This window comes from Streptomyces sp. NPDC021019 (assembly GCF_044333295.1).
In the GTDB taxonomy this organism is placed as follows: Bacteria; Actinomycetota; Actinomycetes; order Streptomycetales; family Streptomycetaceae; genus Streptomyces.
On sequence record NZ_JBIRQR010000002.1, the window covers coordinates 1 to 225764 of the forward strand.

Consider the following 225764-nt stretch of genomic DNA (forward strand, 5'->3'; position numbering starts at 1 on the left):
CGTTGACTTTTGGCACGCTGTTGAGTTCTCAAGGAACGGACGCTTCCTTCGGTCCCGTTTCACCGGGGCCCTCCGGGCGCTTCCCTTCGTTTACTTCTTTTTCCTGCTGTCCTGCTGTCTTGCGTTTCCGACTCTATCAGACTCTTTCGTGTCCGATTCCCGGTCGAAGCGGGTCCCGCATCTCGCTTTCCAGGTTCTTCACTTTCGCGTTTTCCCTTTCCGGCGAGTCCGACTTTACCAGACTCTTTTTCGTTCCGTTTCCGGTCCGAATTCGATTTCGGGTGGCCTACGGAGCGGCCTTGCCTTTCGGCGTGTGCACTACGTTAGCCGATCATCTTGGCAACTCATAATCGAGTCGATAGGGCAAATTACGGGCATGCCGAATTCGCACCCGCCAAGGGTGAGTCGTAGGTAGTGGTTTGGCCGCTTCGAGTGGCTCGGCCCGGTCCGATGGACTGCGCAGAGAGCTGTACCCGTGTCAAGCGGCTCGGACTACATTAGACGTCTGCCGAGGGTGCGTCAAGTCGTCTTGGTGCTCGGCCGACGGCGCGGTACGTGGGCGCGGTACGGGCTCACCGTGGGGTCTCCCTCGATCCAGAAGCGCCACGGCTGGTGGGCGCCGTCGCCGCCCACCCCTGTGCGGGGGCCGCTGCGTACGAGGGCGCGCGGCGGCGGGGTGCCGTGCAGTACGGACAGGGCCGGGGCAGGGCCGCCGAAGAGGTCGCTGCCGTCCAGGGTGCGGTCGACATCGAGGGCGGTGGCGAGCCGGGCCGGGCCTTTGGCCAGTTCCTTGTCGTTACGGGCCGAGACGCGTCGGTCGCGGGCCAGAGCGGCGCCGACGTTGATCTCGCCCGCCCGGAGCAGAACCCCGCTCGCCCGGCCTTCCGGGCCGCAGACCAGGTTGAGGCAGTGCCACATCCCGTAGGTGAAGTAGACGTATGCGTGACCGGGCGGACCGAACATCACGCTGTTGCGCGCGGTACGGCCCCGGAAGGCGTGCGATCCGGGGTCGACCTCGCCCGCGTACGCCTCCACCTCGGTCAGGCGCAGCTCGATCGTGCCCGCCGCGCTGCGGCGGACGAGCGTGCGGCCCAGGAGGTCGGGAGCCACTTCCAGTACGGAGCGGTCGAAGAACTGTCGTGTGAGGGGAGCGCGGTCCGGGGTCTTGGTCATGGCGACCGAGGGTACTGGGATCGCGCTGGCGGGAACCGGCTACCGTCGTGGCGCGTATGTAGGGGTCAGAACCTAGAAGGAGTGACTATGGGCTTCAAGCGGCTGCTCGCGAGCATGGGTGCCGGCGGTGCCTCGGTGGAGACCGAGCTCACCGAGGCGAACGTCGTCCCCGGTGGGGTCGTCCAGGGCGAGGTGCGGATCCAGGGCGGTTCGGTCGCCCAGCAGATCGAGGGGCTCTCCGTCGGCCTCCAGGCGCGGGTCGAGGTCGAGGGCGGGGACCAGGAGACCAAGCAGGACATCGAGTTCACCAAGGTGAGCCTCGGGGGTGCCTTCGAGGTGCAGGCGGGCGCGGTGCACGTGGTGCCGTTCGGCCTGGAGATCCCGTGGGAGACGCCGATCACCATGTTCGGCGGCCAGCAGTTGCGCGGGATGAACATCGGGGTGACCACCGAGCTGGAGATCGCCCGCGCGCTGGACTCCGGTGACCTGGACCCGATCAACGTGCACCCGCTGCCGGCGCAGGAGGCCATCCTGGACGCCTTCCGGCAGCTGGGCTTCGGCTTCCGCAGCGCGGACATGGAGCGCGGTCACATCCGCGGTACGCGTCAGCGGCTGCCGTTCTACCAGGAGATCGAGTTCGTGCCGCCGGCGCAGTACCGCGGTCTGAACCAGGTGGAGCTGACGTTCATCGCCGACGACCGCGAGATGGACGTCGTCCTGGAGATGGACAAGAAGCCGGGGCTGTTCAGCGAGGGCAGCGACTCCTACCGCGCGTTCAAGGTGGGGCTGCAGGACTACCAGCAGACCGACTGGGCCGCTTACCTCAACCAGTGGCTCGCCCAGGTCGGCGGACAGCGCAACTGGAGCTAGAGGAGGGCACCGCCCCCTAGAGTCGGGTGGGAAGGCAGACGAACCGATCAGGAGAGGTGCGAGACGTGACCGAGCCGAAGAGGGCCCCGCTGCCGCACGACTTCCATCCGGAGGTTCCGGCGTTCACCGTGGTGAGCGACGACCTGGCGCCGCGGGCCGTGCTGGGCGATGCCCAGGTGCTTGCGGGCGGGAACACTTCGCCGCAGTTGCGGTGGGAGGGTTTCCCCGATGGGACCAAGAGCTTCGCCGTGACGTGCTTCGACCCGGATGCCCCGACGGGCAGCGGGTTCTGGCACTGGGTGCTCTTCGACGTCCCGGCCTCGGTGACGGAGCTTCCGGCCGGTGCGGGCAGCGGAAAGTTCGAGGGGCTGCCCGAAGGGGCCGTCCAGGCCCGTAACGACTACGGCTCCAAGGACTTCGGGGGTGCCGCGCCGCCGCCCGGGGAGAACCACCGCTATGTGTTCACCGTGTACGCGGTGGACACCGAGAAGCTCGGCATCGACAGCGACGCGTCTCCCGCGGTGACCGGATTCAATCTTCGGTTCCACACCCTGGGGCGTGCTCAGCTGATCGGTGAGTACGAGGCTCCCTCCGGCGATTAGTTCGTCTGCTGTTTGCCCTGCTCTGGTCTTGGAGAGATCAGAGCAGGGCATTTTTTATTGCGTTGTCCATCGCGGCCTGCCCAGCCAGAGTTGATCCGGGCCTGCCAGGGGGCGGGCGGCACACGGGAGGTGGGCAGGATGCGTGACACGCTGGTTCTCAACGCGAGCTTCGAGCCGCTGTCGACAGTGACGCTCAACCGTGCGGTGGTCCTGATCCTGACGGACAAGGCCGTCGTCGAGCAGTCGCATCCCGAGCTCCGTATGCGTGGTGCCGCCGTGGACATTCCGGCGCCCCGGGTGATCCGGCTCTGCCGGTACGTACGGGTGCCGTTCCGAAGACAGGCACCGTGGTCCAGAAGGGGTGTGCTGATACGGGACCAGCACCGGTGCGCGTACTGCGGGCGGCGGGCGTCCACCGTCGACCATGTGGTGCCGCGTGCCCAGGGCGGGCAGGACACCTGGCTGAACACGGTGGCCTCCTGTGCCGAGGACAACCACCGCAAGGCCGCCCGGACGCCGGACCAGGCGGGGATGCCGCTGCTGAAGCAGCCGTTCGTCCCCTCCCCCGCCGAGGCGATGCTGCTGGCGATGGGAGCCGGCGGCCGTTCGGCGCTGCCGGAGTGGCTGGACCGGGCAGCTGCGGCGTAGGGCGCCGGAGTGATCGTCCGACGCGGCCGCGGGGAGCCGTGACGTAGTCGGTGTACGTCGGGTGGTGTATCCGTGGGCCCGTCCCTGTGAGGGGCGGGCCCACGTACGTCAGCGGAGCAGCAGTTGGACGATGGCCATCGTGCCGACGACGACGATGAGGGCGCGCAGGACGGTGGGGCTCAGGCGGCGGCCGACCTTGGCGCCTATCTGGCCGCCGATGGCCGAGCCGACCGCGATGAGGAGTACGGCCGTCCAGTCGAAGTGGGCGACGAAGAGGAAGAACAGCGCGGCGATGGTGTTGACCACGGCCGCCAGGACGTTCTTGACGGCGTTGAGGCGCTGCATGGTGTCGTCGAGCAGCATGCCCATCAACGACAGGTAGATGATCCCCTGGGCGGCGGTGAAGTATCCGCCGTAGACGCTGGCGAGCATCAGGCCGGTGAACAGGAGAGGACCGCCGTCGGTGCGGGGCGCGGCGCCGGTGTGTTCGCGACGGCGCTGGACGGCTTTGCTGATGCGTGGTTGCAGGATCACCAGGACGAGCGCCAGGGCGACCAGGACGGGGACGATCGTCTCGAAGGCGGTGGAGGGCAGGGCGAGGAGCAGGGTCGCCCCGCAGAGGCCGCCGACCGCCGCGCCGACGCTCAGCTTGAGGATGCGTCGGCGCTGCCCGGCGAGTTCCTTGCGGTAGCCGATGGCCCCGCTGATGGAGCCGGGGATGAGACCCAGCGCGTTGGACACGGTCGCGGTGACCGGCGGGAGGCCGGTGGCGAGCAGGACGGGGAAGGTGATCAGCGTGCCCGAGCCGACGATCGTGTTGATCGTGCCCGCTCCGACGCCGGCCGTGAAGACGGCGAGTATTTCCCAGATGGACAAGGCCATCTCCTTCGGTGGTCAGTGACGCCTCCCCGCCATGAAGGTCGAGGGGCCTCACTGATCATGCACGAAAGGGCTATCGGATCAGGAGACCGGGGGTTCCTCGCGTCGTTCCACCGCCGGGGCGGGGATGGAGCCGTGGCCGTTCCCGCCGTTCCCGCCGTTCCCGCCGTTCCCGCCGTTGCTGTTGCCGCCGGTGTTGAAGCCGGGCATGCCGCCGCCGAGGTTCCCGAAGGCTCCGCTGAGTCCCTTGAGGGCGTCGCCGATCTCGCTGGGCACGATCCAGAGCTTGTTGGCGTCGCCCTCGGCGATCTTCGGGAGCATCTGGAGGTACTGGTACGAGAGGAGCTTCTGGTCCGGGTCTCCGGCGTGGATGGCCTCGAAGACCGTGCGGACGGCCTGGGCTTCACCTTCGGCACGCAGGGCTGCCGCCTTGGCCTCGCCTTCGGCCCGCAGGATCGCGGACTGCTTCTCGCCCTCGGCGGTGAGGATCTGGGACTGCCTGATGCCCTCGGCGGTGAGGATCGCGGCACGCTTGTCGCGGTCGGCGCGCATCTGCTTCTCCATCGAGTCCTGGATGGAGGTCGGCGGTTCGATGGCCTTGAGCTCGACGCGGTTGACGCGGATGCCCCACTTGCCGGTCGCTTCGTCGAGGACTCCGCGCAGGGCGGCGTTGATCTCCTCACGGGAGGTGAGGGTCCGCTCCAGATCCATGCCGCCGATGATGTTGCGGAGGGTGGTGACGGTGAGCTGCTCGATCGCCTGGATGTAGCTGGCGACTTCGTAGGTCGCGGCGCGGGCGTCGGTGACCTGGTAGTAGATGACGGTGTCGATGTTGACGACCAGGTTGTCCTGGGTGATCACCGGCTGCGGTGGGAAGGGCACCACCTGTTCACGGAGGTCGATCCGGTTGCGGATCGAGTCGATGAACGGGACGACGATGTTCAAGCCCGCGTTCAGGGTGCGGGTGTAGCGGCCGAACCGCTCCACGATGGCGGCGCTGGCCTGTGGGATGACCTGAATCGTCTTGATCAGGGCGATGAAGACGAGCACCACCAGAATGATCAGAACGATGATGATCGAGTTCATGGTGTCTCTCGTGCCCTTCGGTTGGCCGGTGGATCGCGGTGATCGGGGTCGGTGCTCATGTGGGGCCGGTGATCCGTGCGTTGCGGGCCGGTCCGGGTTCGCATGGTGATCGACATGATCGACTTCGAGTCTGGCAGACCTGGGCCCGCCACGTGCACGCTTCGGTCACATGACGACGGCCGTCGCTCCGTCGATGTCCACGACATCGACCTGGCTGCCGGGGTCGAAGACCTGGTCGGCGTCGAGCGTGCGGGCCGACCAGACCTCACCGGCGAGCTTGATGCGTCCCCCGGAGGCCGATACCCGTTCCAGCACGACCGCCTGACGCCCCCTCAGGGCGTCGATGCCACTGGCGTGCCCGGCCTGACCGGCCCGGTGTCTGGCGGCGATCGGGCGCACGACGGCGATCAGCGCGACCGAGACCAGGACGAAAACCAGAACCTGGGCGACGATTCCGCCGCCGAGGGCGGCGACGGCCGATGCGGCCACCGCCCCGACGGCGAACATCCCGAATTCGGGCATCGCGGTCAGGACGAGGGGGATGCCCAACCCCACCGCGCCGATCAGCCACCACACCCATGCGTCGATGTCCACATGGTCATCGTAGGACTGTCGGTGCGTCACCGACAGGGCGCACGGGTGGCCAACTGCGGTGCACGGCCTGCCGATCGTGGCACGAGGGCCTGCCGGCGCCCGGAAGCAGGGCCCTTACGCGGCGGAGTCGGGGTCAGGAGAGCGGGAGGCCGTGGGCGGTGTAGCGGTCGCCGGTGTGCTCGACGATGAGCGGCAGGCCGAAGCAGAGCGAGAGGTTGCGGGAGCTGAGCTCCGTCTCCATGGGGCCGGCCGCGAGGATCTTGCCCTGGCGGATCATCAGGACGTGGGTGAACCCGGGCGCGATCTCCTCGACGTGGTGGGTGACCATGATCATGGAGGGGGCGAACGGGTCGCGGGCGAGGCGGCCGAGGCGGCGTACGAGATCCTCGCGCCCGCCGAGGTCGAGCCCGGCGGCGGGCTCGTCCAGGAGCAGCAGTTCGGGGTCGGTCATCATGGCGCGGGCGATCAGGGTGCGCTTGCGCTCTCCTTCGGAGAGCGTGCCGAACCTGCGGTCCAGGTACTCGGTCATGCCGAGGCGGTCGAGGAAGGCGCGGGCGCGCTCCTCGTCGACGGCCTCGTAGTTCTCGTGCCAGGTGGCGGTCATGCCGTACGCCGCGGTGAGGACCGTCTGCAGCACCGTCTGGCGCTTGGGCAGCTTGTCGGCCATCGCCACGCCCGCCATGCCGATCCGGGGGCGGAGCTCGAAGACGTCGGTGCCGACGCCGCCGAGCTGTTCGCCGAGGATCGTGGCCGTTCCCGTGCTCGGGAAGAGGTAGCTGGAGGCGAGGTTGAGGAGGGTGGTCTTGCCGGCGCCGTTGGGGCCCAGGATGACCCAGCGCTCGCCCTCCTTGACCGACCAGGAGACATCGTCCACCAGAGCGCGTCCGTCGCGGACCACGGATACGTCCACCAGCTCCAGTACATCGCTCATGGCGCGTTGTCTCCCCATGCAGTCTCGTCGATCGTCGCGTGCCGGTGGGCACGGCTCCCAAGGGAAAACCTACGCCACCGCGCGAGTGCTTCAGGCGTGAGGGCCGTTCCCAGGCGTTGCCTAGGCTGTCGGCATGCTTGTCGAACCACGTTCAGGGTTGTTGGCCGCTTGGGGAAACGCGCTTCTGGCGGGACTCGTCTCGCCGGACGAGGCGGCCCTCGCGATTGTCGGGGAGGACGCGGTGCACCGCGTCGATGGACTGCCGGGTGAGGCGGGGCCGGTGGGGCTCACGCTGGCGCTCGGTCGGCTGAGGGGGTTGGGGGCGACCGGGTTCCGGGTGGCGCTGCCGGTGCCGGGGCATCCGCTGGGGCTGAGCGGTCCGCCCGATTTCAACGCGCGGGCGCTGGAGGCGGAGGAGGCGGTGGTCGCGTACGGGGTGGCGTACGGGCTGGTGCCGGAGGTCGCCGAGGCGGGGCCGGCCGGGGATCTGCACGTCGAGGTGGTGTGGCGGGTGCTGCCGGTACGGGAGGCGCCGCCCGCGGACGTGCCGTCGCTGGGCGAGGCGGAGCGGGAGCTGGCGGAGGCGTTGCGGGACGCGACGGCGGTGTTGTCGCGGCTGGACGTGGCCGGTTCGGGGCCGGTGGCGGAGGCCGCGGTGGACGCGTATCGGGCGCGGGCGGAGCTGGGGCGCGAGGTACTGGCGCCCGGGTATCCGCCGCGGGCGGTGCGGGTGCTGGAGATGGCGCAGCGGGTGGGGCTGCTGGTCTCGGTGGCGTACGAGAACGGGCACGGCGGTGCGGTGAGCGCGTCGGAGATCGCGGCGCGGGGGGAGGCGTTGCGGCCGGTGGAGCGGGTGGCTCGGCGGGCTCAGGTGGCGGCGTACAACGCGTATGTGGAGGGCGGGGAGGTTCGGCGGTAGGCCCGCGGCCTTCTGTCCTCAAGCGCCGGACGGGCTGGGGTGACCCCGGAGTGCGGGGGCCCTGGCCCCGGGGCCCCGGCTCGGGGTTCCGTCCTCAAACGCCGGACGGGCTGGATGCGTGGGTGCGCCGAGTCAGCTGGGAGGGGGCGGCCCCGCCGCGGCGGGGCCCCACGGCCCTGCGGAGTCGTAGGGCTCGGGCCCCCCTTGGCGAGGGGTCCGTCCTCAAGCGCCGGACGGGCTGGAGAGGGACGGGCGGAGTCCGCGGGGCGAAAGCCGGACGAGGCCTTGGGGATGTAGGCGCGTCCGGCTTTCGGGAGGGGCTTGGGGTGGGTCAGTGGTTGAGGCCGAAGTTACCGAAGGCCGGGTTGAGCAGGCCCACCACGTTGACCGTGTTGCCGACCGCGTTCACCGGGACGGCGACGGGGACCTGCGCGAGGTTGCCGCCGACGACGCCCGGGGAGTGGGCGGCCACGCCATGGGCGTCGGCGCCGCTGTGACCGGTGGCGGAGGCGGCTCCGGCGCCGACGGCGACGAGCCCGCCCGCGATCATGGTGATGGCGGCGGCCTTCTTCAGGTTCTTCACTTCAGGATGCTCCTAGAGAGGCTGCGACAAGCCGTCGCAGCACACCCGGGAGAACGCCGTGCGGCCTGGAACGATGCGCCGTACGGGTGACATACACCCGACAGTATGAATCTCGGTCCGGACGGGAACCCGGCGGCGCCGACGTCAGCCCGCCGCTCCGTTGCGCACCGCCCACAGCGCCGCCTGGGTACGGTCGGCCACGTCGAGCTTCATCAGGATGTTCGACACGTGCGTCTTGACCGTCTTCTCCGAGAGGACGAACGCGCGGGCGATCTCGCGGTTCGAACGCCCGTCCGCGATGAGGCCGAGAACTTCGCGCTCCCGCTCCGTGAGCGTGCTCCCCCGGCCCGTTCCGGCGCCCGCGTCGTCCTGGGCGAGCAGCGCTCCCGCGACCTCCGGCTGGAGCAGGACGTGGCCGGCGTGGACCGAGCGGATCGCCCCGGCCAGGGCGTCCGGGTCGACGTCCTTGTAGACGTAACCGGAGGCTCCGGCGCGCAGGGCGGGGACCACCGTGCGCTGCTCGGTGAAGCTGGTGACGATGAGCACCTTTGCGGGGTTGTCGAGCTGCCGGAGGCGGCGCAGGGCCTCGATGCCGTCCGTGCCGGGCATCTTGATGTCCATCAGCACGATGTCGGGGCGGAGCTCCTCGGTCCGGGTCACGCCCTCCGCGCCGTCGGACGCCTCGCCGACGACTTCTATGTCCTCCTGGATCTCCAGGAACGTACGCAGTCCGCGGCGGACCACCTGATGGTCGTCGACCAGCAGCACCCTGATGGTCTTGTCAGCCACCGGGCACCTCCATCTCGATCGTGGTGCCCTTGCCGGGCTCCGAGGCAACGGTGAGTCGGCCGCCGACGCTGTTCGCCCGGTGGCGCATGGAGACGAGGCCGAGGTGACGGCCCGCCCGCCGCACGGCGGTGGGGTCGAAGCCCGCCCCGTCGTCGGTGACCCGGAGGACGGTGTCGGTGCCACGCCGGACCAGGGTGACGCTCACACGCTCCGCACCGGAGTGGCGCAGGGCGTTGTGGAGGGCCTCCTGCGCGACCCGGAGCAGTGCTTCCTCCTGGGCGGCGGGCAGCGCGCGCACTCCGCGGCTCTCGAAGGCGACCTCGGCGGCGTGCGCCCGGTCCAGGACCTGGATCTGGGTGCGGAGGGTGGCGGTGAGCCCGTCCTCGTCGAGGGCGGCGGGGCGCAGTTCCACGACGGCTGCCCGCAGCTCGTCGACCGCCTCGGCGGCGAGGGCGGCGACCTGCTGGAGCTCGACCTTGGCGCGGACCGGGTCGCGGTCGACGAGGGCGGTGGCGGCCTGAGCGGTGAGGCGGAGCGAGAACAGCTTCTGGCTGACCGCGTCGTGCAGTTCGTGGGCCAGCCGGGAGCGTTCCTCGGCGATGGTCAGTTCACGGCTGCGCTCGTAGAGGCGGGCGTTGGTGAGAGCGATGGCCGCGTGCTGGGCGAACATCTGGAGCAGTTCCTCGTCCTCGGCGGTGAAGCCGCAGCCGCCCTCGGGCTTGGGGCACAGCTTGTTGGCGAGGAACAGCGCTCCGATGATCTCGTCGCCGTCCGTGATGGGCAGGCCGAGGAAGTCGGACATGTCGGGGTGGGCGTCGGGCCAGCCCTCGAAGCGGGGGTCCTTGCGGACGTCGGCTAGGCGCTCGGGCTTCGCCTGGTGGAGCATCGCGGCGAGGATGCCGTGCTGGCGGGGCAGCGGGCCGATGGCCTTCCACTGTTCGTCGCTGACGCCGTCGACCACGAACTGGGCGAAGCCGCCGTGGTCGTCCGGGACGCCGAGGGCCGCGTACTGGGCGTCGAGCAGTTCACGGGCGGAGGCGACGATCGTCTTGAGGACGTCGCCCACTTCGAGGTGCCGGCTCATGGCGAGGAGCGCGGCACTCACCGCGGCGAGGCCCGACGGTGGGCGATGACTCATGGGATCACCGTACCGGCGGGGGCCGCGCGGTCGTATCGGGCCGGGGTCGGTGATGAGGGTGCGGGTGGCCTAGGTCCGGGGGGGTGGGCCTCTCCGCCGGAGGGCGTAGGACCGCTCGGGACCCACGCCGAAGTACGGGGGGCGGCCGCGGCTCCCGGCGAGGCGCGGTGCTGCCGGGGCTTCCTACGGTGGATTCGCCGGGGCCTCCCGGCGAAAGCCCAATGCCCGGTTGGCGGCGGTCCCGGGCGAGGAGGAGCCAGGGCCGCCGCGGGTGGGGGCGGTCGACCCGGGTGACTGGCGACGGACCTGTACGCCGCGGCGGTCCTCCAGGAGGCGGACGAGGTGCGGCAGCCGACACCGGAGAGCGTGGCGCCCGCGTTCCTGCGGCCGGTGCGGGAGCGGCCGGCCGGCGGGCGGTTCGCCGCGCCGGGCCAGCGCGCCGTTCACGGCCTCGCTGGTGGCGGGGCCTGCGCGCCGGGCTGTTCGCTCCGCTGTCCCCGCATACGGGGGGGGTGGCTTCGGCGGACGGGCACGAGCCGCCGCACCCCCAGCGGTTCGCGGTGCCGGCTGCGACGGCGTGGCTGGTGGACGCGGTGCGGGCGGCGCGCGGTGATGACCGTGCGGCGGGCGGGCGGGCGGGTGATCACGGTGGGGACGACGGCCGCGCGGGGGCTGGAGTCGGCGGCGGGGGCGGACGGAGGGGTGCGGTCGGCGGCGGGGTGGACGGATCTGGTGGTGACGCCCCGGCGGGGCGTGCGGGTGGTGGACGGGCGGGCTGGCTGACTGACTGACTGACTGACTGACCGGACTGCACCAGCCGGAGGCCTCGCATCTGTGATGCCGGAGGCGGTGGCGGGGCGCGAGGCTCTGCGCCTCGGGTACGAGGCGGCGCTCCAGGAGCGCTGCCTCTGGCACGAGTTCGGGGACGCCCGCCTCATCCTGCCGGACGAGGAACATGACGCTCCGAATTACTCAAGCAACGATCCGTGAGACCGCTAGGTCGCCGATGTGAGCCCAGGCATAGGGCCCAGGTCACTTACGAACGCACCTAGTGGGCGCATAAGGGCGATTTGAGCAGGCACGCGTGGGGGTCAATTCGGACGAACAGGACCCTCTTCCACTACCTACCTTCGTACGTCACACCTTTGCCACACGATTTTGCTGCCGCTAAGAATTGCTCTCGTCCCCGACGGAGGTACGCATCACCACCTCCGGTCTCGTCCTCCGTGAGGACACCCTGAGCATTCGAAGAGGTAGCCCTACATGTCTGCGACTCGCATACCCAGCCGTGTCCGTCGTCTGAACAAGGTCCAGAAGATCTCCGTGGCCGGTGTGTCGGCCCTTGGCGTCGCCGCCCTGACCTTCTCGCTCGTCCCGTCGAACGCCGAGGCCGAGATCGCTCCGCAGGCAGCGGCTGCCGCCGCGCCCGTGGCCTTCACCAACGCCGCGGGCTCCGCCCAGGCCAAGACCGTGCAGAACAGCATGCTCGAGCAGCACTCCACCGCCGAGCAGCTGGTGAAGGCCGCCGACGCCGCCAAGGCGAAGGCCGCCGCCGAGACCAAGGCCGCCGCCGCGAAGGCGAAGGCCGCGTCCGAGGCGAAGGCCAAGGCCGCCGCGGACGCCAAGGCGAAGGCGAAGGCCGCCGCCGACGCGAAGGACAAGGCCGCCAAGGCCAAGGCGGACGCGGAGAAGCGCGGCACCGAGGCCGCGAACCGCTCCACCCCGCGCAAGCCCGTCTACGCCAACAACCTGGACGGCTGGATCCGCGAGGCCATGTCGATCATGAAGAAGGAAGGCATCCCCGGCTCCTACGAGGGGATCCACCGCAACATCATCCGGGAGTCCAGCGGTAACCGCTGGGCCATCAACAACTGGGACATCAACGCCCGGAACGGCATCCCGTCCAAGGGCCTGCTCCAGGTGATCCAGCCCACCTTCGACCGCTACCACGTGGCGGGCACCAAGAAGGACCTGTACGACCCGGTCGCCAACATCGTCGCCGCCTGCAACTACGCGGCCGACCGCTACGGCTCCATGGACAACGTCGACAGCGCGTACTGAGCCCGGCCACACAGCTGATCGCAGCCGTACACACGCCGGAGGCCGGCACCCCCTCGGGGGTGCCGGCCTCCGGCGTCGTTCCGTTCCGGCGGGACTCTACTTGCGCATGACCTCGGGCTCGTGGCGTCGCAGCAGGCGCGCGACCGCGATGCCGCAGATCACGCCGAGCGCGAGCAGCACGGTGATGTTGATGCCCCACTGGCTCGCGGTGTGCTCCCACAGCGGGTCGAGGTCGGTGGGGTTCTTCGGGTCCCACGGCGGCATCAGGTGCGCGAGGTCCAGCGTGGCGCCGGCCGCGGCCATCGCCCAGCGGGACGGCATCAGCCAGGCGAACTGCTCCAGGCCGGGCGACCCGTACACCTGGAAGAGCACTCCGGTGAAGACGACCTGGATGATCGCGAACATGACCAGCAGCGGCATGGTCTTCTCGGAGGTCTTCACCAGCGAGGAGATGACCAGGCCGAACATCATCGAGGTGAAACCCAGCGCGATGATCGAGAGGCAGATCTCCACGGCGGGCGGCATGATCAGGCCCTCCGCCGGCAAGTCGCGGGTGGCGAAGCCGATGCCGCAGATGATCACGCCCTGGAAGGCGGTGATCACACCGAGGACGATCACCTTGGACATCAGGTAGGCGGAACGCGACAGGCCCGTGGCCCGCTCCCGTTCGTAGATGACCCGTTCCTTGATCAGCTCTCGAACGGAGTTGGCGGCGCCGGAGAAGCACATGCCGACCGCGAGGATCAGCATGATCGTTCCGGCCTTGCCGTTGAACCGGGACGGCGGGTCGGGCTCGGCGAGACCGAACTCCGCCGGGATGACCACGCTGACCACGCCCAGCACGGCGGGCAGGATCAGCATCAGGCCCATGAAGCCCTTGTCGGACGCGATGACGGAGGAGTATCTCCGGATCAGCGTCCACAGCTGCGCCATCCAGCCCTGCGGCTTCGGCGGGCGCATCTGCTGCGGGGGCGGCATGTTGACCGGCTGGGCCGCGACCGCGTCGATGTCGGCGGCGTACATCTGATAGTGCTGCGAACCGCGCCAGCGGCCCGCCCAGTCGTAGTCCCGGTAGTTCTCGAAGGCGGAGAAGACATCGGCCCAGCTGGTGTAGCCGAAGAAGTTCAGCGCTTCCTCCGGCGGACCGAAGTAGGCGACGGAACCGCCGGGGGCCATGACGAGGAGCTTGTCGCAGATCGCCAGCTCGGCGACCGAGTGCGTGACCACGAGTACCGTGCGGCCGTCGTCGGCGAGGCCGCGCAGCAACTGCATGACATCGCGGTCCATGCCCGGGTCGAGGCCGGAGGTCGGCTCGTCCAGGAAGATCAGCGAGGGCTTGGTGAGCAGCTCCAGGGCGACCGAGACGCGCTTGCGCTGGCCGCCGGAGAGCGACGTGATCTTCTTGTCCTTGTGGATGTCGAGCTTGAGCTCGGCGAGGACCTCGGTGATCCGGGACTGGCGCTCGGCCTCGGTGGTGTCCGCGGGGAAGCGGAGCTTGGCCGCGTACTTGAGGGCCTTGGTGACGGTCAGTTCCTTGTGCAGGATGTCGTCCTGCGGGACCAGACCGATGCGCTGGCGCAGCTCGGCGAACTGCTTGTACAGGTTTCGGTTGTCGTAGAGGACATCGCCCTGGTTGGCGGGCCGGTAGCCGGTGAGCGCCTTGAGCAGGGTGGACTTTCCGGAACCGGACGGGCCGATGACCGCGATCAGCGACTTCTCGGGGACGCCGAAGGAGACGTCCTTGAGGATCTGCTTCCCGCCGTCGACCGTCACCGTGAGGTGCCGGGCGGAGAAGGAGACCTCACCGGTGTCGACGAACTCTTCCAGCCGGTCCCCGACCAGCCGGAACGTCGAGTGGCCGACGCCGACGATGTCGTTCGCGCCGATGAGCGCGGAGCCGGACTTGTGGAGCGGCTGGCCGTTGACGTACGTGCCGTTGTGCGAACCGAGGTCGCGGATCTCGAAGCGGCCGTCGGGCGTCGCGTGGAACTCGGCGTGGTGGCGGGAGACCTGGAGGTCGGAGACGACCAGCTCGTTCTCCAGCGCACGACCGATGCGCATGACCCGGCCGAGGGCCAGCTGGTGGAACGTGGTCGGGCTGCGGTCGCCGTAGACCGGCGGCGCCCCCGCGGCACCGCCCTGTCCCGGTCCGGCCGGATGCCCGGGGCTCTGCTGGTGGGGCACCTTCTGGTGCGAAGGCTGCTGCGGCGGGACCTGCTGCTGCGGTGCCTGCGGCTGCTGCTGCCAGGCCTGCTGCGGAGCAGGGGCCTGGTGCTGGGCAGGGGCCTGGTGCTGGGCAGGAGCTTGATGCGCGGGCGCCTGCTGTCCTTGCCAGCCCGCGCCGCCCCCCTGGGGCTGGTGGTGGGGCTGCTGCACGGGTGCCTGCTGAGCACCGGCCGCGTGCCCGCCGCCGACACCGGCGCCCGCGGCGGCGCTGAGGCTCACCCGGGGCCCGTCTGTGGCATTGCCCAGATGCAGCACCGAGCCGGGGCCGATTTCCACCTGTTGGATCCGCTGACCCTGCACGTAGGTGCCGTTGGTGCTGCCGTGGTCCTCGATGAACCAACTACGGCCGCTCCAGCTGATCGTGGCATGCCGCCACGACACCCTGGCATCGTCGATCGCCAGGTCGCCCTGAGGATCACGCCCCAGGGTGTACGACCTGGACGGATCGAGCGTCCAGGTGTTGCCATTCAATTCCAGTACGAGTTCCGGCACTCCGCGCCCCACTAGTTGTCCCCCGTGTTACCCCCGTCGCAGGGAGTCTAGGGATGCTGAACATCGTGGGGAACTATTCCAGGACCTGTCCCCTATCCGAAAGTCGGGCGGGTGAAGAGCGCGCGGAGACCTGTGCGAACACCCCGATACCGAGGGGCGAAACGACCACGGAACGGATGAAGTACGGATGAAGGTCCGGTTACCGCCCAGAGAAGGTTCATCGACCGCATAACGGCGAAAACGAGGCGGATGATGTGTCCGAGCGCAAGACCCGTACCGGCCAGATCCGCAACGCCCCACGTCCCCCGCTCGACGCCGCGGGAACCGCCGCTCGGCGCAGCGGACAGCGCCGGGGGGAATTCCGTCCGGCACTCGGGACGGGCGGCCGGAGGAGCCGGTGGGACCGATACGGTGGGAGCACCATGAGCGCATCTCAGCCACCTCAGCCCTTCTCGTCCTCCGAGCCCCTTGGGCCCCGCCGGGTCGACGGCCCCGGAGGCGGGATCCCTCCGGGCGGCGACGCACCCACGCTCCTCGTCAAGATCTTCGGCAAGGACCGTCCCGGTATCACCGCCGGGCTCTTCGACACCCTCGCCGCGTACGCGGTCGACGTCGTGGACATCGAACAGGTCGTCACCCGGGGCCGCATCGTGCTGTGTGCTCTGGTCACCTCGCCCACCGCGGGCGGGACCACCGAGGGCGATCTGCGGGCGACCGTGCACAGCTGGGCCGACTCCCTGACGCTGCAGGCCGAGATCATCTCCGGTATCGGCGACAACCGCCCCCGCGGGGACGGCCGTTCCCATGTGACGGTGCTGGGGCACCCCCTGACCGCGGAGTCGACCGCCGCCATAGCGGCCACCATCACCTCGACCGGCGGGAACATCGACCGTATCTTCCGACTGGCGAAGTATCCGGTCACCGCCGTCGAGTTCGCGGTCTCGGGGACCGGGACCGCGGAGCTGCGGACCGCGCTGGCGACCGAGGCCGCGGAGATCGGCGTGGACGTCGCGGTGGTCTCGGCCGGGCTGAGCCGCCGGGCTCAGCGGCTGGTGGTCATGGACGTCGACTCCACGCTGATCCAGGACGAGGTGATCGAGCTCTTCGCGGCGCACGCGGGCTGCGAGGAGCAGGTCGCCCGGGTGACCGAGCAGGCGATGCGCGGCGAGCTGGACTTCGAGCAGTCCCTGCACGCCCGGGTCGCGCTGCTGGCCGGTCTGGACGCGTCGGTGGTGGACAAGGTCCGCACCGAGGTACGCCTCACCCCTGGCGCCCGCACCCTGATCCGTACGCTGAAGCGGCTCGGCTACCAGGTCGGCGTCGTCTCCGGCGGCTTCACCCAGGTCACGGACGACCTGAAGGAACGGCTCGGCCTCGACTTCGCCTCGGCCAACACCTTGGAGGTGGTGGACGGCAAGTTCACCGGACGGGTCGTCGGCGATGTGGTGGACCGGGCGGGCAAGGCCCGGCTGCTGCGGAGCTTCGCCGAGCAGGCGGGGGTGCCGCTGGCCCAGACGGTGGCGATCGGGGACGGGGCGAACGATCTCGACATGCTGAACACCGCCGGGCTCGGCGTCGCGTTCAACGCCAAGCCGATGGTCCGCGAGGCGGCGCACACCGCGGTGAACGTGCCGTTCCTGGACACCGTGCTCTATCTGCTCGGCATCACCCGTGAAGAGGTCGAGGCGGCGGACGGTCTCGTCGACTGACGGCCCCGGGCCTGCCGCCGCCCCGGCCGCCGGTTCAGGAGTCGTACGCGGTCGCCTCGGTCGTACGCGGCAGGGCCCCGGCACGGGATCTTGAGTCCTGGGTGCCGGGGCCCTGCGCGTTCCTGGGTCGAGCGGTACCGGGCGGCCGGTCGTCCGGCGCCGGTACGGCGCTCAGTCGTTCGGCGTCCAGTACTCGGTGAGCTTGCCGGCCCCGTGCTCCACGCTCTTCCAGGTGCCGGGGAACTCGACCACGGCGTAGGCGGCGGTGGGGAAGCCGTCCCGGGTCATCCGGGCCAGGGTGTCGCCCTCGGCCGATCCCGAGAGGGCGTCGGCGGCCCCGTGCATCCCGGGATTGTGGCCGATGACCAGGAGGTTGCGCACCTCGTCCGGGGTCTCGTTGAACAGGGCGATCAGTTCACCGAGGGAGGCCTCGTACAGCCTCTCCTCGTAGACGGTCCGGGGCCGCTGGGAGAATTCATGGACCGCCAGCTTCCAGGTTTCCCGCGTCCTGGCGGCACTGGAGCAGAGGGCCAGATCGAAATCGATGCCGGAATCGGCGAGCCTGCGGCCGGCCACGGGCGCGTCCTTGCGGCCGCGCTCGGCCAGCGGACGCTCATGATCGGAAGCCTGTGACCATTCCGCCTTGGCATGCCGGAGAAGGACGATCCTGCGAGGTGTCTCGACGCTCATACACCTCAGCTTCGCATGAAACGCGGCCTCTGGCGCAGGGGGTTGACGTGCTCGTCCGGGGAGTTGGCGTGCTGGTCCGGGGCTGGTTCGCCTCAACGGGACAGCAGCTGGAGGGTCCGCTCGATCAGCTGTCCGAGCGCGGGATCGCCGGCGGTGGCGGCCTGGGCCTGTCCGGGGCTGAGGATCATCAGCAACAGGGCGGCGAACGCGATGGCGGGCAGGGCCACGGCCCACCAGGGCAGCCGGATCTCGACGCCGTCCGCGGCCGGTCGGTGGGACCTGGTGTGCGTCGGTGTCGGCATGTCCGCCTCCGTCAAGTCATCGGGTCGTCACCGAAGAATCTACGGACCGGAGGCGGTCGGCCCCATCCGGTGGCCCACCCACTTCACCCTGACCCTGCCCCCCTAGGGGGAGGTGGTGCTAGCCCCACCCCTCGGGGTTTCAGGGTTCTCGGGCGTCAGGGCGAGGCGATCGTGGCGATCACACCGATGACGACGGTGATGAGGAGCATCGCCCCGAACACGAGGAGAAGCTTCTTCTGGCCGTTCTGGGGATTCGGATCGAGCACTGGCATGAGGTCAGTGTCGCATCTCAGCATTCGTCCTCGATCGTCCGGTCCCGGCCTGCGAGGATCCCGGCCACCATCTGCGGGATCATGAGGCCTGCCATCAGCGCGATCGGCAGCCCCCAGCCGCCGCTGTGCTGGTAGAGCACGCCGACGAGCAGCGGACCGGGGATCGAGAGCAGATAGCCGGTGGACTGGGCGAAGGCGGAGAGCCGGACGACGCCCGCGCCGGACCGGGCCCGCATGCCGATCATGGTGAGGGCGAGCGGGAAGGCGCAGTTGGCCACACCGAGGAGCAGGGCCCAGGCCCAGGCGCCGGCGGCGGGGGCGAGGTAGAGGCCGCCGTAACCGATCAGGCCGCACAGGCCGAGGACGACGACGATGGGGCCCTGCTGCTTGAGCCGGGAGGCGACCCGGGGGATGACGAAGGCGAGCGGGACGCCCATGGCCATGGTGACCGCGAGCAGGAGTCCGGCCGTGCCGGCGGAGACACCGGCGTCGCGGAAGATCTGCGGCATCCAGCCCATGGTGATGTACGCGGCGGTGGCCTGGAGCCCGAAGAAGCAGGCCAGGCCCCACGCGGTGCGGCTGCGGGTGATCCGCAGGGCCGGCGCCTCGGCGGGCGCGGCGTCCGGACCCGGAGCGGGGGCCGGCTGCCCGGGGGCCGGGGTCCGGTCGCGTACGAGGACGATCCAGGGCAGCACCGCGACGGCGGCGAGCACGGCCCAGACGACGAGTCCTGCCTGCCAGTCGCCGCCCAGCGCCCCGGTGACGGGGACGGTGACGGCGGCTGCCAGGGCGGTGCCGAGCGCCAGGGCCATGGAGTAGAGGCCCGTCATGGTGCCGACGCGGTCGGGGAACCAGCGCTTGACGATCACCGGCATCAGGATGTTGCTGACGGCGATGCCCATCAGGGCCAGCGCGCTGGCGGCCAGGAATCCGGCGGTGGAGCCGATGTACGGGCGGATCAGCAGGCCGGCCGCGATGGCGACCATGCCCGCGCAGACCACGGCGCCCGCGCCGAAGCGGCGGGCCAGGCGCGGCGCCATGATCCCGAAGACCGCGAAGCAGAGCGGCGGTACGGAGGTGAGGACGCCGGCCACGCTCCCGCTCATGTGCAGCCCCTCGCGGACCTCTTCGAGGAGGGCGCCGAGGCTGGTGATGGCGGGGCGGAGGTTCAGGGCGGCCAGGACGAGTCCCACGGCGATGAGGCGCAGCAGCCAGGGTGCGGGGGCCTCCCCCGCACCGGGGAGTCGCTGGGCGCGGAGCTCGTGGGAGGTGCGCGCGGCGGGGCCGCGGTTCAGGGTCGGGGTCTGGGTCTCGTCGTCCGGCATGAGGCCATCATAGAATCATGGGATGATTGCTTGTCCAATCGGTTGCCTCCCCTGACCCCCGGGTTTCCTGGGACAATCCGGCCCCGACCCCCTCTTCGGCCCGGCGCCTCCGGGCCGGGCCCCGAGCAAGGAGCATCATGGCGCTGACGTCTCCACGGCGTTCGGCACTCGCCGATCAGGTGATCGCCCAGCTGAGGAACCAGATCACCTCGGGCGAGTGGCCGGTCGGTTCGCGGATTCCGACCGAGCCCGAGCTGGTCGAGCAGCTGGGCGTGGCCCGTAACACCGTCCGCGAGGCCGTGCGGGCCCTCGCGCACAACGGGCTGCTGGACATCCGGCAGGGCTCGGGCACCTATGTGATCGCCACGAGTGAGCTGGCCGGGGTGATGCACCGCAGGTTCGCGGCCGCCGATCCGCGTCATATCGCGGAGCTGCGCTCGACGCTGGAGTCGTCGGCGGCCCGGCTGGCGGCGGCCCGGCGCACCGAGCGGGATCTGCGGCAGCTGGACACGCTGATGGAGCGCCGCGAGGAGGCCTGGGCCTCGGGGAACGCGGAGGCATTCGTGGCGGCGGATGCGACGCTGCACCTGGCGGTGGTCGCGGCCTCGCACAACGACGTCCTGACCGAGCTCTACGCCGACCTCGGGGATCTGCTGCGCGACTACCTGCGCGGCGACGTGGGCCCCGAGCTGCGGGCGGAGAACCATATGGACCATGGTCGGCTGGTCGAGGCCATCCGGGCCGGGGACGCGGAGACGGCGGCGGCCGAGGCGGCGAGCCACGCGCTGACCTGCCTGACGGACCGGGTCTAGGCCCGGTCGCCGAAACTACCGTCCGACCCCGCCCGACCCCGCCCGACCCCGCAGGGCCGCTTCCGGGCGACGACGGGAGTTCGACGAGGGGATCCAGCCGCGTCCCGGCCACGTCCGGCGGAGGCGGCCCCGTGCACGTACGGCGAAGGCGCCGCTCGGATCAGACGGGGGCTGGACGGTGGCTGACCCACGCCGCGGCGATCTCTTTCCAGCAGCGGTCCTCGAGGCGTACGGTCCGGCCGGGCTCCACCGCGACCGCCGCCCCGTCCGCGTCGACGTCCCACCAGCGGTCGCATTCGGTGTGCAGCCGGACCAGGTCGGTGGAGGGGTAGGGGTTGTGGCAGTAGGCGACGACCCGGGATCCCTCGACGGAGGTACGGCACTCCGAGCCGGCCGGTTCGGGCTTCGGGGGCTCCGCCTCCCTACCGGTGTCGGCTCCCCTGGCGGCGTGGACCCCCAGGGGGACGGCGAGGGCGGCGGCGACCACCGGGGCGGCCAGCAGGAGACGGGTTCGGCGGCGCGTGGGACGCACGGCGATCTCCCTCCCGCAGCCTGACAAGAAGTCCGGTTGCTCCTCATTCTGCGGTGGATCGGCCGACTTGACGACCGGAGGGGCCCAGGAGACCACGGACCGTGAACGGCCCCCGGCCGCGTACCGCCTCCGGAGAACCGGGAGGGGGTACGCGGCCGGGGGCTTCGGGCGTGCGGTGCGCGGTCAGGCGCCCATCATGTGCACGCCACTGTCGACGTGGATGATCTCGCCCGTGGTGCGCGGGAAGAAGTCGGAGAGCAGGGCGACGATGCTGCGGCCGGCCGGCTCCGGGTCGTTCATGTCCCAGGCCAGCGGGGCGCGGTTGTTCCAGACGTCGGCCAGCTCCTCGAAGCCCGGGATGGACTTGGCGGCCATGGAGCGGAGCGGTCCGGCGGAGATCAGGTTGCAGCGCAGCCCGTCCTTGCCCAGGTCGCGGGCGAGGTAGCGGGAGGTGGCCTCCAGCGCGGCCTTGGCCGGGCCCATCCAGTCGTACTGCGGCCAGGCGAACTGGGCGTCGAAGGTGAGGCCGACGATCGAGCCGCCCTCGCTCATCAGCGGCTTGCAGGCCATGGCCAGCGACTTCAGGGAGAACGCCGAGACGTGCATCGCGGTGGCGACGGACTCGAACGGCGTGTTGAGGAAGTTCCCGCCGAGCGCGTCCTGCGGCGCGAAACCGATGGAGTGGACGACGCCGTCCAGGGAGCCGAGCTCCTCGCGCACCAGACCGGCGAGCCGGTCCAGGTGCTCCTGGTTGGTCACGTCCAGCTCGATGACCTTGGCCGGCTTCGGCAGCTTCTTGGCGATGCGCTCGGTCAGGGTGGGGCGGGGGAAGGCCGTCAGGATGACTTCGGCCCCCTGCTCCTGGGCCACCTTCGCGGCGTGGAACGCGATGGACGACTCCATCAGCACCCCGGTGATCAGGATGCGCTTGCCGTCGAGAATTCCGCTCATGGTGATCAGTGACCCATGCCCAATCCGCCGTCAACGGGAATGACGGCTCCAGTGATGTACGACGCGTCGTCGGAGGCGAGGAAGCGCACCGCGGCGGCGATCTCCTCGGGCCGCGCGTAGCGGCCGAGCGGCACCTGGGACACGATGCCCTCGCGCTGCTCCTCGGTGAGCGCCTGGGTCATGTCGGTGTCGACAAAACCGGGGGCGACGACGTTGAAGGTGATGTTCCGCGATCCGAGTTCACGGGCCAGCGACCGGGCGAAGCCGACGAGACCGGCCTTGGAGGCGGCGTAGTTGGCCTGGCCCGCCGAGCCGAGGAGGCCGACGACGGAGGAGATCAGGACGACACGGCCCTTCTTGGCGCGCAGCATGCCGCGATTGGCACGCTTGACGACCCGGAAGGTCCCTGTGAGGTTGGTGTCGAGGACGGAGGTGAAGTCCTCCTCCGACATCCGCATCAGCAACTGGTCCTTGGTGATGCCCGCGTTGGCGACCAGCACCTCCACGGGACCGTGCTTCTCCTCGATCTCCTTGTAGGCCTGCTCCACCTGCTCGACGTCGGTGATGTCGCAGCGAACCGCGAGGACACCGGCATCGGTGAGCGCCTGGGGCGGCTCTCCGGAACGGTAGGTGATCGCGACCTGGTCGCCGTTGTCGGCGAAGGCGCGGGCGATGGCGAGGCCGATGCCCCGGTTTCCTCCGGTGACGAGAACCGAGCGGCTCAACGGATCACCCTTTCCTTGGCGGTCTGGTACGTCGAAAACCTATCGGTACCATGCGCCGATCGGGGAATCGGGCCCTGACAGTGGCTTGTCCGGGGTGCTGTTGGGTTCCTACAGTCCGCGCGGGTAGGTGGTAGCCCCACGCGTCTTCGCTATACCCCGGTGCGGTCACCCTCCGGCATGGTTCACTGCCGTCGTGTATCGAGAAGGGAACTCCCTGTGCCCCACGAGGTAGATCAGTCATTCCTGGCCCTGCCGTCGCGCGCGCTGGCCGACGCGGCGCTCGCCAGAGCGCGGGCGCTGGGCGCGACCCACGCCGACTTCCGGCTGGAGCGGGTGCGCAGCGCCTCCTGGCGGCTGCGGGACGCCCGGCCGGCCGGCGCGTCGGACAGCACGGACCTCGGGTACGCGGTGCGGGTGGTGCACGGCGGTGCGTGGGGGTTCGCCTCGGGGGTCGACCTGACGATGGACGCCGCCGCGAAGGTGGCCTCGCAGGCCGTCGCGATGGCGAAGCTGTCGGCGAAGGTGATCGCGGCGGCCGGGTCGGACGAGAAGGTCGAGCTGGCGGACGAGCCGGTGCACGGTGAGCGGACCTGGGTCTCGGCGTACGACGTCGACCCCTTCTCCGTACCGGACGAGGAGAAGGCGGCGCTGCTCGCCGAGTGGAGCGGGCGGCTGCTGGGCGCGGAGGGGGTCGCTCATGTGGACGCGTCCCTGATGGCCGTGCACGAGAACAAGTTCTACGCGGACACGGCGGGCACCGTCACCACGCAGCAACGGGTGCGGGTCCACCCGCAGTTCACCGCCGTCGCGGTGGACGGCACGAGCGGGGAGTTCGACTCGATGCGGACCGTCGCGCCGCCTGCGGGGCGGGGCTGGGAGTACCTGACCGGGACCGGCTGGGACTGGAACGACGAGCTGGAGCGGATCCCCGGGCTGCTCGCGGAGAAGATGCGCGCGCCGAGCGTCGAGGCCGGGGCCTACGACCTGGTCGTCGATCCGTCGAACCTGTGGCTGACGATCCACGAGTCGATCGGCCACGCCACCGAGCTGGACCGGGCGCTGGGGTACGAGGCGGCGTACGCCGGTACCTCGTTCGCCACCTTCGACCAGCTGGGCAAGCTGGCGTACGGCTCCCCCGTGATGAACGTGACCGGTGACCGTACGGCCGAGCACGGGCTCGCGACGATCGGGTACGACGACGAGGGCGTCGAGGCGCAGTCGTGGGACCTGGTGAAGGACGGCACGCTGGTCGGCTACCAGATGGACCGCCGCATCGCGAAGCTGACGGGCCTCGGCCGCTCCAACGGCTGCGCGTACGCGGACTCGCCGGGCCACGTCCCCGTACAGCGCATGGCGAACGTGTCCCTGAAGCCGGATCCGGGCGGGCTGTCGACGGAGGATCTGATCGGCGGGGTGGAGCGGGGGATCTACGTGGTCGGCGACCGGTCCTGGTCGATCGACATGCAGCGCCACAACTTCCAGTTCACCGGGCAGCGGTTCTTCCGTATCGAGAACGGGCAGCTGGCCGGGCAGCTGCGCGACGTGGCGTACCAGGCGACGACCACGGACTTCTGGGGCTCGATGGAGAAGGTCGGCGGCCCCCAGACGTACGTGCTGGGCGGCGCGTTCAACTGCGGCAAGGCCCAGCCGGGCCAGGTCGCGGCGGTCTCGCACGGCTGCCCCTCCGCCCTCTTCCGGGGCGTCAACATCCTCAATACGACGCAGGAGGCCGGGCGATGAGTCGCGTCAGCAAGCCGTACGAGATCGTCGAGCGGGCTCTGGAGCTGTCCACCACGGACGGCCTGGTGGTCATCGCCGACGAGCAGTCCTCCGCCAATCTGCGCTGGGCGGGCAACGCGCTCACCACGAACGGGGTGACGCGGGGTCGGACCCTGACCGTCATCGCGACCGTGGACGGGGCGAAGGGGACGGCGTCCGGCGTCGTCTCCCGGTCCGCGGTGACCACGGACGACCTGGAGCCGCTGGTGCGGGCCGCCGAGGCCGCCGCGCGGGGCGCGGATCCGGCGGAGGACGCGCAGCCGCTGGTGAGCGGGGCGCCCTCCTCCCCCGGCTTCACGGACGCGCCCGCCGAGACCGGCTCGGAGGTCTTCGCCGACTTCGCCCCGGCGCTCGGCGACGCCTTCGCGCGTGCCCGGGCCGGGGGCCGCGAGCTGTACGGCTTCGCGAACCACGAGCTGACCTCCACCTACCTGGGGACGTCGACGGGGCTGCGGCTGCGCCACGACCAGCCGAACGGGACGCTGGAGCTGAACGCGAAGTCGCCGGACCGTACGCGCTCCGCGTGGGCGGGCCGGGCGACCCGGGACTTCAGGGACGTCGACCCGGCGGCGATGGACGCGGAGCTGGCGCAGCGACTGCGCTGGGCGGAGCGGCGCGTCGAGCTGCCCGCCGGCCGGTACGAGACGCTGCTGCCGCCGGCCGCGGTGGCGGACCTGCTGATCTACCAGCTCTGGTCGTCGACCGCGCGGGACGCCGTGGAGGGCCGGACGGTGTTCTCCACGCCGGGCGGCGGTACGCGGCTGGGCGAGACGCTCGCCCCGCTGCCGCTCACCCTGCGCAGTGACCCGCACGCGCCGGGGCTGGAGGCGGCGCCGTTCGTGATCGCCCACTCCTCCGGCGACAGCGGTTCCGTCTTCGACAACGGACTGCCGCTGGCCCCGACGGACTGGGTCAGGGAGGGGAGGCTGGAGCGGCTGACGACGACCCGGCACACGGCGGGCCTGACCGGGCTGCCGGTCGCCCCGGCCATCGACAACCTGGTGCTGGAGGGCGGCGGCGAACGGTCGCTGGAGGAGATGGTCGCCGCGACGTCCGGGCGGGCGCTGCTGCTGACCTGCCTCTGGTACATCCGCGAGGTGGATCCGGCGACGCTGCTGCTGACGGGGCTGACCCGGGACGGCGTCTATCTGGTCGAGGACGGCGAGGTGGTCGGCGGGGTGAACAACTTCCGCTTCAACGAGTCGCCGGTGGACCTGCTCTCGCGGGCCTCGGAGGCGGGGCGTACGGAGAAGACGCTGCCGCGCGAGTGGGGCGACTGGTTCACCCGGGCCGCGATGCCCGCGCTGCGCATCCCGGACTTCAACATGAGCTCGGTCAGCCCGGGGGTGTGACCCGCCTAGACTGACACCCAGATCTCTACCAGGCATAAGGAGCACCGGAACCGTGACGGACATCGTCGACGAGCTGAAGTGGCGCGGGCTGTTCGCCCAGTCCACTGACGAGGACGCCCTGCGCAAGGCTCTCGCGGACGGTCCCGTCACCTTCTATTGCGGCTTCGACCCGACCGCGGCAAGCCTGCATGTGGGGCACCTGGTGCAGGTGCTCACCATGCGGCGGCTCCAGCAGGCCGGGCTGAGGCCGCTCGCCCTGGTGGGGGGCGCGACGGGTCAGATCGGTGACCCGCGGCCCACCGCCGAGCGCACGCTGAACGACCCGGAGACGATCGCCGCCTGGGTGGCCCGGCTGCGTTCGCAGATCGAGCCGTTCCTGTCCTTCGAGGGCGAGAACGCGGCGACGATGGTCAACAACCTGGACTGGACCGCGGGCCTGTCCGCGATCGAGTTCCTGCGGGACATCGGCAAGCACTTCCGGGTCAACAAGATGCTCACCAAGGACTCGGTCGCCCGGCGGCTGGAGTCGCAGGAGGGCATCAGCTACACGGAGTTCAGCTACCAGCTGCTCCAGGGCATGGACTTCCTGGAGCTGTACCGCCGGCACGGCTGCGTCCTTCAGCAGGGCGGCAGCGACCAGTGGGGCAACCTCACCGCGGGCATCGACCTGATCCACCGGCTGGAGCCGGGCGCCACCGTGCACGCGCTGGCGACGCCGTTGATGACGAAGGCGGACGGGACGAAGTTCGGCAAGTCCGAGAGCGGCGCGGTCTGGCTCGACCCCGAGATGACGACGCCGTACGCGTTCTACCAGTTCTGGCTGAACGTGGACGACCGGGACGTCTCGCGCTACCTCCGCATCCTCAGCTTCAGGAGCCGTGAGGAGCTGGAGGAGCTGGAGGAGCTGACCGCGGAGCGGCCGCAGGCCCGCTCCGCGCAGCGCGCGCTGGCCGAGGAGCTGACCACGCTGGTGCACGGCGGTGCGCAGTGCGCCGCGGTCATCGCGGCGTCGAAGGCGCTCTTCGGGCAGGGCGACCTGGCCGAGCTGGACGAGGCGACGCTGAGCGCGGCCCTGTCCGAGGTTCCCCACGCCACCGTCGCCGAGCTGGGTCCGCTGGTGGACCTTCTGGTGGAGGTCGGTCTGGCGCCCAGCAAGTCGGGTGCGCGCCGCACGGTCAAGGAGGGCGGCGCCTACGTGAACAACGTGAAGGTCGTCGACGGCGAGGTCGCGCCGGACGCCGGGGAGCTCCTGCACGGGCGCTGGCTGGTGCTGCGCCGGGGCAAGAAGAACCTGGCGGCCGTGGAGGTCGGCCCGGTCGGCTGACCCTCCCCCGCGTCACAGTGCCGCGGCCGGACACGTGAAGAAGGCGTGTCCGGCCGCGGCACTGTGTGACCCCGGAGGTCAGGTTCGTTGCCTGCGGCTGCGGCGGAAGGACTGCCAGGCCATGTCGCCGACGGCGACGACGGCCACGGCACCCGCCAGTTGCAGCAGATGGCGGATCCAGTCGATGCCCTTGGTGTTCTCCACACCGATCCAGCTGGCGACGGCGTTGCCGAGGATACTGCCGAGGATGCCGAACACGGCCGTCAGCCAGAGCGGGATGTCCTGTTTACCCGGCAGGATCGCTCTGGCGATGACACCGAGCACCAGTCCCACGATGATTGCCCACAACCAGCTCATTTCGCCTCCTCGTACGGCGCGGAGTGCGCGTCTGTCCAGAGTCGGCCCGCCGACCGGGCGGCGCATGCCCGGTTGGGCCGTCCGGGTGACGCCCGGCGGTGCGCGGTGGGCGGCCGGGCCCTCCTCGTACGGCGCGCCCCGGTCTCCTGCCCGGCCGGTGCCGGGCGTACCGTGGATGCGGGCCGGTCCGGGAGCGTCCGGCGACGAGATCTGGTGGTGGAGCATGCTGCGGAAGAGCGCGGGTACGGAGGTCATCCGGATCACGGGCGCCCGTCAGGGACTGACGGACGACGTCCGCGGCCGACAGCGGCGCTATGTGATCTCGATGTCGGTGCGCACGGTGTCGGTGGTACTGGCCGCGGTGCTGTGGAACGTGGAGCGGCATGTGGCGATCGTGGCGCTCGTTCTGGGGGTGCTGCTGCCGTACGTTGCGGTGGTCATCGCCAACGCGGGCCGGGAGAACGTGACTTCACTGCCGACGACGTTCGTGCAGATGCCGCTGCGGCCTGCTGTGGAGGCCGCACCGGTCCCCGGTCCCGCGGAGTCCGGGGATGCCGAGGGGTCGTCCGGCGGGGCCCGGCCGCCGCACGAGCACACCTGAGCCCGCACGTCTCTCGAAGCTCAATAAAAGCTCAGATCAATCATGACGTTCCTGTGCACCGGACCCCGGTCCCCGTGACATACTTCGAAAGCGCTCCGCATCCCCCGTCGGAGCGACGGACCGACGCCGGGCAGCTCCCCCCGTGGCTGCTCGGCGTCGCCCTTTCTCCGGCCGGGGATGTGGCAGGAAGCTCGTGGAGCCCCTGACGTGGCTCGTGGAGCCCCTGACTTAGGCTGGGCCACGTGATTTTTCCCGAGACGTCCGCCGAGAGTCCCGCCGGCGCCCCGCTCTGTTCCGCCAAGGGCTGTCGGGCCGCCGCGGTGTGGGTGCTCGCCTGGAACAACCCCAAACTGCACACACCTGAGCGGCGCAAGACCTGGCTGGCGTGCGACGAGCACCGGGAGCACCTGTCCTCGTTCCTCGGTGTACGGGGTTTCCTCAAGGACATCGTGGCGCTGAAGGACTGGGCAGCCGGGGACGGGATGGAGACCGGGGCCTGAGCCGGGGGCCCCTGATCCTCAAGGCCTTGGGCGCGGCCGTCAGGGCCTCAGCCGCCGATCGCCGACATCGGGCGGTCGGGCTGCAGGAAAGACGGGTCGTCCAGTCCGGAGCCCGCCTTCTTGCCCCACATGGCCGTCTTCCAGAGCTGGGCGATCTCCTCGTCCGGCGCGTCCCCGCGCAGTGCCCCACGCAGGTCCGTCTCCTCACGGGCGAAGAGGCAGGTGCGGACCTGGCCGTCGGCGGTGAGCCGGGTGCGGTCGCAGGCGCGGCAGAACGGGCGGGTGACGGAGGCGATCACGCCGACGCGGTGCGGCCCGCCGTCGACGGTCCAGCGCTCGGCGGGGGCGGAGCCGCGGGACTCGTCGCTCTCCGCGGTGAGGGTGAAGCGGGTGCGCAGCGAGGCGAGGATGTCCCCTGCGGTGATCATGCCGTCCCGCTTCCAGCCGTGCTGGGCGTCGAGCGGCATCTGCTCGATGAAGCGGAGCTCGTAATCGTGGGCGACGGCCCAGGCGAGCAGCTCGGGCGCCTCGTCGTCGTTGAGTCCCGGCATCAGGACGGAGTTGACCTTCACCGGGGTGAGCCCGGCCTCGCGGGCGGCCTCCAGGCCGTCCAGCACGTCCCTGTGGCGGTCGCGGCGGGTGAGGGTCTTGAAGACGTCGGGGCGCAGGGTGTCCAGCGAGACGTTGACCCGGTCGAGCCCAGCGGCCTTGAGGGCGGTGGCGGTCCGCTTGAGTCCGATGCCGTTGGTCGTGAGCGACATGCGGGGGCGCGGGGTGAGCGCGGCGCACTGCTCGACGATGGAGACGAGGCCGGGGCGGAGCAGGGGCTCGCCGCCGGTGAAGCGGACCTCGGTGATGCCGAGTGAGGTGACGGCGATACGGATCAGGCGCACGATCTCGTCGTCGGAGAGCAGCTCGCTCTTGCCGAGCCACTGAAGGCCCTCTTCGGGCATGCAGTAGGTGCAGCGCAGGTTGCACTTGTCGGTGAGTGACACGCGCAGGTCGGTGGCGACCCGGTCGTAGGTGTCGATGAGCACAGTGGGTCCCTCCCCCGGGGGGTGTCCGCGGTGGTGCGGTCGCTCTGGTGGCCGCTTGTCCTTCCGAGCCTACGTGAGACGTGTGACATCGGGGGGGCTCGTTTGCCACGAGGTGCGGCCGGGCGGCGTCGTAGGACTCTACGACGCCGCCCTGCCGGGGCGGTGGCGACGGGCCGAAGGGCCGTCGGCGCTGGACCGAGGAAGGGTCCTCCCGGTGTGCTCAGTGGGCTCCGATGCCGGTGAGGGACTTGACCTCCAGTTCGGCGTACTTGTCCGTGTCGGGCTTCTCCTTGGAGAGCAGCGAGCCGACCCAGCCGAGCAGGAAGCCGAGCGGGATCGAGATCAGGCCGGGGTTCTCCAGGGGGAACCAGGCGAAGTCGACGTCCGGGAACATCGAGCTCGGCTTGGAGGAGACGACCGGCGAGAACAGCACCAGCAGGACGGAGGAGGCGAGGCCTCCGTAGATGGACCAGAGGGCCCCCTGTGTGGTGAAGCGCTTCCAGAAGAGGCTGTAGAGGATCGTGGGCAGGTTGGCGGAGGCGGCGACCGCGAAGGCCAGGGCGACGAGCCCGGCGACGTTCAGGTCGCGGGCGAGTGCGCCGAGGCCGATGGAGACGATGCCGATCGCGATGGTGGCCCAGCGCGCGGCGCGGACCTCTTCCTTCTCGGTGGCCTTCCCCCTGCGGATGACGTTGGCGTAGATGTCGTGCGCGAAGGACGAGGAGGAGGCGAGGGTGAGTCCGGCGACGACGGCGAGGATGGTGGCGAAGGCGACGGCGGAGATCACCGCGAGGAGGATGGCGCCGCCGGTGGATCCGGAGCCGCCGCCGATCTCCAGTGCGGCGAGGGGCGCCGCGGTGTTGCCCGCCTTGTTGGAGGCGACGATGTCGTCCGGCTTGAGGATCGCCGCCGCGCCGAAGCCCAGCACGATCGTCATCAGGTAGAAGGCGCCGATGATGCCGATCGCCCAGTTCACGGACTTACGGGCGGCCTTGGCGGTGGGCACGGTGTAGAAGCGGATCAGGATGTGCGGCAGCCCCGCGGTGCCGAGGACCAGGGCGATGCCGAGCGAGATGAAGTCCAGCTTGGAGACGTTGTCGACGCCGTACTTCAGGCCGGGCTCCAGGAAGGCCGCGCCCTTGCCGCTGTTGCTGGCGGCGGTGCCGAGCAGGTCGGAGATGTTGAAGTTGAACTTCAGCAGGATCAGGAAGGTGATGAGCAGGGTGCCCGCGATGAGCAGGACGGCCTTGACCATCTGCACCCAGGTGGTGCCCTTCATGCCGCCGATGGTGACGTAGAGGATCATGAGCACGCCGACCAGGGCGACGATGAGGATCTTCCCGGCGTCGCTGGTGATGCCGAGCAGCAGCGAGACGAGGACGCCCGCGCCGGCCATCTGCGCCAGCAGGTAGAAGATCGAGACGACGATCGTGGAGGTTCCGGCGGCGGTACGGACGGGGCGCTGGCGCATCCGGTAGGCGAGGACGTCGCCCATGGTGTAGCGGCCGGAGTTGCGCAGTGGTTCGGCGACCAGGAGCAGGGCGACGAGCCAGGCGACGAGGAAGCCGATGGAGTACAGGAAGCCGTCGTACCCGAAGAGGGCGATGGCTCCGGCGATGCCGAGGAAGGACGCGGCGGACATGTAGTCACCGGAGACCGCGAGTCCGTTCTGGAATCCGGTGAACTGCCGGCCGCCCGCGTAGAAGTCGGAGGCGCTCTTGGTCTGGCGGCCCGCCCACACGGTGATGAAGAGGGTCGCCACGACGAACGCGGCGAACAGCGTGATGATCAGCGGCCGGTGCTCGCTCGCTCCCTCGGTGGCGGCGAGTTGGACGGTGGGGTAGAGGGCGTGGGCGGCGCTCACAGGTCGGCCTCCATACGGGATTTGATCGCGTCGGCCTTGGGGTCGAGCTTGGTGGCGGCGTGCCGGGAGTAGAGCCAGGCGATGAGGAAGGTGGTGGCGAACTGGGCGAGTCCGAGGACGAGCGCCATGTTGATGTTGCCGACGACCTCGGTGGCCATGAATCCGCCCGCGTAGTTGCAGAGCAGGACGTAGAGCAGGTACCAGGTCACGAAGGCGATGGTCAGGGGGAAGGCGAAGGAGCGGTGGGAGCGGCGCAGGTCGGCGAAGTCCGGGCTCGCCTGCATCGTGACGAACGCCTCGGTGGTGGGCTGGACGGGACCGGTGGGCGAACCGCCCTCGGGCGGCGGTGCATCGGTAGCCACGGAATCTCCTCGCGACGCGGGTGCGGTGATCTGGGGGACGGTGGGTGTCAAGGGAAGCCTCGTTGCCGACGGGGACGGTGATGTGCCTCCTGGACAACGGCACGGAGGGCGCGACGAAGCGGTTCACCGCGTCTTTCGCCTTCCCGGAGGTGCCGCGGTGCGCCCGGTTGCCCGGGAGTCACCCGTTCGCATTCGACCGTGAAGGTCACTCTTCGAACTCGCTTGCCCGTAAGCGTTGATGCATCGGGATGATCAGCGATAGCTTCACTCGTCATGTACGCGACCGAACACGCCAGGTGTCCGGTCGTTCGGCACGGATGATGTGGAGAACCCATGGCTCATCTGGCATCGAGACGGACGCGCGCACTCGCCGTGCCCGTCGGACTCGCGCTGACCGCCTCGCTCGGCTTCCTGCCGACGGCGACGGCCACGGCGGCGCCCACCGGCGAACAGGCCGCCGCGAGCGTCCGGACCGACGGGCCGAAGCTGTCCTACGTGGTCAACACCCGGGGCAACCACGGCACCGTCAAGAACGTCAAGAAGGCGATCGCCAAGGCCGGCGGCACCGTCGTCATCGCCTATGAGCAGATCGGCGTCATCGTCGCCCACTCCCAGAACCCCGCCTTCGGCGAAACGATTCGCCGGGCACGCGGCGTGGAGTCGGCGGGCGCCACCCGCACGAACCCGATCGTGCCGCAGGCCACCAAGGACGTCGGTGCGATAGCGCAGCCGCTCACGGCCGAGCAGGCGGCGGCCGCCGCCGCGGACGCGAAGGCCGGCGAGGACCCGCTGGAGCCCCTCCAGTGGTCGCTGCCCGCGATCAAGGCGGACAAGGCCCACGAGAAGTCGCTGGGCTCGAAGCGGGTGACGGTCGCCGTCATCGACACGGGCGTCGACGACACCCACCCGGACCTGGCCCCGAACTTCGACAGTGGCGCCTCGGCCAACTGCGTGTCGGGCGCTCCGGACACCACCGCCGGCTCCTGGCGTCCGGCGGCGGGCGAGAGCGACCACGGCACGCACGTGGCGGGCACCATCGCCGCCGCGAAGAACGGCGCCGGGGTCACCGGCGTCGCCCCGGGCGTGAAGGTGTCGGGCATCAAGGTGTCGAACCCGGACGGGTTCTTCTACACCGAGGCCGTCGTCTGCGGGTTCCTCTGGGCCGCCGAGCACGGCGTCGAGGTGACCAACAACAGCTACTACACCGACCCGTGGCTGTTCAACTGCAAGAACGACCCGGACCAGGGCGCCCTGGTCGACGCCCTCACCCGTGCCGTGAAGTACGCGGAGCGCAAGGGCACGGTCAACGTCGCGGCGGCCGGGAACTCCCGCCACGACCTGGCCCTCGACGCGATCGAGGACAAGACCAGCCCGAACGACACCGAGCCGGTGACGCGGACGATCGACCCGAGCGCCTGCCCGGACATCCCGACCATGCTGCCGGGTGTCGTGACGGTCTCCGCCACGGGCGCGAAGGGCCTGAAGTCCTCGTACTCGAACTACGGCAAGGGCATCATCGACGTGGCCGCCCCGGGCGGGGACTCGACGATCTACCAGACCCCCGAGGCGCCGGCCGTCAACGGGCTGATCCTGTCGACGCTGCCGGGCGGCAAGTTCGGTTACAAGGCCGGTACGTCGATGGCCTCCCCGCACGTCGCGGGCGTCGTGGCGCTGATCAAGTCCAAGCATCCCTACGCCTCGCCGGCCGCGGTGAAGGCGCTGCTGACGCTCCAGGCGGACGCGAAGGCGTGCGGTGAGCCGTACGACATCAACGGTGACGGCGTCATCGACGCGGTCTGCGAGGGCGGCAAGAGCTACAACGGCTTCTACGGGGCCGGAGTGGTCGACGCGCTGGACGCGGTGCGCTGGTAGGTACGTGGCCGAGCAAGGAGCGAGGGCCCGGGGAGAACGTTCTCCCCGGGCCCTCGCCCCACGTCGGGCCCTACGGCGTGATGAGCACCTTCAGCGCGGTCCGCTCGTCCATCTCCTTGTACCCGAGCGGTACTTCGTCCAGGCCGATGGACCGGTCGAAGACGGGCGACGGGTCGATCGTGCCGTCCAGCACGTCGGGGAGCAGCTCCGGTATGTACCGGCGTACGGGGGCGACGCCGCCGCGCAGGGCGATGTTCCGGCCGAACATGACGCCGAGGTCCACGCCGGTGGCGCTGCCGTGCGGAACGCCGACGTAGCCGATGGAGCCGCCGTCGCGGACGATGCCGAGGGCGGTGCGCATCGACTGCTCGGTGCCGACGGCCTCGATGACGCTGTGCACGCCCTCGCCCCGGGTCAGTTCGCGGACGGCGGCGAGGGCGGCCTCGCCGCGTTCGGCGACCACGTCGGTCGCGCCGAAGCGGCGGGCGATGTCGGTGCGCGCGGTGTGGCGGCCGAGCGCGATGACGCGCTCCGCGCCGAGCCGCTTGGCGGCGAGCACCCCGCACAGGCCGACCGCGCCGTCCCCGACGACCGCGACGGTGCCGCCCGGCCCGACGCCCGCGCCGACGGCGGCGTGGTGGCCGGTGCCCAGGACGTCGGAGAGCGCCAGCAGGGCGGTGAGCAGGCGGTCGTCGGAGGCGGCGGCGGCCGGGAGCTTGACCAGGGTGCCGTCGGCGTGGGGGACGCGGACGGCCTCGCCCTGGCCGCCGTCCGACTGCGCGCCGTCCGGGCCGACCGAGCCCCAGAAGCCGCCGTTGGGGCAGGAGGTGGTGAGGCCCTCGGCACAGTAGGTGCAGGTGCCGTCGGACCAGACGAACGGGGCGACGGCCAGATCGCCCACGGCGAACCCGTTGACGCCGGACCCCGCCTCCTCGACGACGCCGAGGAACTCATGGCCGGTGCGCTGTCCGGGCCGCCTGGCCGACTCGCCCCGGTAGGCCCCCAGGTCGCTGCCGCAGATGCAGGACCGCAGGACCCTGAGCACCACGTCGGTGGGCTGCTGGATCCCCGGGTCCGGCACCTCCCGCACCCGGATGTCGTGGGGGGCGTGGATGACGGTGGCGCGCATACGTTCGGGGTCCTTGCCGGTTTCAGACGCTGGTACCCGGTTCACGGTACGCCCCGGTTCGCCCGGTTTCCCCGGCCGGGGCCGCCGTGAGCACCCCGAGGGTCAGCAGGGCCTGGGCGGCGATATAGGTGAGCATGACCCAGAAGTCGGGGGCGGGCGCCTGCGGCCATTCCGCGATGCCGGTGGCGATGAGGGCGTCGGAGATCAGGAAGAGCGTCCCGCCGGCCGCCGCGTACCGGCCGAGCACGCCGGCCCGCCAGGCCACGGCCGTGAGCAGCAGGCTGTAGCCGGTCAGCGGGATACGCAGGTCCGCCGGGAGGTCCGGCCAGATCAGCACGAGAAAGACGGCCAGGACGAAGGCGTACCCGGCTCCCGTGGCCAGCGGCGCACGGGCCCGGCCGCGGCCGAACAGCGTCAGGTAGCAGACATGGCCGACCGCGAAGGAGCCCATGCCGAGGAGGAAGGCCAGGTCGTCGTCGGCGAGCAGGAAGACGTCGCCGCCCCACCCGAACAGCAGGGCCGCGACGAGTGGCCGGGGTCCGCCGCGTACCCGGCGAGCAGCGGCATCAGCAGCGGCTTGGCGACCAGGTGGGCGGTCTCGGCCCCGGCGATCAGCCCGGCCAGGTCGACCCCGGCGGCGACGAGGAAGGCGAGGAGCACGGGGCGGGCGAAGCGCTCGGCTCCGCGGGTGCTCGCGGAGCGGGAGTCGGTGGCGCTCACAGAGCCCGTTCCGGGACGGAGGTCTCCACGGACGCGTGCGCGGGTTCGCCCGCCGTGACCCCGGCCCCCGCCTTCGGCGCCGGCTGCCAGCCCGGCCCGCGGAAGACCCGTCCCGCCCGCTCTCTCCAGGTGTCGGCGGCCCGGACGTCCCGGGCGATGGCGACGTACTCGTGGGTCGCGACGCGCAGCGGGTTGTGGGTGGAGATGTTCTTGGTGAGCCCGTAGACGGGCCGCTCGGTCTCGGCCGCGAAGGACCCGAACATCCGGTCCCAGACGATCAGGATCCCGCCGTAGTTGCGGTCCAGGTAGCCGCCTTGGGAGGCGTGGTGGACGCGGTGGTGGGAGGGCGTGTTGAGCACGTACTCGAAGGGGCGCGGGAGCTTGCCGACACGCTCGGTGTGCACCCAGAACTGGTAGACGAGGTTGGCCGACTGGCAGAACGCCAGCGCCGCCGGGTGCACCCCGCAGGCGATCAGCGGCAGATAGAACGGCCAGACCGTCGCGGAGGTCCAGGGCTGGCGCAGCGCGGTCGTGAGGTTGAACTTCTCGCTGGAGTGGTGGACCACGTGGCAGGCCCACAGGATCCGGATCACATGGTGGCCGCGGTGGGACCAGTAGTAGAAGAAGTCCTGGGCGAGGAGCATCAGCGGGACGGTCCACCACAGCACGGGCACCCGTAGCGGCGTCAGTTCGTGGACGCCCATGTAGATCGCCAGGATGGGAATCTTCCACAGCAGGTCGAAGCCAAGACTGCCGATGCCCATGGTGAGGCTGGTGGCGGTGTCCTTGGTCGCGTACCCGGCGGCGTCCTCGTCCGGGTGGAGGCGGTAGCTGACCATCTCGATCACGGTGAGCAGCACGAAGGCCGGTATTGACCACAGCACGACATCGGGCAGGTTCGGCTCCATGCGAGCACCGTAGGGCCGCGGGCCGACCAGGGCTAGACGTTGTTACCCACAAGTATGCGAGACCTGGTGTCAGCAGTCTTTGGCACTTTCCGCCAGTCACCCGCGCCGGTGGATTCCGCTATCGGCCTCCTGGGAGGGGGAACACGCGCTGGACATACGGCTGGTCCGGCGCGACACGGAGCACGAGATCATCGGGGTGGGGGGCGTCGACCTGACCCGCGAGGAGCGGACGGCTCTGCTGCAACGACTCGCGTACTGGCTGATCCGCGGCGGCCCGGTCGAGGCCCGGCAGGACGAGGCGGTCTCTCCGGTCGCTGACTGGACGCGGGCCAGGTCTCAGGTCCGGGGCGCCCCCGACCAGGTCTTCGCCCACCTCCTCGACCGCAGCGACCTGCTCCGCGAACCGGCCCAGGGCTCGGTGGGGTTCGCGCGCCGCACCTTCAGGACCACCCGGGCGCGAAGGCGCGGTGGCGGCCCGCGACTTCGGCTCGCGTCCTGGTCCGCCACGCCCACGAGGACCGGGGGACGACGTGGTGCGGATGGCGGTGGGGCACGCCCGGCCGGACGAGCGGGCCCCGCTGCTGACGTCCCTCCTGCGGCGGGCCGGCGCGGAGGCCGTCGACGAGCACCGGCTGATCCTGCCGGCGGCGGCGAGCCTGGCCCGTGCGCCGGAGCCGGATCCAGAGGTACGGGAGCGAGGGGAGGGACGCACGGAAGGACTTCTGCCACCGGACAGCCAGGAGAGCGTCAACGAACGGGTCACCGTGGACGGGCTCGCGTCGGAGCTGCTGTCGTCGATGCTGGACGGGCTCACCGAGCATGCGGCCGAGGCCGTCGTGCGGACGGCCTCGGCGGTGGGCGGCGCCCTGGCGTACGACCTGGTGAAGCAGTGCCGGGACGACGACCGGAGCCAGGTGGTCCACGAACTGTCCGCCGCCCGGGAGGGGTTCGAACCCGAGCAGCGCTCTCGCGGAACTGACCTCGCTCACCTCGCTGAGCCTCGGCGGCGGCGAGGCCGTCCTCGACCTCACCCCGCCGGCCGGTGCGGTTCGGCTGATGATCCGGCCGGCCCACGACACCCCGTCACCGGCGCCGAACTCTTCCCGCCCGAACGGAGCGTCCGCCTCCCCTGACGGCGGGATCACGTCACCGTGACGGCCGAATAGGGGACTGTCAGTCGCGGCCCGTATTCTCTGTGACCATGCTCGACGACCGCCAGACAGCCGCACCATGGCCGACCGCCTACCCCCAGGGGTACGCGGTCGTCGACGTGGAGACCACCGGACTCGCCCGCGACGACCGGATAATCTCCGCCGCCGTCTACCGGCTGGACGCCCTGGGCAATGTCGAGGACCACTGGTACACGTTGGTCAATCCGGAGCGGGACCCCGGGCCCGTCTGGATCCACGGGCTGACGAGCGACGTGCTCGAAGGCGCGCCGCTCTTCCCCGACGTGGCCGCCGAGCTGTCGGAGCGGCTCAGGGACCGGGTGCTCGTCGCGCACAACGCGGCGTTCGACTGGTCGATGATCGCCCGGGAGTACGCGCGTGCGTCGGTGATCGCCCCCGTCGAGCACCGGCTGTGCACGATCGCGCTGGCCAAGGAGTTGCGGCTGCCGCTGCCCAACCACAAGCTGGCGTCCCTCGCCGCGCATTTCGGCGTCGTACAGCAGCAGGCCCACCACGCCCTGGACGACGCCCGGGTGCTGGCCGAGGCGTTCCGGCCGAGCCTGCACGCCGCGGCCCGGGGCGGGGTGCGGCTGCCGTTGTTGGAGTGCCGACCGCTGACCGAGTGGTCCGACTCCCCCGTCACCCCGCGCGTCGGCTATCAGCCCTCCCGGCAGCAGACCAGCTGGCGGCCCTCGCGCAAACGGCCGGCCTGCCCGTATCCCAATCCGGGGCGGTACGAGAAGGAGAAGCCGCTCCAGCAGGGGATGCGGGTGGCCTTCTCCGGGGACACCTCGATCGACCGGGAGCTGCTGGAGGACCGGGCGGTGGAGGCCGGCCTGCACGTGGCGACCGGTGTGTCGCGGCTGACCAGTCTGCTGGTGACCAACGACCCCGACGCCGCCACGTCCAAGACGCAGAAGGCGAAGACCTTCGGGACGCCGATCCTGGAGGAGAGCGCCTTCACCCATCTGCTGCGCGACGTGGCCCCCGCCGAGCCGGTCCCGGGTGCGACCCTGCCGCACCAGGCCCCCGCACCGTCATCGGAGTGAACCGGGCACGACTCGCCCGGCAGCCGCTCGCCCCGTGACCGCCGGGCGTCCCACCCTGTGGCGCATGGCACGTTGTGAGGTTTGCGGAAACGACTACGGCATGTCCTTCGAGGTGCACGCGCAGGGCGCGGTGCACGTCTTCGACTGCTTCTCCTGCGCCATCCACCGCATGGCGCCGATCTGCGAGCACTGCCGGGTCCAGGTGATCGGGCAGGGCGTCGAGGTCGAAGGGCACTGGTACTGCGGCGCCCACTGCGCCCGCGCCGAAGGGAAGGCGGGCATCGTGGACAAAGTGTGACGGCTCGGACCGCCGCCGGATCGCTCCGGCTCCACCCCTGAGTGCCGCACCCCATGACCCCGGTTGTACGGTCATGGGGTGTACCGCTTCCTGTTGACCCGGCAGTGGGTGATCCTCACCCTGCTCGGCCTCGCGCTGATTCCGACGATGATCGAGCTGGGTTTCTGGCAGTTCCACAAGCACGATCACCGGGTCGAGCAGAACGCGCTGATCTCACGGAACCTCGACGCGGAGCCGGTCCCGGTCTCCGAGCTCACCTCTCCCGGCCACACCGTCCCGCGGTCGGACTACTGGCGGGCGGTCACCGCGACCGGGACGTTCGACACCGAGCACGAGGTGGTCGTCCGCCGCCGGACCTCGGACGACGACCGCATCGGCGTCCATGTCCTGACCCCGCTGGACCTCAAGGGCGGCGGCACCGTCCTGGTCAACCGCGGCTGGGTCCCGGCCGCGCCGAACCAGACCGCCTTCCCCGACGTGCCGCCCGCGCCCCGGGGCGAAGTGACCGTCGCCGGCCGCCTCAAGGCGGACGAGACGACCGGCAGCAGCGGCATCAAGGACCTGGCGGGGCTGCCGGACCGGCAGGTGATGCTGATCAACAGCGACCAGCAGTCCCAGCTGCTGTCCCGGACGGTCCTCGGCGGGTACATCGAGCAGACCGCCCCCCGGCCGACCGGTGATCTGCCCGAGCGGATCGCCTCCCCGGACGACAGCTCGATCGGCCCGCACATGGCCTACGCCGTCCAGTGGTGGCTGTTCGTCGCCGCCGTCCCGGTCGGCTGGATCATTCTCGTACGCCGGGAGAAGCGCGACCGCGAGCAGGCCGCGGCCGAGAACGCGACGGCCGACGCCCCCGAACAGCCCGAACCGGCGAGCGCCTGAGGACTCCGGCGAACCCGCGGGCCCGATGGCTGGTTGACAAGGGCCCGGTTCGGGAAAACGCCAGGCGTGACCCCACGCATCGAGGACTACGCCCTGATCGGCGATCTCCAGACCGCCGCGCTCGTCGGCAGGAACGGTTCCGTCGACTGGCTCTGCCTGCCCCGCTTCGACTCCGGCGCCTGCTTCGCCGCCCTGCTCGGCACCGAGGAGAACGGCCACTGGCGCATCGCGCCCAAGGGGGCCAACACCTCGGACACCTGCACCCGGCGTGGGTACGCGGGTGACTCCCTGGTCCTGGAGACGTACTGGGAGACGCGGACCGGCACGGTGAAGGTCATCGACTTCATGCCGCAGCGCGACAAGACGCCGGACCTGATGCGGATCGTCGAGGGCGTCAGCGGCACCGTCGACATGAGTTCGGTGCTGCGGCTGCGCTTCGACTTCGGTTCGGTGGTGCCCTGGGTGCGGCGCTCGCACGGCCACCGGGTGGCGGTCGCCGGCCCCGACTCCGTATGGCTGCGCAGCGAACCGCCGGTCAAGACGTGGGGCCAGCAGTTCAGCACCTGCTCCTCGTTCACCGTCGCCGAGGGCGAGAGTGTGGCGTTCGTGCTGACCTGGCACCCCTCGCACGCGCCGCGCCCGAAGCTGATCGATCCGCGCAAGGCGCTGAAGCACACGCTCCACGACTGGGCGAAGTGGACCGAAGCCTGCACGTACGAGGGCCCCTACCGCGATGCCGTGCTGCGCTCCCTGATCACGCTGAAGGCGCTGACGTACGGCCCGACGGGCGGCATCGTGGCGGCCCCTACCACCTCCCTGCCGGAGGAGATCGGCGGCGTACGGAACTGGGACTACCGCTACTGCTGGCTCCGCGACGCCACGCTGACCCTCGGGGCGTTCGTCTCGGCCGGCTATCTGGAGGAGGCGGAGGCCTGGCGGGACTGGCTGCTGCGGGCCGTCGCCGGGGACCCGGCCGACCTCCAGATCATGTACGGGCTGGCGGGCGAGCGGCGGCTTCCCGAGACGGAGCTGCCCTGGCTCGCCGGCTACGAGCACTCGCGGCCCGTGCGCACCGGCAACGCGGCGGTCCGTCAGCGCCAGCTCGATGTGTACGGCGAGGTCATCGACGCGCTCCGGCTCGCCCGCGTCGCCGGACTCGACGACAAGCCGCACGCCTGGAACCTCCAGCTCAGCCTGCTCGGCTTCCTGGAGTCGACCTGGCGCGAGCCGGACGAGGGACTGTGGGAGATCCGCGGCCCCCGACGGCACTTCGTGCACTCCAAGGTGATGGCCTGGGTCGCCGCCGACCGGGCGGTGCGCTCGCTGGAGGAGAATCCCGAACTGCCCGGCGACGCCGACCGCTGGCGGGCGATGCGGGACGCCGTGCACGCCGAGGTCTGCGAGAAGGGGTACGACGCCGAGCGGAACACCTTCACCCAGTCCTACGGGTCACGGGAGCTGGACGCCTCGACGCTGCTCATCGTGCGGACCGGGTTCCTGCCGCCGGACGACCCGCGGGTGACCGGCACGGTGGACGCGGTCCGCGCCGAGCTGGGCAGCGACGGGCTGGTCCGTCGCTACAGCACCCAGGGCGTCTCCGTGGACGGGCTGCCGGGCGACGAGGGGGCGTTCCTCGCCTGCTCGTTCTGGCTGGTGGACGCGTTGCAGCGGATCGGCAGGCCGGACGAGGCGCGGGAGCTGTTCGAGCATCTGCTGGAGCTGCGCAACGACGTGGGTCTGCTGGCCGAGGAGTACGGCGTGGCGGCGGGGCGGCAGCTGGGCAACTTCCCGCAGGCCTTCAGTCATATCGGTCTGGTGAACTCCGCTGTCGACCTGGCCGGGGAGGACCCGGCAGGATAGGGCCATGGATCTTGGACTGAAGGACCGCGTCTACATCGTCACCGGAGCGACCCGGGGCCTCGGCAACGCCACGGCCCGTTCCCTGGCCGCCGACGGCGCGAAACTGATCATCACCGGACGGGACGAGAAGTCCGTCGCGGAGGCCGCCGCCGAGCTGGGCCCGGTCGCGGTCGGGCTCGCCGCCGACAACGCCGACCCGAGCGCCGCTCAACGTCTGGTGGACACGGCGCGGGAGCGCTTCGGACGGCTCGACGGCATCCTCATCAGCGTCGGCGGACCCGCCCCCGGCTTCCTCGCGGACAACACGGACGACCAGTGGCAGACCGCGTTCGAGACGGTGTTCCTGGGTGCGGTACGTCTCGCCCGGACGGCCGCGGCCGCGCTCGGCGAGGGCGGCGTCATCGGCTTCGTGCTCTCCGGATCGGTCCATGAGCCGATCGCGGGGCTGACCATCTCCAACGGGCTGCGTCCCGGCCTCGCCGGCTTCGCCAAGTCGCTGGCCGACGAGCTGGGCCCGCGCGGCATCCGGGTGGTGGGCGTGCTGCCGGCCCGGATCGACACCGACCGGGTCCGCGAACTGGACGCCCTGTCCGGCGACGCGGAGGCCGCCCGCACCGCGCACGAGGCGCGGATTCCGCTGCGGCGCTACGGGACGCCGGAGGAGTTCGGGAGGACCGCGGCCTTCCTGCTCTCCCCCGCCGCCTCGTACCTGACGGGAATCATGGTCCCGGTCGACGGCGGAGCACGGCACGGCTTCTGACCGGACCGGACCCACCGCTCCCCCGGTACGTAGGGGCCGTCAGGACACCCGCTCCGCGCGGTGCTTGACGGCCTTGAGGCGAATCTCGGCGGGAAGCCCGTCCAGGCCGGCGGAGTTCCTGGCGTGTGCCAGCGCCCCGTCGGCGACCGCGTGCAGCGTCCCCAGGGGGGCGGCGTGCGGTTCCATCAGCAGCCGGACCCGGGCCCGGGGCGCGGTGCGGCGGCCGGTCAGCATCGCCTGGGCGCGGGCCACCCCGTCCAGTGCTTCCGCCTCTCCGGCGAGGACGCCCTCCAGGGCGCGGCCCCGCAGCCGTGCCCCTTCGCCGTCGCCGCTGTCCACCAGTACGTCGGCCAGCCGACCGCGGCGGAGCTGGGCGAGGAACCACCACAGGGCGAGGACCACGAGGACGGCGAGGACGGCGATCACCGTCGGCCACCACCAGCCCGCGTCGCGCCAGCGCTGCCGGTCGGCCGTGCTCAGCAGCACGTCGGTCTTGCCGTCCCAGGGCCACCAGGACGGCACGGCGGCGCCGAGGCCGACGGCGAGTACCGCTCCGCCGAGGACGACCAGCACCAGCCCGGCCAAAGCCAGCAGGACCCGGTTGACGGTGGAGCGCATGCGGCTCATCCCTTCTTCTCCGGTCGGTGCACCTGGACGGAGAGGGCCGGCGGACGTGCCAGGCCCAGTTCCCGGACGGCCTTCTCCAGCACGGCGTCCAGGTCGGTCCGTACGTCGTCGAGGTCCCGGAAGTGGGACAGCGCGCGCACCTTCGCCTTCCGCCGCCCCATCCGGACCCGCACGGACTGCACGCCGGACACCTCCACGGACCGGTCCCGCAGGACCAGTGCGGCGGCGGTGCGGTCGAGTCCGGCCCGGACGTCGGCGCGGTCGCGACGCATCGGCAGCAGATCGCGCAGTCCGGGGGTGAGGGCGAGGAGGATCAGCCAGAGGCCGATCAACGCCGCCACCCCGGCGCCGATGAGCACCGCGACATCGTCCAGACGCTGTTCGGCCAGGCCGTCGGCGAGGGAGCGACGCCACCGCATGGCCGGGTGTCCCGCCCGGACGGCGGCGATGTCGTAGAGCAGCAGCCCGGCCCCGCCCAGGAGTACGAGGGCCAGCAGGGCGGCCGGAACCCGGCGGGCGGACCAGAAGCGGCCGGCGGCGCTGTCGCCCTGTTCCAGGGTGGGGACCGGTTCGCGGGCGTCGGCCGTCGTGTCCGGCGCAGGCGTGTGCGCGTCGGCGTCGTCCTGTCCGGGAGTGGGCATGCGCCGGGTGGAGCCGGTCGGTTCACCGGGTTCGGTCATCGGATCCTCCCCTGTGCGGCAGCGCTCGCTCCGGCGGGGTGCAGCCGTTCGACCTGCACGGCCACCTCGGGCACCTCCATGCCTGCCAGTGCCTCGACCCGCTGGGCGACCCGGCGGCGTACGGCGCCGCACTGGCGGCCGATGTCGCTGGGATAGCCGAGCTCCAGGCTGACCCGGACCCGGGCGGCGTCGCGGTGCACGGTGACCGTGGCACGCGGCGACGCCCCGTCCGCGGGCGGTTCGTCGATCGCCTCCTTCGCCGCCTGGGCGGCGATCTTGGCGACGACGCGGTCGGCGATCCGGGTCTCGCCCCGTACCGCGGCGGCGACCCGGCCGGTCACCGCCGTCACCGTCGCCGGTCGCCGCGCTCGCGACTCCGGAAGAAGTCGCCGGGCTCCAGGTCGCCGTCCAGGAAGCGGCCGGCGATGAAGCCGACCGCACCCAGCGCGGCCACCAGTACGAAGGCTCCGAACCCGCCGAAATACCCGGCGAACCCGAGCGCCATGCCGGCCAACAGACCGGCGACAGCCATGCTCATCGTGTTTCTCTCCTCAACTGGCGTGCGACGGAGATGCGGAAGGGCTACTGGACCCGCTGTTCGGACTCGTCCTCGTCGTCCTCCTCGTCGGGCAGCTTGACGTCGCTGACCGCGATGTTGACCTCGACGACTTCGAGTCCGGTCATGCGCTCCACGGCGGCGACGACGTTCTCGCGCACGTCGCGGGCCACGTCGGAGATGGACACGCCGTACTCGACGACGATCTCCAGGTCGAGGGCCGCCTGGGACTCGCCGACCTCCGCCTTCACACCGCGGGTGACGGACTTGCCGCCGCCGGGGACCCGGTCGCGGACGGCGCCGAACGTCCTCGACAGGCCGCTGCCCATCGCGTGGACACCGGCCACGTCGCGTGCCGCCATTCCGGCGATCTTCTCGACGACGCCGTCGGCGATGGTGGTGCGGCCCCGGGTGCCGGGGTCACCGCCGCCGCGCTTGCCGAGGTTCTTGCCGCCCGGGACGCTGTCGGGGTTGTTGCGCTGGGAGCTCTCAGTCATCGCCGATCTTCCCTTCGGGACAGGGTTGGACTTCCTTGCCCACGTTAAGTGCGCTTTCCCCATCCCGCGCCGTGGATGCGGCAGGCTGGGGCGATGACAACAGCGCGGGACCCGCAGAGGGACGACGGATGGACCGCCGCGGTACGGCAACGACTGGGCCTGGGCAGACTGCTGCCACTGGGCGGCCCGGCGGACGGCGCGTGGATCGCCGAGACCGCTGCCGCCGCGGTGCTGCGCGGGGCGACGGCCCGCCCCGGGACGGTGCTGGGGAAGCTGCGGATCGGCCCGACGGAGGCGGCGGTGGAGGCGGCGGTGACCGGAGGCGGCCGCGACGTGTCGCGGGGTCCGGCCGACCCGGCGCCGCCCCCGGCTCCGCCGAACGCGCTGCCGCCGGTACCGCTGCGGATCGAGGCGGAGTTCGCCACCACCCCCGACCGGCCGCTGACCGACACCGCGGCGGCCCTGCGAGCGGCGCTGCTCACGGCCGCCGCCGCCCGGCTGGGTCTGGAGATCGCCGAGGTGGACCTGACGGTCACGGCATTGCTGGAAGGCGGTGCGACCGATCAGGTGACGGCCGAGGGAACGGTGCCGCCGGCCCCGGGCGCGGAGCCCGAGGGGCCGGTGGCGACGGCTGCCGCCGGGGTGCCGGGGGTCGTCTCGCTGACCCGGGTCCTGGGCGGCCCGGTGCACACCGCCCGCGACCATGTGCGGGTCGAGGTGGCGACGGCCGGGGACCATCGGGCGCTGGATGTCGCCCGGTCCGTGCGTACGGCGGTGGCGGCGGCCGCGGCGGAGCGGCTGCCGGTGTCGGTGCTGGTCACGGACGTGGTCAGTCGGTGACGCCCGCCAGGTCGCGGAGTCGGCGGCCCTGGGCGGCCCGCTCGGCGACGCGCTGCTCCTCGTAGTCGCGCGAGAGCGCGCCGGCGAGGAGGGCCTTGGTCTCGACGACGGCGTCGCGGGGCGCCGCGACCAGGGCACCGGCCAGGTCGCGCGTCGCCGCGTCGAGCTGGTCGGCGGGGACGACGAGGTTGGCGAGGCCGGTGCGCTCGGCCTCCTCGGCGTGCACGAAGCGGCCGGTGGCGCAGATCTCGAGCGCGCGGGCATACCCCACGAGGTGCACCAGGGGATGGGTGCCCGTGAGGTCGGGGACGAGGCCGAGGCTGGTCTCGCGCATGGCGAACTGCACGTCCTCGGCGACGATCCGCAGATCGCAGGCGAGGGCGAGCTGGAAGCCGGCGCCGATGGCGTGGCCCTGGACCGCCGCGATCGACACCAGGTCGTTGCGGCGCCACCAGGTGAACGCCTCCTGGTACTCGGCGATGATCGCGTCGAGCTCGGCTTCCGGGCCGCGCGCCATGTCGAGGAACGACGGCTCGCCGTCGAAGCCCTCGGGAGTGAAGGCCTGGCGGTCGAGGCCCGCGGAGAAGGACATGCCCTCACCGCGGAGCACCACGACCCGGACCGTGCCGGGCAGCGCCCTTCCGGCCTCGGTCAACGCCCGCCACAGAGCGGGAGACTGAGCGTTGCGTTTGGCCGGACGGGTGAGCGTCACCGTGGCGACGGCGTCGTCGACGGTGAGCCGTACGCCGTCCTTGTCGAGCACAGTGTCGAGCGAGGTCATGGGGCGCCTCCGGAAGGGGTGCGGTCAGCACTCGGTATGAAGTGACTGAACAGTAACCACCCGGACGACCTTGCGATCAGCCGGGTGGTCACCCCGAATTTCCGTTGGGCCCGAAGGACGCCGAATGACGCCGCGGACACCGAACCCGCAGGGGCCTCAAGCCGAAGCGGCCTTCTTGCCCCGTGTCGCGCCGCCGCGTCCTCGCAGCGTCACTCCGGATTCACTGAGCATCCGGTGGACGAACCCGTAGGAGCGACCGGTTTCCTCGGCCAGCGCCCGGATGCTCGCACCGGAGTCGTACTTCTTCTTCAGGTCTGCCGCGAGCTTGTCACGCGCGGCGCCGGTTACCCGGCTGCCCTTCTTCAGAGTCTCGGCCACCCGTGCCTCCTCATGGGAAGTGCGCTCTGGACTCTCATGATCACCCCTCCCGCGCCTCCTGGCCACCCATTCGGCAAGGTCGGTGCGGGCGGTTTCCCGGACGGGAAGCGCGTCAGCACGAGCGGAATCCCCGATTCCCCAAGGCGCCGGAGGGCGCACGGCCCGGACCGGCAAGAGAAGAGCCAGGTCAGGGCCGTACGGGGAGGAGCGGCAGGAAAGGGGGCGCACGACGGGTGAGCGCCGGGCGCACCACCGGAGTACGAGACGTCCTCACGCAGATGACGGATCACGCGTAGGCCGAATGATCTATCCCCGGTGGATCAGGCGAGGGCGACGAGGTCGCGGTAGTCCGCTCCCCAGAGGTCCTCCACGCCGTCCGGGAGCAGGATGATCCGCTCCGGCTGGAGAGCCTCGACGGCGCCCTCGTCGTGGGTGACGAGGACGACCGCGCCCTTGTAGGTGCGCAGCGCGCCGAGGATCTCCTCGCGGCTGGCGGGGTCGAGGTTGTTCGTCGGCTCGTCGAGCAGGAGCACGTTGGCGGAGGAGACGACCAGCGTCGCGAGGGCGAGCCGGGTCTTCTCGCCGCCGGAGAGCACGCCCGCGGGCTTGTCGACGTCGTCGCCGGAGAAGAGGAAGGAGCCGAGCGTCTTGCGGACCGCCACGAGGTCGAGGTCGGGGGCGGCGGAGCGCATGTTCTCCAGGACCGTGCGCTCCGGGTCGAGGGTCTCGTGCTCCTGGGCGTAGTACCCGAGCTTGAGGCCGTGCCCCTCGATGATCTCGCCGGTGTCGGGCTTCTCGGCGCCGCCGAGGAGGCGGAGCAGCGTGGTCTTGCCGGCGCCGTTGAGGCCGAGGATGACGACGCGGGAGCCCTTGTCGATGGCGAGGTCGACGTCGGTGAAGATCTCCAGCGAGCCGTACGACTTGGAGAGGCCCTCCGCCATCAGCGGGGTCTTGCCGCAGGGCGAGGGGTCGGGGAAGCGCAGCTTGGCGACCTTGTCGGAGACCCGGACGGCCTCCAGGCCGGAGAGCAGCCGGTCGGCGCGCTTGGCCATGTTCTGGGCGGCGACGGTCTTGGTGGCCTTGGCGCGCATCTTGTCGGCCTGCGCGTTGAGGGTCGCGGCCTTCTTCTCGGCGTTCTGGCGCTCGCGCTTGCGGCGCTTCTCGTCGGCCTCGCGCTGCTGCTGGTAGAGCTTCCAGCCCATGTTGTAGACATCGATCTGGGAGCGGTTGGCGTCGAGGTAGAACACCTTGTTGACGACCGTCTCGACCAGGTCGACATCGTGGGAGATCACGATGAAGCCGCCGCGGTAGGACTTGAGGTAGTCACGCAGCCAGACGATGGAGTCGGCGTCGAGGTGGTTGGTCGGTTCGTCCAGGAGCAGGGTGTCGGCGTCCGAGAAGAGGATCCGGGCCAGCTCGACGCGGCGGCGCTGACCGCCGGAGAGCGTGTGTAGCGGCTGACCGAGGACCCGGTCGGGCAGGCTGAGCGCGGCGGCGATGGTGGCGGCCTCGGCCTCGGCGGCGTATCCGCCCTTGGTGAGGAACTCCGTCTCCAGGCGCTCGTACTTCTTCATCGCCTTCTCGCGGGTGGCGCCCTGCCCGTTCGCCATCCGGTCCTCGTTCTCGCGCATCTTGCGCAGGATCGTGTCGAGGCCGCGGGCGGAGAGGATGCGGTCGCGGGCGAGGATGTCGAGGTCGCCGGTGCGCGGGTCCTGCGGGAGGTAGCCCACCTCGCCGGACCTGGTGATGGTGCCCCCGGCGGGGGTGCCCTCGCCCGCGAGGCACTTGGTGAGGGTGGTCTTGCCCGCTCCGTTCCGGCCGACGAGGCCGATGCGGTCGCCCTTGGCGATACGGAAGGAAGCGGATTCGATGAGGATGCGGGCGCCGGCACGCAGCTCGATGCCGGAAGCGGTGATCACGGGAAAACTCCAGGGCAGTTGGGACGGCGGAGGGACGAGGGCGGAGGTCTCTCGACGCCGCTAATGCACAAGGAGGAAAGCCATACGGCCCATTCTACTGGCGGTGCGCAACTTCTTTTCCGCGTGCTCGTCGGGACGAACCGTCCGATCTCCGGCGCGGGGCGGGCCGCCCGGGCGCGGCGGCGGTCGGCGAGGACCGGATCCAGGAGGGCGTTGTCAGCGCCCGGTGGAAGACTGAGACGCAGATCACATCGGAGTGGTCCGGACAGCAGACACGACACCGGGAGAGGTGAGTGTGATGACAGGCGGGACGAGCGGCGTTCCCACGATCTACCCGACGATCCTGTACGACGACGCGAAGGCCGCGATCAGGACGCTGACGCAGGGCCTCGGCTTCACCGAGGAGGCGGTCCACGAGGGGGAGAACGGCAGTGTGCTGCATGCCGAGCTGTCCTGCGGCAACGGCAGGGTGATGCTCGGCTCCAAGGGGCGCGAGGGACTGTTCGCGCAGGCGATGACGGGCGCGGGCCCGGCGGGGGTGTACGTGGTCGTGGACGAGGTGGACGAGCACTGTGCCCGCGCCAAGGAGTTCGGCGTGGAGATCCTCATGGAGCCGACCGACCAGGACTACGGCTCCCGGGACTACATGGCGCGGGACGCCGAGGGCAACGTGTGGAGCTTCGGGACGTACGCCCCGGGGTCGGGCTGAGCGGGACGTACGCGCCGGGAGCCGGCTGAGCGGGCCGAGCGGATCCCGGCGGCGGCGGTCGGGCTTTCCTGCGGGGCCCCGGGTCGCCCGGGGCCCTGGGTCAGGCTCCTCCGGTGTGCACCTGGAACGCGGCCCGGCGGACCGCCTTGGCCAGGGCCGGGTCCGGGTGGGCCGCGGCCAGGGCGACCAGGACCTGGACGGTGCGCGGGTGGCCGACGGCCCTGACCTCGTCGAGCAGCGCCGGGACGGTGCCCTGGACGGCGGAGTCGAGGTGACGCACCAGCAGCCCGGTCTCGCCGTGGTCGGCGACGGCCGCCGCGGTGTCGACCCAGAGCCAGGTGGCCTCCTCGCGGCTGAGGACGTCCGGGGCGTCGTCCGGGTCGTTGCCCTCGTACTCGGCGAGCCAGAGCAGCGCGTAGGGCCGCAGCGAGGGTTCGGCGAGCACGGCCCGGACCTCCGGTTCGGCAGGGGCGCCGACGACCCTCAGCGCCTCGAAGGCCAGTCCGCGCAGCAGCGCGTCCTCGCCCCGGGCGACGGCCAGCAGTTCGGCGACGGCGCTGCCGACGGTGCGGGCGGCGAGCCAGGCGCGGTATTCGGCACGGGCCGGGCCGGGGGTGAGCCGGGCGCAGCCGAGGAGCATGTCGGCGGCGGACTGCTCGATGTTTCCGGCCGGGCTCTGGGCGGCGACGCAGATCTGTTCCAGCTTGACCCAGACCGCCCAGTTGCCGAGCGGGGTGAGGGTGGCGTGCCCTTTGCCGAGCGTCAGCGCCCCGACGGCGGCGAGGCCCTCCAGGGCCCAGTCGAGCAGCAGGGCGTTGAGGTCGGCGCTCCGGGCGGGTCCTGCGCCGTTCTCGGCCGCCGCTGCCCGGGCGGGGGTCTCCGCCGGGGCCGCGGGCGCGGTTCTGCCGGGTCCCAGGGGCACTTCGCAGCGCTCCTCCCGGAGTTCGGCGACACGCTGCCCGAGGAGGTCCAGCAGGGCGGGGACGGTGACGGGCCCCGCGGAGAGCTGGAGGAGGGAGAGTACCTGGGGCACGGCCTCGACGGCTTCGGCGACCGCCCCCGCCTCGATGTCCGCGGGTGCGGCGTGGACGAGCGACCAGGCGTCGAAGAGCGCCACCCAGCCGCGCAGGACGGCGGAGTCGTCCCGGTCCCAGGCACGCAGCCGCCAGCCGGGGCGGGCGGTGTCGCCGTGCAGTTCGATCAGTCCTGCCAGCCGGGCCCGGTCCCAGCCGGCGCGGACCTGCGCCGGGGAGAGTTCCAGGGCGGTGGCCGCCCGTTCGAGGGCGTGGGCCGCGAGCGGGGCGGCGTTGCCCGGCCCCGGCGTGCCCGCCGCCCAGTGGGCGATGCGTACGGCGTCGGCGAGCACCGTCCTGGCCTGGCGCGCCAGTTCCGTGCGGGGCGGGGTGCCCTCGGGGGGCCGGGGAGCCGGCCTGGTACGCCGGGTCGTCACGGCCTTGCGGGCGGTGGCGAGGGGTCGCGGGCGGACAAGTCGCAGCCTGGAGTCGCGCGGAGTACGGGACGTCACGGGAGCAGTCTTGCCCCTGACGGCCCGAAAGCCCAAACGGAAGGCGTTTCACCGGTACGGGAAAGGTTCCCCCGGTGCGGCGGCACGCGGGAGAGTTCACCCCATCGGCTCACATCAGAGGGGTGAGGAAGCGTCGCAGGGTCTCCTCGTAGCGGGCTGGGCCGGCGTTCCACATCGACGCATGCGGAGCCTGCGGTACGGCGTGGAGGCTGACCACGTCGGGGCGGCGGGCGGCGAGCTCGCGGGAGGCGGCCCAGGGGGCGATGGTGTCTTCCGGGCCGTGCAGGATCAGGGTCGGGGTGCGCAGGGAGGCGGGCGCCGAGGTCTCCAGCAGGGGGGCGGCGTTCATCCCGGTCCTGCCCTGGGCGGCGCGGACGGCGAGTGGCAGGAGGGCGGCCGGGACCCCGCGGGCCGCGGCCAGGGCGCGCAGGGTGACCTGCCAGTCCAGCACCGGGGAGTCGAGGACGAGGCCGCTGATCCGGTCGCGCAGCGGGGACTCGACCGCGGCGTACAGGGCCATCGTGGCGCCGGTGGACCAGCCGTGCAGGATCACGTTGCGGGCCCCGTGGCGCAGGGCCCAGCGGAGGGCGGCGTCGAGGTCGCGCCACTCGGAGGCGCCGAAGTGGCCGAGGCCGTCCGCGGGGCGCGGGGCTCCGGGGTCGCCCCGGTGGGCGAGGTCGAGCACGGGGAAGCTCTGTTCGTGGAGGAACCCCATCAGGTTCATGGGGTGGGCCCGGGTGGTGCCGAGGCCGTGCACGGTGATGACCCAGGTGTCGCGGGCGCCGGCGACGTACCAGGCGGGCAGGATGCCCAGTTCGCCGGGGATCTCGACCTCCTGGTGGTCCAGGCCGAGGTCGACGCTCGGGTCACCGTCGTACAGCGCGGGGGTGAGCCGCACTTTCACGCCCGGTTCGAGGAGGCCCCGGCCGACGCTCTCCAGCCTGCGGACGACGGTGTCGGCGGCCTGGGAGGCCCCTTCGACGACGGGCCCGACGACCGCGTGGACGCCGGGTCCGGACAGGCCGTAGGTGCCGGGCCTGAGCGCCGAGAAGGACCGGGTCAGGGTGACCTGGCCGGCCGCCGTGGCGTGCACGGTGAGTCTGCGGTCGGCGGGGAGGGGACGTCCGGGCGCCGCTTTGAGGGCGGCGTCGCTGGCGTACCGGCCGGCCGCGACCGCTGTCGCACCGACGCCGAGGATCGTGGTGACGGCCGTTGCCGTCGCGGTTACCGGGCGCACCGCTTCAGTGTCGTGGGGCGGGAGGCGGGCTGCCAGTGGGCGGGGCCGTCCGGGGCGGACGCGGGCCGGGTCCGGTCCGGAGCCGTGGCACCCGGCGCCTGGTGGTTCACGCGGGTGTCCGGGGCGGGCGGGGGTCAGCCGGGCTGGCCGTATCCCTTGAGGGCTTCCGTCACCTCGTCCAGTTGGGCCGCGTCGAGCAGGGACGGGGTGCGGCCGGGTACGGAGCTCGCGGTGAGCCAGAGGCGGCAGAGCCACTCCAGTTGGGCGGTGCGCTCGTAGGCCTGGTCGAGCGTGTCGCCGTAGGTGACGGTGCCGTGGTTGGCCAGCAGACAGCCGGTGCGGTCCTCCAGGGCCCCGAGCATGGCCTCGGCCAGTTCCGGGGTGCCGTAGCGGGCGTAGGCGGCGGTGCGGACGGGGCCGCCGAGGATGGCGGCGGCGTAGTGGACGAGCGGCACCTCGGTGACGAGGGTGGAGACGGCGGTGGCGTGCACGGCGTGGGTGTGCACCACGGCGGCGGCGTCGGTGGAGCGGTACACGGCCAGGTGCAGGGGGAGTTCGCTGGTCGGCCCGAGGTCTCCGAGGACCTGGCGGCCCTCCAGATCGACTCCGACCGCGTCGTGGGGCCCGAGCCGGTCGTAGGGCACCCCGCTGGGCGTGACCAGGACCAGGTCGCCGACGCGTGCCGACACGTTGCCCGAGGTGCCGACGACCAGACCGTCCGCCGCGCTGCGGCGGGCGGTCGCGACGACGTCCAGCCAGGTCCGGCCGACGGATTCCGGGTGCTGCTCGCTCATGGGGCGAGCGTAGGGGGCCGGACGCGCAACCGGAACGTCACGGGGGAGGTGACGGAGGTCTCTTCCGGGTGCCGAACAGCCGTTCAAAATGTTCGCCAACTAGTGGCAAAGGGCGGTCCACACCCCACCCCACAGGCACCGCGCAGCCCCTCCCGGACACAAGCGGAGGGAGCCCACTCCGTTTGGAGTCACCGCAGCGCCCTGCCCAGTTCATCTTCCGTTCATCCAGGTTGCCTACGGTCCATGTGCCACTGACGTCGAACGATTGCCTGGGTAAATGGAACACATCACGCTGCTGCTTGCGATTGTGGTCGTGACAGCTCTCGTGTTCGATTTCACGAACGGTTTCCACGACACCGCCAACGCGATGGCTACGACCATCTCGACCGGCGCCCTGAAGCCCAAGACAGCGGTGGCGATGTCCGCCGTTCTCAACCTGATCGGCGCGTTCCTGTCGGTGGAGGTCGCCAAGACGATCTCCGGCGGGATCGTCAACGAAGACGGCATCAGAACCGAGGTCATCTTCGCGGCGCTCGTCGGCGCCATCCTGTGGAATCTCCTGACCTGGCTGGTCGGCCTGCCCTCCAGCTCTTCCCACGCCCTGTTCGGCGGACTGATCGGCGCGGCCGTCATGTCGGCCGGCTGGTCCTCGATCAACGGCGGCACCGTCGTCACCAAGGTGCTGCTGCCCGCGATCGCGGCCCCCCTGGTCGCCGGTATCGCCGCGATGCTGGCCACGCGGCTGACGTACCGGATCAACCGGAACGTCACCGACGAGGGTCAGCTCAAGTCGACCGCCAAGGGCTACCGGGCCGGACAGATCGCCTCCGCCGGTCTCGTCTCGCTCGCCCACGGCACCAACGACGCCCAGAAGACGATGGGCATCATCACCCTGGCGCTGGTCACCAGCGGTGTCCTGGCCCCCGGCTCCAACCCGCCCATGTGGGTCATCGTCTCCGCCGGTGTGGCCATCGCGCTCGGCACCTACCTCGGCGGCTGGCGCATCATCCGCACGATGGGCAAGGGCCTGACCGACCTCCAGCCGCCGCAGGGCTTCGCCGCCCAGACCAGCGCGGCGACGGTCATCCTGGCCTCCTCGCACCTCGGCTTCTCGCTCTCCACCACCCAGTCCTGCTCCGGTGCCGTCATGGGCGCGGGCCTCGGCCGCAAGGGGGGCGTGGTCCGCTGGTCCACCGCCACCCGGATGTTCGTCGCCTGGGGGCTGACGCTCCCGGCGGCCGGTCTGATCGGCGCGGGCGCCGAGTACCTGACCAAGCAGGGCCCCTGGGGCATCGCGGTCACCGCGGTCGTGCTCGTGGGCGGCTCCTTCGCCATCTGGCTGGCCTCGCGCCGCCAGCCGGTCGACCACACCAACGTCAACGACACGGACGGGGAGGGCGAGCCCCAGGGCGTCGTCACCACCGCCATCGCCGCGGTCCAGCCGCCGCCCGTCGGCGGCCCGGCCGCCGACCTCGCAACCACCATCCCGGCCCCGGCCCCGTCGCCCGACGACCCGGCACGGCCGCCGGCCAAGGTGTAAGGACAGATCAGCATGAAAATCGACTGGGCAGCTCTCGCCTCCGTGTTCGGTGTCAGCCTCGTGGTCACCGTCGCGCTGGTCGGCCTCTTCACCCTGGGCATCGTCGCCCTCTCCAAGCAGTCCGCCACGGCCGGAAGCAGCGCCGCCGGAGGGTCGGTCGCGCTGGCGCGCACCGGCGCGTACACCTGCTTCGCGGCGTGCGTGGCGGCGGTCGCGTACGGGATCTACCTGATCGTCGCCTGACTCCGCACCCCGCCCCCTCTTCGGGCCGGACACACTCTCGTGTGTCCGGCCCGATGTGTGTCTGCGCACAGTGGAGCCCCGCAGGTCAACAGCGAGTTGACGGTTGTTCGCGGGGCGTGGTGGACTGCCGGAGCCATTTACGGCGACAGCAGAGGAAGCCGGTGCGAATCCGGCGCGGTCCCGCCACTGTCACCGGGGAGCGCTCCCCCACACCGGAACGTCACGGCCCGCTCACGCGGGCTGGAAGGCCGGGGGAACCGCGGATCCGGAAGCCAGGAGACTCTCGTCGCCGGTCACGTCGAACCAGGGCGCGGACCCTGAGTGAGGACATACGCCATGCCCGGCCGCCGTGCACCCCGTCCTGTGCCCCCCACGACAGGCCCTCGCGCCGGAACGCCTCTCCCCGCGACCGGCTGATCCGTGCGTGCCGACCGCGTCTTCGCGTACGGCGCCACGGCCGGGCTGATCGCCGACGCCCTGCTCGGCGACCCCCGCCGGGGCCACCCCGTCGCCGGATTCGGCCGCGCCGCCGCGCGGGTGGAGTCCCTGCTGTGGCGTGACGACCGGGGCCGGGGCGCGCTGCACACCCTCGTCTGCGCCGGAGGCGCCGTGGGGGCCGCCGCGCTGACCGCGCGCGCCGTCCGGGGACGCCCCGCGCTCGCCGTCGCGCTGACCGCCGTCACCGCCTGGTCCGTCGTCGGGGGGACGTCGCTGGGGCGGGAGGCCCGCGCCATCGGCGGTGCCCTGGCCGCCGGGGACCTGGAGGTGGCCCGGGAGCGGCTGCCGCACCTGTGCGGGCGTGATCCGCACTCCCTGGACGGTCCGGGCATCGCCCGCGCGGTCGTCGAGTCGGTCGCCGAGAACACCTCGGACGCCGTCGTCGGCGCGCTGGTGTGGGGGGCGATCGGCGGGGTGCCGGGACTCGTCGGCTTCCGGGCGGTGAACACGCTCGACGCGATGGTCGGCCACAAGTCGCCCCGCTACCGCCGTTACGGATGGGCCTCGGCCCGTCTGGACGACCTCGCGGGGTGGCCCGGTGCCCGGCTGACGGCCGCGCTGGCCGTGGCGGGCGGCGGGCGGCCCAGGGAGGCCGTACGCGCCTGGAAGGCGGACGCGGGGCGTCACCCGAGCCCGAACGCGGGGCCGGTGGAGGCCGCGTTCGCGGGGGCGCTCGGCGTACGGCTGGGCGGGACCCTGGCGTACGCGGGGCGCGTCGAGCACCGGCCGGTGCTGAACGGGGAGTCCGGGCGGGACGTGCGGGGCGCGGACATCGAACGCGCGGTACGGCTGTCGCGCCGGGTGAGCATGCTGGCCCTCGGAGTGTGCGTGGCGGGGCGGACGGTCGCGGGACGCGTGGTCGCGGGACGGTCGTCGGCAGGACGGCAGCGGGGGCGGGGGCGGTCATGAACGGTCCGGCACGGAACGCGGTACGGGAACGGGAGCGGGTATGAGCGGCGGTCTGCTGGTCGCGGGGACCACATCGGACGCGGGCAAGAGCGTCGTCACGGCGGGCATCTGCCGGTGGCTGGTGCGCCGGGGCGTGAAGGTCGCGCCCTTCAAGGCCCAGAACATGTCCCTGAACTCCTTCGTGACCCGGGAGGGCGCGGAGATCGGCCGGGCCCAGGCGATGCAGGCGCAGGCCGCCGGGGTGGAGCCGACGGCCCTGATGAACCCGGTGCTGCTGAAACCCGGCAGTGACCGGTCCAGCCAGGTCGTGCTGATGGGCAAGCCGGTGGGAGAGATGAGCGCCCGGGGGTACCACGGGGGCCGTCAGGAGACGCTGCTCGGGACGGTGACGGACTGCCTGGAGCAGCTGCGGGCCACGTACGACGCGGTCATCTGCGAAGGGGCCGGGAGCCCCGCCGAGATCAATCTCCGGCGCACCGACATCGTGAACATGGGGATCGCCCGCGCGGCCCGCTTTCCCGTGCTGGTGGTCGGGGACATCGACCGGGGCGGCGTCTTCGCGTCGTTCTTCGGGACGACGGCCCTCCTGGGCCCCGAGGACCAGGCGCTGGTCGCGGGCTACCTGGTGAACAAGTTCCGGGGCGACGTCTCGCTGCTGGAGCCGGGCCTGGACATGCTCCACGGGCTGACCGGGAGGCGGACGTACGGGGTGCTGCCGTTCGCCCACGGGCTCGGTATCGACGAGGAGGACGGCCTGCGGGTGTCCCTGCGGGGTGCGGTACGGGAGTCGGTCGTGGCTCCCCCGCACGGCGAGGACGTGCTGCGGGTGGCGGTCTGCGCGGTGCCGCTGATGTCGAACTTCACGGACGTGGACGCGCTGGCCGCCGAGCCGGGCGTCGTCGTGCGGTTCGTGGACCGGGCGGAGGAGCTGGCCGACGCGGACCTGGTGATCGTGCCCGGGACGCGCGGCACGGTGAAGGCGCTGGCCTGGCTGCGCGAGCGTGGCCTCGCGAATGCGCTGGTGCGGAGGGCCGCGGAGGGCCTGCCGGTGCTGGGCATCTGCGGCGGGTTCCAGGTGCTCGGCGAGCGGATCGAGGACGAGGTGGAGTCGCGGGCCGGCGTCGTGGACGGGCTCGGGCTGCTGCCGGTGCGCATCCGCTTCGACCGGGCCAAGACGCTGGCGCGGCCGGTCGGTTCGGCGCTGGGCGAGCCGGTGGAGGGGTACGAGATCCACCACGGGGTGGCCGACGTGCGGGGCGGGGAGCCGTTCCTCGACGGGTGCCGGGTGGGGGCGGTGTGGGGGACGCACTGGCACGGGTCGCTGGAGAGCGACGCGTTCCGGCGGCGGTTCCTGGTGGAGGTGGCCCGGGCCGCCGGGCGGCGGTTCGTGCCGGCGCCGGACACGAGTTTCGGGGTGCTGCGGGAGGAGCAGCTGGATCGGCTCGGGGATCTGGTGGAGGAACACGCGGACACGGACGCGTTGTGGCGGTTGATCGAGGGGGGTGCGCCGGTGGGGTTGCCGTTCGTGCCCCCGGGGGCGCCGGTCCTGCCGGGGGCCGACGCGGGTACGGGTGCGGGTGGTGCGGCGAGCCGGGGCGCTGCCCCGGACCCCGCTCCTCGATCGCCGGAGGGGCTTGGTTTTGCCGGGTCCGCTGGAGCAAGGCCCCAAGGGCTCGGGGAAGCAGCTGTTGTTCATGTCGACCAGGAGGCCAAGTGAGTACGCCGTATCCCTTCACCGCGATCGTCGGGCAGGACGACCTGCGGCTCGGGCTGTTGCTGAACGCGGTCAGTCCGGCTGTCGGCGGGGTGCTCGTACGGGGCGAGAAGGGGACCGCCAAGTCCACCGCCGTGCGCGCGCTCGCCGCCCTCGTGCCGGAGGTCTCCGTCGTGCCGGGGTGCAGGTTCTCCTGCGATCCCCTCTCCCCCGATCCGGCGTGTCCCGACGCGCCGCACGCGGAGGCCGCCGGTGTGTCGCGGGCCGCGCGGACCGTGGAGCTGCCCGTGGGCGCGTCCGAGGACCGGCTCGTGGGGGCGCTGGACATCGAGCGGGCGCTGTCGGAGGGCGTGAAGGCGTTCGAGCCGGGGCTGCTGGCCGACGCGCACCGCGGGATCCTGTACGTCGACGAGGTCAACCTGCTCCACGACCACCTGGTGGACCTGCTGCTGGACGCGGCGGCCATGGGCGCCTCGTACGTCGAGCGCGAGGGCGTCTCCGTACGGCACGCGGCACGGTTCCTGCTGGTGGGGACGATGAACCCGGAAGAGGGCGAGCTGCGGCCGCAGCTGCTGGACCGGTTCGGGCTGACCGTCGAGGTGGCTGCCTCCCGGGACACCGACGAACGGGTCGAGGTCGTGCGGCGCAGGCTCGCGTACGACGACGACCCCGAGGGGTTCGCCGCGCGCTGGGCCGGGGAGGAGAGCGCCCTGCGGAAGCGCATCGCCGCCGCGCGCGCCCTGCTGCCCCGCGTCGTGCTCGGTGACGGCGTGTTGCGGCAGATCGCCGCGACCTGCGCCGCGTTCGAGGTCGACGGCATGCGGGCCGACATCGTGATGGCCCGTACCGCGACCGCGCTCGCCGCCTGGGCGGGCCGCGAGGAGGTCACCGCCGACGACGTGCGGCAGGCCGCTCTCCTCGCGCTCCCCCACCGGCGTCGCCGCAACCCGTTCGACGCGCCCGGTCTGGACGAGGACAAGCTCGACCAGACCCTGGACGAGGCCGCTCCGCGGGAGAACGACGACGACGGTGACCGGCCCGATCCCGATCCCGATCCCGACGGCGGCGGGAACGATGACGGCGGTGGTGGCGGTGGTGGCGGTGTGCCGCCGCAGGCCGACGGAGACCGTACGCCGCCGCAGGGTGAGGGCGGCAACGACAGCGACACGCCAGCCGGAGCCCCCGAGGGCAGCCCCGACGCGCCCGGCCGGTCCACCGGGGCCGAGCAGCAGCCGGTAGCGTCCGCCGAGCCGTTCCGGACGAAGATGCTCAGCGTGCCGGGGCTTGGCGAGGGCGCTGCGGGCCGGCGCTCCCGGGCCCGTACCGAGCACGGGCGTACGACGGGCGCCCGCCGCCCGCAGGGGTCGCTGACCAAGCTGCATCTGGCCGCGACCGTCCAGGCCGCCGCCCCCCACCAGCGGGCGCGCGGGCGTTCCGGGCGGGGGCTCGTGGTGCGCCGGGACGATCTGCGGCAGGCGACCCGGGAGGGGCGTGAGGGCAATCTCGTGCTGTTCGTCGTGGACGCGTCGGGCTCGATGGCGGCGCGGCAGCGGATGAGCGCGGTCAAGGGGGCCGTGCTGTCGCTGCTGCTCGACGCCTACCAGCGGCGGGACAAGGTCGGTCTGGTCACCTTCCGGGGCAAGGAGGCGGAGGTGGTGCTGCCGCCGACCTCGTCCGTGGACGCGGCCGCCTCCCGTCTGGAGTCGCTGCCGACCGGGGGCCGTACGCCCCTGGCCGCGGGGCTGCTCAAGGCTCATGACGTGCTGCGGGTGGAGCGGCTGCGCGATCCGTCGCGGCGGCCGTTGCTCGTCGTGGTGACGGACGGCCGGGCGACCGGCGGGCCGGAGCCGGTGGCGCTCGCGGGGCGGGCAGGCCGGCTGCACCGCTCGGAGGGGACGGCATCCGTCGTCGTGGACTGCGAGTCGGGGTACGTACGCCTCGGTCTCGCCGGGGAGCTCGCCCGGGAACTGGGAGGCGCCGCCGTCACGCTCGACGAGCTGCGGGCCGACTCGATCGCCGGGCTCGTCAAGGACGTCACCGCAGCCGGGAGGGCCGCTTAATGCCACAGGGACAGCCGACATCGGTGCCGGACGACGGGCTCACCACCCGTCAGCGGCGCAACCGTCCGCTTCTGTTCGTCCACACCGGCATCGGCAAGGGCAAGTCGACGGCCGCCTTCGGGCTCGCGTTGCGGGCCTGGAACCAGGGCTGGCCGATCGGGGTGTTCCAGTTCGTGAAGTCCGCGAAGTGGAAGGTCGGGGAGGAGAACGCGCTGAAGGTCCTCGGAGCGAGCGGCGAGGGTGGCACCGTCGACTGGCACAAGATGGGCGAGGGCTGGTCCTGGGTCCAGCGCGACGGTCAGCTGGACAACGAGGAGAAGGCCCGCGAGGGCTGGGAGCAGGTCAAGCGCGACCTGGCGGCCGAGACGTACAGGCTGTACGTGCTCGACGAGTTCGCGTACCCGATGCACTGGGGCTGGATCGACACCGACGAGGTGGTCGAGGTGATGCGGAACCGGCCCGGCACCCAGCATGTGGTGATCACCGGCCGCAACGCGCCGGACAAGCTGATCGAGGCCGCCGACCTGGTGACCGACATGTCGAAGGTCAAGCACCCGATGGACGCGGGGCAGAAGGGCCAGAGGGGCATCGAGTGGTGAGAGTGCCCCGTCTGGTCATCGCCGCTCCGGCCTCCGGCAGCGGCAAGACCACCGTCGCCACCGGTCTCATGGCCGCCTTCGCCGCGCGCGGGCTCGCCGTCTCGCCGCACAAGGTGGGGCCGGACTACATCGATCCGGGCTATCACTCGCTGGCGACGGGACGCCCCGGCCGCAATCTCGACGCGTACATGTGCGGGACGGATCTGATCGCCCCGCTGTTCGCGCACGGGTCGGCGGGGTGCGACCTCGCCGTGGTCGAGGGGGTGATGGGGCTGTACGACGGCGCCTCGGGGCAGGGGGAGCTGGCGTCCACCGCCCAGGTGGCGAAGCTGCTGCGCGCCCCCGTGGTGCTGGTCGTGGACGCCTCCTCGCAGTCCCGTTCGGTGGCGGCCCTGGTGCACGGGTTCGCCTCCTGGGACCCCGAGGTCCGGATCGGCGGGGTGATCCTGAACAAGGTGGCCTCCGACCGGCACGAGGCACTGCTGCGGGACGCGTTGGACGAGTCGGGGCTGCCGGTCCTGGGCGTGCTGCGCCGGGCCCCGCGGGTGGCGACGCCCTCGCGCCATCTGGGGCTGGTCCCGGTGGCCGAGCGGGGCTCCGAAGCGGTGGACGCCGTGGCGGCGATGGGCGAGCGGGTGCGCGCCGGGTGCGACCTGGACGCGCTGATGGCGCTGGCGCGGACCGCTCCGGCCCTGCCGGACGCCGCGTGGGAGCCGACGCCCGCCTCGGACACCGGTTCCGTGCGGCCCGTCGTGGCCGTGGCCGGTGGCGCGGCGTTCACCTTCGCGTACGCGGAGCACGCCGAGCTGCTGAGGGCGGCCGGTGCGGAGGTCGTGGTCTTCGACCCGCTGCGGGACGAGAAGCTGCCGGTGGGTACGGCGGGGCTCGTGATCGGCGGCGGGTTCCCGGAGATGTACGCCCCCGAGCTGTCGGCCAACGAGCCGTTGCGGCGGGCGGTCACGGAACTGGCCCTGAGCGGGGCCCCGGTGGCGGCCGAGTGCGCGGGGCTGCTGTATCTGGCGCGGGAGCTGGACGGGAAGCCCATGTGCGGGGTGCTGGACGCCGAGGCCCGGATGTCCGAGCGCCTCACGCTCGGGTACCGGCAGGCGGTGGCCGTGTCGGACAGTGTGCTGGCGGTGGCGGGGACCCGGATGCGCGGTCACGAGTTCCACCGCACGGTGCTGGAGCCGGGTGCGGGGACCACGCCGGCCTGGGGCATGCACCAGCCGGAGCGGCGGGTCGAGGGGTACGTCCAGCGGGGCGTTCACGCGAGCTATCTGCACACGCACTGGGCCGCGTCGCCCGGGGTGGCCCGGCGGTTCGTCGAGCACTGCCGGGCGCGGTGAACCCACCGTCCGGGGGGCGCGCCCGTCGGGACGGGGCGCTCGGGCGTACGCGTGGCTCACTCCGCGATGCCGACGACCAGCCAGATGAAGCCCACGCCCCCGATGGTGCAGAGAAGGGTGGAGCGGGCGGGATGGGTGTGGTGCGCCTCGGGAAGGATCTCCGCAGCGGCCAGGTAGAGCAGCGCTCCGCCGAAGAATCCGAGATAGCCGCCGAGCAGTTCCTCCGGAAGGGTGAACAGCAGCGTCGTCGCGGCGCCCACGACCGGTGCCGCGGCAGCGGCGAACAGCATCAGGAGCGCCTTGCGACGGGCGTTCCCGTAAAGACTGGTGAGGGTGTACGTGTTGAATCCGTCGGCGAAGTCATGACTGATCACCGCCAGCGCGACGGCCACGCCCATGGAGCCGCTGACCTGGAAGGCGGCACCCAGCGCGATGCCGTCCATCAGGCTGTGGACGACCATCGCGGCGGCCGCCGTCAGCCCCACCTGCGGCACGCGGTCGCCGTGGTGGCCGCTCGCCCCGTGTGCCACCTGGCGTCCGGCGAGCAGCCGCTCCACCAGATGGGCCGCCAGGAAGCCGCCGACGAACAGCAGCAGGGCGGCGGGGACCCCGAACACCGGTGTGCCCGCCGCCTCGATCGCCTCCGGCAGGAGGTCGAGTCCGACGACGCCGAGCATCAGCCCGCCCGCGAGGCCGAGCACCAGGTGACGGCGGTCGGTGACGCGTTGCGCGACCCAGCCGCCGGCCAGAGTCATCAGGAACGCGCCGAGCGCGACGAACACCGCCATGGGGCCTTGCTAGCCGATCGGGGCCCCTCGCCGCATCTCAGGCTGTCCTTACCCGCGGCGTCCGCCGTACCCCTCCCACCGCCCGTTTCCGTATACGGAACGGCTCCACCGCCTCCTCCCCCGCACCACCGGGACGTATGACCTGAAAGGCAGGACTCCACCGATGACCGGAGCATCCGTCGGCACCGGACCGGAGTCCGGGGCCCGCAGTCTGGTGGTGGGGGTCGGCGCACGCCGGGGCGCCCCCGGCGATGTGGTGTTCGCCCTGATCGAGGCGGTGCTGAGCGGGGCGGGACTGGACGCGGCGGACGTGCTGGAGGTGGCGACGGTCGACGCCCGGGCGGACGAGCCGGGGATCGTGGGGGCGGCGGCCCGGCTCGGGGTGCCGCTGCGGACCCATCCGGCCGGGGCGCTGGCCGCGGTCCGCGTGCCGCACCCCTCGGGCGCGGTGGGCGCCGCGGTGGGGACGCCGTCGGTCGCGGAGGCGGCGGCGCTGATCGATGCGGACGAACTGGTGGTGCCGAAGACCCGTGCCCCGGGCGGGAAGGCCACCGGCGGGGGGATGGCGACCTGTGCGGTGGCCCGCCGGATTCCGGCGGTCGCCGGGACTTTCCAGGTTTCCGGGAGGAAAACTTCCACCTCACCGGTGACGTCGGGCTCCCACCCGTTCACCATGGCTGCCATGAATCCCCCCACGCCCCCCACGCGGAACATCGAGAGCGCAGGGCCCGACCTGCGCCACCACGGCGACGCGGAGGTGCGCGGCGAGAATCTGACCGATCTCGCCGTGAACGTCCGTACCCACACTCCCCCGGAGTGGCTGCGCGAGCGGATAGCCGCGTCGCTCACCTCCCTGGCCTCCTATCCGGACGGATCCTCCGCCCGTGCCGCGGTCGCCGGCCGGCACGGGCTGCCGGTGGAGCGGGTGTTGCTGACGGCGGGCGCGGCCGAGGCGTTCGTCCTGATCGCCCGTGCCCTGCCGGCCCGTTGTCCGGTCGTGGTGCACCCTCAGTTCACGGAGCCGGAGGCGGCTCTGCGAGCGGCCGGGCACGCGGTGGGCCGGGTGCTGCTGCGCGCCGAGGACGGCTTCCGGCTCGATCCGGAGGCGGTGCCCGAGGAGGCGGACCTCGTGGTGATCGGCAACCCGACGAACCCGACGTCCGTGCTGCACCCGGCGGCGCTGCTGGAGCGGTTGGCGCGGCCGGGGCGGACGTTGGTGGTCGACGAGGCGTTCATGGACGTCGTGCCGGGTGAGCGCGGGGCGCTGTGCGACCGGACGGACATCCCGGGGCTCGTGGTGCTGCGCAGCCTCACCAAGACGTGGGGGCTCGCCGGGCTGCGGATCGGTTATGTCCTGGCCGCTCCGGAGACCGTGGCGCTGCTCTCCGAGGCGCAACCGCTGTGGCCGGTGTCGTCCCCGGCACTGGCGGCGGCGGAGGCCTGCATGGAGCCGAGGGCGCTCGTGGAGGCGGCCGAGGCGGCGGACCGGATCACGGTGGACCGGGCCCATCTGCTCGCCGGGCTGGCCGAGTTCAGCGAGGTGGAGGTGGTGGACGCGGCCCGGGGGCCGTTCGTCCTGGTGCGTCTTGAGCGGGCGGCGGAGGTGCGGGAGCGGTTGCGGCTGCTGGGCTTCGCGGCGCGGCGCGGGGACACCTTCCCGGGGCTGGGGCAGCAGTGGCTGCGGCTCGCGGTCCGCGACCGGGCCACGACCAATCGTTTCCTCCAGGCCCTGGACCAGGCCGTGCAGGCGCTGCCCGCAAGATCGGGGCGCTGAGGGGCTGTCGGGTGTCCTCGGGCCGGACAGCGGACGCGGTCTGGTGCGTGCGATTCCCAGGCGGCGGAGGAAGGCGACGCGGATGGGGTCTCCCCTGGTCGAGGGGGCTGAGACCTTGGGGAAGTCGTCGACCGACGACAACGCCGGAAGCGTGCGTGCCAGGGCGTGGCCGCCCGACCAGAGGTCACCCGACAGCCTCGGGGCCCGGCAGGGGCGGGGGCGGCGTTCGTCGTGCGAAAGCCGCCCCCGCACGCGGATCAGCTCCGGCTGGCGCCACGCCTGCGGGCGAGCACCGTCGCGCCCGCGCCGACGGCCAGCAGCAGGGCCGCTCCGCCCGCGATGTACGGGGTGGTGGAGCTGCCGCCGGTCTCGGCGAGGTTGGCCTCGGTGGGGGCGGTGCCGGTGTCGGAGCCGGTCTGCGTCTTCACGTCGCCGCCGCCCGTGGAACCGCCGTCCGTGGAGCCCGGCTCCTCAGGGGTCTTCGGCTCCTCGGGGGTCTTCGGCGCCTTCGGGGTCTCGCAGGTCGCCTCGGCGAGGGTGACCTCGCCCTGCACCTCGGCGACGTTGAGATTCAGCGGGTTGACCGACACCTTGAGCTGGAGCGCCGTCGCGGCCGCCGTGCGCTCGGTGGTGACCGTCTTCGACAGGTCGAGGGTGACCTCACCGACGCCCGGCACCGACACCCGGGTCGGCCCGCCCGCGGAGAGCGTCACCTTCTTGCCGAGCACCGCGACATGGCCGAGCACGTTCGACTCGGCGACGGGCTTCCTGCCGGTCTCGCAGACCGCCTTGGAGGTGACCTTCTCGACCTCGATGAGCGAGAGCACCGGCAGTCCGGGGACATGGACCCTGGCCTTCGCCAGGTTGGTGCGGCCCTCGGCCCTGTGCGCGTCGACGGTGGCGTTCGCGGTGGCCACGTCGGCGCGCAGGACGCTGACCGGCGCTCCGCCCGCCACCCCGTCCACGTTCACGCTGAGCGCGGTCTTCTCGGCGCTGGCCGGGGCCGTCACCTCGTTGAGCGTGGCCTTGAGGGGCACCTGGAGGGACTTGTTGAGGAGCGAGACGTCGAGCGCTGTACGGAGCACGACCGCGCTTGCCCTGCCCTCGCCGCCGGTGGTGGGCGTCGCCGGGGCTGCGTGCGCGGGGACGGCGGCAAGCAGGGCGACGGGGCCGGCGGCGACCGCCAGGGCGGCGAGACGGAAGGTGTTGCTGTTCAAGATGGTGGAACCCCCACAAGAGACATGGAGCCACCGGCACAGTCCAATGGGGGACATCGCCTGCGCCGGTGGCCTCGACTCCGTGAATCTTTACGCACTGAGGGTGAACTGGCGGACACCTGGCGTGAGTTCACCCCAAAGGGGGGTTTCCGCGCGCATATTCGAATCTTTCGGCACGTGCGTTCGTCGGTGTCACCCGTTTCACCCGGCGCGAGCCGTACGGAGCGCGCTCGCGCCGGAGCGTGCGCAGAGGTGCGTCAACGAGTCGGGGGCCGTATCCGTCACTGCTCGTCAACACAGCACCGCGCCGCTCTCAGCCGATCACCCGCCCGTTCAGCACGATGTGGCGAGGCGCCGCCAGCACCCGGACGTCGGCGCGCGGGTCCTCGTCGTACACGACCAGGTCCGCCGGAGCGCCCTCCTCCAGCACGGGCCGCCCCAACCAGCGCCTGGCCCCCCACGCGGTGGCGGAGAGGGCCTCCAGGGGCGGGATGCCCGCCTTGACCAGCTCGGCGACCTCGCCCGCGACCAGACCGTGCGCCAGGGAGCCGCCCGCGTCGGTGCCGACGTAGACCGGGATCCCGGCGTCGTACGCGGCGCGCACGGTGTCGTAGCGGCGTTCGTACAGCTGCCGCATATGCGCCGACCACCGGGGGAACTTGGCCTCGCCGCCCGCCGCGAGGTCGGGGAAGGTGGCGATGTTGACCAGCGTCGGGACGATCGCGACCCCCCGCTCGGCGAAGAGCGGGATGGTCTCCTCGGTGAGGCCGGTGGCGTGCTCGACGCAGTCGATGCCCGCCTCCACCAGGTCGGTGAGCGACTCCTCGGCGAAGCAGTGCGCGGTGACGCGGGCACCGAGCCGGTGCGCCTCGGCGATGGCCGCCTCGACCTCGCCACGTGGCCAGCAGGCGGTCAGGTCCCCGGCGTCGCGGTCGATCCAGTCCCCCACCAGCTTGACCCAGCCGTCCCCGCGCCGGGCCTCCCGGGCGACGTACGCGACGAGGTCGCCGGGCTCGATCTCATGGGCGTAATTGCGGATGTAACGGCGGGTCCTGGCGATGTGACGGCCGGCCCTGATGATCTTCGGCAGGTCCTCGCGGTCATCGATCCACCGGGTGTCGGAGGGCGAACCCGCGTCCCGGATCAGCAGCGTTCCGGCCTCCCGGTCGGTGAGCGCCTGCTTCTCGGCGGTCGCCGCGTCGACCGGACCGTGCCGGTCGAGGCCCACATGGCAGTGCGCGTCGACCAGCCCGGGCAGCGCCCAGCCCCTGACCGTCATGGCGCCGTCGGCGCCGGGCGGCCGCTCGTAGGTGATCCGCCCGCCCACGGCCCACAGTTCGTCCCGCACCTCGTCCGGGCCGACGAGCACCCGGCCCTTCACCCGCAGCACCCGCTGCTCCTCCTGATCACTCATACGCGGCACTGTACGAGGCCGTCGGTAGGCTGCCCGTGCGATTCCGACCGTCGAACGATCCCGAAGAGAGCCCCACCGTGACGCACCCCTTCCTCGACCTTCCCCCGCTCACCGCCGGCCGCTTCGCGGCGATCGAGCGGCGCGTGGCCCGGCTCCTCGCCACGGAGCAGGACGTCGTCATCACCCAGGGCGAGGCGCTGCTGCCGCTGGAAGGCTGCATCCGCGGCGGCGCGCGGCCCGGCTCGACCGCGCTGAACGTGGTCACCGGACCGTACGGGCAGACCTTCGGCAACTGGCTGCGGGACTGCGGTGCGGAGGTCGTCGACCTCACCGTGCCCTTCCACGCCGCGGTCACCGCCGACCAGGTCGCCGAGGCGCTCGCCGAGCACCCGGGGATCGACTTCGTCTCGCTGGTGCACGCGGAGGCGGCGACCGGTAACACCAACCCGGTCGCGGAGATCGGCGAGGTGGTCCGGGCACACGGAGCGCTGTTCATGCTGGACGCGGTCGCCTCGGTCGGCGCCGAGCCCCTGCTGCCGGACGCCTGGGGCGTCGATCTGTGCGTGATCGGCGCGCAGAAGGCCATGGGCGGGCCCGCCGGGGTGTCGGCGGTGTCGGTGAGTGAGCGGGCCTGGGAGCGGATCGCCGCCAACCCGGCCGCCCCGCGCCGCTCCTACCTCTCCCTCCTGGACTGGAAGGAGCGCTGGATCGACGCCGGCCGCAGGGCGTTGCCGCACGCCCCGGCGCAGCTGGAGATGCTGGGCCTGGAGGCCTGCGTGGCGCGGATCGAGGACGAGGGCCTGGACACGCTGATGGCCCGCCACTCCTCGGCCGCCGCGGCGACCCGGGCCGGTGCGGTGGCCCTGGGCGGCGGGCTGGAGCCGTACGTCCACGAGGCGCGGGACGCGGCCCCGGTGGCGACGACGCTGCGCGCCCCCGCGGGGACGGACGCGGCCGCGCTGGTCGCGGGGGCGCTGGCGGCGGACCCCGCGCTGCCGCTCGTCGCGGGTGGCGGGGCGCTGTCCGAGGAGATGATCCGGGTCAACCATTACGGGGCGGATGCGACGCGGGGCGCGGTGCTGTCCTCGCTCGCGGCTCTGGGGGCGGTGCTGGCCGACGCGGGCCTGCCGGTCGACATCGAGGCTGCCCGGCGGGCTGTTTCGGAAACCTGGCCGAGCCTCTGATATTCATAATGTGGGAAGCTGCTTTATTAAAAGCAGCTTCCCACATTCTTCTGCCCGCTTTTCCGTCACCTAAACGGGCCAGTTTTTTCCGGCCTCGAACTTCATAATTCGGACACATCTCGCGAGAGTTACAACCCTGTGACCGACTCCACAAGAGCGGCGTTATGCCCGATTAATTCGGGACAAAGCGTATGAAGTTGCACCCGGATCGGTAGAAGCCTCGCGCACGCCTGATAACACATGAGGGCTCGTCACCCAACCCTCTAAGTCGATGCAATTTCGAAATTTGCTGGGTAAATTCAATTCGCATGACCGCCGCACCAGCAGATTTTGCCCGTGCCCGAAGCGAATTCCTCAGTATCGATGTGCCACGAGTGGAGGACGGAGCCGCGATCTGGCGCATAGCCCGCGACTCCAAGGTCCTGGACCTGAACTCCTCGTACAGCTACCTGCTGTGGTGCCGTGACTTCGCCGCGACCTCCGCCGTGGCCCGTGGCGAGAACGGCGAGCCCATCGCCTTCGTGACGGGCTACATCAGGCCCGACCGTCCCCAGACCCTCGTCGTCTGGCAGGTGGCCGTCGACCAGGCCCACCGCGGCAAGGGACTGGCCGCCACTCTGCTGGACGCGCTGACCGCCCGCGTCGCCGCCGACCAGGGCCTGGCGTCCGTGGAGACGACGATCACGCCGGACAACACCGCCTCCGACCGGCTGTTCACGTCCTACGCCCAGCGCCACGACGTCGCGCTGGAGAAGGAAGTGCTCTTCGACGGCGCGCTGTTCCCCGAGGAGACGCACCTGCCCGAGGTGCTCTACCGGATAGGCCCGTTCGCCACCTGAGCCGCCCCGGCTCCCGCACTCCGGCGTACCCGACCAGTACGCCCGGACCATCGACTTTTCGCGCCGTCCGACCACTCGGCGCGGTCCCGGCCGCATCCGTGCGGCGGGGAGCACTCGACCACTGCCCGTCACACCCCCTCACGCAGGAGATCCGCTGTGACCATCACCCCGCCCGCCCTGAGCGTCTTCGAGACCCTGGAGTCCGAGGTACGGAGCTACTGCCGCGGCTGGCCCGCCGTCTTCGACCGCGCGCAGGGCGCCCGGCTGACCGACGAGGACGGCCACTCCTACCTGGACTTCTTCGCCGGGGCCGGCTCGCTCAACTACGGCCACAACAACCCGGTGCTGAAACGAGCGCTGATCGACTACATCGAGCGCGACGGCATCACCCACGGCCTGGACATGGCGACCACCGCCAAGCGGGCGTTCCTGGAGACGTTCCAGAACGTGATCCTGCGCCCGCGTGACCTGCCGTACAAGGTGATGTTCCCCGGCCCGACCGGCACCAACGCCGTCGAGTCGGCGCTGAAGCTGGCCCGCAAGGTCAAGGGCCGCGAGTCCGTCGTCTCGTTCACCAACGCCTTCCACGGGATGTCGCTGGGTTCGCTCGCCGTGACCGGCAACGCGTTCAAGCGGGCCGGGGCCGGCATCCCGCTGGTGCACGGCACCCCGATGCCGTTCGACAACTACTTCGACGGCACGGTCCCCGACTTCCTCTGGTTCGAGCGGCTGCTGGAGGACCAGGGCTCCGGGCTCAACAAGCCCGCCGCCGTGATCGTGGAGACGGTCCAGGGCGAGGGCGGCATCAACGTCGCCCGCGCCGAGTGGCTGCGTGCGCTGCAGGAGCTGTGCCACCGCCAGGACATGCTGCTGATCGTCGACGACATCCAGATGGGCTGCGGCCGTACCGGCGGCTTCTTCTCCTTCGAGGAGGCCGGCATCGTCCCGGACATCGTCACGCTGTCGAAGTCCATCAGCGGCTACGGCATGCCGATGTCGCTGTGCCTGTTCAAGCCGGAGCTGGACATCTGGGAGCCGGGCGAGCACAACGGCACCTTCCGCGGCAACAACCCGGCCTTCGTCACGGCCGCCGCCGCGCTCGACGCCTACTGGGCGGACGGCCAGATGGAGAAGCAGACCCTGGCCCGCGGGGAGCAGGTCGAGCAGACGCTGCTGGCCATCTGCGCCGAGGAGCCGACCGCGCGGTTCCGCGGCCGGGGCCTGGTGTGGGGCATGGAGTTCGAGGACCCGGCGCGCGCCTCGGCGGTCTGCGCCCGCGCCTTCGAACTGGGGCTCCTGCTGGAGACCTCGGGCCCGCAGAGCGAGGTCGTCAAGCTGCTGCCGCCGCTGACCATCACCCCCGAAGAACTGGACGAGGGCCTGCGCACGCTGGCCCGCTGCGTCCGCGAAACGGCCTGACCCGGCACCGTCGGGGCAGGTGGAGAAGAAGAAGTCCCGGGCCGCGAGGCCCGGGACCCTGTGGAGAGAAGAGAAGGGCAACCGTTCACCGTGATCGTCCGATCGTTCAGTGACATCGAGAACACCGACCGGCATGTGAAGTCCGCGTCCGGCACCTGGGAGAGCAAGCGCATCGTGCTCGCCAAGGAGAAGGTGGGCTTCTCGCTCCACGAGACCGTGCTGTACGCGGGCACGGAGACCTCGATGTGGTACGCGAACCACATCGAGGCGGTGCTGTGCACCGAGGGCGAGGCCGAGCTCACCAACGACGAGACCGGCGAGACGCACTGGATCACGCCCGGCACCATGTATCTGCTGGACGGGCATGAGCGGCACACCATGCGGCCCAAGACGGACTTCCGCTGCGTGTGTGTCTTCAACCCCCCCGTCACCGGACGGGAGGACCATGACGAGAACGGTGTCTACCCACTGCTGACCGAGGAGGCCTGAACCACCATGACCACCGAAGTACGCGCCGATCTGTACCCCTCGCGCGGCGCCGCCGAGATGACCACTCCCCGCCAGGACCCGGTCATCTGGTCCGCGCCGGGCGCACCGGGCCCGATCGCCGCCAAGGACCTCCAGGGATACGAGCACGACGGCTTCCTCACCGTCGACCAGCTCATCACCCCGGACGAGGTCGCCGTCTACCGGGCGGAGCTGGACCGGCTGATCTCCGATCCGGCGGTCCGCGCCGACGAGCGCTCGATCGTCGAGAAGCAGTCGCAGAACGTACGGTCCGTCTTCGAGGTCCACAAGATCAGCGAGGTCTTCGCCGGTCTGGTGCGCGACGAGCGGGTGGTGGGCCGGGCCCGCCAGATCCTCGGTTCGGACGTGTACGTCCACCAGTCCCGGATCAACGTGAAGCCGGGCTTCGGGGCCACGGGCTTCTACTGGCACTCGGACTTCGAGACCTGGCACGCGGAGGACGGCCTGCCGAACATGCGGACGGTGTCCGTGTCGATCGCGCTGACCGAGAACTTCGACACCAACGGCGGGCTGATGATCATGCCCGGCTCGCACAAGACGTTCCTCGGCTGTGCGGGCGAGACGCCGAAGGACAACTACAAGAAGTCGCTCCAGATGCAGGACGCCGGCACCCCGTCCGACGAGGCGCTGACGAAGATGGCCGACCGCCACGGCATCAGGCTCTTCACGGGCAAGGCCGGTTCGGCGACCTGGTTCGACTGCAACGCGATGCACGGCTCGGGCGACAACATCACCCCGTACGCGCGCAGCAACGTCTTCATCGTCTTCAACAGCGTGGAGAACGCGGCGCAGGAGCCCTTCGCGGCTCCGATCCGCCGCCCCGAGTTCATCGGGGCGCGGGACTTCACCCCGGTGAAGTAACGGGACGCACGGGACATAGGGGCCGGGACGGTACGCCGTCCCGGCCCTCGCCGCGTAACTCGTTGGACCGGGGCCGGGCCAGCGGAGAGGGTGTCCGCCATGACTTCCCATGTACGCCACATCACGATCGACTGTGCCGACGCCTACGCGCTCGGCAGCTTCTGGGCCCGGGTGCTCGGCGCGCCGCTCTCCGACGAGGACGTCCCCGGCGATCCGGAGGCGCTGGTCGAGGCCCCCGGCACGGCGGTCCTCTTCGTTCAGGTGGACGAGAGGAAACAGACCAAGAACCGCGTCCATCTGGACATCCAGCCGCGGGACCGCTCCCGGGACGAGGAGGTGGAGCGGCTGCTCGCGCTCGGCGCGACCCTGGTGGGCGATCACCGCAGGCCGAACGGGCGCGGCTGGGCGACGCTCGCCGATCCCGAGGGCAACGAGTTCTGTGTGGAGTGCTCCGCGGCCGAGCGGGCGGCGCTCACCGGGACCCGGCCGCCGGTGACCGCCGACGATGTGACCGCGGCGGTGCGGCTCGCGGTGGACGTGCTGGCCGAGGCCCCGGCGGACCGCTGGGACGCGCCCGCGGGAAGCCTCGACTGGACCTGTTGGGAGACGGTGGAGCACCTGAGCGACGATCTGTTCGCGTACGCGGTGCAGTTGGGCCCCCGTACACCTCCGCTGGACCGCGAGGTGCCCTACCGGTGGGCGCCCGAACGGCAGGGCGGGCCCCACAACGCGGTCTTCGCCGACCGTGACGCCGGGCCCGCCGGGCTGCTGGCCACGCTGGAGGCGAGCGGGGCGCTGCTGGCGTCGATGGCGCGGACGACGCCGCCCGAGGTGCGCTCGTACCACGGGTACGGGATCTCCGACCCGGAGGGCTTCGCCGCGATGGGCGTGGTGGAGACCCTGGTGCACACGCATGACCTCGCCGAGGGCCTGGGGCTGGACTGGTCGCCGTCCCCGGCGCTCTGCGACCGGGTGCTGGCCCGGCTCTTCCCGGACGCCCCGGCGGGCGGCGACCGGTGGGCCGTACTGCTGTGGGCCACCGGTCGCGCCGAGCTGCCGGACCGCCCGCGCCGCGCCTCGTGGCGGTGGGACGGGAGGCCGCGCGAGGACGGTCAGACGGAGTCGAGCGCCGGGTAGGCGGTGTAGCCCTTGGCGTCGCCGCCGAAGAAGGTCGACGGGTCGGGGGTGTTGCACGGGCCGCCCGCCGTGAGCCGGGCGGGCAGGTCCGGTTCGGTGAGGAAGAGCGCCCCGTAGGCGATCAGGTCGGCGATGCCGTCGTCGATCACCGTGTGTTCGTCGGGTCCGGTGGCGCCCTCGGACGGCACGTCGAGGACGACGGTCCCGGAGAAGGCCTTGCGCAGGGTGAGCGTCAGCTCCCGGATCGGGGCGGCCGACCTCTACCCGGGCAGGAGCTGCTGATGATGCACCTGTGGACCGGGGCGCGGTCCGTCAGACGGAGCTGATCAGAGTTCTGGACCTGGACCCGTCCACGGTGACGAAGACGCTCCAGCGGCTGGAGCAGACCGGGCATGTGCGCCGCCGCCCCGACCCGGCGGACCGGCGGACCGTGCTGGTCGAGGCGAGGGACGAGAGCTGCGCGCTGCACACCGCGGTCGGAGAGGCCTGGGGCAGCCTGGAGGAGCAGACGCTCGCGGGCCTCGGACCGGCCGAGCGCACGGAGCTGGTCCGGGTGCCGGCGAAGGCCGAGAAGAACCTCTGCCGGGAGACCGCGGACCGCCCGGACCGGCGCTGAGCCTGCCGAGCCTGCCGAGCCGCATCCCTGCGGATCAGGCCAGGACCTCCAGCACCCGGTCCACATCGGCCTCCGTGTTGTAGAGGTGGCAGGAGATCCGCAGATTCCCGGCCGGGGCCGAGACGGCGACGCCTGCCTCCACCAGCTCGGAATGACGGCTCTCGAGACCCGGCACGGAGACGATCGCGGACTCCCCGGGAACGGTCTCGTGCCCGAGCTCCGCCAGCCCCGCCCGCAGCCGGGCCGCGAGCCCGGTGGCGTGCGCGTACAGGGCGTCGGCCCCCACTTCACCGAGCAGCTCCAGGGAGTGCTCGGCCCCGTGGTACGAGAGGAAGGCGGGCGGCTCGTCGAAGCCGCGGGCGGTGGGGGCGAGGCGCTCCAGCGGGCCGTAGTTGCTCGTCCAGGGAGCACCGGCGGAGACCCAGCCGGCGAAGAGGGGCGGCAGCGTGTCCTGCGCTTCCTCGGTGACGGTCAGGAACGACGTACCGCGTGGACAGAGCAGGAACTTGAAGCCGCCGGTCACGGTGTAGTCGTACGCCCCCGCCTCCAGCGGGAACCAGCCCGCCGCCTGGGTTCCGTCCAGCAGGGTCCGGGCGCCGTGCGCCGCGGCGGCCGCGCGGACGGCGGCGAGATCGGCCACCCGGCCGTCGGCCGACTGCACGGCGGAGAAGGCGACGAGGGCGGTCGAGGGGCCCACGGCCCCGGCGAGCCCGTCGAGCGGCGCGTACCGCACGCGCAGATCGCCGCGGAGTGCGAACGGGCTGACCACGGAGGAGAACTCGCCCTCGGGGCAGAGGACTTCGGCTCCCGGCGGCAGGGAAGCGGCGATCAGGCCGACGTGGACGGTGACGGAACTCCCGGTGGCGACCCGGTCCGGATGGACCCCGGCGAGCCGGGCGAAGCCGGCCCGGGCGGCCTCCACCGCGTCGAAGCTGCCCGCCCCCACCCGGCGCCCCGCGGCGTTCTCGTCGGCCAGGGCCTTGACGGCGGCGATCGTCCGGCGGGGCAGCAGGCCCCAGCTGGAGGTGTTGAGGTAGGTGACTTCGGGGGCGAATTCGACGGCTGCCGCTTGGATGGGCGCGAGGATCGTCATGCGTCCACCCTGAAGCCCCCTTGAATCAAAGTCAATCACTCAGATCCCTGGGGGTGCCAAAGGAATGCTTATAGGAGGCCGACGGCAACGCCGCGGGTGTGCGTGCGGGGGCCCGTGAGCCCGACATGATCCGGACGAGAGGCCCTAGCCGCGCGGAACCTCGCAGGCCCCGTCCGTGGCACAGGCCTCCGCCTCCCCGCCGACGGCGGTGAGAGCGGTGACGGGTCGATCCTTCCACGCCTGCTCCAGCGCCTGGAGGAAGACCTCCGACGGCTGGCCGCCGGAGATCCCGTAGCGACGGTCGAGGACGAAGAACGGCACGGCGTTGGCGCCCAGTTCGGCCGCCTCGCGCTCGTCGGTGCGGACGTCGTCCGCGTACGCCTCCGGGTCGGCGAGCACCGCACGGGCCTCGTCGGCGTCGAGTCCGCCCTCCACGGCGAGAGCCAACAGCACCTCGTCGTCGAAGACGGACCGCTCCTCGGCGAAGTTCGCCCGGTAGGCGAGGGTCAGCAGCTCGTCCTGACGGCCGCGGGCCTTGGCCAGGTGCAGCAGCCGGTGGAGGTCGAAGGTGGAGCCGTGGTCACGGCCCTCGGTGCGGTAGCCGAGCCCCTCGGCCTGCGCGTTGGCCGCGACGTTGGCCTCCATCGAGGCCGCTTCCTCGCGGCTGCGGCCGTACTTCTCGGCCAGCATGTCGATCACGAGCGCCGTGTCGCCCTTGGCCCGCGAGGGGTCGAGCTCGAAGGAGCGGTGCACCACCTCGACCTCGTCCCGGTGGGCGAACTCCGCGAGGCCCTTCTCGAAGCGGGCCTTGCCGATGTAGCACCACGGACAAGCGATGTCGCTCCAGATCTCGACGCGCATGACTCTTCTACTCTCCAGGGGTCGCGGCGGGCGCGGAGGGGTCCTCCGCACGGTCAGTGGGTCGAACGCGAATCCGGACCGGGTGATTCCCGGATCCTCCCGCCCGCTCCTCCTCCCACGACCACCGCGACACCCCCGTCACCGTCGTGTCGGCCCCGTCACCGCCCGTCGCGCAGGTCCTCCACTCCCCCGGCCAGGAACGCGATCCGGTCGAAGACCGCGCCGCAGCCCTCACCGGTGGGCGACTGCACCAGGAAGCCGGCGCGGGCGGCCGCCCGTTCCTTCTCCGTACCCAGGGTGAAGAAGCGGACGAAGGTCCACCTCTCGCCGTCGGTGGAGGCGTGGAAGGCGTAGGCGCCGCCGGTGCGGCTGAGGCGGAGCCAGCAGACGCCCTCCTCCACGACGAAGGCGTTGGCGTCGTCGGAGTGGCCCCGGGTGACGACGGTACAGACGGTCGGGAGGCCCGCGGAGTGCTCCAGGCAGAGCTTGGCCCACGCGCGGTCCCCGACGTGGAGGTACAGCGCGCCCGCGTCACCGAACGACAGCAGCCCCGGGCGCACCCGGGCCACCAGCCGGAAGTCGCCCTCCCCCACCGGGCCGAGCAGGCGCGGGGCGTCGGAGGCCGGGTCGAGGGAGTCGCCGGACGGGGGAACGAACAGGTCCTGGCCGGGTCCGGCCCGGCCCGTCAGCACGCCGTCGGCGTGGGTCCAGCGTCCGTCGGGGCCCTCCGCGTCCAGGGCGAGGGGAAAGGCGTCCAGGTGCAGGCTCATGCGCGGCGTCCGTCCACCCGGCGGGGCAGGCCCAGCGGGTTGTCCTCGCGCAGCTCCGGCGGGAGGAGCGCCTCGGGGGTGGACTGGAACGTGACGGGGCGCAGCCAGCGTTCGATCGCCGTCGCGCCGACGGAGGTGGAGGTGGAGGTGGTGGCCGGGTAGGGGCCGCCGTGGTGCTGGGCGGGGGCGACGGCGACGCCGGTCGGCCAGCCGTTGACGAGGATGCGCCCGGCGAGCGGGGTGAGCGCGGCCAGCAGGCGCGCCGCGTCGGGGTCATCGTCCTCGGTCGCCGCCTGGAGGGTGGCGGTGAGGTTCCCGGGCAGCCGGGCGAGGACGGCGGCGATCTCGTCGACGGAGGCGTACCGGGCGATCACGGTGACCGGCCCGAAGCACTCCTCCAGCAGCGCGTCGTGCGGGCCCCCGGCGGTCAGCCGGGCGGCCGGGACGGTGAGGAATCCGGCGGAGACGGTGTGCTCGCCGCCCGCGCCGGGGGTGACGGGCGCCCCGACGTCCGGCAGCGCGGCCCGCTCCCGCACGCCGGTGACGAAGGCGTCCCGCATGCGGTGGTCCAGCAGGACGCCGGAGCCGGTGGAGCTGACCGTCTCGGTGAGCGTCTTGAGGAGCTGGTCGCCCGTCGCGCCCTCGGGGACCAGGACGAAGCCGGGCTTGGTGCAGAACTGGCCCGCGCCCAGGGTCATCGAACCGCCGAGCCCGGCGCCGATCTCCCCGGCGCGCTCGGCGGCGGCCGCCCCGGTGACGACGACCGGGTTGAGGGAGCCGAGTTCGCCGTGGAACGGGATGGGGGCGGGGCGGGCGGCCGCCGCGTCGAACAGGGCTCGTCCCCCGCGTACCGAACCGGTGAAACCGGCGGCGCTCACCAGCGGGTGGCGGATCAGGTCGACGCCCGCGTCGAAGCCGTGCACCAGGGTCACGACGTCCTCGGGCAGTCCGGTGCGGGCGGCGGCGCGACGGAGGACCGAGGCGCAGAGTTCGGAGGTGGCCGGGTGGTCGGGGTGTGCCTTGACCACGACCGGGCAGCCGGCGGCGAGCGCGCTGGCCGTGTCGCCGCCGGGGACGGAGAAGGCGAGCGGGAAGTTGCTGGCCGCGTAGACGGCGACGACCCCGAGCGGGATCTTGTAGCGGCGCAGGTCGGGCCAGGGCGGGGTCCGGGAGCCGTCCTGGTGGTCGATGTGGACGTCGAGGTAGGCGCCTTCGTCCACGACCTCCGCGAACGCCCTCAACTGGGCTGCGGTACGGGCCAGTTCACCATTGAGCCGGGCCGGGCCGAGGGCGGTCTCCGCGTCGGCCGCCTCGACGATGTGCTCACCGGTCTCCTCCAGGAGGTCCGCCGCCGCCCGCAGGAACGCGGCGCGCGCCGCGCGGTCGGCGAGGGCGTCGCGGACGGCGTGGGCCGCCCGGACCGCCCGGTCGACCTCCTCGGCGGTGGCCTCCACCGCGACCTGCTCGCGCGGGTTCCCGGTTCGGGGGTCGACACTCCAGACTGGTGCTGCGCTCACCCTGATTACCTCCCGTGGTGCGACCGTCCTCCGGCCGACTTCCGGCCGGCTTCGGCCGCACATCGGCAAGTGTTCGGTATTCTGAACGGAGTTCCTGAACGTGAATGTCCTCGGACTCTATTTCGGGGCGTTCCGTGTTGGCAATCGTGTGGCGGTTTTTCGGACGCCGACGCGGACGAGAAGTCGATGAGCTGGAGAAGGGGGCGTGGGCGATGTCGGTCGCCGAGTCCGGTGGGGCACAGGTCAAGTCCGCGGTACGGACCGTGGAGCTCCTCGAGTACTTCGCGGGGCGGCCCGGCATGCACTCGCTGGCCGCAGTCCAGGAGGCCGTCGGCTATCCCAAGTCGAGCCTCTACATGCTGCTGCGCACCCTGGTGGAGCTGGGCTGGGTGGAGACGGACGCGACGGGCACCCGGTACGGGATCGGCGTCCGCGCCCTGCTGGTCGGTACGTCGTACATCGACGGCGACGAGGTCGTGGCCGCCGCCAGGCCCACCCTGGACAGGCTGTCCGACGACACCACGGAGACCATCCACCTGGCCCGCCTCGACGGCACGAACGTGGTCTACCTAGCCACCCGTCAGTCGCAGCACTATCTGCGCCCCTTCACCCGGGTCGGCCGTCGGCTGCCCGCGCACTCCACCTCGCTCGGCAAGGCGCTGCTGGCGACCCACAGCGACGAGCAGGTCCGCAAGATGCTGCCCGAGTCGCTGCCCGCGCTGACCGAGCACACCATCACGGACCGCGAGAAGCTCATCGAGGAGCTGCGGCTGGTTCGCGAGCAGGGCTACGCGGTGGACCGCGAGGAGAACACCGTCGGCCTGCGCTGCTTCGGCGTGGCGATCCCCTACCGGACGCCCGCGCGCGACGCGATCAGCTGCTCGGTGCCGGTCGCCCGGCTCACCCCCGGTCACGAACAGCTGGTGAAGGACGCCCTGTTCGACGCCCGGGACCGGCTCGCCCTCGCGACCCGGAGACTCTGATGGCCGCGATAGCGCTCCGCCCGGTCGAGGACGGGGACCTGCCGCTGTTCTTCGCCTGGATGAGCGACCCCGGGGCGACCCGCGTCGCCGCGTTCACCGCCGAGGACCCCACCGACCGGGCCGCGTTCGACGCCCACTGGGCGCGGATCCGGGCCGGCGCCCGGGTGGTGATGCGCACGGTGGTGGCCGACGGTGCGGTGGTGGGACACGTCGGGGAGTACGGGGAACCCGGGGACCGCCAGGTCACCTACTGGATCGACCGCGCGCACTGGGGCCGGGGGCTGGCGACGGCCGCCCTGCGGGCGTACCTCGACGAGACACCCACCCGCCCGCTGCACGCGCGGGCGGCGGCCGACAACCTCGGCTCGCGCCGGGTGCTGGAGAAGTGCGGCTTCGTGGTCACCGGCAAGGATCGCGGATTCGCCCGCGCCCGGGGCGAGGAGATCGACGAGGTCCTGGTCACGCTGCACGGCTGAGGCAGGGTGCGGGCGGCCCGTGGGCGGCTCCCTCCCCCGCGTGGCGGAGGCGGATCGTCGCCGGGCAGGACGTGCGGGACCGGCCGGCGCGGAAGCCTGGAGGCCATGACAGTGAACCGGCCCCCCGAGGCGCCGACGCCCGCCCCGCCGCACCGTTCCGGGGCGCCCGGGCGTTCTGGGACGCCACCGCACCGCGCCGAGGCGGCCCCGTACCGCGTCGGCCGGGCACGGTCCGTGCTCCGGGTGGTCGCCATGGTGGCCTGTCTGCCCTACATCGGGCTCAAGGTGGCCTGGATGGCGGGCAGTCGGCTCGGCATCCCGGAGGGCAGCGCGCTGCTGGACGGCGGCACCCTGCTGCGCGTCGGCAACGGGGCCACGGTGCTGATGGACGGCGCCGTCATCGTCCTCGCCCTGCTGCTCACCCAACCCTGGGGCCGGCGGGTGCCCGCCTGGCTGCTGGTGCTGCCGATGTGGGTGGCGAGCGGCCTGCTGCTGCCGATCATGACGGCCTTCCCGGTCCAGCTGGCCGTCGGGTTCCTGGGCGGTGGCGGCGGCCGGCCGGGCGGCGAGGGGAACTCCGAGCCGTTCCTCGACCCCTGGGTCTTCGGCGTCGTCTACGGCGGCTTCATCGTGCAGGGCCTCGCCCTCGGCGCCCTCTTCGCGCTGTACGCCAGGGAGCGCTGGAGCAGACTGTGGCAGGGGCGGCTGCGGGAGCTGCCGACGGGTCCGACCGCGCCCGCACTCCGCGCGACCGCCGTCGCCGCCGCTTCGGCGGCTCTCCTTCCCGGCGTCACGCACCTGTTGTGGGTCAGCGGTTCCACCGCCGGGCTCCACGTCGGCCGGGCGGCGGACCGCACCAGCGACTTCTACGTCCTGGAAGCCGTCAACCTGCTCTTCGTGGTGGCCACCGTCGTCGGGGTGCTCCTGCTCGCCTTCCGCCGCTCCGGCCGTCTCTCCCTGCGTCTGCCGCTCGTCCTGTCCTGGGCCGGTTCGGCGGAGATGGCCTGCTGGGGCGGGTGGCTGAGCCTCGCGGGGCTGCTCGGCGCGGGCGAAGCGGCGGACCGGCCGACGACGGCGACGGTGTTGACCTACGCTGTCCAGATGCTGGCAGGGGCGCTCGTCGTGACGCTGGGCGCCTACTTCTTCGCGGAGCGCGCGGCGGCTTCAGGGCTGCCCACCGACGTCGGCGTCGCCGACCCGGCCGCCGCCGACCGGGTGTCATGAAGCCGCTCGCCGTGGTGTTCGGACGCAGGACACGGCTGCGCTGGCTGCATCTGATCATCGGTGGCGCGCTGCTGATGCCGTACTTCCTGGTCGGCACGGTCCTGGTCGGCATGACGGGCGGCGGGGCAGCGCTGTTCACCTCCCTGCCCGCCCAGTTCGCCGCGTTCGCCGTCGCCCTGCCGATCGTGGCGGCCACCGGCTTCTTCCCGCTCGTCCGGCCTCTGTCCGTGGCCGCCGTCCGCGCCCTGTGCCAGGTGCCGCCCGCCCTCCTGGCCGACGGTCCCGCCCGGACCCGGCAGGCCCGGGTACGTACCGCGGGCTGGTACACCCTGCATCTGGCGCTCGGCGGGATCGTCAGCGGGGCCACCCTGGCACTGCCGCCGTTCGTGGTGGCGGTCGCCGCGCTGCCGTTCTCCGCCGGGCTGCGCTCCACCTGGCTGCTCGACGGCCCCCGGGTGTTCCGGGAGCCGTGGGCCGTGGCTCTCGCCCCCTTCGCCGCGCTCGCGATGCTGGTGGCGCTGGCGCTGGTCGCGGCCGCGGCCGGGGAGTTGCTGGCCCGGCGGGCCCCGGTGCTGCTGGGACCGACCCCGGAGGACCGGCTGGCCACCGCCGAGCGCCGGGCGGCGGATCTGGCGGTGCGCAACCGGCTCGCCCGGGAGCTGCACGACTCGGTGGGGCACGCGTTGAGTGCGGTGACCCTTCAGGCGGGGGCGGCGCGCCGGGTGCTGGACCGCGATCCGGAGTTCGTCCGCGAGGCGCTGACCGCCATCGAGGAGACGACGCGGCGGACGGTCGGGGAGCTGGACTCGGTGCTGGGGCTGCTGCGGCAGGACGGGGAGCCGGACGACGAGGGCACGGCGTACGGGCCGGGGCTCGACGCGCTCGACGGGCTGCTGGCCCACTGCGGGGTGCGGGTGGCGTACGAGCGGCAGGGCGATCCGGACGGTCTGGACCCGGTGGTCTCGCGGGAGGCGTACCGGATCGTCCAGGAGGGGCTGAACAACGCGTCGCGGCACGGCGGGGGCGCGTCCCCGGTGCGGCTGCTGATCGCGGTACGGGAGAGGGAGTTGGAGATCGTGATGGAGAATCCGCTGGGCGAGCGGCCCGCCGTGCTGCGTCCCGGGGGTGGTCGCGGACTGCGCGGCATCGCGGAGCGGGCCGTCCTGCTGGGCGGCCGCACCGAGGCGGGGGCGGTCGACGGCGTCTGGCGGCTGACCGCCCTGCTGCCGCTGACGGTGCCGGGTACGGCCGGGCGGAAGAGGGGACGGCGATGAGCGGGGCTTTGGTGCGGGTGGTGCTGGCGGACGACGAGCGGATGGTGCGTACGGCGCTGCGCGTGATCCTGGAAGCCGAGGAGGGCATCGAGGTCGTCGGGGAGGCCGCCACCGGTGCGGAGGCCGTCTCCGTGGTGCGGGCGCTGCGACCCGACGTGGTGCTGATGGACGTGCGGATGCCGGAGATCGACGGCATCCGGGCCACGGAGCAGATCCTCGCCACGCTGGAGGACCCGCCGAGGATCGTCGTCGTGACGACCTTCGAGAACGACGCCTACGTGTACGAGGCCCTGCGCGCCGGGGCGGCCGGGTTCCTGCTGAAGCGGGCGGCCGCGGAGGAGCTGGTGCAGGCGGTGCGCCTGGTGGCGTACAGCGACTCGATCCTCTATCCGGCGGCGGTGCGCACGCTGGCCACCGAGCACGCCGGACGGCGGGCGGCCGGGGCTCCGGCGTGGGTGGCGAGGCTGACCGGCCGGGAGGCGGACGTCCTGCGGCTGATGGCGGCGGGGCTGACCAACGCGGAGATCGCGGGGCAGCTCTCGGTGGGCCCGGCGACGGCGAAGACGCATGTGGCGGCGGTCCTCGCGAAAACCGGCGCCCGGGACCGCACCCAGGCGGTCATCGCGGCGTACGAGTCCGGTTTCATCACCCCGGGCTGAGCCGCGCGGCTCCGCGTGCCGGGTGAGAAACCGGTGAGAAGCGGCACGATCGGGAACGGCCGGAACGCGCCCGCTCGTCCCTCCAGCGGGATGAACAAGACAATCAGGCGCGCTTCGGTCTTCTGTCTGCTCATGGTGCTCGCCCTGCTGGTGCGGGCGACGTGGGTGCAGGGCTTCCAGGCCGAGGCGCTCGCGGACAGCGAGCACAACCGGCGGAACACCATCGCGCAGTACGCGCAGCCGCTCGGGGACATCATCGTGGCCGGTTCGCCGGTCACCGGATCGAAGGAGACCAGTGGCGGCGACCTCCGGTACAAGCGCACGTACCCCCAGGGCGAGCTGTACGCGCCCGTTACCGGCTACAGCTCGCAGGTGTACGGGGCGAACCAGCTCGAAGGCGTCTACAGCGACGTCCTGGACGGCACGGACGACCGGCTGAGGAACCCGAAGGACCTGCTCACCAGTGGGCAGGCCGCCCCCGGCAACGTGCTGACGACGATCGACCCGGAGGTCCAGAAGGCGGCCTACGAGGCGCTCGGCGACACCAAGGGCGCGGCGGTGGCCATCGACCCGGGGACCGGCCGGATCCTCGGCATGGTCTCCACCCCCTCCTACGACCCCTCGACGATCAGCGGGACGACGGACCAGGACGCCTGGCAGGCCCTGCTGGACGACCCGGACAAGCCGCTGGTCAACCGGGCGATGCGGCAGCCGCTGCCGCCGGGCTCCACGTTCAAGCTGGTGGTCGCGGCGGCCGCGCTGGAGAACGGGCTGTACGGCTCGGTCGACGAGCGCACCGACAGCCCCAGCCCGTACACCCTGCCCGGCACCAGCACCGTGCTCCCCAACGAGAACCCGTCCGCTCCCTGCGAGAACGCGACCCTGCGCACCGCGCTCCAGTACTCCTGCAACAACGTCTTCGCGAAGGCCGCCGTCGACCTCGGCCAGGACGAGGTCAAGGAGATGGCGGACGCGTTCGGGTTCGACACCGAGAAGCTGGACGTCCCCGTACGGGCGGCGAAGAGCGTCTACCCGACCGGCATGGACAAGGCCCAGACGGCGCTGACGGGGATCGGCCAGTTCGAGGTCACCGCCACCCCGCTCCAGATGGCGATGGTCACCTCGGCGCTGGCCAACGGCGGTGAGCTGGCCGCGCCACACATGGTCTCCCAGGTGACCGACGGGGACGGCACGGTGCTGGAGGAGACCGCCGACGGCGACACCGAGCGGGTGGTGAAGGAGTCGACCGCCGAGCAGTTGCGGAGCGCGATGGTGACGGTCGTCGAGGAGGGCACCGGCACCAACGCCCGGATTCCCGGGGCCGAGGTGGGCGGCAAGACGGGGACCGCGCAGCACGGCGTGGAGAACAGCAACACCCCGTACGCCTGGTTCACCTCGTACGCGAAGGACCGCGACAGCGGCAAGGAGGTCGCCGTCGCGGTGATCGTGGAGGACTCGGGGGCGGCGCGCTCCGAGATCAGCGGCAACGGGCTGGCCGCGCCGATCGCGCAGAAGGCGATGCTGGCGGCGCTGGATCGGTGACACGGGGGCGGCCGGAGCGGTCACACCCGGCGTCGCCGGAACGGCCGGAGCGGTCACACCCGGGGCGGCCTGGTCACCGCACCGGTGGTCCGGAGGTTCCACCGGTGCGATCACCCTCGGCGTCAGGGGATGTCCGGGACTCCCGGCCCCGGCCGGCCATGAGTCCGGTCCCGTCGGCCCGGCCGCGCCCCGGCGAACCTCTGCCGACCGGCCTGGGGATGCCGCGTGGGGATCAGCGATCGCGCGCACGCGACATCCCCCAGAAGCGTGATCGGCGCGACCGGGCGGCGGCCGCCCGGTCGCCCGGCAGGCCGGGCCGTGACGTACGAAGGGTGTCAGGATGTCCGTATGGGTATGGACGTGCGCGCGAGAAACCGGGTACGGGTGAGAGGCCGGGAGAGCGGTCCGGTGGTGATGCTCGCCCACGGTTTCGGCTGCGATCAGAATCTCTGGCGTCTCGTCGCGCCCGCGCTGGAGGAGCGCTTCCGGGTGGTCCTGTTCGATCATGTGGGGGCGGGACGTTCCGACGCGTCGGCCTGGAGCCCCGAGCGGTACTCCACCCTGGACGGCTACGCGCAGGACGTCATCGACATCTGCCAGGAACTCGGCCTAGGCCCCCTGACCTTCGTCGGGCACTCGGTCAGTTCCATGATCGGTGTGCTCGCCGCCGTGCGGGAGCCCGCACTCTTCGAGAAGCTGGTCCTCCTCACCCCCTCGCCCTCGTACATCGACGACGGCGACTACCGGGGCGGATTCAGCGAGCAGGACATCGAGGAACTCCTCGATTCACTGGACAGCAACTACTTGGGCTGGTCGGCGACCATGGCTCCGGTGATCATGGGAAATCCGGAGCGTCCCGAGCTGGGCGAGGAGCTGACCAACAGCTTCTGCCGAACGGACCCCGAGATGGCCCGGGTCTTCGCGAGAGCAACGTTCCTGTCCGACAACCGGGCGGATCTCCCCAAGGTGACCGTTCCGACGCTCGTCGCCGAGAGCGCCCGCGACACGATCGCCCCGCGCGAGGTGGGCGCCTACGTCCACGCGCGGATCCCCGGCAGCGAACTGGTCACGCTGGACTCGACGGGCCACTGCCCCCAACTGAGCGCCCCCGAGGAGACCGCCGAAGCGATCATGGCCTTCGTGCAGGGGCCGTGACCGTGCACCCGGGCGGCGGCGGGGCCGACGGATCGTGGCGGACGGAGGACCGTGAGCCGGACCCCCCGCTGTCCTCCGCCCTGCTGGAGGACAGCGCGGAGGACCTGTACGAGAACGCGCCGTGCGGCTACCTCTCCACGCTGATGGACGGCCGGATCGCCAAGGTCAACGGAACGCTCCTCAAATGGCTCGGCCACCGTCGTGAGGACCTGGTGGGCCGCAGACACTTCTCCGACCTGCTGACCATCGGCGGCAGGCTCTACCACGAGACGCACTTCGCACCGCTGCTGCGGATGCAGGGCGAGGTCAACGGCGTCGCCCTGGAACTCAGGGCCGCGGACGGCACCCGACTGCCCGTCCTGGTCACCTCCACCGTCAAACGGGACGAAGCCGGCGAACCGCTGCTGATCCGCACCACCCTCCTCGACGCCCGGGACAGGCGGTCCTACGAGCGTGAGCTCCTGCGGGCCCGACAGGATGCCGAGCGCGACCGCGAACGTCTGCAACGCCTCGCCACCACCCTGCAACGCACCCTGATCCCGCCGGCCATCGAACCGGTTCCGGGCATGGAGGCCGCCTCGCACTACCACTTCGCGTCCTCCGACGAGGTGGGCGGGGACTTCTACGATCTGTTCCCCCTCGCCACCGGAGGCTGGGGGTTCTTCATGGGGGACGTACGCGGCAAGGGCGCGGACGCGGCCGTGGTGACGTCGCTGGCGCGGTACACCCTGCGAGCCGCGGCGGTCTCCGATCCCCTGCCGATCAGGGTTCTGGCCAACCTCAACACCGCGCTCAACCACCAGGCCCAGGAGGACGAACCACTTTTCTGCACCGTGATCTTCGGCCTGCTCATACCTGAGGAGAACGACGTCGGGTTCCACGTCGTCCTGGCCGGCGGTGGCCACCCTCCCGCCGTGCTGCTCCGGGCCGACGGCAGCGCCGACTACCTGCCCACCCCCGGCGGCCAGTTGGTCGGGGTCGTACCGGACGCGCAGTTCACCACCGCCACCCTGGACCTGCGTCCCGGTGACACCCTGCTGCTGTACACCGACGGCCTGACCGAGGCCCGTACCGGGGGCCCGGGTGAACGCTACGGCGACGAAGCACTCCTGGACTTCGCGCGGTCCCTCGCACCCACCTCGGCGTCCGGTGCCGTCGGGGCGCTCACCTCGCTGCTGAACTCGTTCGGCGAGGGACTCGACGACGACACCGCGCTCCTGGCGATCAGCGTGCCCGGAGCGAACGGTGAGGGGGCGGGGCGGGCGGCGCCGAGCCCGGACAGCCCTCAGGACGTGTCCGGCCCTGATCCGCCGGACACGCCCTAAGGCATCCGCCCGATGCTGCCGCGCTGCCTTACTCCGCAGCATGAGCCGCACGGCCCGCACGGACGGGTCGCGGAGCACGAGGCGGAGGGCGGGGCGACATGGGCGGTCCGGCGGTGGTGCGGGTCCTGCGGGACCCGACGGCGGGGCGGTATCTGGCGGGGGTGGTCGTCTCCGGGTTCGGTACGTCCGCGATGTGGCTCACGGCCGGGATCTGGGTCAAGTCGCTGACCGGCTCGGACAGTCTGGCGGCGCTGACGGTGTGCGCGATGTGGGCCCCGGTGCTGGCCGGGCCCGCGCTCGGCGCGCTCGCGGACCGGATGGACCGGAAGAAGCTGCTGGTCCGGGTCAACCTGGCGATGGCCGCTCTGCTGGCCACGCTGGTACTGGTGGACTCGGGCCGCGCCGTCTGGCTGGTCTTCGTGGTGCTGGTCCTCTACGGGGCGTGCGGCGTCCTGCTCGACGCGGCGGAGTCGGCGCTCGTCGCGGGGACCGTGCACGCCTCACTGCTGGCGGACTTCAACGGGCTGCGGACGACGGCGAACGAGGGCGTGAAGCTGGTCGCCCCACTGGCGGGCGCCGGGCTGTACGCGCGGTTCGGCGGGTCGGCCGTGGCGCTGCTGGACGCGGCGACGTGCGCCCTGGCCGCCCTGATCTTCGCCCGGCTCCGGGTACGGGAGGCTCCGCGGCCCCCGGTGGGGGCGTGGCGCGGTGAACTCCTCGCCGGCTTGCGGCGGATACGCGCCTCGGCCGTGCTGCGCCCGCTGGTGGCGGCGGGAGCGGCAACGATGCTGCTGGCGGGGGTGAACGGGGCCGTGACGTTCGGTTACGTCGATGACGTGCTCGGCCGGACGCCGGAGTACGCGGGGGTCCTGTACGCGGTGCAGGGCGCCGGTTCCGTGGCGGTGGGGCTGCTGGTGGGGCCGCTGCTGCGCCGGCTGCCGGAGCGGGTCTTCGCGGCGGCCGGGATGGCCGTGTTCGCGCTGGCGGTGGGCGCGCGGACGCTGCCGCACGACGGGGCGGCCGTGGCGGCGAGCGCGGCGATCGGGTTCGGCCTGCCGTGCGTGCTGATCGCGACGATGACCGCCGTGCAGCGGGAGACGCCGGACGCGGAGCTGGGGCGGACGGCGGCGACGGCGGGCTCGCTGATGACGGCGCCCAACGCGGTGGCCCTGGCGGTGGGGGCGGGACTCGTCGCGGTGGTGGACGTGCGGGTGCTGACAGCGACCGCCGGGGCGGCGGGGCTGCTGGCCGCGGCCCTGCTGGCGGTGGGGGCGGCACGGCGCCGCACCGCCCCCACGTCGCCGTCCGTCCCCACGTCGCCGTCCGTCCCCGCCTCGACATCCACCCCCGCGTCGCCGTCCCGCCCGGCAGGGGAGGCCGGCCCCGCCTCATCCCAGCCGTGAGAGCGCCGCGGCGACCGCCTCCAGGTCCGGGCCCGAGGCGAGTCCCGCGTGGTACAGGCGCAGCTGGTCCGCGCCGAGCGAGGCGGCGTGGGCCGCGTCGCGCTCCAGGGTACGAGGGCTGCCGCCCATCCCGGTGACGATCCCGAAGTTGGCGGCGCGCAGACCTCCCCGGCCGGCGAACGGCCCCAGGGCCGCTTCCCGGGCGCTGTCGGGTCCGGTGCAGGGCAGCACCACGCCGTCGGCCACGCTCAGGATGTGGTCCGCGTCGACGCCGGCGTTGGCCCCGGTGCGGTACGGGACGGGGTCGGCGTGCAGCAGCACCTGGAAGCCGGGCGGGGCCGCGTCCCGTACCGCCGCGACGGCCGCCTCCTGGAACGCGCGGGCGACCCCGCCGCGCCACCTCAGGGTGGCGTCCGCGAGCTCGGGTCCGAGCAGCTTCCCGATGCCGTCCCGGCCTGACTCCGGGGAGCCGGCGCCGGACCAGGCCGGCTCCAGGGCACGGCGGACGGCGGCGGACAGGTCGTCGGGGTCGGCGCCCGCCTCCCCGTATCCCTCGCGGCACACCGGGCAGAAGCACAGCGACATCAAATACTGCGCGGCCTCGCCGAGGCCCACGCCGGCGACCTTGTCGTGGGCGTGCAGATGGGCGAAGCCGTACCAGCCGCAGGACTCCAGCTCGGTCCCGTGTGTGCCGGGCCGGACGGCGGCCTCGGCCGCGAGGTCCACGAGGTACGCCCGCACGGCGGGGCGGGCGATGCAGGGGGCCCAGGGGTAGCGGTCCCCGTAGGCGTTGACCACCGAGGTGTCCGGGTGCTCCGCGCCGAGCCGCGAGCTGTGGGCGAGGACCACCCAACTGTGCACCTCCGGACCGGCGGCGGCCAGCGCGCCCGCGGCCTCCCCGTACGGATCGTCGCCGGCCGTCCAGCTCTGGCGGTACGGGGCGAGGGCCCGCCCCGCCCAGCGGTCCGGGTCCGGCGGATAGAGGACGGCGGCGTGCTCGGCGGTGACGACGCGGTGGGCGGGGTGGCGGGGGGTGAGGGCCCGGGTGGAGTGGTAGGCGGAGGCCAGGGTCACCTGCCGGACGCCGAGGTCCGCGATCCGGGCGGCGGCGTCCGGGTCCCCGACGACGTCCCACGGGTAGAGGAACGCGCCCGCCTTCACGCCCGGCCCCCCGCCCGGCCCGCCGGGGGGCCCTGTAGCGGGGACGCGGGCTCCGGGGACGCTGGCTCCGAGGCCGCGTGCTCTTCCAGCAGCGCGCGGCCGCTCGCGATGATCTCGATGAGGTCCTTGACGTGTGCGGCGGGCGGTTCGGTGAGCGGGGTGCGTACCTCGCCGACGTCCAGGCCCTGGAGCCGGACTCCGGCCTTGACCAGGGAGACGGCGTACCCGCGGCCCTTGGCGCGCAGTTCGACGAGCGGCCGGTAGAAGTGGTCGAGCAGCCCGTCGACCAGGGCCTCGTCGCCGGAGTCCAGGGCCCGGTAGAAGGCGAGGGCGATGTCCGGGACGAAGGCGAAGACGGCGGAGGAGTAGAGGGTGACGCCGATGCCCCGGTAGGCGGGGCCGGTGAGTTCGGCGGTGGGCAGTCCGTTGAAGTAGAGGAAGTCGCCGTCGGGCCGGTGGGTGCGGACCGCGCTGACGATGCGCTGCATCAGGTCGAGGTCGCCGTGGCCGTCCTTGAGCCCGATGATGCCGGGGGTGCGGGCCAGGGCGACGACCGTCTCGGGGGTGAAGACCGCGTTGTCGCGCTGGTAGACGATCGTCTCCAGGCCGGTGGCCGCGGCGAGCGCCGCGTAGTGGTTCAGCAGCCCTTCCTGACCGGCGACGACGAGGTAGGGCGGCATGGCGAGGAGCCCGTCCGCACCGGCCTCCTCGGCGGCGCGCGCGTACTGGACGGCGAGCGCCGTGCCGTAGCCCGCACCCGCGAGGACGGGGACCTGTCCGGCCGTCTCCTCGACGGCGGCGGCGACCGCGAGGCGGAACTCCTCGGGGGTCAGCGCGTGGAACTCGCCCGTACCGCAGCAGGCGAAGACCGCGGCGGCTCCGGCGTCGATCCCCGCGCGCACATGGGCGCGGAAGACGGCGAGGTCGACGGTGCCGTCCGGCCCGAACGCGGTCACGGGGAAGAAGAGCGGCCCGGCGACTTCGCTGAGCCGGGCGGCGAGGGGGGCTGAGGTCACGGGCGCTCCCTGAACAGTCACAGACGTGCACAATTCTGATCGGTGTCCATATTTATGAACATCGCAACGCTAAGGCAGCCTCCGATGGCTGGTCAAGACGGACGCGGGCTCTTGACGCACCTCGCCTCGCCTCCCTAGTTTGTCCACGCATGTGAATGCCAGCCAGAATTGCGCACAGCGCTCCGTGTACGCCCCGAGGAGACCCCCGTATGACCGCTCCCCGTACCGTCCTGCTCACCGGCGCCGCAGGCGGCCTCGGCACTTTGATGCGGGGGCTGCTGCCCGCGTACGGATACGACCTGCGGCTGCTCGACCTGGTCCCGGTGGAGGGCGCGCCCGAGGCGATCACCGCCGACCTGAACGACCGGGAGGCGCTGCGCGAGGCCGTGCGCGGGGTGGACGCGGTCATCCACCTGGCGGGCATCTCGCTGGAGTCCACGTTCGACAAGATCCTCCGCGCCAACATCCAGGGGACGCACCACCTCTACGAGGCCGCCCGCGAGGAGGGCGTCCGGCGCATCGTGTCCGCCTCCTCCAACCACGTCATCGGTCACACCCCGCGCCCGGAGCCGGGCGATCCGCCCATCACCCTGGACGCCCCGCGCCGCCCCGACACCTTCTACGGGCTCTCGAAGTGCTTCGGCGAGGACCTGGCCCAGCTCTACTGGGACCGGTACGGGCTGGAGACGGTCTCGGTGCGCATCGGGTCCTGCTTCCCCGAGCCCACCTCGGTGCGGATGCTGTCGGTCTGGATGAGCCCCGGCGACGGGGCACGGCTGTTCCACGCGGCCCTCACCGCCGAGGACGTCGGGCACTCCGTCGTCTACGGATCCTCCGCCAACACTCGCCTGTGGTGGGACCTGGCACCGGCGCGGGCGCTGGGCTACCGGCCTAGGGACGATTCGGAGCCGTACGCGGCGAAACTCGTCGCCGAGCAGGGCGAGCTGGACCCGGACAACCCGGCGCACGCCCGCGTGGGCGGCCACTTCGCGACCGACCCGCCGATCTGGCCGCACTGAGCCGCCCGGGCGGCGGCAGCGGGCGGCGGCAGCGGGGACCGGGCGGCGGAAATCCGGGCGACGCGGGCGCGGCGGGGCGGGCAGGATACGGGCCATGCCGAGACCTTCCGGATTCCAGTACGAACAGCACGGCGACCAGAGCGTCACCATCACCCACCACGGCCGCCCCGCGGGCACTCTGCGCGGCGGCCGGGCGGAGAAGTTCCTGGCCGAGGTGGGCTCGGGCGACGCCCAGTTGGTGATGGCGCGCTGGACCGGTGCGTACAAGCACGGCAACGAGCGCACCGCCCGCGACCACCCGCGCAACCGCCGCTGAGACCCTCCGGCGACCGTCCCACGACCGTCTGGCGACCGTCCTCCGGACGGCCGAAGGTAAGGGAACGGCAAAGCCGGGTCGTTCGTTACCCCGTGCATGACCGCAATGACCCCCGGCTCGAACATCCCTCTCTCCGCCGCCCGCGTGGCGGTGGACGTCGCCGCTCCGGTGCGGCTCGACGTCTCGGGCCTGCTGCTCACCGCCGACGGCAAGGTGCGCTCCGACGACGACTTCATCTTCTACAACCAGCCCTCGGGCCCCGGCGTGACCTACCGCTCCGGCGGGGGCTCCGCGCCCGACGCGATCGTGGTGGACACCGCGGCCGTCCCGCCGGGCATCGAGAAGATCGTCGTCACCGCGAGCCCCGACGCCGTGGGCCAGACGTTCCAGGGCGTCGAGCCCACCGCCACCGTGCGCAACGCGGACGACGGCAGCGCGCTCGCCACCTTCACCCCGCCGCAGCTGGGCGCCGAGACGGCGCTCGTGGTCATCGAGATCTACCTGCGCAACGGGGCCTGGAAGGCCCGCGCGGTCGGCCAGGGGTACGCCAACGGGCTGGCCGGGATCGCCACGGACTTCGGCGTCTCGGTCGAGGAGCCCGCGGCCCCGGTCGCCCCTCCGGCTCCGACGCCCCCCGCCCCGGTCGCCGCCGCCCCGGCCGCTCCGGTCGCCGCCCCCGTCGACCCGCGGATCGCCCCGCCCGCTCCGGCCGCCCCGCCCGCTCCCCCGGCGGCCCCCGCCGCGCCCATGGGCTCCGGGAAGATCAACCTGGACAAGGGCCGGGTCAACCTCCAGAAGAACCAGACCGTGTCCCTCGTCAAGGGCGGCGCACCGTTGCTCTCACGGGTCAGGATGGGCCTGGGCTGGGAGCCCGCGTTCCGCGGCAAGGACATCGACCTGGACGCGTCGGTGATCGCCTACGGCCCCAACCGCAACCACCTGGACAGCTGCTACTTCGGCAAACTGACCATCCTGAACGGGGCGATCAAGCACTCCGGCGACAACCTCACCGGTGAGGGCGCGGGCGACGACGAGGTGATCATGGTGGACCTCGGCCGGATCCCCGCCGAGGCGACGGGCCTGGTCTTCACGGTGAACTCGTTCACCGGCCAGAAGTTCAACGAGGTGGCCAAGGCCTACTGCCGGCTGATCGACGACGCGTCCGGCGAGGAGCTGGTCCGCTTCGACCTCACCGGTGCCGAGCCGCAGACCGGGGTGATGATGGCCAAGCTCATCAAGCAGTTCACCGGCGAGTGGGAGATGACAGGGATGGGCGAGTTCGTGAAGTCGCGCACCGTGCGGGGCATGGTGAAGCCCGCCGCCAAGTCCCTGTAGCCGCCGCCGTGGGCCCTCTTCCCGAGGGCCATGACGGAGTCCGGGGCGCCTGAAGTGATTCAGGCGCCCCGGATCCGGAGAAGGCGGACGCTGCTCGTACTCGTTCCGCGTCTCAGAGCTTGGTCAACTTGGAGTACGGGCTCAGGATCCTTCCCTGTCGCCCCGAGAAGTCGATGAGGACCGCATCGTTGTCGCCCTCGACAGCAAGAATCCTGCCGAGCCCGAACTGGTCGTGCGACACCCTGTCGCCCACATCGAAGCATTCGACCGGTGGGGCCTCCTGGGCCGGGCGGTTGAAGGGACTGGAAGGCAGGTGACGCCGGGCTGACTGTTTCATTAAGTCGAGTATGCGCCCTCCGGAGGCCCTACGCCATGCCCGTCGGTGCCCAAGGCCCCAGACGTGCCGGATTCGTAATCAGCGCTCACCACGGCCAGTCAGCGCTTCCTGCCGCCTCCGGCAGCGGAACCCTCCGGAACGCCGCGTCGGAAAGACCCCCGAACGTGTGGCGGTTTCCCTCGCCGGACGGGGCGTGGCCGAGCCGGTATCCGGCCGGATTCCAGGTGCAGACGGGCCTCGTGTCCGGACAACTCCGGGTCGCGCCGCCACGGCGCGTGTACGCGACCTGCTCGTCGGTGACGATGGGTACCCGGTCGCGGTCCCGGTAGTGCCGCACCGCCTCCGCCGTGTTCGCGCCGCCCGGGTTCCCGAAGCGGTCCAGGACAACCGGCGGTTCCATCAGCTCGCGGTGGGCGCTCGGAACCCGGTCGGCGGCGGGCGGCACGGCGGTCTCCGGCCGGGGCCGACGTTCCAGCGCGTACCGGAACAGCTCGCCCTGCCAGGGCTGCCGGGACGGGCCCGGTCGCACGCGAAGTATTCCCGCCGGCCCCGGAAGGTCCCGGCGGGAACCCCCGGGGACGCAACCGAACGGGAGGGCGCGGGCGTCGCACAGGAGGGGCCCGCGGTGGTCGCCCCGGCCCGGCGGACGACGAGGGGGGACGCACGGCATGGAGCGGGTCGCGGGGTACCGGATCGTGGCGCTGCTGGGCGAGGGCGGCATGGGCCGGGTCCACCTGGCCCGGACGGCGTCGGGGCGGCTCGCGGCGGTGAAGACCGTCCATGAACACCTCGCGACCGACCCGCTCTTCCGGGAGCGGTTCCGCCGCGAGACGCTTGCCGCGCGGGCGGTCGCCGGTCCGTTCACCGCCGCGGTGCTGGACGCCGGCCCCGACGCCGTACGGCCGTGGCTGGCGACCGAGTTCTGTGCGGGGCCGACGCTCACCGAGGCCGCCGGGGCACTCGGGCCGCTGGGCGCGGGGCCGCTGGCCGGGCTGGGGGCGGCGCTCGCGGAGGCGCTGGCGAGCATCCACCGGGCCGGGCTGGTCCATCGCGACCTGAAGCCGTCGAACGTGGTGCTCACCCGCGGCGGCCCGAAGGTCCTGGACTTCGGCATCGCCCGGCGGGCGGCCGACGAGACCCTCACGGGGACCGGGGAGGTCATCGGATCGCCCGGGTTCATCGCCCCGGAACTGCTGACGGCCGACGACGAGCCGTCCCCCGCCGCCGATGTGTTCGCCCTCGCTGCGCTGCTCGCCCGGATGGCGACGGGCCGACCGCCCTTCGGCTCCGGCCCCGCGCACCAGGTGCTGTACCGGACGGTGCGGGGGGAGGCGGATCTGGACGGGTCCCCGACCCGCGAGTGGCGCGCGTTCCTCGCCTCCTGTCTGACGGGCGACCCGGCCGGGCGTCCCACGGTGGCCGACGTCCTGGACTGGTGCGCGGAGCGGTCCCCGGCCGACACGTGGTGGGAGCGGGACCCGGTGGCCGGCCTGGTCCGCGACCACGAGAACGGGGTCGCGGCGCTGGTGGCGGACGCCGCGGACGGCAGCCGGGACGACGCGGACGCCCCGGCCGACACGGACGAAGCGGACGAAGCGGACGACGCGCACGAGTCCGGCGCCCCGGAAGGCGGGGCGGGCGTCGGCCCTGCTCCGGTCGACGCCGTACCCGCCCCCTCCCCCTCCCGCACCGACGGCGCGCGCCCCCCGACGGACGCCGTCCCGTACCGGGCCCGGCCCGTGGCCGCGCCGCGGGACGCCGTCCCGTACGACGGTGAGCCGGGCCGGGGTCCGGCCCGGCGGCGGCTGCTCGCGTTCGGCGGGGCCGCGCTCCTGACGGGAGGGGGTCTGCTCGGCGGCGCGGCTCTGCTCCGGCGCACCGAGAAGAACGACCCGACCGGCGGCCGGGGAGCGTCACCGGCGCCGAGGACCCGCTGGGCCCGGGGACGTCTGCTGTGGACCCGGACCGTCGGCGACCTCGGCCCCGCCGGCCGGGTGCTGCGCCACGGCAGCGCGCTCCTCATCACGGACGCGGCCGCGGTGACCGCGCTCGACGCGGCCACCGGTGCCGTGCGCTGGCGGCATCCGGCGCGGGGCGTGACGGCAGTCCGGCCGCTCGGGAACCAGGTGCACCTCCTGCTCTCCGGCCTGCTCTTCGCACCGGAACTCCTCACCCTCGACGCCCGTAGGGGCCACCTGCGTTGGTCGGCCCTGCCGGACCGGCCGGCCAACGCCCAGACGTCCCCCGCCCCCGACGGCCAGTCGGCGTTCTTCACCGTCGACGGCGGGACGACGGTCCTGGTCTCCTACGCTTCCGACGCCTCCCTGTGGGCGAAGCGCTCGCTGGGTGATCGCCCGTGGCGCGCCTACGGGTTCGACTCCCGTACGGGGAGGACTCTCTGGTTCCACGAGGGAACGCGGGCCGCGGTGACCGGCATCGACGCGGCGGGCGGCCGGCTGGCGGTCGGACTCCGCCTCCCGGCCCGAAACGGGGCCCCCGGCGAGGAGCCTTTGTTCGTGCTGCGGACCACCGGTGCGACACCGCGGCCCGAGCCGGAGATACCCGGCGGCGCCCCGTATCCGCACGCCCACCCCGGCGCCTCCGGCATCCGGTACTACGCGCGCGACAGCCGGGTCGTCGCGATCGATCTGGCGGCCCGGCGCACCCTCTGGCGCCGTACGCTCGAAGGCGGGTCGCCCACGGTCACCCCCACGGCTACCGATGGCGTGGTGCACGCCGCGACGGCGGACGGGGTCACCGCGCTCGACGCCCGGAGCGGGCGGGTCCGCTGGAGCCGTACGGACGTCTGGCGGCTCACCTCCGACGACGGCGGCGGCATCGGCGACGGGCCGCCGCTGGTGGCGGACGGCGCTGTGTACGCCACCGGGCCTGAGCCGGGCCACGAAGCGAAGTCCGGTGAGGGCGCGTTCTGGGGGGTGCACGCCCTCGACGCCCTCCGTGAGCGCCGGCTGTGGTCGGTGCCCGTCGAGGGGGACGGGCCCTCCCTCGCCGCCGCCGGCGGGGGTCTCCTCCATGTCTGTGCCGGCGGCACCGTGCAGACGTTCACCGGACCGGAGCCCGCGTGACCGGCGCCCTGCTTCCGGGCGATCCCGAACGGCTCGGTTCGATCCGGCTGCTGGGCCGGCTCGGAGCGGGCGGCATGGGCACCGTCTATCTGGGCCGTACGCCCGGCGGGCTGACCGTCGCGGTGAAGACGGTGCACGAACACCTGGCGGCCGACCCGCACTTCCGTGAACGGTTCCGCCGCGAGGCGGCCGCCGCCCGCGCGGTGACCGGGGCGCACACGGCGGCGGTGCTCGACGCGGACCCGGAGTCGTCGCGGCCCTGGCTCGCCACCGCCTACCTGCCGGGCGTCACGCTGCGACACGCGGTGGCGGCGACCGGACCGCTGGTCCCCTCCGCCGTACAGTCCCTGGGCGCGGCCCTCGCCGAGGCGCTGGAGGCCGTCCACCGGGCGGGGCTCGTCCACCGCGACCTCAAGCCGTCGAACGTGCTGATCACCGCCGACGGGCCCCGGGTCATCGACTTCGGGATCGCCCGCGCGATCAGCGACCACGGGCTGACCGGGGCGGGTGACGTCGTCGGCACGCCGGGGTTCATCGCCCCGGAGCAGATCACCGGGGCCTTCGTCACCGGAGGCACGGAGTCCCGGGAGGCGGAGGCGGCGAGCGGGGCGGCCGTGACCGGGGCAGCCGATGTGTTCGCGCTCGGGGCGGTGCTGGTGTTCGCCGCCACCGGAGGCAGCCCGTTCGGCTCGGCGACCCCGGCGGTGCTGCTCTACCGGGCCGTCCACGAGGACCCGGATCTCACCGGAGTACCCGACGGGGTGCGGGAGGTGGTGACGGCCTGCCTGGAGAAGGATCCCGGCCTGCGTCCGACGGTGGACCAGGTCCTGCGGGCCACCACGTGTCCGCATCCGGCGCTGTGGTGGCGCACGGAGCCGCTGCGCACCCTGGTCCTGGGCAGGGCGGCCGAGCAGCCCGTCGAAGAGCCCGCCGCTCCACCCGGTCCGCCGGGGACGGCCCCGACCGCTTCGGCGCCGGCTCCGGCCCTCACCCGCCCGGTGTCCGCCCTGCCTCAGCCGCCCGTGGTGAGGAGCCCGGCGGCCCGGCGCGGCGAACTCACCCGGCGCGGTCTGCTGCTGGCCGGGGGCGGCGGGCTCGCCTCGCTCGTCACGTACGCGTCCGTCCGGAGCGGGGCCGACGGGCGGAAGAAGCGGGTCGAGGATCCCTTGGGGATCCGGCCGGGGAGCGCGCGGCAGGGCGCCCTGCGCTGGACCCTGGCCCCCGCGTTCGACGGCACGACCGTGGACGCGCTGCGGTGGGCCGGAGGTTCGCTGCTGGTGCACGGCGTCGCCGTGCCCGATGTCGGGGGCGCCGGCAGCAGCGGCGGATACGTCACCGCGCGGCGACCCCGTGACGCCGGGCGCCGTTGGCTTACCGGCGCCGCGGAGAACGCCCCCGCGCAGTGGGGGGTGTCCGGTTCGGTGCTGGCGGCGGCCGATGTCGGCCTGGGGGCCCTCGATCTGGCGACGGGCGAACCGCTCGGCACGCCCGCGGAGCGACCGGCCCCGCTGTGGTTCGCCGTCGCCTCGGGGGTACTCGTCTCCGGTTTCGCGGCGGACGGCGACGCACCGACGCTGAACGCCGTGGACCTGCGCTCCGGGGCGGAACGCTGGACCGCGGGCACGGCGGAGGCCCGGCCGCCCGCCGTGCTGGACCGGTCGGTGCTGCTGGCCGACGAGGACGGCGAGAACATCCGGTGCGTCGATGCGGTCAGCGGTGAACTCCGTTGGGTCTACGAGGAGTTCGAGGGGACCGCGGCCGCTCTGGCGGCGGTGCCGGGGGCGGGCTGTTTCGCCCTGCTCAGCGGGGGTGGCACCCTGCACTTCCTCCGGGCGCGCGACGGCGGCCGCCTGGCCACCGGCACGCTGAAGGAGGGGCCGAGTTCCGGTTCCAGCGCACTGGCCGCCGCCGGCTCCAGGGTGCTGCTGACCACCGGGGGCCGGGTCCACGCCTACGCGCCCACCACCGGCCGGTCGCTCTGGTCGGCCGGGACGGTGGGGCTGGACACCAGCTGGCCCGCGGGCACGGGCGGTGTCCGGGCCCCGGTGACGTCCGGCGGAGCACTGCTCCACTGGGCACGGGCAGGGGTCCTCCAGTGCCTGGATCTGCGCAGCGGCGAGGAGCGCTGGGCGGCCACGCTCGGCGGGGTCGGCCAGGTGCCGCCGGTGGCGGTCGGGGGCACGGTGTACGCGGCGACGGGTGAGCTGTGCCGGGCCCTGGACGTGAACCGGGGTGCGGTGCAGCGCGGTTGGGGCGTCACCGACGTCCGCGACCTCGCCGCGGACCCGTCCGGCTGGTACGCCCGCGTCGGCACGAAGGCGATACGGGCGTACAACCACACGGCTGCGCCGGTGCGGGGCTCCTGAGGCCGCACACTGCTGACGGCTGCCCGGCAAGGGCAGAGCTCCTCAGCCGAACGGTGCTCCGAGCCCGCCGTCCACCCCTCAACCGCCCGCGCGCGAGCGGGCCTTGAACGCGGCCTTGCGGGCGTCCTTGGCCGCCTTCTTGTCGCTGTGCAGCCGGCCCATGGCCTCCAGCACATCGGCGGTGGCCGGGTGGTCGACGCGCCAGACCTCGTCGAAGAAACCGCTGTGCTGCGCGGAGAGCCCCTCGACCAGGCCCTGGAGCTCGTCCAGCTCGCCGTCCGCGTCCAGTTGGGCGGCGATCGTGTCGATGGCCAGCCAGAAGATCATGTCCTCCGGCGGTGCGGGCACGTCGGCCGCGCCGCGCTCCGCGAGCCAGACGCGGGCCAGGCCGCCCAGCTCCGGGTCGCCGAGTACCGCGCGTACGGCGGGCTCCGCCCCGGGGCCCGCCAGGGCGAGGGCCTGCTGGCAGTGGAGGCGGCGCAGCGGCGCGCCCTCGTCCGTGCCCCGGGCGGCGGCCAGCAGCTCGGCCGCCGCGGCCACCGCGCCCTGAGCGTCGTATCCCGCGAGCCAGAGCTTGACCTCTGCGCGGGCGGCGGGCTCCGGGTAGTGGGCGATGCCGTCGAGGAGGACGTCGGCGCCCTTGCCCGCGAGGTCGCCGACGGCGGGGGCGTCCACCCCGGCCTCCAGCATCCGGGCCCGGATGCCGTACAGGCCGAGGGGGGTGAGCTTGACCATGCCGTAACGGGTGACGTCGTCGTCGGCCCCGGCGGCGGAGTCGTCCGCGGCCTCGCCCTCCTCGACCAGCAACGCCTCGTCGACCGGGCGGTATTCGACGATCCCGATGGGTTCGAGGAGCCGGAACTGGTCGTCGAGACGCATCATCGCCTCGGACACCTGCTCCAGGATGTCGTCGGTCGGCTCGCCCATGTCGTCGGGGACGATCATCGACGCGGCGAGGGCGGGCAGCGGGACCGGTCCTTCGCCCGCGCCGTTGTCCGCGAGGGTGAGCAGGTAGAGGTTGCCGAGGACGCCGTCGAGGAACTCCGCCTCGGCCTCCGGGTCCCAGTCCAGGGCGTCGAAGTCGATCGAGCCGTCCTCGCCGACGAGGTCCGCGAAGTCGTCCAGGACGGGCGCGGTGGCGTCGGCGTGCACGGCGTCGAGGCCGTCCAGCCAGATGGCCAGGACGTCCTGCGGGGAGCCGCCGGTGAGCAGGGCCAGGTTCTCGCCGGTGGTGACGGTGCCCTCGCCCCCGCCGCCCGTGCCCTCGTCGCCCTCGCCCTCCTCGGGGTCGGTGACGTCGAGGAGGCCGGTGTCCACGGCGAGCCGCCAGGCCTCGCTGGCGTACGCGGCGCCGTCCTCGTCCGCCGGGAGGGCGAGGTGCTCGGCGGCCGCGGGAAGCTGGTCCTCGACCAGTTCGCCGCCGGCCCCGACCCGGGTGTCCGGGCCCGCCCAGCGGGCGAGCTCGACGGCGCGGACGAACAGCGGAGCGGCGAGCGCGTCCCGTGCCAGTTCGGCCTCGGTGTTCAGCCGCACCGGCGGCAGGGAGGGGCGCTCTGCGGACATCGGGGGTTCTCCTCGGTGCGTGCTCGGGGCATACGGAGTGCGTACGCGGTTCAGCCGTCCAAGCCTAGACGCAATACTCCGTGTACCGCCCGCCGCTTCGCCACATACCGCCCGCCGCGCGCCTATCCGCCCGCGCCCCGTTCGACGCTGAGGACGGGGGTGTAGCGGTGCACGCCGCCGCCGGTCATGCCCGGGTAGTTCTGGACGCGTTCCCAGAGCGGGGACGGGGAGCCGACGCCCTCCCCGGGCGCGGCGAGGGCGGCGATGTGGTGTTCGGCGCTCTCCCACTCGGCGTAGTTGAGGACCCGGGTGCCGTCGGCGCCGACGTGGAAGTACGCGGCGATGCCGCCGGCGGGCAGTTCGGCCTCTTCGCCGAGCGCCTCGAACACCGCGTCCACCCAGGCACGTTGGCGGGCCGGGTCGGGCCCGTCGAACTCGACGTCCACGACGACGAGGCAGCCGGTCTCCCGGGTGTCGCCCTCGGCCCGGAGGCTGGAGCGGTACAGCTCGTACGTGTGCAGTGCGATGCGTTCGATGCCGGGGACGGCGGCGTCGATCTCGGCGTTGCGGGCGTCGCGGCTCTCGCGTACGAAGTCCTGGTAGGCCTGTTCGCCGGCCCACTGGGAGTAGTGCAGCAGGGTCGCGCCGTCCTCACCCGCGTAGACGCTGTAGGAGAGGAGCCCGGGGTGCGGCCACTCCCGGCCCTCCCAGGTCTTCCGGATGGCGTCGGCGGCCTCTCGCTGCCGCTGCGGTGTACCGACGTTCCAGGTGCTGGCCTTGGCGATCCGGGCATCGGTGCGGGCCGGGTCGGGGCGGTCGGTGAGGCGGGTGGTCATGGCGGGTTCCCTTCGTCACGCGCGCCGGTCGGTGCGTCGTGGCCACCACGGTGACACCTCAAGTGTGGTTGAGGTCAAGGGTGTTCCACCCCGACGGCGCCCTCGCCACGTTCGCCCACGGCGTGAGCGGCCCCGGGTGCGGTCGGAGCCGGCCGGGGAAGGGTGGGGACATGCCCCTCTCCGTGGCGCACCTGAGCGACCCGCACCTCACGACCGGTCCCGGGGCGGCGGCCCCCGCCGCCGGGTTGCGGGCCGCCCTGCGCCGAGTGCTCGCGCTGGACCCGCTCCCGGACTGCGTCGTGATCACCGGTGATCTCACCGAGCGCGGGGAGCCGGGTGAGTACGCGGCCCTGCGCGAGGAGGTCGGCGCGTTCCCGCTCCCGCTGCGTCTGGTGGCGGGCAACCACGACGTGCCGGAGGCCCTCGTGGGCGCGTTCGGCGGGACGCGCTTCCTGGGCGGAGGGACGCTGACGTCGTACGCGGTGGAGCACCCGGCGTTCACCGTGGTGGTCCTGGACTCCCGGGTCGCCGGTGCGCCGGGCGGCCGGCTGGGTCCCGCGCAGTTGTCCCGGCTGGACCGGGACCTCTCCCGACGCCCCGGCGTACCGGCCCTCGTCTGTCTGCACCACCCGCCGGTTCCGGTCGGCATTCCGTTCCTGGACGCGATGCGCCTGGCGGACGGCCCCGCCCTGGCGGAGGTGGTCGCCGCGCACCCCCGGGTCGTGCGGGTGCTGGCGGGCCATGTGCACCGCCCGGTCACGGCGGCCTTCGCGGGCAGCACGGTGGCCGTCGCGCCCAGTACGTACCGGCAGAGCGGGCTGGCGCTGCGGGAGGGTGTGCCCGGCTACCCCGACGAGCCGGCGGCCTTTCTGCTGCACGTCCTGCCGGAGGGGTCGCCCGGCACGGGCTGGGTCACGCACACCGTGCCGGCGGGCGACGGCTGAAGGGCCGGTCGGGCCCCGCGCCCGGGGCGGTCACTCGGGCAACTCCGCCCGCCAGGCCGTGATGTTCAGCTCGTCCATGTACCGGATGTCGTGACCCTCCAGCGGGTGGACCCGCGCCCCCGCGTCGGGGGCGGCGGCCAGCTCCAGGGCGTCGGCCATGACGAGCTCGCCGCCCTCCCGCGTGGAGACCCAGGCGAGCATCGACCGCGCGGTGCCGCCCGGCTTCAGCGTGAGCGCCTGGGGGCCGTGGTCGCGGCCGAACTGGGAGCCGGCCGGGTTGACCTTCACGGGGAGGCGTTCGCCGTCCTCGCCGAGTGCCTGGACCGAGGGGTAACCGTCGACCCGGTAGGGCTTCGAGCCGCAGTTGGTCAGGGTCAGGGCGACCGCACGGCTCATCATCGCGGTCAGCACCTCCCCCATGGTCACCACGGCCCCGGAGGCGGGGCACTCACCGGGCGGGGCGGAGGCCGGGGCGGGCGGGGCGGTCCGCTCCGGCGCGCCGTAGACGGGGGCCGGGGTCGGCGGCAGCGTCTCGGCGCGGACGATGCCGGGGCCGGACGCGGACGCGGTGGGGGCCGGTTCCTCGCCCTCGCCGACCGGGACGAGGAAGCCGGAGCAGCCGGTCAGCGCGGTCAGCGTCACCGCCGACACCACGACAGCGCCCCGTCTCCGCACCCGTACGCACACACCGCTGCCCATGCCCCCACCTCTCGCCACGATCTGCCGTCGCGGCCTGTCGTCCGTGCGTTCGATCATGTCAGAAGCGGTGACGGAGCAGCCGCCGCCCCTGCGAACCCTTCAGCATCTCTTGCTGGTCGTCCCAAGAAGATCTAAGTGGACCTACAGGGTCCCGGGCGCCGACACTTCGGACATGACCGCCACCGCACCGCGTCCCTTCGGCCGCACGCTCTGCGCCATGATCACGCCTTTCACCGCCACCGGGGCCCTGGACCCGGACGCCGCCCGTGCGCACGCCGCGCGCCTGGTGGCGGAGGGCTGCGACGGGATCGTCCTCAGCGGCACCACGGGCGAGTCCCCCACCACGACGGACGCCGAGAAGTCCGCCCTGCTGCGGGCCGTCCGGGCTGAGGTCGGCGACGGGGTGCCGCTGCTCACCGGCGTCGGGAGCCCGGACACCGCGCACACCCTGCGCATGGCGCGGGAGGCCGAGGAGGCGGGCGCGGACGGACTGCTGGTGGTCGGCCCGTACTACAGCCGCCCGCCGCAGGCCGCCGTCGAGGCGTACTTCCTGCGGGTCGCGGACTCCACCGGACTGCCGCTGATGCTGTACGACATCCCCGGCCGCACCGGCACCCGGATCGAGCCGGAGACCCTGGTGCGGCTGGCGGAGCACCCCCGTGTGGTGGCGGTGAAGGACTGCTCCTACGACCTGCTCGGCTCGACCAAGGTGCTGGCCCGCACCTCGCTGGCGTACTACTCGGGCTGCGAGGAGCTGAACCTGCCGTTGTACGCGGTGGGCGGCGCGGGTTACGTCAGCACCGTCGCGAACGTGGCCCCGCGCCAGGTACGGGCACCGCTGGACGCGTTCGACGCGGGCCGCACCGACGAGGCGGCCCGGCTCAACGGGCTCACGGCGCGCCTCACCGAACTGATGATGGCGAGCGGCCTCCCCGGAACCGTCACCGTGAAGGCGCTCCTGGACGCGGGACCGGTCCGGGAACCGCTGCAGCCCGCCGGGCGCGAGGCGACCGGCGGGCTGCGTGCGGCGTACGAGGAGCTCCTCGCCCTCTGCTGAACGGGTCAGTTGTGGGCGTGCAGGACCTCGTTGAGACCGCCCCACACCGCGTTGTTCGGGCGGGCCTCGACGGTGCCGGTGACCGAGTTGCGGCGGAAGAGGATGTTGGAGGCGCCGGACAGCTCACGCGCCTTGACGATCTGGCCGTCCGGCAGCGTGACCCGGGTGCCGGCGGTGACGTACAGACCGGCCTCGACGACGCACTCGTCGCCGAGCGCGATCCCGACGCCCGCCTCCGCGCCGACCAGGCAGCGCTCGCCGATGATGATGCGCTCCGTGCCGCCGCCGGAGAGGGTGCCCATGGTGGACGCGCCGCCGCCGATGTCCGAGCCGTCGCCGATGACGACGCCCGCGGAGATGCGGCCCTCGACCATGGAGGTGCCGAGCGTGCCCGCGTTGAAGTTGACGAAGCCCTCGTGCATGACGGTGGTCCCGGTGGCGAGGTGCGCGCCGAGCCGGACCCGGTCGGCGTCGGCGATGCGTACGCCCTTGGGGGCGACGTAGTCCGTCATCCGGGGGAACTTGTCGACCGAGGTGACCTGGAGGTGCAGGCCCTCGGCGCGGGCGTTGAGCCGCACCCGCTCCAGGTCGTCGACGGCGACCGGGCCGAGCGAGGTCCAGGCGACGTTGGCGAGCAGCCCGAACAGCCCGTCGAGGTTCTGGCCGTGCGGCCGGACGAGCCGGTGCGAGAGCAGGTGCAGGCGCAGGTAGGCGTCGTGGGCGTCGAGCGGCTTGTCGTCGAGCGAGGAGATGACCGTGGACACGGCGACGACCTCCACGCCGCGCCGGGCATCCACGCCGAGAGCCTTGGCGGCGCCTTCGCCGAGCCGGTTGACGGCCTCGTCCGGGCCGAGGCGCGTCGTTCCGGCCGGGCCGGGGTCGGAGGTCAGCTCGGGGGCGGGGAACCAGGTGTCGAGGACGGTGCCGTCACCGGCGACGGTGGCGAGGCCGGCGGCGACGGCGCCGGTGGTGCGGGCAGAACCCTGGGAAGTCGTGTCGGTCATGAACGCAACCTAACGGGCCGGGGCCCGCTCGGGCGAACCGGTCTCGGCGTGGGGCCCCTTTCCCGCCACCCGCGCCCGCGCGGTCACCTCACCTCCATGACCTGCTGCGCCTCCGGGTCGGGAGGATCCGCCGGGACCACGGGGGTGTGTCGACGCAGCGGGCGTATCACCCTGCCGGTCAGCAGAGTGCGGGGGACATAGCCGAAGCGACGGGAGTCGACGCTCACGGGCTGGTTGTCGCCCAGGACCAGGTAGTGGCCGGGTGGCACGATCGAGCCGGGGGGGACGTCCAGCCGCTCGGCCATGAGCGCGGGAACCGGGTCGCCGGGCCCGGCGGCGATCCGTTTGATGATCAGGCCCTCGTGCGTGAGCCCCTCCTCACGCGCGCCGGGAGGCGGTTCGAGGACGACGACGTCTCCCCGGGCCACCCGGCGCGCGCGGCGGCGGACCAGGACGCGGTCCCCGTCGTGGAGGGCGGGTTCCATGCTCGGGCCGGTGACGGTGACGGCCAGCAGGCGGGTCCGCAGCAGACGGCGGGCGAGGCGCACGATCACGGGGGGCCTCCGCTCCGGGAGGCTTCGGCCACCATGTCGGCGGGCGGCAGCGGCCCGGCGTCGGCGGTACGGGCCGGCGGGGTGGGTACGGAAGCCCCCGCGCCGGATGGTCCGGCGTCGGGCGCGTACCCGCTGGCCTGAAGGGTGAACAACCGGGCGTATACCCCGGAACGGCGCATCAGGTCGGCGTGCGGTCCCCGTTCGACGATCCGGCCGTCCTCCAGGACCACGATCACGTCCGCGTCGCGCAAGGTGTTGAGGCGGTGCGAGATGAGCAGCCCCGCCCGGCCCGCCCGGTGGCGTCGCAGCCGGCGGTGGATCTCGTACTCCGCCTCGGGATCGAGACCGGAGCCGGGCTCGTCGAGGACGAGGAGGTCGGCGTCGTCCCGGATCAGGGAGCGGGCGAGGGCGAGCCGCTGCCACTGCCCACCCGAGAGGACGACTCCGGTCGTGGCGTCGTCCTTGTCCCGCTCGCTGAAGAAGATCCGGCTCAGCAGGGTGTCGTAGCCGTGGGGCAGGCCGGTCAGCCGGTCGTGGATTCCCGCGACGCGGGCGGCCTCCGCCACCCGGTCGCGGTCCTGGAGCGCGGTGAGGTCGCCGAGTGCGATGTTCTCGCGGGCGGTGAGGTCGTACTCCATGAAGTCCTGGAAGGTGGCCCCCATCCGGCGGCGCAGCTCGCGCGGGCACAGTTCGCGCAGGTCGACGCCGTCCCAGAGGATCTGTCCCCGGACGGGATCGTAGAACCGGCACACCAGCTTCACCAGCGTGGACTTCCCGGCGCCGTTGAGACCGACGAGGCCCACGTCCTGCCCGGCGGGCAGGACCAGGTCGACGCCCCGGAGCACCCAGGGCTGGTCCTCCCCGTAGCGGAACCACACGTCGCGGAACTCCACCGAGTGGCGCAGCGGCGGTACGGGACGTGGCCGGGCGGGCACGGGCAGGTCGGGCCCGGCGTCGGTCACGGTGAGGAAGTGGCGGAACATCAGGAGGGCGTGGTGGCCCGTGGCGAGTTCGACGGCGAGTCCGGCCAGCGCCGTCTGGACCGCGGGCAGGGCGGTGACCAGGACGGTCACCCCGCCGACGGTGATCTGTCCCGAGCGGGCGGCCGAGACCGCCCACAGCAGTCCGGCCCCCGCGACCAGGGCGGAGAGGAGGGCGAGTCCCGCCTGGACGGCCAGTTCCTGACGGTCCATACCCCGTTTCGCCGCATCCGAGGTGCGGCGCTCCGCGACCATCCGGTCGCCGAGGAAGCGCCCCAGGCCGAAGAGCCGGATCTCCTTCGCGGCCCGCAGGTCGGTCAGCAGTGCGCTGTAGAACAGCTCCCGGCGCTCCACCGGGCCCACCGACCAGACGAGGGCGGCCCGTCGGCGGCTGAGAGCGATCTCGGCGCCGAGGACGAGGGCACCGGACGTCAGGACGGCCGCCGCCATCCAGGGGCCCAGCAGGGTGAGCGCGCCGAGGAATCCGGTGAGGGTCACCACCGCGCCGACGGTGCCGATGACACTGCCGACCGCGTCGACCGGCGCGGTGCCGCCGTACTGACGGGCCATGCGCAGCCGGTCCAGGAAGCGCGGGTTCTCGTAGGGGCCGATACCCGTGAACCGGTCGACCGCGGTGTGGAGTTCGATCTGAGCGCGCAACCCGACCGCCCGGCCGAGCTGGGTCCGCAGGTACTGGAGGAACTGGGGGACGACGGCGAGGGCGACACCGCATCCGACCAGCAGCAGAACCGGGCCGGTGAGGGAGCCGCCGGCGAAGGGGGCGGCGACCAGGCGGTCGATCACGGTCTTGAGGGTCCAGGCGGCGGCGACCGGGGCGGCGGACGCGGCCACCGTGAGCAGCAGCCAGCCCGTCAGGGTGGCGGGCGCCGCCCGGCGGGCCAGGCGGACCGCGGCGACCAGGACGGTACGGAGTGGGGAGTGGCCGGGTTCGTCGTCGGGCCGGCCGGCGGGGGCGGGCCCGGTCATCGGGCGGCGACGGGGGTCTGGGGCCACCGGCCGACTTCCGTCACCACGAGGCCGCCGTCAGGGCTGTGCCCCACCCGTACACAGCTGGGAAAGGCCTTGGCGGCGAACGCCGTGGTCACCGGGCCGTCGAAGGGTTCCTGGACGGTCGGCACCACGGCGGCCAGGGCGGCGGCCATCGCTCCGGCGTCCTCGCCCGGCCTGCCCGGCCCGTGCGGGTCCGCTGCTTCGTGTGAGCTCTGCGGGTCCCGTGCTTCGTGTGAGCTGTAGGAGTCGTTGACGACGACGGCGAGCACCTGCCGGGCCTCATCGGGCCGGTCCGCGTAGCGGGCGACGAAGCCGGGCAGTTTGTCGCGACAGGGCTCGCAGGTGGGCGAGAAGAACGCGACGAGGGTTCCGTCGGTGAGATCCCGGTCGGTGACGGGGCTGTCGGACGGGCCGGCGGTGAAGGAGGGCACGGGGGTGCCGACGCTCGCGATCCCGGACATGCCTCCGGGCATGGCGGCGGCCGGTGCCGATGCCTGTCGCAGCAGTTCGGAGTGTTCCCGCAGCCGTCGGACGACTCCGACGGTGAGTACGAGGTCGACCATGGCCAGGGCTCCGACGGCGAGAACGGCGGCGGCGAGCGGACTCACGGGGTGGTTTCCTTTCGGGGCAGGGGACGGAAGAGCGCGACGAGGTCGTCGAGGGCGGTGACGAGCAGTCCGAGAACCGCGCCCGCGAGGGAGGCGGTCAGCACCGCCACCGGGCCGCCCGTACCCGGGCCGCCGACGGCCGCGGCCAGGAGGCCGGTGACCGCCACGGCCAGCAGGATGGAGTTGCGTACGGCGTGTACCGCGCCGAGCGGAGTCGTCGTACGGCCGAAGCAACGGCAGGGCGTCCGACGGCCGCTACGGGCGGCGGCGACGGCCAGCGCGGTGAAAGCGGCGAGCAGTACGGCGGCGATGCCGAGCCCTGCGACGAGTACGGTCGGCGGAGCGAGGAGGCCGGGCAGGGCGAAGGCGGGTACGAGGACGGCCTCGGCGGTCACCACCAGCGCGGCGAGGGGGCGGGCGGGCAACGGCCCGGGGAGCCGCAGGGCTCGCACGGTCCCGGTGAACTCCACGAAGGCGGCCGGGTTCTGGACCTTGCCGAGGACGGAGCGCGTGAACACCAGCAGCAGACAGCCGCGGACAGCCCAGACGACGAGGTCCACGAGGGTGTGTCCTTTCTGAGTGGGCGGCCGCGGCGGACACCGCCGGCGCGGCACGCCCCCGGGGCACTGTCCCTGAGAGGCCACCGTCAGGTCGCCTCTCAGGGGTGATGCCGTCAGCAGGTGGCGCAGCGCCGATCCAGGTACACCTGGGTTCCGTCGGAACAGACCCGATAGGTGGAGATCGCCCTGAAACCGGTGCGGTGACACATCGGGACCATCACCGAACCGCACCTTTCCTCGGTCCAGCACTCGACGGCGGCAGCCGCCTCTGCCCGGGGAACGAGGCGGTCGACCAGCGAATCGGCCAGGCTCCGGATCCAGTCACGCATGGAGATCCTTTCGTCTTCGGTGGGTGAGAGGGGGTGCCGGAGGCAGGTCAGCCGTTGCAGCGGGCGCAGCGGACGCCCCGGAAGCTGCGGGTGCCGTCGGCGCACACCTGGTAGATGAAGTAGCCCCAGCGGCCGGTGGAGCCGCAGAGCTGGAGCGGTCCCTGCTGGCAGACCTCCTCGGTCCAGCACTGGGTGGCGGCGGCGGCCTCGGTCTTCGGGACCAGGCGGTCGATCAGGGCATCGGAGAGGTTCTCGAACCAGGCACGCATACGGAATCCTTCGGTCAGTGGGTGAGCGGCCGACCCGGAGCGGGCCGGCCTGCCGGTGCGGCGCTCGCAGCGGTAGCGCGGGGGAAGCCGACCGCTGTCCGTCCGGATGTGGCGGACCACGGTCGTTCAAGGGGCCTGTTCCGGCCCCGTAGCGGAGCCGGGCGCCCTGTCGGCGAGCCTGCGGCTACCGACGCCCGGTGCGGCCGGCCGCCCGGGGTGCCCGGGCGGGGGCCAAAGAGCCGGGCCGGTTCTGGAACCTCTTGTGCAGGGAAATCCTCTCGGTGGGTGAGGGACCCGCGGTGTGCTCCCGGCCGGCTGTGTGGGAGCGCCTTCGACTCCGTCAGCTTCCGTGGGCGCTCTTGCACGAACCTTGATCGGATCTAAAACCGGCGGCGGCTGGTGGGGCGGCACTCAGCAGACGGGCGGAGCGCGTTGGCAATCTGGTACGGAGTCCTCGGGGAGATCGAGGCCCGGCGGGACGGACGCCGGGTGGATCTGGGCCCGGCCCGGCAGCGGACCGTCCTGGCGGCACTGCTGATGGATGCGGACCGGGTGGTTCCGGTGGACGGCCTGGCGGAGCGGGTCTGGGGCGACCGGCCGCCGCGCCGGGTCGCGGCGGCCGTGCACACCTATCTGTCACGGCTGAGGCGGGCGCTGGAGCGACCCGCGCCAGGCGGCGTCGTACCGGCCGGTGCTGGTACGGGGCTGCCCGCGATCGTGCGGCGGCCCGGCGGGTATACGGTGCCGGCCGGTCCGGACACGGTGGATGTGCATCTCTTCCGCGATCTGGTCGCCCGCGCGCGGTCCGCCGACGACGGCGGGGCGCTGGAGCTGTACGACCGGGCGCTCGCGCTGTGGCGGGGCGAGCCGTTCGCGGCGGTGGACACCCCGTGGTTCAACGCGGCGCGGATCTCGCTGTCGGAGCAACGGCACGCCTGCCGCCTGGACCGCAACGATGTGGCACTGCGGCTGGGGCGTCACGGCGCGCTCCTGCCGGAACTCGGCGCCTGTCATGACGAGCGCCCCTGGGACGAGCGGCTGACCGCCCAGTTGATGATCGCGCTGAGCCGCAGCGGACGGACGGCGGATGCGCTGCGCTGTTTCGAGCGGGTGCGGTGCGCGCTGGCGGAGGAGTTGGGCAGCGATCCGGGGCCGGAGCTGCGGCAACTGCATCAACGGGTGCTGGCAGGCGATGCGGCGCTCGGGCCGGTCGGGCGGCCGGACTCGCCGACGCCGGGCTTCTCCACGGCGTCCGGAGCACCCGCGGGAGCGGACTCCCGGCCGTTCCCCCGTGGGCCGCGGGTCGGCACGGTGCCGCGCGAGCTGCCCCCGGCGACACGGCACTTCACCGGGCGTACCTCTGAGCTCGCCCTGCTGGACGAGGCGTTGGGCCGCTCTCCGGACGAGACGGCGGACGAGACGGCGGGCATGGCGGGACCCGGCGGCCCCGGCGCGGGGCCGGTGTGTGTCATCAGCGGCGGTGCGGGGGTGGGGAAGACCTCGGTGGCGCTGCGCTGGGCGCACCGGAACCTCTGCCGTTTCCCCGACGGGCAGTTGTACGTGGATCTGCGCGGGTTCGCCCGCTCGGGCGGTCCGCTGCCGCCCGCCGCGGCGCTCCGACTGCTGCTGTGCGGTCTCGGCGTGGACCCGGCGGCGGCGCCGGCGGGCCGGCAGGCGCTCGCAGGGCTGTACCGGAGCCTGGTCGCCGACCGCCGGGTGCTGATCGTGCTGGACGACGCCGCCGACGCCGAACAGGTGGCGGCGCTGCTGCCGGGGAGCGCGGGGGCCGCCGTTCTGGTCACCAGCCGCCGCCGTCTGACGGGGCTCGCCGTCACCCAGGGAGCGCACGCGGTGTCGCTGTCCACCCTGTCCCGAGCGGACTCCCGGGAACTCCTCGGGAACCGGTTGGGCGAGGCGCGGCTGGCGGCCGAGCCGGAGTCGACGGCGGCCGTCCTGGAGCAGTGCGCGGGTCTGCCGCTGGCGCTCGGCGTGGTGGCGGCGCGGGCGGCGGCCCGGCCGGGCTTTCCGCTGGCGGACCTCGCCGAGGAGCTGCGGGACGCGACGGGCCGGCTGACCGCTCTGGGCACGGGTGATCCGTCGGCGGACGTCCGGACGGCGCTGCGTCTGTCGTACCGGGCGCTGAGCGGTGCCGCGGCCGGGGCGTTCCGGTTACTGTCGGCGGTGCCGGGGCCGGACATCGGGCTGGGCGCCGCGGGGAGTCTGCTGGGCTGTCCCCCGGCGTCGGCGCGGGTGCTGCTGCGGGAGCTGGAGGCGGTCCATCTGCTGGAGCAGCACTGGCCCGGCCGGTACCGCATGCACGGGCTGGTACGGGTGTTCTCGGCCGAACTGCGGGAGGCGGGGCCGTTCGAGCGGGCGCTGCGGCGGGTGCTGGACCACTACGCGCACACCGCGTGGGCGGCCCGTCGGCTGCTGGGCCCGTACGGGCATCGGCCGATGTGGCTGGGACCGCCGCTGCCGGGGGTGACCCCGGAACGGCCCGCCGACCGGCGTGCGGCGGGGGCGTGGTTCCACGCCGAACGGGTGTGTCTCACCGCCGCCCGACGGCTGGCGGAGCGGCGGGAGTGGGACTCGGTGGCGTGGGAGCTGGCCCTGGTCCTGGACGGTCTGGTGCCACGGCAGGGCCGGGCGTACGGGGCAGCGGGGACGGTCGTGGGAGCGGGCAGGGGCGAGCTGTCCGGCGGGGGGCATCGCCGGGCGGTCCACAGCCGTCGCCCGGGGTACGCCGTGGTGGAGACCGGGGCGCGAGGAGGCGGTGCGGACGGCGAGCGTGGTGGGGGCCGGGTACCGGCGGGGGCCGCGCCGACGCTGCCGTGCCTGGCGTGAGGGATCACGTCCCGGCAGAGCGGCGACTGCGCCAGTACGGCAACGGTCTTCGGCCTGATGGCCGGGCAGCTTCTGGTGGTGTGTGGCCGCGTTGTCCGTAGTGGCTGGTGTGGGCCTGGTGTCGTCGTCCGCGGTGCCGGTGTGACCAGTGCAGGACGTTCGGATACCTGGTCGCCGCTCTCGGCCTCTTCGCCGTCGGCTGCTCCACATCACCTGCGGCGGCTGGACCCGGCCGATGGCCGCGCTGCTCGTAACGGCGACAGCACAGCTCGTCATCGGGATGGCGCTTTCCGTCCGCCGGCGCTGGCCTGCGGAGCCCAGGGAGCGAGGCTCGCATCAGGTGAAGGTCTGCCCGAGCTCACGCGTCTGCAGGAGGCAGGGGACGGACCGGGCACTGTCCGGCCGGGGTCCGTGGTCTCCCAGAACGGATCATTTCCGGGAAAGGAGATCATCGGACAAGCCGAGGTGGTGGCGGAGTGCCTGTCGGCCGACGTCTGTGACGGCCACGGCGCGCGTGGTGCCGATGGGAGTGATCCAGCCTGCGTCGAACGCGTGGCGGCACAGGGCGGCACCGACAGCCCCGGCAAGGTGTGGACGGCGCTCGGTCCAGTCCAGGCACGAGCGCACTGACGGTCGGCGCGTGCCTGTCGGGACGGTGATGCTGAGCTCTTCGAGCCAGGTCGCCCCGGCGCTCGTGAGCCCGAGGCCGCGCTCAAGGGCCAGCAACCGTCCCTCGATCATGGCATCGGTGATGGCCACCCCGACTGTCCCAGCAAGGTGGTCGTAGCAGGTACGGGCGTGGGCCAGGGCCTGTCGGCGGCCGACCGCCGACAGGGAACGGGGCGCCCGGGCGCGGTCGGGCGCCATGGCGGCGAGGCTCTCGATCAGCTCGGCTACGTGCGGACTGGCCAGACGCACGTAGCGGTAGCGTCCCTGCCGCTCCTCGGCAAGCAGGTTTCCGCGCACGAGCGCGTGCAAGTGCTGGGTCGCGGTCGAGGGCGCCACCCCCGCATGGCGCGCCAGTTCCGTTGCCGTCCATGCCCGGCCGTCGAGCAGGGCCAGACAGAAGGCTGCCCGCGTGCCATCGGCCAGCAGCCTGGCCACTGAGGCGAGATCAGGGCCGGTCTCGTGTGCGCGCCGCGTGTCCATGCGGTCCATTGTCACCCGTGACACTTCGGTCCCCGCCGAAACGAACCGTTTCTAGGCTGCTCGCCATGCACACAGCACCTCCCACCCCGCCCATAGGGGCTGACGTCACTCACCTGGAGATCAAGCCCAGCATCTTGTACTTCGGGACGCCGGTGGTACTCCTCTCGACAGAGAATCAGGACGGCTCGTTCAACCTTGCCCCGATGTCCTCCGCGTGGGCACTCGGACAGACGGTCGTGATCGGACTGGGCCGCGACGGGCAGACCGCGTACAACCTCGGCAGCCGACCCGACCTGGTGATCAACCTGCCGGCCCCCGCCCAGTGGCCGGAGGTGGAGAGACTGGCGCCACTGACCGGCCGGAACCCAGTGCCCCCGACCAAGGCCAAGGGCGGCCGCTTCGAGCCGGACAAGTTCGCCGCGGCCGGCCTGACCGGCAAACCGTCGCACGTGGTCCGGCCTCCTCGCGTCGCCGAATGTCCGATCCAGCTGGAGGCCCGCGCGGAGCGGGTGCGGCCGGACGTCTCCGGAGGATTCGTCATCGTCGAGGCGGTCGTACACAAGGTCCACGCCGACTCCCGCATCGTCGTTCCCGGCACAGACCACGTCGACCCCGCCGCTTGGAGCCCCCTCATCTACAACTTCCGCCACTACTTCGGACTCGGCCCGGAACGCGGCCATTCCTACCGCACCCAGACACCCCGCGACTCCGGGAGTCCTTCCGCGGAACACGCGCTCATGGGCACCGCGCCCGACTGAGCGACCAGGGCTTCTCGACGGTTCCGGTGCTCGTCCGGCGATGGCCGGGGTTTCCGACTGCCAGTGGCTCCGACCGTCCCCGAGCACTCGGCGCCGGGGCGGGCCACGAACACGCCGGTGAGGGAGCCGGCGCGGGAGGGGGGCCTGCGGTGGACATCAGCGACTGCTGCCGCCGTCCACGATCCGGGCCAGCATCTCGAGGGTGCAGGGCGCGTCGAACGTGCCGCCGGTGAGCAGCACCTGGAGACAGACGCCGTCCATCAGCGCGACGAGCGCCCGCGCGGTCTCCGGGTCGGTGTGCCGGGACAGCAGCTCGACGGCCTCCTCGGTCCATTCGGCGGCGACGGGACGCAGCACGGGACGGCGCAGGGCCGCGAGGTACAGCTCGTACTCCAGCTCGATCGCCCCGCGTTCCCCGGCGAACCACCGGCCCAGCAACCGCGTCAGCTCCTCCGCGAGACCGGCCGAGCCGGCGGGTCCCGCCAGGACCTCGCTGCCGCGCAGTTCCCGCACGAAGTTCTCGTTGCACCGGCGCAGGGCCGCGACCAGGAGTTCGTCGAGGGAGCCGAAGTGGTACGTGGTCGAGCCGAGCGGCACATCGGCCTCGGCGGCCACGGTGCGGTGGCTGAGGCCGGCCATGCCCTCGGCCGCGATCACCCGCAGCGCCGCGTCGATGATCTTCGTCCGCCGCCCGGGGTCGTACCGCCGGGCCATCAGTGCGCCCCTCCCAGGTTGAGGACGACGACCCCGGCCACGATCAGGGCGATGCCCGTGATCTTGGCCAGGTCGCCGGCCTCCCCCAGGAACAGGATCCCGATGAGGGCGACGGCCGCGGTGCCGACACCGGCCCAGATGGCGTAGGCGGTGCCCACGGAGAGCGTCTTGAGGGTCTGCGCGAGCAGGGTGAAGGCGATGAGGTAGCCCACCACGGTGCCGAGCGAGGGCCAGAGCCGGGTGAAGCCCTCGCTGTACTTCATGGCCGTCGTCCCGGCCACCTCCGCCGCGATGGCGGCGGCCAGAAGTCCGTATGCGTATCCCATGTGTACGACTGTACCCAACGCTGCGTACGGTCGTACATATGATCGACCCACGTCGGGGGCGCTACGGTGTGCCGACCGACCACACGGCCCGTGACACGGGCCGACGACACGACGGAGACGCAGTGGCGCAGGACGCAGGGTGGGGCGGCGGCCCGTACGGGGGCGCACCTCACGGTGGGGGGCCCTTCCACGGGGGCGCGCAGGGATCGGGCGGGGGATGGAACAGCGGGTGGGCCGCACCGCCCAAGCCGGGGGTCATACCCCTGGCGCCGCTGAGGGTCTCGGACATGCTCAGCGGCGCCTTCTCGACGCTCGGTCGGTACTGGAAACCGCTGATCGGGATCGCCCTGACGCTGTTCGGGGCCGCGACGCTCGTGATGATCGCCGCGCTGGTGGCCGCCGGCGCCGCCGTGGCGAGCCAGTGGGACGAGCTGACGGCCGGTTCCTCGGGGTCTCCGGACGCGGCGCAACTGGTCCCGCTGGGCGTCGCGTTCGGCGTGCTGATGGTCATCGGCATGATCGTCTACCTGCTGGCGTCCGCCGTGGTGCAGGCAGCGGTCCCGGTGGTCCTCCAGGAAGCCGTCCTGGGCCGCCCGATCGGCTTCGGGGAGGTCTGGAAGCGGGCATGGTCGCGGGTCTGGTCGATCCTCGGCGCGGTGTTCCTGACCGGGCTGATCATGGCCGTCCCGATGGCGCTCATGATCGGCGCCGTCGCCGGGCTGATCATCTACGCCGCCTCGCTGGGCGACGAGGGCGGCGTCGTGCCGCTGATGGTGATCGGCTTCCTCGGCGCCCTGCTCGTCGCACCGGTGGCGATGTGGCTCTACGTCCGCTTCTCCCTGGCCCCGACGGTCGTGGTCTTCGAACAGCAGCGTCCGGTCGCCGCCCTGCGCCGCTCGGTCCAGCTGGTGCGCGGCAGCTGGTGGCGGGTCTTCGGCGTCTGGCTGCTCGCCGTCGGACTCGCGGCCGTGATCGGCTACACGATCCAGATGCCGTTCCAGATGATCGGCCTGCTCCCCGGCGTGTTCGACCCGGCGGACATGGACACGGACCCGAGCGGCGGGCAGATCATCGCGGTGCTCGGCACCGTGATGCTGCTGTCGTTCATCAGCCAGATGATCGCCCAGCTGTTCACGGCGATCTTCCCCCCGCTGGTGGTCGGCCTGCTGTACGTCGACCTCCGGATGCGCAAGGAGAACCTGGGCCCGGTCCTGGCCGAGGCGGCGGCGACGACCCTGCCCGAGCAGTACGGCCCCCCGCCGCCCTCCCACGTCTGAGCACGCGGGGGCCGGGCCCGGCTCAGTCGGTCAGGGTCCGCTTGGGGCGCAGCACGCAGAACTCGTTGCCCTCCGGATCGGCCATCACCACGAAGGTGGCGTCCGGCCCCTGCCCGACGTCGACCCGTCGGGCGCCGAGTGCGAGGATCCGCTCGACCTCGGCGTCCTGGTCGTCCGGTGTCAGATCGATGTGCAGCCGGTTCTTGACCGTCTTCCCCTCCGGCACGGGGAGGAAGCACATGCCCGGCAGCGCGGTCTCGTGCGCGCCGATGACGATCTCCTTCCCGTGCTCGAAGAGCACCTGCCAGTCCAGCACCGCGCTCCAGAAGCGGGCCATGAGCGGCAGGTCGTGAGCGTCGACGGCGATGTGGTACATGGAGACGGCCATGTCCGCCAGTCTGCCTGGCGGGCATGGCCGTTCATCGCTCTTCGCGGAGCGTGTCAGACGTTGAACCCCAGCGCGCGGAGCTGCTCGCGTCCGTCGTCGGTGATCTTGTCCGGGCCCCACGGCGGCATCCAGACCCAGTTGATCCGGAGCTCGTTGACGATGCCGTCCGTGGCGGACTTCGCCTGGTCCTCGATGACGTCGGTCAGCGGGCAGGCCGCGGACGTCAGGGTCATGTCGAGGGTGGCGATGTTGGCGTCGTCGACGTGGATGCCGTAGATCAGGCCCAGGTTGACGACGTCGATGCCCAGCTCGGGGTCGACGACGTCGTACAGCGCCTCGCGGACCTCCTCCTCGGAGGCCGGCTTCATGGTCGCGGTCTCGTTGTCGCTCATGCGGTCTTCCCTTCGGACAGCGCCTTGGCCGTCGCGTCCTTCCACGCCATCCAGCTCAGCAGCGCGCACTTGACCCGGGCGGGGTACTTGGAGACGCCGGCGAACGCGACGGCGTCCTCCAGCACCTCCTCCATCGCGTCGTCCGGCTCCAGCTGGCCCTTGGACTGCATCAGCTCCAGGAAGGTCTCCTGGATCTTCCGCGCCTGGGACAGCTCCTTGCCGACGAGCAGTTCGTTCAGCACGGAGGCGCTGGCCTGGCTGATGGAGCAGCCCTGGCCGTCGTAGCTCACGTCGGCGACGGTCTCGCCGTCGTACTTCACCCGGAGCGTGATCTCGTCGCCGCACGTCGGATTGGTGTGGTGCACCTCGGCGTCGCCGTCCCGCAGGCCGCGCCCGTGGGGGTGCTTGTAGTGGTCCAGGATCACTTCCTGGTACATGGATTCAAGCTTCACCAGTCAACCCTCAGCCGAAGAAGTTCCGGACGTGCTCCAGACCGTCCACCAGGGCGTCGACCTCGGCGGGCGTGGAGTACAGATAGAACGACGCTCGCGTCGTCGCGGGAATTCCGTACCGCAGGCAGACCGGACGGGCGCAGTGGTGGCCGACCCGGACGGCGATGCCCAGCTCGTCGAGGACCTGACCCACGTCGTGCGGGTGGATGTCGCCGAGCGTGAAGGAGATCGTGGCCCCGCGGTCCTCGGCCGTCGCCGGACCGATGATCCGCAGGTCCGGGACCTCCAGGAGGAGCTTCACCGCGTACTCGGTGATCGCCTTCTCGTGCTGGTGGATCTTCTCCATGCCGATCGCCGAGAGGTAGTCCACGGCCGCGCCGAGGCCGACGGCCTGGGCGATCGGGGGCGTACCGGCCTCGAACTTGTACGGCGCGGGGGCGTACGTCGAGGAGTGCATCGACACGGTCTCGATCATCTCGCCGCCGCCGAGGAAGGGCGGCAGGTCCTCCAGGAGCTCCTGCCGTCCCCACAGCACGCCGATGCCCGTCGGGCCGACCATCTTGTGGCCCGTGAAGGCCACGAAGTCGGCCTGGAGCGCCTGCACGTCCAGCACCATGTGCGGGGCCGCCTGCGAGGCGTCGATGCAGACCAGCGCGCCGACCTGCTGGGCGCGGCGGATGATCTGCTCGACCGGGTTGACGGTGCCCAGGATGTTCGAGACCAGCGTGAAGGAGACGATCTTCGTCTTCTCGGTGATGACCTCGTCGATGTTCGACAGGTCGAGCCGGCCGTCGTCGGTGATGCCGAACCACTTCAGCTTCGCGCCGGTGCGCTGCGAGAGCAGCTGCCACGGCACGATGTTGGAGTGGTGCTCCATCTCCGTGGTGACGATCTCCGTGTCGCTGTCCACCCGATAGGGCTCGTCCGCCCAGCCGAGCATGTTCGCCACGAGGTTGAGCGACTCCGAGGCGTTCTTGGTGAAGATCACCTCGTTGCGGCTCGGCGCGTTGATGAAGGCCGCGACCTTGTCACGGGCGCCCTCGTACAGCGCGGTGGCCTCCTCGGCGATCGTGTAGACGCCGCGGTGCACGTTCGCGTTGTGCCGCTCGTAGTACTCGTTGAGCGCGTCGAGGACCTGACGCGGCTTCTGCGAGGTCGCCGCGGAGTCCAGGTACACGATCTTCTTGCCGTCGTGGACCGTGCGGTCCAGGATCGGGAAGTCCTTGCGGATCGCCTCGGTGTCGAGGAGGCCGGTGAGCCCCTGTCGGGCGTCAGTCACGCGGAAGCGCCACCCTTCGTGTAGGCCTCGTAGCCCTCGTTCTCCAGCTGGTCGGCCAGCTCGGCGCCACCGGAGGCCGCGATACGGCCGTTGGCGAAGACGTGCACGAAGTCGGGCTTGATGTACTTCAGGATCCGGGTGTAGTGCGTGATCAGCAGGGTGCCGACCTCGCCGGTCTCGCGGACCCGGTTGACGCCCTCGGAGACGGTCTTGAGCGCGTCGACGTCCAGGCCGGAGTCGGTCTCGTCCAGGACGGCGATCTTCGGCTTGAGGAGCTCCAGCTGGAGGATCTCGTGGCGCTTCTTCTCACCGCCGGAGAAGCCCTCGTTGACGTTGCGCTCGGCGAAGGCGGGGTCCATCTGGAGCCCGGCCATCGTCTCCTTGACCTCCTTGACCCACGTACGCAGCTTGGGGGCCTCGCCGCGGATGGCGGTGGCGGAGGTGCGCAGGAAGTTGGAGACCGAGACACCGGGGATCTCGACCGGGTACTGCATGGCGAGGAACAGGCCGGCGCGGGCCCGCTCGTCGACGGACATCTCCAGGACGTCCTCGCCGTCCAGGGTGACCGTGCCACTGGTGATCGTGTACTTGGGGTGACCCGCGAGCGAGTACGCGAGGGTGGACTTGCCGGACCCGTTGGGGCCCATGATGGCGTGGGTCTCGCCCTGCTTCACGGTCAGGTCGACGCCCTTGAGGATCTCCTTCGTGGCGTTGTCGGCCTCGACGGTGACGTGCAGGTCGCGGATTTCAAGCGTTGCCATGGGTGACTCAGGACTCCTGGGTGACGGAGACGAGCACATCGTCCCCTTCGATCTTTACGGGGTAAACGGGGACGGGGCGCGTCGCGGGAAGGCCGGACGGCTTGCCGGTGCGGAGGTCGAACGACGATCCGTGCAGCCAGCACTCGATCGCGCAGTCCTCCACCTCGCCCTCCGAGAGGGAGACGTTCGCGTGCGAGCAGATGTCGTTGATCGCGAACACCTCGCCCTCGGTACGGACGAGGGAGACGGGTGTGCCGTCGAGCTCCACCCGCTTGGGGGTGTCGTCCTCCAGCTCACTCAGCGCACAGGCCTTGACGAAGGACATCAGACGGACGCCTTCAGCTCGGTCTCGATCTTCTCGAGGAGACGCGCTTCGACGTCCGGCAGACCGATCTGCTGGACCAGTTCGGCGAAGAAGCCGCGCACGACGAGACGGCGGGCCTCCTCGGCCGGGATGCCGCGGGACTGGAGGTAGAAGAGCTGCTCGTCGTCGAAGCGGCCGGTCGCGGAGGCGTGGCCGGCGCCGACGATCTCGCCGGTCTCGATCTCCAGGTTGGGCACGGAGTCGACCCGGGCGCCGTCGGTGAGGACGAGGTTCCGGTTCATCTCGTAGGTGTCGGTGCCCTCCGCCGCGGCCTGGATGAGGACGTCGCCGATCCAGACGGCGTGCGCGCCGTCGCCCTGGAGAGCGCCCTTGTACACCGCGTTGGACTTGCAGTGCGGGGTGTTGTGGTCGACCAGGAGGCGGTGCTCCTGGTGCTGGCCCTTGTCGGTGAAGTACAGGCCGAAGAGCTCCGCCTCGCCGCCGGGGGCCGCGTAGGCCACCCGGGGGTGCAGGCGGACGACGTCGCCGCCGAAGGTGACGACGATCGACTTGAACGAGGCGTCCCGGCCGACCAGCGCGTTGTGCTGGCCGACGTGGACGGCCGTGTCGTCCCAGTCCTGGACGGAGACGACGGTCAGCTTCGCGCCGTCGCCCAGCACGTAGTCGACGTTGGCGGCGAGCACCGCGTCACCGGTGTGGTCGATGACGACGACGGCCTCGGCGAAGGCGCCCAGCTGGATGAGCTGGTGGCCGTAGGCGACGCCGCCCTCGCCGTGCACGGTGATCCGGACCGGCTCGGTGAGCACGGCTTCCTTGGCGACCGTGACGACCGAGGCCTGCTCGAAGGAGCTGTACGCCTGGGCGGCGACCCGGTCCACCGGGGTGCCGGCCTTGCCGAGCCGGGAGTCGTCGCGGCCGACGGTCTCGACCGTGACGCCCTCGGGCGCCTCGATCGCGACCTTCACGCCGCCGCCGCTCGCGACCGCGGTGCCGTCGTGCAGGCCGCGCAGCCGCTCCAGCGGCGTGAAGCGCCACTCCTCCTCGCGGCCGTGCGGGACGGGGAAGTCCGCGACGTCGAAGGACGGGGGTGCGCTCATGCGGGTGGCGACGGTCGACTCGGCGGCCACCGCGATGGAGCCGGCGGTGGTGGAGCCCACCGGAGTGTTCTGAGCCTCAGCCATGGCTGTCGTAGTGCTCGCTTTCTCAGTCAAGAAGGGGGGTGGTTCGGTGGGAGTGCGGGGACGGCCGCGAACGGCCGTCCCGGTGGTCCTCGGACGAGGACCTAGCCGACCGAACCCTCCATCTGCAGCTCGATCAGCCGGTTGAGCTCCAGGGCGTACTCCATGGGCAGCTCCTTCGCGATCGGCTCGACGAAGCCGCGCACGATCATCGCCATGGCCTCGAACTCGGTGAGTCCGCGGCTCATGAGGTAGAAGAGCTGGTCCTCGGAGACCTTGGAGACGGTCGCCTCGTGGCCCATCGACACGTCGTCCTCGCGGACGTCGACGTAGGGGTAGGTGTCCGAGCGGGAGATCGTGTCGACGAGCAGAGCGTCGCAGAGCACGTTGGACTTCGCGCCCGGCGCGCCCTCGCCGATCTCGATCAGACCACGGTAGGACGTACGGCCACCGCCTCGCGCCACCGACTTGGAGACGATGTTGGAGGAGGTGTTGGGTGCCATGTGGACCATCTTGGCGCCGGCGTCCTGGTGCTGGCCCTCGCCCGCGAAGGCGATGGACAGGGTCTCGCCCTTGGCGTGCTCGCCCATCAGGTAGACGGCCGGGTACTTCATGGTCACCTTGGAGCCGATGTTGCCGTCGACCCACTCCATGGTCGCGCCCTCGTAGGCCACGGCCCGCTTGGTGACCAGGTTGTAGACGTTGTTCGACCAGTTCTGGATGGTCGTGTAGCGGCAGCGGCCGCCCTTCTTCACGATGATCTCCACCACGGCGCTGTGCAGCGAGTCCGAGGAGTAGATCGGGGCGGTGCAGCCCTCGACGTAGTGGACGTAGGCGTCCTCGTCGACGATGATCAGCGTCCGCTCGAACTGGCCCATGTTCTCCGTGTTGATACGGAAGTAGGCCTGGAGCGGGATCTCGACGTGGACACCCTTGGGCACGTAGATGAACGATCCGCCGGACCAGACGGCCGAGTTCAGCGAGGCGAACTTGTTGTCACCGACGGGGATGACGGTGCCGAAGTACTCCTTGAAGAGCTCCGGGTGCTCCTTCAGCGCGGTGTCGGTGTCCATGAAGATGACACCCTGCGCCTCCAGCTCCTCGTTGATCTGGTGGTAGACGACCTCGGACTCGTACTGCGCGGCGACGCCGGCGACGAGGCGCTGCTTCTCCGCCTCGGGGATGCCGAGCTTGTCGTACGTGTTCTTGATGTCCTCGGGCAGCTCCTCCCAGGAGGCCGCCTGCTTCTCCGTGGACCGCACGAAGTACTTGATGTTGTCGAAGTCGATGCCCGACAGGTCGGAGCCCCAGTTCGGCATGGGCTTCTTGCCGAAGAGCTTGAGGCCCTTGAGCCGCAGCTTCAGCATCCACTCGGGCTCGTTCTTCTTCTCCGAGATGTCGCGGACGACAGCCTCGGAGAGGCCGCGCTTCGCCGCCGCGCCTGCCGCGTCGGAGTCGGCCCAGCCGAATTCGTACGTGCCCAGACCCTCGAGCTCAGGGTGGGCAGTCTCCGTGGGGAGCGTCATGCGGGGTTCCTCCCGGCCGTGCTTGCAGATGCTGAATGGGTGGTCTGTGGGGGTGGGGCGTGGCCACTGCGCGGCACGTAGGTCGTGCACACACCATCGCCGTGGGCGAGGGTGGCCAGACGCTGCACATGGGTCCCGAGGAGGCTGGAGAAGAATTCCGTCTCCGCCTCGCACAGCTGTGGGAACTGCTCGGCGACATGCGCCACCGGGCAGTGGTGCTGGCACAGCTGCTCGCCCTGCTGCGGGCCCGGCGCGCTTCGCGCCATTGCAGCGTACCCGTCGGCCGACAGGGCCTTGGCCAGGGCCTCGGTGCGCCTTTCGGGCGCCGCGGCCTCGACCACGGCGCGGTACGCCTCGCCCACCGCGGCCATCCGGGCGCGGGCGAAGGCGAGGACCGCCTCGTCCCCCCCGGACTCGGCGATGAAGCGCAGGGCGTCGGCGGCCAGCTTGTCGTAGGACTGGTCGAAGGCGTCCCGGCCGCAGTCCGTCAGGGCGAACACCTTGGCGGGCCTGCCGCGGGTCCGCGCCCCGTAGACCCGCTGCTCGCGGGCTTCGACGACATCGTCGGAGACGAGGGCGTCCAAGTGGCGGCGGACGGCGGCCTGGGTGAGGCCGACGCGCTTGGCGAGGTCCGCGGCGGTGGAGGGGCCGTGGTCCAGGATGGAGCGCGCGACCCGGTTGCGCGTCGAGCGCTCACCGGTCGCGAGTTCCTCCTGGGGAGCCCGTCCGTCGTATTTCACAACACCATTGTTGCGTAATTCATTCGACTCTGACAACCACGGTCCGGAACGATCAACGGTGTGGTTCATCACTTAGGGTCACCTAATCTGCCCCGGGAGCCGTCCTCCCCGGAGGGCTGCCTAGACTGGTGCGCCATGGAGAACGAGCCCGTCGTACAGGTCGAGGACCTGGTGAAGCGGTACGGCACGAAGACCGCGGTGAACGGCCTCGATCTGGTGGTCGCCACCGGCGCGGTGACCGCCGTCCTCGGCCCGAACGGCGCCGGGAAGACCACCACGATCGAGACCTGCGAGGGCTACCGCCGCCCCGACGCCGGCACCGTGCGGGTCCTCGGCCTCGATCCGGTCGCCGACGCGGAGCGGCTGCGCCCGCGGATCGGGGTGATGCTCCAGTCCGGCGGCGTCTACTCCGGCGCCCGCGCCGACGAGATGCTCCGCCACATGGCCAAGCTGCACGCCCACCCCCTCGACGTGGACGCCCTGATCGAACGTCTCGGCCTCGGCGACTGCGGCCGCACCACCTACCGGCGGCTCTCCGGCGGCCAGCAGCAGCGCCTCTCGCTGGCCATGGCGGTGGTCGGCCGGCCCGAGCTGCTGTTCCTGGACGAGCCGACCGCGGGGCTCGACCCGGGAGCCCGCCGCTCCACCTGGGACCTGGTGCGCGAGCTGCGCGCCGACGGGGTGTCCGTGGTGCTCACGACCCACTTCATGGACGAGGCCGAGGCGCTCGCCGACGACGTCGCGATCATCGACGCGGGCCGGGTCATCGCCCAGGGCAGTCCCGAGGCGCTCTGCCGGGGCGGCGCGGAGAACACCCTGCGCTTCACCGGACGCCCGGGCCTCGACCTCGGCTCGCTCGTCAAGGCGCTGCCCGACGGCTCCGGGGCCGCCGAGCCGCTGCCGGGGACGTACCGGATCACCGGGTCCATCGACCCGCAGCTCCTGGCCACGGTGACCTCCTGGTGCGCCCAGCACGGCGTGATGCCCGAGGGCATCTCCGTGGAGCGGCACACCCTGGAGGACGTCTTCCTCGAACTGACCGGCAAGAAGCTGACCGGCAAGGAGCTGCGCGCATGAGCGCCGGTACGTACACCCCGCGCCCCGGCGCGGCCCCGCTCCCCCGGATGATCGCCGCGCAGACCGCGCTGGAGACCCGGATGCTGCTGCGCAACGGCGAGCAGCTGCTGCTGACGGTGATCATCCCCACGCTGCTGCTGGTGCTGTTCAGCGCGGTCGACATCGTGGACACCGGGCCGGGCGCGTCGGTCGACTTCCTGGCCCCGGGCGTCCTGGCGCTCGCCGTGATGTCCACCGCCTTCACCGGCCAGGCCATCGCCACCGGCTTCGAACGCCGTTACGGGGTCCTCAAGCGGCTGGGGGCCTCCCCGCTGCCCCGCTGGGCGCTGATGACCGCGAAGACGCTCTCGGTGCTGGTCACCGAGGTGCTCCAGATCGTGCTGCTGACGGCGATCGCCTTCGCCCTGGGCTGGTCGCCGCAGGGCAACCCGCTCGCGGTGCTGCTGCTCCTGGTGCTGGGCACGGCCGCGTTCTCCGGGCTCGGGCTGCTGATGGCGGGGACGCTCAAGGCGGAGGCGACGCTCGCCGCCGCCAACCTGGTCTTCCTGCTGCTGCTGGTCGGCGGCGGGGTCATCGTGCCGCTGGAGAAGTTCCCGGACGCCGTGCAGTCGGTGCTGGGGCTGCTGCCCGTGTCGGCGCTCTCCGAGGGCCTGCGGGACGTCCTCCAGCACGGTGCGTCGCTGCCGTGGGCGCAGGCCGGGATCCTGACGGTGTGGGCGGTGCTGGGGCTCGGCGCGGCGGCGAGGTTCTTCCGCTGGGAGTAGCGGTCCCGGAGGGACCGCTCAGGGCAACCCGCCACGAACCCACCCCCTCGTGAAATCATGCACAAGCCCCGTCCTACGATGGTCCGCGTGGAAACCCCCATCTCCCTCATCGCCAAGCGCTGGACGCCGTCCACCAGGGTGGTGAAGCGCGCCGCGCTCTCCGCCGTCATGATGAGCGTCTTCATCATCGTCACCGGCGGGGCCGTCCGGCTCACCGGTTCGGGCCTCGGCTGCGACACCTGGCCCAAGTGCACCGACGACAGTCTGTTCGCGACGCCCGAACAGGGACTGCACGGCGCGATCGAGTTCGGCAACCGGATGCTGGCCTACGTCCTGTCGGCCGCGGTCGGCTGGGCGATCATCGCCATCAGCTCGGTCAAGCCGCGCCGCCGCAAGCTCGCCCGGCTGGCCTGGCTGCAGTTCTGGATCGTGCTGGGCAACGCCGTCCTCGGCGGCATCACGGTCTGGGCGGGCCTCAACCCCTGGACGGTGGCCGGGCACTTCCTGCTGGCCAACGTGCTTCTCGCGGTCGCCGTGATCACCTGGGTGCGGGTCGGCGAGGGCGACGGCCCGCCGCGCCCGCGGGCTCCGCTGCCGGTACGGCGCCTGGCCTGGGCGATCGTGGCGACCACGGTGGTCCTCATCGTGCTGGGCACCTCGGTGACCGGCTCCGGCAAGCACGCCGGAGACAGCAGCGACGTTCCGCGCATGCCGTGGGACTGGTCGGCAGCCGCCCATGTGCACGCGGTCTCCGCCTGGGTCGTCTGCGCCCTGGCCATCGCGATGTGGCTGGCCCTGCGGGTGGTCGACGCGCCCGCCGACACCCGGGCACGCGCCCGCGACCTGCTGGTCGTGCTGCTCGCCCAGGGCGCGATCGGGTACGTCCAGTACTTCAGCGACGTCCCCGAGATCCTGGTCGGCATCCACATGTTCGGCTCGTCCATCCTGTGGATCGCCGTGATCCGGCTCGTGCTGAGCATGCGCGAGCGCGGCGAGGACGACGCCGCCCCGCTGCCCGGCCCGGCCACCGGGCAGCCGGAGTCGACACCGGCGGCGGTCTGACGGACGGACGGACACGGTGAGGGGCGGCGGGCCGGTGGCCCGCCGCCCCTCACGTCTGCCGTGACTCCTCACTCCGGCCCGTCCACAGTGCGCCGCGCCCGAGCCCGAGCGGGGGCGGGCACCAGCGGCGCCGAAAGCGGCCCCGGCCCCTCAGCGGTCGTTGGAGGGGCCGCCGACCTGGATGCCGGCCATCCGGGACCACTCGTACGGACCGGTGCGGACCTTCAGCGCGAACTCGCCGTCGAACTCCTCGTGCATCGTGATGCCGGACTTCCGCGCCGCGTTCTCGGCCACGGCGTAGCTCGGGGCCACGAGGTCGCCCCAGGCGCCGTCCTCGCCGACCAGGACGATGCGGGCGCCCGCCTGGCCGAGGTAGGCGAGCTGCCCCTCCGCGCCGCCGTGCTCCTTGGCGAAGGCGCCGATCTCACGGGCGAGCTTCGCCGCCCTGCGCTCGGCGCGCGCCGCCTTCCTGGCGTCCGTGCGTGAAGTCTGTCCGGTGTCCGCTGCGTCTGCTGCCGTCTCTGCCATGAACAGGATGCTACCGACGGGTAGATGAACTGGCGACGGGCGGGTCGCGTGGCTTGTGCCACGCGACCCGCCCGTCGGCGAAGTACTGGGTGCCCTAGCGGAGGAAGGGGTCCACCGCGACCGCGAGGAAGAGGAGGGAGACGTAGGTGATCGACCAGTGGAACAGCCGCATCTCCTTGAGCTTGGCTCCGGTCACCCCCGACTTGGCCCGGTTCTGCAGGCCGTGGGCCTCCCAGAGCCAGGCGCCCCCGGACAGCAGCGCCACCGCGGTGTAGAACCAGCCGGTGTAGCCGAGCGGGGTGAGCAGCAGCGAGACCCCGACCATCACCCAGCTGTAGAGGACGATCTGCTGGGCGACCACCCGGTTGGAGGCAACCACAGGGAGCATCGGGACGCCGACCCGGGCGTAGTCGTCCTTGACCTTCATGGACAGCGGCCAGTAGTGCGGCGGCGTCCAGAAGAAGATGACGGCGAAGAGGATGACGGCGGCCCAGGAGAGCTCGTTCGTCACGGCCGACCAGCCGATGAGGACCGGCATGCAGCCCGCGATGCCGCCCCAGACGATGTTCTGGGAGGTGCGGCGCTTCAGCAGCATCGTGTAGACGACGACGTAGAAGAGCAGCGCGCCGAGCGCGAGAGCGGCCGAGAGCCAGTTGACGAGCAGACCGAACCAGAGCGTGGAGACCACCGCGAGGGCGATGCCGAAGGCGAGGCATTCGCGGGGGCTGACCATGCCGGTGACCAGCGGGCGCTGGGACGTACGGTCCATCAGCGCGTCGATGTCCCGGTCGATGTACATGTTCAGCGCGTTGGCGCCACCGGCGGAGAGATATCCCCCGATGGTGGTAGTGAGAACGAGCCACAGGTCGGGTACACCCTGGGCAGCCAGGAACATCACTGGAACGGTGGTGATGAGCAGCAGCTCGATGATCCGTGGCTTGGTAAGCGCCACGAAAGCCTTGACGCGGGCCCCGAACGGGCGATGGCCCCCCGGGCTGGGAGTCAAGGCGACCCCTGCGGGTCGGGACTCAACGGCCGTCACGCACACCCCTGACAGAGAAATCCCAGCAAGCTCCGGGCGAAGAGGCCCGGTGAAGACTTGCGCGAACCCGTTCACTCTAAACGTTGCGGATACGCCGCCCTTCGCGGGGGTGGGGTCGTGTTGGGGGTGACTGTTCACCGGCTATACGCATTCCGCCGGGAGGCGAACTCCACGGGCCGCCCACACCCTGGAAAGTACTCGGAAAGTGTGCGTGTCAACGGGGGTAGGCTCGACAGCGCCCGGTGCGGTAACAAGTCACCGGCCTACCACAGTGGAGAGGAGCCCTGACTCAGGGTGAGCATCAAGCCGACCACCACAGACCTTCAGTGGACCGATTTGGACCAGCGGGCCGTGGACACCGCCCGCGTTCTCGCCGCGGACGCCGTACAGAAAGTCGGAAACGGCCACCCGGGCACGGCGATGAGCCTGGCTCCCGCCGCGTACACCCTCTTCCAGAAGGTGATGCGGCACGATCCCGCGGACGCCGAGTGGACCGGCCGCGACCGGTTCGTCCTCTCCGCCGGCCACTCCAGCCTGACGCTCTACATCCAGCTCTACCTGGCCGGGTACGGCCTGGAGCTGGACGACCTCAAGGCCTTCCGCACCTGGGGGTCCAAGACCCCGGGCCACCCGGAGTACGGCCACACCACCGGCGTCGAGACGACGACCGGGCCGCTGGGCCAGGGCGTCGCCAACGCGGTGGGCATGGCGATGGCCGCCCGCTACGAGCGCGGCCTCTTCGACCCCGAGGCGGCCCCCGGCACCTCCCCCTTCGACCACATGGTGTGGGTCGTCGCGGGTGACGGCTGCCTCCAGGAGGGCATCTCGGCCGAGGCCTCCTCGCTGGCCGGGCACCAGAAGCTGGGCAACCTGGTCCTGCTCTGGGACGACAACCACATCTCCATCGAGGGCGACACGGAGACCGCGGTCTCCGAGGACACCATCAAGCGGTACGAGGCATACGGCTGGCACGTCCAGCGTGTCGACCAGCTCCCCAGCGGCGACCTGGACCCGGCCGGTCTGTACGCGGCGCTCCAGGCGGCCAAGGCCGAGACCGAGCGCCCCTCGTTCATCGCGGCCCGCTCGATCATCGCCTGGCCCGCCCCGAACGCCCAGAACACCGAGGCCGCGCACGGCTCGGCGCTCGGCGACGACGAGATCGCGGCGACCAAGCGGGTCCTCGGCTTCGACCCGGAGCAGACCTTCGAGGTCTCCGACGCGGTCATCGGCCACACCCGCGAGGCGCTGGACCGCGGCCGTGAGGCCCGCGCGGAGTGGGACAAGTCGTTCGCCGCGTGGCGCACGGCCAACCCGGAGCGCGCCGCCTCCTTCGACCGGATCGCCGCGGGCGAGCTGCCCGAGGGCTGGGAGGAGAAGCTCCCCGTCTTCGAACCCGGCAAGGCCCTGGCCACCCGGGCCGCCTCCGGCAAGGTGCTCCAGGCGCTCGGCGAGATCGTGCCCGAGCTGTGGGGCGGCTCCGCCGACCTCGCGGGCTCGAACAACACCACGATCGACAAGACGTCGTCGTTCCTGCCGGTGGGCAACCCGCTGCCGGAGGCCGACCCGTACGGCCGGACGATCCACTTCGGCATCCGCGAGCACGCCATGGCCGCTGCCATGAACGGCATCGCGCTGCACGGCAACACCCGTGTCTACGGCGGCACCTTCCTGGTGTTCTCCGACTACATGCGCAACGCGGTGCGACTGTCCGCGCTGATGCACCTGCCGGTGACGTACGTGTGGACGCACGACTCGATCGGCCTCGGCGAGGACGGTCCCACCCACCAGCCGGTCGAGCACCTGGCCGCGCTGCGCGCCATCCCGGGCCTGAACGTCGTGCGCCCGGCGGACGCCAACGAGACCGCCATCGCCTGGCGCGAGATCCTGCGCCGCTACACCAAGGTGTTCGGCAAGGGCGCCCCGCACGGTCTGGCGCTGACCCGGCAGGGCGTGCCGACGTACGAGGCGAACGAGAACGCGGCCAAGGGCGGTTACGTCCTGTTCGAGGCCGAGGGGCCCTCCGGGCAGGACGCGGAGCCGCAGGTGCTGCTCATCGCGACCGGTTCCGAGGTCCACGTCGCCGTCGGGGCGCGCGAGCAGCTCCAGGCGGCCGGGGTGCCGACCCGGGTCGTCTCGATGCCGTCGGTCGAGTGGTTCGAGGAGCAGGATCAGGGTTACAAGGACAGCGTGCTGCCGCCGTCGGTGAAGGCGCGGGTCGCCGTCGAGGCGGGCATCGGCCTGACCTGGTACCGGTACGTGGGCGACGCGGGCCGCATCGTCTCGCTGGAGCACTTCGGAGCCTCGGCCGACGCGAAGGTGCTGTTCCAGGAGTTCGGCTTCACCGCCGAGAACGTGGCTTCCGCCGCGCGGGAATCTCTCGAAGCCACAGCACGCTGACGCCGGTAGATACCACTAGTAGGAGATGCAACTCATGACAGACGCACTCAAGCGCCTCTCCGACGAGGGCGTGGCGATCTGGCTCGACGACCTGTCGCGCAAGCGGATCACCTCCGGCAACCTGGCCGAGCTGATCGACCAGAGCCATGTCGTCGGCGTCACCACCAACCCGTCGATCTTCCAGAAGGCGATCTCCTCGGGCGACGGTTACGAGCAGCAGCTCACCGACCTCGCCGCCCGCAAGGTCACCGTCGAGGAAGCCCTCCGCATGATCACGACGGCGGACGTCCGCGACGCCGCCGACATCCTGCGCCCGGTCTTCGACGCGACCGGCGGCCAGGACGGCCGGGTCTCCATCGAGGTCGACCCGCGCCTGGCGCACAACACCCTGGCCACCGTCGCCGAGGCCAAGCAGCTGGCGTGGCTGGTCGACCGGCCGAACACGCTCATCAAGATCCCGGCGACCAAGGCGGGCCTGCCGGCGATCACCGAGACGATCGGCCGGGGCATCAGCGTCAACGTGACGCTGATCTTCTCGCTGGAGCGCTACCGCGCGGTCATGGACGCCTACCTGGCGGGCCTGGAGAAGGCGAAGGCCGCGGGCCTGGACCTCTCCAAGATCCACTCGGTGGCGTCCTTCTTCGTGTCCCGCGTGGACACCGAGATCGACAAGCGGCTGGACGCCATCGGCTCGGACGAGGCGAAGGCGGCCAAGGGCAAGTCCGCCCTGGCCAACGCCCGCCTGGCCTACGAGGCGTACGAGGAGGTCTTCTCCTCCGACCGCTGGGCCCCCCTGGACAAGGCGCAGGCCAACAAGCAGCGTCCGCTGTGGGCCTCGACCGGCGTCAAGGACCCGTCCCTCAAGGACACGCTGTACGTCGACGACCTGGTGGCGCCGAACACGGTGAACACCATGCCGGAGGCGACGCTGGAGGCGGTGGCCGACCACGGCGAGATCACCGGCAACACCGTCGCCGGCGGCTACGACCGGGCGCGCGCCGACCTCGACGCGATCAAGAAGCTCGGCGTCTCGTACGACGAGGTCGTACAGGTGCTGGAGGACGAGGGCGTCGAGAAGTTCGAGGCGTCCTGGAACGACCTGCTCAAGTCGACCGAGGCGGAGCTCTCGCGCCTCGCCCCCTCGGAGGGCTGACCACTTTGTCTGCTGTTCCCGGAGCCAACCCGCTCCGTGACGCACAGGACCGACGGCTCCCGCGTATCGCGGGGCCGTCGGGCCTGGTCATCTTTGGCGTCACGGGCGATTTGTCCCGTAAAAAGCTGATGCCCGCCGTCTACGACCTGGCCAATCGCGGCCTGCTGCCGCCGGGCTTCTCGCTCATCGGCTTCGCGCGCCGCGACTGGGAGAACGAGGACTTCGCCCAGGTCGTCCACGACGCCGTCAAGGAGCACGCCCGTACGCCGTTCCGCGAGGAGGTCTGGCAGCAGCTCATCCAGGGGATGCGCTTCGTCCAGGGCAACTTCGACGACGACGAGGCGTTCGAGACGCTGAAGTCGACCATCCAGGAGCTCGACAAGGCGCAGGGGACAGGCGGCAACTTCGCCTTCTACCTCTCCGTGCCGCCGAAGTTCTTCCCCAAGGTCGTCCAGCAGCTGAAGAAGCACGGCCTGGCCGACCAGAGCGAGGGCTCCTGGCGGCGTGCCGTCATCGAGAAGCCGTTCGGCCACGACCTGGCCAGCGCGCAGGAGCTCAACCAGCTCGTGCACGCCGTCTTCCCGCCCAACGAGGTCTTCCGGATCGACCACTATCTGGGCAAGGAGACGGTCCAGAACATCCTGGCGCTGCGGTTCGCCAACACGATGTTCGAGCCGATCTGGAACCGGTCCTACGTCGACCACGTACAAATCACGATGGCCGAGGACATCGGCATCGGCGGCCGGGCCGGCTACTACGACGGCATCGGCGCCGCCCGTGACGTCATCCAGAACCACCTGCTCCAGCTGCTGGCGCTGACCGCGATGGAGGAGCCCGGCTCCTTCCACCCGAAGGCCCTGGTCGCCGAGAAGCTCAAGGTCCTCACCGCGGTCGAGCTCCCCGACGACCTCGGCAAGCACACCGTGCGCGCCCAGTACGAGCACGCGTGGCAGGGCGGCCAGGAGGTCCTCGGCTACTGCGAGGAGGAGGGCATCGACCCCAAGTCGACGACCGACACCTACGCGGCGATCAAGCTGACGATCAACAACCGCCGCTGGGCGGGCGTGCCGTTCTACCTCCGCACCGGAAAGCGGCTCGGCCGCCGGGTCACGGAGATCGCGGTCGTCTTCAAGCGCGCGCCCTATCTGCCCTTCGAGTCCGGCGCCACGGAAGAGCTGGGCGGCAACGCGCTGGTCATCCGGGTGCAGCCGGACGAGGGCGTCACCGTGCGCTTCGGCTCCAAGGTGCCCGGCACCTCGATGGAGGTCCGGGACGTGACGATGGACTTCGCGTACGGCGAGTCGTTCACGGAGTCCAGCCCGGAGGCCTACGAGCGGCTCCTTCTGGACGTCCTGCTCGGCGACGCCAACCTCTTCCCGCGCCACCAGGAGGTCGAGCTGTCCTGGAACATCCTCGATCCGATCGAGCAGTACTGGGACAAGCACGGCAAGCCCGCGAAGTACCCGGCCGGCACCTGGGGCCCGGCCGAGGCCGACGAGATGCTCGCACGCGACGGACGGAGCTGGAGGCGGCCATGAAGATCGATCTCACGGAAACCACGTCCAGCAAGATCAACCAGGCGCTGGTGTCGGCCCGCCGGGCCATCGGCACCCCTGCCATCGGCATGGTGCTCACGCTGGTCATCGTCACCGACGAGGAGAACGCGTACGACGCGCTCAAGTCGGCCGGCGACGCCTCCCGCGAGCACCCCTCGCGGATCATCGCGGTGATCAAGCGGGTCAGCCGCTCACCGCGGGCCCGCCGGGACGCCCGGCTCGACGCCGAGGTCCGGGTCGGTTCCGACGCGGGCACCGGCGAGACCGTCGTCCTGCGTCTGCACGGCGAACTGGCCAACCACGCCCAGTCGGTGGTCCTTCCGCTGCTGCTGCCGGACGCCCCGGTCGTGGTGTGGTGGCCCGAGGGTGCGCCCTCCGACCCGGCGAAGGACCCGCTGGGGGCCCTCGCGCAGCGCCGGATCACCGATACCTACTCGGCCGAGCGCCCGATCGAAGCGCTGGCGGTACGGGCGGCGACGTACAGCCCGGGCGACACCGACCTGGCGTGGACGCGGATCACTCCGTGGCGTTCCATGCTGGCCGCGTCGCTGGATCAGCAGCCCGCCGAGGTGATCGCGGCGACCGTCGAGGGCGAGAGCGACAACCCGAGCTGCGAGCTGCTCGCCATGTGGCTCGCGGACCGGCTCGACGTCCCGGTGGAGCGCATGGTCTCCGAGGGCCCCGGCCTCACGGCGGTCCGGATGGAGACGAAGAACGGCGTCATCGTCCTCGACCGCGCCGACGGCACGCTGGCCACGCTCTCCATGCACAACCAGCCGGACCGCGGTGTGGCGCTCAAGCGACGCGACACCGCCGAGCTGCTGGCCGAGGAGCTGCGGCGGCTCGACCCGGACAACACCTACGCGTCCGCGGTGAAGTTCGGCGTCGACCGGCTGCACGCGGGCGGCGAGGCCAAGGCCGCGCCGGTCGGGGGCGTCGAGGAGAAGGCGGCCGGGGCCACCGAGGCCAAGGCTCCCGCCGCGAAGAGGCCCCCGGCCAAGAAGGCGGCGTCGAAGTGACGCCTCCCCAACTGGTCGTGCACCGCGACAAGGAGCTGATGGCGCAGGCCGCGGCGGCCCGGCTGATCACGAAGATCGTGGACGCCCAGGCCTCCCGGGGCCACGCCTCGGTGGTGCTGACCGGCGGCCGCAACGGCAACGGCCTGCTGGCCGCGCTCGCCGCCGCGCCCGCCCGGGACGCGATCGACTGGGCGCGCCTGGACCTGTGGTGGGGCGACGAGCGGTTCCTGCCCGAGGGCGACCCGGAGCGCAATGTCACCCAGGCCCGCGAGGCGCTGCTCGACGCGGTGCCACTGGACCCGGCCCGGGTGCACGCGATGCCCGCGTCCGACGGCCCGTACGGCGACGACGCGGACGCGGCGGCAGCCGGTTACGCCGCAGAACTCGCCGCCGCCGCGGGTCCCGAGGACCATGGCGCGGTGCCCGCGTTCGACGTGCTGATGCTGGGCGTCGGCCCGGACACGCATGTGGCCTCGCTCTTCCCGGAGCTGCCCGCGGTACGGGAGACCGAGCGCACCGTCGTCGGTGTGCACGGGGCTCCCAAGCCGCCGCCGGTGCGCGTCTCGCTCACGCTGCCGGCGATCCGCGCGGCCCGCGAGGTGTGGCTGCTGGCGGCGGGCGAGGACAAGGCCGAGGCGGCGGCCATCGCGCTGTCCGGTGCCGGGGAGATCCAGGCCCCGGCGGCGGGCGCGTACGGGCGCGGCCGCACGCTGTGGCTGCTGGACGCGGCGGCGGCCTCTCAGCTGCCGCGCGCACTGTATCCGCAGGCGTCCGCCTGAGCGTTCCGCGCCCCACGGGCCCGGCCCTTCTCCTTCCGGAGCGGGCCGGGCCTTCGGCGTGAAGGTCCGCCGCGGGCCCGTTCTCCGCCCGGTCTTCCCGGACTCCTGGAAAGGCCGAATCCGCGCGACGCCCGCGCGCGACGCGGGGTCCCGGGGGTCAGAGGACGACCTGGTCCGTTCCCTGTTCCAGCTTCGTGATGGCCGCACGGCAGGCGCCGACGAAGCGGTCGAAGACCGGGGTCGTGCTGCCGGCCCGGCCCGCGCGGGTGTTGACGGTGAACATGGCGGCGCGCAGCTCCGTGGTGAGCTCCAGCTGACCGCCCTTGGCGAGCATGGTGCGGTTGACCGGGTTGGCGGGGTTGACCCCGCCCAGGTCGGGCAGCTCGTCGCCGTCGCGCCAGGCGAGGCCGATCGCGTCGAACTCGGCCTTGAGCAGCGTCTTGAAGCGGGTGTTCAGCCCGCCGACGACCACGGCCTGCGGGACGGTGCCCGCCTGCGCCGCCGTACAGCCGTGCAGACTCAGGACGTTGAGGCTGCTCGCCGCCATGGAGAGGGCGACGTGGTCGTCGCAGTTCTTGGAGGTGACGTGCAGGTCCCTGTTGCCGGAGGAGCGCAGCCCCTCGAACATCCAGTAGTCGAACACCCCGTGGCCGTCCGTCAGCGGGGCGAGCGTGGCCGGGTGGTAGCCGGCTATGGCGAGGCAGAGCTCGGAGGTGCCCATCTCGATGCCGCCGCCGTGCAGGGCCATGACGGTGGTCCGGTTGTACGGGAATCTCTGCGGGCCCGAGTGGTCGACGTACTCGTGTCTGCGGTAGCGGCGGGCGAATTCCACACCCTCCTGTCCGGCGAGCTTCCTGTAGAGGTCGGTGTTGGAGGTGTAGATGTCCAGGTCACCGGTGGCGTGGGCGTCGGTCGCGGTGAGCGAGCCCAGCAGCGGACCGCTGACGGCCGCGGTGGCGAGGGCGGTGAGGACCGTACGCCGGCTGGTGGAAGTCATGATCGATATCGTCGCCGACCCGGACCGGGCCGCATAGGAGGCCTTCTGTGCCGTACGTCACGGCCCGGTGCTCCCTGCGCGCTCCAGGAAGGGTTCCAGCAGCCCCGGTACCGCCTCGGCGGCGAAGGCGAGTCCCTCGGCCGCGTCGGCGTCGTGCACCGTGTAGGCACCCCCGCCGGCGGCGGTGGTGGCCGTGATGCTCACCAGTTGGGCCCGCCGCTGGAAGACCGACTGCTTGACCGTCCAGCCGATCACCCCCGCCCGCTCCAGGGCGGCCGTGGAGCGGCGGACCGTGCCGGAGCGGGTGACCAGGTAGCGCCCGGAGAGCCCATGACCGAGGCCCCGGTAGGCGTCCAGGGCGAGCGCCACCGCCACGGGTCCCAGAACCACCGTGCAGCCGAGCGCGATCCACAGCAGCACGGGCGTGAGCAGCACCCCGAGGACGGTCAGGACCAGGACCGGGCCGAGGACCGCGGCGAGCGACCAGCGCAGCCGGCGGCCCCGGGCGGCGCGCGGGTGCGGGGTGAGGGCCGCGCCGGTCGGCGTGACCGCCTCGCGCAGCACGTCGGCGGCGACGGTGTCGGCCCGGCTGCGGGGCACGGTCGGGAGCAGGGTGTTGTGGTCGGCGTTCTTGGCCTCGTTGTCCTTGGCCAGGCCGGTGGTGATGGCGTCCAGCCGGGCCGCGCCGAGCAGCCGTACGCCCAGCGGCTCGACCAGGTCGACGCCGCGCAGCCGGGCCTCCTCGACGGAGATGGACCGGGAGGTGAACAGCCCGCGCCGCACCCGTAGTGTGCCGCCCGGCTCGCGCTCCAGGCGGTAGTTCCACCACATCTCGATCCAGAGGCCGAGCGCCCCGACGACGCCGGCGACCAGGGCGGCGAGGACCAGGATGAGGGTCATCCAGAGCAGCGGGGTGTCCCGGAAACGGTCCCCGATCCACTCGATGACGTCGCCCTGGGCTCCGACCCAGTCGCTGACCTGCATCACGGCCCCGGCGGCCGCCCCGCCGAGCGTGGGGGCGACGAAGGAGACCGGTGCGTAGCGGATCCAGCGGGGGTCCAGGACGGCCAGTTCCCCTTCGCGGTGGACGCCGCCGGACGGTGCGGTGGCGGCGCGCTCCAGGAGGAGGCGGCGCAGCCGTTCTCCCTCGGCGCGGGTGACCGGGTCCAGTTCGAGGGTGGATTCGGAGCCCTGTTCGCCGGTGCCGATCCTGACGGTGACCAGGCCCAGGAGGCGGAGCGTCGGATTGGCGGTGAGGTCGACCGTACGGATGCGGCTGCGGGCCAGGGAGCGGCGCTTGACGATCAGGAGGCCGGTGTGGAGGTCGACGCGCTCCTCGCCGATGCGGTAGCGCGTGCGGTGCCAGCGGACCCGGTCGGCGCCCGCCGCGGCCCCGATGATCAGGACCGCGCCGGCGAGCACCTGGAGCACGGCGGCGGTCAGACCGAACCACCGGGTGAGCCCGAGCGTGACGGGGATGGCGGCGCCCGCGACGACCCCCGCCACGACGAGGGCGGTGACCAGGACCGTACGGGGGTCGAGGCGGCGCCAGTCGGCGGGCGGGGCGGCGGTGCTCATGTGGCGTCGCCGGGGGTGTCGCGGGTGATGCGGGTGAGCTGCTGGGCGAGGTCGGCGGCGACCTCGTGGTCCAGGCCCGCGATCCGTACCGCGCCCTTGGCGGAGGCGGTGGTGACCGTGACGGTGGCGAGCCGGAAGAGCTGCTCCAGCGGGCCCCGCACGGTGTCGACGGTCTGGATGCGGGACATCGGGGCGATCCGCCACTCCTGCCAGAAGAACCCGGTGCGGACGTACACCGCGTCCCCGGTGATCTCCCAGCGGTGCGTACGGAACCACCACAGGGGGAGGAGGACGGCGGCCGTCGTGCCCGCCGCGGCCAGGACCGCGGCGGGCAGCAGCAGCCAGAAGCGGGCCGGCTCGATCAGCGCGCCCAGGACCGCGAGCGGCACGACGGGCACCGCCGTCAGCAGCAGCCACTGGGCCCGCCACCAGCCGACGGCGCGCTCGTCCACCGTGTTGCGCGGCGGCCGCAGCACTACCGCCGTCCCCTCCCCCGGTGGCATCGGCTCAGCGCCCGCGCAGTGTGCGGTAGGCGTCGACCAGGGCGGCGGTGGAGCTGTCGAGCTCTCCGGCGTCCGCTCCCCCGTCACCGGTCAGCAGCGGTTCGATCTGCTTGGCGAGGACCTTGCCGAGCTCGACGCCCCACTGGTCGAAGGAGTCGATGTTCCAGACGGCGCCCTGGACGAAGACCTTGTGCTCGTACAGCGCGATGAGCTGGCCGAGGACCGAGGGGGTCAGCTTGTCGGCGAGGATCGTCGTCGTGGGGTGGTTGCCCCGGAACGTCTTGTGCGGGACCAGCTCCTCGGACACCCCTTCCGCCCGGACCTCTTCGGGTGTCTTGCCGAAGGCGAGGGCCTGGGTCTGGGCGAAGAAGTTGGCCATGAGCAGATCGTGCTGGGCGATCAGGCCGGGCAGCAGGTCGTGGACCGGGGCGGCGAAGCCGATGAAGTCCGCCGGGATCAGCTTGGTGCCCTGGTGGATCAACTGGTAGTACGCGTGCTGCCCGTTGGTGCCGGGCGTGCCCCAGACGACCGGTCCGGTCTGCCAGTCCACGGGGTTGCCGTCGCGGTCGACGGACTTGCCGTTGGACTCCATGTCGAGCTGCTGGAGGTACGCGGTGAACTTGGACAGGTAGTGGCTGTACGGCAGTACAGCGTGCGCCTGGGCGTCGAAGAAGTTGCCGTACCAGACACCGAGGAGGCCGAGGAGGAGCGGGGCGTTCTCCTCGGCGGGGGCGGTGCGGAAGTGCTCGTCGACGAGGTGGAAGCCGTCGAGCATCTCGCGGAAGCGGTCCGGGCCGATGGCGACCATCAGCGAGAGGCCGATCGCCGAGTCGTAGCTGTAGCGGCCGCCGACCCAGTCCCAGAACTCGAACATGTTGGCCGTGTCGATGCCGAACTCTGCGACCTTCTCGGCATTGGTCGACAGGGCCACGAAGTGCTGGGCGACGGCGTCCTGACCGGCCTTCAGCTCGGTCAGCAGCCAGTCCCGGGCGGAGGTGGCGTTGGTGATGGTCTCGATCGTCGTGAACGTCTTCGAGGCGATGACGAACAGCGTCTCGGCCGGGTCGAGGTCGCGGACGGCCTCGTGGAGGTCGGCGCCGTCGACGTTGGAGACGAAGCGGAGGGTGAGCGCGCGGTCCGTGAAGGAGCGCAGCACCTCGTACGCCATGGCGGGGCCGAGGTCGGAGCCGCCGATCCCGATGTTGACGATGTTCTTGACGGGCTTGCCGGTGTGGCCGGTCCACTGCCCCGACCGGACCTTCTCGGCGAAGCCGGCCATCTTGTCCAGGACGGCGTGCACGGCGGGTACGACATTCTCCCCGTCGACCTCGATCACCGCGTCGCGCGGGGCGCGGAGCGCGGTGTGCAGGACCGCCCGGTCCTCGGTGGTGTTGATCTTCTCGCCGCGGAACATCGCGTCCCGCAGCTCCGCGACCCCGGTGGCGGCGGCGAGTTCGCGCAGCAGGCGCAGCGTCTCGTCGGTGACCAGGTGTTTGGAGTAGTCGAGGTGGAGGTCGCCGACCCGGAGGGTGTAGGCGGTGCCGCGGTCCGGCTGCCGCGCGAACAGCTCGCGCAGCTGGGGTGCGCCGAGCTCCTCACGGTGCTCGGCGAGAGCCGTCCACTCGGGCTTCTGGTTGAGCTTGGTTCGGCTTGCTGCGTTCATCCCGGATATCAGCCCACTTCTTCTCGTCACTCAGCATCCCCGCTGCCCCTCCAACCTAATTGATCGAGGAGGGCCGCGGCGTGGAGGAGGGCGGTGGCGCGGGGACGCGCTACGGCCGGACACCCGTGGGGTGTCCGGCCGGTGAACGACTGGGCTTCCGGGGAGCCGCGTCGGAGGGAGCCTCAGATCTCGCCGCGGAGTTTGGCCAGCGCCTCGGCGAGGATCGCTTCGCCGTCCTCGTCGCTCCGCCGCTCGCGTACGTACGCCAGGTGCGTCTTGTACGGCTCGGTGCGGGGCGGGTCGGGCGGGCTGTCCTTGTCCTGGCCGGCCGGGAAGCCGCAGCGCGGGCAGTCCCAGGTGTCCGGCACCTGCGCGTCATGGGCGAAGCTCGGCTGCGTCTCGTGCCCGTTCGAGCACCAGAAGGAGATGCGGGCGCGCGGCGCGGACTCGCCTCGCTCCGCCTCCCCCATCGGCCCCGCTCCGACCCGGCTTCCCCGGATCGCGTTGCCACTTGCCACGGTCGTAACTCCCTGCGTGATGGTGCTCGAGCGATGCCCCAGTCTACGTAAGGCCCAACGCGCGTCCAGTGGAAGGAGTCACACCGTCACCGGTATGCGCGGACGACGGGTCAGTTGTCCAGCTTGACGAGCAGACCGAGGACCACGACGCACGCGAACCAGGCCAGGCCGACCACGACGGTGATCCGGTCGAGGTTGCGCTCGGCGACCGAGGAGCCACCGACGGAGGACTGCATTCCGCCACCGAACATGTCGGAGAGGCCACCGCCCTTGCCCTTGTGCATGAGCACCAGCAGCATCAGCAGCAGGCTGAAGACGATCAGAGCGATCTGGAACGCCAAAACCACGGCTGGTCCCTACTTTCCGGAATTCTTGACTACTGCGTGTACGTGCACCGGGGGCCGAAGGGCGACTAGCCCCTCCGGCCCCCGCAAGGGTACGACGGATCCGCGCTACCGCATACTCACTGGTCGCGGAAGCGGACGATCTTGACGAACTCGTCGGCGTCCAGCGCGGCGCCTCCGATGAGGGCGCCGTCCACGTCGGGCTGCGCCATGATGGCCGCGACGTTGCCGGACTTCACCGAGCCGCCGTACTGGATGCGGACGGCGTCGGCCAGCTCCTGGGAGTACAGCTCGGCCAGCCGGCCACGGATCGCGCCGCAGACCTCCTGGGCGTCCTCGGGGGTGGCGACCTCGCCGGTGCCGATGGCCCAGACCGGCTCGTAGGCGATCACGATGGTCTCGGCCTGCTCGGCCGGGATGTCCTTCAGGGCGCCGTCGAGCTGCGCGAGCGTGTAGGAGACCTGGTTACCGGCCTTGCGGATGTCCAGGCCCTCGCCGACGCAGAGGATCGGGGTCAGGCCGTGCTTGTAGGCGGCCTTCACCTTGGCGTTGCAGACCTCGTCGTTCTCGCCGTGGTACTGGCGGCGCTCGCTGTGGCCGACGGCCACGTACGTGCAGCGCAGCTTGGCGAGCATGGGGCCGGAGATCTCACCGGTGTACGCGCCGGAGTCGTGCGCCGAGATGTCCTGGGCGCCGTACTTGATCTTCAGCTTGTCGCCGTCGACCAGGGTCTGCACGGTGCGCAGGTCGGTGAAGGGCGGGAGGACGGCGACCTCGACGTCCTCGTAGTCCTTGTCGGCCAGGGCGAAGGCGAGCTTCTGGACGTGGGCGATGGCCTCGAGGTGGTTGAGGTTCATCTTCCAGTTGCCCGCCATCAGCGGGGTGCGGGTGGTCATGAAAGGTCAGTCCTCCAGTGCGGCGAGGCCGGGAAGCGTCTTGCCCTCGAGGTATTCGAGACTCGCGCCGCCACCGGTCGAAATATGTCCGAAAGCATTCTCGTCGAAGCCCAGGATGCGAACGGCCGCGGCGGAGTCGCCACCGCCGACGACGCTGAAGGCCGACGAGTCGACGAGCGCCTGGGCGACCGCGCGGGTGCCGTCGGCGAAGTCGGGATGTTCGAAGACGCCCATCGGGCCGTTCCAGAAGACGGTGGCCGCGTCGGCGAGCTTCGATGCGTAGAGCTTGTTGGTCTCCGGTCCGTTGTCCAGCCCCATCTGGCCGGCCGGCATGGCGTCGGCGGCGACGGTGGTGGGGTGGGCCGGAGCCTTGGTCTTGAGGTCCGGGAAGGACGGGGCGACCACGACGTCGACGGGGAGGACGAACTCCACACCCTTGTCCTCGGCGCGTCGCAGGTACTCCTGGACGGCCGGGATCTGGTCCTCCTGGAGCAGCGAGCTGCCGACCTCGTGGCCCTGGGCCTTGAGGAAGGTGTACGCCATGCCGCCGCCGATGAGAATGCGGTCGGCCCGCTCCAGCAGGTGGTCGATCACACCGAGCTTGTCGGAGACCTTCGCGCCGCCGAGGACGACCGCGTACGGCCGCTTGACGTCGGTGGTGAGCTTCTTCAGGACGCCGACCTCGGTGGCGATGAGGTAGCCCGCGTAGTGCGGGAGCCGGGCCGGGAGGTCGAAGACCGAGGCGTGCTTGCGGTGCACGGCGCCGAAGCCGTCGCCCACGTAGAGGTCCGCGAGCCCGGCCAGCTGATCGGCGAAGGCGCCGCGCTCGGCGTCGTCCTTGGACGTCTCGCCGGCGTTGAAGCGGAGGTTCTCGACGACCGCGACCTGGCCGTCGGCGAGGCCGGCGACCGCGGCGCGGGCGGACTCGCCGACCGTGTCGGTGGCGAAGGCGACCTCGGCTCCGAGGATTTCACCCAGGCGAGCGGCGGCGGGAGCCAGCGAGAAGGCCGGGTCCGGGGCGCCCTTGGGGCGGCCGAGGTGCGAGGCGACGACGACGCGCGCGCCGGCCTCGGCGAGCTTGGCGACCGTCGGGACGACGGCGCGGATACGGCCGTCGTCGGTGATCGTGGTGCCGTCCAGCGGCACGTTGAGGTCGGCACGGACGAATACCCGCTTGCCCGCGACCCCTTCGGCGAGAAGTTCGTCGATCGTCTTCATCTGTTCCGTTCACTCCTTGGAAGGACCGATGAGCATGCTAGGCCGTGTCGACAATCCGCCGTCGTCCGGCCGCGGGCCGGGCCGCGCGGCAGGGGGAAGTTCGTCGACACGGCCTAGGGGCTCGACCCGCGCTTCTTTGCGCCGGTCGAGCCCCTTCGCTCACATCGATGTGCCTGCCGACCCGAGGATCAGAGCTGCTCGCCGACGAAGACCGTGAGGTCGACGAGGCGGTTGGAGTAGCCCCACTCGTTGTCGTACCAGCCGAGGATCTTCACCGTGCTGCCCTCCTGGACCATGGTCAGGGAGGAGTCGAAGGTGCAGGACGACGGGTCGCCGACGATGTCCGAGGAGACGATCGGGTCCTCGGTGTACGTCAGGAAGCCCTTGAGGGCGCCGTCGTCGGAGGCCTTCTTGAACGCGGCGTTGACCTCGTCCTTGGTGACCTCGCGCTGGAGGGTGACGACCAGGTCGGTGGCGGAGCCGGTCGGGACCGGGACGCGCATCGCGATGCCGTCGAGCTTGCCCTTGAGCTGCGGGAGGACCAGGGCCGTGGCCTTGGCGGCGCCGGTGGTGGTGGGGATGATGTTCTCGGCGGCGGCGCGGGCGCGACGCAGGTCCGAGTGCGGGAAGTCCAGGATCCGCTGGTCGTTGGTGTACGCGTGGACCGTCGTCATCAGGCCCTTGACGATGCCGAAGTTCTCGTCGAGAACCTTGGCCATCGGCGCCACACAGTTGGTGGTGCAGGAGGCATTGGAGATGACGTGGTGGTTGGCCGCGTCGTACTTGTCCTGGTTGACGCCCATCACGATGGTGATGTCCTCGTCCTTGGCCGGAGCCGAGATGAGGACCTTCTTGGCGCCGCCCGCGATGTGCTTCTCGGCGTCGGCCTTCTTGGTGAAGATGCCGGTCGACTCGATGACGATGTCGACGCCCAGCTCACCCCAGGGGATGTCGGCCGGGTTGCGCTCGGAGAGCACCTTGACGGTGTGACCATCGACGGTGATGGTGTTGGCGGTGTGGCTGACCTCTGCCTTGAGACGACCCAGAATGGTGTCGTACTTCAGCAGGTGGGCCGTGGTCGCAGTGTCACCCAGGTCGTTGACAGCCACGATCTCGATGTCCGCACCCTGCTCCAGCAGAGCGCGGAAGTAGTTGCGGCCGATGCGGCCGAAGCCGTTGATGCCTACGCGGATCGTCACGAACCGATCTCCTCGTTAGGTACGCCGGTTTTCGACGCCGGCGAGTTGTATAGGGATGTCCCCGACCGCTTCCGACCCTACCTCTCCGAGGGCCCGGGGGTGACATCGAGAGGGCCTCCGCACGCCACCGGATACGACCGGAGATCCGTACTCGCCAGTAGGAGTACGGACCTCCGTTTCGCCCCCGGGGGCCAACGTCCCCTGCCCGTCGACGAGTCAGCCGACCAGGCCGTCGGCGAGCTCCTCGCTGAGGGTCGAGTCGGTTCCCGGGATGCCCAGATCCTGGGCCCGCTTGTCGGCCATCGCCAGCAGCCGGCGGATCCGTCCGGCGACCGCGTCCTTGGTCAGCGGCGGGTCGGCGAGCGCGCCCAGCTCCTCCAGGGAGGCCTGCTTGTGCTCCATGCGGAGCCGTCCCGCGGCGGCCAGGTGCTCGGGGACCTCCTCGCCGAGGATCTCCAGCGCGCGCCCCACCCGGGCCCCGGCGGCGACCGCGGCACGGGCCGAGCGGCGCAGGTTCGCGTCGTCGAAGTTGGCGAGCCGGTTGGCCGTGGCGCGGACCTCGCGCCGCATCCGGCGCTCCTCCCAGGCGAGCACGGCGTCGTGCGCGCCGAGCCGGGTCAGCAGGGCGCCGATCGCGTCGCCGTCGCGGACGACCACACGGTCCACACCGCGCACCTCGCGGGCCTTGGCCGCGATGGAGAGCCGGCGCGCCGCCCCGACCAGGGCGAGGGCCGCCTCCGGCCCCGGGCAGGTGACCTCCAGCGAGGAGGAGCGGCCGGGCTCGGTGAGCGAACCATGGGCGAGGAAGGCTCCGCGCCAGGCCGCCTCGGCGTCGCAGGTGGCCCCCGAGACCACCTGCGGGGGCAGCCCGCGGATCGGACGGCCGCGGCCGTCCACGAGACCGGTCTGGCGGGCCAGCTGGTCGCCGCCCGCCACCACCCGTACGACGAAGCGCGAGCCGCGGCGCAGTCCGCCGGGGGCCATCACGATCAGCTCCGAGCTGTGCCCGAAGATCTCCAGGATGTCGCGCTTGAGGCGGCGGGCGGCGTTGCCGGTGTCCAGCTCCGCCTCGATCACAATCCGCCCGCTCACCAGGTGCAGGCCGCCCGCGAACCGAAGAATCGCCGAGACCTCTGCTTTCCTGCAGCAGGTCCGGGTGACGGGAAGATGAGAGATTTCGTTCTTCACCGCTGGCGTCATCGCCATGGGCCGATCCTTCCATGCATCCGAAAAATACGGTCGTACGCGGCGGCCAACAGCTCCTGATCATGGACCGGAACGCCGTCGGGCGATGCCACCGGCGCCAGCTCGACCGCGGCTCCGAGCCGTAGTGCGGCATCGGCGAGTGACTCACGGTCGGGCACGGCGGCCTCATCGGCCAGCACCACGTCCAAGGCGAGTTTAGGGGCGTGTCGCCCCAAAACCTCCAAATGACGCTGCGGTGAGAAGCCTTCTGTTTCACCGGGCTGGGGGGCGAGGTTCAGCGAGAGGACCTTGCGGGCCTTCGTGGTGACCAGCGCGTCGAGCAGTTCCGGCACGAGCAGGTGCGGGATCACCGAGGAGAACCAGGAGCCGGGGCCGAGCACCACCCAGTCGGCGTCCAGGACCGCTTCCACGGCTTCCGGGACGGCCGGCGGGTCGGGCGGGACCACGTGCACGGACTGCACCTCGCCGGGGGTGAGCGCCACCGTGGCCTGGCCGCGCACGGTGACGATCGCGTCGGGCAGGTCGGGGTCGTGGCCCTTGACCAGCGCCTGGAGCTCCAGCGGGACGGCCGACATCGGCAGCACCCGCCCGTGCGCGCCGAGCAGCTTGCCGACCAGGTCGAGCGCCTGTACGTGGTCGCCGAGCTGCTCCCAGAGGGCCACGATCAGCAGATTGCCGACCGCGTGCTCGTGGAGGTCGCCCTTGGACTCGAAGCGGTGCTGGATGACCTGGGACCAGGTGCGGCCCCAGTCGTCGTCGCCGCAGAGCGCGGCGAGCGCCTTGCGCAGGTCGCCGGGGGGCAGCACGCCGAGCTCCTCGCGCAGCCGGCCGCTGGAGCCGCCGTCGTCGGCGACGGTGACCACGGCCGTGAGGTCGCCGGTGATCCGGCGCAGCGCCGCCAGGGACGCCGAGAGACCCATGCCGCCGCCGAGCGCGACGACCTTGGGCTGAGCACCGCGCTTGCGACCGGAGAGCGCCGAGGTGGCGCGGCTCAGGCGTCGCATCCGCAGGTTGCGTCCGGTCACTCTCGCCCCATGTCGCGGTGGACGAGGACGGTCTCGACGCCTTCGGCGGCGAGGCGGGCCGAGAGCTTCTCCGACATGGCGACGGAGCGGTGCTTGCCGCCGGTGCAGCCCACGGCGATGGTCACGTACCGCTTGCCCTCGCGGCGGTAGCCGGCGGCGATCAGCTGGAGCAGCTCGGTGTACTGGTTGAGGAACTCCTTGGCGCCCGGCTGGTCGAAGACGTAGTCGGACACCTCCTCGTTGACGCCGGTGAAGGGGCGCAGCTCGGGGACCCAGTGCGGGTTGGGCAGGAAGCGGCAGTCGACGACCAGGTCGGCGTCGACGGGCAGGCCGTACTTGTAGCCGAAGGACATCACCGTGGCCCGCAGCTCCGGCTCCGACTCGCCCGCGAACTGGGCGTCCATCTTGGCCCGCAGCTCGTGCACGTTGAGGCTGGAGGTGTCGATGACCAGGTCGGCGTCGCCGCGCAGCTCGCGCAGCAGGTCGCGCTCGGCGGCGATGCCGTCGACGATGCGGCCGTCGCCCTGGAGGGGGTGCGGGCGGCGGACGGACTCGAAGCGGCGCACGAGGGCGTCGTCGGAGGACTCCAGGAAGACGATCCGCCGGGTGACGTGCTTGGCCTCCAGGTCCGCGAGGGATTCGCGGAGGTTGTCGAAGAAGCGCCGGCCGCGCACGTCGACGACGACGGCGATCCGGGCCACGTTGCCCTGCGAGCGGGCGCCGAGCTCCACCATGGTGGGGATCAGCGCGGGCGGCAGGTTGTCGACGACGAACCAGCCGAGGTCCTCAAGACACTTGGCGGCGGTGCTGCGGCCGGCGCCCGACATCCCGGAGATGATCACCAGCTCGGGGATGGCCGCCTCACCCGTCTCGTTCGGGGCGTTCGTACTCACGTCTGCTGCTCCGTCTGCTCGGTCGGTGTCGATGTCGGTGTCTGCGGTGTTCTGTGCGGTCTCGTGGCTGTTCTCGGTCATGAGCTGCCCCCGTCGTCCTCTTCGATGATCTCTCCTGTGGCCGTGTTCACGGCAGGTGCCGCGGGAGTGGTCGAGGCGAGGGCTGCGGCCACCGATTCGGCCGTCCTTCGCCCTATCCCGGGGACCTCGCAGATCTCGTCGATTGTCGCCTGCCTGAGCTTCTTCACCGATCCGAAATGCTTGATGAGGGCCTGCTTGCGGGTCTCGCCGAGGCCGGTCACGTCGTCGAGGGGGCTGCTGCGGATGCGCTTGGCGCGTTTGGCGCGCTGGTAGGTGATGGCGAAGCGGTGGGCCTCGTCCCGGATGCGCTGGAGGAGGTAGAGGCCCTCGCTGGAGCGGGGCAGGACGACGGGGTCGTCGTCATCGGGGAGCCAGACCTCTTCCAGGCGCTTGGCGAGGCCGCAGACCGCGATGTCGTCGATGCCCAGCTCGTCCAGGGCGCGCTTGGCTGCGGCCACCTGGGGCTGCCCGCCGTCGACGACGACGAGCTGCGGCGGGTAGGCGAACCGCTTCGGGCGGCCGTCGTCCTCCCGGGGCTCGGGCTCGTCGTCCGGGGAGGCGGCGGTGAGGTCCGGGGCGGGAACGGGGCCGGTGGCGGCGGGGACCGGCGCGGGGGCCGGGGCGCTGGGGGCGGGGGCGCCGGGGGCGGGGCCTGTGGCGGCCTCCGGCGTCTCCTCCCACTCCCCCGTGCGTTCCTTGTCCTGGAGGTAGCGCTTGAAGCGTCGGCCGATCACCTCGTGCATCGAGCGGACGTCGTCCTGGCCCTCGAATCCCTTGATCTGGAAGCGACGGTACTCGCTCTTGCGGGCGAGGCCGTCCTCGAAGACGACCATGGAGGCCACCACGTCGTCGCCCTGGAGGTGGGAGATGTCGTAGCACTCGATGCGCAGCGGCGCGGTGTCCAGGCCCAGCGCCTCGGCGATCTCCTCCAGGGCGCGGGAGCGGGTGGTCAGGTCGGAGGCGCGCTTGGTCTTGTGCAGCCCGAGCGCCTGCTGGGCGTTGCGCTGGACGGTGACCATGAGGTCCTTCTTGTCGCCCCGCTGCGGGATGCGCAGACTGACCTGGGAGCCCCGGCGCTCGGCGAGCCACTGGGAGACCGCTTCGGCGTCCTCGGGCAGGGCGGGGACCAGGACCTCCTTGGGGACGGCGTCGCCGCGCTCCTCCCCGTACAGCTGCTGGAGGGCGTGCTCGACGAGGCCGGAGGTGTCGACCGCCTCGACCTTGTCGGTGACCCAGCCGCGCTGGCCGCGCACCCGGCCGCCGCGCACGTGGAAGATCTGGAGGGCGGCCTCCAGCTCGTCCTCGGCGACGGCGATCAGGTCGGCGTCGGTGGCGTCGGCGAGGACGACGGCGCTCTTCTCCATGGCGCGCTTGAGGGCCTCGGCGTCGTCGCGGAGGCGGGCCGCCCGCTCGTACTCCATCTCCTCGGCCGCCTGCATCATGTCCTTCTCCAGGCGACGGATGTACGTGCCCGTGCGGCCGGCCATGAAGTCGCAGAAGTCCTCGGCCAGCTCCTGGTGTTCCTCGGGGGTGACCCGGCCGACGCAGGGGGCCGAGCACTTGCCGATGTACCCCAGCAGGCAGGGGCGGCCGGTGCGCGCGGCGTTCTTGAAGACCCCGGCGGAGCAGGTGCGGACGGGGAAGACGCGCAGCATCAGGTCGACCGTCTCGCGGATCGCCCAGGCGTGGCCGTACGGACCGAAGTAGCGCACGCCCTTCTTCTTGGCGCCGCGCATGACCTGGACGCGGGGGAACTCCTCGTTGAGCGTGACCGCGAGGTAGGGATAGCTCTTGTCGTCCCGGTACTTGACGTTGAACCGGGGGTCGAACTCCTTGATCCAGGAATACTCCAGCTGGAGCGCCTCGACCTCGGTGGAGACGACCGTCCACTCGACGGAGGCGGCGGTGGTGACCATCGTGCGCGTCCGCGGATGGAGGCCCGCCAGGTCCTGGAAGTAGTTGGCCACGCGCTGGCGCAGGTTCTTGGCCTTCCCGACGTAGATCACCCGGCGGTGCTCGTCGCGGAATTTGTAGACCCCCGGGGAGTCGGGGATCTGTCCCGGCCTGGGGCGGTAGCTGGAGGGGTCTGCCATGTCTCACACCCTACTTGCGGGCAGGGACAGCGCGTCGTCCTCAGGTGTTGCCGGGGGCGGTGCCGCGCTCCGGGGTGCCGTGGGGTGTTCACACCCCGGAGCGCGGGCCCGTGGGCCGGTGGAGCCGCAGCTCAGGCGTCCGTGGCCGGGGATCGCCCGGCACGGTTCCTGCGGCGCAGGGCGGCGGCCCCGCAGAGGACCAGGGCGAGCAGCGCCCCGGCCCCGGCGGTCGTGGACACGGCGGTCAGGGCCGTGTCCGGGGAACCGGACGCCGTGCCGGCGAGCGCGGGGCTCCCGGCGGTTTCGGGTGCCTGGTCCACGGCCGGGCCGGGAGCCGGTGCGGCCGCCGGGGCTCCCCCGGTGCCGGTGGCCGCGTCGGGGCCGTAGCCGCCGGCCTTGCCGGAGCGGGCGTATCCGGAGCCGGGCAGCTTGTCGCCGTACGCCTCCTGGACCCGGGTCCGGTAGGCGCTGAGCGCGGTGCCGCGGGCGCCCACGGCGGCCTCCGCGTCCTCGTCCAGCGGGAGTACCCGGGAGCCGTCGTGGACGTACCAGGCGTCGATCTGCGGTTCGCGGAACACGGTGCCGCCGGGGAGCGCGCGGGCCCCCTGTGCGGTGTAGCGGGCCTCGTCGTCGCCGGTGGCGATGTTCACCACCTGCCACCGGTCGCTCCCGTCCGTGACGGGGACGGTCCACAGGGAGGCCTTCTGGCCGTCGGAGGAGACGGCGGTGCTGGCCAGGTAGTCCACCGTGCTCGGGGCGGCCCCGGGCTTCCCGGCGACGAAGGCGGCGGAGAGCGTGCGGACGGGAACGGTCCTCTCCTCGATCCTGGGTGCGCTCGCCGCCCTGCTCACCGCGCCCTCCCGGGCGAAGAACCGGGAGAGGGTGTCCAGGGTCGCGGGCTCGGTGGCGGCCTCGTGGGCCGCTTCGAGGGTGGCGGCGGTCAGTTTCGACGGGGCCGCCGGGCCGTCGTCGGCGAGGGCGGGGGCGGCGGCGGTGAACAGGGCCGCGCTGGTGAGGGCGGTGGCGACGGCGATGCGCCGGGTGGTGCAGTTCATGACCTCACGCCCCGATCCGGTAGAGCGAGTGGGTCCAGGAGAACTCGTTGTTGTTGACGTACCAGGCGTGCGAGGCCCAGTTGTAGCGGTCGCTGGAGGGCCACGGATCGCCCCAGTAGACCCAGCTGTTGGCGTCGTCGTACCCGTAGATGACATGCATGTGGCCGCCGCCGGACGACCACTGGATCCGGGTCTCGATGGGGCGCCGGGCGGATATCTCGGCCTGCACGGTCGGGTAGCGCAACCAGCCGGTGACGTAGCTGCCTGGCCTGACCCCGGCCCAGGACAGTCCGGTCTGGACGTTGCCGAGGGTGGCCTGCGAGTTGGGGCACTGGGAGTTCTGGCCGCGGTTGAAGGCGGCGTTGCAGAACTGGTTCTGGGAGTAGTTGCGGCCGAACCAGGCGGCGATGGTGTTGCCGCCGGCCGCCCAGCACCAGTTGCTCTGCTGTTGCGCCTGCATGGTGATGTCGAGCCGCTGGGCGGCGGCGACGGTGGAGCCCGTCGCCGCGTCCGGGGACGGTGCGGCGGTGGCGGTGGCGGTGCCCGCGGGGACGGCGAGCAGGACGGCGGCCAGGAGGGCGGTGAACGAGAACCTTCCGGGCCTGACTCTTCGGTTGCGCATGGCGTTCCTCCCAATGCGGGGGTGGGGATCGGAGGAGCGCGTCCGGACGCTGACGATGAGCATCCGGCGTTGTCCGGAGCAGGTCAACACGCTTCAATGCGAGGTGACATCACGGTGTGAACGGCACGGCGTCCGTGTGAACGGCCCTGTTCCGGTCACCTGCTCCCCCGCACCCCCCGGGGCCGGTGTCGCCACTCCCCACGTGAACGTTCACCGGAGGCCCGCCATGCGGCAGACCGAGACCGAACTGGCGCAGGTACTGCGGACCGGACCGTTCCATCTGGCGTTGCGCACCGCTCTGTCGGTGCGCGGGCTGCCGCTCCAGCGGGTGCAGCACCATCTGGCGCACCGGGGCGTCAAGCTCGGGGTGACCAGCCTCAGCTACTGGCAGCAGGGGGTACGCCGCCCCCGGCGGGCCGAGTCGCTGCGGGCCGTCGCCGCGCTGGAGGAGGTGCTCGCGCTGCCGGACGACTCGCTGCTGCGGCTCCTGCGCGACGGTGACGCCCCGGCGGACGGGGACCGTCCGGCGGCCCGTTCGTACCGGTCGCTCATGGAGGCGTCGGGCTCGGTGGAGCGGCTCCTCGCGGCGATGGAGTCACCCGTGGACGGCGGCCTGCACACCGTGGGGCACCAGGAGCGGGTACGGATCGGGGCGCGGCGCGAGCTGGCGGGCCGCACGTCGCAGCACGTGGTGCGCGCGCACCGGGACGGCGTCGACCGCTATCTCGCGGTCCACCGGGGCGATCCCGGCTGCGACCCGTCGCGGATCGCGGTGCGGGCCCTGGAGAACTGCCGGACGGGCCGGGTCCGCTGGGATCTGGACGCGGGGGTGCTGGTGGCGGAGCTGCTCTTCGACACCCGGTTGCGGTCCGGTGAGACGTACCTCTTCGGCTACGGCTTCGAGGACGGTACGGGCGGGGCCGGCGGAGAATACGTGCGCGGCTTCACCTTCGGGGGCGGGCAGTACGTGCTCCAGGTCGGCTTCGACGAGGCGGCGCTCCCGGTGCGGTGCCGCCGGTTCGTCCAGGCGTCGGCGGGGGCGGTGCGCGGGGCCCGCGAGGACCTCACGCTGACCGGCCGGCACCGGACCGTGCACCTGGTGGAGGAGAGCGTACGGCCCGGTCTGATCGGGGTCGACTGGGACTGGGAGTGAGGCCCCGGGGGCTCAGGCGTCGAGGACTCAGGCGTCGGGGCCCGCCACGAGCTTTCCGCCCTCGGCGGTGACCGGGACGGCGGGCAGCGGCACGGTGGCCGGGCCCTTCACCGGCTTGCCGGTGGTCATGTCGAAGCGGCTGCCGTGGCAGGGGCAGTGGCCCTCGGTGCCCTCGACCTTGTCCAGGACACAGCCGCCGTGGGTGCACTGGGCGCTGAACGCCTTGTACTCGCCCTTCGCCGGGCAGACGACGACCACGCGCTGCTCGCGGTAGAGCTTGGCGCCGCCGACGGGCACCTCGGAGGCTGCCCCGAGGTCGACGGGGGCGGTGGGGGTGGGGTTCTTGGCGTGGCCGAGCTTGGACTCGGTGGAGCAGGCGGCTGCTCCCAGCCCGGCGGCGCCGGCGAGCGCGGCGCCCTTCAGCACGGTACGGCGGGCGGCGGGCAGGCCGGGCATGCGGACTCCACGGGGTTGTCGTTCGGGGTGGATCATGGTGGGGCTCGTCGTTCGGGGGTGGATCACGGCGGATCCGCGTCGCCGGACAGGGCGGAGCGGCGACGGCGGCCCCGCGTGCCGTGACAGAACCGACGATACCGGCGGGGATCGGCAGCCCTGCGGCCGGGCCGGAGCGCCTGTGCGGACGGGCGGCGGCAGCCCCCTTCGTGCTGGGGGGCCGCCGCCGTGGACGAGGGCCTGTCCGGCCATTCCCGTCGTTGCCCGCAGGGCGTCGGGAGGCGGGCGGGAATGGTGGGACGGGCCCGGAGGCGCGAGCGGCCGCCGGGTCGGGCGACCGCTCGCTCCTCGCTCAGGCCTTGCGGGCGCGGGTGGCCTTCTTCGCGGCGGCCTTGGCCGTACCCGCCTTGGCTCCCGTGGCGGTCGCCTTGGTCACCGCGGCCTTCTTGGCGGCCGCCGTCTTCTTCGCCGGGGCGGTCTTGCGGGCGGCCGTCCTGCGGGCCGTTCCCCGCCCGGAGGTCACCGCGGCCTCGCTGACGCGATCCGCGTCCAGGACGCCCTGGAGGAACTTCCCCGTGTGGCTGGCGGGGATGGAGGCCACCTGCTCCGGCGTCCCCTCGGCGACCACCAGACCACCGCCGTTGCCGCCCTCGGGGCCCATGTCGACGACCCAGTCGGCGGTCTTGATGACATCGAGGTTGTGCTCGATGACGATGACCGTGTTGCCCTTGTCCACCAGGCCGGAGAGCACGGTGATCAGCTTGCTGATGTCCTCGAAGTGCAGACCGGTGGTCGGCTCGTCCAGGACGTAGACCGTGCGTCCGGTGGAGCGCTTCTGGAGCTCGCTCGCCAGCTTGACGCGCTGCGCCTCGCCGCCGGAGAGGGTGGGCGCGGACTGGCCGAGCCGCACATAGCCGAGACCGACCTCGTTGAGCGTACGGAGGTGGCGGGCGATCGTGGGGACGGCCTCGAAGAAGTCCAGGCCCTCCTCGATCGGCATGTCCAGCACCTCGGCGATGGACTTGCCCTTGTAGTGGACCTCCAGGGTCTCCCGGTTGTAGCGCGCTCCGTGGCAGACCTCGCACGGGACGTACACGTCGGGCAGGAAGTTCATCTCGATCTTGATCGTGCCGTCGCCGGAGCAGTTCTCGCAGCGGCCGCCCTTGACGTTGAAGGAGAAGCGGCCCGGCAGATAGCCGCGCACCTTCGCCTCCATCGTCTCGGCGAAGAGCCGGCGGACGTGGTCGAAGACTCCGGTGTACGTCGCCGGGTTGGACCGGGGGGTCCGGCCGATCGGCGACTGGTCGACGTGCACCACCTTGTCGACGAGGTCGTCGCCGTCGACCCGGGTGTGGCGGCCGGGGACCGACTTGGCGCCGTTCAGCTCGCGGGCCAGGTGGGTGTAGAGGATGTCGTTGACCAGCGTCGACTTCCCGGACCCCGAGACGCCCGTGACGGCGGTGAGGACGCCGAGCGGGAAGGAGACGTCGATGTCCTGGAGGTTGTTCTCCCGGGCGCCGTGCACGGTGAGACGGCGGGCCGGGTCGACCGGGCGACGGATGTCGGGGGTCGTGATGGAGCGCTTGCCGGACAGATACTGGCCGGTGATGGACTCCTTGTTGGCCAGCAGTTCCTTGAGCGAGCCGGAGTGGACGACCTTGCCGCCGTGTTCACCCGCGCCGGGGCCGATGTCGACGACCCAGTCGGCGACCTTGATGGTGTCCTCGTCGTGCTCGACGACAATGAGCGTGTTGCCCATGTCGCGGAGCCGGACCAGGGTCTCGATGAGCCGGTGGTTGTCGCGCTGGTGCAGGCCGATGGACGGCTCGTCCAGGACGTACAGCACGCCGACCAGGCCGGAGCCGATCTGGGTCGCCAGCCGGATGCGCTGGGCCTCGCCGCCGGACAGGGTGCCGGCCGCGCGGTTCAGCGACAGATAGTCCAGGCCGACGTCGACGAGGAACTTCAGCCGCTCGTTGACCTCCTTGAGCACCCGCTCGGCGATCTTCTTGTCGCGGGCGTTCAGCTTGAGGCGGCCGAGGAACTCGGCGCACTCGCTGATCGACATCGCGGCGACCTCGGCGATGGACTTCTCCATCACCGTCACCGCGAGCACGATCGGCTTCAGCCGGGTGCCCTCGCAGGTGGGGCAGGGCACCTCGCGCATGTAGCCCTCGAACCGCTCCCGGCTGGAGTCGCTCTCGGCCTCGGTGTGGCGCCTCTTGACGAACTGCACCGCGCCCTCGAAGGCGGGGGTGGTGTAGGCGCGCTCGCGCCCGTAACGGTTGCGGTAGCGGACCTCGGTCTGGATCTTGTGGCCGAAGAGCAGGGCCTTCTTGGCCCGCTGCGGCAGCCCGGCCCAGGGGATGTCCGTACGGAAGCCGAGGGCTTCGGAGAGCGCGCCGATGAGGCGGCCGAAGTACTCCTTGGTGTGTCCGTGGGACCAGGGGTGGATCGCGCCCTCGTCGAGGGACTTCTCCTCGTCCGGGACGATCAGCTCCGGGTCGACCTCCATGCGCGTGCCGATGCCGGTGCAGTCGGGGCAGGCGCCGAAGGGTGAGTTGAAGGAGAAGGAGCGCGGCTCCAGTTCCTCGAAGGAGAGGTCGTCGTACGGGCAGTAGAGGTGCTCGGAGAACATCCGCTCGCGCTCGGGGTCGTCCTCGGGGAGGTCGACGAAGTCGAGCACGACCATGCCGCCGGAGAGACCGAGCGCGGTCTCGACGGAGTCGGTCAGCCGGCGCTTGGCGCTGTCCTTGACGGTGAGGCGGTCGACGACCACCTCGATGGTGTGCTTCTCCTGCTTCTTGAGCGTGGGCGGCTCGGCGAGCTGGATGGTGGCGCCGTCGACCCTGGCCCGGCTGTAGCCCTTGGTCTGGAGGTCGGCGAAGAGGTCGACGAACTCGCCCTTGCGCTCGCGCACCAGCGGCGAGAGGACCTGGAAGCGGCTGCCCTCCGGCAGGCCGAGGACCTTGTCGACGATGGCCTGCGGCGACTGGCGGGAGATGGGGCGGTGGCACTCGGGGCAGTGCGGCTTGCCGATCCTGGCGAAGAGCAGCCGGAGGTAGTCGTAGACCTCGGTGATGGTGCCGACCGTCGAGCGCGGATTGCGCGAGGTCGACTTCTGGTCGATGGAGACGGCGGGCGAGAGACCTTCGATGAAGTCGACGTCCGGCTTGTCCATCTGGCCGAGGAACTGCCGGGCGTACGAGGAGAGCGACTCGACGTAGCGGCGCTGCCCCTCGGCGAAGATCGTGTCGAACGCGAGGGACGACTTGCCCGACCCGGAGAGCCCGGTGAAGACGATGAGGGAGTCACGGGGCAGGTCGAGCGAGACGTTCTTCAGGTTGTGCTCGCGCGCGCCACGGACGATGAGACGGTCGGCCACGCCGGTCCGCACCTTTCTAGAGGGAAGCGGGGAACTGAGCCCCTCTCCCAGGGTATGGGGGGTGCCACAGCGGTGTAAGAAGCTTTCGATTCCGAGCGTATAGCACGCACATTCGATTTACGGCCACCCTCGGACTCCTTCACCCGAATGAGTGGCAGAGCTAGGCTCGGCCGCATGATTGATCATGCGCACGACCTGGGAGCTGTACGCGAAGCGACCGAACGACTGCTCGACGCAGTCGGCAAACTGGACAACGCCGCTGTCGCGGAGCCGTCACGGCTGCCCGGATGGAGTCGGGGCCATGTTCTGGCCCACCTGTCACGTAACGCCGACGCGATCGGAAATGTTCTCCGGGGACTCCCGATGTACGCGAGCAGCGAAACCCGGGACACCGACATCGCCGACGGCGCCCCCCGCCCGGCGGCCGAGCAGCTGACCGACCTGCGGGAGAGCGCGGACGGCTTCCTGGCGGTCGCCGCCGAACCCGCCGACTGGTCCCGTACGGTCACCCTGCGCAACGGGGTGACGGACTCCGCGGCCCGGGTGCCCTTCCGGCGCTGGGTCGAGGTGGAGCTGCACCACGTCGACCTGGACGTCGGCTACGAGCTGGAGGACCTGCCCGCGGAGTTCGTCTCGCGGGAGATCGCCTTCCTGACCGAGCGCTTCCTGGGCAACGAGGAGGTGCCCGCCACGGCGCTGACCGACCTGGACGGCCGCACCTGGAGCACCGGCGGCGGCCCGCCGAGTGCCCTGGTGACGGTGCAGGGGCCCGCCGCCGAGCTGCTGGGCTGGCTCTCCGGCCGCCGTGACGGCACCGCTCTCACCGCGGCCGGGGGCCCTCTGCCCGCACTGCCCCCGCTATAGGCTGAGCCGTATGACGTACAGCGGAGCGGTGAAGGTCGGCGGACCGGCGAGCGTGCACGAACTGACGGATCTGATGATCTCCAAGGTCGCCGTCGGCGAGATGAACAACAACGCCTATCTGCTGCGCTGCCGGGCGACCGGCGAGCAGCTGCTGATCGACGCGGCCGCCGAGCCGGAGACCCTGCTGGCGCTGATCGGTGACGACGGAATCGCCTCCGTCGTCACCACGCACCGGCACGGGGACCACTGGCAGGCGCTGCCCCAGGTGGTCGGGGCCACCGGCGCCCGGACGTACGCGGGCCGCTACGACGCCGAGGGCATCCCGGTCCCGACCGACGTCCTGGTCGGGGACGGCGACACGATCACCGTCGGCCGGGTCGAGCTGACCGCCCGCCATCTGGTCGGTCACACCCCGGGCTCCATCGCCCTGGTCTACGACGACCCGCACGGCGCCCCGCACCTGTTCACCGGGGACTGCCTCTTCCCCGGCGGGGTGGGGAACACGAACAAGAACGCCGAGGCGTTCGCGAGCCTGCTGAACGACGTCGAGACGAAGCTGTTCGACCGGCTGCCCGACGAGACGTGGGTCTATCCGGGCCACGGGCACGACACGACGCTCGGCGACGAGCGGCCCCGACTGCCCGAGTGGCGCGCCCGCGGCTGGTAGACCGCGCGCGCCTCTCCGGCGCGTGTCCCTCGTACGCGTACACAGCAGCGGCCGGGGCGGACGGCTTTCGCCGCACCGCCCCGGCCGCTGCCGGTGTGTCCCTGTGCCGCCCGGGGCGGCCCCGGGTCAGCTCTTGATGCTCTTGCTCTCCTCGTCGGACGGTCCGGCGGTCTCCGGCTTCCCGTCCTTCGCCGCCTCGGCCGCCGCCATCTTCTTGCTGGCGATGAGGCTGGTGATCGTGGTGATCACCAGGACACCGCCGATGACGGCGAGGGAGAACGGGATGGAGACGACGGGCACGTGCACGCCGCTCTCGTGCAGGGCGTGCAGCACCAGCTTGACGCCGATGAAGCCGAGGATCACCGACAGGCCGTAGCTGAGGTGGACCAGCTTCTTCAGCAGACCGCCGATGAGGAAGTACAGCTGACGCAGACCCATCAGGGCGAACGCGTTGGCCGTGAAGACGATGTACGGGTCCTGGGTCAGGCCGAAGATCGCCGGGATCGAGTCCACCGCGAACAGCACGTCGGTCATGCCGATGGCGAGCATGACCACCATCAGCGGGGTCATCACGCGCTTGCCGTTGTTCCGGATGAAGAGCTTCGTGCCGTGGTACTTGTCGGCGACACCGAAGCGGTGCTCGATCGACTTCAGGAGGCGGTTCTCCTCCCAGTCGTCATCGTCCTCGTCGGCCCGCGCCTCCTGGATGAGCTTCCAGGCGGTGTAGATCAGGAACGCGCCGAAGATGTAGAACACCCACGAGAAGTTCGCGATCACGGCGGCGCCGGCGGCGATGAAGATCGCGCGGAGCACCAGGGCGATCAGAACACCGATCAGCAGCACGCGCTGCTGGAGCTGCGAGGGCACCGCGAACTTCGCCATGATCAGGACGAAGACGAAGAGGTTGTCGACGCTCAGCGACTTCTCGGTGATGAATCCGGCGAAGAACTCGCCGGAGGCCTTGCCCTCGCCGAGGACCGCGAGTCCGGCTCCGAAGAGCACGGCCAGCACGATCCAGACGATCGTCCAGATTCCGGCTTCCTTGGTCGACACGTCATGGGGCTTGCGCCCGATGAAGAAGTCGACGGCGATCAGGGTTGACAGACCAACGATGGTCAGGACCCATACGGTCCATGAAACGTCCACTGCGCCTCCGGCAGTTCGCTACGGCTACTTATCAGCGTCGTCGCTGCCGGAGGTCTCTTCCACCCTTGCGCGCGCTGCGCCTGCAAGGACCGGCGCCCCGGGACCGTTAAACGGTCCGTATTGACGGGACGTCGCGTAAGGAGTACTCCCCTCCGTTCCCCGAACAGTACAGGCATCACCAAGCGTAGGTAAAGAAAAGGGTAAAGGAATCGTCAAAAGCGCAGGTCGAGGCCTTCTGCTCGATCAGCTGCCGGCCCCTCGGCGAGCCGCTGCCACCGCCGCGAGCACCTGTTCCAGGACGCGGCTGCCCGGCGGGACCGTCAACGGTTCGTACGTCCAGGCATGCCCGACCCACGGATCGGCGAGGTGGGTGTCGGCTACCGGGGTGATCCGCAGGAGCGAACGCCACAGCGGGTCGAGCACCGGCCCGTACGCACTGGCCTCCTCCCGGTCCGCGACCATCAGGAGGTGCACCCCGACCGCGGGGCCCTCGTCGGCGAGATAGCGGAGCTGGGTGACGGCCCGGTCGTCGAAGCCGTGCGGGAAGTCGTTGACCACCAGGAGCTGTTCGCCGGTGTCCAGATCGGGCGGGAGCGCATCGGACGCACCCGCCCGCACCGCCATCTGCACCAGGTCCACCCGCCGGGTGAGGTGGGCGAGGACCGAGGCCACTCCCCCGGGTCCGGCGGCGGGCGGTCCGGCGAGGACGCCCGCCCCGACCAGCGGCGCTAGCGGGCCGGCCGCGGCGCCCGCCGGGTCGATGACGTGCACCGAGAACTCACCGGGCGGATACACCGCGAGCAGCCGCGCCGCGTGGGCGACCGCGGTCTCCATGGCCAGCCGGCGCAGCCGGTCCGTGTCCATCGGGGCGGCCGCCTCGGACGCCGTCCGTCCGCTGTCCACCCAGATCCCGCGCTCCAGCGGCAGCCGGACGAGCAGCGGTACGCGCAGGTCGGGGCGCTCGGGAAGGTGGAGGTCGCCGATCCGCAGGGCCATCGGCATCTCCATCGGGACGCGGTGGGCGTGCCAGACGGGGTTGCCCCAGCCCGCGTACGCGGCCGGGAGGGCGGGCTCGACGACGGCCGCCTCGGCGGCCAGCTGAGCCAGATCGCGGTCGAGTGCCTCCCGGGCCCGGGAGGTCAGCTCGTCGCGCTTGGCGCGGGCCCCCTCGCGGGCACGGTCCCCCGCGCCCCCGATCCGGTTGCGCGGGTCGGACAGGGACCGGTCGACTTCCTGGTCCATGCGGGACTCGGCGAAGTCCACGGCGCTGCGGTAGGCGGCGACGGCGCGGGCCAGATCCTCGAACATGCCCCAGATCTGGTTGTAGAGGCGCTCGTCCATCGACCAGCCGGTGGCGTCCCCGGCGACCGGCTGCGGGGCCTGTCCGGGCTGGGCCGGAGGCGTGGTGGGCGGGGGCGGCGGGGGCGCGGCGTGCTGCCGCCGCGGGTGCGCGTAGTTGACGGGGCCGTCGGCGGGTCCCGCGGCGGCCGGGCCGGCGGCGGTGTGCGGCTCTGGGGTGGTGGCCGGGTCGGTCAGCGGCTCGGGGGGCTCCTGGGCCGGGGGCGGCGTGGGCGAGGTGTGGCCCGCGGAGCCCGTCGCGTCCCGTACGCGGTCGCCTTCCTGGGTACGGGGCGGCGGCGCCACCGCGCGTGCCATGCCCCGGGTGACGGCCTCCTGAATGGATGCGGCCAGTCCGGTGGCCTCGGCCACGCCCTGGTCGGCGAGCATCTCGGCGAGCCCGCCGGCGTACCCCTGTCCCACGGCGCGGACCTTCCAGGCGTCCTGGCGGCGGTACAGCTCCAGGGCGCTGACCGCGGACTCGACGTCCAGGCCGGTGAGCGTGAAGGTGGCGATCTCGGTGCCGTCGAGCCCGGTGACGGCGACGAAGGGGGCGGGGACGGCGCCGAACCGCGCCGGGCCGCCCGCTCCGAGGGGAAGCGCGAGCAACACGGTGACCCGGTGGGCGCCGGCGGGCAGGGCCTCCAGGTCGACGGCGAGGCGGTGATCGGCCACCGCCTGCTGGGAGACCTCAAGACCGGGGAGCTGAGGAGAGCCGGGGTGGGCGATCCACTCGACGCCGCGCACCGTGCCCCGTTCGTCGCCGAGGGTGGCTCCGGCCACGACGGGCGCGCCCGCCGATACCCGGATCTCCAGACGAGTCTGGGGCAAGGTGTGGTTCTGCCCCCGGACCAGTTCGGCCGTCATTGCCCTGTCCCCCTCGACGATGGCCCGCGCGTCGAGGGGCGCGGTGCCGTGCGGTGCCGTGTTTCTGCTGTTCCGTGCAGGGCCGGGTGCCTGTGTACGGTGCCCGGCCGGGTGCGTGTGTTCCGTGCCCGGCGTCTACGTGCGCGGCCGTGTACGGGAGTGTGTGCCCTGTCGCCGGTGGGTGCCGCCGCGTGGGACAGCTCCCGGCGGCGGGTGCCTCCGGGAGCTGCTCCTGGCCGTTACGGTGCGGGCCGTGCCGGACCGGTGCGGGTCCTACAGGTGCGGGAGGATCGACGGCATCAGGTCCTGGAAGGTGCGGCCGTTGGCCGGGTTCCCGAGGGCCGTCATCTGCCATCCGCTGCCCGCGCGGTGCACCTTCGCCATGATCTGGGCGGTGTACTGGCCGCCGCCGTCGAGCGTGTACCGGGCGAGCTCCTGGCCGTTGGTCTCGTCGACGATGCGGCAGAAGGCGTTCTGAACCTCCTGAAACGTCTGCCCGGTGAAGGAGTTCACCGTGAAGACGATCTGGTCGATGTGGACCGGAACGCGCTGGAGGTCGACGAGGATCGCCTCGTCGTCGCCGCCGGAGCCGGCGCCGCCGACCAGGTTGTCACCGGTGTGCTTGACCGAGCCGTCATCGCTGACGAGGTGGCGGAAGAACACGACGTCGACCGGCTGCTTGTCGGCGAAGAGCACCGCCGAGGCGTCCAGGTCGACCTCGCGGGTGCGCGAACCGAACAGGCCACGGCGCGGAGCCGCCTGCCAGCCGAGCCCCATCCGTACCGCGGTCAGGGTCCCCCCGTCGCTCTTCTGCAGGCTGATGGCCTGACCCTTGGTCATATTGACCGTCACGCGCTGTCCCCTCTCGGCATTGCCCCGCAACCATCCGTGTGCGGTTTCCCGCACCCTACGCATTCCCCCCCGGGCGACAGGAGGCTCGACCCGTTTTTGTGTCGCTCTTGCAACACACCCCGCGCGGCCTGCCCGGCGCATCGGAAACCCCACCGGAGTCGCACCGGAAACCGCGCCGGAACAGGCGCGGGACCGGCGCGCGTCAGCGGCGATCCCCGGCCCGCCGGGGCACCGGGATCAGGCGAGGCCCGCCTCCTTCATCTGGCGCAGTTCCTTCTTCAGCTCACCGACCTCGTCGCGCAGCCGGGCGGCCACCTCGAACTGCAGGTCCGCGGCCGCGGCCCGCATCCGCTCGGTCATCTCCTCGATGATCCCGGCCAGTTCGGTGGCGGGCCGGTCGCTGAGCACCGCGCCCGGCGAGGCCGCCCTGCCCTTCGCCCCGCCCTTGGCCGCCTTGCCACCGAGCGCGGGCACCGGCGCCTTGGCCTCCTTGCCCTGCCGGTAGCCGGTACCGAGCAGTTGCTCGGTGTCGACCTCCTCGCGGGCGATGGTCGCGACGATGTCGTTGATCTTCTTGCGCAGCGGCTGCGGGTCGAGGCCTCGCTCGGTGTTGTACGCGACCTGCTTCTCGCGGCGGCGGTTCGTCTCGTCGATCGCCTGCGCCATGGCCGGAGTGATCTTGTCGGCGTACATGTGGACCTGGCCGGAGACGTTACGGGCGGCGCGGCCGATGGTCTGGATGAGCGAGGTGCCGGAGCGCAGGAAGCCCTGCTTGTCGGCGTCGAGGATGGCCACGAGGGACACCTCGGGAAGGTCGAGGCCCTCGCGCAGGAGGTTGATGCCGACCAGCACGTCGTACTCGCCGGAGCGCAGCTCGCGCAGCAGCTCGATACGGCGCAGGGTGTCGACGTCGCTGTGCAGGTAGCGGACCTGGATGCCGAGCTCCAGGAAGTAGTCGGTGAGGTCCTCCGACATCTTCTTGGTGAGCGTGGTGACCAGGACCCGCTCGTCGCGCTCGACGCGCTCGCGGATCTCGTGGACCAGGTCGTCGATCTGGCCCTCGGTGGGCTTGACCACGACCTCGGGGTCGATGAGGCCGGTGGGGCGGATGATCTGCTCGACGAAACCGTCGCCGCGCGACAGCTCGTACTTCCCCGGAGTGGCGGAGAGGTACACCGTCTGGTCGATCCGCTTCAGGAACTCCTCCCACTTCAGCGGCCGGTTGTCCATCGCGGACGGCAGCCGGAAGCCGTGATCGACGAGGGTCCGCTTGCGGGAGGCGTCCCCCTCGTACATCGCGCCGATCTGCGGGACCGTGACGTGGGACTCGTCCAGGACGAGCAGGAAGTCGTCCGGGAAGTAGTCGAGGAGGGTGTTGGGGGCGGTGCCGGGCGCGCGGTCGTCGAAGTGCATCGAGTAGTTCTCGACGCCGGAGCAGGTGCCGATCTGGTGGAGCATCTCGATGTCGTACGTGGTGCGCATGCGCAGTCGCTGGGCCTCCAGCATCTTGCCCTGCTTCTCCAGCTCGGCCAGGCGCTGCTCCAGCTCCTGCTCGATGCCGCTGACGGCCTTCTGCAGACGCTCGGGCCCGGCGACATAGTGGCTGGCGGGGAAGACGTGGACCATGGGGTCCTCGCTGATGATCTCGCCGGTCAGCGGGTGCAGCGTGGACAGGGCCTCGATCTCGTCGCCGAACATCTCGATCCGAACGGCGAGCTCCTCGTAGACCGGGAAGATCTCGATGGTGTCGCCCCGGACACGGAAGGTGCCGCGGGTGAACGCCAGGTCGTTACGGCTGTACTGCATCTCGACGAAACGGCGCAGCAGCTGGTCGCGGTCGATCTCCTCGCCGACCTTGAGCCGGACCATGCGGTCCACGTACTCCTGGGGCGTGCCGAGGCCGTAGATGCAGGAGACGGAGGCGACCACGACGACGTCGCGCCGGGTGAGCAGCGAATTGGTCGCCGAGTGGCGCAGCCGCTCGACCTCCTCGTTGATGGAGGAGTCCTTCTCGATGTAGGTGTCCGACTGCGGGACGTACGCCTCGGGCTGGTAGTAGTCGTAGTACGAGACGAAATACTCCACCGCGTTGTTCGGGAGGAGCTCGCGGAACTCGTTGGCCAGCTGGGCGGCGAGAGTCTTGTTCGGCGCCATCACCAGGGTGGGGCGCTGCAGCCTCTCGATCATCCAGGCGGTGGTCGCCGACTTGCCGGTGCCGGTCGCGCCGAGCAGGACGACGTCCTTCTCGTCCGCGCGGATGCGCCGCTCCAGCTCGGCGATGGCCGTCGGCTGGTCGCCGCTGGGCTGGTAGGGACTGACGACCTCGAAGGGCGCCACCGAACGTTCGATCTTGGAAACGGGCCGCATGCATCCACCGTACGGCCCGCCACTGACAACGGCCCCGGATCAGCGGTACCGGACCCCTCCCGCCCCCTCCCGGGCGATGCTCCGCGGGCGCTGCCGGCCCCCCGGGCCCGGACCGGGCTCCCCCGTCACGGCCTTGGGGTCGAACATCAGCACCACGGCGGCGAGGAGCAGGAAGCAGCCGGGTCCAGCCAGCATCGGGCCGATCATCTCGGCGGGCCGGTCGCCGGGCAGGACGTCGGACAGGTCGGAGGGCAGGGTGGGCGGCAGGTGGAGATGCACGTCGAGCGCGGCCATGCCGGTGTAGTGCATCCCGGTCACCGCGACGGCCATCAGGATGCTCGCGCCGAGGCCGGAGCGGGCGCCCCGAAGGGTGACGGCGGCCCACAGGGCGCCCGTGGCGGCGATTCCGGCGATCAGCACGGAGAGGACGACGAGGGGCGTGTCGTACGCGAACCGAGCCTCCATGCGCATGCCCGCCATGCCGAGATAGTGCATCGAGGCGATGCCGAGGCCGGTGATGGTGCCTCCCGTGATCAACGCCATGCGGGTCGCGCCCCGGTAGCCGACAATGAAGATGCCGATGCCGACCATCACCACGGCGATGGCCAGGCCTGCGAAGGTGAGGGGTTTGTCGTAGGAGATCGGGGTCTCCTGGACGGTGAAGCCCGTCATCGCGACGAAGTGCATGGTCCATACCCCGGAGCCGATGGACAGCGACCCCAGCGCCAGCCAGCCGGCCCGCCAGGAGCGTGCCGCGTGAAAGGACCGGGTGGTGCAGCGGAGTCCGAGGGCGGCTCCCAGGGCAGCCATGAGGAAAGCCGCGACCGGAGTCACCAGGCCGTAGGTGAATCCGTCGACTGTTCCTTGCATGCGCGCACGCCCTTCGAAAAGCCCGGGGTCGAGGAGGATCCCCCAAGGGGCGAGTCCCGGCGGGCAGACAAAGAAAGCACATTTTATCGGCACGGCCGCGGGCCATGCTCCAGCGGTGGCCCCGGGATCGAAGGTTCCGTTCATTTCGCGGCCATCGCCGCCCCGCCGGGCGTTGGCGGGCCGCTGTCACTCTCTGCGTGTCCGCACACTCCCGACGTGAGGAGTCCCCGTGTTCGTCCGCACCGCCACCGCCTCCACCACGGCCGCCGCCCTGCTCGGCGCCGGCGCCCTGCTGCTGCCCGCCGACCGGCCCGAGGCTCCGGAGCGGCAGGGGCAGGACGCCCCGGTCGTCGTGGCCCACCGGGGGGCGTCGGGCTACGCGCCGGAGAACACCCTCGCCGCCGTCGACGCCGCCGACGCGCTCGGCATCGAATGGGTCGAGAACGACGTCCACCGCACCCGCGACGGCGTGCTCGTCGTGCTGCACGACACCGACCTCAAGCGCACGACGGACGCCGAGCAGGTCTTCCCCGACCGGGCGCCGTGGGCGGTGAAGGACTTCACCGCGGCGGAGCTGGCGAAACTCGACGCGGGCAGCTGGTTCGGAGCGCGGTTCACCGGGGCCCGGGTGCCGACGCTCACCCAGTTCCTGCACCGCATGGAGCGCAACCGGCAGAAGCTGCTGCTGGAGATCAAGAGCCCGGCGACCTACCCGGGCATCGAGCGGGACATCATCCGGGTCCTGGGGCGGTCGGGGTGGCTGGACCGCTCCCACGTACGGAGCCGGCTGGTCATCCAGAGCTTCGGCGCCGACAGCGTGAAGAAGGTGCACAGCCTGCGCCCCGACATCACGACCGGCTTCCTGGGCACACCCGCGGTGGCGGACCTGCCCTCGTACGCGGCGTTCACCGATCAGATCAACCCCTCGTACGCGACGATCGGCGCCGACTACGTGGCGGCGGTCCAGGGGCTCAAGGGCGCGCACGGCAAGCGCCTGCGGGTGAACACGTGGACGGTCAACAAGGCGGCGGACGCGGTGAAGGCCCGTGACTACGGGGTGGACGGCATCATCACCAACTTCCCCGACGTGGTGCGCGACGCGACGAGCTGACGCGGCGGGGGGCGGGCCCGTCGGTTTCCGCCGACGGGCCCGCCGCTGTCAGTGGCGGGTCGTACGGTGGTCGGCATGAACAGCTACCGGTCCGGCGCCGAACCGGCCGTCGAGTGGACCGTCGTGGACAGCGACATCGGCCCGCTGCTGCTGGCCGCGACCGGGGCCGGTCTGGTGAGTGTGTCCTTCCACGCCCGCCCCGCCGTGCGGGACGCGGTCCTCGACCGGTTGCGGACCCGGTTCGGCGCGGAGCCGGTGGAGGCGCCCGGCTCCGCGCGGCTCGCCGGGCCCATACGCGCGCTCGCCGCGTACTTCGCGGGCGAGCGGCAGGATTTTGACCTCGATCTGGACTGGTCGCTCACCTCCGGGTTCCACCGTGAGGTGCTCCGCGAGCTGGCGTCCGGGGTGCCCTACGGGACGGTCGTCGGATACGGGGAGCTGGCCGCGCGGGTCGGCCGTCCGGAGGGGGCGCAGGCGGTGGGCGCGGCCATGGGGGCCAACCCGCTGCCGGTGGTGGTGCCGTGTCACCGGGTGGTGGAGAGCGACGGAGGCCTGGGCGGGTTCGGCGGCGGTCTGGAGACCAAGCGGCGGCTGCTGGCGCTGGAGGGGGTCCTGCCGCAGCCGCTGTTCTAGGGCCCGCGGCGAGCGCTGTTCCACCGTGTGGGTGCCACTTGTGCTCCGGAGACTGTGGGGCGACTTGTGCTCCGGATGCTGTGGGGCCGTTGTGCTTCGACGTCAGCGGTGATCGCCGCTCGGAAGAGCTGGCGGAGGCCGCTGTTCCCCCGGATGGCCGCATATCGCCGGGGAGCGTCCGGTCGATCGCCGTCTGGGTCCGTTCACCCGTCCGGGTGCACGGCACCGCCCGGGCGGTGACACACTGCGCCGGTGACACGACCCCTCTCCCTCCCCCAGGTCACGGCCGCCGGTCTGCCGGCCCTCCGGCGTCGGACGTCGGCCGTGCTCGTCATCAGCCAGATACTCGGCGGCCTCGGCGTGGCTGTCGGCATCGCCCTGGCCCCGATGCTGGCCGCCGACGTGAGCGGGTCGGAGGCGTTGTCCGGCCTGGCTCCGACCGCGTCCGTCGTCGGCACGGCGCTGCTGTCGCTGCCGCTCGCCGCCCTGATGAACGCCCGGGGGCGCAGGTCCGGCCTGGCGCTCGCCTATCTGATCGGTGCGCTGGGCGGCGGCCTGGTGGTCCTCGCCACGGTGCTGCCCAGCTTCCCGCTGCTGCTGCTCGGCATGGCCGCGTTCGGTGCGGGATCCCTGGCCGGTCTCCAGGCCCGGTTCGCGGCGGCCGACCTGGTGGGACCGGAGCGGCGGGGGCGGGCGATCTCCACCGTCGTCTGGGCCACCACGATCGGCTCGGTCGTGGGCCCCAACATCTCGGCCCCGGCGAGCCGGCTGTTCCGCGGTACGCCGGTGCCCGAGGCCGCCGGGCCGTATCTGTGCTCGGCCGCCGTGTTCCTGCTCGCCGGAGCGGTCGTGGCGCTGGCACTGCGCCCGGATCCGCTCCTCACCGCCCGCGCCCTGGCTCCGGAGGGCCCGACAGGGGCGCCGAAACGCTCACTGCGCGCCGGGATCGAGGCTGTCCGGGAGTCGCCGATGGCGAGGCTCGCCCTGCTGACGGTCACCGTGTCGCACACCGCCATGGTGTCGATCATGGTCATGACCCCGGTCGATCTGGGCCGGCACGGCGCCGGTCTCCAGCTGATCGGGCTCGTGATCAGCGGGCACATCGCGGGCATGTACGCGTTCTCCCCGGTGATGGGGTGGCTGGCCGACCGGTTCGGACGGCTGGCCGTGATCGGCCTGGCCGTCGGCCTGCTGAGCTGCGCCGCGCTGCTGGCGGGCACCGCCGGGCCCCGGCACGGGCAGACCGCCGCGGGCCTGTTCCTGCTGGGCCTCGGCTGGTCGGCGGGGATGATCGCCGGTTCGGCGCTGCTCACGGACGCCGTGCCGCAGTCGGCCCAGGCCGCGGTGCAGGGGCTGTCGGACCTGACGATGAACGCGGCGGCGGCGGTCGGTGGGGCGGCGGCCGGGGTGATCGTCGCCCAGTGGGGGTACGGCCTCCTCAACGCGATCGGCGCCGCGCTGCTGCTGCCGGTCGCCGCGCTCGCCCTGCGCCGGAGCCTGCGGCGGCCAAGAGCGGTCAGCGGCTGACACGTCACCGGACCGCGTCCACGGCCGCAACCGCGGGCAACCGCGGGCAACCGGGGGCAACCGCGGGCGACCGGGGGCAATCGCCACGACTACCGCAACCGCCGTCGGCGCGACCGTAGTTATCAGCCACAGCCCTCAGAGGCTGATGTGGTACGCCTTGCGGAGCGTCTCGTGGACGGTCCAGGTCGTCCGGTCGCCCTCGCGCAGGACGCAGGCGTCTCCCGGGCCGATCTCCAGTGTCGCCCCGCCCTCGACCGCGACCGTCGCCCGTCCGCTCACGACCACGAACAGCTCGTTCGCCTCGGTGTCTGTGACCACCCCGGGGGTGATCTGCCAGATCCCCCGGAGCTGCCTGCCGTCGGCCGATTCCCCCAGCACCTTGCCCGTCACCACGGGATCGCCCGAGACGATCTGCGCCGGATCGAGAGGTTCCGGTACGAGTTCGGCGTCCGGGATGTGCACGGCGAAGGAGGCGGGGGCCTGGTCGTTTGTCGTCATGGCCGGTCACCTTAGCGACCGCTTCCGGCCACCCAGCGGCCAGGACCCGCCCCAGGAGGTCCGTCCGTGGTTTGCGTCCCTCCCGGCCGCGACAGGGATGGGGCATGCTGCCTCAGAATCCACCGGACCAGCGTCCCGCTCCGCGCGGGAACCTCGGGTCGAACGCCTACGAATTCGTGCTCTCGGCGGAGGTGCGGGACGCTCTGAGCGCCGGTCTGCCCGTCGTGGCGCTGGAGTCGACGATCATCGCGCACGGTCTGCCGCGCCCCCGCAATCTGTCCGTGGCCCGGGAGCTGGAAGGGCTCGTCCGGTCCGTCGGCGCCGTCCCGGCCACCATCGCCGTTCTGGACGGGCGGGCCCATGTCGGCCTGGGAGCGGACCAGTTGGAGCGGGTCGCCGGGGACCCGGCGGTACGCAAGCTCGGGCACCGCGATCTCGCCCCGGCGCTCGCCGCCGGGGCGAGCGGGGCGACGACGGTGTCCGCGACGGCGTTCCTGGCGGGGCGGGCGGGCCTCGGCGTCTTCGCGACGGGCGGGCTCGGCGGCGTACACCGGGGGTGGGCCGAGAACCAGGACGAGTCGGCCGATCTGCGGCTGCTCGCCCACACCGGGATCACCGTGGTCTGCGCGGGAGTGAAGTCGATCCTCGACGTCCCGGCGACCCTCCAGCGGCTGGAGACCCTCGGCGTCTGTGTCGTCGGCTACGGCACCGGGCACTTCCCCGGCTTCTACCTGAGCAGCTCCGGCGAACCCGTCGACTGGACGGTGCGCAGCCCGGAGGAGGTGGTGGAGGTGATCCGGGCGAAGGAGGCGCTGGGCGGCCCGCCGGCCGCGCTGATCGTCGCCAACCCCGTGGCGGCCCAGGATCAGTTGGACCCGGCACTGCACGACCGGGTGCTGGCGGAGGCGTTGGACGCGTGCCGGGAGCGGGGCGTCTCGGGGCAGGGCGTGACGCCGTTCCTGCTGGACCAGCTGATGCGGCGCACCGGGGGCGCGTCGCTGGAGGCGAACCTGGCGGCCGTCCGCGGGAACGTGACGCTCGCGGCGCGGATCGCCGTCGCGGCGGCGGGCGCCCGGTGAACCGTCCGGCGGTGGGCGGTGGGCTTCTGGTGGTGGGGGACGTGGTCACGGACGTGGTGGCGCGGTACGGATCGGCGCTCGCCCACGGTACGGACACGGCGGCCCGGATCCGCACGCTGCCGGGCGGCGCCGGGGCCAACGTCGCCTGTTGGGCGGTGCGTTCGGGATGCACGGACGTGCGGCTGCTGGCCAGGGCGGGGGCGGACTCGGCCGGCTGGCATCGGGGGGAGCTGGAGAGGGCGGGGGTCCGGGCGTTCCTGGCGGTGGACGACGCGTTCCCGACGGCGACCGTCATCGCCCTGGTCGACGCGGCGGCGGAGCGTACGTTCCTGACCGACGGCGGGGCGGTGCTGCGGCTCACCGGCGAGGACTTCGTACCCACGATGCTCGACGGTGTCGGGCGGCTGCACCTCTCCGGCTATCTCCTGTTCGCCGCGGTGAGCCGGGGCGCCGCCCTCGTCGCCCTGCGTGCCGCCGTGGAGCGGGGAGTTCCGGTGAGCGTGGACCCGGCGTCGGCCGGGTTCCTCGGCGAGCTGGGGCCCCAGCGCTTCCTGGAGTTCGCGGAGGGTGCGGAGCTGCTGCTGCCGAACGCGGACGAGGCCCGCCTGCTCACCGGGCTCCCGGGACCGGAGGCCGCGGCGGCCGAGTTGAGCCGGTGGTTCCCGCGCGTCGTCGTCACCCTGGGCGCACGGGGGGCAGTGGTGGCCGCGGGGGGCGAGGTCGTCGGCCGCGCCCCCGCCCCGCCGGTACGCGAGCCGGTCGACTCGACGGGGGCGGGCGACGCGTTCACCGGCGGGTTCCTCGCGGCGCTGCTGGCCGGGGCCGACGACCTGACCGCGGCGGCCGAGGGCTGCCGGGCGGGGGCGGTGGCCGTGGCCACGGTGGGCGGCCGGCCGCCGGTCCGGAGCCCCCGGCCGCCGCCGGTCCGGTGACGGGCGCTCCCGGAGAGGGCCCCGTTCACCCGCTACCGGGCAGCCCCGACCAGGCGGGGTGCGCCGGGTCGTCCGCCCGGACCACCACGTCCGCGCGGTCCGAGGGCGCCACCTCGTCCTCGTACCGGGCGAACGCGGGCAGGGTCCAGCGTTCCGGCTCCGCCGTGCGTCGCCGCAGCGCCCCCGGGGACAGCCGCACATGGACGCTGAGCGCGAACGGGAACCAGTGCCCCAGCAGGAACGGGCCGTGCACGACGACCACCCCGCCCTCGGGCAGGGAGTGGTACGGGCTACGGGTGGCCCGGTCGGTCACGGGGTCCCACAGATCGGGCAGCACGCGGCCGGAGCCGCCGGTCTCCAGCGGCCCGAACACCTCGCGCCACAGCGCCCCGGTGTCGTACCAGCTGTCGGCGTACGCGTCCGGGTCCCGCTTCCCGTACTCGAAGCGCAGGCTCGCCGGGCGCAGGAAGCCCTCGGTGGAGACGACGAGCACCGCACGGCCGAGCAGCCGCAGCTCCCGCGCGAGGCGTTCGGCGCTCTCGCGGGTGCGGGCGGCCGGCGCTCCGTCGATGCCGAGTGCGAGCCAGGGCCCGCCGTCGGCGGCGGACAGCCCGTCGGCGTAGCGGGCCAGTTCGCCGGCCAGCCGTTCCCGGGTGATCGCTTCGAGTCGCACGGACCCATCATCGCCGCACCGGCGGAGGGGACGCTCGGGTGAGGGAGGTCCGGCCGCCCGCGCGGGAGGTTCAGGCGCCCCGCAGTTCGGCGGCGAGCGGGCCTTCGCCGAGCACCTCGACGCGGCCGTCCTTCACCGCCTCCGCGAGGGTCGCCCCACCCCGCGCGAGCTCCAGACACACCTCGGCGTCCAGGACGATCCGGGCGTCGGGGCGGTCGGCGGGGCCGTAGCCGTACACCGCGGCGACCGCTTCGGCGGCCGTGAGCGCGGTCCCCGCTCCCCCACCGACACGGAGGTGGAACTCGCCCTCCTCCAGCCGGACCTCGAGGACGCCCTCGCGGGTGAGCCCGGCGAGGGCGCCGAGCAGGGGCAGGGCGAACCAGTGGGCCCGCACCGCGTCCGTGGGGCGGCGCTCGGCGAGGGCGGGCGACCCCCACTCGGCGAGGGCCGCGAGGACGGGCAGCAGGCCGCGGCCGCGGGCGGTCAGCTCGTAGACCGACGCCGCCGACGGGGGCGGCAGCTTGCGGCGCAGGGCGAGTCCGGTCTGTTCCATGTCCTTGAGCCGGGAGGCCAGCACATCCGTGCTGACGCCGGGCAGGTCGGCGTGCAGGTCCGTGTACCGGCGCGGCCCGCCCAGCAGTTCACGGACGATCAGCAGCGTCCACCGGTCGCCGACGGAGTCGAGGGCGCGGGCGGTGGCGTCGAACTGGTCGTAGCTCCGGCGACGGGCGGGGCGTGCTGCTGGCTGCTGCTGACGTGGCATGCGACGCAGTCTAGACATGTTGTTGGACTTTCCAAGCTGAAGCTTGGTAAAACCAAGTATCGCAATTCGGCTCGGGAGGCAGCGCATGGAGTTCCGGCAGTCCAGCAAGCTCAACGAGGTCTGCTACGAGATCCGGGGCCCGGTCATCGAACACGCCAACGCCCTGGAGGAGGCGGGCCACAGCGTGCTCCGGCTCAACACGGGCAATCCCGCGCTCTTCGGTTTCGAGGCTCCCGAGGAGATCGTCCAGGACATGATCCGGATGCTGCCGCGGGCGCACGGCTACACCGATTCGCGCGGCGTCCTCTCGGCCCGGCGGGCGGTGGTCCAGCGTTACCAGGCCATGGGCCTGACCGAGGTCGACGTGGACGACGTGTTCCTCGGCAACGGGGTCTCCGAGCTGATCTCCATGGCGGTGCAGGCGCTGCTGGAGGACGGCGACGAGGTGCTGATCCCGGCCCCGGACTTCCCGCTGTGGACGGCGGTGACCACGCTCGCGGGCGGCAAGGCCGTGCACTACGTCTGCGACGAGGAGTCCGACTGGAATCCGGATCTCGCCGACATGGCCGCGAAGATCACCGACCGGACCAGGGCCGTCGTGATCATCAACCCGAACAACCCCACCGGCGCGGTCTATCCGCGCGCGATCCTCGAAGGCATCCTCGATCTGGCCAGGCGGCACGGGCTGATGGTGTTCGCCGACGAGATCTACGACCAGATCCTGTACGACGGGGCCGAGCACCACAGCGCGGCGGTCCTCGCCCCCGACCTGGTCTGCCTCACCTTCAGCGGCCTGTCGAAGACGTACCGGGTGGCCGGCTTCCGGTCCGGCTGGATGGTGGTCTCCGGTCCGCGGCAGCACGCCCGCAACTACCTGGAGGGCCTCACCATGCTGGCCTCCATGCGCCTCTGCCCCAACGCCCCGGCCCAGTACGCCATTCAGGCCGCGCTCGGCGGACGGCAGTCCATCCGGGAGCTGGTCGCGCCCGGCGGGCGGCTGCACGAGCAGCGCGACCGGGCCTGGGAGCGGCTGAACGAGATCCCCGGCGTCTCGTGCGTGAAGCCGAAGGGCGCTCTGTACGCCTTCCCGCGCATCGATCCGAAGGTGCACCACATCGTCGACGACGAGAAGTTCGTGCTGGACCTGCTGTTGCGGGAGAAGATCCAGGTGGTGCAGGGCACCGGCTTCAGCTGGCCGCGCCCGGACCACTTCCGCATCCTCACCCTCCCGTACGCCGACGACCTCGACGCGGCGATCAGCCGCATCGGCCGCTTCCTGAGCGGGTACCGGCAGTGATGCGCGCGCCCCGTCCGGCCGGGGTCGGGTGAAGCGGATCCGGCCGGGGGTCAGATGAGCCGGAAGAGATCCGCGGCGGCGTGGACGTCGGTGAGGTCCTCGATGGAGCGGAGGTTGTCGCACAGCGCGTCCAGGACCGAACCGGCCTCGGCGGCCCCCGGGGCGCCGACGGCGAGGCCGAAGACGCGGAAGCCCAGCGCCCGCCTGGCCTCGTTCCAGCCACGCATCCACTCCTCGGGGACGCCGCATTCGTCATCGGTGATCATCACGATGTCGCCGCGCGTGGTGGCGGCGTCGTCGAACTCCTCCTCCAGAAGTTCGCGGGCCGCGGTCAGGGGCGACTGGTAGCTGGTGCCGCCGCCGAGGAAGGTCTCCGCGAAGTCGAGCACCCGCTCGACGCCGGCGGACCGGCCGGCCGGGAAGCGGAAGACCTGGATCCTGTCCTCGGCGGAGAACAGGATGCCGACGAAGTCGCGCCCGGCATGGCGGGCCTGGTCCAGCAGCGCCAGGGCGCACGCCTTGGACCACGCCTCCCGCGTGACTCCTCCGGGCCCCGCCGCGTACATCGAGTGGGAGGTGTCCACGCAGGCGATGACGGCGCCCCGCCCCGTCGGCTGCTCGCCCCGGCTGTCGTAGAGCATCAGCTCCCCGGCGGCGTACCGCGCGGCGAAGACGGCACGCAGCCCGGGCAGGCCGAGGTTGGCCAGTTCGGAGGGGATCAGGCGGGAGAGGTCGTCGCCGAGCGTGACGCCGACCAGCTCCCCGGCGGTGCTCTCCACCTTGCGGGCCCGCTCCCCGTCGGCCATCTGCCGGAAGCGGCCGATCAGTTCGGCCCACCGGGCGAGACGGCCGGCGCGCAGCCGCTCGGCGAGCCGGGCGCGACGCGCGTACGGCATCCGCTCCAGCTCGCCGGGGCCCACACCCCAGGCCCGCATCAGCACGGCCTCCTCCTCGACGGCCTCGGCGGCCTTCGCCGCCGCGTGGTGCGCGGCGGTGCGGAGGCCGGGGACGGCGGCGGCGCCCTGCTCGGCAGCCCGGGCGGCCAGCCGCGCGGCGGTTCCGGTCGCCTCGGCGGCCTCGATCGCCCGGTGGACGGCGGCGGCGGTCGATGCGGGTACGCCGCCGTCCTCGTCGGCCTCCTCGGCGGCGCGCTGGAGCGCCTCGGCCACGGTGGTCGCAGCGCTGTCGGCGTCCTGGAGGGCTTTCGCCGCTCGCTCGGCCCGCCCCTGGGCGTCCTGCGCGCGCTCCAGCATCCCGCGGAGGGCGCCGGACTGGGCGAGGACGGCCATGGCGGCGGCGTAGGGGTCGCCGACGGTTTCCCGGCGCAGTGCGGCGAAGTCCGGTGACTCCACCAGTGCGGTGACGATCTGGTGGTTGACCAGCCGCGAGGGTTCCATCTCCGTACGCTCGCGCAGTCGGAGGCCGACCTTGTAGGCGGCCAGGAACACGTCGGCCAGGAGGTCGGCGGCGTGGTCGTGACGCTCGCCCAGTGCCTGGGCCAGCTCGCGCAGTCCTTCGGACTGCTCGCAGGTGTCGCGCCAGGTGAACCGTTCGAACCGGTCCGCGACGACGGCCCCCGCGCTCCGCTCGGCCGTGGAGTGGCCCAGCCACGTCCGGGCCCGGCCCGCGAGCGCGTCGAGCGCGGCCGGCGCCCTGCCTGCGCCGCTGTTCCTCCCGGTGTTCAGAGCCGGTCCTGGACCATGCTCGCGTCCATGCCGAGCGCCTCGGTGAGGACACGGGCGCGGACGGCGCGCTGACGGCCGGTGACCCGGTCGATGGCGGCGGTGGAGCGGCCGGCGCCCGCCGCCTCGGCACGCAGCTTCTCCAGCCGCTTGCCCGCCGTGGCGAGCTTGTTGTGGGCCTTCTTGATGACCCAGTCGCTGAGCGCCTCGCGGGACTGCCCCGCCATGGCGTCGAGTTGAGCCTCCAGCTCGTCGAGGGCGTCGGCCAGGTCGAGCGCCTCCTTGGCGTCGGGGTTGACCAGGTGCAGCACCTCCCGCTCGACGGTGGGGCGCTGCGCCGGGGAGTCCCACAGCACGTGGGTGAGCACGGTCAGGTCGGTCGCGGCGACCGTCGGGCGGCCGTCGAGGTACGCGGACGCCTGGAGCAGCCGCACCGCCTGCCGCCAGCGGCGGTCGGAGGCGACGAGCTCCTTGCGGCGCAGGGCCGCCCGCAGTGCGCACACGGCGTCCACGATGGCGTCGGGGACGTCCACGGCCGGGACGGATCCGGTCACCGCGTGCTGCAACGCGGCCAGTTCGACGGTGGTACGGACCGGGGCCGCCGGGCGGCTGACGGCGGAGCGGACCAGCGCGGCGAAGTTCGACGGGTCCGCCAGGTATCCGACCTCGATCCGCACCAGCAGCCGGTCGTAGATCGCGGCCGTGTCCTCCCCGGTCGGCAGTTCGTTGCTCGCCGTGATGGCGCCGATCAGCGGGCAGCGAATCGGCTCGCCGCCGCTCTCGGGGTGGTAAATCCGCTCGTTGAGGTAGCCCAGGGTCTCGTTCAGCGCCGCCGTGGAGCACTTGAAGATCTCGTCGATGAAGGCGACGTGCGCGGTCGTGGCGCGGCCCTCGTACACCTGGCGGTACTCCCCGCGGGCCAGCGCGGCGACGTCGACGGGACCGAACATTCTCGTCGGCGCGGTGAACTTCGACAGGAGGATCTCCCAGTAGGCAGCCCCCTCGACCCTGCCGGTGAGCTCCCGGGCGATCTCGGACTTCGCCGTTCCGGGCGGGCCGAGCACCAGCGAGTGCTGTCCGGCCAGCAACGCCACCACGAGCGTGCGCACCACGTCGGCCCGCTCGTAGAAGCGTTCCGACACCTCGTCACAGATCGCCCGCAGCCGGGCGGCTGTGCCCTGCGCGTCCCCGGCACCTTGCTCGTCTACGTCTCGCACGTCCTGCATTGTGCCCTGCGGGTCCCGCGCCCCTGTGGTCGGCTCCGGGTCTCCGCCGCTCCCCGGGGACGGGAGCGGGCCCGGAGGCGTAGCCGGCCTCCGGGCCCTGAGTGTGCCGCCCATCGGGCACGCCGGCACGTTTAAGGATCCGGGTCAGTCTGATGTCGTCGCGTCCTGCCTTTGGACCACCGCAGATCGGAGCTCTGCGGGCCGGACTTGAACCGGCATTTCGACGCGCGCGGGCCCGGGCCCGTTCGATCCGGCGATCGGCGGCGAATGCTGAGTCTGGAGCAATAGTCTGAGATTGACGGCGGTCTGCCTCTGCCTGCTTGGGCTACTCCGGCCCGTGCCGGAGGGAGGAGTCGAACCTCCACTGGAACCGCGCCTTCACGACAAGCCTCAGTTTCAGCTTGCGCTCCTCGCGCACCCCGGCCCCCGAGAAGTCGGCGGCCGGGGAATCCATGGTCGGTCACCCGAAGAGGTAACCGAATACCGCATCACCCACCCGCTGGTCGGTGACCTCTGCGCCGTTGGCCTCCTCGCGGGCGAACTTCACGGCCTGCTGGAGCTTCTCGATCCGGTCCAGCAGTTCGTTGACGCGCCGCGCGGGCAGCGCCCCGGAGAACTTGACCGTCGTCCAGTACCCGATCGGGATGTCCTCGTAGTACACCTCGACCTGCGCCGGGTGCTTCTCGGTGGCCTCCGCCTTCACGTGGTTGCGGGGCACCTTCTTCGTGCGGACCGTGCGGACCGGCTCGGTCTTCCAGGCGTCGGTCGAGGGGTCCTGCACCCAGGCCTCGGCGGCATCCAGCACGGGCAGCTTGCGGACGAAGGTGTTGAGGTCGGTCAGCTGCTTCTCGAGGAAGAGCAGATACGACACCGGCACCTCGCTCACCAGCACCCGCCCGTCGACCTTGACATCGGCCCTGGCCGAGCAGTTCGCCCAGTCCTTCGTGGCGGTCACATCGAAGAGCCGGGTCAGGGTGACCGCGGTGTCCCGCAGCACGTCCTCGGCCTTGACCTGGACGAGCGTCGACTCGGGCGGAAGCTGTTCGCCCTCCTCGTCCTTGGGCTGGTAGGTCCGGGAGATCCCGGCCAGCAGTCCGGCCTTCTGGAGGCCGTGATGAGCCGCCGTCAGGTCCTGGTGTGCCTTGGACTTGACGCCCTTCTCCACTGCGATGATCTGATTGAGTTTCGCCACGTCGTGGACGCTAACAGGGGCGAGTCTCCCCTGGCCAGGGGTTTTATCGTACGTACGACGGGGCGTCGGTCCCGGAGGCGTCGGGGACGGAGTCGCCGGCCAGCAGGGCCTCCAGGGCGGCCACCGGATCGGGGTCCGGGGCGGCGCGCGGCCACCAGTCGTCGGCGCCGGGGTCGGATTCGTAGCCGTACCACCGGTGGTCGTGGCCGAGGCGGAGCTGGAGCGAACCGTCCGGGTGGGTGAGGTGGTTGCGCGAGGGGGTGAAGCGCGGATAGCCGGCGGCGGCGAGCGCGGGCCTGGCCCGGTCGAAGGGGCCGGCCGGCGGGTCCCAGGGCGTCTCCAGGACCGCGAGGCCCTCGGCGTCGCCCTGCCGCCAGGCGGCGACGGCGCGGGCGAGGTCGGTGGTGGTGCGGCCGGTGGCGTAGGCCAGCTCCCGGTAGAGCGCGCGGGTGGTGGCGGTGAGCCCGGCGGTCGGCCGTGCGGCGGCGAGGCGGACCGCGTCCTGCCACGGGGTGAGCCCGGCCAGCGGATCACGGCCCGTGGTCAGCAGTGCGTGGGCGCGGGCGGCGGCGTCGGTGGCGAGGTGGTCCAGGCCCAACGGGTCACGGGCGCCGGGCAGATCGGGATACGACGGTGGCTGGCCGGGGTGCGGCGGTACGGGCAGGGGTGCCGGGAGCGGCGGCAGGAAGCGGGCCGCGAAGGCCTCCGGGGCCCCGACCGTCGGGACGGCGGGAGCGGCGGGGCGCTCGCGGGCGGAGTGTTCGGCGTTGCGCCGGCCGAGCTCGTCCAGCAGCTCGCGCTCGCCCCGGCCCCGCATCAGCAGCAGGACGAACGGGTCGCCGTCGAGGAGCAGGGCCGTCTGGAAGCAGAGGGCGGCGACGTGCTTGCAGGGCCGCCCGTGGTCGGGGCAGGTACAGCTGGGGTCGAGGTCGTCGGCGGCGGGCAGCAGCCGGACACCGGCCTCCTCGGCGGTGTGGGCCAGGGAGTGCGGCATCTCCTTGGCCAGCAGCGCGGACAGGTGGCCGGGGTGGGCGGCGACCGCGTCGAGCAGGGTCTCCCAGCCGGGGTCGGTGAAGGTGCGCAGCCGCAGCTCGGCGCGGTAGGGGCGGGCCCGGCTGCCGTGCACGTAGGCGACGACCCGCCCGGGGGTGACGGTGATCGCGGCGACCTGGCCGTCGTCGGCGTACGCGCGGCCGCGGGCGAGGCGGGCCTCGTCCATCGACAGCGACTCCAGCGCGTCCACCCAGGCCCGGCCCCACCAGCTGCCCGCGAAGGGCTCGCCCTCGGCGGAGATGCGGGCGGGCACCGCCTCGAAGGTGCGCCGCAGATCGTCCGGTCCGGGCCGGACACGGGGTGCCGATCTCCGGGCGGCCGGGCCGGTGGTCGGGCGGGGGCTCATGCGGGCCTCCGCAGCGATACGAGGTCGGCCAGGTCACGGTCGCTGAGCTCGGTCAGGGCGCTCTCGCCGCTGCCGAGCACCGCGTCGGCCAGGACCCGTTTGGACTCCAGCAGCTCGGCGATCCGGTCCTCCACCGTGCCCTCCGCGATGATCCGGTGGACCTGCACGGGCTGGGTCTGGCCGATGCGGTACGCCCGGTCGGTGGCCTGCTCCTCCACGGCGGGGTTCCACCAGCGGTCGAAGTGGACGACATGGGCGGCGCGGGTCAGGTTCAGCCCGGTGCCGGCCGCCTTGAGGGAGAGCAGGAAGACGGGGACCTCGGCGGACTGGAAGCGGTCCACCATCCGCTCCCGCTCGGCCACCGCCGTACCGCCGTGGAGGAGCTGGGAGGGGATCGCTCGGGAGGCGAGGTGCGCGGAGAGGAGCTTCGCCATCGCCACGTACTGCGTGAAGATCAGGACCGAGCCGTCCTCGGACAGGATCGTGTCGAGCAGTTCGTCGAGGAGGGCGAGCTTGCCGGAACGGCCCGTGAGCCGGGTCGGCTCCTCCTTCAGATACTGGGCGGGGTGGTTGCAGATCTGCTTGAGCGAGGTCAGCAGCTTCATGACGAGACCCCGGCGGGCGATGCCCTCCGCCGCCTCGATCCGCGCCATCGTCTCGCGGACGGCCGCCTCGTAGAGCGTGGCCTGCTCACGGGTGAGGGAGACGGGGTGGTCGGTCTCCGTCTTGGGCGGCAGCTCGGGGGCGATGCCGGGGTCGGACTTCTTGCGCCGCAGGAGGAAGGGCCGCACCAGCCGGGACAGCCGCTCCACCGCCTCCTCGTTGCCCAGGCCCGCGGCGGTGCCGGTGTTCTCCACGATCCGGGCGTGCCGGGCCCGGAACGCCTTGAGCGGGCCCAGCAGTCCGGGTGTGGTCCAGTCGAGGAGCGCCCAGAGCTCGGAGAGGTTGTTCTCGACGGGGGTGCCGGTGAGGGCGACCCGGGCCGGGGCGGGGATGGTGCGCAGCGCCTTGGCCGTGGAGGAGTGCGGATTCTTGACGTGCTGCGCCTCGTCGGCGACGACCAGGCCCCAGCTCTGCTCGGCCAACTGGGGAGCGCTGGAGCGCATGGTGCCGTAGGTGGTGAGGACGAAGCCGCCGTCCGGGTCGCTCAGGGTGCGGTCCGTGCCGTGGAAGCGGCGCACGGGGACGCCGGGGGCGAAGCGGTTGATCTCGCGGTGCCAGTTGCCGAGGAGGGAGGCGGGGCAGACCACCAGGGTGGGCGAGGGGTGCGCCCGGTGCAGATGGAGGGCGATGAGGGTGATCGTCTTGCCGAGGCCCATGTCGTCGGCGAGGCAGCCGCCGAGCCCGAGCGAGGTCATCCGGTCCAGCCAGGCCAGACCGCGCAGTTGGTAGTCGCGCAGCGTCGCGTCGAGGCCGGGCGGCGGCGCGATCGTGGTGTCCTGGGTGAGGATCCTCGTACGGAGGGCGGCCAGCGCCCCGGCGGGGACGGCGTCCACCCGCTCGCCGTCCACCTCCGCACTGCCGGTGAGGGCGACGGCGAGCGCGTCCACCGGATCCAGGAGCCCCAGCTCCCGCTTGCGCGCCCTGCGTACGAGCGCGGGGTCGACGACCACCCACTGGTCACGCAGCCGAACCACCGGGCGGTGGGCCTCGGCCAGGGTGTCCATCTCGGCCTCGGTCAGCCGCTCCTCCCCCAGGGACAGCTGCCAGTCGAAGGCGAAGAGGTGCTCGGCGTCGAAGAAGGACGTGCCGTCGGTGGCCGATCCGGGCGCGGGCCGCACGACGGCGGTCGCGGTGAGGGAGCGGGCCAGGTCGCGCGGCCAGTGCACCTCGACCCCGGCGGCGGCCAGCCGGGATCCCGCGTCGCTCAGCAGCTCGTACAGCTCGTCCTCGGTGATCGCGAGCACATCGGGGGCGGGCTGCCCCAGCAGTCGTTCCAGCGGGGCCCAGACGCGGGCGGCGCGGCGCAGCGCCAGCACCGCGTCGACCCGGGCACGCGGCCCGAACGGCTCGCCCGCCGCGCCGTTCCACAGGGCGGCCGCGTCCACCACGTAGGTCGGGTCGGCGAGGCTGTGGACCTGGACGACGGCAGCGGCGGCGTGCCGGGCCGCCGGGTCGTCCGGGTGCTCCGGCGGCGCGGCTCCTCCGCCGGTCTCCGTCTCCTCGCGGGCGGCCGTGACCTCGTAGGTGTCGGCGGTGTCGAACAGCTCGTACGCGGAGAGGTCCAGGCGCAGCGAGACCCGCACGCCCGCGTCCAGGCCCGAGGCGACCTCCACGGCCCAGGCCGCGGCATGGGGCAGACGCTGGGGCTCGTGGGCGGCGAACGGCGCGCCCATCGCGAACGCGGCGGCGGGGGTGCGCGGCAGGGTGTCGGCGACGGCGTCCAGGAACGCTCCGATCAGCGCCTGGGGGTCGGGGAGCCGGGGCGGCTCGGAACCGGGGACGGGTGCCGCGTGCCCCTCGGGCGGCAGGGCGGCGGCGACCGCCCGCAGATGCGCGACGTCCTCGGCGTCCCTCGGACCCGCCCGCCACGCGTCGTGACCGGCCGCCGTGAGTCCGGGAAGGAGCCTGCCGCGGGCGACGAGCTGAAGGGCGTGCAGGGCGGCCGCGCCCCAGCAGCGGGTGGCGGGATGGGCGGAGGCCTGATGGCGGGCCCGGACGAGCAGGGGGAGCGCGTCGGCCACGGACAACAGCGCCGCGGGCGCCGCGACGGCGCGGACGCTCCCGGGGCCCGCCGCCGGGTCCGGCCGGACAACCGTGAGCCGGGCGGTGGTGCACGGGACGGAGTCGGGACTGCGGGGGGTCTCCGCGTACCCGAAGTGCGTCCCGCTCCGCCCCTGCTCGCCGTCGTCGTGCCACGGTCCGGCGTCCCCGAGCGGGTCCCAGAAGGCGATGCGGCCGTCCCTGGGCACCGGGCCGGGCAGGAAGACCGCCGCGCAGCGCAGCAGGCGGCCGGCATCGGCGGTCCGGGCCGGGCCCTCGGTGTGCCGCGGCTCGCTCTCGCGGGTCCGTGCCGTCATGTCCGTCACCCCCTCCCCCCTGATCCACGGTCGCCGTCGGCACGGAATGTGCTGACTCCGCGAGTCTAGGCGGGAGGTCTGACACTGCGGACGCCCGCCGCATCACCCCAGGTCAGCGGCGGCGGAATCGATCGGGCGGGTACCCCGCTCCGCGCGTGGGCCGCCACGCTCAGTGATGGGCGAACGGCTGTTCCGATGAGGACGGCGCGGCCGGGGCAGGGGCGGTGGGGGGTGCGTTCGGGGCGAGGAGGTCGGCGGGTACGGCCGGGGCGGGGGGTGCGGCGGGTCCGTCGTGCCCCGCCTCCGCCGCCGGTTGCTGCGCGCGCTCCAGGAAGCGGAGCAACTCGACCGGGAAGGGCAGTACCAGCGTGGAGTTCTTCTCGGCCGCGACGGCGACCACGGTCTGCAACAGCCTCAGCTGGAGCGCCGCGGGCTGGGCGGACATCTCGCCGGCCGCCTGCGCCAGCTTCTTCGAGGCCTGGAGCTCCGCGTCGGCGTTGATCACCCTCGCGCGCCGTTCCCGGTCGGCCTCCGCCTGGCGGGCCATGGAGCGCTTCATGGTCTCCGGCAGCGAGACGTCCTTGATCTCCACCCGGTCGATCTGTACGCCCCAGCTGACCGCCGGGCTGTCGATCATGACCTCCAGCCCCTGGTTCAGCTTCTCGCGGTTGGACAGCAGATCGTCCAGGTCGCTCTTGCCGATGATCGACCGGAGCGAGGTCTGGGCCATCTGGGAGACGGCGAACCGGTAGTCCTCCACCGCGATGACGGCGTTCGTCGGGTCGACCACCTTGAAGTAGATGACGGCGTCCACGCGGACGGTGACGTTGTCCCGGGTGATGCCGTCCTGGGCGGGCACGGGCATGGTGACGATCTGCATGTTGACCTTGTGCAGCCGGTCGATCCCCGGCACGACCATGGTGAAGCCCGGCAGCCGCACGTCGTCCCGCAGTCGGCCGAGCCGCAGCACCACACCGCGCTCGTACTGCCGGATCACCCGCGCCGCCGAGGCCACGTACAGCGCTCCGGCGCAGACCACCGCCACCAGGGCGATCACCAGTTCCTGAACCATGACGGCCCCCAGGGAGGGAAGGGGAGCGGACACCCGCAGGCCCGTGGAACACCTTTCACACGTAGCACCTTTTATAAATTTATGCCCCATTTGGGCGTATGAGGAACCTTGGTCCGTCGCACCGCGGCTCGCCCGGTCGGCCGCGCACCGGATGCCTGCCCGCCCCGGGGCGGGCAGGGTGACCAGCGCCAGCACGTCTTCCCGACGTACCGAATCGCCGGACGAGCACCGGACGAGCAGACGAGGACCCGCCCATGTCCGTGACCGCCCCCGTTCCCCGCGGCCGACGCCGCCTCGGGATCGCCGCCGGAGCCTCGCTCCTCGCCCTCGCCGTCTCGGGCTGCTCGGGGCTCGGCCGCACCGCGGTGGGCCCGGTGACGTACACGACCGAGCGCGAAGCGGTGCTCCAGGTGAACAGCCCGTCGGTACGCGGCTGCCACCGGATCGCCCCGGCGGGAGCCCACGAGGTGGAGAACGGGACGCTGGTCGACGTCATCCTGTACCGCACACGGGACTGCACGGGCGACAGGACGACGTACGTGCCGACCAGGTTCAGCGATGTGACGGCGCCGGGCAGCGGTCCGTGGCGCAGCTACAGCTTCGTCCACTGAGCGACCGGCAGGGGGCGCGGCCGAAGCCCGCCCGCCCGCGGCCCCTCAGAGCACGGGGCGGGCCAGCAGCCAGGTGCCGTCGTCGGTGAGCGTGCGGTCCACCGTAAGCCCGGCCGTGGCCAGATGGCGGGCGATGTCCTCGTCGGACAGCTCCCGCGACAGGAAGGTCTGCGTCCACCGCGCGTCGTCGAAGTGATACTCCGCGCGCACCGAGCGCACACCGTCGCCCACCGGGTCCGCGGCGACGATCCGGATCAGTCCGCCGGACGGGTCGGTCCGCTCCCACGGCAGCTCCGAGCGGTGGGCGACCCCTTCGCGCTGGACGAGGACGATCCCGTCGTCCCGCACGTGGTCGCGGCAGACGCGCAGCATCCCGTCGCGCACCCGGTGCTCGCCCGCGTGGACCAGGAACGAGCCGAGCAGCACCACGTCGAACCGCTCGCCGCCCAGGTCCAGCGTTTCGATGGGGCTGCGCACCCTGCGCGCCCCGACGATCTCCTCCAGCATCTCCGGCGACTCGTCCACCGCCGTCACCCGGAATCCGCGCCGCACCAGCGGGTGGGTCACCCGGCCCGCCCCACAGCCCAGTTCGAGGATGCTCGCCCCGGCGGGGGCCACGCCCGCGATCACGTCCGGCTCGTCGCCGACGGACAGCCGACGATACAGCTCCACCGCGCACCCGTCAGGCGTGATGACTCCGGGGCCGGTCCCGTCGCACCCCTCGCGTACCAGCGATTCGCTCATGAGGGACGAACGAGCCGTCGCCTGGCGCGGTTCCCCGCCCCGTCGCTGTTTCGTCCGACGCCGGGTGGGTCCATCCTGGAAAACGAGGTGATCGCTATGCGTACGGGCAGTGAACCCGCGACCGCCCGCAGTCCCCTCCGGATGCGGCTCTGGCTCAGCCTGTGGGGAATGGCCTGGGCGCTCTTCGGCCTGGTGGCATTCGCCCTGAACGGACGGCCGGGCTGGGCGGCGGCCTGCGGGGTGGTGCTGCTGCTCGCGGTCCTGGACCTCGGCGTGATCACATACCGCATGCGCCAGGGCCCGCACTACCAGCCGGGCCGGGACGTCCCTCCGTACGAGCCGGACCACGGCGACGGCCGGCCCCGCCGCCCCGGGGCCGGTACGGACGGCCCTGGCAAGAACGGAGGGTGGGCTGGTCCTTCCTCCGGACCTCCCTAGGAGGGCCCCGGGCGTCGTCGGCCCCGCCCCGTCAGCCCCGCTCGTCGAACTTCGCCGCCCGGAGATACTCCGGCTTCGGGTCGAGCGCCGCCGCCAGGCGGAAGTGCCGGGTCGCCTGCTCGGGGCGGCCGGCCCGCTGGAAGGTGCGGGCCAGCGCGAAGTGGGCGAACGCGTTGTCCGGCTCACGCTCCAGCACCAGCTCGAATTCCAGCTCGGCGGGGCGCAGTTGGGCGGCGGCGAAGAAGGCGCGGGCCCGGAGCAGCCGGGCGGCGGTGTTCTCCGGATGGGCGGCGATCACCGAGTCGAGGAGCTTGACGGCACCCCGGGGGTCCCGGGCGTCGAGCAGTTGCTCGGCCGCACGGAAGTCGATGACGTGGGTCTCCGGATTCCTCTCGGGCACGGTCGCGTCCTTCCCTTCCCTCGCCGGTTTCCAACGTCCACCCCGGAGCCGGTATTCCGGTACGTCCGGCCGGGGCGTCCGGCGCACGCCGACTCAGCGGGCGGCGGCTCTGCGGACCAACTCGTCCCAGACCGAGCGCACCTGCGGTTCCAGCGCCTCCAGCGGACCGTCGTTGTCCACGATCAGGTCGGCGACGGCGCGGCGCTGGTCGCGGGTGGCCTGTGCGGCCATCCTGGCACGAGCGTCGGACTCCGTCATCCCGCGCAGCGTGACGAGCCGGTCGAGCTGGGTCTCGGCGGAGGCGTCGACGACCACGACCAGGTCGTAGAGAGGGGCGAGCCCGTTCTCCGTGAGGAGCGGGACGTCGTGGACGACGATGGCGTCCTCGGGGGCCGCCCGTTCCTGTTCGGCCGCGCGGGCGCCGACCAGGGGGTGGACGATCGCGTTGAGCGCGGCCAGCCGTCCGGCGTCGGCGAAGACGAGCGCGCCGAGCGCCGGGCGGTCCAGAGCGCCTTCGGCGGTCAGCACGCCCGGCCCGAACTCCTCGACGACGGCCGCGAGTCCGGGCGTACCGGGCTCGACGACCTCGCGGGCGATCCGGTCGGAGTCGATCAGGACGGCACCGTACTTCACGAGCAGCCGCGACACTTCGCTCTTGCCGGCTCCGATGCCGCCGGTCAGGCCCACTTTCAGCATGGGCCGCAGCCTACGGGCCGGGCGGGGGCGCTCAGCCCTCGCCCTCCCGCTCGGCGAGGAAGCGCTCGAACTCGCGGCCGATCTCGTCGGCCGACGGCAGGTCGACCGGTTCGGCGACGAGGTTGCCGCGCGTCTCGGAGCCGGCGACGGCGTCGTACTGGTGCTCCAGGCCCTCGACGAGCGAGACCAGTTCCTCGTCGCCCTGGCCGATCTGCCGGTCGATCTCGGTCTGGGTGCGGTGCGCCTCGGTGCGCAGGGAGTGCGCGAGCGCGGGCAGCACGAGGCCCGTCGCCGCGGTGATCGCCTCCAGTGCGGTCAGCGCCGCGTCCGGGTAGGAGGACCTGGCGACGTAGTGCGGGACGTGGGTGGCGACCCCGAGGACGTCGTGGCCCGCCTCCATCAGCCGGTACTCGACGAGGGCTTCGGCCGAACCGGGCACCTGGGCCTCGTCGAAGGGGCTGCGGTGGCCCGGCATCAGGTCGGTGCGGTTGCCGTGCGGGGTGATGCCGACGGGGCGGGTGTGCGGGACGCCCATCGGGATGCCGTGGAAGTTCACCGCGAGCCGGACGCCGAGGCGCTCGACGATCTGCTCGACCGCGGCGGCGAACCGCTCCCACTCCACGTCCGGCTCCGGGCCCGACAGCAGCAGGAAGGGCGCTCCGGTGGCGTCCTGGACCACCCTTACCTCCAGGGTCGGAGCCTCGAAGGACGTCCAGCGGTCGCGCCGGAAGGTGAGCAGGGGGCGCCGTGCGCGGTAGTCGACGAGCCGGTCGTGGTCGAAGCGCGCGACGACCTGGTGCGGCAGTGTTTCGAGCAGGCCGTCGACGATCTGCTCGCCGGTCTCGCCCGCGTCGATGTAGCCGTCGAAGTGGTAGAGCATGACCAGGCCGGCCGATTCCTGCGCCAGGGCCATGTCGACGACGGCCAGGCCCTTCGGCTCCCATTCGTACAAACTCTGCGGATCAGGCACGGTTACCGCTCCTCCTCGTGTTCGTAGAGAAGAACGCGAGGGGCGGCAGACGCATTCCCGCACCCTGATCTTTCCCCGGTGCGGGCAGGTCACGGTATGTCAGTTACCGGTCCCGCACCGGCCCTTCGCCGCTTCCGGCGCCGCCCGCCGATCCTGGTCCAGACCTTGACGCACTCCGCCGCCGTCCCTACCGTCACTGGGCAGTACGTTCAGGGACTCGCCCCATATTCATGTACGGGAACCCCTGGACCTCTCCGACGGGAAGGCACCCCCCATGCGCACCCGCTCCTCCCTCACCGCCCTGCTCGCCGCCGCCCTGGCCGCCGGCGGTCTCACCCTGGCCGGCGCCGGGCCCGCGAACGCGGCGGTCATCGACGTCAGCACCGCGGCCCAGCTCAAGTCGGCACTCACCGCCGTCTCCCCCGGTGACACGATCCGGCTCGCCGACGGCACGTACACCGGGAACTTCAAAACCACCCGGCCCGGCACCCCCGGGGCGCGGATCACCCTCACCGGCTCCAGCAGGGCGATCCTGACCGCGGGCGGCGGCTACGGGCTGCACCTGAACGGCGCCTCGTACTGGACCGTCCGGGGCGTCACGGTCAAGGGCGGCCAGAAGGGCATCATGACCGACGCGGCGAACGGCGTCGTCATCGACTCGGTGACCGTGCACGACCTCGACATGGAGGGCGTCCACTTCCGCAGGTCCAGCAAGGACGGCGTTCTGAAGAACTCCCGGATCCACGACACCGGGCAGAACGGACGCGGCATGGGGGAGGGCGTGTACGTCGGTTCGGCGGGCGACCTCTCCGACCGCAGCGACAACGCGCAGATCCTGAACAACATCATCGGCCCCGGTGTCGGCGGCGAGAGCATCGACATCAAGGAGGGCACGACCGGCGCGAGGATCATCGGCAACACCTTCGACGGCGACGGGCTGACCGGCGCCAACTACGACGACTCCTGGGTCGACGTGAAGGGCAACAACGTCCTGGTCGAGGGCAACAAGGGCTCGCGCACCACCAACAACGGCTACGAGACCCACACCCAGCAGAGCGGCTGGGGCTGCGGCACCGTCTTCCGCGGCAACACCTCGAACCTCTCCGGGGCCACCGGCGACAGGCAACTCGCCATCAACGTCACCAACAACGGTTCCGGTTGCCGCACCACGGTGTACGCGAGCAACACGGTCACCGGCGGCAAGGGGCTGACCAACGTCGCCGTCACCCCGTAGCCGCCCCGCCCCCTGAACACGAGTGAGGCCCGCCCCCCGAAGGGGACGGGCCTCACTTACCGCTTTACAGCTACCGCAGCCGATGGGCCGCCGGGGTCAGAGCGTCAGCTCTGGCCGCCCGCGAGCTTCTCGCGCAGCGCGGCAAGGGCCTCGTCCGACGCCAGGGCGCCGGAGTTGTCCGCCGACTCCGAGGAGTAGGAGCCGCCGCCACCGCCACCGCTGCCACCGGAGGCGGCCGGAGCAGCGCCGGCCGGGGCAGCAGCGCCCTCGGCCGCAGCAGCCTCGTCGGCCTCGCGGGACTTGATGACCTGGGCCTGGTGCTGCTCGAAGCGCGTCTGCGCCTCGGCGTACTGGGTCTCCCAGACCTCGCGCTGCGCCTCGAAGCCCTCGAGCCAGTCGTTGGTCTCGGGGTCGAAGCCCTCGGGGTAGATGTAGTTGCCCTGGTCGTCGTACGACGCGGCCATGCCGTACAGCGTCGGGTCGAACTCGACCGAGGCCGGGTCGCCACCGAAGGACTCGTTGGCCTGCTTCAGCGAGAGGCTGATGCGACGACGCTCGAGGTCGATGTCGATGACCTTGACGAAGATCTCGTCGTTGACCTGGACGACCTGCTCCGGGATCTCCACGTGGCGCTCGGCCAGCTCGGAGATGTGGACCAGGCCCTCGATGCCCTCGTCGACGCGGACGAACGCACCGAAGGGAACGAGCTTGGTGACCTTACCCGGGACGACCTGACCGATCTGGTGCGTCCGGGCGAACTGCTGCCACGGGTCTTCCTGCGTCGCCTTGAGCGACAGGGAGACGCGCTCGCGGTCCATGTCGACGTCGAGGACCTCGACGGTGACTTCCTGGCCGACCTCGACAACCTCGGAGGGGTGGTCGATGTGCTTCCAGGACAGCTCGGAGACGTGCACGAGACCGTCGACGCCACCCAGGTCCACGAAGGCACCGAAGTTGACGATCGAGGAGACGACGCCGGAGCGGACCTGACCCTTCTGCAGGGTCGTGAGGAACGTCTGGCGAACCTCGGACTGGGTCTGCTCGAGCCAGGCACGGCGGGACAGGACCACGTTGTTGCGGTTCTTGTCCAGCTCGATGATCTTGGCCTCGAGCTCCTTGCCCACGTAGGGCTGGAGGTCGCGGACGCGACGCATCTCGACGAGCGACGCCGGCAGGAAGCCACGGAGGCCGATGTCGAGGATGAGACCACCCTTGACCACCTCGATGACGGTACCGGTGACGATGCCGTCCTCTTCCTTGATCTTCTCGATGGTGCCCCAAGCACGCTCGTACTGAGCGCGCTTCTTCGAGAGAATCAGGCGGCCTTCCTTGTCCTCCTTCTGGAGAACCAGGGCCTCGATCTCGTCGCCGACCTTGACGACCTCGTTCGGGTCGACGTCGTGCTTGATCGAGAGCTCGCGGCTCGGGATGACACCTTCGGTCTTGTAACCGATGTCGAGGAGAACCTCGTCCCGGTCAACCTTGACGATGACGCCATCAACGATGTCGCCGTCGTTGAAGTACTTGATCGTCTCGTCGATCGCCGCGAGGAACGCGTCCGCGTCGCCGATGTCGTTGACCGCAACCTGCGGCGTGGTGGTGGTCTCGGTGCTGCTCGTCATGTGGGAAAGGGCTCCGGTACGGACAGAGAGTCGTAGGTACTGCTACGCCGAAAGCCCGTATCGCCTCTGCAGAAGCCGGACAGCCTGGAAAGCGCGCAATCCGTTTCCGGAGAGACGCCTCGACAACCGAGGGGACATGCAACAGACGCGAGCGCGGCCTGCTAGGTCTGAGGCGCGCAGGCTCGCAGCGCAACTTGTAGCATACGGGGGCAGCCGGACAGGGTCAATGCGCGAAGGCGCGCACCCGGGGCACATCGCCCCGATTCCGGCACAACTCCTGTTCCAGGAGGCCGTATCGGCCCGAGAACACTACGGCACGGCGCCGCGGACGCGCGTCCGCACCCTCGGGGTACATCCCCTGGTACGTACCGCGCGCGGCGGGTGAAGGCAAACTACAACGACGGGCACGATGAGCCAAGAGATCCACGGGACCTACTCCGCAGAACCCGCCGAGCCCCCGGAGCCGGAGGCCACACGCCGTGCGGCGGACGAGACGGAGAGCAGCCGGGCCAGCCGCGGCTGGTGGGACCGGAACGCCGACGCGTACCAGAGCGACCACGGCAATTTCCTGGGGGACGACCGTTTCGTCTGGGGTCCGGAGGGGCTGGACGAGGCGGACGCCGCCCTGCTGGGGCCCGTCGGCGCCCTCAAGGGCCTCGACGTCCTGGAGATCGGCGCCGGGGCCGCCCAGTGCTCGCGCTGGCTGGCCGGGCGGGGCGCCCGCCCGGTCGCGCTCGACCTCTCCCACCGCCAGCTCCAGCACGCCCTGCGGATCGGCGGGGACGTACCCCTGGTCGAGGCCGACGCGGGCCGGCTCCCGTTCCGGGACGGCTCCTTCGACCTGGCCTGCTCCGCGTACGGGGCGGTGCCGTTCGTCGCCGACCCCGTGCGGGTCTTCCGCGAGGTCCACCGGGTGCTGCGGCCCGGCGGGCGCTGGGTGTTCTCCGTGACGCACCCGATCCGCTGGGCCTTCCCGGACGAGCCCGGGCCCGAGGGGCTGTCCGTCGCCGCCTCCTACTTCGACCGCGTCCCCTACGTGGAGCAGGACGAGGGCGGCGACGCCGTCTATGTGGAACACCACCGCACGCTGGGCGACCGGGTCCGGGACGTGGTGGCGGGCGGCTTCCGGCTGGTCGACCTGGTCGAACCGGAATGGCCCGCCTGGAACGACCAGGAGTGGGGCGGCTGGTCCCCGCTGCGCGGCAACCTGATCCCGGGCACGGCGATCTTCGTCTGCGAGCGGGGCTGAGCCGCTGACCGGCCGGGGTGCGCGGAATCCCTGGGGCAGTTCCCGTACGACACTGGGGGCGTGATCCGCACCGAAGCCCTGGACCGCCTGCCCGTCCGCACCGCCGTGCCCGCCCTGCGGCGCGCGCTCGACGACCGGGGCGTCGCCGTCCTGTGCGCCCCGCCCGGCACCGGCAAGACGACGCTCGTCCCGCTGGTGCTGGCCGGGCTGACCGGCGAGGGCCCGGCGCGCCGGGTCGTGGTCGCCGAGCCGCGCCGGATCGCCGCGCGGGCCGCGGCGCGGCGGATGGCCTGGCTGCTGGGCGAGCGGCCGGGCGAGCGGGTCGGTTTCACGGTGCGCGGCGAGCGCGTGGTGGGGCGGGACACGGTGGTGGAGGTCGTGACCACCGGGGTGCTGCTCCAGCGGCTCCAGCGGGACCAGGAGCTGGCCGGGGTGGACGTGGTGATCATCGACGAGTGTCACGAGCGGCACCTGGACGCCGACACGGTCGCCGCGTTCCTCCTGGACGTACGGGAGGCGATCCGGCCCGATCTGCGGCTGGTGGCGGCGTCCGCGACGACGGACGCGGAGGGCTGGGCGCGGCTGCTCGGCGACGCCGAGGTGATCGAGGCGCGGGGGATCTCGCATCCGGTGGAGGTCCTCTGGGCGCCGCCCGCCCGTCCGGTGAAGCCGCCGCACGGGATGCGCGTCGACCCAGCGCTGCTGACGCATGTGGCGGCGACCGTGCGGCGGGCGCTCGCCGAGCGGGCGGGGGACGTGCTCTGCTTCCTGCCCGGCGTCGGCGAGATCGGGCGGGTGGCCGGGCAGCTCGCGGGGGTGGACGCGGAGGTGCTCCAGGTGCACGGACGGGCTCCGGCCGCCGTGCAGGACGCGGTGCTCGCCGGATCCTCCGGGGGGCGGCGGGTGGTCCTCGCGACCTCGGTGGCGGAGTCGTCGCTGACGGTGCCGGGGGTGCGGGTGGTCGTCGACTCGGGCCTCGCGCGGGAACCCCGTACCGACCATGCCCGGGGGCTGAGCGCCCTGAGCACCGTACGGGCCTCCCGGGCGGCCGGGCGGCAGCGCGCCGGGCGGGCGGGGCGGGAGGCTCCGGGGGCGGTCTACCGGTGCTGGGACCAGGCCGAGGACGGGCGGCTCGCGCGCTTCCCCTCCCCGGAGATCAAGGTCGCCGACCTGGCCGCGTTCGCGCTCCAGGCGGCGTGCTGGGGCGATCCGGACGCCTCCTCGCTCGCGCTGCTGGACCCGCCGCCCGCCGGGGCGATGGGCGCCGCCCGGGAGGTGCTGGAGGCGATCGGCGCGGTGGACGGCGGGGGCCGGGTCACCGAGCGCGGCGCCCGGATGTCCCGGCTCGGGCTGCACCCGCGGCTGGCGCGGGCCCTGCTGGACGGCGCCCGGGAGGCCGGGGCGCGGCGGGCCGCGGAGGTGGTGGCGCTGCTGAGCGAGGAACCGCCGAGGGAGTACGGGGACGATCTCGCGGCGGCGCTGCGGACCGCCCGCCGGGGCCAGGACGGATACGCGGCGCGCTGGAAGCAGGAGGTGCGGCGGCTGTCGAGCCAGGTGGAAGGCCCCGGCTCCGGCGGGGCTCGCTCCGATGACGCCGTCGTCGGCCTCATCGCCGCGCTGGCGTTCCCGGAGCGGGTGGCGCGGGCCCGGGGCGACGGGGCCTTCCTGATGGCGTCGGGCACGGGCGCGGAGCTGCGGGACGCCTCCCGGCTGCGCAGCGCGCCCTGGCTGGCCGTGGCGGTCGCGGACCGGCCCTCCCACGCGGCGTCGGCGCGGGTGCGGCTGGCGGCGGTGGTCGACGAGCCCACCGCGCTGCTGGCCGCCGGGCATCTGCGGGTGCGGGGCGAGGAGGTCCGGTGGGTGGGCGGCGAGGTGGTGGCCCGGTCGGTGGACCGGCTGGGCGCGGTGGAGCTGGCGGTACGGCCTCTGAAGCAGCCCGATCCGGAGCTGGTGCGCGGGGCCCTGGTCGAAGGGCTGCGGCGGGAGGGGCTCGGGTTGCTGCGGTGGACCCGGGACAGTGAGCAGTCGCGGCTGCGCCTGGCGTTCCTGCACCGGGTGCTGGGCGCGCCGTGGCCGGACGTCTCGGACGAGGCGCTGCTCGCGGAGACCGGGGCGTGGCTGGAGCCCGAGCTGTCGCGGGCCCGGCGGCGCTCGGACCTGGGCCGGATCGACGCGGGCCAGGCGTTGCGGCGGCTGCTGCCCTGGGCGAGCGGGGAGGCAGCCCGGCTGGACGAGCTGGCGCCGGAGCGGATCGAGGTGCCGAGCGGTTCCCGTATCAGGGTCGAGTACGGCGGCGAGCAGCCCGTCCTGGCGGTGAAGCTCCAGGAGTTGTTCGGGATGGCCGAGACGCCCCGGGTCGCCGGCGTGCCGGTCCTGGTGCACCTGCTCTCCCCCGCCGGGCGGCCCGCGGCCGTCACGGCGGATCTGGCGTCGTTCTGGCGGGAGGGCTACAAGGCGGTGCGGGCGGAGCTGCGCGGCCGCTACCCGAAACATCCGTGGCCGGAGGACCCCGCGACCGTACCGGCGACGCGGTTCACCTCGGCGCGGCTCAAACGGTCGTAGGAGTCTCGGCCCGCCGGGACCGCGCCTCCAGCCAGAGGGCGAGCGCGAGCAGTCCGACGCCGAGGCCGAGGAAGGACCAGGGCAGGTACGAGGTGAGGAGGAGGACCAGCACGCGCTGGGACTTCACCAGGTCGACGGTGTCCGCGATGTAGTCCTCGCGCATCTTCACATGGCCGGAGAACGCGGTGACGGTGTCCTCGGACATGCCCATCTTCCTGGCGTCGCGCAGCTCCTCCGTGTGGATCTCCTCGCCGTTGACGGGGGCTCCGGTGACGGGGTCGACCCAGAACATGCGCTGCGTGGTGTACCAGCGGGTCATGCCGGTCTGCGCGATCTGTTCGGCGGTGACGCCCTCGATGGGCATCTTCTTGGGCATCGGGACCTTGGTCCAGGGGATGGTCTGCTCGAAGTAGTACACCTCCAGACCGCGGAAGGTCCGGGTGCCCTTGTAGTGGATGGGGGCGGTGGTGCGGCTCTGGGCGTCGAAGTACGCGTAGTCCCGCTTCTCGGTGAGGAAGGGCCACTTGTACTCGATGCCCTCGCGCCGGACCGGGTCGCCGTCGACCATCTCGCCGGTGGCGTTGACGGGGGCCTGGCTGTGGGCGTCGAAGATGTAGCGCTCGGGGATCTCGGAGACCATCCTGCCGTCGGGGCCCTGGATGTAGGAGAGCGCGTCCCAGACGACGACGTCGCGTCCGGCGCCGCGTTCGATCTTCTCGGACTCCTCCACGTTGCCCTTGAGCGTCTGGACGATGGTGACCTTCTCGACCTTCCTGGCCTTGAGGGTGGTGTAGTCGAGGAGGGTCGCGGGGGACGCCTCCAGGACGACTTCCTGGTACTGGTTCGGCGGGACCTTGGCCAGGCGGGGGAAGGCGTACCAGCGCAGCAGGGGTGACAGGGCGGCGAAGAACACGGCGAAGGCCAGGAGTACGAGACCGGCTCGGCGGCGCATGGTGGTGACCTCTCCCTCTGCGGCGGCTATCTCTTCGGTCCCGGGACGGTGGTCAGCAGGGGTTTCGGCGAGGTCTCCCCGGCCGGGGAGCCGACGGCGGAGAGGGTGAACACGAGCACGAGGGCGGCGGCCAGTCCGATGGCGGCGGCGACGAGGGCACGCATGCTCGGCCTCCCGGGGCGGTGATCCGACGACGGCGACCTGATGGGCCGCCGGTGACCTGATGGGACGTCAGGGCTGGGGCACCGTAGCAACCTGGGCGCGAGATGAGAACAGAGCGGACAGCCCCTCGGCCGGATGACCGAGGGGCTGTGCGCGGCGGCTGTGCGGTGTGGCGGGTGCGGGCGGGGTCAGGCTTCGGGGGTTCCCGTCTCCTTCGGAGCCGCCTCCGCGGGGGCTGTCCCCTCCGGGGCGGCCTCCTCAGGGGCTGTCTCCTCGGGAGCCGTCTCCTCGGGAGCCGTCTCCTCCGGGGCCCGGATGGTGAGTTCGATGACGACCGAGGCGCCGCCCTCGGTGGTGAGGCGCAGCTTGAATGTGCCCTCGGTCTCGTCCGCGAAGATCTCCGGGAGCCGGAGCACGCCTCCGGCGTCCGTCGTCAGGGTGGTCAGGGTCCGCACCGGCTTGCCGGCCGCGTCCTTGAAGTACGGGCCCTTGTCGTTGTCGAAGAGCCCCAGGGGGTCCTTGACCATGGTGGCGGTGACGGCCACTCCGGCCGCCGCGGCGTTCTTGTACGTGGCCTTGACGGTGACGGCGTCCGCGAACTTCTCGCCGGGTGCGGCGACCAGCGTCTTCTCGCCGGTCCTGGCGAGGTCGTCGGCCTGGCGGGCGGTGACGGTCGCCGCGTAGGTCAGGGTGCGCGGCCTGCCGGTGCCCGCGACGGCGGTCACCGTGAACTCCCCGGCCTTCTCGCCGGCCCTGAGCTCCGGCGCGGTGGCGGTGCCGTTCGCCCCGGTCCGCACCGTGACGGTCTTCTTGCCGCCGGCGAAGAGTGTTCCGGTGTTCCCGGTGACGGTGAACGTGACGGGCACCTTGCCGAGCGGAGCGCCGAGCGCGTTGCGGGCCAGGACGGCGACCCGCTCGTCGAACGCCTGGCCCGCGGTGGCGCGCAGCGGGCCGGTGCCGGCGTTCTCCAGGGAGCCGAAGGTCTCGGCCGGCGTCGGCTTGGCGGTGGGCGGCTTCGGCGGCTTCGGCGTCGGGCTGGTGGAGCCGTCGCCGGGCTTCGAGGAGCCCGGCCCCGGCTTCCCGCCCGGCTTGTCCGGGGAGGGCTTCGGGCTCGGGGTGGCACTCGGACCGGCACCGGGACCGGTGCTCGGGCCCGGGTTCGGGGAGGGGGTGCTCGGAGTGGTGGGCAGCGTTCCGGTGCCGTCGGGGATCTCGTGCGTACCGCGCTGGTAGTAGGAGAACCAGGAGCGGACCGTGCGCAGGTACTCGTTCGACCGGTTGTAGCTCAGCACGGCCTTGTCGAGGTCGGCGGCGATGGCCAGGTCCCGGTCGTTGGCGCAGAGGTAGCGGCCGGCGGCGAGCGCCGCGTCGTAGATGTTGTTGGGGTCCTTGCGGCCGTCGCCGTTGGCGTCCTGGCCCCAGGAGGCCCAGGTCGACGGGATGAACTGCATCGGGCCGACCGCGCGGTCATGGACCGCGTCGCTGTCGTACGCCCCGCCGTCGGTGTCCTTGATCAGGGCGAAGCCCTGGCCGTTGAGGGCCGGGCCGAGGATCGGGGGGCTGGCGGTGCCGTTGGCGTCGACGCGTCCGCCGCGGGCCTGGCCGGACTCGACCTTGCCAATGGCCGCGAGGAGCTGCCAGGGCAGCCGGCAGGTGGGGTCGGTCGTCCTGACGGTCTGCTCGGCCTGCTTGTACGCGGCGAGGATCGACGCCGGAATGCCCGCTTCCGCGCTCCCGGTCACCGGCAGATTGCTGGAGGCTCCGGGCTTGTTGGGTGTCACCAGGGGCGGAAGGTCCGTGTAGTAGGGCGAGTTGCCGGTCGCGGCGTCGTCGTCCTCGGTGCTCGCGGTGTCCTCACCGGCCGCCTTCGGGTCACCGCCGCCGGCGGCTCCGTCGGCCAGGGTCACTGCGGGCGCCTGCGAGGCCGCGAGTGCCGCCACGGCGGCCGCCGCCACCGCGGTGGTCGTGGCCCCCTTGCGCAGACGTCGGCGAATGTGCGCTGCCATACGTTCCGGTCCCTCCCCCTCGAAGGCTGCTCGCGCTCCCCAGCGCAAGGACTCCAGCGACCCTACGGCACCTTGTGTCGGCCGAGCACTGAGCCCTGACCGCTTCTTACTGTTTTTTCACGTTCGCGGACGCATGTTGTCCTGCCGGCCACAGAAGGGTGCCCGAACGGTCCCGCATACTTGCCGTCATGCCGTTCACGCTCAGTCATGCCGCCGCCGTGCTCCCGGCGATCCGCCGGAACGGGACGGCCCGGTGGCCGCTGTTCCCCTCCGCTCTCGTCGCCGGTTCCTTCGCGCCCGACATCACCTACTTCGCGGACACGGTGATCCCCGGGGCGATGGAGTTCGGTTCGTTCACGCACACCTTCCTCGGGGTCGTCACGGTGAACGTGGTCATCGCCGCGGCGCTGGTGACGGTGTGGGTCCTGCTGCGGGAGCCATGGGCGGCGCTGCTGCCGGTACGCGTACGGGGCCGCGTCCACGCCTTCGTCCGGGGGCAGCGGTGGACGCGGGCCTCCTTCGGTCCGTCCGCCTGGCTGTGGTTCGCCGTCTCCGGTGCGCTGGGCGCGGCCACGCACGTGGTGTGGGACGCGTTCACCCACCACAGCCGGTGGGGGACGGAGCTGGTGCCGGTACTCAGCCGCAGTGTCGGCGGCTTCCCCGTGTACCAGATCGTCCAGTACGGCACTTCGGCCCTGGCCCTCGTGGTCATCGGCTGGTTCGCCGTCACCGGGCTCCGGCTGACCCCGGAGGCCCCCGCGCCCGAGGAGGTGCCGGTGCTCGGCCGCCGGGAGAGGTGGGGCGCTCTCGGCCTGCTGGGCCTGTGCGTGCTGCTCGGCACCGTCCACCGGTGCGTTCGCTGGTACGCCCACTTCGGCCGGGTGGAGAGCCCGCTCGACATCATCCCCACGGCCTGCTTCGGCGCGGGCGCCGGGCTCGCGGCCGGGCTGCTGCTGTACGGGGTGTGGATGCGGCTGCCGGGCGGGCGGCGGGGGACGCCGGTAGCGGTGGGGACGCAGGGCCCGGAGCGGACTCCGGTAGCGGAGGGGACCCGTACGGGAGCGCCGGCCGACCGGAGGTAGGGCCGGGCGGAAGGCCCGGGCCCGGAACCGTGACGCGGTCCGGGCCCGGCCTCTGTCGGCGGCTCAGTGCGCGGCCGACTCCCAGTCCTCGCCGACGCCGACCGACACGTCGAGCGGGGCGCGCAGCTCGACCGCGTGGGCCATCTCGTGGCGCACGATCTCCTCCACCCGCTTCCGCTCACCCTTCGCGATCTCCAGGACGATTTCGTCGTGGACCTGGAGCAGCATCCGCGAGGTCAGCCGGGCCTCGGTGAGCGCCTTGTCCACCCGCAGCATCGCGACCTTCACGATGTCCGCGGCGGTGCCCTGGATCGGGGCGTTGAGCGCCATCCGCTCGGCGGCCTCGCGGCGCTGGCGGTTGTCGCTGTTCAGGTCGGGGAGATAGCGGCGCCGGCCGAGAATCGTCTCCGTGTACCCGGTGGCCCTGGCTTCCTCGACGACCCGGTGGAGATAGTCCCGTACCCCGCCGAACCGCTCGAAGTAGGTGTCCATCAGCACCCGGGCCTCGGCGGGGTCGATGTTCAGCTGCTGGGAGAGGCCGAACGCGGAGAGACCGTACGCCAGGCCGTAGGACATGGCCTTGATCTTGCGGCGCATCTCCCCGTCGACCGCGTCCTTCTCGACGCCGAAGACCTGCGAGGCGACCGTGGTGTGCAGGTCCTCGCCCGAGGCGAACGCCTCGATCAGACCGGCGTCCTCGGAGAGGTGCGCCATCACCCGCAGCTCGATCTGGCTGTAGTCCGCCGTCATCAGGGTCTCGAAGCCCTCGCCGACGACGAAGCCCCGGCGGATCGCCCGGCCCTCGTCCGTGCGGACGGGAATGTTCTGCAGGTTGGGGTCGGTGGAGGAGAGCCGACCGGTCGCCGCCACCGTCTGGTTGAACGTGGTGTGGATCCGGCCGTCGGCGGCGATCGTCTTGATCAGGCCCTCGACGGTGACCCTCAGCCTTGCCTGATCGCGGTGGCGCAGCATCAGGACCGGCAGCTCGTGCTCGGTCTGCGCGGCCAGCCAGGCCAGCGCGTCCGCGTCCGTGGTGTATCCCGTCTTGGTCTTCTTCGTCTTCGGCAGGCCCAGCTCGCCGAAGAGGATCTCCTGGAGCTGCTTGGGCGATCCGAGGTTGAACTCGCGGCCCACCGCCGCGTGCGCCTCCTTCACCGCCTGCTGCACGGTCCCGGCGAACTGCTGCTCCATCCCCTCCAGGTGGGCCCGGTCCGCGGCGATCCCGTGCCGCTCCAGACGGGCCAGGAGGATCGACGTCGGCAGCTCCATGTCGTGCAGCAGCTCCGCCGCGCCCACCTCCTGGAGACGGGTGGTGAACGCGTCGCCCAGGTCGAGCACGGCGCGGGCCTGCGCCATCAGGGCGTCCGCCTCGGCCCGGTCGTCCGCGCCGAAGGCCAGCTGCCCGTCGGAGGCGGCGGCCGGGGCCAGCTCCCGGCCCAGATACTCCACGGCCAGCGCGTCCAGGGCGAAGGAGCGGCGGCCCGGCTTCACGAGATACGCGGCGAGCGCGGTGTCCATCGTGACGCCTTCGAGCCGCCAGCCGTGCTCGGGGAGGACCCGCATCACGTTCTTCGCGTTGTGCAGGACCTTCGGCCGCGCCGGGTCCGAGGCCCAGGCGGCGAACGCCTGCTCGTCGGCCTCCTCCAGCTGCGTCGGGTCCAGCCAGGCGGCGGCCCCGTCGGCGGCGGCGAGCGCGATCTCCGTGACCGTGCCGGCCCCCAGCGACCAGGTGTCCACCGTCATGACGCCGAGCGGCTGCGCACCGTGCGCCTCCAGCCAGGGGGCGACCTCGCCGGAGCCGAGCACGGCCCCGTCCAGCTCGATCCCGGGCGCGGGCGCGGGCGGCTCGGCCTCCGCCGCCCCGGGGTCGACGGCGAGGAGGCGCTCGCGCAGGCTCGGGTTGCGGATCTCCAGTATGTCCAGGACACCGGTGACCGCCGTGCGGTCGTACGGCGCGCGCTCCAGCTCGGCCGGGGTCTTCGGCAGCTCCACGTCCCGGACCATCTCGGTCAGCACCCGGTTCATCTTCACCGCGTCCAGGTGGTCGCGGAAACTCTGCCCGGCCTTGCCCTTGACCTCGTCCGCCCGCTCGATCAGCTCGGCGAACGAACCGAATTCGTTGATCCATTTCGTGGCCGTCTTCGGCCCGACGCCGGGGATGCCGGGGAGGTTGTCCGACGGGTCGCCGCGCAGCGCGGCGAAGTCCGGATACTGCTGCGGGGTGAGCCCGTACTTCTCGACGACCTTCTCCGGCGTGAACCGGGTCAGGTCGGAGACCCCCTTCATGGGGTACAGCACGGTCACGTTCTCCGTGATCAGCTGGAAGGAGTCCCGGTCGCCGGTGACGATCAGCACCTCGAACCCGGCCGCCTCGGCCTGGGTCGCCAGCGTCGCGATGACGTCGTCCGCCTCGAAACCGTCCACCGCGAACCGGTCCGCGCGCATCGCGTCCAGCAGCTCACCGATCAGCTCGACCTGCCCCTTGAACTCGTCGGGGGTCTTGGAGCGGTTCGCCTTGTACTCCGGGAACTCCTGCGCACGCCAGGTCTTGCGGGACACGTCGAACGCCACCGCGAAGTGCGTGGGCGCCTCATCACGCAGGGTGTTCGCCAGCATCGACATGAAGCCGTACACGGCATTCGTCGGCTGCCCCACCGCCGTCGTGAAATTCTCCGCGGGCAGGGCGAAGAACGCCCGGTACGCCAGGGAGTGCCCGTCCATGAGGAGCAGGCGCGGTCGGTTGTCTGCCGTCTTCTTCGATGCCGTCTCAGCCACGCCCCCGATCCTGCCACGGCCCACTGACAATCCGGACCGGCACGACATCCACGGGGCCGTGACAGGATCGACAGTGAGGACGAAGACACAGGGAAGAGCGCTCGAAGGGGAGCAGCATCATGGCCACCAAGCCGCCGACCGGTGACCCGGTCCAGGACGCCCCGCAGGTCGAGCCGGCCCCGCACGCCGCCGCGGGCCTGCCCGCCGTCGCCCACTCCCTGCGCATCGCCCAGCAGCAGATGGGCGTGCGCCGCACCGCGCAGACCCTCCTCAAGGTCAACCAGAAGGACGGCTTCGACTGCCCCGGCTGCGCCTGGCCCGAGGGCGACGAACGGCACACCGCCGAATTCTGCGAGAACGGCGCCAAGGCCGTCGCCGAGGAGGCGACCCTGCGCCGCGTCACCCCCGCCTTCTTCGCCGCCCACCCCCTGGCCGACCTCGCCGAACGCAGCGGCTACTGGCTCGGCCAGCAGGGCAGGATCACCCAGCCGGTGTACCTGCCCGAGGGCGCCGACCGGTACGAGGCGGTCACCTGGGAGCGGGCCTTCGCGATCATCGCCGAGGAGCTGACCGCCCTCGGCTCCCCCGACGAGGCCCTCTTCTACACCTCGGGACGCACGAGCAACGAGGCCGCGTTCCTGCTCCAGCTCTTCGCCCGCGAGTTCGGCACCAACAACCTGCCGGACTGCTCCAACATGTGCCACGAGTCGTCCGGCTCGGCGCTCACCGAGACCATCGGCGTCGGCAAGGGCAGCGTCTCCCTGGAGGACCTGCACCAGGCCGACCTGATCATCGTCGCCGGACAGAACCCCGGCACGAACCACCCCCGGATGCTGTCCGCCCTGGAGAAGGCGAAGACCGCCGGGGCGAAGATCATCTCGGTGAACCCGCTGCCCGAAGCCGGCATGGAGCGGTTCAAGAACCCCCAGACCCCGCAGGGCATGATCCGGGGCACCGCCCTCAACGACCTCTTCCTCCAGATCCGCATCGGCGGCGACCAGGCCCTCTTCCGCCTCCTCAACAAGCTGGTCCTCGCCGCCGACGGTGCCGTCGACACCGCGTTCGTCGCCGAACACACCCACGGCTACGAGGAGTTCGTCAAGGCCGCCGAAGCGGCCGACTGGGACGAGACCCTCACCGCGACCGGCCTCACCCGCGCCGAGATCGAGCAGGCCCTCGCCCTCGTCCTCGCCTCCAAGCGCACCATCGTCTGCTGGGCGATGGGCCTCACCCAGCACAAACACTCCGTGCCCACCATCCGCGAAGTCGTCAACTTCCTCCTCCTGCGCGGAAACATCGGCCGTCCCGGCGCCGGAGTCTGCCCGGTGCGCGGCCACTCCAACGTCCAGGGCGACCGCACCATGGGCATCTTCGAACGGCCCGCACCGGCCTTCCTCGACGCCCTCGACAAGGAGTTCGGCATCACCTCGCCGCGCCACCACGGCCTGGACGTGGTGCGCTCCATCCAGGCCCTGCGCGACGGCGAGGCGAAGGTCTTCTTCGCGATGGGCGGCAACTTCGTCGCGGCCACACCCGACACCGCCGTCACCGAGGCCGCGATGCGCCGCGCCCGCCTCACCGTCCACGTCTCGACCAAGCTCAACCGCTCCCACGCCGTGACCGGGACCCGCGCCCTGATCCTGCCCACGCTCGGCCGGACCGACAAGGACGTCCAGGCGAGCGGCAAGCAGTTCGTCACCGTCGAGGACTCCATGGGCATGGTCCACGCCTCACGCGGCAACCTCGCCCCCGCGAGCCCCCACCTGCTCTCCGAGCCGGCCATCGTCGCCCGCCTCGCCCGCGCCGTCCTCGGCGACGCCTCCCGTACGGACTGGGAGGCCTTCGAGCGGGACTACGCCACCATCCGCGACCGCATCTCCCGCGTCGTCCCCGGCTTCGAGGACTTCAACACCCGCGTCGCCCGCCCCGGCGGCTTCACCCTGCCCCACGCCCCCCGCGACGAGCGCCGCTTCCCCACCGCCACCGGCCGCGCCAACTTCACCGCCGCCCCCGTCGAGTACCCCGAACTCCCCGACGGCAGGCTGCTGTTGCAGACCCTGCGCTCCCACGACCAGTACAACACCACCATCTACGGCCTCGACGACCGCTACCGGGGCATCAAGGGCGGCCGCCGCATCGTCATGGTCAACCCCGAGGACGCCGCCGCCCTCGGCCTCGCCGACGGCGCGTACACCGACCTCGTCAGCGAGTGGAAGGACGGCGTCGAGCGCCGCGCGGCCGGCTTCCGCGTCGTCCACTACCCCACCGCCCGCGGCTGCGCCGCCGCCTACTACCCCGAGACCAACGTCCTGGTCCCCCTGGACTCCACGGCCGACACCAGCAACACCCCGGCCAGCAAATCGGTCGTCGTCCGTTTCGAGAGCACCCGGGCCGACGGAAGGACCGCCACCCCCTAAGCGTCCGCTCAGCCGTCTGATAAGAACAGTGCGGACAGCAACGAACGAGCGCACCGAAACGGAGCCGGACCATGGGCGAGCACACCGCACCCCTCTTCCCGCAGGAAGTCATCGACGAGTACGCGACACTCGGCGTCGACCTGCCCGCCCTCTTCTCCGCCGGCCACCTCGGCGAACGCATGGGCGTCACCATCGTCGATGCCTCCGCCGACCGCGTCGTCGGCACCATGCCCGTCGAGGGCAACACCCAGCCCTACGGACTCCTGCACGGCGGCGCCTCCGCCGTCCTCGCCGAAACCCTCGGCTCCATCGGCTCCATGCTCCACGGCGGCGCCACCAAGCTCGCCGTCGGCGTCGACCTCAACTGCACCCACCACCGGGGCGCCCGCAACGGCCTCGTCACCGGCGTCGCCACCCCCGTGCACCAGGGCCGCTCCACCGCCACGTACGAGATCGTCATCACCGACGAACAGGACAGGCGGGTCTGCACCGCACGCCTCACCTGCCTCCTCCGCGACGCCCCCCGCCCCGAAGCCGGCTGACCCCCGCCACCCGTCAACCCCTTCGCCCCGCACGGCGCCCCCCCCCTGCCCGACCAGAACCGCACCCTGTGCATTCCGGCCGGGCAGTGCCATATCCCCACCAAAAAACGACAGTTGGCCAACACACTCGGTCAACTTCCTTGACCACACGGCACGTTCCATGAGCCACTCAGCAGCCACATCAGCCCCGCGGCCCCGCCGACCCCAGCGCCGATGTAACACTGCGTAACGTGCAGGCGATGCGGAATCCGGCCGCGCACCCCGGCGACCGACACCCGGGGAAGTTCGCCGCGCCCACCGCGGCCACCGAACCGCGTCAGCACCAAGATCACCCCAAGCCCCTTAGCAGAGCTGCGCGTTCTCACCATGTGGTCCTTCCGCACTCCAGGCGAAACCGCCACATGTCCTCACAGGAACCTCAAGCCTTGCTCAAGGGCATAACAAGAGAGTCACATCCGCCGCCGACCAGTCCCGGTGGCCCCCAGCTGCGCTTAGAGTCACCGCCAGTCACCGCGCCGCCGGGCGCGTCTGCTGCACGGCCCTGTACCAACCCAGTACGGCCCGGCGATCGTCACGGCACCTCAAGCAGAGGAGGCCGCGCCAGGGAAAGGACTTTTCGTGCGACACCGTTCTTTGCTCATACTCACCGCAGTGCTCACCACCGGAGCACTCACCCTCACCGCCTGCGGTTCGCGCGACGACAGCAAGGGCAGCGGCGGCGACGGAGGCAACCAGACGGTCGTCATCGGCCTCGACGCTCCGCTCACCGGCGACCTGTCCGCCCTCGGCCTCGGCATCAAGAACTCCGCCGACCTCGCCGTCAAGACGGCGAACAAGGAAAAGACCGTCCCCGGCATCACCTTCAAGCTGGAAGCCCTCGACGACCAGGCCCAGCCCTCCGTCGGCCAGCAGAACGCCGTCACGTTCATCGGCAACGACGAGGTCCTCGGTGTCGTCGGCCCGCTGAACTCCGGCGTCGCCCAGTCGATGCAGAAGCCGCTCAACGACGCCAAGCTGACCCAGGTCTCCCCCGCCAACACCGGCACCGAGCTGACCCAGGGCAACAACTGGAAGACCGGCGACAAGAAGCGCCCCTACGCCTCCTACTTCCGCACCGCCACCACGGACCAGATCCAGGGCGCCTTCGCGGCCAAGTACCTCTTCGAGACCGCGAAGATCAAGGACGTCTACCTCATCGACGACCAGAAGCCCTACGGCGCCGGTCTCGCCGCCTCCTTCAAGGCGACCTTCACCGAGCTCGGCGGCAAGATCGTCGGCACCGACCACGTGAACCCCGAGGACCGCGACTTCAACTCCGTCGCCACCAAGGTCAAGAGCTCCAAGGCCAAGGCCGTCTACTACGGCGGCGAGTACCCCGCCGGCGCCCCGCTGAGCCAGCAGATCAAGGACAGCGTCAAGATCCCCTTCATGGGCGGCGACGGCATGTACAGCGCCGACTTCATCAAGCTCAACAAGAAGGCCGAAGGCGACATCGCCACCTCCGTCGGCAAGCCCGTCGAGGAGCTGGAGTCCGCCAAGAAGTTCATCGCCGACTACAAGACGGCCGGCTACAAGGACGCCTACGAGGCCTACGGCGGCGGCACCTACGACGCCACCTGGTCCATCATCGAGGCCGTCAAGATCGTCGCCGCCGAGAACGACGGCAAGATCCCCGCGGACGACGCCCGCGCCAAGGTCCTCGCGGCCATGGACAAGGTCAAGTTCGAAGGCGTCACCGGCCCCGTCTCCTTCGACGAGTACGGCGACACCACCAACACCCTCATGACCGCCTACCAGGTCACCGGCGGCAAGTGGGTCTCCAAGGTCAGCAGCACCGTCGAGTAACCACCGGCCGGGCCGCCACCCCGCCACCCTCACACAAAGCAACCAGACCGCGCGGGAGCGCTACGAGCCCTCCCGCGCGGTGCCATATCCGAACCACTCCACGGAGGCCCTGCGGTGAACGAACTGCCGCAACAGCTGGCCAATGGACTCATCCTCGGCGCGATGTACGGTCTCATCGCGATCGGTTACACGATGGTCTACGGAATCATCCAGCTCATCAACTTCGCGCACGGCGAGATCTTCATGATCGGAGGCTTCGGAGCCCTCACGGTCTACCTCGGGCTTCCGTCCGGATTCTCCCTCATAGCCGCGATACCCCTCATGATCGTCGGCGGCGTCATAGCCGCCGTCGCCATCAGCATGGCCGCCGAACGCTTCGCCTACCGGCCCCTGCGCGGCGGACCACGCCTGGCACCACTCATCACCGCCATCGGGCTCTCCCTCGCCCTCCAGCAAGCGGTGTGGATGTGGTACCCCAACGCCACGAAGGACCGCTCCTTCCCCCAGTTCGAAGGCGAAGCCTTCGACATCCTCGGCGCCACCATCCAGCGCGGCGACATCTTCGTCCTCGTCGTCGCCCCCCTGTGCATGCTCGCCCTCGGCCTCTTCGTCTCCAAGACCCGCGCCGGCCGCGGCATGCAGGCCACCTCGCAGGACCCCGACACCGCCAAGCTCATGGGCATCAACACCGACCGCATCATCGTCATGGCCTTCGCCATCGGTGCCGCGTTCGCCGCCGTCGCCGCCGTCGCCTACGGGCTCAAGAACGGTCAGATCGGCTTCCGCATGGGCTTCATCATGGGCCTCAAGGCCTTCACCGCGGCCGTGCTCGGCGGCATCGGCAACATCTACGGCGCCATGCTCGGCGGCATCGTCCTCGGCGTCGCCGAAGCCCTCGCCACCGGCTACATGAGCGAAGTCCCCGGCATGGAACTCTTCGGCGGCGGCGCCTGGAAGGACGTATGGGCCTTCGCGCTCCTCATCATCGTCCTCCTCGTACGCCCCCAGGGCCTGCTCGGCGAACGCGTCGCGGATCGGGCGTGATGACCATGACGATCAACACCACCGAGACCACCCCGGTCATCGCCATTCCCACCGCGGTCGCCCGCGCAGCCACCGTCACCGGCGCGGCGCTCACGGTCGCCTCCACCTTCCTCGCCTGGACCTACACCGACGCCTTCCCCGGCGACCTCACCGTCTACGGGTACCCCGGCGGCCTCCAGGTCCTCACCCTCATCAGCGCACTGCTGACCCTCCTCTTCGCCACCGCCGGCTACGGCGTACGAGGACTGGGCTGGCTCAACCCCGCCGGGGGCAACAACTCCACCTTCTTCGCCGCCCTCGGCGCCTTCACCACCACCTCGTTCACCACCATCGCCATCGCCGTGCAACTCGGCGGACTGGCCAACCTCGAACCCGGCGGCTTCGTCGCCCTGGTGGTCTCACTCCTCACCGTGATCGCCTCCCTCGGCCTGCCACTCGACCGGCACACCAAGGAATCCCAGCCCGCGTTCAGCTGGCCGGCCTTCATCGGCCTCACCATCATCACCGGGCTCATCACCTACCCGCTCTGGCGCTACATCCGCCTCGGCTCCAACCCCCGCGAGATCCGACGCGCCAAGGACCTCCCCAACTGGGCCGAGATCCTCATCATCGCCGGAGCCTTCGGCGTCGCCCTCCACGTCTTCACGTACGGCATCGACACCGAGTACGCCGAACTCTTCATCGGCTACATCATCAGCGTCGCCTTCGGCTTCACCGCCCTCACCCGGGCCGGGCTCATCGCCCGCATCACCCGGCTGACCACCAAACACCGCAACGTCACCATGGCCGCCGCACTCATAGCGGCGTTCTGCTTCCCCTTCACCCAGCAGAACGAGCAGTACGCCCTCATCGGCGCGAACATCCTCATCTTCGCGACCGTCGCACTCGGCCTCAACGTCGTCGTCGGCCTCGCCGGCCTCCTCGACCTCGGATACGTCGCCTTCCTCGGTGTCGGCGCCTACGCCGCCGCCCTGGTCTCCGGCTCCCCGCTCTCCCCCGTCGGCGTCCAGTTCCCGTTCTGGGCCGCCGTCCTCACCGGCGCAGCGGCCTCACTGATCTTCGGCGTCGTCATCGGCGCCCCGACCCTCCGACTGCGCGGCGACTACCTCGCCATCGTCACCCTCGGATTCGGCGAGATCTTCCGCCTCACCGTCAACGCCCTCAACGGCGTCAGCGGCCCCGACCTCACCAACGGCTCCCAGGGCATCCCCAGCATCCCCGACCTCAACCTCTTCGGCTTCGACTTCGGCATCAGCCACGACATCGCCGGATTCACCCTCGGCAGGTCGGCCAACTACTACCTGCTGATGCTCGTCTTCACCGCCGTCGTCGTCCTGGTCTTCCGACGCTCCGGAGAATCCCGCATCGGCCGCGCCTGGGTCGCCATCCGCGAGGACGAGACCGCGGCCACCGCCATGGGCATCAACGCCTTCCGGCTCAAGCTGCTCGCCTTCGCCCTCGGCGCCACCCTCGCCGGACTCGCCGGTACCGTCCAGGCCCACGTCTCCTACACCGTGACGCCCGAGCAGTACCAGTTCGCCGGCTCCGTGCCCCCGAACTCCGCCTTCCTCCTCGCCGCCGTCATCCTCGGCGGCATGGGCACCCTCAGCGGCCCCCTCGTCGGCGCCGCGCTGCTCTACCTCATCCCGGCCAAGCTGCAGTTCATGCAGGACTACCAGCTCTTCCTCTTCGGCATCGCGCTCATCCTCCTGATGCGCTTCCGCCCCGAAGGACTCGTCGCGGACCGCAGGAAGCAGCTCGAATTCCACGAGACCGGCCAACTCGACGTCCCACCGGACGTCCCACTCACCGACCAGGCCGCCGGCACCACGAAGGCGGGGGCGTGATCACATGACCACCACCACGACCACCCCGGCCAACCCGGCCACCAGCGTCCTCGACGCCAGCGGCGTCACCATGCGCTTCGGCGGACTCACCGCCGTACGCGGCGTCGACCTCACCGTCAACAGCGGCGAGATCGTCGGCCTCATCGGCCCCAACGGCGCCGGCAAGACCACCTTCTTCAACTGCCTCACCGGCCTCTACGTCCCCACCGAGGGCAAGGTCAGCTACAAGGGCACCGTCCTGCCGCCCAAGCCCCACCTCGTCACCAAGGCCGGCATCGCCCGCACCTTCCAGAACATCCGGCTCTTCGCCAACATGACCGTCCTGGAGAACGTCCTCGTCGGACGCCACACCCGGACCAAGGAAGGCCTCTGGTCAGCCCTCCTGCGCCTCCCCGGCTACCACAAGGCAGAAGACGCCAGCCGCGAACGCGCCATGGAACTCCTGGAGTTCATCGGCCTCCAGGACAAGGCCGACCACCTCGCGCGGAACCTCCCCTACGGAGACCAGCGCAAGCTGGAAATCGCCCGCGCACTCGCCAGCGACCCCGGACTCCTCCTCCTGGACGAGCCCACCGCCGGCATGAACCCCCAGGAAACCCGCGTCACCGAAGAACTCATCTTCGCCATCCGGGACCAGGGCATCGCCGTCCTCGTCATCGAGCACGACATGCGGTTCATCTTCAACCTCTGCGACCGCGTCGCCTGCCTCGTCCAGGGCGAGAAACTCGTCGAGGGCACCCCCGGCGACGTCCAGGCCGACGAACGCGTCGTCGCCGCCTACCTCGGCACCCCCTTCGAAGGCGCCCCCGGCGCCGAGGAAGTCGCCGAGGTGGAGGCCGCCGAGGCCCACGCCGCAACGGCCACCGGCACCACCACCCCGGCGAAGGACACCACGACGCCCGACACCACCAGCACCGATGAGGAGGGCACCCGATGACCGCACTGCTAGAGGTCGAAGACCTCCGGGTCGCCTACGGCAAGATCGAAGCGGTCAAGGGCATCTCCTTCACCGTCGACGCCGGCCAGGTCGTCACCCTCATCGGCACCAACGGCGCGGGCAAGACCACCACCCTGCGCACCCTCTCCGGACTGCTCAAGCCACTCGGCGGCCGCATCCTCTTCGAGGGCAAACCACTGGCCAACATCCCCGCCCACAAGATCGTCTCCCTGGGCATCGCCCACTCCCCCGAGGGACGCCACATCTTCCCCCGGCTGACGATCACCGAGAACCTCCTCCTCGGCGCCTACCTCCGCAACGACAAGGCAGGCATCGAGAAGGACGTCCAGCGCGCCTACGACCTCTTCCCCATCCTCGGGGAACGCCGGAAGCAGGCCGCGGGCACCCTCTCGGGCGGGGAGCAGCAGATGCTCGCCATGGGACGCGCCATGATGTCCCAGCCCAAGCTGCTCATGCTCGACGAGCCCTCCATGGGCCTCTCCCCGATCATGATGCAGAAGATCATGGAGACCATCGTCGAGCTCAAGGCGTCGGGCACCACGATCCTGCTCGTCGAGCAGAACGCCCAGGCCGCCCTGTCCCTCGCGGACCAGGGTCACGTCATGGAGGTCGGCAAGATCGTCCTCTCCGGCGCGGGCTCGGACCTGCTCCACGACGAGTCGGTCCGCAAGGCCTACCTCGGCGAGGACTGACACCCCGCCGCTGCCGTACGCGAGAGGCCCGCACCGCCCGATCTTCCGGGGTGCGGGCCTCTCGCATACGTACGTATGTGTACGGGGCTAGTCGGCCGACTTCTTCTTCTCCTCGGCATCCTCGATCAGCGCCTCCGCCAGCTGCTGCATCGACATCCGGCGGTCCATCGACGTCTTCTGGATCCACCGGAACGCGGCCGGCTCGGAGAGCCCGTAATCCGTCTGGAGGATGCTCTTGGCCCGGTCCACCAGCTTCCGGGTCTCCAGCCGCTGCGACAGGTCCGCGATCTCGCTCTCCAGCGCCTTCAGCTCCGCGAACCGGGAGACGGCCATCTCGATGGCCGGCACCACGTCGCTCTTGCTGAACGGCTTCACGAGGTACGCCATGGCCCCGGCGTCCCGGGCCCGCTCGACGAGGTCGCGCTGCGAGAAGGCGGTGAGCATCAGGACCGGGGCGATGGACTCCTCGGCGATCTTCTCGGCGGCGGAGATCCCGTCGAGGACCGGCATCTTCACGTCCAGGATGACCAGGTCCGGCCGGTGCTCCCGGGCCAGCTCGACGGCCTGCTGCCCGTCGCCCGCCTCACCGACGACGGAGTAACCCTCCTCCTCCAGCATCTCCTTGAGGTCGAGGCGGATGAGGGCCTCGTCCTCGGCGATGACGACGCGGGTCGTCAGCGGCGGGACGTGCGACTTGTCGTCGTCGACGGCGTCTACGGGCTGGGGCGACTCGGGGGTGGTCACGGGGCTCCTTGATTCAGGGCAGGCTCTGCTGCGAAGCAGCCTACCTAGCTGCTGCCGCCTTCTGTCACCAGGTACACTGCTGATCGGTCACCACGCCGGGTTGGCGCAATTGGTTGACGCGGAGGTCTCAAACACCTCTGTCCGAAAGGACATGTGGGTTCGAATCCCATACCCGGTACTACCTCGCAGAGCGGATGTTCACTTTCGCGTGAACATCCGCTTTTTGCTGCCCGAGGCCGCCCCTCTCCCCCAAGAGTGGACGAATGAACACACACAGCACAGAAGTGCGCCAACAAGCTCTCACCCTCCTTCGGAGCGGCACCCGAAACGCTGAAGTGGCCCGCAGACTGAACGTTCCGCGCGGCACCGTCTCGTACTGGCTCCACATGGATCGTTCTCGACGCGGCGAGTGCCCCGGGGCGCACAACCCATCGTGCCACCGGTGCGACGGCACAGTGCTCGACGAGTCCACCTACGCCTACCTGCTCGGGCTCTACCTGGGCGACGGCCACATCAGCCAATACTCGGCACATCGAGCACCTAGCCTGATGATCACGCTGGACGATGCCTGGCCAGGCATCCAGGACGAGGCGGAGGCCGCGTTACGCAAGGTCTTCCCGCAGAACACCACGTGCCGGGTCCGCCGGGCCGGCTGCCACAACATCAAGATGTACTCGAAGCACCTCGTCTGCTACTTCCCGCAGCACGGTCCGGGCAGGAAGCACGAGCGCGAGATAGTCCTGGAGCCCTGGCAGCAGGAGATCGTCGACGCCCATCCCTGGCAGTCGTCCGAGGTCTCATCCACTCCGACGGCTGTCGGCTCACCAACTGGACGACTCGCGTGGTCGGCGGTGGACGCAAGCGCTACGAGTACCCCCGGTACTGGTTCACCAACGTCTCCGACGACATCCGCCGCCTCTACACCGACACCCTCGACGCGCTCGGCATCACCTGGACGCACTGCACACGCGCGGGCAAGCCCTACAACATCTCCGTAGCCCGACGGGCATCCGTCGCCCTCATGGATGCGCACGTCGGGCCGAAATACTGAGCAGATCCTGAGCCGCCCTACTTCGGGCTGTCGTCCTCGCCGATGTGGTGGACGCGGACCAGGTTCGTGGAGCCCGCGACGCCCGGCGGGGAGCCGGCGGTGATGACCACGACGTCGCCCTTCTGGCAGCGGCCGATGCGCAGCAGCTCCTCGTCGACCTGGGCGACCATCGCGTCCGTGGAGTCGACGTGCGGGCCGAGGAAGGTCTCGACGCCCCAGGTGAGGTTGAGCTGGGCGCGGGTGGCCTCGTCGGGGGTGAAGGCGAGGAGCGGGATGGGTGAGCGGTAGCGGGAGAGGCGCTTGACCGTGTCGCCGCTCTGGGTGAAGGCGACGAGGAACTTCGCGCCGAGGAAGTCACCCATCTCGGCGGCGGCCCTCGCGACGGCGCCGCCCTGGGTGCGGGGTTTGTTGCGCTCGGTGAGGGGCGGGAGGCCCTTGGCGAGGAGGTCTTCCTCGGCGGCCTCGACGATGCGGGACATGGTGCGGACGGTCTCGATGGCGTATTTGCCGACGCTGGTCTCGCCGGAGAGCATGACCGCGTCGGTGCCGTCGATGATGGCGTTGGCTACGTCGGAGGCTTCGGCGCGGGTGGGGCGGGAGTTGTCGATCATCGAGTCGAGCATCTGGGTGGCGACGATGACGGGTTTGGCGTTGCGTCGGGCGAGTTTGATGGCGCGTTTCTGGACGATGGGGACTTGTTCGAGGGGCATTTCGACGCCGAGGTCGCCGCGGGCGACCATGATGCCGTCGAAGGCGGCGACGATGTCGTCGATGTTGTCGACGGCCTGGGGTTTCTCGACCTTGGCGATGACGGGGAGGCGGCGGTTCTCCTCGTCCATGACGCGGTGGACGTCGTCGATGTCGCGTCCGGTGCGGACGAAGGACAGGGCGATGATGTCGGCGCCGGTGCGCAGGGCCCAGCGGAGGTCGTCGATGTCTTTTTCGGAGAGGGCGGGGACGGAGACGGCGACGCCGGGGAGGTTGAGTCCTTTGTTGTCGGAGACCATGCCGCCTTCGATGACGGTGGTGTGGACGCGGGGGCCTTCGACGCCGGTGACTTCGAGGGTGACGCGGCCGTCGTCGACGAGGATGCGTTCGCCGGTGGTGACGTCGGCGGCGAGTCCGTCGTAGGTGGTGCCGCAGATGTCGCCGGTGCCTTCGCCTTCGAGGGGTTCGACGGTGATGGTGAAGGTGTCGCCGCGTTCAAGGAGTACGGGGCCTTCGCGGAAGCGTCCGAGGCGGATCTTCGGGCCTTGAAGGTCGGCGAGGATGCCGACGTTGCGGCCGGTTTCCTCGGACGCTTTGCGGACGTGGTCGTAGCGCGCTTGGTGTTCGGCGTAGCTGCCGTGGCTGAGGTTGAGGCGGGCGATGTCCATTCCCGCTTCGACCAGGGCTTTGATCTGGTCGTATGTGTCGGTTGCGGGTCCCAGGGTACAAACGATTTTTGCTCGGCGCATGGTTCGAGACTAAACCTTACCTACGGGTAGGTATTTGGCTCTGCATGACACCTCAACAACCTTCTCATGAAGGGTTGTTGACAACTGTTGAATTGTGCAGCGGGGTGCTCTGATGAGCGTTTATCCAAGGTTCGGCGGGATGAGTGTGAAGGCCGCTTCGACCTGGGCGTCGACGTTCTGGCGTACGGGTTCGAGGTCGAGGGGGGCCGCTTCGGCGGCGGTTTCCGCGCGGGCGGAGCGGAGGACCCCTGCGCCGCCGTAGGTCGCGGTGGCGAAGGTGGCTCCGCCGACGCTTCCGGTGTCGCTGAGTTCGAGGAGGGCGCCGATGCGGGTGTCGAGGGCTTCGGCGTATTCGCGGGCGCGTTGGAGTGCTTCCTGGACGGCTTGGCGGCGGGCGGCGGCGTGGTGGGGGGAGGTGGGGCGCAGTGCCCACCAGGGGCCGTCGACGCGGGTGAGGTCGTTGTCGGCGAGGCGGGTGACGAGTTCGCCGAGGGTGGTGAAGTCATTGAGGGTGGCGGTGAGTTGGATGCTGCCGTGGTAGGCGCGGATGCGTTCGGCGCGGCCGTGGCGGGTGAGTTCGGGGCGGATGGCGAGGGTGCCGGTCTCCAGTTTCTCGATGGCGTCGCCGTAGGTCTTGATGAGGTCGAGGGTGGTGGTGTTGCGGCGGGTGAGGTCGTCGAGGGTGGTACGGCGGTCGGTGTTGCGGGCGGTGAGGGTGACGGCGATGCGGGCGATCTCGGGCTCGACTTCGAGGTGGGCTTCGCCGCGGACGGTGACGCGGGGGGCGGCGGGGGTGCCGTGGGAGGGGTGGGGGGCGGGTGCGGGGGTTTCGGTCATGTGTTCACTGTGGCATGGGGGGCGGGGTGTCGTGGTGTGTCTCGCGTGGTCATCGGATCGAAACCTGCGTGGGGTGTTGTGGGTGGTGGTGGCTGGGCCAGAATCTACGCGCGTTGCCCTACTGAACGAGGAGTGAAGAGATGCCGTTGAACCCGTTGAACCGTAGGACGTTTCTGGGCCGTTCGGCTGCCGCCGGTGCGGGTGTGGCGATGGCGGGCGGTGCGGTCGCGGGCTCGGCCGGTGCGGCGGAGGCGAAGGGGCCCGGTCACGGTCATGGGCGTCCGGCGAAGCGGTATGCGTTCACGGTGATGGGCACGACCGATCTGCACGGGAACGTCTTCAACTGGGACTACTTCACGGACAAGGAGTACGACGACGCCGCGCACAACGATGTCGGTCTGGCGAAGATCTCGACGCTGGTGGAGCAGGTGCGCCGGGAGAAGGGCCGCCGGAACACGTTGTTGATCGACGCGGGTGACACGATCCAGGGCACGCAGTTGTCGTACTACTACGCGAAGGTCGATCCGATCACGGCGCGGCGTGGTCCGGTGCATCCGATGGCGCGGGCGATGAACGCGATCGGTTACGACGCGGCGGCGCTCGGGAATCACGAGTTCAATTACGGCATTCCGGTGCTGCGGAAATTCGAGGAGCAGTGCGACTTTCCGTTGCTGGGGGCGAATGCGCTGGATGCGAGGACGTTGCGGCCGGCGTTCGCTCCGTATGTCATCAAGCGGATGCGGACGCCGTACGGGCGTGATGTGCGGGTGGCGGTGCTGGGGCTGACGAATCCGGGTATCGCGATCTGGGACAAGGCGCATGTGGGCGGGAGGATGGTTTTCCCGGGTCTGGAGGAGCAGGCGGCGAAGTGGGTGCCGAAGCTGCGGTCGATGGGCGCGGACGTGGTGTTGGTCTCGGCGCATTCGGGTTCTTCGGGGACGTCGTCGTGGGGGGATCAGTTGCCGTACGTGGAGAACGCGGCGGCTCTGGTGGCGGAGCAGGTGCCGGGGATCGACGCGATTCTGGTGGGGCACGCGCATGTGGAGATCGCCGAGCACTTCGTGACGAACAAGGAGACGGGGAAGCGGGTCGTGCTCTCGGAGCCGGCGAAGTGGGGTCAGCGGCTGACGCTGTTCGATTTCAATCTGGTGTGGGAGAGGGGCCGCTGGACGGTGGAGAGGGCCGGTTCGCGGGTGTTGAACTCCAACACGGTGCCGGAGGACCGGAAGGTGACGTCGCTGCTGCGGTCGGAGCACCGCAAGGTGGTGGAGTACGTCAATCAGGTGATCGGTACGTCGGTGGTGGCGATGTCGACGGCGGACGCGCCGTGGAAGGACGAGCCGATCATCGATCTGATCAACCAGGTGCAGACGGAGACGGTGAGGGCGGCGCTGGCGGGTGGGGAGTTCGCGGTGTTGCCGGTGCTGTCGCAGGCTTCGTGCTTCTCGCGTACGGCGGGGATTCCGGCTGGTGAGGTGACGATCAGGGACGCGGCGGGGCTGTATCCGTTCGAGAACACGCTGGAGGCGCGGCTGCTCACGGGTGCGCAGTTGAAGGAGTATCTGGAGTATTCGGCGCGGTATTTCGTGCGGACGCCCGTGGGCGGTCCGGTGGACACGGCGAAGTTGACGAACGCGGACGGGATTCCGGACTACAACTACGACGCGGTGTCGGGGGTGACGTATGACATCGACATCGCTCGGCCGGTGGGTTCGCGGATCGTGGGGCTGGCCTTCGAGGGGAAGGCGATCGATCCGGGGGCGCGGTTCGTGTTCGCGGTGAACAACTATCGGGCGAGTGGTGGGGGGAACTTCCCGCATGTGCCGGGTGCGCGGCAGGTGTGGGCGGATTCGGACGAGATCCGGAACACGATCATCGGGTGGGTACGGGAGAAGGGGTCGGTGGATCCGGCCGTGTTCGCTTCGGTGGGGTGGCGGCTGACGCGTGAGGGGGCGCCTGTGTTCCCGTAACGCCGGTGTTGCCGTGGTCCCTTGGCGCTGGTGTTCCCGTAACGCCGGTATTCCGTAAGGCCGGTGTTCCGTAAGTCCGGTGTTCCTGTGACGCCGGAGTTCCTGTGACGCCGGAGTTCCTGTGACGCCGGTGTTCCTGTGACGCCGGTGTTCCTGTGGTGCCGGTGTTCCCGTATCCCTGTGTGCGGTGGGTTGTTCGTTCGGCCCGGGTCTCCTTCGGTGGGGGCCCGGGCCGTTCGTTGTGCGGGGGCTAGACGGATTGGCTCAGGGGGACGAGGGCGTGACCCTGGGCGGGGATTCTCGGGGGTTGTGGGGTGAGGCCGAAGGTGGTGAAGGCGGTGCGGTCGGGGAGGGGGTAGGGGTTGGCGCCGGTGAGGTTGTTGAGGATGGTGGCGCTGCGCCAGGCGGCGAGGCCGAGGTCGGGGGCGCCGACTCCGTGGGTGTGGCGTTCGGCGTTCTGTACGTAGACGTGTCCGGTGACGGCGGGGTCGAGGACGAGGCGGTACTGGTCGTCGATGCGGGGGCGGTGGGAGGCGTCGCGGCTGAGGTAGGGGCCGAGGCTGCCGAGGACGGCGTCGAGGGGGCGTTCGCGGTAGCCGGTGGCGAGGATGACGGCGTCGGTGGTGAGGCGGGAGCGGGTGCCCTGCTGGGTGTGTTCGAGGTGGAGTTCGACGCGGGTGTTGGCGAGGCGCCCGGCGGTGCGGACGTGGACTCCGGGGGTGAGGGTGGCGTCGGGCCAGCCGCCGTGGAGGGTGCGGCGGTAGAGCTCGTCGTGGATGGCGGCGATGGTGTCGGCGTCGATGCCTTTGTGGAGTTGCCATTGGCGGGGGACGAGTTCGTCGCGGGCGGATTCGGGCAGCGCGTGGAAGTAGCGGCTGTAGTCGGGGGTGAAGTGTTCGAGGCCGAGTTTTGAGTACTCCATGGGGGCGAAGGCCTGGGTGCGGGCGAGCCAGTGGATCTTCTCGGCGCCTTCGGGGCGGGCGCGGAGGAGGTCGAGGAAGATCTCGGCGCCGGACTGTCCTGATCCGATGACGGTGATGTGTTCGGCGGTGAGGAGCCGTTCGCGGTGGCGGAGGTAGTCGGCGGAGTGGAGTACGGGGACGGTTTCGGCTTCGGCGAGGGGTTTGAGGGGTTCGGGGACGAAGGGTTCGGTACCGATGCCGAGGGCGATGTGGCGGGCGTAGGCGCGGCCGAGGGCTTCGGCTTCGCCGTCGCGGTCGAGTTGAGTGAAGTCGACTTCGAAGAGGGCGCGGTCGGTGTTCCAGCGGACGGCGTCGACCTGGTGGCCGAAGTGGAGGCCGGGGAGTTGTTCGCTGACCCAGCGGCAGTAGGCGTCGTATTCGGCTCGTTGGATGTGGAAGCGCTCGGCGAAGTAGAAGGGGAAGAGGCGGTCGCGGGTGCGGAGGTAGTTGAGGAAGCTCCAGGGGCTGGTGGGGTCGGCGAGGGTGACGAGGTCGGCGAGGAAGGGGACCTGGAGGCTGGCGCCGTCGAGGAGGAGGCCGGGGTGCCAGTGGAAGGCGGGGCGTTGTTCGTAGAAGGTCGCGGCGAGGGGGCGGGGGTCGTCGGTGCTCGCGGGGATGTTGTGGGCGAGTGCGGCGAGGGAGAGGTTGAAGGGGCCGATGCCGATGCCGACGAGGTCGTGTGGCTGGTCGGGGGCGGGGGCGGGCCGGGCGGTCATCGCGGGGTGTCGCTTTCCGTGGGGTGAGGGGTGGGGTGGGTCGCGGTGGGGTGGGTCGCGGTGGGGTGGGTCGCGGTGGGGTGGGTCGCGGTGGGGGTGGTGGGTGGGTGGGTGAGGTGGTCGGTGGTGGTGTCGGTGATGAGGTCGAGGAGTGCTTGGAGGTCCTGGGGGGTGGTGTGGGGGTTGAGGAGGGTGGCTTTGAGCCAGAGGCGGCCTTCGGCGTGGGCGCGGCCGAGGACGGCGTGGCCGCGTTGGAGGAGGGTGCGGCGGACGGTGGCGACGGTGTGGTCGTCGGCGTCGGTGGGGCGGAGGAGGACGGTGCTGATGGTGGGGCGGTCGTAGAGGTCGAGGTCGGGGTTCTTGGTGACGAGGTCGGCGAGGTGGTGGGCGGTGGCGAGGGTGCGGTCGATGAGGTCGGCGAGTCCGGTGCGGCCGAGGGCCTGGAGGGTGACGGCGATCTTGAGGGCGTCGGGGCGTCGGGTGGTGCGCAGGGAGCGGCCGAGGAGGTCGGGGAGGCCGGCTTCGGTGTCGTCGTCGGCGTTGAGGTAGGGGGCGTGGTGGTGGAGGGGGGTGAGGTGGTGGTGTTCGGGTACGGCGAGGAGGCCGGCGCTGGCGGGTTGCCAGCCGAGTTTGTGCAGGTCGAGGGTGACGCTGTGGGCGCGGTGGAGGCCGTGGAGGAGGGGGCGGTGGGTGGGGCTGAAGAGGAGGGGTCCGCCGTAGGCGGCGTCGATGTGGAGTTCGGCGCCGTGGGTGGTGCAGAGGTCGGCGATGGCGTCGAGGGGGTCGATGTCGCCGGTGTCGGTGGTGCCGGCGGTGGCGATGACGAGGAGGGGGCGGTGGAGTTCGGTGAGGGCGTGGTCGAGGGCGGCGAGGTCGAGGGTGCCGGTGGGGGCGGGGACGATGACGGGTTGGGGGAGGCCGAGGAGCCAGGCGGCGCGGGTGATGCTGTGGTGGGCGTTGGCGCCGCAGATGGTCTGTACGGGGCCGTGGCGTTCGCGGGCGAGGAGCAGGGCGAGTTGGTTGGCCTCGGTGCCGCCGGTGGTGATGACGGCGTCGGGTGCGCGGGTGTGGGGGTAGATCTCGGCGGCGAGCGCGGTGGTGAGGTCGGCTTCGAGGGCGGAGGCGGCTGGGGCCTGGTCCCAGGAGTCCATGGAGGGGTTGAGGGCGCTGGCGGCGAGGTCGGCTGCTGCTGCCAGGGCGAGGGGTGGGGTGTGGAGGTGGGCGGCGCAGTGGGGGTGGGCGGGGTCCGCGGCGCCTGCGGCGAGGGCGGTGACGAGGCTCCGGAGGGCGTGGTGGGGGCCGGTGCCGTGGTCGGGGATGAGGGGGTGGGTGGCGGTGCGGGTGCGGGGGGTGACGGTGTCGGGTCCGCCGGCGGGGAGGGGGCCGTCGCGGAGGGTCGCGCCGTCGTGGAGTGCGGTGAGGACGGTGTCGATGAGGGGGCGGAGGGCGGCGGGGCCCGCGGTGCCTCCGGCGAGGGGCGGGGTGGACATGGGGGAGGTGGTCCTTCGGGTGCGCGGGGGTGGGCGTGCCGGCTTGTCCCGGGTTTCGGGTGGCGCGGCCGAAGAGCCCAACGATCCGAACTCGAAAGGGGTACTGCCGGTCGGTGTGGCCCGGTTCGGGAAGGGCGGGGGTGGTGGGGGTGTGCGGTTGAGGGACGGGTGGGCCTGTCCGGGGGAGGCTGAGGTGGGGGGCAGCTGAGGCAGGGGCGGCCGAGGTGGCGGGGAAGACCGAGGCGGTGGGGCGGCCGGGGCGGGTGGCCGAGGCGGGTGGCCAAGGCGGGTGGCCGAGGCGGGTGGCCGAGGCGGTGGGGAAGACCGAGGCGGTGGGGCGGCCGGGGCGGTGGGGCGGTGGTGGGGCGGCCGACGTGGGGCCGGGGCGGGGCTCGGGGGCGAGCGGCCGGGCCGGGGGCTGGGGCGCGCCCCCTCTCCGACTGTTGCCCAATGAGTCAATTGCAGATTTCAGCAATCCACTACATGCTGTACGGGCCGTTCCGCCGCTGGCGCGCGGCCCCCGCGCGGCTCTCCGGCCCGCGGCGGTGGTTTCCTGGCCGGGGAGTCCGCCCGATGATCACGCCGCCCGACACGTTGCCGTACCGGCATGTGCTGACGCTTCCCGCGATGGGGGCGGCCGTGCGCATCGCCCGGGAGACCGCCGAGCAGGTGCTGGCGGAGTGGGGGGTGGGGTCGGGCGACACGTGCCGGGATCCGGCGTTGCTGATCCTCAGCGAGCTGGTGGCCAACAGCGTGCGGCATGCGGCGGTGCTCTCGCCGAACGTGACGGTGGTGTTCGCGGGCGGGCCGGCCACGTTCGCGTTCGGCGTGCACGACCGTCACCCCTACCGGCCGGCTCTGTTCGCGTCCGCCGGTACGGCTCCGGGGCGGGGCCTGGCCACCGTGCTGGAGCTGACCCACGGTCTGGGTGGCAGCGCGGTGGTGCGGGGCGACGTCGACGAGGGCGGCAAGAGCATCTGGATCACCCTCCCGCTGCGGCCCGGCGGCCGGTGAACCGACCGCCGGGTGGCTTCCGGGCTGCCGGGGGACTTTTCGGGCCGCCGGGTGACTTCGCGGCGGGGTGCCGTCCCCGGGTTCATCCGTGGGGCGCGAAGGCGCGAGGATGAACCCATGGAGAAGAGTTCTGGTCAGGTGTGGTGCGGCGGGTTGCCGGCGTGCGGAACGGGGCCGCGCCGGTGAGCACACCGCTGTACCGATTGAAGGCGGAGTTCTTCAAGACGCTGGGGCACCCGGTACGGATCAGGGTGCTCGAACTGCTCAGTGAACGCGAGCACGCGGTCTCGGAGATGCTGATCGAGGTGGGGGTCGAGGCAGCCCATCTCTCGCAGCAGCTGGCCGTGTTGCGCCGTGCCGGTCTCGTGACGGCCCGGCGGGAGGGCTCGGCCGTCCACTACACGCTGGCCGACCCGGGGGTGGCGGAGCTGCTGCGGGTGGCGCGGACGATCCTGACCGGGGTGCTGGCGGGCCAGGCGGAGCTGCTGGCCGATCTACGGGCGACGGGCGGCCCCGCGGATGACGCCCCGGTCGGGGCTCCGGACGACGTCGCGGACGGGAGCGGCGACCACCCCGGCTGATCCTCCGTACCGCCCGGCCGCGGGGCGGGAAGCGGTTCCCGTCCCGCGGCGGTGCGCGCCGGTCAGTCGGCGGGGGCGACGGCCGACCGTACGGCGAGGGCGCGGCGCAGGTCGTCGAGCTGGTCGACGAGCTTGCGGCGCAGGGCGGGGGTGAGGGCCGGGTCCTCCAGGGCGCGGATGCCGGTGCCGAGGCTCGTGGGGTCGACGGCGTACGCGGGGAAGGCGTAGCGTCCGGCGGCTTCGGCGATGGCGGGGCCCCGGCGGGCGGCGAGGGCGATGGCGTCCGGGTAGAAGCGGGCCACGTAGGCGTCGGTCAGCTCTTCCTGTCCGGGCTGCCAGAAGCCCCGGGCGGTGGCGGTGAAGAGGTAGTTGGACAGGGTGTCGCCGGTGAACAGGGCGTCCCAGGCGGCGGCCTTGGCCTCGGCGGTGGGCAGCGCGGCGCGGCAGCGGGCGGCACCCTCGCGGCCGGTGGCGCTGGGGTCGGCTTCGAGCGCGGCCGCGATGGTGGTCTCGTCGGTGGCGCCGAGGACGGCGAGCCGGGTGAGGATGCGCCAGCGCAGCTCGGGGTCGAGCTCGGGTCCGCCGTGGACGGTGCCTTCGTCGAGCCAGCTCCGGAGTGTGTCGGGCTGGGTGGCGGCGTCGATGAAGTGGCGTACGGCGATGAGGCGGAGGCCCGGCTGTGAGCCGTCCTCGGTGCGGCGGATGAGGTCGCGGCAGAGGTCGGTGAGGGTGGCGCGGGCGGCGGGCAGGTCCTCGCGGTTGGTGTAACGGTCGACGACCTGGCCGGCGGCGAAGGACAGGACGCCCTGGACGAGCGCGAGGTCGGTCTCGTGCGGGAGGTGTGTGCGGGCGGTCGCGAGGTAGGTGGCGGGAGGGAGCTGCGCGTCGCGGACCATGTCGCGGGCGGTGTTCCAGACGACGGCCCGGGTGAGGGCGTCGGGGAGGCCGGAGAGGCTGGTCAGGACGGTGTCCCAGGAGGCGGTGTCCAGGCGGATCTTGGCGTAGGTGAGGTCGCCGTCGTTGAGCACGACGAGGGCGGGGCGGCGGCCGGGGCGGATCGTGGGCGTCCCGTCGCCGGGTACGTCGAGGTCGAAGCGGTCGCGCAGGGCGAGGTGGCCGAGGCCGGGCGGGGTGCCCAGGGCGTGGTCGTAGGCGCCGACGGTGACGCGGTGGGGGCGGGAGCCGTCGCGGGTGACGGTGAGGGCCCAGGACTGGCTGTTGCCGTTCGGCTCGGTGGGGCCGCCGGTGGGCTCGGGGGCGCTGATCCCGGCGGTGAGGGTGTCGATGCCGGTGGTGCGCAGCCACTGTTCGGCCCAGGCGTGGACGTCGCGGTCGGTGGCGGACGCCAGGTTGTCGATGAAGTCGGCGAGGGTGGCGTTGGCGAACTTGTGGCGGGCGAAGTGGGTGTTGATGCCGGCCAGGAAGTCCTTCTCGCCGAGCCAGGCGACGAGTTGGCGCAGTGCGGAGGCGCCCTTGGCGTAGCTGATGCCGTCGAAGTTGAGGAGGGCGGACGCGGTGTCGGGTACGGCGTCGGGGTCGGGGGCGACGGGGTGGGTGGAGGGGCGCTGGTCGGCGTCGTAGCCCCAGCCCTTGCGGGCGACGCCGAAGTCGACCCAGGTGTCGGGGAAGGGGGCCTGGAAGGGGGCCTCCCCTGCTCGCACGGAGTGGAGGGCTCGGGGAAGTGTGACCTCGGTGAGGGTCTGGTAGCCCATGTACTCGGCGAAGGACTCGTTGAGCCAGATGTCGTCCCACCAGGTCAGGGTCACGAGATCGCCGAACCACATGTGGGCCATCTCGTGGGCGATGACCATGGCGCGGGTCTGGCGCTCGGTGTCGGTGACGGCGGAGCGGTAGACGAACTCGTCGCGGAAGGTGACGAGTCCGGGGTTCTCCATGGCGCCCGCGTTGAACTCGGGGACGAAGGCCTGGTCGTAGGAGTCGAACGGGTAGGGCTCGTCGAACTTCTCGTGGTAGCGGTCGTACAGGGCGCGGGTGATGTCGAGGATCTCGTCGGCGTCGGCGTCCAGGTACGGCGCGAGGGAGCGGCGGCAGTGGATGCCGAAGGGCAGCCCGGCGTGCTCGGTGGTGATCGAGTGCCAGGGCCCCGCGGCGACCGCGACGAGGTAGGTGGAGACGAGGGGTGTGGCGGCGATGGTCCAGCGCCCCTCCCCCGTGTGTTCGGCGACGCCGTTGCCGAGGACGGTCCAGCCTTCGGGCGCGGTGACGTCGATGGCGAAGACGGACTTGAGGTCGGGCTGGTCGAAGGCGGCGAAGACGCGCTGGACGTCCTCCATGAACAGCTGGGTGTAGACGTAGGTCTCGCCGTCGGTGGGGTCGGTGAAGCGGTGCATGCCCTCGCCGGTGCGGGAGTAGTGCATCGCGGCGTCGACGCGGAGTTCGTGGGGGCCGGCGGTGAGTCCGGTGAGGGGGTAGCGGTTGCCGTCGAGGAGGGCGGGGTCCAGGGGGTGTCCGTCGAGACTGATCGAGCGCAGGGTGGCGGGCTTGACCTCGACGAAAGTGTCTCCGGCCGCGCGGGCGGTGAACCGGATGGCGGTGGCGGAGTCGAAGGTCTCCTCGCCGGTGGTGAGGTCGAGGGCGATCGTGTACCGCTCCACGTCGAGGATCTGGGCTCGGGTCTGCGCTTCGTCGCGCGTCAGTACGGACATGTCCCCATGCTGCCGTACGGGGGACGGCGGGCGCAGCGGGGTTCTCCCTGGGCGGACGGGGCGGTTCGGGAGGGCGCGCGGGGCGGGTCTCGCGGGGCGCGTCCCCCGTGGCGGGCGGGCCTCGCCGGGCGGTTTTCACCGGGCGGGCTTCACGGTGCGCTTCCTCAGGTCCGGACGGTCAGGTTCCACGGCGCGCGTCCCTCGGTCCGGACGGTCGGACGTCACCGTGCGCGTCCCTCGGTCCGGACGGTCAGGCTCCGGTGGTGGCGGCCCTCGTGTCTTCGGTGCGGTCGGCGTCGCCGTTCCCCGCTTCGTCGCCGTTCCCCGCTTCCTCGGCGATGCGCTCGTGGTGGCGGATCACCTCGGCGATGATGAAGTTCAGCAGCTTCTCGGCGAACGCCGGGTCCAGGTTGGCGCTCTGCGCGAGCTGCCGGAGCCGGGCGATCTGTCGGGTCTCGCGGGCGGGGTCGGCGGGCGGCAGCCGGTGGTCCGCCTTGAGGCGGCCGACCTGTTGGGTGGCCTTGAACCGCTCGGCCAGCATGTGGACGACGGCGGCGTCGATGTTGTCGATGCTCTCGCGCAGCCGGTTCAGCTCGGCCTGGACGGACGCGTCGATTTCACTCGTACTCATGGTCAGCGAGCTTAGACCCACCGGCGATCGAGGGCCCTCGTCGCCGGTGGGTCCCGGACCGCCGCGCTCACGTCGTGATCGTCGGTGGGTCGTCGGGGTCGGGCACCCGGTCGCTCCAGCCGCCGGGCACGCTGCGGCCCTGCTGTTCGCGGAAGCGGACGGGGGCGGTGCCGACCCGGCGGGCGAAGAGCCGGGAGAAGTAGGCGGGGTCGTCGTACCCGACGCGGCGGGCCACGGCGGCGACCGGGAGGTCGGTGGCGGCGAGGAGTTCCTTGGCCCGGCCCAGGCGGATGCCCAGCAGGTAGTCCTTGGGGCTGCAGCCGGCGCCGCGCCGTACGGCGGTGCGGAGTTCGGCGGGGGTCATGCCGTGCCGGGCGGCGTGCTCGGCGACGGTGAGCGGCTGGTACGCGTCACGGGCCAGCGCCTGGAGCACCGGGTCGCCGTCGGGGCCGATGTCGGCGCGGGCGCGGCGCAGGGTGACGAGGAGTTCGTGGACGGCGGCCCCGGTCTCCACCTCCAGGAGAGGGTTGCCGCGCCGGGCGGCACGCACGATGCGTCCGACGGCCGCGCGGGGGGCGGCGGTGTCGGAGAGGGGGACGAGGGGGCGGTCGGGCTCGATGTAGCCGAGTTCGGTGTAGGTGGTGGTGGCGGGGCCGGTGAAGTCGACGAAGCTCTCGTCCCAGCCGGTGCCGGGGTCGGCGCCGTAGTGGTGGCGGGTGCCGGGGGTCAGCCAGATGAGGCTGGGGCCGGTGACGGATGTGCGGCGGCCGTCGGAGCCCTTGAACCAGCCGGTGCCGGAGTTGACGATCACGGCGACGTGGTGGTCGAGGGTGCGGGGTCCGACGGTGGGCAGCGCCCCGTGCTGGAGGCCGACGCCGAGGCAGACGAGGCCCAGGCGGTGGTGGAGCGGGCTCGGGGTGAAGAAGCGCATCCAGGTGTGGTACATCGCGTCCTTCCTCTCCCTGCTGGTCCGGGTGCCGATCCGGCCGCCCCGGCAGGCCGGTGGTGTCCCGGCCCCGCTGGCCCGTGGTGTCCCGGCCCCGCTGATCCCTTGTGTCCAATCAACAGCGATCTTTGTCCATGGACCGGGTGCGGCGCCAGAGGTGAAGGTGGTCGGACCGATCGACCCGAGGGCTGCCGGGTGCGGCCGAGCACAGGAGCGTACGAGCACCATGACCGACTTCACCGTGGGGGACGACTGCTTCCGGCTCGACGGGAAGCCCGTGCGGCTGCTGTCGGGCGCCCTGCACTACTTCCGCGTGCACGAGGCGCAGTGGGAGCACCGGCTGGCGATGCTCGCCGCGATGGGGCTGAACTGCGTCGAGACGTACGTACCGTGGAATCTGCACGAGCCCCGGGAGGGCGAGGTCCGGGATGTCGGGGCCCTCGGCCGGTTCCTGGACGCGGCGGGGCGGGCAGGACTGTGGGCGATCGTGCGGCCGGGGCCGTACATCTGCGCCGAGTGGGAGAACGGCGGCCTTCCGGTGTGGGTGACGGGCCGGTTCGGGCGTCGGGTGCGCACCCGGGACGCGGCGTACCTGGCGGTGGTGGAGCGGTGGTTCCGGGAGCTGCTGCCGCAGGTGGTGCGGCGGCAGGTGTCCCGGGGCGGTCCGGTGATCCTCGTCCAGGCGGAGAACGAGTACGGGAGTTACGGCAGCGACGCGGTGTATCTCGGGTGGCTGGCGGGGCTGTTGCGGCAGTGCGGGGTGACGGTCCCCCTGTTCACGTCGGACGGTCCGGAGGACCACATGCTGACCGGTGGTTCGGTGCCGGGGCTTCTCGCGACGGCCAACTTCGGTTCGGGGGCGCGGGAGGGTTTCGAGGTGCTGCGCCGGCATCAGCCGGGGGGCCCGCTGATGTGCATGGAGTTCTGGTGCGGCTGGTTCGACCACTGGGGGGCCGAGCCGGTGCGCCGGGATCCGGGTCAGGCGGCCGGGGCGCTGCGGGAGATCCTGGAGTGCGGGGCGTCGGTGAACATCTACATGGCGCACGGGGGGACGAACTTCGGGGGCTGGGCGGGGGCGAACCGGTCGGGCCCGCATCAGGACGAGTCGTTCCGGCCGACGGTGACGTCGTACGACTACGACGCGCCGGTCGACGAGTACGGGCGGGCCACGGAGAAGTTCCGGCTGTTCCGGGAGGTCCTGGAGGCTTACTCCGAGGGGCCGTTGCCCGCGCTGCCGGCGGAGCCGGTCGGGCTCGCGGGGCCGGTGCGGGTGGAGCTGGCGGAGTGGGCCGGGCTCGGGGACGTCGTGGAGGCGCTGGGCGATCCGGAGACGGAGTCGGGGGTGCCGCCGACGTTCGAGGAGTTGGGCGTGGACCGGGGTCTCGTGCGCTACCGGGTGGCGGTGCCGGGGCCGCGCCAGGCGTATCCGCTGGAGGCCGCGGGGCTGCGGGACCGGGCGGTGGTGTCCGTGGACGGGGTCCGCGCCGGGGTGCTGACCGAGGAGTCCGGCACGCTGCCGGAGCCGGTGGCGGGCCCGGCCGAGGTCGAGCTGTGGGTGGAGTCGCTGGGCCGGGTCAACTACGGGCCGCGCCTCGGCGAGCCGAAGGGCGTCACGGGCGGGGTGCTGCACGAGCGGCAGTATCTGCACGGGGTACGGGCCCGGGGGCTGCGGCTCGACGCGTTCGAGGCGGCGGACGCGTTGGCCGCGGTCCCGT

General features: G+C 71.9%; 206 protein-coding genes, 1 tRNA gene, 4 pseudogenes and 1 riboswitch (1 of these 212 running past the window's edge). Of the genes and pseudogenes, 92 read left to right on the forward strand and 119 right to left on the reverse strand.

Features of this window, described 5'->3' with window-relative positions:
• Nucleotides 1-519: 519 nt before the first annotated feature.
• Nucleotides 520-1173: a DNA-3-methyladenine glycosylase gene (locus tag ACH4RG_RS10885; RefSeq protein ID WP_397916117.1), complete on the reverse strand. Its 654-nt coding sequence runs from the start codon at nt 1171-1173 to the stop codon at nt 520-522.
• A gap of 87 nt (nt 1174-1260) precedes the next feature.
• Here ACH4RG_RS10885 and ACH4RG_RS10890 point away from each other — a divergent pair, with 87 nt between their 5' ends.
• The 3 genes from ACH4RG_RS10890 to ACH4RG_RS10900 all read left to right on the forward strand — a co-directional run bounded on the left by ACH4RG_RS10890 (nt 1261) and on the right by ACH4RG_RS10900 (nt 3293).
• Nucleotides 1261-2043: a sporulation protein gene (locus ACH4RG_RS10890; RefSeq protein WP_397916119.1), complete on the forward strand. Its 783-nt coding sequence runs from the start codon at nt 1261-1263 to the stop codon at nt 2041-2043.
• A gap of 65 nt (nt 2044-2108) precedes the next feature.
• Complete coding sequence (locus ACH4RG_RS10895; protein ID WP_398539410.1) at nt 2109-2645, forward strand: YbhB/YbcL family Raf kinase inhibitor-like protein; 537 nt, start codon at nt 2109-2111, stop codon at nt 2643-2645.
• 138 nt (nt 2646-2783) lie between these two features.
• Complete coding sequence (locus tag ACH4RG_RS10900; RefSeq protein ID WP_397916123.1) at nt 2784-3293, forward strand: HNH endonuclease; 510 nt, start codon at nt 2784-2786, stop codon at nt 3291-3293.
• Between the two features lie 108 nt (nt 3294-3401).
• Here the strand turns inward: ACH4RG_RS10900 and ACH4RG_RS10905 are convergent, their stop codons facing one another.
• The 4 genes from ACH4RG_RS10905 to ACH4RG_RS10920 form a co-directional block, all read right to left on the reverse strand.
• A complete protein-coding gene (locus tag ACH4RG_RS10905) occupies nt 3402-4169 on the reverse strand; it encodes a sulfite exporter TauE/SafE family protein (RefSeq protein ID WP_397916125.1) in 768 nt (255 codons plus the stop codon).
• An 84-nt stretch (nt 4170-4253) separates the two neighbouring features.
• Nucleotides 4254-5258: an SPFH domain-containing protein gene (locus ACH4RG_RS10910; RefSeq protein ID WP_398539411.1), complete on the reverse strand. Its 1005-nt coding sequence runs from the start codon at nt 5256-5258 to the stop codon at nt 4254-4256.
• 165 nt (nt 5259-5423) lie between these two features.
• The gene (locus tag ACH4RG_RS10915; RefSeq protein ID WP_397930249.1) at nt 5424-5852 is read right to left on the reverse strand and encodes an NfeD family protein; all 429 of its coding nucleotides are present in this window, start codon (nt 5850-5852) and stop codon (nt 5424-5426) included.
• Nucleotides 5853-5985: 133 nt separating this feature from the next.
• Nucleotides 5986-6783 (reverse strand): ABC transporter ATP-binding protein, encoded by a 798-nt coding sequence (locus ACH4RG_RS10920; protein ID WP_003970003.1) that lies wholly within the window; start codon nt 6781-6783, stop codon nt 5986-5988.
• A 133-nt stretch (nt 6784-6916) separates the two neighbouring features.
• On the opposite strand from ACH4RG_RS10920, the gene ACH4RG_RS10925 reads away from it, so the two are divergent.
• Nucleotides 6917-7702, forward strand: coding sequence for a hypothetical protein (locus ACH4RG_RS10925; protein ID WP_398539412.1), 786 nt, complete (start codon nt 6917-6919; stop codon nt 7700-7702).
• 331 nt (nt 7703-8033) lie between these two features.
• Here ACH4RG_RS10925 and ACH4RG_RS10930 read toward each other — a convergent pair whose 3' ends face one another.
• The 3 genes from ACH4RG_RS10930 to ACH4RG_RS10940 form a co-directional block, all read right to left on the reverse strand.
• The gene (locus tag ACH4RG_RS10930) at nt 8034-8285 is read right to left on the reverse strand and encodes a chaplin (protein ID WP_397916132.1); all 252 of its coding nucleotides are present in this window, start codon (nt 8283-8285) and stop codon (nt 8034-8036) included.
• A 144-nt stretch (nt 8286-8429) separates the two neighbouring features.
• Nucleotides 8430-9074, reverse strand: coding sequence for a response regulator (locus tag ACH4RG_RS10935; protein WP_398539413.1), 645 nt, complete (start codon nt 9072-9074; stop codon nt 8430-8432).
• Complete coding sequence (locus tag ACH4RG_RS10940) at nt 9067-10212, reverse strand: GAF domain-containing sensor histidine kinase (RefSeq protein ID WP_398539414.1); 1146 nt, start codon at nt 10210-10212, stop codon at nt 9067-9069. Before ACH4RG_RS10940 ends, ACH4RG_RS10935 begins: the two co-directional genes overlap by 8 nt.
• A 612-nt stretch (nt 10213-10824) precedes the next feature.
• Here ACH4RG_RS10940 and ACH4RG_RS10945 point away from each other — a divergent pair.
• On the forward strand, nt 10825-10995 hold the full coding sequence (locus ACH4RG_RS10945) for an S-adenosylmethionine:tRNA ribosyltransferase-isomerase (RefSeq protein WP_398163603.1): 171 nt from the start codon (nt 10825-10827) through the stop codon (nt 10993-10995).
• 480 nt (nt 10996-11475) lie between these two features.
• Nucleotides 11476-12273, forward strand: a complete 798-nt coding sequence (locus tag ACH4RG_RS10950; protein WP_397916136.1) for a transglycosylase SLT domain-containing protein — start codon at nt 11476-11478, stop codon at nt 12271-12273.
• 96 nt (nt 12274-12369) lie between these two features.
• On the opposite strand, the gene ACH4RG_RS10955 is transcribed toward ACH4RG_RS10950, so the two are convergent.
• Nucleotides 12370-15003: an FHA domain-containing protein gene (locus tag ACH4RG_RS10955; RefSeq protein ID WP_397916137.1), complete on the reverse strand. Its 2634-nt coding sequence runs from the start codon at nt 15001-15003 to the stop codon at nt 12370-12372.
• Between the two features lie 410 nt (nt 15004-15413).
• Between ACH4RG_RS10955 and serB the strand changes: the two genes are divergently transcribed.
• Nucleotides 15414-16700, forward strand: a complete 1287-nt coding sequence (gene serB, locus ACH4RG_RS10960; RefSeq protein WP_397916138.1) for a phosphoserine phosphatase SerB — start codon at nt 15414-15416, stop codon at nt 16698-16700.
• 171 nt (nt 16701-16871) lie between these two features.
• On the opposite strand, the gene ACH4RG_RS10965 is transcribed toward serB, so the two are convergent.
• The 4 genes from ACH4RG_RS10965 to ACH4RG_RS10980 form a co-directional block, all read right to left on the reverse strand.
• Complete coding sequence (locus ACH4RG_RS10965; RefSeq protein ID WP_215103511.1) at nt 16872-17390, reverse strand: histidine phosphatase family protein; 519 nt, start codon at nt 17388-17390, stop codon at nt 16872-16874.
• A gap of 92 nt (nt 17391-17482) precedes the next feature.
• Nucleotides 17483-17692: a hypothetical protein gene (locus ACH4RG_RS10970; RefSeq protein ID WP_398539415.1), complete on the reverse strand. Its 210-nt coding sequence runs from the start codon at nt 17690-17692 to the stop codon at nt 17483-17485.
• Between the two features lie 155 nt (nt 17693-17847).
• Complete coding sequence (locus tag ACH4RG_RS10975; RefSeq protein ID WP_007446146.1) at nt 17848-17964, reverse strand: SGM_5486 family transporter-associated protein; 117 nt, start codon at nt 17962-17964, stop codon at nt 17848-17850.
• Nucleotides 17965-17981: 17 nt separating this feature from the next.
• On the reverse strand, nt 17982-19289 hold the full coding sequence (locus ACH4RG_RS10980; protein ID WP_397916139.1) for a CynX/NimT family MFS transporter: 1308 nt from the start codon (nt 19287-19289) through the stop codon (nt 17982-17984).
• A 137-nt stretch (nt 19290-19426) separates the two neighbouring features.
• On the opposite strand from ACH4RG_RS10980, the gene ACH4RG_RS10985 reads away from it, so the two are divergent.
• On the forward strand, nt 19427-20101 hold the full coding sequence (locus ACH4RG_RS10985) for a FadR/GntR family transcriptional regulator (RefSeq protein WP_397916140.1): 675 nt from the start codon (nt 19427-19429) through the stop codon (nt 20099-20101).
• A gap of 160 nt (nt 20102-20261) precedes the next feature.
• Here ACH4RG_RS10985 and ACH4RG_RS10990 read toward each other — a convergent pair whose 3' ends face one another.
• The 3 genes from ACH4RG_RS10990 to fabG all read right to left on the reverse strand — a co-directional run bounded on the left by ACH4RG_RS10990 (nt 20262) and on the right by fabG (nt 22309).
• Nucleotides 20262-20633 (reverse strand): hypothetical protein, encoded by a 372-nt coding sequence (locus ACH4RG_RS10990; RefSeq protein WP_397916141.1) that lies wholly within the window; start codon nt 20631-20633, stop codon nt 20262-20264.
• Nucleotides 20634-20816: 183 nt separating this feature from the next.
• Nucleotides 20817-21584 carry an enoyl-ACP reductase FabI gene (gene fabI, locus ACH4RG_RS10995; protein WP_397916142.1) on the reverse strand — a complete coding sequence of 256 codons (768 nt, stop codon included), beginning with the start codon at nt 21582-21584 and terminating at the stop codon, nt 20817-20819.
• A 5-nt stretch (nt 21585-21589) separates the two neighbouring features.
• Nucleotides 21590-22309 (reverse strand): 3-oxoacyl-[acyl-carrier-protein] reductase, encoded by a 720-nt coding sequence (fabG, locus tag ACH4RG_RS11000; protein ID WP_397916143.1) that lies wholly within the window; start codon nt 22307-22309, stop codon nt 21590-21592.
• 216 nt (nt 22310-22525) lie between these two features.
• Here fabG and ACH4RG_RS11005 point away from each other — a divergent pair, with 216 nt between their 5' ends.
• Genes ACH4RG_RS11005 through tyrS form a run of 3 tightly spaced genes read left to right on the forward strand, consistent with a single transcriptional unit; the run spans nt 22526 to nt 26764 of the window.
• Nucleotides 22526-24049 carry a TldD/PmbA family protein gene (locus ACH4RG_RS11005; protein ID WP_398539416.1) on the forward strand — a complete coding sequence of 508 codons (1524 nt, stop codon included), beginning with the start codon at nt 22526-22528 and terminating at the stop codon, nt 24047-24049.
• Nucleotides 24046-25440: a metallopeptidase TldD-related protein gene (locus ACH4RG_RS11010; RefSeq protein ID WP_397916145.1), complete on the forward strand. Its 1395-nt coding sequence runs from the start codon at nt 24046-24048 to the stop codon at nt 25438-25440. The genes ACH4RG_RS11005 and ACH4RG_RS11010 overlap by 4 nt, the downstream gene beginning before the upstream one ends.
• A gap of 52 nt (nt 25441-25492) precedes the next feature.
• On the forward strand, nt 25493-26764 hold the full coding sequence (gene tyrS / locus ACH4RG_RS11015) for a tyrosine--tRNA ligase (protein ID WP_397916146.1): 1272 nt from the start codon (nt 25493-25495) through the stop codon (nt 26762-26764).
• Between the two features lie 78 nt (nt 26765-26842).
• Here tyrS and ACH4RG_RS11020 read toward each other — a convergent pair whose 3' ends face one another.
• A complete protein-coding gene (locus tag ACH4RG_RS11020) occupies nt 26843-27121 on the reverse strand; it encodes a GlsB/YeaQ/YmgE family stress response membrane protein (RefSeq protein WP_397916147.1) in 279 nt (92 codons plus the stop codon).
• 223 nt (nt 27122-27344) lie between these two features.
• Here ACH4RG_RS11020 and ACH4RG_RS11025 point away from each other — a divergent pair, with 223 nt between their 5' ends.
• The gene (locus ACH4RG_RS11025; protein ID WP_397917195.1) at nt 27345-27722 is read left to right on the forward strand and encodes a DUF3099 domain-containing protein; all 378 of its coding nucleotides are present in this window, start codon (nt 27345-27347) and stop codon (nt 27720-27722) included.
• Nucleotides 27723-27964: 242 nt separating this feature from the next.
• Entirely contained in the window at nt 27965-28222 is a 258-nt protein-coding gene (locus ACH4RG_RS11030) for a hypothetical protein (RefSeq protein ID WP_397916148.1), read from the forward strand.
• Nucleotides 28223-28269: 47 nt separating this feature from the next.
• On the opposite strand, the gene moaA is transcribed toward ACH4RG_RS11030, so the two are convergent.
• From moaA to ACH4RG_RS11045, 3 genes are all read right to left on the reverse strand, one after another.
• Nucleotides 28270-29259: a GTP 3',8-cyclase MoaA gene (gene moaA, locus ACH4RG_RS11035; protein WP_050358245.1), complete on the reverse strand. Its 990-nt coding sequence runs from the start codon at nt 29257-29259 to the stop codon at nt 28270-28272.
• A gap of 220 nt (nt 29260-29479) precedes the next feature.
• On the reverse strand, nt 29480-31123 hold the full coding sequence (locus ACH4RG_RS11040) for a cation acetate symporter (protein ID WP_397916149.1): 1644 nt from the start codon (nt 31121-31123) through the stop codon (nt 29480-29482).
• Complete coding sequence (locus tag ACH4RG_RS11045) at nt 31120-31485, reverse strand: DUF485 domain-containing protein (protein ID WP_397916150.1); 366 nt, start codon at nt 31483-31485, stop codon at nt 31120-31122. The genes ACH4RG_RS11040 and ACH4RG_RS11045 overlap by 4 nt, the downstream gene beginning before the upstream one ends.
• A 333-nt stretch (nt 31486-31818) precedes the next feature.
• Here ACH4RG_RS11045 and ACH4RG_RS11050 point away from each other — a divergent pair, with 333 nt between their 5' ends.
• Nucleotides 31819-33357 (forward strand): S8 family peptidase, encoded by a 1539-nt coding sequence (locus tag ACH4RG_RS11050; RefSeq protein WP_397916151.1) that lies wholly within the window; start codon nt 31819-31821, stop codon nt 33355-33357.
• 70 nt (nt 33358-33427) lie between these two features.
• Here ACH4RG_RS11050 and ACH4RG_RS11055 read toward each other — a convergent pair whose 3' ends face one another.
• From ACH4RG_RS11055 to ACH4RG_RS11065, 3 genes and pseudogenes are all read right to left on the reverse strand, one after another.
• Nucleotides 33428-34486: a zinc-dependent alcohol dehydrogenase family protein gene (locus tag ACH4RG_RS11055; protein WP_398539417.1), complete on the reverse strand. Its 1059-nt coding sequence runs from the start codon at nt 34484-34486 to the stop codon at nt 33428-33430.
• Nucleotides 34487-34508: 22 nt separating this feature from the next.
• A pseudogene (locus ACH4RG_RS11060) lies at nt 34509-35206 on the reverse strand (lysoplasmalogenase).
• Nucleotides 35203-36114, reverse strand: a complete 912-nt coding sequence (locus ACH4RG_RS11065; RefSeq protein ID WP_397916154.1) for a sterol desaturase family protein — start codon at nt 36112-36114, stop codon at nt 35203-35205. Before ACH4RG_RS11065 ends, ACH4RG_RS11060 begins: the two are co-directional and overlap by 4 nt.
• A gap of 530 nt (nt 36115-36644) precedes the next feature.
• Here ACH4RG_RS11065 and ACH4RG_RS11070 point away from each other — a divergent pair.
• From ACH4RG_RS11070 to ACH4RG_RS11095, 6 genes are all read left to right on the forward strand, one after another.
• Complete coding sequence (locus tag ACH4RG_RS11070) at nt 36645-37247, forward strand: hypothetical protein (protein ID WP_397916156.1); 603 nt, start codon at nt 36645-36647, stop codon at nt 37245-37247.
• A 62-nt stretch (nt 37248-37309) separates the two neighbouring features.
• Complete coding sequence (locus tag ACH4RG_RS11075; protein WP_397916157.1) at nt 37310-38332, forward strand: DEDDh family exonuclease; 1023 nt, start codon at nt 37310-37312, stop codon at nt 38330-38332.
• Nucleotides 38333-38396: 64 nt separating this feature from the next.
• Complete coding sequence (locus ACH4RG_RS11080) at nt 38397-38630, forward strand: hypothetical protein (RefSeq protein WP_078618651.1); 234 nt, start codon at nt 38397-38399, stop codon at nt 38628-38630.
• Nucleotides 38631-38708: 78 nt separating this feature from the next.
• Nucleotides 38709-39512: an SURF1 family protein gene (locus ACH4RG_RS11085; protein WP_397916158.1), complete on the forward strand. Its 804-nt coding sequence runs from the start codon at nt 38709-38711 to the stop codon at nt 39510-39512.
• A gap of 66 nt (nt 39513-39578) precedes the next feature.
• Nucleotides 39579-41372, forward strand: a complete 1794-nt coding sequence (locus ACH4RG_RS11090; RefSeq protein WP_397930229.1) for a glycoside hydrolase family 15 protein — start codon at nt 39579-39581, stop codon at nt 41370-41372.
• Nucleotides 41373-41376: 4 nt separating this feature from the next.
• Entirely contained in the window at nt 41377-42132 is a 756-nt protein-coding gene (locus ACH4RG_RS11095; protein WP_398539418.1) for an SDR family oxidoreductase, read from the forward strand.
• Between the two features lie 39 nt (nt 42133-42171).
• On the opposite strand, the gene amaP is transcribed toward ACH4RG_RS11095, so the two are convergent.
• From amaP to ACH4RG_RS11120, 5 genes are read right to left on the reverse strand one after another with little or no spacing between them, the layout of a single operon-like run.
• A complete protein-coding gene (amaP, locus tag ACH4RG_RS11100) occupies nt 42172-42750 on the reverse strand; it encodes an alkaline shock response membrane anchor protein AmaP (protein ID WP_397930261.1) in 579 nt (192 codons plus the stop codon).
• Between the two features lie 5 nt (nt 42751-42755).
• Entirely contained in the window at nt 42756-43439 is a 684-nt protein-coding gene (locus tag ACH4RG_RS11105) for a DUF6286 domain-containing protein (RefSeq protein WP_397916161.1), read from the reverse strand.
• Nucleotides 43436-43789 carry a hypothetical protein gene (locus tag ACH4RG_RS11110; RefSeq protein WP_397916162.1) on the reverse strand — a complete coding sequence of 118 codons (354 nt, stop codon included), beginning with the start codon at nt 43787-43789 and terminating at the stop codon, nt 43436-43438. Before ACH4RG_RS11110 ends, ACH4RG_RS11105 begins: the two co-directional genes overlap by 4 nt.
• Nucleotides 43786-43977, reverse strand: coding sequence for a hypothetical protein (locus tag ACH4RG_RS11115; protein ID WP_012381448.1), 192 nt, complete (start codon nt 43975-43977; stop codon nt 43786-43788). Before ACH4RG_RS11115 ends, ACH4RG_RS11110 begins: the two co-directional genes overlap by 4 nt.
• Nucleotides 43978-44021: 44 nt before the next feature.
• On the reverse strand, nt 44022-44492 hold the full coding sequence (locus tag ACH4RG_RS11120; protein ID WP_397930226.1) for an Asp23/Gls24 family envelope stress response protein: 471 nt from the start codon (nt 44490-44492) through the stop codon (nt 44022-44024).
• Between the two features lie 93 nt (nt 44493-44585).
• Here ACH4RG_RS11120 and ACH4RG_RS11125 point away from each other — a divergent pair, with 93 nt between their 5' ends.
• Nucleotides 44586-45332, forward strand: a complete 747-nt coding sequence (locus tag ACH4RG_RS11125) for a hypothetical protein (RefSeq protein ID WP_397916164.1) — start codon at nt 44586-44588, stop codon at nt 45330-45332.
• On the opposite strand, the gene ACH4RG_RS11130 is transcribed toward ACH4RG_RS11125, so the two are convergent.
• From ACH4RG_RS11130 to ACH4RG_RS11140, 3 genes are all read right to left on the reverse strand, one after another.
• Nucleotides 45322-46113 (reverse strand): enoyl-CoA hydratase/isomerase family protein, encoded by a 792-nt coding sequence (locus ACH4RG_RS11130; protein WP_397916166.1) that lies wholly within the window; start codon nt 46111-46113, stop codon nt 45322-45324. The two genes, ACH4RG_RS11125 and ACH4RG_RS11130, sit on opposite strands and share 11 nt — an antisense overlap.
• Nucleotides 46114-46269: 156 nt before the next feature.
• A complete protein-coding gene (locus ACH4RG_RS11135) occupies nt 46270-46491 on the reverse strand; it encodes a helix-turn-helix domain-containing protein (RefSeq protein ID WP_006123601.1) in 222 nt (73 codons plus the stop codon).
• Between the two features lie 320 nt (nt 46492-46811).
• Complete coding sequence (locus ACH4RG_RS11140; RefSeq protein ID WP_397916167.1) at nt 46812-48410, reverse strand: ABC-F family ATP-binding cassette domain-containing protein; 1599 nt, start codon at nt 48408-48410, stop codon at nt 46812-46814.
• A 298-nt stretch (nt 48411-48708) separates the two neighbouring features.
• On the opposite strand from ACH4RG_RS11140, the gene ACH4RG_RS11145 reads away from it, so the two are divergent.
• Nucleotides 48709-49119: a VOC family protein gene (locus tag ACH4RG_RS11145; protein ID WP_398539419.1), complete on the forward strand. Its 411-nt coding sequence runs from the start codon at nt 48709-48711 to the stop codon at nt 49117-49119.
• 100 nt (nt 49120-49219) lie between these two features.
• Here ACH4RG_RS11145 and ACH4RG_RS11150 read toward each other — a convergent pair whose 3' ends face one another.
• The 3 genes from ACH4RG_RS11150 to ACH4RG_RS11160 form a co-directional block, all read right to left on the reverse strand.
• The gene (locus ACH4RG_RS11150) at nt 49220-50569 is read right to left on the reverse strand and encodes a hypothetical protein (protein ID WP_397930259.1); all 1350 of its coding nucleotides are present in this window, start codon (nt 50567-50569) and stop codon (nt 49220-49222) included.
• Nucleotides 50570-50753: 184 nt separating this feature from the next.
• Complete coding sequence (locus tag ACH4RG_RS11155; RefSeq protein WP_397916169.1) at nt 50754-51881, reverse strand: alpha/beta hydrolase; 1128 nt, start codon at nt 51879-51881, stop codon at nt 50754-50756.
• A 134-nt stretch (nt 51882-52015) separates the two neighbouring features.
• Entirely contained in the window at nt 52016-52675 is a 660-nt protein-coding gene (locus ACH4RG_RS11160) for a class II aldolase/adducin family protein (RefSeq protein ID WP_397916170.1), read from the reverse strand.
• A gap of 277 nt (nt 52676-52952) precedes the next feature.
• Between ACH4RG_RS11160 and ACH4RG_RS11165 the strand changes: the two genes are divergently transcribed.
• From ACH4RG_RS11165 to ACH4RG_RS11195, 7 genes are all read left to right on the forward strand, one after another.
• Complete coding sequence (locus ACH4RG_RS11165) at nt 52953-54215, forward strand: anion permease (RefSeq protein ID WP_397916171.1); 1263 nt, start codon at nt 52953-52955, stop codon at nt 54213-54215.
• 12 nt (nt 54216-54227) lie between these two features.
• Nucleotides 54228-54458, forward strand: a complete 231-nt coding sequence (locus tag ACH4RG_RS11170) for a hypothetical protein (protein ID WP_397916172.1) — start codon at nt 54228-54230, stop codon at nt 54456-54458.
• 150 nt (nt 54459-54608) lie between these two features.
• A riboswitch (cobalamin riboswitch) is annotated at nt 54609-54741 on the forward strand.
• 137 nt (nt 54742-54878) lie between these two features.
• On the forward strand, nt 54879-55865 hold the full coding sequence (locus ACH4RG_RS11175) for a cobalamin biosynthesis protein (protein WP_398163592.1): 987 nt from the start codon (nt 54879-54881) through the stop codon (nt 55863-55865).
• A gap of 40 nt (nt 55866-55905) precedes the next feature.
• Entirely contained in the window at nt 55906-57582 is a 1677-nt protein-coding gene (locus ACH4RG_RS11180; RefSeq protein ID WP_398163591.1) for a cobyric acid synthase, read from the forward strand.
• Nucleotides 57579-59639: a putative cobaltochelatase gene (locus tag ACH4RG_RS11185; protein WP_398539420.1), complete on the forward strand. Its 2061-nt coding sequence runs from the start codon at nt 57579-57581 to the stop codon at nt 59637-59639. Before ACH4RG_RS11180 ends, ACH4RG_RS11185 begins: the two co-directional genes overlap by 4 nt.
• Nucleotides 59639-60238, forward strand: coding sequence for a cob(I)yrinic acid a,c-diamide adenosyltransferase (cobO, locus tag ACH4RG_RS11190; protein ID WP_397916176.1), 600 nt, complete (start codon nt 59639-59641; stop codon nt 60236-60238). Before ACH4RG_RS11185 ends, cobO begins: the two co-directional genes overlap by 1 nt.
• Nucleotides 60232-61584: a cobyrinate a,c-diamide synthase gene (locus tag ACH4RG_RS11195; RefSeq protein WP_397930215.1), complete on the forward strand. Its 1353-nt coding sequence runs from the start codon at nt 60232-60234 to the stop codon at nt 61582-61584. Before cobO ends, ACH4RG_RS11195 begins: the two co-directional genes overlap by 7 nt.
• 56 nt (nt 61585-61640) lie before the next feature.
• On the opposite strand, the gene ACH4RG_RS11200 is transcribed toward ACH4RG_RS11195, so the two are convergent.
• Nucleotides 61641-62372, reverse strand: a complete 732-nt coding sequence (locus ACH4RG_RS11200) for a ZIP family metal transporter (RefSeq protein ID WP_018957698.1) — start codon at nt 62370-62372, stop codon at nt 61641-61643.
• A 163-nt stretch (nt 62373-62535) separates the two neighbouring features.
• On the opposite strand from ACH4RG_RS11200, the gene cobC reads away from it, so the two are divergent.
• On the forward strand, nt 62536-64146 hold the full coding sequence (gene cobC / locus ACH4RG_RS11205) for an Rv2231c family pyridoxal phosphate-dependent protein CobC (protein ID WP_398163587.1): 1611 nt from the start codon (nt 62536-62538) through the stop codon (nt 64144-64146).
• A gap of 257 nt (nt 64147-64403) precedes the next feature.
• Here the strand turns inward: cobC and ACH4RG_RS11210 are convergent, their stop codons facing one another.
• Together ACH4RG_RS11210 and ACH4RG_RS11215 are read right to left on the reverse strand one after the other, a co-directional pair.
• On the reverse strand, nt 64404-65363 hold the full coding sequence (locus ACH4RG_RS11210) for an SCO1860 family LAETG-anchored protein (protein ID WP_397916179.1): 960 nt from the start codon (nt 65361-65363) through the stop codon (nt 64404-64406).
• A gap of 313 nt (nt 65364-65676) precedes the next feature.
• A complete protein-coding gene (locus ACH4RG_RS11215; RefSeq protein ID WP_397916180.1) occupies nt 65677-66777 on the reverse strand; it encodes an amidohydrolase family protein in 1101 nt (366 codons plus the stop codon).
• 77 nt (nt 66778-66854) lie between these two features.
• On the opposite strand from ACH4RG_RS11215, the gene ACH4RG_RS11220 reads away from it, so the two are divergent.
• The 6 genes from ACH4RG_RS11220 to ACH4RG_RS11245 all read left to right on the forward strand — a co-directional run bounded on the left by ACH4RG_RS11220 (nt 66855) and on the right by ACH4RG_RS11245 (nt 72745).
• Entirely contained in the window at nt 66855-67961 is a 1107-nt protein-coding gene (locus tag ACH4RG_RS11220; protein WP_398539421.1) for a pyridoxal-phosphate-dependent aminotransferase family protein, read from the forward strand.
• A 308-nt stretch (nt 67962-68269) separates the two neighbouring features.
• On the forward strand, nt 68270-68800 hold the full coding sequence (gene ectA, locus ACH4RG_RS11225) for a diaminobutyrate acetyltransferase (RefSeq protein ID WP_397916182.1): 531 nt from the start codon (nt 68270-68272) through the stop codon (nt 68798-68800).
• Between the two features lie 156 nt (nt 68801-68956).
• Nucleotides 68957-70219 (forward strand): diaminobutyrate--2-oxoglutarate transaminase, encoded by a 1263-nt coding sequence (gene ectB, locus ACH4RG_RS11230; protein ID WP_397916183.1) that lies wholly within the window; start codon nt 68957-68959, stop codon nt 70217-70219.
• Between the two features lie 90 nt (nt 70220-70309).
• Complete coding sequence (locus tag ACH4RG_RS11235) at nt 70310-70708, forward strand: ectoine synthase (protein WP_003969937.1); 399 nt, start codon at nt 70310-70312, stop codon at nt 70706-70708.
• A 6-nt stretch (nt 70709-70714) separates the two neighbouring features.
• On the forward strand, nt 70715-71608 hold the full coding sequence (gene thpD, locus ACH4RG_RS11240) for an ectoine hydroxylase (protein WP_397916184.1): 894 nt from the start codon (nt 70715-70717) through the stop codon (nt 71606-71608).
• Between the two features lie 99 nt (nt 71609-71707).
• Nucleotides 71708-72745 (forward strand): VOC family protein, encoded by a 1038-nt coding sequence (locus ACH4RG_RS11245; RefSeq protein WP_397916185.1) that lies wholly within the window; start codon nt 71708-71710, stop codon nt 72743-72745.
• On the opposite strand, the pseudogene ACH4RG_RS11250 reads toward ACH4RG_RS11245, so the two are convergent.
• Nucleotides 72721-72999, reverse strand: a pseudogene (locus ACH4RG_RS11250) (alkene reductase); the annotation flags it as partial. The gene ACH4RG_RS11245 and the pseudogene ACH4RG_RS11250 overlap by 25 nt on opposite strands.
• 38 nt (nt 73000-73037) lie before the next feature.
• On the opposite strand from ACH4RG_RS11250, the gene ACH4RG_RS11255 reads away from it, so the two are divergent.
• Nucleotides 73038-73361 carry a MarR family transcriptional regulator gene (locus ACH4RG_RS11255; protein ID WP_397916186.1) on the forward strand — a complete coding sequence of 108 codons (324 nt, stop codon included), beginning with the start codon at nt 73038-73040 and terminating at the stop codon, nt 73359-73361.
• Between the two features lie 34 nt (nt 73362-73395).
• Here ACH4RG_RS11255 and ACH4RG_RS11260 read toward each other — a convergent pair whose 3' ends face one another.
• The 4 genes from ACH4RG_RS11260 to ACH4RG_RS11275 all read right to left on the reverse strand — a co-directional run bounded on the left by ACH4RG_RS11260 (nt 73396) and on the right by ACH4RG_RS11275 (nt 77602).
• Complete coding sequence (locus tag ACH4RG_RS11260; RefSeq protein WP_398539422.1) at nt 73396-74454, reverse strand: aminotransferase class V-fold PLP-dependent enzyme; 1059 nt, start codon at nt 74452-74454, stop codon at nt 73396-73398.
• A 144-nt stretch (nt 74455-74598) separates the two neighbouring features.
• Nucleotides 74599-75315, reverse strand: a complete 717-nt coding sequence (locus tag ACH4RG_RS11265) for a DsbA family oxidoreductase (RefSeq protein ID WP_397916189.1) — start codon at nt 75313-75315, stop codon at nt 74599-74601.
• Between the two features lie 158 nt (nt 75316-75473).
• Nucleotides 75474-76085: a DUF1349 domain-containing protein gene (locus tag ACH4RG_RS11270; RefSeq protein WP_397916190.1), complete on the reverse strand. Its 612-nt coding sequence runs from the start codon at nt 76083-76085 to the stop codon at nt 75474-75476.
• The gene (locus ACH4RG_RS11275) at nt 76082-77602 is read right to left on the reverse strand and encodes an aldehyde dehydrogenase (NADP(+)) (protein ID WP_398163583.1); all 1521 of its coding nucleotides are present in this window, start codon (nt 77600-77602) and stop codon (nt 76082-76084) included. The genes ACH4RG_RS11270 and ACH4RG_RS11275 overlap by 4 nt, the downstream gene beginning before the upstream one ends.
• A gap of 212 nt (nt 77603-77814) precedes the next feature.
• On the opposite strand from ACH4RG_RS11275, the gene ACH4RG_RS11280 reads away from it, so the two are divergent.
• The 9 genes from ACH4RG_RS11280 to ACH4RG_RS11320 all read left to right on the forward strand — a co-directional run bounded on the left by ACH4RG_RS11280 (nt 77815) and on the right by ACH4RG_RS11320 (nt 87643).
• Entirely contained in the window at nt 77815-78585 is a 771-nt protein-coding gene (locus ACH4RG_RS11280; protein WP_381781412.1) for an IclR family transcriptional regulator, read from the forward strand.
• The gene (locus ACH4RG_RS11285) at nt 78585-79061 is read left to right on the forward strand and encodes a GNAT family N-acetyltransferase (RefSeq protein WP_397916193.1); all 477 of its coding nucleotides are present in this window, start codon (nt 78585-78587) and stop codon (nt 79059-79061) included. Before ACH4RG_RS11280 ends, ACH4RG_RS11285 begins: the two co-directional genes overlap by 1 nt.
• Nucleotides 79062-79166: 105 nt before the next feature.
• Nucleotides 79167-80285, forward strand: coding sequence for a hypothetical protein (locus ACH4RG_RS11290; RefSeq protein WP_397930187.1), 1119 nt, complete (start codon nt 79167-79169; stop codon nt 80283-80285).
• Nucleotides 80282-81559, forward strand: a complete 1278-nt coding sequence (locus ACH4RG_RS11295) for a sensor histidine kinase (protein WP_397916195.1) — start codon at nt 80282-80284, stop codon at nt 81557-81559. Before ACH4RG_RS11290 ends, ACH4RG_RS11295 begins: the two co-directional genes overlap by 4 nt.
• Nucleotides 81556-82218 (forward strand): response regulator, encoded by a 663-nt coding sequence (locus ACH4RG_RS11300; RefSeq protein WP_398163579.1) that lies wholly within the window; start codon nt 81556-81558, stop codon nt 82216-82218. Before ACH4RG_RS11295 ends, ACH4RG_RS11300 begins: the two co-directional genes overlap by 4 nt.
• A gap of 90 nt (nt 82219-82308) precedes the next feature.
• Nucleotides 82309-83760, forward strand: coding sequence for a peptidoglycan D,D-transpeptidase FtsI family protein (locus tag ACH4RG_RS11305; protein WP_398163578.1), 1452 nt, complete (start codon nt 82309-82311; stop codon nt 83758-83760).
• Nucleotides 83761-84114: 354 nt separating this feature from the next.
• Nucleotides 84115-84915, forward strand: coding sequence for an alpha/beta fold hydrolase (locus ACH4RG_RS11310; protein ID WP_397917198.1), 801 nt, complete (start codon nt 84115-84117; stop codon nt 84913-84915).
• Nucleotides 84912-86240, forward strand: coding sequence for a PP2C family protein-serine/threonine phosphatase (locus ACH4RG_RS11315; protein ID WP_397930180.1), 1329 nt, complete (start codon nt 84912-84914; stop codon nt 86238-86240). The genes ACH4RG_RS11310 and ACH4RG_RS11315 overlap by 4 nt, the downstream gene beginning before the upstream one ends.
• A gap of 98 nt (nt 86241-86338) precedes the next feature.
• Nucleotides 86339-87643, forward strand: a complete 1305-nt coding sequence (locus ACH4RG_RS11320) for an MFS transporter (RefSeq protein WP_398539423.1) — start codon at nt 86339-86341, stop codon at nt 87641-87643.
• Here the strand turns inward: ACH4RG_RS11320 and ACH4RG_RS11325 are convergent.
• Nucleotides 87629-88804 carry a hypothetical protein gene (locus tag ACH4RG_RS11325; RefSeq protein ID WP_397916200.1) on the reverse strand — a complete coding sequence of 392 codons (1176 nt, stop codon included), beginning with the start codon at nt 88802-88804 and terminating at the stop codon, nt 87629-87631. The genes ACH4RG_RS11320 and ACH4RG_RS11325 overlap by 15 nt on opposite strands.
• A complete protein-coding gene (locus tag ACH4RG_RS11330) occupies nt 88801-89820 on the reverse strand; it encodes a 5-dehydro-4-deoxyglucarate dehydratase (RefSeq protein WP_398163575.1) in 1020 nt (339 codons plus the stop codon). Before ACH4RG_RS11330 ends, ACH4RG_RS11325 begins: the two co-directional genes overlap by 4 nt.
• A 209-nt stretch (nt 89821-90029) precedes the next feature.
• Between ACH4RG_RS11330 and ACH4RG_RS11335 the strand changes: the two genes are divergently transcribed.
• From ACH4RG_RS11335 to ACH4RG_RS11345, 3 genes are all read left to right on the forward strand, one after another.
• On the forward strand, nt 90030-90839 hold the full coding sequence (locus tag ACH4RG_RS11335) for an NAD-dependent epimerase/dehydratase family protein (RefSeq protein WP_397916202.1): 810 nt from the start codon (nt 90030-90032) through the stop codon (nt 90837-90839).
• A 94-nt stretch (nt 90840-90933) separates the two neighbouring features.
• A complete protein-coding gene (locus ACH4RG_RS11340; protein ID WP_018957671.1) occupies nt 90934-91155 on the forward strand; it encodes a hypothetical protein in 222 nt (73 codons plus the stop codon).
• 96 nt (nt 91156-91251) lie between these two features.
• Nucleotides 91252-92490 (forward strand): TerD family protein, encoded by a 1239-nt coding sequence (locus ACH4RG_RS11345; RefSeq protein ID WP_398539424.1) that lies wholly within the window; start codon nt 91252-91254, stop codon nt 92488-92490.
• 112 nt (nt 92491-92602) lie between these two features.
• On the opposite strand, the gene ACH4RG_RS11350 is transcribed toward ACH4RG_RS11345, so the two are convergent.
• Nucleotides 92603-92827 carry a hypothetical protein gene (locus ACH4RG_RS11350; protein ID WP_032752687.1) on the reverse strand — a complete coding sequence of 75 codons (225 nt, stop codon included), beginning with the start codon at nt 92825-92827 and terminating at the stop codon, nt 92603-92605.
• 85 nt (nt 92828-92912) lie between these two features.
• A pseudogene (locus tag ACH4RG_RS11355) lies at nt 92913-93215 on the reverse strand (TROVE domain-containing protein); the annotation flags it as partial.
• Nucleotides 93216-93495: 280 nt separating this feature from the next.
• On the opposite strand from ACH4RG_RS11355, the gene ACH4RG_RS11360 reads away from it, so the two are divergent.
• Nucleotides 93496-95913, forward strand: a complete 2418-nt coding sequence (locus ACH4RG_RS11360; protein ID WP_398539425.1) for a PQQ-binding-like beta-propeller repeat protein — start codon at nt 93496-93498, stop codon at nt 95911-95913.
• Nucleotides 95910-98279 carry a protein kinase gene (locus tag ACH4RG_RS11365; RefSeq protein ID WP_398539426.1) on the forward strand — a complete coding sequence of 790 codons (2370 nt, stop codon included), beginning with the start codon at nt 95910-95912 and terminating at the stop codon, nt 98277-98279. The genes ACH4RG_RS11360 and ACH4RG_RS11365 overlap by 4 nt, the downstream gene beginning before the upstream one ends.
• Before the next feature lie 78 nt (nt 98280-98357).
• On the opposite strand, the gene ACH4RG_RS11370 is transcribed toward ACH4RG_RS11365, so the two are convergent.
• Both ACH4RG_RS11370 and ACH4RG_RS11375 read right to left on the reverse strand, forming a co-directional pair.
• A complete protein-coding gene (locus tag ACH4RG_RS11370) occupies nt 98358-99842 on the reverse strand; it encodes a hypothetical protein (protein WP_398163570.1) in 1485 nt (494 codons plus the stop codon).
• A 122-nt stretch (nt 99843-99964) separates the two neighbouring features.
• Nucleotides 99965-100678 carry an antibiotic biosynthesis monooxygenase gene (locus ACH4RG_RS11375; RefSeq protein WP_397930163.1) on the reverse strand — a complete coding sequence of 238 codons (714 nt, stop codon included), beginning with the start codon at nt 100676-100678 and terminating at the stop codon, nt 99965-99967.
• A 170-nt stretch (nt 100679-100848) separates the two neighbouring features.
• Here ACH4RG_RS11375 and ACH4RG_RS11380 point away from each other — a divergent pair, with 170 nt between their 5' ends.
• Nucleotides 100849-101622, forward strand: coding sequence for a phosphodiesterase (locus tag ACH4RG_RS11380; protein ID WP_398539427.1), 774 nt, complete (start codon nt 100849-100851; stop codon nt 101620-101622).
• Nucleotides 101623-101652: 30 nt separating this feature from the next.
• Here the strand turns inward: ACH4RG_RS11380 and ACH4RG_RS11385 are convergent, their stop codons facing one another.
• A complete protein-coding gene (locus ACH4RG_RS11385; RefSeq protein WP_397930158.1) occupies nt 101653-102321 on the reverse strand; it encodes a DUF4232 domain-containing protein in 669 nt (222 codons plus the stop codon).
• Nucleotides 102322-102493: 172 nt separating this feature from the next.
• Between ACH4RG_RS11385 and ACH4RG_RS11390 the strand changes: the two genes are divergently transcribed.
• The gene (locus ACH4RG_RS11390) at nt 102494-103378 is read left to right on the forward strand and encodes a 4-hydroxy-tetrahydrodipicolinate synthase family protein (RefSeq protein WP_397916210.1); all 885 of its coding nucleotides are present in this window, start codon (nt 102494-102496) and stop codon (nt 103376-103378) included.
• 5 nt (nt 103379-103383) lie between these two features.
• Here the strand turns inward: ACH4RG_RS11390 and dapD are convergent, their stop codons facing one another.
• The 7 genes from dapD to ACH4RG_RS11425 form a co-directional block, all read right to left on the reverse strand.
• On the reverse strand, nt 103384-104382 hold the full coding sequence (dapD, locus tag ACH4RG_RS11395) for a 2,3,4,5-tetrahydropyridine-2,6-dicarboxylate N-succinyltransferase (RefSeq protein ID WP_397916211.1): 999 nt from the start codon (nt 104380-104382) through the stop codon (nt 103384-103386).
• 83 nt (nt 104383-104465) lie between these two features.
• Entirely contained in the window at nt 104466-104936 is a 471-nt protein-coding gene (locus ACH4RG_RS11400) for a S26 family signal peptidase (protein WP_398539428.1), read from the reverse strand.
• Complete coding sequence (locus tag ACH4RG_RS11405; RefSeq protein ID WP_397930256.1) at nt 104933-106903, reverse strand: ABC transporter ATP-binding protein; 1971 nt, start codon at nt 106901-106903, stop codon at nt 104933-104935. Before ACH4RG_RS11405 ends, ACH4RG_RS11400 begins: the two co-directional genes overlap by 4 nt.
• Entirely contained in the window at nt 106900-107535 is a 636-nt protein-coding gene (locus ACH4RG_RS11410; protein ID WP_398163565.1) for a redoxin domain-containing protein, read from the reverse strand. The genes ACH4RG_RS11405 and ACH4RG_RS11410 overlap by 4 nt, the downstream gene beginning before the upstream one ends.
• Nucleotides 107532-108095, reverse strand: coding sequence for a MauE/DoxX family redox-associated membrane protein (locus ACH4RG_RS11415; RefSeq protein ID WP_397916214.1), 564 nt, complete (start codon nt 108093-108095; stop codon nt 107532-107534). Before ACH4RG_RS11415 ends, ACH4RG_RS11410 begins: the two co-directional genes overlap by 4 nt.
• Before the next feature lie 113 nt (nt 108096-108208).
• Nucleotides 108209-108424 carry a hypothetical protein gene (locus tag ACH4RG_RS11420; RefSeq protein WP_397916215.1) on the reverse strand — a complete coding sequence of 72 codons (216 nt, stop codon included), beginning with the start codon at nt 108422-108424 and terminating at the stop codon, nt 108209-108211.
• Nucleotides 108425-108471: 47 nt separating this feature from the next.
• Nucleotides 108472-108693, reverse strand: coding sequence for a hypothetical protein (locus tag ACH4RG_RS11425; protein ID WP_397916216.1), 222 nt, complete (start codon nt 108691-108693; stop codon nt 108472-108474).
• Nucleotides 108694-109125: 432 nt separating this feature from the next.
• On the opposite strand from ACH4RG_RS11425, the gene ACH4RG_RS11430 reads away from it, so the two are divergent.
• Nucleotides 109126-111537: a BTAD domain-containing putative transcriptional regulator gene (locus ACH4RG_RS11430; protein WP_398539429.1), complete on the forward strand. Its 2412-nt coding sequence runs from the start codon at nt 109126-109128 to the stop codon at nt 111535-111537.
• 429 nt (nt 111538-111966) lie between these two features.
• Here ACH4RG_RS11430 and ACH4RG_RS11435 read toward each other — a convergent pair whose 3' ends face one another.
• Entirely contained in the window at nt 111967-112695 is a 729-nt protein-coding gene (locus tag ACH4RG_RS11435) for an ArsR/SmtB family transcription factor (RefSeq protein WP_397916218.1), read from the reverse strand.
• 56 nt (nt 112696-112751) lie between these two features.
• Here ACH4RG_RS11435 and ACH4RG_RS11440 point away from each other — a divergent pair, with 56 nt between their 5' ends.
• On the forward strand, nt 112752-113444 hold the full coding sequence (locus ACH4RG_RS11440) for a flavin reductase family protein (RefSeq protein ID WP_398539430.1): 693 nt from the start codon (nt 112752-112754) through the stop codon (nt 113442-113444).
• 156 nt (nt 113445-113600) lie between these two features.
• Here the strand turns inward: ACH4RG_RS11440 and ACH4RG_RS11445 are convergent, their stop codons facing one another.
• The gene (locus ACH4RG_RS11445; protein ID WP_397916220.1) at nt 113601-114158 is read right to left on the reverse strand and encodes a TetR/AcrR family transcriptional regulator; all 558 of its coding nucleotides are present in this window, start codon (nt 114156-114158) and stop codon (nt 113601-113603) included.
• A complete protein-coding gene (locus tag ACH4RG_RS11450) occupies nt 114158-114484 on the reverse strand; it encodes a DMT family transporter (RefSeq protein ID WP_397916221.1) in 327 nt (108 codons plus the stop codon). Before ACH4RG_RS11450 ends, ACH4RG_RS11445 begins: the two co-directional genes overlap by 1 nt.
• A gap of 287 nt (nt 114485-114771) precedes the next feature.
• Between ACH4RG_RS11450 and ACH4RG_RS11455 the strand changes: the two genes are divergently transcribed.
• Nucleotides 114772-115761 carry a hypothetical protein gene (locus ACH4RG_RS11455; RefSeq protein WP_397916222.1) on the forward strand — a complete coding sequence of 330 codons (990 nt, stop codon included), beginning with the start codon at nt 114772-114774 and terminating at the stop codon, nt 115759-115761.
• Nucleotides 115762-115783: 22 nt separating this feature from the next.
• Here the strand turns inward: ACH4RG_RS11455 and ACH4RG_RS11460 are convergent, their stop codons facing one another.
• The 9 genes from ACH4RG_RS11460 to ACH4RG_RS11500 all read right to left on the reverse strand — a co-directional run bounded on the left by ACH4RG_RS11460 (nt 115784) and on the right by ACH4RG_RS11500 (nt 122802).
• A complete protein-coding gene (locus ACH4RG_RS11460) occupies nt 115784-116149 on the reverse strand; it encodes a VOC family protein (RefSeq protein WP_398539431.1) in 366 nt (121 codons plus the stop codon).
• A 53-nt stretch (nt 116150-116202) separates the two neighbouring features.
• Nucleotides 116203-116541, reverse strand: coding sequence for a metal-sulfur cluster assembly factor (locus ACH4RG_RS11465; protein WP_003969897.1), 339 nt, complete (start codon nt 116539-116541; stop codon nt 116203-116205).
• The gene (sufU, locus tag ACH4RG_RS11470) at nt 116538-116993 is read right to left on the reverse strand and encodes a Fe-S cluster assembly sulfur transfer protein SufU (RefSeq protein WP_397916225.1); all 456 of its coding nucleotides are present in this window, start codon (nt 116991-116993) and stop codon (nt 116538-116540) included. The genes ACH4RG_RS11465 and sufU overlap by 4 nt, the downstream gene beginning before the upstream one ends.
• Nucleotides 116994-117003: 10 nt before the next feature.
• Complete coding sequence (locus ACH4RG_RS11475) at nt 117004-118272, reverse strand: cysteine desulfurase (protein WP_398539432.1); 1269 nt, start codon at nt 118270-118272, stop codon at nt 117004-117006.
• Nucleotides 118269-119033, reverse strand: coding sequence for a Fe-S cluster assembly ATPase SufC (sufC, locus tag ACH4RG_RS11480; protein WP_018957647.1), 765 nt, complete (start codon nt 119031-119033; stop codon nt 118269-118271). The genes ACH4RG_RS11475 and sufC overlap by 4 nt, the downstream gene beginning before the upstream one ends.
• 7 nt (nt 119034-119040) lie before the next feature.
• A complete protein-coding gene (locus ACH4RG_RS11485) occupies nt 119041-119358 on the reverse strand; it encodes a bifunctional 3-phenylpropionate/cinnamic acid dioxygenase ferredoxin subunit (RefSeq protein WP_265602306.1) in 318 nt (105 codons plus the stop codon).
• On the reverse strand, nt 119358-120539 hold the full coding sequence (sufD, locus tag ACH4RG_RS11490; protein WP_265602305.1) for a Fe-S cluster assembly protein SufD: 1182 nt from the start codon (nt 120537-120539) through the stop codon (nt 119358-119360). Before sufD ends, ACH4RG_RS11485 begins: the two co-directional genes overlap by 1 nt.
• 101 nt (nt 120540-120640) lie before the next feature.
• A complete protein-coding gene (gene sufB, locus ACH4RG_RS11495; RefSeq protein ID WP_018957645.1) occupies nt 120641-122062 on the reverse strand; it encodes a Fe-S cluster assembly protein SufB in 1422 nt (473 codons plus the stop codon).
• Entirely contained in the window at nt 122059-122802 is a 744-nt protein-coding gene (locus ACH4RG_RS11500) for a helix-turn-helix transcriptional regulator (RefSeq protein ID WP_397916227.1), read from the reverse strand. Before ACH4RG_RS11500 ends, sufB begins: the two co-directional genes overlap by 4 nt.
• A 135-nt stretch (nt 122803-122937) precedes the next feature.
• On the opposite strand from ACH4RG_RS11500, the gene ACH4RG_RS11505 reads away from it, so the two are divergent.
• The 3 genes from ACH4RG_RS11505 (at nt 122938) to ACH4RG_RS11515 (ending at nt 125705) form a co-directional block, all read left to right on the forward strand.
• Nucleotides 122938-123879, forward strand: a complete 942-nt coding sequence (locus tag ACH4RG_RS11505) for an ABC transporter ATP-binding protein (RefSeq protein ID WP_398539433.1) — start codon at nt 122938-122940, stop codon at nt 123877-123879.
• Nucleotides 123876-124643: an ABC transporter permease gene (locus ACH4RG_RS11510; RefSeq protein ID WP_397916229.1), complete on the forward strand. Its 768-nt coding sequence runs from the start codon at nt 123876-123878 to the stop codon at nt 124641-124643. The genes ACH4RG_RS11505 and ACH4RG_RS11510 overlap by 4 nt, the downstream gene beginning before the upstream one ends.
• A 78-nt stretch (nt 124644-124721) precedes the next feature.
• Nucleotides 124722-125705 carry a heme A synthase gene (locus tag ACH4RG_RS11515; protein WP_397916231.1) on the forward strand — a complete coding sequence of 328 codons (984 nt, stop codon included), beginning with the start codon at nt 124722-124724 and terminating at the stop codon, nt 125703-125705.
• Nucleotides 125706-125855: 150 nt separating this feature from the next.
• Here ACH4RG_RS11515 and ACH4RG_RS11520 read toward each other — a convergent pair whose 3' ends face one another.
• Both ACH4RG_RS11520 and ACH4RG_RS11525 read right to left on the reverse strand, forming a co-directional pair.
• Entirely contained in the window at nt 125856-126233 is a 378-nt protein-coding gene (locus ACH4RG_RS11520) for a hypothetical protein (RefSeq protein WP_397916232.1), read from the reverse strand.
• A gap of 94 nt (nt 126234-126327) precedes the next feature.
• Entirely contained in the window at nt 126328-127281 is a 954-nt protein-coding gene (locus tag ACH4RG_RS11525) for a heme o synthase (protein ID WP_397930143.1), read from the reverse strand.
• 288 nt (nt 127282-127569) lie between these two features.
• Here ACH4RG_RS11525 and tkt point away from each other — a divergent pair, with 288 nt between their 5' ends.
• From tkt to pgl, 5 genes are read left to right on the forward strand one after another with little or no spacing between them, the layout of a single operon-like run.
• Nucleotides 127570-129672 carry a transketolase gene (gene tkt, locus ACH4RG_RS11530; protein ID WP_398539434.1) on the forward strand — a complete coding sequence of 701 codons (2103 nt, stop codon included), beginning with the start codon at nt 127570-127572 and terminating at the stop codon, nt 129670-129672.
• Between the two features lie 34 nt (nt 129673-129706).
• Nucleotides 129707-130825, forward strand: a complete 1119-nt coding sequence (gene tal, locus ACH4RG_RS11535; RefSeq protein WP_397916235.1) for a transaldolase — start codon at nt 129707-129709, stop codon at nt 130823-130825.
• Nucleotides 130826-130830: 5 nt separating this feature from the next.
• Nucleotides 130831-132363: a glucose-6-phosphate dehydrogenase gene (zwf, locus tag ACH4RG_RS11540; protein WP_398539435.1), complete on the forward strand. Its 1533-nt coding sequence runs from the start codon at nt 130831-130833 to the stop codon at nt 132361-132363.
• The gene (opcA, locus tag ACH4RG_RS11545; protein WP_397916237.1) at nt 132360-133400 is read left to right on the forward strand and encodes a glucose-6-phosphate dehydrogenase assembly protein OpcA; all 1041 of its coding nucleotides are present in this window, start codon (nt 132360-132362) and stop codon (nt 133398-133400) included. The genes zwf and opcA overlap by 4 nt, the downstream gene beginning before the upstream one ends.
• Complete coding sequence (gene pgl / locus ACH4RG_RS11550; RefSeq protein ID WP_397916238.1) at nt 133397-134179, forward strand: 6-phosphogluconolactonase; 783 nt, start codon at nt 133397-133399, stop codon at nt 134177-134179. Before opcA ends, pgl begins: the two co-directional genes overlap by 4 nt.
• 157 nt (nt 134180-134336) lie before the next feature.
• Here the strand turns inward: pgl and ACH4RG_RS11555 are convergent, their stop codons facing one another.
• The 15 genes from ACH4RG_RS11555 to ACH4RG_RS11625 form a co-directional block, all read right to left on the reverse strand.
• Complete coding sequence (locus ACH4RG_RS11555) at nt 134337-135176, reverse strand: poly-gamma-glutamate hydrolase family protein (protein ID WP_398161023.1); 840 nt, start codon at nt 135174-135176, stop codon at nt 134337-134339.
• A gap of 57 nt (nt 135177-135233) precedes the next feature.
• Nucleotides 135234-136754, reverse strand: coding sequence for a PH domain-containing protein (locus ACH4RG_RS11560; protein WP_397916240.1), 1521 nt, complete (start codon nt 136752-136754; stop codon nt 135234-135236).
• On the reverse strand, nt 136751-137257 hold the full coding sequence (locus ACH4RG_RS11565) for a PH domain-containing protein (protein ID WP_397930136.1): 507 nt from the start codon (nt 137255-137257) through the stop codon (nt 136751-136753). The genes ACH4RG_RS11560 and ACH4RG_RS11565 overlap by 4 nt, the downstream gene beginning before the upstream one ends.
• A 4-nt stretch (nt 137258-137261) precedes the next feature.
• Nucleotides 137262-138920, reverse strand: coding sequence for a glucose-6-phosphate isomerase (pgi, locus tag ACH4RG_RS11570; protein ID WP_398539436.1), 1659 nt, complete (start codon nt 138918-138920; stop codon nt 137262-137264).
• A 182-nt stretch (nt 138921-139102) separates the two neighbouring features.
• The gene (locus tag ACH4RG_RS11575) at nt 139103-139438 is read right to left on the reverse strand and encodes an RNA polymerase-binding protein RbpA (RefSeq protein WP_006123681.1); all 336 of its coding nucleotides are present in this window, start codon (nt 139436-139438) and stop codon (nt 139103-139105) included.
• A 110-nt stretch (nt 139439-139548) separates the two neighbouring features.
• Nucleotides 139549-139785: a preprotein translocase subunit SecG gene (gene secG / locus ACH4RG_RS11580; protein ID WP_097868880.1), complete on the reverse strand. Its 237-nt coding sequence runs from the start codon at nt 139783-139785 to the stop codon at nt 139549-139551.
• Between the two features lie 116 nt (nt 139786-139901).
• Nucleotides 139902-140678, reverse strand: coding sequence for a triose-phosphate isomerase (gene tpiA, locus ACH4RG_RS11585; RefSeq protein ID WP_397916244.1), 777 nt, complete (start codon nt 140676-140678; stop codon nt 139902-139904).
• Nucleotides 140679-140684: 6 nt separating this feature from the next.
• The gene (locus tag ACH4RG_RS11590; protein ID WP_397916245.1) at nt 140685-141896 is read right to left on the reverse strand and encodes a phosphoglycerate kinase; all 1212 of its coding nucleotides are present in this window, start codon (nt 141894-141896) and stop codon (nt 140685-140687) included.
• A gap of 188 nt (nt 141897-142084) precedes the next feature.
• Nucleotides 142085-143095 (reverse strand): type I glyceraldehyde-3-phosphate dehydrogenase, encoded by a 1011-nt coding sequence (gene gap, locus ACH4RG_RS11595; RefSeq protein WP_397916246.1) that lies wholly within the window; start codon nt 143093-143095, stop codon nt 142085-142087.
• A 216-nt stretch (nt 143096-143311) separates the two neighbouring features.
• Nucleotides 143312-144301, reverse strand: a complete 990-nt coding sequence (gene whiA / locus ACH4RG_RS11600; protein WP_397916247.1) for a DNA-binding protein WhiA — start codon at nt 144299-144301, stop codon at nt 143312-143314.
• Nucleotides 144292-145326 carry a uridine diphosphate-N-acetylglucosamine-binding protein YvcK gene (gene yvcK / locus ACH4RG_RS11605; protein WP_018957626.1) on the reverse strand — a complete coding sequence of 345 codons (1035 nt, stop codon included), beginning with the start codon at nt 145324-145326 and terminating at the stop codon, nt 144292-144294. The genes whiA and yvcK overlap by 10 nt, the downstream gene beginning before the upstream one ends.
• The gene (gene rapZ, locus ACH4RG_RS11610; RefSeq protein ID WP_397916249.1) at nt 145323-146300 is read right to left on the reverse strand and encodes an RNase adapter RapZ; all 978 of its coding nucleotides are present in this window, start codon (nt 146298-146300) and stop codon (nt 145323-145325) included. Before rapZ ends, yvcK begins: the two co-directional genes overlap by 4 nt.
• Entirely contained in the window at nt 146297-148393 is a 2097-nt protein-coding gene (uvrC, locus tag ACH4RG_RS11615; RefSeq protein WP_397930132.1) for an excinuclease ABC subunit UvrC, read from the reverse strand. Before uvrC ends, rapZ begins: the two co-directional genes overlap by 4 nt.
• 131 nt (nt 148394-148524) lie before the next feature.
• The gene (locus ACH4RG_RS11620) at nt 148525-149448 is read right to left on the reverse strand and encodes a hypothetical protein (RefSeq protein WP_397930130.1); all 924 of its coding nucleotides are present in this window, start codon (nt 149446-149448) and stop codon (nt 148525-148527) included.
• A gap of 4 nt (nt 149449-149452) precedes the next feature.
• A complete protein-coding gene (locus ACH4RG_RS11625) occupies nt 149453-150070 on the reverse strand; it encodes a papain-like cysteine protease family protein (RefSeq protein WP_397930128.1) in 618 nt (205 codons plus the stop codon).
• A gap of 226 nt (nt 150071-150296) precedes the next feature.
• On the opposite strand from ACH4RG_RS11625, the gene ACH4RG_RS11630 reads away from it, so the two are divergent.
• Nucleotides 150297-151223: a hypothetical protein gene (locus ACH4RG_RS11630; RefSeq protein ID WP_397916253.1), complete on the forward strand. Its 927-nt coding sequence runs from the start codon at nt 150297-150299 to the stop codon at nt 151221-151223.
• A gap of 27 nt (nt 151224-151250) precedes the next feature.
• On the opposite strand, the gene ACH4RG_RS11635 is transcribed toward ACH4RG_RS11630, so the two are convergent.
• Nucleotides 151251-151679: a Rieske (2Fe-2S) protein gene (locus ACH4RG_RS11635; protein ID WP_032790784.1), complete on the reverse strand. Its 429-nt coding sequence runs from the start codon at nt 151677-151679 to the stop codon at nt 151251-151253.
• 349 nt (nt 151680-152028) lie between these two features.
• On the reverse strand, nt 152029-155061 hold the full coding sequence (gene uvrA, locus ACH4RG_RS11640) for an excinuclease ABC subunit UvrA (protein ID WP_397916255.1): 3033 nt from the start codon (nt 155059-155061) through the stop codon (nt 152029-152031).
• Nucleotides 155062-155235: 174 nt separating this feature from the next.
• Here uvrA and ACH4RG_RS11645 point away from each other — a divergent pair, with 174 nt between their 5' ends.
• Nucleotides 155236-155925 (forward strand): maleylpyruvate isomerase family mycothiol-dependent enzyme, encoded by a 690-nt coding sequence (locus ACH4RG_RS11645; protein WP_397916256.1) that lies wholly within the window; start codon nt 155236-155238, stop codon nt 155923-155925.
• A 10-nt stretch (nt 155926-155935) separates the two neighbouring features.
• Nucleotides 155936-156592, forward strand: a complete 657-nt coding sequence (locus ACH4RG_RS11650) for an MBL fold metallo-hydrolase (RefSeq protein ID WP_397916257.1) — start codon at nt 155936-155938, stop codon at nt 156590-156592.
• A 126-nt stretch (nt 156593-156718) separates the two neighbouring features.
• Here the strand turns inward: ACH4RG_RS11650 and ACH4RG_RS11655 are convergent, their stop codons facing one another.
• The 5 genes from ACH4RG_RS11655 to ACH4RG_RS11675 all read right to left on the reverse strand — a co-directional run bounded on the left by ACH4RG_RS11655 (nt 156719) and on the right by ACH4RG_RS11675 (nt 164032).
• On the reverse strand, nt 156719-157738 hold the full coding sequence (locus ACH4RG_RS11655; protein WP_397916259.1) for a TerC family protein: 1020 nt from the start codon (nt 157736-157738) through the stop codon (nt 156719-156721).
• A gap of 243 nt (nt 157739-157981) precedes the next feature.
• A complete protein-coding gene (locus ACH4RG_RS11660; RefSeq protein WP_398539437.1) occupies nt 157982-159943 on the reverse strand; it encodes a TerD family protein in 1962 nt (653 codons plus the stop codon).
• A 273-nt stretch (nt 159944-160216) separates the two neighbouring features.
• Nucleotides 160217-160795, reverse strand: coding sequence for a TerD family protein (locus ACH4RG_RS11665; protein ID WP_359623216.1), 579 nt, complete (start codon nt 160793-160795; stop codon nt 160217-160219).
• Nucleotides 160796-161032: 237 nt separating this feature from the next.
• On the reverse strand, nt 161033-163162 hold the full coding sequence (gene uvrB, locus ACH4RG_RS11670; protein ID WP_397916261.1) for an excinuclease ABC subunit UvrB: 2130 nt from the start codon (nt 163160-163162) through the stop codon (nt 161033-161035).
• A gap of 39 nt (nt 163163-163201) precedes the next feature.
• Complete coding sequence (locus tag ACH4RG_RS11675; protein ID WP_397916262.1) at nt 163202-164032, reverse strand: MHYT domain-containing protein; 831 nt, start codon at nt 164030-164032, stop codon at nt 163202-163204.
• A gap of 229 nt (nt 164033-164261) precedes the next feature.
• Between ACH4RG_RS11675 and ACH4RG_RS11680 the strand changes: the two genes are divergently transcribed.
• From ACH4RG_RS11680 to ACH4RG_RS11690, 3 genes are all read left to right on the forward strand, one after another.
• Nucleotides 164262-165143, forward strand: a complete 882-nt coding sequence (locus ACH4RG_RS11680; RefSeq protein WP_398539438.1) for a glycerophosphodiester phosphodiesterase family protein — start codon at nt 164262-164264, stop codon at nt 165141-165143.
• A 75-nt stretch (nt 165144-165218) separates the two neighbouring features.
• Nucleotides 165219-165776 carry a methylated-DNA--[protein]-cysteine S-methyltransferase gene (locus ACH4RG_RS11685; RefSeq protein WP_397916264.1) on the forward strand — a complete coding sequence of 186 codons (558 nt, stop codon included), beginning with the start codon at nt 165219-165221 and terminating at the stop codon, nt 165774-165776.
• Nucleotides 165777-166100: 324 nt separating this feature from the next.
• The gene (locus ACH4RG_RS11690; RefSeq protein WP_397917200.1) at nt 166101-167303 is read left to right on the forward strand and encodes an MFS transporter; all 1203 of its coding nucleotides are present in this window, start codon (nt 166101-166103) and stop codon (nt 167301-167303) included.
• 135 nt (nt 167304-167438) lie between these two features.
• Here ACH4RG_RS11690 and ACH4RG_RS11695 read toward each other — a convergent pair whose 3' ends face one another.
• On the reverse strand, nt 167439-167801 hold the full coding sequence (locus tag ACH4RG_RS11695) for a cupin domain-containing protein (protein WP_397916265.1): 363 nt from the start codon (nt 167799-167801) through the stop codon (nt 167439-167441).
• Between the two features lie 107 nt (nt 167802-167908).
• Here ACH4RG_RS11695 and ACH4RG_RS11700 point away from each other — a divergent pair, with 107 nt between their 5' ends.
• Complete coding sequence (locus tag ACH4RG_RS11700) at nt 167909-168880, forward strand: pseudouridine-5'-phosphate glycosidase (RefSeq protein WP_398539774.1); 972 nt, start codon at nt 167909-167911, stop codon at nt 168878-168880.
• Nucleotides 168881-168891: 11 nt separating this feature from the next.
• Entirely contained in the window at nt 168892-169812 is a 921-nt protein-coding gene (locus ACH4RG_RS11705; protein ID WP_398539439.1) for a carbohydrate kinase family protein, read from the forward strand.
• Between the two features lie 25 nt (nt 169813-169837).
• Here the strand turns inward: ACH4RG_RS11705 and ACH4RG_RS11710 are convergent, their stop codons facing one another.
• Nucleotides 169838-170485: a uridine kinase gene (locus tag ACH4RG_RS11710; protein WP_398539440.1), complete on the reverse strand. Its 648-nt coding sequence runs from the start codon at nt 170483-170485 to the stop codon at nt 169838-169840.
• A 70-nt stretch (nt 170486-170555) separates the two neighbouring features.
• Entirely contained in the window at nt 170556-171248 is a 693-nt protein-coding gene (locus tag ACH4RG_RS11715) for a winged helix-turn-helix transcriptional regulator (RefSeq protein ID WP_397916268.1), read from the reverse strand.
• A gap of 85 nt (nt 171249-171333) precedes the next feature.
• Here ACH4RG_RS11715 and ACH4RG_RS11720 point away from each other — a divergent pair, with 85 nt between their 5' ends.
• Nucleotides 171334-172545, forward strand: coding sequence for a pyridoxal phosphate-dependent aminotransferase (locus tag ACH4RG_RS11720; RefSeq protein WP_398539441.1), 1212 nt, complete (start codon nt 171334-171336; stop codon nt 172543-172545).
• Between the two features lie 50 nt (nt 172546-172595).
• Here the strand turns inward: ACH4RG_RS11720 and ACH4RG_RS11725 are convergent, their stop codons facing one another.
• The 7 genes from ACH4RG_RS11725 to ACH4RG_RS11755 all read right to left on the reverse strand — a co-directional run bounded on the left by ACH4RG_RS11725 (nt 172596) and on the right by ACH4RG_RS11755 (nt 182136).
• Nucleotides 172596-173993: a VWA domain-containing protein gene (locus ACH4RG_RS11725; protein ID WP_398539442.1), complete on the reverse strand. Its 1398-nt coding sequence runs from the start codon at nt 173991-173993 to the stop codon at nt 172596-172598.
• A 233-nt stretch (nt 173994-174226) separates the two neighbouring features.
• Entirely contained in the window at nt 174227-175453 is a 1227-nt protein-coding gene (locus tag ACH4RG_RS11730; RefSeq protein ID WP_397930109.1) for an AAA family ATPase, read from the reverse strand.
• A gap of 325 nt (nt 175454-175778) precedes the next feature.
• The gene (locus tag ACH4RG_RS11735) at nt 175779-175907 is read right to left on the reverse strand and encodes a hypothetical protein (protein ID WP_397916272.1); all 129 of its coding nucleotides are present in this window, start codon (nt 175905-175907) and stop codon (nt 175779-175781) included.
• A 6-nt stretch (nt 175908-175913) separates the two neighbouring features.
• A complete protein-coding gene (locus ACH4RG_RS11740; protein WP_397916273.1) occupies nt 175914-176645 on the reverse strand; it encodes a hypothetical protein in 732 nt (243 codons plus the stop codon).
• Nucleotides 176646-176688: 43 nt separating this feature from the next.
• Nucleotides 176689-178044, reverse strand: coding sequence for an SWIM zinc finger family protein (locus ACH4RG_RS11745; RefSeq protein WP_398539443.1), 1356 nt, complete (start codon nt 178042-178044; stop codon nt 176689-176691).
• Nucleotides 178041-181064, reverse strand: coding sequence for an SNF2-related protein (locus tag ACH4RG_RS11750; RefSeq protein WP_398539444.1), 3024 nt, complete (start codon nt 181062-181064; stop codon nt 178041-178043). Before ACH4RG_RS11750 ends, ACH4RG_RS11745 begins: the two co-directional genes overlap by 4 nt.
• 169 nt (nt 181065-181233) lie before the next feature.
• Nucleotides 181234-182136: a slipin family protein gene (locus ACH4RG_RS11755; RefSeq protein ID WP_397916278.1), complete on the reverse strand. Its 903-nt coding sequence runs from the start codon at nt 182134-182136 to the stop codon at nt 181234-181236.
• Nucleotides 182137-182390: 254 nt separating this feature from the next.
• On the opposite strand from ACH4RG_RS11755, the gene ACH4RG_RS11760 reads away from it, so the two are divergent.
• A complete protein-coding gene (locus ACH4RG_RS11760) occupies nt 182391-182747 on the forward strand; it encodes a hypothetical protein (protein WP_397916280.1) in 357 nt (118 codons plus the stop codon).
• A 45-nt stretch (nt 182748-182792) separates the two neighbouring features.
• Here the strand turns inward: ACH4RG_RS11760 and ACH4RG_RS11765 are convergent, their stop codons facing one another.
• Nucleotides 182793-183491 carry a class I SAM-dependent methyltransferase gene (locus ACH4RG_RS11765; RefSeq protein ID WP_398539445.1) on the reverse strand — a complete coding sequence of 233 codons (699 nt, stop codon included), beginning with the start codon at nt 183489-183491 and terminating at the stop codon, nt 182793-182795.
• Between the two features lie 72 nt (nt 183492-183563).
• Here ACH4RG_RS11765 and ACH4RG_RS11770 point away from each other — a divergent pair, with 72 nt between their 5' ends.
• The gene (locus ACH4RG_RS11770; protein ID WP_397917202.1) at nt 183564-183929 is read left to right on the forward strand and encodes a DUF6343 family protein; all 366 of its coding nucleotides are present in this window, start codon (nt 183564-183566) and stop codon (nt 183927-183929) included.
• 31 nt (nt 183930-183960) lie between these two features.
• On the opposite strand, the gene ACH4RG_RS11775 is transcribed toward ACH4RG_RS11770, so the two are convergent.
• The 3 genes from ACH4RG_RS11775 to ACH4RG_RS11785 form a co-directional block, all read right to left on the reverse strand.
• Nucleotides 183961-184329, reverse strand: a complete 369-nt coding sequence (locus tag ACH4RG_RS11775; RefSeq protein ID WP_018957593.1) for a tetratricopeptide repeat protein — start codon at nt 184327-184329, stop codon at nt 183961-183963.
• 93 nt (nt 184330-184422) lie between these two features.
• Nucleotides 184423-185025: a dephospho-CoA kinase gene (gene coaE / locus ACH4RG_RS11780; protein WP_397916282.1), complete on the reverse strand. Its 603-nt coding sequence runs from the start codon at nt 185023-185025 to the stop codon at nt 184423-184425.
• A 31-nt stretch (nt 185026-185056) separates the two neighbouring features.
• Nucleotides 185057-185995, reverse strand: coding sequence for a PAC2 family protein (locus tag ACH4RG_RS11785; protein WP_397916283.1), 939 nt, complete (start codon nt 185993-185995; stop codon nt 185057-185059).
• 274 nt (nt 185996-186269) lie between these two features.
• Here ACH4RG_RS11785 and ACH4RG_RS11790 point away from each other — a divergent pair, with 274 nt between their 5' ends.
• Nucleotides 186270-187229, forward strand: a complete 960-nt coding sequence (locus ACH4RG_RS11790; RefSeq protein WP_397916284.1) for a right-handed parallel beta-helix repeat-containing protein — start codon at nt 186270-186272, stop codon at nt 187227-187229.
• Nucleotides 187230-187333: 104 nt separating this feature from the next.
• Here the strand turns inward: ACH4RG_RS11790 and rpsA are convergent, their stop codons facing one another.
• The gene (rpsA, locus tag ACH4RG_RS11795; protein ID WP_397916285.1) at nt 187334-188851 is read right to left on the reverse strand and encodes a 30S ribosomal protein S1; all 1518 of its coding nucleotides are present in this window, start codon (nt 188849-188851) and stop codon (nt 187334-187336) included.
• 409 nt (nt 188852-189260) lie between these two features.
• Here rpsA and ACH4RG_RS11800 point away from each other — a divergent pair, with 409 nt between their 5' ends.
• Together ACH4RG_RS11800 and hrpB are read left to right on the forward strand one after the other, a co-directional pair.
• A complete protein-coding gene (locus ACH4RG_RS11800) occupies nt 189261-190100 on the forward strand; it encodes a class I SAM-dependent methyltransferase (protein ID WP_397916286.1) in 840 nt (279 codons plus the stop codon).
• 60 nt (nt 190101-190160) lie between these two features.
• Nucleotides 190161-192662: an ATP-dependent helicase HrpB gene (gene hrpB / locus ACH4RG_RS11805; RefSeq protein ID WP_398539446.1), complete on the forward strand. Its 2502-nt coding sequence runs from the start codon at nt 190161-190163 to the stop codon at nt 192660-192662.
• Here hrpB and ACH4RG_RS11810 read toward each other — a convergent pair.
• The 3 genes from ACH4RG_RS11810 to ACH4RG_RS11820 form a co-directional block, all read right to left on the reverse strand.
• Nucleotides 192649-193614: a DUF3068 domain-containing protein gene (locus ACH4RG_RS11810; RefSeq protein ID WP_397930088.1), complete on the reverse strand. Its 966-nt coding sequence runs from the start codon at nt 193612-193614 to the stop codon at nt 192649-192651. The genes hrpB and ACH4RG_RS11810 overlap by 14 nt on opposite strands.
• 26 nt (nt 193615-193640) lie before the next feature.
• A complete protein-coding gene (locus ACH4RG_RS11815) occupies nt 193641-193778 on the reverse strand; it encodes an SPW_0924 family protein (protein WP_018957585.1) in 138 nt (45 codons plus the stop codon).
• 186 nt (nt 193779-193964) lie between these two features.
• On the reverse strand, nt 193965-195782 hold the full coding sequence (locus ACH4RG_RS11820; RefSeq protein ID WP_398539447.1) for a lytic murein transglycosylase: 1818 nt from the start codon (nt 195780-195782) through the stop codon (nt 193965-193967).
• Between the two features lie 188 nt (nt 195783-195970).
• Between ACH4RG_RS11820 and ACH4RG_RS11825 the strand changes: the two genes are divergently transcribed.
• Nucleotides 195971-196864 carry a DUF4184 family protein gene (locus tag ACH4RG_RS11825; protein ID WP_397930083.1) on the forward strand — a complete coding sequence of 298 codons (894 nt, stop codon included), beginning with the start codon at nt 195971-195973 and terminating at the stop codon, nt 196862-196864.
• Nucleotides 196865-196927: 63 nt separating this feature from the next.
• On the opposite strand, the gene polA is transcribed toward ACH4RG_RS11825, so the two are convergent.
• Nucleotides 196928-199639, reverse strand: a complete 2712-nt coding sequence (gene polA / locus ACH4RG_RS11830; protein ID WP_398539448.1) for a DNA polymerase I — start codon at nt 199637-199639, stop codon at nt 196928-196930.
• Between the two features lie 119 nt (nt 199640-199758).
• On the opposite strand from polA, the gene ACH4RG_RS11835 reads away from it, so the two are divergent.
• From ACH4RG_RS11835 to ACH4RG_RS11865, 7 genes are all read left to right on the forward strand, one after another.
• The gene (locus tag ACH4RG_RS11835) at nt 199759-202056 is read left to right on the forward strand and encodes an FdhF/YdeP family oxidoreductase (RefSeq protein ID WP_398539449.1); all 2298 of its coding nucleotides are present in this window, start codon (nt 199759-199761) and stop codon (nt 202054-202056) included.
• Nucleotides 202057-202127: 71 nt separating this feature from the next.
• The gene (locus ACH4RG_RS11840) at nt 202128-202598 is read left to right on the forward strand and encodes a PaaI family thioesterase (protein ID WP_398539450.1); all 471 of its coding nucleotides are present in this window, start codon (nt 202128-202130) and stop codon (nt 202596-202598) included.
• Nucleotides 202599-203231: 633 nt separating this feature from the next.
• Complete coding sequence (locus tag ACH4RG_RS11845) at nt 203232-204443, forward strand: branched-chain amino acid ABC transporter substrate-binding protein (RefSeq protein ID WP_397917203.1); 1212 nt, start codon at nt 203232-203234, stop codon at nt 204441-204443.
• Between the two features lie 114 nt (nt 204444-204557).
• Nucleotides 204558-205487, forward strand: a complete 930-nt coding sequence (locus ACH4RG_RS11850) for a branched-chain amino acid ABC transporter permease (RefSeq protein ID WP_397916295.1) — start codon at nt 204558-204560, stop codon at nt 205485-205487.
• Between the two features lie 5 nt (nt 205488-205492).
• Nucleotides 205493-207334 carry a branched-chain amino acid ABC transporter permease gene (locus ACH4RG_RS11855; RefSeq protein WP_397917204.1) on the forward strand — a complete coding sequence of 614 codons (1842 nt, stop codon included), beginning with the start codon at nt 205493-205495 and terminating at the stop codon, nt 207332-207334.
• A 4-nt stretch (nt 207335-207338) separates the two neighbouring features.
• The gene (locus ACH4RG_RS11860) at nt 207339-208271 is read left to right on the forward strand and encodes an ABC transporter ATP-binding protein (protein ID WP_398539451.1); all 933 of its coding nucleotides are present in this window, start codon (nt 207339-207341) and stop codon (nt 208269-208271) included.
• On the forward strand, nt 208268-208984 hold the full coding sequence (locus ACH4RG_RS11865; protein WP_018957575.1) for an ABC transporter ATP-binding protein: 717 nt from the start codon (nt 208268-208270) through the stop codon (nt 208982-208984). Before ACH4RG_RS11860 ends, ACH4RG_RS11865 begins: the two co-directional genes overlap by 4 nt.
• A gap of 87 nt (nt 208985-209071) precedes the next feature.
• On the opposite strand, the gene ACH4RG_RS11870 is transcribed toward ACH4RG_RS11865, so the two are convergent.
• Nucleotides 209072-209728, reverse strand: a complete 657-nt coding sequence (locus ACH4RG_RS11870; RefSeq protein ID WP_397916297.1) for an ANTAR domain-containing response regulator — start codon at nt 209726-209728, stop codon at nt 209072-209074.
• 94 nt (nt 209729-209822) lie between these two features.
• Here ACH4RG_RS11870 and ACH4RG_RS11875 point away from each other — a divergent pair.
• Together ACH4RG_RS11875 and ACH4RG_RS11880 are read left to right on the forward strand one after the other, a co-directional pair.
• Nucleotides 209823-209906: transfer RNA gene (locus ACH4RG_RS11875), tRNA-Leu, on the forward strand.
• 85 nt (nt 209907-209991) lie between these two features.
• Nucleotides 209992-210779: pseudogene (locus tag ACH4RG_RS11880) on the forward strand (helix-turn-helix domain-containing protein).
• Between the two features lie 17 nt (nt 210780-210796).
• On the opposite strand, the gene pyk reads toward ACH4RG_RS11880, so the two are convergent.
• The gene (pyk, locus tag ACH4RG_RS11885) at nt 210797-212236 is read right to left on the reverse strand and encodes a pyruvate kinase (RefSeq protein WP_397916299.1); all 1440 of its coding nucleotides are present in this window, start codon (nt 212234-212236) and stop codon (nt 210797-210799) included.
• A gap of 120 nt (nt 212237-212356) precedes the next feature.
• On the reverse strand, nt 212357-213073 hold the full coding sequence (locus ACH4RG_RS11890) for an SIMPL domain-containing protein (RefSeq protein WP_398539452.1): 717 nt from the start codon (nt 213071-213073) through the stop codon (nt 212357-212359).
• Nucleotides 213074-213213: 140 nt separating this feature from the next.
• Here ACH4RG_RS11890 and ACH4RG_RS11895 point away from each other — a divergent pair, with 140 nt between their 5' ends.
• Entirely contained in the window at nt 213214-215043 is a 1830-nt protein-coding gene (locus ACH4RG_RS11895; protein WP_398539453.1) for a bifunctional metallophosphatase/5'-nucleotidase, read from the forward strand.
• A 250-nt stretch (nt 215044-215293) separates the two neighbouring features.
• Here ACH4RG_RS11895 and ACH4RG_RS11900 read toward each other — a convergent pair whose 3' ends face one another.
• Both ACH4RG_RS11900 and ACH4RG_RS11905 read right to left on the reverse strand, forming a co-directional pair.
• Entirely contained in the window at nt 215294-216721 is a 1428-nt protein-coding gene (locus ACH4RG_RS11900) for a lysine N(6)-hydroxylase/L-ornithine N(5)-oxygenase family protein (protein ID WP_398539454.1), read from the reverse strand.
• Entirely contained in the window at nt 216718-218211 is a 1494-nt protein-coding gene (locus ACH4RG_RS11905; protein ID WP_398539455.1) for a pyridoxal phosphate-dependent decarboxylase family protein, read from the reverse strand. Before ACH4RG_RS11905 ends, ACH4RG_RS11900 begins: the two co-directional genes overlap by 4 nt.
• Before the next feature lie 573 nt (nt 218212-218784).
• Between ACH4RG_RS11905 and ACH4RG_RS11910 the strand changes: the two genes are divergently transcribed.
• Complete coding sequence (locus ACH4RG_RS11910) at nt 218785-219225, forward strand: ATP-binding protein (RefSeq protein WP_397916304.1); 441 nt, start codon at nt 218785-218787, stop codon at nt 219223-219225.
• Between the two features lie 182 nt (nt 219226-219407).
• On the forward strand, nt 219408-219806 hold the full coding sequence (locus tag ACH4RG_RS11915) for an ArsR/SmtB family transcription factor (protein ID WP_398539456.1): 399 nt from the start codon (nt 219408-219410) through the stop codon (nt 219804-219806).
• Nucleotides 219807-219868: 62 nt separating this feature from the next.
• Here the strand turns inward: ACH4RG_RS11915 and pepN are convergent, their stop codons facing one another.
• The 3 genes from pepN to ACH4RG_RS11930 form a co-directional block, all read right to left on the reverse strand.
• Nucleotides 219869-222472 (reverse strand): aminopeptidase N, encoded by a 2604-nt coding sequence (gene pepN / locus ACH4RG_RS11920; protein WP_397916306.1) that lies wholly within the window; start codon nt 222470-222472, stop codon nt 219869-219871.
• Between the two features lie 250 nt (nt 222473-222722).
• Complete coding sequence (locus tag ACH4RG_RS11925; RefSeq protein ID WP_397916307.1) at nt 222723-223103, reverse strand: chorismate mutase; 381 nt, start codon at nt 223101-223103, stop codon at nt 222723-222725.
• A 67-nt stretch (nt 223104-223170) separates the two neighbouring features.
• Entirely contained in the window at nt 223171-224049 is an 879-nt protein-coding gene (locus ACH4RG_RS11930; protein WP_397916308.1) for an AraC family transcriptional regulator, read from the reverse strand.
• A gap of 226 nt (nt 224050-224275) precedes the next feature.
• On the opposite strand from ACH4RG_RS11930, the gene ACH4RG_RS11935 reads away from it, so the two are divergent.
• Nucleotides 224276-225764, forward strand: the 5' portion of a protein-coding gene (locus ACH4RG_RS11935; RefSeq protein ID WP_398539457.1) for a beta-galactosidase family protein. 413 nt of this gene lie beyond the right edge of the window; only the first 1489 of its 1902 coding nucleotides appear in the window; its start codon is at nt 224276-224278; the stop codon falls past the right edge of the window.

Bases quoted from the DNA above. Each gene is read 5' to 3' on its own strand.
- fabI (WP_397916142.1), bottom strand. From the start codon at position 21,584: ATGAGCGGAATTCTCGACGGCAAGCGCATCCTGATCACCGGGGTGCTG.
- ACH4RG_RS11105 (WP_397916161.1), bottom strand. From the start codon at position 43,439: ATGACCGAACCCGGTGAACCGACCGGCTCCACCCGGCGCATGCCCACT.
- ACH4RG_RS11835 (WP_398539449.1), top strand. From the start codon at position 199,759: ATGGCCACCAAGCCGCCGACCGGTGACCCGGTCCAGGACGCCCCGCAG.
- rpsA (WP_397916285.1), bottom strand. From the start codon at position 188,851: ATGACGAGCAGCACCGAGACCACCACCACGCCGCAGGTTGCGGTCAAC.
- ACH4RG_RS11260 (WP_398539422.1), bottom strand. From the start codon at position 74,454: ATGACGATCCTCGCGCCCATCCAAGCGGCAGCCGTCGAATTCGCCCCC.
- ACH4RG_RS11820 (WP_398539447.1), bottom strand. From the start codon at position 195,782: ATGGCAGCGCACATTCGCCGACGTCTGCGCAAGGGGGCCACGACCACC.
- rapZ (WP_397916249.1), bottom strand. From the start codon at position 146,300: ATGACCGAGAACAGCCACGAGACCGCACAGAACACCGCAGACACCGAC.
- ACH4RG_RS11170 (WP_397916172.1), top strand. From the start codon at position 54,228: ATGAAAATCGACTGGGCAGCTCTCGCCTCCGTGTTCGGTGTCAGCCTC.
- ACH4RG_RS11180 (WP_398163591.1), top strand. From the start codon at position 55,906: ATGAGCGGCGGTCTGCTGGTCGCGGGGACCACATCGGACGCGGGCAAG.
- ACH4RG_RS11890 (WP_398539452.1), bottom strand. From the start codon at position 213,073: ATGACCGAAACCCCCGCACCCGCCCCCCACCCCTCCCACGGCACCCCC.
- ACH4RG_RS11860 (WP_398539451.1), top strand. From the start codon at position 207,339: ATGACCACCACCACGACCACCCCGGCCAACCCGGCCACCAGCGTCCTC.
- ACH4RG_RS11305 (WP_398163578.1), top strand. From the start codon at position 82,309: ATGAACAAGACAATCAGGCGCGCTTCGGTCTTCTGTCTGCTCATGGTG.
- ACH4RG_RS11825 (WP_397930083.1), top strand. From the start codon at position 195,971: ATGCCGTTCACGCTCAGTCATGCCGCCGCCGTGCTCCCGGCGATCCGC.
- ACH4RG_RS11440 (WP_398539430.1), top strand. From the start codon at position 112,752: ATGCACACAGCACCTCCCACCCCGCCCATAGGGGCTGACGTCACTCAC.
- ACH4RG_RS11675 (WP_397916262.1), bottom strand. From the start codon at position 164,032: ATGCAAGGAACAGTCGACGGATTCACCTACGGCCTGGTGACTCCGGTC.
- cobC (WP_398163587.1), top strand. From the start codon at position 62,536: ATGACCGGAGCATCCGTCGGCACCGGACCGGAGTCCGGGGCCCGCAGT.
- ACH4RG_RS11685 (WP_397916264.1), top strand. From the start codon at position 165,219: ATGAACAGCTACCGGTCCGGCGCCGAACCGGCCGTCGAGTGGACCGTC.
- ACH4RG_RS11200 (WP_018957698.1), bottom strand. From the start codon at position 62,372: ATGGCGGTGTTCGTCGCGCTCGGCGCGTTCCTGATGACTCTGGCCGGC.
- ACH4RG_RS11300 (WP_398163579.1), top strand. From the start codon at position 81,556: ATGAGCGGGGCTTTGGTGCGGGTGGTGCTGGCGGACGACGAGCGGATG.
- ACH4RG_RS11790 (WP_397916284.1), top strand. From the start codon at position 186,270: ATGCGCACCCGCTCCTCCCTCACCGCCCTGCTCGCCGCCGCCCTGGCC.
- ACH4RG_RS11165 (WP_397916171.1), top strand. From the start codon at position 52,953: ATGGAACACATCACGCTGCTGCTTGCGATTGTGGTCGTGACAGCTCTC.
- ACH4RG_RS11120 (WP_397930226.1), bottom strand. From the start codon at position 44,492: ATGACTGAGAGCTCCCAGCGCAACAACCCCGACAGCGTCCCGGGCGGC.
- ACH4RG_RS11750 (WP_398539444.1), bottom strand. From the start codon at position 181,064: ATGACGGCACGGACCCGCGAGAGCGAGCCGCGGCACACCGAGGGCCCG.
- ACH4RG_RS11360 (WP_398539425.1), top strand. From the start codon at position 93,496: ATGGAGCGGGTCGCGGGGTACCGGATCGTGGCGCTGCTGGGCGAGGGC.
- ACH4RG_RS11280 (WP_381781412.1), top strand. From the start codon at position 77,815: ATGTCGGTCGCCGAGTCCGGTGGGGCACAGGTCAAGTCCGCGGTACGG.
- ACH4RG_RS10950 (WP_397916136.1), top strand. From the start codon at position 11,476: ATGTCTGCGACTCGCATACCCAGCCGTGTCCGTCGTCTGAACAAGGTC.
- ACH4RG_RS11755 (WP_397916278.1), bottom strand. From the start codon at position 182,136: ATGGTTCAGGAACTGGTGATCGCCCTGGTGGCGGTGGTCTGCGCCGGA.
- tpiA (WP_397916244.1), bottom strand. From the start codon at position 140,678: ATGACCACCCGCACCCCGCTGATGGCGGGCAACTGGAAGATGAACCTC.
- ACH4RG_RS11650 (WP_397916257.1), top strand. From the start codon at position 155,936: ATGACGTACAGCGGAGCGGTGAAGGTCGGCGGACCGGCGAGCGTGCAC.
- ACH4RG_RS11905 (WP_398539455.1), bottom strand. From the start codon at position 218,211: ATGTCCACCCCGCCCCTCGCCGGAGGCACCGCGGGCCCCGCCGCCCTC.
- ACH4RG_RS10890 (WP_397916119.1), top strand. From the start codon at position 1,261: ATGGGCTTCAAGCGGCTGCTCGCGAGCATGGGTGCCGGCGGTGCCTCG.
- ACH4RG_RS11730 (WP_397930109.1), bottom strand. From the start codon at position 175,453: ATGCAGGACGTGCGAGACGTAGACGAGCAAGGTGCCGGGGACGCGCAG.
- opcA (WP_397916237.1), top strand. From the start codon at position 132,360: ATGAAGATCGATCTCACGGAAACCACGTCCAGCAAGATCAACCAGGCG.
- ACH4RG_RS11625 (WP_397930128.1), bottom strand. From the start codon at position 150,070: ATGCGCAACCGAAGAGTCAGGCCCGGAAGGTTCTCGTTCACCGCCCTC.
- ACH4RG_RS11270 (WP_397916190.1), bottom strand. From the start codon at position 76,085: ATGAGCCTGCACCTGGACGCCTTTCCCCTCGCCCTGGACGCGGAGGGC.
- ACH4RG_RS11050 (WP_397916151.1), top strand. From the start codon at position 31,819: ATGGCTCATCTGGCATCGAGACGGACGCGCGCACTCGCCGTGCCCGTC.
- ACH4RG_RS11335 (WP_397916202.1), top strand. From the start codon at position 90,030: ATGACCGCTCCCCGTACCGTCCTGCTCACCGGCGCCGCAGGCGGCCTC.
- ACH4RG_RS11660 (WP_398539437.1), bottom strand. From the start codon at position 159,943: ATGACGGCCGAACTGGTCCGGGGGCAGAACCACACCTTGCCCCAGACT.
- uvrC (WP_397930132.1), bottom strand. From the start codon at position 148,393: ATGGCAGACCCCTCCAGCTACCGCCCCAGGCCGGGACAGATCCCCGAC.
- ACH4RG_RS11800 (WP_397916286.1), top strand. From the start codon at position 189,261: ATGAGCCAAGAGATCCACGGGACCTACTCCGCAGAACCCGCCGAGCCC.
- ACH4RG_RS11425 (WP_397916216.1), bottom strand. From the start codon at position 108,693: ATGCGTGCCTGGTTCGAGAACCTCTCCGATGCCCTGATCGACCGCCTG.
- ACH4RG_RS11450 (WP_397916221.1), bottom strand. From the start codon at position 114,484: ATGGGATACGCATACGGACTTCTGGCCGCCGCCATCGCGGCGGAGGTG.
- ACH4RG_RS11720 (WP_398539441.1), top strand. From the start codon at position 171,334: ATGGAGTTCCGGCAGTCCAGCAAGCTCAACGAGGTCTGCTACGAGATC.
- coaE (WP_397916282.1), bottom strand. From the start codon at position 185,025: ATGCTGAAAGTGGGCCTGACCGGCGGCATCGGAGCCGGCAAGAGCGAA.
- ACH4RG_RS11745 (WP_398539443.1), bottom strand. From the start codon at position 178,044: ATGAGCCCCCGCCCGACCACCGGCCCGGCCGCCCGGAGATCGGCACCC.
- ACH4RG_RS10900 (WP_397916123.1), top strand. From the start codon at position 2,784: ATGCGTGACACGCTGGTTCTCAACGCGAGCTTCGAGCCGCTGTCGACA.
- ACH4RG_RS11520 (WP_397916232.1), bottom strand. From the start codon at position 126,233: ATGGCAGAGACGGCAGCAGACGCAGCGGACACCGGACAGACTTCACGC.
- pyk (WP_397916299.1), bottom strand. From the start codon at position 212,236: ATGCGCCGAGCAAAAATCGTTTGTACCCTGGGACCCGCAACCGACACA.
- ACH4RG_RS11735 (WP_397916272.1), bottom strand. From the start codon at position 175,907: ATGGATTCCCCGGCCGCCGACTTCTCGGGGGCCGGGGTGCGCGAGGAG.
- ACH4RG_RS10980 (WP_397916139.1), bottom strand. From the start codon at position 19,289: ATGCCGGACGACGAGACCCAGACCCCGACCCTGAACCGCGGCCCCGCC.
- ACH4RG_RS11630 (WP_397916253.1), top strand. From the start codon at position 150,297: ATGCGGCAGACCGAGACCGAACTGGCGCAGGTACTGCGGACCGGACCG.
- ACH4RG_RS11930 (WP_397916308.1), bottom strand. From the start codon at position 224,049: ATGTACCACACCTGGATGCGCTTCTTCACCCCGAGCCCGCTCCACCAC.
- ACH4RG_RS11265 (WP_397916189.1), bottom strand. From the start codon at position 75,315: ATGCGCGTCGAGATCTGGAGCGACATCGCTTGTCCGTGGTGCTACATC.
- ACH4RG_RS10885 (WP_397916117.1), bottom strand. From the start codon at position 1,173: ATGACCAAGACCCCGGACCGCGCTCCCCTCACACGACAGTTCTTCGAC.
- ACH4RG_RS11635 (WP_032790784.1), bottom strand. From the start codon at position 151,679: ATGCCCGGCCTGCCCGCCGCCCGCCGTACCGTGCTGAAGGGCGCCGCG.
- ACH4RG_RS11055 (WP_398539417.1), bottom strand. From the start codon at position 34,486: ATGCGCGCCACCGTCATCCACGCCCCCCACGACATCCGGGTGCGGGAG.
- ACH4RG_RS11160 (WP_397916170.1), bottom strand. From the start codon at position 52,675: ATGAGCGAGCAGCACCCGGAATCCGTCGGCCGGACCTGGCTGGACGTC.
- ACH4RG_RS11380 (WP_398539427.1), top strand. From the start codon at position 100,849: ATGCCCCTCTCCGTGGCGCACCTGAGCGACCCGCACCTCACGACCGGT.
- ACH4RG_RS11715 (WP_397916268.1), bottom strand. From the start codon at position 171,248: ATGCCACGTCAGCAGCAGCCAGCAGCACGCCCCGCCCGTCGCCGGAGC.
- dapD (WP_397916211.1), bottom strand. From the start codon at position 104,382: ATGACCGACACGACTTCCCAGGGTTCTGCCCGCACCACCGGCGCCGTC.
- ACH4RG_RS11065 (WP_397916154.1), bottom strand. From the start codon at position 36,114: ATGGAGCCGAACCTGCCCGATGTCGTGCTGTGGTCAATACCGGCCTTC.
- ACH4RG_RS11320 (WP_398539423.1), top strand. From the start codon at position 86,339: ATGGGCGGTCCGGCGGTGGTGCGGGTCCTGCGGGACCCGACGGCGGGG.
- ACH4RG_RS11485 (WP_265602306.1), bottom strand. From the start codon at position 119,358: ATGTCCTTCGTCAAGGCCTGTGCGCTGAGTGAGCTGGAGGACGACACC.
- ACH4RG_RS11310 (WP_397917198.1), top strand. From the start codon at position 84,115: ATGGACGTGCGCGCGAGAAACCGGGTACGGGTGAGAGGCCGGGAGAGC.
- ACH4RG_RS11295 (WP_397916195.1), top strand. From the start codon at position 80,282: ATGAAGCCGCTCGCCGTGGTGTTCGGACGCAGGACACGGCTGCGCTGG.
- ACH4RG_RS11840 (WP_398539450.1), top strand. From the start codon at position 202,128: ATGGGCGAGCACACCGCACCCCTCTTCCCGCAGGAAGTCATCGACGAG.
- ACH4RG_RS11855 (WP_397917204.1), top strand. From the start codon at position 205,493: ATGACGATCAACACCACCGAGACCACCCCGGTCATCGCCATTCCCACC.
- ACH4RG_RS11285 (WP_397916193.1), top strand. From the start codon at position 78,585: ATGGCCGCGATAGCGCTCCGCCCGGTCGAGGACGGGGACCTGCCGCTG.
- ACH4RG_RS11420 (WP_397916215.1), bottom strand. From the start codon at position 108,424: ATGCGTGACTGGATCCGGAGCCTGGCCGATTCGCTGGTCGACCGCCTC.
- cobO (WP_397916176.1), top strand. From the start codon at position 59,639: ATGCCACAGGGACAGCCGACATCGGTGCCGGACGACGGGCTCACCACC.
- ACH4RG_RS11555 (WP_398161023.1), bottom strand. From the start codon at position 135,176: ATGACTTCCACCAGCCGGCGTACGGTCCTCACCGCCCTCGCCACCGCG.
- ACH4RG_RS11925 (WP_397916307.1), bottom strand. From the start codon at position 223,103: ATGAGTACGAGTGAAATCGACGCGTCCGTCCAGGCCGAGCTGAACCGG.
- serB (WP_397916138.1), top strand. From the start codon at position 15,414: ATGAGCGCATCTCAGCCACCTCAGCCCTTCTCGTCCTCCGAGCCCCTT.
- ACH4RG_RS11810 (WP_397930088.1), bottom strand. From the start codon at position 193,614: ATGCGCCGCCGAGCCGGTCTCGTACTCCTGGCCTTCGCCGTGTTCTTC.
- ACH4RG_RS11645 (WP_397916256.1), top strand. From the start codon at position 155,236: ATGATTGATCATGCGCACGACCTGGGAGCTGTACGCGAAGCGACCGAA.
- ACH4RG_RS11515 (WP_397916231.1), top strand. From the start codon at position 124,722: ATGGTCCGCGTGGAAACCCCCATCTCCCTCATCGCCAAGCGCTGGACG.
- sufB (WP_018957645.1), bottom strand. From the start codon at position 122,062: ATGACGCTCCCCACGGAGACTGCCCACCCTGAGCTCGAGGGTCTGGGC.
- ACH4RG_RS11215 (WP_397916180.1), bottom strand. From the start codon at position 66,777: ATGAGTGATCAGGAGGAGCAGCGGGTGCTGCGGGTGAAGGGCCGGGTG.
- thpD (WP_397916184.1), top strand. From the start codon at position 70,715: ATGACCACCGAAGTACGCGCCGATCTGTACCCCTCGCGCGGCGCCGCC.
- ACH4RG_RS11080 (WP_078618651.1), top strand. From the start codon at position 38,397: ATGGCACGTTGTGAGGTTTGCGGAAACGACTACGGCATGTCCTTCGAG.
- ACH4RG_RS11095 (WP_398539418.1), top strand. From the start codon at position 41,377: ATGGATCTTGGACTGAAGGACCGCGTCTACATCGTCACCGGAGCGACC.
- ACH4RG_RS11760 (WP_397916280.1), top strand. From the start codon at position 182,391: ATGTCCGTGACCGCCCCCGTTCCCCGCGGCCGACGCCGCCTCGGGATC.
- tal (WP_397916235.1), top strand. From the start codon at position 129,707: ATGACAGACGCACTCAAGCGCCTCTCCGACGAGGGCGTGGCGATCTGG.
- ACH4RG_RS11560 (WP_397916240.1), bottom strand. From the start codon at position 136,754: ATGAGCACCGCCGCCCCGCCCGCCGACTGGCGCCGCCTCGACCCCCGT.
- ACH4RG_RS11895 (WP_398539453.1), top strand. From the start codon at position 213,214: ATGCCGTTGAACCCGTTGAACCGTAGGACGTTTCTGGGCCGTTCGGCT.
- ACH4RG_RS11510 (WP_397916229.1), top strand. From the start codon at position 123,876: ATGAGCGCCGGTACGTACACCCCGCGCCCCGGCGCGGCCCCGCTCCCC.
- ACH4RG_RS11815 (WP_018957585.1), bottom strand. From the start codon at position 193,778: ATGCGTGCCCTCGTCGCCGCCGCCATCGGACTGGCCGCCGCCCTCGTG.
- ACH4RG_RS11765 (WP_398539445.1), bottom strand. From the start codon at position 183,491: ATGAGCGAATCGCTGGTACGCGAGGGGTGCGACGGGACCGGCCCCGGA.
- ACH4RG_RS11910 (WP_397916304.1), top strand. From the start codon at position 218,785: ATGATCACGCCGCCCGACACGTTGCCGTACCGGCATGTGCTGACGCTT.
- ACH4RG_RS10975 (WP_007446146.1), bottom strand. From the start codon at position 17,964: ATGCCAGTGCTCGATCCGAATCCCCAGAACGGCCAGAAGAAGCTTCTC.
- ACH4RG_RS11345 (WP_398539424.1), top strand. From the start codon at position 91,252: ATGACCGCAATGACCCCCGGCTCGAACATCCCTCTCTCCGCCGCCCGC.
- ACH4RG_RS10940 (WP_398539414.1), bottom strand. From the start codon at position 10,212: ATGAGTCATCGCCCACCGTCGGGCCTCGCCGCGGTGAGTGCCGCGCTC.
- ACH4RG_RS11695 (WP_397916265.1), bottom strand. From the start codon at position 167,801: ATGACGACAAACGACCAGGCCCCCGCCTCCTTCGCCGTGCACATCCCG.
- amaP (WP_397930261.1), bottom strand. From the start codon at position 42,750: ATGCGCTCCACCGTCAACCGGGTCCTGCTGGCTTTGGCCGGGCTGGTG.
- ACH4RG_RS11390 (WP_397916210.1), top strand. From the start codon at position 102,494: ATGACCGCCACCGCACCGCGTCCCTTCGGCCGCACGCTCTGCGCCATG.
- ACH4RG_RS11375 (WP_397930163.1), bottom strand. From the start codon at position 100,678: ATGACCACCCGCCTCACCGACCGCCCCGACCCGGCCCGCACCGATGCC.
- ACH4RG_RS11865 (WP_018957575.1), top strand. From the start codon at position 208,268: ATGACCGCACTGCTAGAGGTCGAAGACCTCCGGGTCGCCTACGGCAAG.
- ACH4RG_RS11445 (WP_397916220.1), bottom strand. From the start codon at position 114,158: ATGGCCCGGCGGTACGACCCCGGGCGGCGGACGAAGATCATCGACGCG.
- ACH4RG_RS11290 (WP_397930187.1), top strand. From the start codon at position 79,167: ATGACAGTGAACCGGCCCCCCGAGGCGCCGACGCCCGCCCCGCCGCAC.
- ACH4RG_RS10970 (WP_398539415.1), bottom strand. From the start codon at position 17,692: ATGCCGACACCGACGCACACCAGGTCCCACCGACCGGCCGCGGACGGC.
- ACH4RG_RS11620 (WP_397930130.1), bottom strand. From the start codon at position 149,448: ATGAACTGCACCACCCGGCGCATCGCCGTCGCCACCGCCCTCACCAGC.
- ACH4RG_RS10945 (WP_398163603.1), top strand. From the start codon at position 10,825: ATGACCGTGCGGCGGGCGGGCGGGCGGGTGATCACGGTGGGGACGACG.
- whiA (WP_397916247.1), bottom strand. From the start codon at position 144,301: ATGGCGATGACGCCAGCGGTGAAGAACGAAATCTCTCATCTTCCCGTC.
- ACH4RG_RS11025 (WP_397917195.1), top strand. From the start codon at position 27,345: ATGCTGCGGAAGAGCGCGGGTACGGAGGTCATCCGGATCACGGGCGCC.
- ectA (WP_397916182.1), top strand. From the start codon at position 68,270: ATGACCGCCGCACCAGCAGATTTTGCCCGTGCCCGAAGCGAATTCCTC.
- ACH4RG_RS11455 (WP_397916222.1), top strand. From the start codon at position 114,772: ATGCTCAGCGGCGCCTTCTCGACGCTCGGTCGGTACTGGAAACCGCTG.
- ACH4RG_RS11245 (WP_397916185.1), top strand. From the start codon at position 71,708: ATGACTTCCCATGTACGCCACATCACGATCGACTGTGCCGACGCCTAC.
- ACH4RG_RS11505 (WP_398539433.1), top strand. From the start codon at position 122,938: ATGGAGAACGAGCCCGTCGTACAGGTCGAGGACCTGGTGAAGCGGTAC.
- ACH4RG_RS11405 (WP_397930256.1), bottom strand. From the start codon at position 106,903: ATGACCGGGCCCGCCCCCGCCGGCCGGCCCGACGACGAACCCGGCCAC.
- sufC (WP_018957647.1), bottom strand. From the start codon at position 119,033: ATGGCAACGCTTGAAATCCGCGACCTGCACGTCACCGTCGAGGCCGAC.
- ACH4RG_RS11130 (WP_397916166.1), bottom strand. From the start codon at position 46,113: ATGACCTCGCTCGACACTGTGCTCGACAAGGACGGCGTACGGCTCACC.
- pepN (WP_397916306.1), bottom strand. From the start codon at position 222,472: ATGTCCGTACTGACGCGCGACGAAGCGCAGACCCGAGCCCAGATCCTC.
- ACH4RG_RS11125 (WP_397916164.1), top strand. From the start codon at position 44,586: ATGACAACAGCGCGGGACCCGCAGAGGGACGACGGATGGACCGCCGCG.
- ACH4RG_RS11590 (WP_397916245.1), bottom strand. From the start codon at position 141,896: ATGAAGACGATCGACGAACTTCTCGCCGAAGGGGTCGCGGGCAAGCGG.
- ACH4RG_RS11460 (WP_398539431.1), bottom strand. From the start codon at position 116,149: ATGGCCGTCTCCATGTACCACATCGCCGTCGACGCTCACGACCTGCCG.
- ACH4RG_RS11115 (WP_012381448.1), bottom strand. From the start codon at position 43,977: ATGAGCATGGCTGTCGCCGGTCTGTTGGCCGGCATGGCGCTCGGGTTC.
- pgi (WP_398539436.1), bottom strand. From the start codon at position 138,920: ATGAACGCAGCAAGCCGAACCAAGCTCAACCAGAAGCCCGAGTGGACG.
- ACH4RG_RS11385 (WP_397930158.1), bottom strand. From the start codon at position 102,321: ATGGGCAGCGGTGTGTGCGTACGGGTGCGGAGACGGGGCGCTGTCGTG.
- ACH4RG_RS11145 (WP_398539419.1), top strand. From the start codon at position 48,709: ATGACAGGCGGGACGAGCGGCGTTCCCACGATCTACCCGACGATCCTG.
- ACH4RG_RS11010 (WP_397916145.1), top strand. From the start codon at position 24,046: ATGAGTCGCGTCAGCAAGCCGTACGAGATCGTCGAGCGGGCTCTGGAG.
- ACH4RG_RS11370 (WP_398163570.1), bottom strand. From the start codon at position 99,842: ATGTCCGCAGAGCGCCCCTCCCTGCCGCCGGTGCGGCTGAACACCGAG.
- ACH4RG_RS11900 (WP_398539454.1), bottom strand. From the start codon at position 216,721: ATGACCGCCCGGCCCGCCCCCGCCCCCGACCAGCCACACGACCTCGTC.
- ACH4RG_RS10910 (WP_398539411.1), bottom strand. From the start codon at position 5,258: ATGAACTCGATCATCATCGTTCTGATCATTCTGGTGGTGCTCGTCTTC.
- ACH4RG_RS11340 (WP_018957671.1), top strand. From the start codon at position 90,934: ATGCCGAGACCTTCCGGATTCCAGTACGAACAGCACGGCGACCAGAGC.
- sufD (WP_265602305.1), bottom strand. From the start codon at position 120,539: ATGGCTGAGGCTCAGAACACTCCGGTGGGCTCCACCACCGCCGGCTCC.
- ACH4RG_RS11465 (WP_003969897.1), bottom strand. From the start codon at position 116,541: ATGAGCGACAACGAGACCGCGACCATGAAGCCGGCCTCCGAGGAGGAG.
- ACH4RG_RS11020 (WP_397916147.1), bottom strand. From the start codon at position 27,121: ATGAGCTGGTTGTGGGCAATCATCGTGGGACTGGTGCTCGGTGTCATC.
- ACH4RG_RS11435 (WP_397916218.1), bottom strand. From the start codon at position 112,695: ATGGACCGCATGGACACGCGGCGCGCACACGAGACCGGCCCTGATCTC.
- ACH4RG_RS10965 (WP_215103511.1), bottom strand. From the start codon at position 17,390: ATGAGCGTCGAGACACCTCGCAGGATCGTCCTTCTCCGGCATGCCAAG.
- ACH4RG_RS11350 (WP_032752687.1), bottom strand. From the start codon at position 92,827: ATGAAACAGTCAGCCCGGCGTCACCTGCCTTCCAGTCCCTTCAACCGC.
- ACH4RG_RS10920 (WP_003970003.1), bottom strand. From the start codon at position 6,783: ATGAGCGATGTACTGGAGCTGGTGGACGTATCCGTGGTCCGCGACGGA.
- ACH4RG_RS10925 (WP_398539412.1), top strand. From the start codon at position 6,917: ATGCTTGTCGAACCACGTTCAGGGTTGTTGGCCGCTTGGGGAAACGCG.
- uvrB (WP_397916261.1), bottom strand. From the start codon at position 163,162: ATGCGGCCCGTTTCCAAGATCGAACGTTCGGTGGCGCCCTTCGAGGTC.
- ACH4RG_RS10985 (WP_397916140.1), top strand. From the start codon at position 19,427: ATGGCGCTGACGTCTCCACGGCGTTCGGCACTCGCCGATCAGGTGATC.
- ACH4RG_RS11565 (WP_397930136.1), bottom strand. From the start codon at position 137,257: ATGCCACCGGGGGAGGGGACGGCGGTAGTGCTGCGGCCGCCGCGCAAC.